The 180,399-nt window shown below is 68.7% G+C and carries 154 protein-coding genes and 13 pseudogenes; 99 read left to right on the top strand and 68 right to left on the bottom strand.

Annotated elements, in window-relative coordinates:
* Nucleotides 1–70 precede the first annotated feature (70 nt).
* A complete protein-coding gene (locus tag ACFVXA_RS24730) occupies nt 71–625 on the bottom strand; it encodes a hypothetical protein (protein WP_390026676.1) in 555 nt (184 codons plus the stop codon).
* Nucleotides 622–1,176: a hypothetical protein gene (locus ACFVXA_RS24725; RefSeq protein WP_383741946.1), complete on the bottom strand. Its 555-nt coding sequence runs from the start codon at nt 1,174–1,176 to the stop codon at nt 622–624. Before ACFVXA_RS24725 ends, ACFVXA_RS24730 begins: the two co-directional genes overlap by 4 nt.
* A gap of 379 nt (nt 1,177–1,555) precedes the next feature.
* Between ACFVXA_RS24725 and ACFVXA_RS24720 the strand changes: the two genes are divergently transcribed.
* From ACFVXA_RS24720 to ACFVXA_RS24710, 3 genes are all read left to right on the top strand, one after another.
* A complete protein-coding gene (locus ACFVXA_RS24720; protein ID WP_383901589.1) occupies nt 1,556–2,695 on the top strand; it encodes a DUF4331 family protein in 1,140 nt (379 codons plus the stop codon).
* On the top strand, nt 2,679–3,383 hold the full coding sequence (locus ACFVXA_RS24715; protein ID WP_390026673.1) for a hypothetical protein: 705 nt from the start codon (nt 2,679–2,681) through the stop codon (nt 3,381–3,383). Before ACFVXA_RS24720 ends, ACFVXA_RS24715 begins: the two co-directional genes overlap by 17 nt.
* 299 nt (nt 3,384–3,682) lie before the next feature.
* Nucleotides 3,683–4,534 (top strand): MBL fold metallo-hydrolase, encoded by an 852-nt coding sequence (locus tag ACFVXA_RS24710; protein WP_362030379.1) that lies wholly within the window; start codon nt 3,683–3,685, stop codon nt 4,532–4,534.
* Nucleotides 4,535–4,680: 146 nt separating this feature from the next.
* Here ACFVXA_RS24710 and ACFVXA_RS24705 read toward each other — a convergent pair whose 3' ends face one another.
* Genes ACFVXA_RS24705 through ACFVXA_RS24695 form a run of 3 tightly spaced genes read right to left on the bottom strand, consistent with a single transcriptional unit; the run spans nt 4,681 to nt 8,131 of the window.
* A complete protein-coding gene (locus ACFVXA_RS24705; protein WP_384018092.1) occupies nt 4,681–5,580 on the bottom strand; it encodes a geranyl diphosphate 2-C-methyltransferase in 900 nt (299 codons plus the stop codon).
* Between the two features lie 53 nt (nt 5,581–5,633).
* Nucleotides 5,634–6,692 (bottom strand): family 2 encapsulin nanocompartment cargo protein terpene cyclase, encoded by a 1,059-nt coding sequence (locus ACFVXA_RS24700; RefSeq protein ID WP_389755006.1) that lies wholly within the window; start codon nt 6,690–6,692, stop codon nt 5,634–5,636.
* The gene (locus ACFVXA_RS24695; RefSeq protein WP_390026671.1) at nt 6,689–8,131 is read right to left on the bottom strand and encodes a family 2B encapsulin nanocompartment shell protein; all 1,443 of its coding nucleotides are present in this window, start codon (nt 8,129–8,131) and stop codon (nt 6,689–6,691) included. The genes ACFVXA_RS24700 and ACFVXA_RS24695 overlap by 4 nt, the downstream gene beginning before the upstream one ends.
* An 876-nt stretch (nt 8,132–9,007) precedes the next feature.
* Here ACFVXA_RS24695 and ACFVXA_RS24690 point away from each other — a divergent pair.
* Nucleotides 9,008–10,951, top strand: a complete 1,944-nt coding sequence (locus tag ACFVXA_RS24690; protein ID WP_390026669.1) for a glycoside hydrolase family 47 protein — start codon at nt 9,008–9,010, stop codon at nt 10,949–10,951.
* Between the two features lie 177 nt (nt 10,952–11,128).
* Here ACFVXA_RS24690 and ACFVXA_RS24685 read toward each other — a convergent pair whose 3' ends face one another.
* Nucleotides 11,129–13,567: a SpoIIE family protein phosphatase gene (locus ACFVXA_RS24685; protein ID WP_390026666.1), complete on the bottom strand. Its 2,439-nt coding sequence runs from the start codon at nt 13,565–13,567 to the stop codon at nt 11,129–11,131.
* Between the two features lie 93 nt (nt 13,568–13,660).
* Complete coding sequence (locus ACFVXA_RS24680; RefSeq protein ID WP_384398114.1) at nt 13,661–16,123, bottom strand: SpoIIE family protein phosphatase; 2,463 nt, start codon at nt 16,121–16,123, stop codon at nt 13,661–13,663.
* A gap of 536 nt (nt 16,124–16,659) precedes the next feature.
* Between ACFVXA_RS24680 and ACFVXA_RS24675 the strand changes: the two genes are divergently transcribed.
* The 5 genes from ACFVXA_RS24675 to ACFVXA_RS24655 all read left to right on the top strand — a co-directional run bounded on the left by ACFVXA_RS24675 (nt 16,660) and on the right by ACFVXA_RS24655 (nt 19,563).
* Nucleotides 16,660–16,920 (top strand): hypothetical protein, encoded by a 261-nt coding sequence (locus tag ACFVXA_RS24675; RefSeq protein WP_390026664.1) that lies wholly within the window; start codon nt 16,660–16,662, stop codon nt 16,918–16,920.
* A gap of 26 nt (nt 16,921–16,946) precedes the next feature.
* Entirely contained in the window at nt 16,947–17,366 is a 420-nt protein-coding gene (locus tag ACFVXA_RS24670; RefSeq protein WP_362030423.1) for an SsgA family sporulation/cell division regulator, read from the top strand.
* A 72-nt stretch (nt 17,367–17,438) separates the two neighbouring features.
* Complete coding sequence (locus tag ACFVXA_RS24665) at nt 17,439–17,771, top strand: NIPSNAP family protein (protein WP_384018106.1); 333 nt, start codon at nt 17,439–17,441, stop codon at nt 17,769–17,771.
* A 455-nt stretch (nt 17,772–18,226) separates the two neighbouring features.
* Entirely contained in the window at nt 18,227–18,634 is a 408-nt protein-coding gene (locus ACFVXA_RS24660; RefSeq protein ID WP_384398110.1) for an ATP-binding protein, read from the top strand.
* 176 nt (nt 18,635–18,810) lie between these two features.
* Complete coding sequence (locus ACFVXA_RS24655; RefSeq protein ID WP_390026691.1) at nt 18,811–19,563, top strand: TetR/AcrR family transcriptional regulator; 753 nt, start codon at nt 18,811–18,813, stop codon at nt 19,561–19,563.
* Nucleotides 19,564–19,647: 84 nt separating this feature from the next.
* Here ACFVXA_RS24655 and ACFVXA_RS24650 read toward each other — a convergent pair whose 3' ends face one another.
* Entirely contained in the window at nt 19,648–20,304 is a 657-nt protein-coding gene (locus ACFVXA_RS24650) for a TetR/AcrR family transcriptional regulator (RefSeq protein WP_384398108.1), read from the bottom strand.
* An 896-nt stretch (nt 20,305–21,200) separates the two neighbouring features.
* On the opposite strand from ACFVXA_RS24650, the gene ACFVXA_RS24645 reads away from it, so the two are divergent.
* Together ACFVXA_RS24645 and ACFVXA_RS24640 are read left to right on the top strand one after the other, a co-directional pair.
* On the top strand, nt 21,201–24,422 hold the full coding sequence (locus tag ACFVXA_RS24645) for a cytochrome P450 (RefSeq protein WP_390026661.1): 3,222 nt from the start codon (nt 21,201–21,203) through the stop codon (nt 24,420–24,422).
* 132 nt (nt 24,423–24,554) lie between these two features.
* Nucleotides 24,555–25,601, top strand: coding sequence for a zinc-binding dehydrogenase (locus ACFVXA_RS24640; RefSeq protein WP_362030403.1), 1,047 nt, complete (start codon nt 24,555–24,557; stop codon nt 25,599–25,601).
* 496 nt (nt 25,602–26,097) lie between these two features.
* On the opposite strand, the gene ACFVXA_RS24635 is transcribed toward ACFVXA_RS24640, so the two are convergent.
* Entirely contained in the window at nt 26,098–26,733 is a 636-nt protein-coding gene (locus tag ACFVXA_RS24635) for a TetR/AcrR family transcriptional regulator (RefSeq protein WP_362030405.1), read from the bottom strand.
* A gap of 137 nt (nt 26,734–26,870) precedes the next feature.
* Between ACFVXA_RS24635 and ACFVXA_RS24630 the strand changes: the two genes are divergently transcribed.
* The 10 genes from ACFVXA_RS24630 to ACFVXA_RS24585 all read left to right on the top strand — a co-directional run bounded on the left by ACFVXA_RS24630 (nt 26,871) and on the right by ACFVXA_RS24585 (nt 38,674).
* On the top strand, nt 26,871–28,016 hold the full coding sequence (locus ACFVXA_RS24630) for a VOC family protein (RefSeq protein ID WP_390026659.1): 1,146 nt from the start codon (nt 26,871–26,873) through the stop codon (nt 28,014–28,016).
* Nucleotides 28,013–28,951, top strand: coding sequence for a fumarylacetoacetate hydrolase family protein (locus tag ACFVXA_RS24625; protein WP_390026657.1), 939 nt, complete (start codon nt 28,013–28,015; stop codon nt 28,949–28,951). Before ACFVXA_RS24630 ends, ACFVXA_RS24625 begins: the two co-directional genes overlap by 4 nt.
* Nucleotides 28,948–30,561 carry a bifunctional 3-(3-hydroxy-phenyl)propionate/3-hydroxycinnamic acid hydroxylase gene (locus tag ACFVXA_RS24620; RefSeq protein ID WP_390026655.1) on the top strand — a complete coding sequence of 538 codons (1,614 nt, stop codon included), beginning with the start codon at nt 28,948–28,950 and terminating at the stop codon, nt 30,559–30,561. The genes ACFVXA_RS24625 and ACFVXA_RS24620 overlap by 4 nt, the downstream gene beginning before the upstream one ends.
* A 16-nt stretch (nt 30,562–30,577) precedes the next feature.
* Nucleotides 30,578–32,596, top strand: a complete 2,019-nt coding sequence (locus ACFVXA_RS24615) for an acetoacetate--CoA ligase (protein ID WP_390026652.1) — start codon at nt 30,578–30,580, stop codon at nt 32,594–32,596.
* Between the two features lie 149 nt (nt 32,597–32,745).
* A complete protein-coding gene (locus tag ACFVXA_RS24610) occupies nt 32,746–33,369 on the top strand; it encodes a malonic semialdehyde reductase (RefSeq protein WP_390026650.1) in 624 nt (207 codons plus the stop codon).
* Between the two features lie 272 nt (nt 33,370–33,641).
* Entirely contained in the window at nt 33,642–33,779 is a 138-nt protein-coding gene (locus tag ACFVXA_RS24605) for a hypothetical protein (RefSeq protein WP_383741997.1), read from the top strand.
* Between the two features lie 155 nt (nt 33,780–33,934).
* Nucleotides 33,935–35,905 (top strand): SpoIIE family protein phosphatase, encoded by a 1,971-nt coding sequence (locus ACFVXA_RS24600; protein WP_390026648.1) that lies wholly within the window; start codon nt 33,935–33,937, stop codon nt 35,903–35,905.
* Nucleotides 35,906–36,072: 167 nt separating this feature from the next.
* Entirely contained in the window at nt 36,073–36,471 is a 399-nt protein-coding gene (locus ACFVXA_RS24595) for a 3-hydroxyacyl-CoA dehydrogenase NAD-binding domain-containing protein (RefSeq protein ID WP_390026689.1), read from the top strand.
* On the top strand, nt 36,468–36,794 hold the full coding sequence (locus ACFVXA_RS24590) for a hypothetical protein (protein ID WP_390026645.1): 327 nt from the start codon (nt 36,468–36,470) through the stop codon (nt 36,792–36,794). Before ACFVXA_RS24595 ends, ACFVXA_RS24590 begins: the two co-directional genes overlap by 4 nt.
* Before the next feature lie 374 nt (nt 36,795–37,168).
* Nucleotides 37,169–38,674 (top strand): long-chain fatty acid--CoA ligase, encoded by a 1,506-nt coding sequence (locus ACFVXA_RS24585; protein ID WP_390026643.1) that lies wholly within the window; start codon nt 37,169–37,171, stop codon nt 38,672–38,674.
* A gap of 74 nt (nt 38,675–38,748) precedes the next feature.
* Here ACFVXA_RS24585 and ACFVXA_RS24580 read toward each other — a convergent pair whose 3' ends face one another.
* Complete coding sequence (locus tag ACFVXA_RS24580) at nt 38,749–40,014, bottom strand: helix-turn-helix domain-containing protein (protein WP_362032405.1); 1,266 nt, start codon at nt 40,012–40,014, stop codon at nt 38,749–38,751.
* Between the two features lie 308 nt (nt 40,015–40,322).
* Between ACFVXA_RS24580 and ACFVXA_RS24575 the strand changes: the two genes are divergently transcribed.
* The 3 genes from ACFVXA_RS24575 (at nt 40,323) to ACFVXA_RS24565 (ending at nt 43,920) form a co-directional block, all read left to right on the top strand.
* Nucleotides 40,323–41,606, top strand: a complete 1,284-nt coding sequence (locus tag ACFVXA_RS24575) for an acyl-CoA dehydrogenase family protein (RefSeq protein WP_362032402.1) — start codon at nt 40,323–40,325, stop codon at nt 41,604–41,606.
* Nucleotides 41,607–41,756: 150 nt separating this feature from the next.
* A complete protein-coding gene (locus tag ACFVXA_RS24570) occupies nt 41,757–43,013 on the top strand; it encodes a CaiB/BaiF CoA transferase family protein (protein WP_390026641.1) in 1,257 nt (418 codons plus the stop codon).
* A gap of 121 nt (nt 43,014–43,134) precedes the next feature.
* The gene (locus ACFVXA_RS24565) at nt 43,135–43,920 is read left to right on the top strand and encodes a crotonase/enoyl-CoA hydratase family protein (RefSeq protein WP_362032397.1); all 786 of its coding nucleotides are present in this window, start codon (nt 43,135–43,137) and stop codon (nt 43,918–43,920) included.
* Nucleotides 43,921–44,227: 307 nt separating this feature from the next.
* Here the strand turns inward: ACFVXA_RS24565 and ACFVXA_RS24560 are convergent, their stop codons facing one another.
* Nucleotides 44,228–44,671 (bottom strand): hypothetical protein, encoded by a 444-nt coding sequence (locus ACFVXA_RS24560; RefSeq protein ID WP_390026638.1) that lies wholly within the window; start codon nt 44,669–44,671, stop codon nt 44,228–44,230.
* Between the two features lie 366 nt (nt 44,672–45,037).
* On the opposite strand from ACFVXA_RS24560, the gene ACFVXA_RS24555 reads away from it, so the two are divergent.
* Together ACFVXA_RS24555 and ACFVXA_RS24550 are read left to right on the top strand one after the other, a co-directional pair.
* Nucleotides 45,038–45,319, top strand: a complete 282-nt coding sequence (locus ACFVXA_RS24555) for a hypothetical protein (protein WP_383742012.1) — start codon at nt 45,038–45,040, stop codon at nt 45,317–45,319.
* A 74-nt stretch (nt 45,320–45,393) separates the two neighbouring features.
* On the top strand, nt 45,394–46,098 hold the full coding sequence (locus ACFVXA_RS24550) for a hypothetical protein (RefSeq protein ID WP_390026636.1): 705 nt from the start codon (nt 45,394–45,396) through the stop codon (nt 46,096–46,098).
* A 426-nt stretch (nt 46,099–46,524) separates the two neighbouring features.
* Here ACFVXA_RS24550 and ACFVXA_RS24545 read toward each other — a convergent pair whose 3' ends face one another.
* The 5 genes from ACFVXA_RS24545 to ACFVXA_RS24525 all read right to left on the bottom strand — a co-directional run bounded on the left by ACFVXA_RS24545 (nt 46,525) and on the right by ACFVXA_RS24525 (nt 53,754).
* Nucleotides 46,525–47,676 carry a fatty acid desaturase family protein gene (locus ACFVXA_RS24545; protein WP_390026633.1) on the bottom strand — a complete coding sequence of 384 codons (1,152 nt, stop codon included), beginning with the start codon at nt 47,674–47,676 and terminating at the stop codon, nt 46,525–46,527.
* A 19-nt stretch (nt 47,677–47,695) separates the two neighbouring features.
* The gene (locus ACFVXA_RS24540) at nt 47,696–48,778 is read right to left on the bottom strand and encodes a ferredoxin reductase (RefSeq protein WP_390026687.1); all 1,083 of its coding nucleotides are present in this window, start codon (nt 48,776–48,778) and stop codon (nt 47,696–47,698) included.
* 880 nt (nt 48,779–49,658) lie between these two features.
* Nucleotides 49,659–49,946, bottom strand: a complete 288-nt coding sequence (locus ACFVXA_RS24535; RefSeq protein WP_362032382.1) for a hypothetical protein — start codon at nt 49,944–49,946, stop codon at nt 49,659–49,661.
* A gap of 351 nt (nt 49,947–50,297) precedes the next feature.
* A complete protein-coding gene (locus ACFVXA_RS24530) occupies nt 50,298–50,666 on the bottom strand; it encodes a hypothetical protein (protein WP_389516937.1) in 369 nt (122 codons plus the stop codon).
* Between the two features lie 835 nt (nt 50,667–51,501).
* Nucleotides 51,502–53,754: a carbohydrate-binding protein gene (locus ACFVXA_RS24525; protein ID WP_390026630.1), complete on the bottom strand. Its 2,253-nt coding sequence runs from the start codon at nt 53,752–53,754 to the stop codon at nt 51,502–51,504.
* Nucleotides 53,755–54,631: 877 nt separating this feature from the next.
* Between ACFVXA_RS24525 and ACFVXA_RS24520 the strand changes: the two genes are divergently transcribed.
* The 7 genes from ACFVXA_RS24520 (at nt 54,632) to ACFVXA_RS24490 (ending at nt 64,591) form a co-directional block, all read left to right on the top strand.
* Entirely contained in the window at nt 54,632–55,645 is a 1,014-nt protein-coding gene (locus tag ACFVXA_RS24520; RefSeq protein WP_384398086.1) for a LacI family DNA-binding transcriptional regulator, read from the top strand.
* Nucleotides 55,646–55,788: 143 nt separating this feature from the next.
* The gene (locus ACFVXA_RS24515) at nt 55,789–57,027 is read left to right on the top strand and encodes an extracellular solute-binding protein (protein WP_390026627.1); all 1,239 of its coding nucleotides are present in this window, start codon (nt 55,789–55,791) and stop codon (nt 57,025–57,027) included.
* A gap of 34 nt (nt 57,028–57,061) precedes the next feature.
* The gene (locus ACFVXA_RS24510; RefSeq protein WP_389516162.1) at nt 57,062–58,039 is read left to right on the top strand and encodes a carbohydrate ABC transporter permease; all 978 of its coding nucleotides are present in this window, start codon (nt 57,062–57,064) and stop codon (nt 58,037–58,039) included.
* A 100-nt stretch (nt 58,040–58,139) separates the two neighbouring features.
* Nucleotides 58,140–58,910 (top strand): carbohydrate ABC transporter permease, encoded by a 771-nt coding sequence (locus tag ACFVXA_RS24505; RefSeq protein WP_362032422.1) that lies wholly within the window; start codon nt 58,140–58,142, stop codon nt 58,908–58,910.
* Between the two features lie 47 nt (nt 58,911–58,957).
* On the top strand, nt 58,958–61,015 hold the full coding sequence (locus ACFVXA_RS24500) for a TIM-barrel domain-containing protein (RefSeq protein ID WP_390026625.1): 2,058 nt from the start codon (nt 58,958–58,960) through the stop codon (nt 61,013–61,015).
* Between the two features lie 91 nt (nt 61,016–61,106).
* Entirely contained in the window at nt 61,107–62,909 is a 1,803-nt protein-coding gene (locus tag ACFVXA_RS24495) for a beta-xylosidase (RefSeq protein WP_390026623.1), read from the top strand.
* 233 nt (nt 62,910–63,142) lie between these two features.
* Complete coding sequence (locus tag ACFVXA_RS24490) at nt 63,143–64,591, top strand: amidase (protein ID WP_390026620.1); 1,449 nt, start codon at nt 63,143–63,145, stop codon at nt 64,589–64,591.
* Between the two features lie 163 nt (nt 64,592–64,754).
* Here ACFVXA_RS24490 and ACFVXA_RS24485 read toward each other — a convergent pair.
* The 3 genes and pseudogenes from ACFVXA_RS24485 to ACFVXA_RS24475 all read right to left on the bottom strand — a co-directional run.
* A pseudogene (locus ACFVXA_RS24485) lies at nt 64,755–64,978 on the bottom strand (transposase); the annotation flags it as partial.
* Nucleotides 64,963–65,655, bottom strand: coding sequence for a hypothetical protein (locus ACFVXA_RS24480; protein WP_390026617.1), 693 nt, complete (start codon nt 65,653–65,655; stop codon nt 64,963–64,965). The gene ACFVXA_RS24480 and the pseudogene ACFVXA_RS24485, both read right to left, overlap by 16 nt.
* 498 nt (nt 65,656–66,153) lie before the next feature.
* The gene (locus tag ACFVXA_RS24475) at nt 66,154–66,570 is read right to left on the bottom strand and encodes a hypothetical protein (RefSeq protein ID WP_384018173.1); all 417 of its coding nucleotides are present in this window, start codon (nt 66,568–66,570) and stop codon (nt 66,154–66,156) included.
* 248 nt (nt 66,571–66,818) lie between these two features.
* On the opposite strand from ACFVXA_RS24475, the gene ACFVXA_RS24470 reads away from it, so the two are divergent.
* From ACFVXA_RS24470 to ACFVXA_RS24430, 9 genes and pseudogenes are all read left to right on the top strand, one after another.
* On the top strand, nt 66,819–67,184 hold the full coding sequence (locus ACFVXA_RS24470) for a hypothetical protein (protein ID WP_383742041.1): 366 nt from the start codon (nt 66,819–66,821) through the stop codon (nt 67,182–67,184).
* 553 nt (nt 67,185–67,737) lie between these two features.
* A pseudogene (locus ACFVXA_RS24465) lies at nt 67,738–68,470 on the top strand (phosphotransferase family protein).
* 25 nt (nt 68,471–68,495) lie between these two features.
* Complete coding sequence (locus tag ACFVXA_RS24460) at nt 68,496–69,365, top strand: S41 family peptidase (protein ID WP_390026613.1); 870 nt, start codon at nt 68,496–68,498, stop codon at nt 69,363–69,365.
* A gap of 448 nt (nt 69,366–69,813) precedes the next feature.
* Nucleotides 69,814–71,046 carry a sensor histidine kinase gene (locus ACFVXA_RS24455; protein WP_362032342.1) on the top strand — a complete coding sequence of 411 codons (1,233 nt, stop codon included), beginning with the start codon at nt 69,814–69,816 and terminating at the stop codon, nt 71,044–71,046.
* A complete protein-coding gene (locus ACFVXA_RS24450; RefSeq protein WP_362032419.1) occupies nt 71,018–71,713 on the top strand; it encodes a response regulator transcription factor in 696 nt (231 codons plus the stop codon). The genes ACFVXA_RS24455 and ACFVXA_RS24450 overlap by 29 nt, the downstream gene beginning before the upstream one ends.
* A 170-nt stretch (nt 71,714–71,883) precedes the next feature.
* The gene (locus tag ACFVXA_RS24445; protein ID WP_362032339.1) at nt 71,884–72,261 is read left to right on the top strand and encodes a zf-HC2 domain-containing protein; all 378 of its coding nucleotides are present in this window, start codon (nt 71,884–71,886) and stop codon (nt 72,259–72,261) included.
* 250 nt (nt 72,262–72,511) lie between these two features.
* Nucleotides 72,512–73,549: an MFS transporter gene (locus ACFVXA_RS24440; protein WP_390026684.1), complete on the top strand. Its 1,038-nt coding sequence runs from the start codon at nt 72,512–72,514 to the stop codon at nt 73,547–73,549.
* 185 nt (nt 73,550–73,734) lie between these two features.
* Nucleotides 73,735–74,304, top strand: a complete 570-nt coding sequence (locus ACFVXA_RS24435; protein WP_362032333.1) for a DinB family protein — start codon at nt 73,735–73,737, stop codon at nt 74,302–74,304.
* Between the two features lie 132 nt (nt 74,305–74,436).
* Complete coding sequence (locus tag ACFVXA_RS24430) at nt 74,437–75,093, top strand: TOPRIM nucleotidyl transferase/hydrolase domain-containing protein (protein WP_390026611.1); 657 nt, start codon at nt 74,437–74,439, stop codon at nt 75,091–75,093.
* A gap of 203 nt (nt 75,094–75,296) precedes the next feature.
* Here the strand turns inward: ACFVXA_RS24430 and ACFVXA_RS24425 are convergent, their stop codons facing one another.
* From ACFVXA_RS24425 to ACFVXA_RS24405, 5 genes are all read right to left on the bottom strand, one after another.
* Nucleotides 75,297–76,325: a hypothetical protein gene (locus ACFVXA_RS24425; RefSeq protein ID WP_390026609.1), complete on the bottom strand. Its 1,029-nt coding sequence runs from the start codon at nt 76,323–76,325 to the stop codon at nt 75,297–75,299.
* On the bottom strand, nt 76,322–76,696 hold the full coding sequence (locus tag ACFVXA_RS24420; RefSeq protein ID WP_389754212.1) for a PadR family transcriptional regulator: 375 nt from the start codon (nt 76,694–76,696) through the stop codon (nt 76,322–76,324). The genes ACFVXA_RS24425 and ACFVXA_RS24420 overlap by 4 nt, the downstream gene beginning before the upstream one ends.
* Nucleotides 76,697–76,979: 283 nt before the next feature.
* Nucleotides 76,980–77,429 carry a spore-associated protein gene (locus ACFVXA_RS24415; protein ID WP_362031420.1) on the bottom strand — a complete coding sequence of 150 codons (450 nt, stop codon included), beginning with the start codon at nt 77,427–77,429 and terminating at the stop codon, nt 76,980–76,982.
* Nucleotides 77,430–77,597: 168 nt separating this feature from the next.
* On the bottom strand, nt 77,598–78,773 hold the full coding sequence (locus ACFVXA_RS24410; protein WP_390026606.1) for a cytochrome P450: 1,176 nt from the start codon (nt 78,771–78,773) through the stop codon (nt 77,598–77,600).
* A gap of 296 nt (nt 78,774–79,069) precedes the next feature.
* Nucleotides 79,070–79,735: a helix-turn-helix transcriptional regulator gene (locus ACFVXA_RS24405; protein ID WP_383742065.1), complete on the bottom strand. Its 666-nt coding sequence runs from the start codon at nt 79,733–79,735 to the stop codon at nt 79,070–79,072.
* A gap of 143 nt (nt 79,736–79,878) precedes the next feature.
* On the opposite strand from ACFVXA_RS24405, the gene ACFVXA_RS24400 reads away from it, so the two are divergent.
* The 3 genes from ACFVXA_RS24400 (at nt 79,879) to ACFVXA_RS24390 (ending at nt 81,671) form a co-directional block, all read left to right on the top strand.
* Nucleotides 79,879–80,034: a hypothetical protein gene (locus tag ACFVXA_RS24400; protein ID WP_383901707.1), complete on the top strand. Its 156-nt coding sequence runs from the start codon at nt 79,879–79,881 to the stop codon at nt 80,032–80,034.
* 57 nt (nt 80,035–80,091) lie between these two features.
* On the top strand, nt 80,092–80,670 hold the full coding sequence (locus tag ACFVXA_RS24395) for a hypothetical protein (RefSeq protein ID WP_390026604.1): 579 nt from the start codon (nt 80,092–80,094) through the stop codon (nt 80,668–80,670).
* Between the two features lie 452 nt (nt 80,671–81,122).
* The gene (locus tag ACFVXA_RS24390; RefSeq protein WP_384018203.1) at nt 81,123–81,671 is read left to right on the top strand and encodes a putative immunity protein; all 549 of its coding nucleotides are present in this window, start codon (nt 81,123–81,125) and stop codon (nt 81,669–81,671) included.
* Here the strand turns inward: ACFVXA_RS24390 and ACFVXA_RS24385 are convergent.
* From ACFVXA_RS24385 to ACFVXA_RS24375, 3 genes are all read right to left on the bottom strand, one after another.
* A complete protein-coding gene (locus tag ACFVXA_RS24385) occupies nt 81,655–81,804 on the bottom strand; it encodes a hypothetical protein (RefSeq protein ID WP_383742075.1) in 150 nt (49 codons plus the stop codon). The two genes, ACFVXA_RS24390 and ACFVXA_RS24385, sit on opposite strands and share 17 nt — an antisense overlap.
* Nucleotides 81,805–81,952: 148 nt before the next feature.
* The gene (locus tag ACFVXA_RS24380) at nt 81,953–82,309 is read right to left on the bottom strand and encodes a hypothetical protein (protein WP_390026602.1); all 357 of its coding nucleotides are present in this window, start codon (nt 82,307–82,309) and stop codon (nt 81,953–81,955) included.
* A gap of 191 nt (nt 82,310–82,500) precedes the next feature.
* Nucleotides 82,501–82,698, bottom strand: a complete 198-nt coding sequence (locus ACFVXA_RS24375) for a hypothetical protein (RefSeq protein ID WP_390026600.1) — start codon at nt 82,696–82,698, stop codon at nt 82,501–82,503.
* A gap of 329 nt (nt 82,699–83,027) precedes the next feature.
* On the opposite strand from ACFVXA_RS24375, the gene ACFVXA_RS24370 reads away from it, so the two are divergent.
* The 5 genes from ACFVXA_RS24370 to ACFVXA_RS24350 all read left to right on the top strand — a co-directional run bounded on the left by ACFVXA_RS24370 (nt 83,028) and on the right by ACFVXA_RS24350 (nt 88,053).
* Complete coding sequence (locus ACFVXA_RS24370) at nt 83,028–83,948, top strand: SDR family oxidoreductase (RefSeq protein ID WP_390026598.1); 921 nt, start codon at nt 83,028–83,030, stop codon at nt 83,946–83,948.
* A 237-nt stretch (nt 83,949–84,185) separates the two neighbouring features.
* Nucleotides 84,186–85,103 carry an alpha/beta fold hydrolase gene (locus ACFVXA_RS24365; protein ID WP_390026595.1) on the top strand — a complete coding sequence of 306 codons (918 nt, stop codon included), beginning with the start codon at nt 84,186–84,188 and terminating at the stop codon, nt 85,101–85,103.
* A gap of 214 nt (nt 85,104–85,317) precedes the next feature.
* Complete coding sequence (locus tag ACFVXA_RS24360; protein ID WP_390026593.1) at nt 85,318–86,301, top strand: SDR family oxidoreductase; 984 nt, start codon at nt 85,318–85,320, stop codon at nt 86,299–86,301.
* A 136-nt stretch (nt 86,302–86,437) separates the two neighbouring features.
* On the top strand, nt 86,438–87,220 hold the full coding sequence (locus ACFVXA_RS24355; protein WP_390026590.1) for a phosphotransferase: 783 nt from the start codon (nt 86,438–86,440) through the stop codon (nt 87,218–87,220).
* A gap of 164 nt (nt 87,221–87,384) precedes the next feature.
* On the top strand, nt 87,385–88,053 hold the full coding sequence (locus ACFVXA_RS24350; RefSeq protein ID WP_390026587.1) for a hypothetical protein: 669 nt from the start codon (nt 87,385–87,387) through the stop codon (nt 88,051–88,053).
* A 95-nt stretch (nt 88,054–88,148) separates the two neighbouring features.
* On the opposite strand, the gene ACFVXA_RS24345 is transcribed toward ACFVXA_RS24350, so the two are convergent.
* The 4 genes from ACFVXA_RS24345 to ACFVXA_RS24330 all read right to left on the bottom strand — a co-directional run bounded on the left by ACFVXA_RS24345 (nt 88,149) and on the right by ACFVXA_RS24330 (nt 91,396).
* Entirely contained in the window at nt 88,149–88,472 is a 324-nt protein-coding gene (locus ACFVXA_RS24345; protein ID WP_390026585.1) for a hypothetical protein, read from the bottom strand.
* 151 nt (nt 88,473–88,623) lie between these two features.
* Nucleotides 88,624–89,388, bottom strand: coding sequence for an SDR family NAD(P)-dependent oxidoreductase (locus ACFVXA_RS24340; RefSeq protein WP_390026581.1), 765 nt, complete (start codon nt 89,386–89,388; stop codon nt 88,624–88,626).
* A gap of 112 nt (nt 89,389–89,500) precedes the next feature.
* Nucleotides 89,501–90,238, bottom strand: a complete 738-nt coding sequence (locus tag ACFVXA_RS24335) for an SDR family NAD(P)-dependent oxidoreductase (RefSeq protein ID WP_390026578.1) — start codon at nt 90,236–90,238, stop codon at nt 89,501–89,503.
* A 273-nt stretch (nt 90,239–90,511) separates the two neighbouring features.
* Nucleotides 90,512–91,396 carry a LysR family transcriptional regulator gene (locus ACFVXA_RS24330; protein WP_390026576.1) on the bottom strand — a complete coding sequence of 295 codons (885 nt, stop codon included), beginning with the start codon at nt 91,394–91,396 and terminating at the stop codon, nt 90,512–90,514.
* Nucleotides 91,397–91,576: 180 nt separating this feature from the next.
* On the opposite strand from ACFVXA_RS24330, the gene ACFVXA_RS24325 reads away from it, so the two are divergent.
* From ACFVXA_RS24325 to ACFVXA_RS24315, 3 genes are all read left to right on the top strand, one after another.
* Nucleotides 91,577–92,353, top strand: a complete 777-nt coding sequence (locus ACFVXA_RS24325) for an enoyl-CoA hydratase/isomerase family protein (RefSeq protein ID WP_390026574.1) — start codon at nt 91,577–91,579, stop codon at nt 92,351–92,353.
* Nucleotides 92,350–93,132: a maleylpyruvate isomerase family mycothiol-dependent enzyme gene (locus ACFVXA_RS24320; protein WP_390026571.1), complete on the top strand. Its 783-nt coding sequence runs from the start codon at nt 92,350–92,352 to the stop codon at nt 93,130–93,132. The genes ACFVXA_RS24325 and ACFVXA_RS24320 overlap by 4 nt, the downstream gene beginning before the upstream one ends.
* A 120-nt stretch (nt 93,133–93,252) precedes the next feature.
* Nucleotides 93,253–94,749, top strand: coding sequence for a dihydrolipoyl dehydrogenase family protein (locus ACFVXA_RS24315; RefSeq protein ID WP_390026569.1), 1,497 nt, complete (start codon nt 93,253–93,255; stop codon nt 94,747–94,749).
* A gap of 112 nt (nt 94,750–94,861) precedes the next feature.
* Here the strand turns inward: ACFVXA_RS24315 and ACFVXA_RS24310 are convergent, their stop codons facing one another.
* Nucleotides 94,862–95,119, bottom strand: coding sequence for a hypothetical protein (locus tag ACFVXA_RS24310; protein WP_390026566.1), 258 nt, complete (start codon nt 95,117–95,119; stop codon nt 94,862–94,864).
* Between the two features lie 295 nt (nt 95,120–95,414).
* Complete coding sequence (locus ACFVXA_RS24305) at nt 95,415–96,659, bottom strand: MFS transporter (RefSeq protein WP_383742111.1); 1,245 nt, start codon at nt 96,657–96,659, stop codon at nt 95,415–95,417.
* Between the two features lie 134 nt (nt 96,660–96,793).
* On the opposite strand from ACFVXA_RS24305, the gene ACFVXA_RS24300 reads away from it, so the two are divergent.
* Together ACFVXA_RS24300 and ACFVXA_RS24295 are read left to right on the top strand one after the other, a co-directional pair.
* Nucleotides 96,794–97,720 carry a LysR family transcriptional regulator gene (locus tag ACFVXA_RS24300; RefSeq protein ID WP_390026563.1) on the top strand — a complete coding sequence of 309 codons (927 nt, stop codon included), beginning with the start codon at nt 96,794–96,796 and terminating at the stop codon, nt 97,718–97,720.
* Nucleotides 97,721–98,026: 306 nt separating this feature from the next.
* Nucleotides 98,027–99,733, top strand: coding sequence for an MFS transporter (locus tag ACFVXA_RS24295; RefSeq protein ID WP_383742116.1), 1,707 nt, complete (start codon nt 98,027–98,029; stop codon nt 99,731–99,733).
* Between the two features lie 384 nt (nt 99,734–100,117).
* Here the strand turns inward: ACFVXA_RS24295 and ACFVXA_RS24290 are convergent, their stop codons facing one another.
* From ACFVXA_RS24290 to ACFVXA_RS24280, 3 genes are all read right to left on the bottom strand, one after another.
* Complete coding sequence (locus tag ACFVXA_RS24290; RefSeq protein WP_389748730.1) at nt 100,118–100,606, bottom strand: hypothetical protein; 489 nt, start codon at nt 100,604–100,606, stop codon at nt 100,118–100,120.
* A 251-nt stretch (nt 100,607–100,857) separates the two neighbouring features.
* A complete protein-coding gene (locus ACFVXA_RS24285) occupies nt 100,858–101,577 on the bottom strand; it encodes a DinB family protein (RefSeq protein WP_383742122.1) in 720 nt (239 codons plus the stop codon).
* 349 nt (nt 101,578–101,926) lie between these two features.
* A complete protein-coding gene (locus tag ACFVXA_RS24280) occupies nt 101,927–102,523 on the bottom strand; it encodes a TetR/AcrR family transcriptional regulator (protein WP_383742123.1) in 597 nt (198 codons plus the stop codon).
* Between the two features lie 193 nt (nt 102,524–102,716).
* Between ACFVXA_RS24280 and ACFVXA_RS24275 the strand changes: the two genes are divergently transcribed.
* The 3 genes from ACFVXA_RS24275 to ACFVXA_RS24265 all read left to right on the top strand — a co-directional run bounded on the left by ACFVXA_RS24275 (nt 102,717) and on the right by ACFVXA_RS24265 (nt 107,850).
* Nucleotides 102,717–104,363: an MFS transporter gene (locus tag ACFVXA_RS24275; RefSeq protein WP_383742127.1), complete on the top strand. Its 1,647-nt coding sequence runs from the start codon at nt 102,717–102,719 to the stop codon at nt 104,361–104,363.
* A 199-nt stretch (nt 104,364–104,562) separates the two neighbouring features.
* Nucleotides 104,563–105,465 carry an NmrA family NAD(P)-binding protein gene (locus ACFVXA_RS24270; RefSeq protein ID WP_362031388.1) on the top strand — a complete coding sequence of 301 codons (903 nt, stop codon included), beginning with the start codon at nt 104,563–104,565 and terminating at the stop codon, nt 105,463–105,465.
* Nucleotides 105,466–105,750: 285 nt separating this feature from the next.
* A complete protein-coding gene (locus ACFVXA_RS24265) occupies nt 105,751–107,850 on the top strand; it encodes a SpoIIE family protein phosphatase (protein WP_383742132.1) in 2,100 nt (699 codons plus the stop codon).
* Between the two features lie 135 nt (nt 107,851–107,985).
* Here ACFVXA_RS24265 and ACFVXA_RS24260 read toward each other — a convergent pair whose 3' ends face one another.
* The 4 genes from ACFVXA_RS24260 to ACFVXA_RS24245 form a co-directional block, all read right to left on the bottom strand.
* Complete coding sequence (locus tag ACFVXA_RS24260) at nt 107,986–109,497, bottom strand: MFS transporter (protein WP_390026559.1); 1,512 nt, start codon at nt 109,495–109,497, stop codon at nt 107,986–107,988.
* Between the two features lie 31 nt (nt 109,498–109,528).
* Complete coding sequence (locus ACFVXA_RS24255; protein ID WP_390026556.1) at nt 109,529–110,449, bottom strand: NAD(P)-dependent oxidoreductase; 921 nt, start codon at nt 110,447–110,449, stop codon at nt 109,529–109,531.
* Complete coding sequence (locus ACFVXA_RS24250) at nt 110,446–110,619, bottom strand: hypothetical protein (RefSeq protein WP_390026553.1); 174 nt, start codon at nt 110,617–110,619, stop codon at nt 110,446–110,448. The genes ACFVXA_RS24255 and ACFVXA_RS24250 overlap by 4 nt, the downstream gene beginning before the upstream one ends.
* 535 nt (nt 110,620–111,154) lie before the next feature.
* Nucleotides 111,155–112,078: an SDR family NAD(P)-dependent oxidoreductase gene (locus tag ACFVXA_RS24245; RefSeq protein WP_390026550.1), complete on the bottom strand. Its 924-nt coding sequence runs from the start codon at nt 112,076–112,078 to the stop codon at nt 111,155–111,157.
* Nucleotides 112,079–112,297: 219 nt separating this feature from the next.
* On the opposite strand from ACFVXA_RS24245, the gene ACFVXA_RS24240 reads away from it, so the two are divergent.
* The gene (locus ACFVXA_RS24240) at nt 112,298–113,170 is read left to right on the top strand and encodes a helix-turn-helix domain-containing protein (protein WP_390026548.1); all 873 of its coding nucleotides are present in this window, start codon (nt 112,298–112,300) and stop codon (nt 113,168–113,170) included.
* 129 nt (nt 113,171–113,299) lie between these two features.
* On the opposite strand, the gene ACFVXA_RS24235 is transcribed toward ACFVXA_RS24240, so the two are convergent.
* Complete coding sequence (locus tag ACFVXA_RS24235; RefSeq protein ID WP_390026545.1) at nt 113,300–114,346, bottom strand: LysR family transcriptional regulator; 1,047 nt, start codon at nt 114,344–114,346, stop codon at nt 113,300–113,302.
* A gap of 237 nt (nt 114,347–114,583) precedes the next feature.
* On the opposite strand from ACFVXA_RS24235, the gene ACFVXA_RS24230 reads away from it, so the two are divergent.
* The 8 genes and pseudogenes from ACFVXA_RS24230 (at nt 114,584) to ACFVXA_RS24195 (ending at nt 120,757) form a co-directional block, all read left to right on the top strand.
* Complete coding sequence (locus tag ACFVXA_RS24230; RefSeq protein WP_383742147.1) at nt 114,584–115,093, top strand: hypothetical protein; 510 nt, start codon at nt 114,584–114,586, stop codon at nt 115,091–115,093.
* Nucleotides 115,094–115,186: 93 nt separating this feature from the next.
* The gene (locus ACFVXA_RS24225) at nt 115,187–115,753 is read left to right on the top strand and encodes a multicopper oxidase domain-containing protein (protein ID WP_390026542.1); all 567 of its coding nucleotides are present in this window, start codon (nt 115,187–115,189) and stop codon (nt 115,751–115,753) included.
* A pseudogene (locus tag ACFVXA_RS24220) lies at nt 115,665–115,862 on the top strand (multicopper oxidase family protein); the annotation flags it as partial. The gene ACFVXA_RS24225 and the pseudogene ACFVXA_RS24220, both read left to right, overlap by 89 nt.
* Before the next feature lie 2 nt (nt 115,863–115,864).
* Entirely contained in the window at nt 115,865–116,236 is a 372-nt protein-coding gene (locus ACFVXA_RS24215) for a multicopper oxidase domain-containing protein (RefSeq protein WP_390026682.1), read from the top strand.
* A 96-nt stretch (nt 116,237–116,332) separates the two neighbouring features.
* A complete protein-coding gene (locus tag ACFVXA_RS24210; RefSeq protein ID WP_383901759.1) occupies nt 116,333–117,289 on the top strand; it encodes a GlxA family transcriptional regulator in 957 nt (318 codons plus the stop codon).
* Nucleotides 117,290–117,396: 107 nt separating this feature from the next.
* Entirely contained in the window at nt 117,397–118,395 is a 999-nt protein-coding gene (gene gap, locus ACFVXA_RS24205; RefSeq protein ID WP_362031366.1) for a type I glyceraldehyde-3-phosphate dehydrogenase, read from the top strand.
* Nucleotides 118,396–118,728: 333 nt separating this feature from the next.
* Nucleotides 118,729–119,178: a hypothetical protein gene (locus ACFVXA_RS24200; RefSeq protein WP_383901762.1), complete on the top strand. Its 450-nt coding sequence runs from the start codon at nt 118,729–118,731 to the stop codon at nt 119,176–119,178.
* Nucleotides 119,179–119,782: 604 nt separating this feature from the next.
* A complete protein-coding gene (locus ACFVXA_RS24195; RefSeq protein WP_390026539.1) occupies nt 119,783–120,757 on the top strand; it encodes a hypothetical protein in 975 nt (324 codons plus the stop codon).
* Nucleotides 120,758–121,201: 444 nt separating this feature from the next.
* On the opposite strand, the gene ACFVXA_RS24190 is transcribed toward ACFVXA_RS24195, so the two are convergent.
* A complete protein-coding gene (locus ACFVXA_RS24190; RefSeq protein ID WP_390026536.1) occupies nt 121,202–121,510 on the bottom strand; it encodes a hypothetical protein in 309 nt (102 codons plus the stop codon).
* 282 nt (nt 121,511–121,792) lie between these two features.
* Here ACFVXA_RS24190 and ACFVXA_RS24185 point away from each other — a divergent pair, with 282 nt between their 5' ends.
* Entirely contained in the window at nt 121,793–122,752 is a 960-nt protein-coding gene (locus ACFVXA_RS24185) for a LysR family transcriptional regulator (RefSeq protein WP_390026533.1), read from the top strand.
* Between the two features lie 38 nt (nt 122,753–122,790).
* Here the strand turns inward: ACFVXA_RS24185 and ACFVXA_RS24180 are convergent.
* A pseudogene (locus tag ACFVXA_RS24180) lies at nt 122,791–124,217 on the bottom strand (aminopeptidase P family protein).
* Between the two features lie 431 nt (nt 124,218–124,648).
* Between ACFVXA_RS24180 and ACFVXA_RS24175 the strand changes: the two are divergent.
* Complete coding sequence (locus ACFVXA_RS24175; protein WP_390026531.1) at nt 124,649–126,490, top strand: collagenase; 1,842 nt, start codon at nt 124,649–124,651, stop codon at nt 126,488–126,490.
* Nucleotides 126,491–126,536: 46 nt separating this feature from the next.
* Here ACFVXA_RS24175 and ACFVXA_RS24170 read toward each other — a convergent pair whose 3' ends face one another.
* Complete coding sequence (locus ACFVXA_RS24170) at nt 126,537–126,731, bottom strand: hypothetical protein (protein WP_362031354.1); 195 nt, start codon at nt 126,729–126,731, stop codon at nt 126,537–126,539.
* Nucleotides 126,732–127,617: 886 nt separating this feature from the next.
* Here ACFVXA_RS24170 and ACFVXA_RS24165 point away from each other — a divergent pair.
* The 3 genes and pseudogenes from ACFVXA_RS24165 to ACFVXA_RS24155 all read left to right on the top strand — a co-directional run bounded on the left by ACFVXA_RS24165 (nt 127,618) and on the right by ACFVXA_RS24155 (nt 129,915).
* The gene (locus ACFVXA_RS24165; RefSeq protein ID WP_390026528.1) at nt 127,618–127,857 is read left to right on the top strand and encodes a hypothetical protein; all 240 of its coding nucleotides are present in this window, start codon (nt 127,618–127,620) and stop codon (nt 127,855–127,857) included.
* Complete coding sequence (locus ACFVXA_RS24160) at nt 127,857–128,234, top strand: fic family toxin-antitoxin system, toxin component (RefSeq protein WP_390026526.1); 378 nt, start codon at nt 127,857–127,859, stop codon at nt 128,232–128,234. The genes ACFVXA_RS24165 and ACFVXA_RS24160 overlap by 1 nt, the downstream gene beginning before the upstream one ends.
* Nucleotides 128,235–128,552: 318 nt before the next feature.
* Nucleotides 128,553–129,915: pseudogene (locus ACFVXA_RS24155) on the top strand (IS1380 family transposase).
* Nucleotides 129,916–130,074: 159 nt separating this feature from the next.
* On the opposite strand, the gene ACFVXA_RS24150 reads toward ACFVXA_RS24155, so the two are convergent.
* Nucleotides 130,075–130,545, bottom strand: coding sequence for a hypothetical protein (locus ACFVXA_RS24150; protein ID WP_390026524.1), 471 nt, complete (start codon nt 130,543–130,545; stop codon nt 130,075–130,077).
* Between the two features lie 832 nt (nt 130,546–131,377).
* Between ACFVXA_RS24150 and ACFVXA_RS24145 the strand changes: the two genes are divergently transcribed.
* The 3 genes from ACFVXA_RS24145 (at nt 131,378) to ACFVXA_RS24135 (ending at nt 135,701) form a co-directional block, all read left to right on the top strand.
* On the top strand, nt 131,378–131,821 hold the full coding sequence (locus ACFVXA_RS24145; protein WP_390026521.1) for a hypothetical protein: 444 nt from the start codon (nt 131,378–131,380) through the stop codon (nt 131,819–131,821).
* Nucleotides 131,822–131,836: 15 nt separating this feature from the next.
* Nucleotides 131,837–135,064: an ATP-binding protein gene (locus tag ACFVXA_RS24140; RefSeq protein ID WP_390026518.1), complete on the top strand. Its 3,228-nt coding sequence runs from the start codon at nt 131,837–131,839 to the stop codon at nt 135,062–135,064.
* A gap of 169 nt (nt 135,065–135,233) precedes the next feature.
* The gene (locus ACFVXA_RS24135) at nt 135,234–135,701 is read left to right on the top strand and encodes a hypothetical protein (RefSeq protein WP_390026516.1); all 468 of its coding nucleotides are present in this window, start codon (nt 135,234–135,236) and stop codon (nt 135,699–135,701) included.
* 338 nt (nt 135,702–136,039) lie between these two features.
* On the opposite strand, the gene ACFVXA_RS24130 is transcribed toward ACFVXA_RS24135, so the two are convergent.
* Nucleotides 136,040–137,281 carry an IS110 family transposase gene (locus tag ACFVXA_RS24130; RefSeq protein ID WP_390026680.1) on the bottom strand — a complete coding sequence of 414 codons (1,242 nt, stop codon included), beginning with the start codon at nt 137,279–137,281 and terminating at the stop codon, nt 136,040–136,042.
* A 343-nt stretch (nt 137,282–137,624) separates the two neighbouring features.
* Here ACFVXA_RS24130 and ACFVXA_RS24125 point away from each other — a divergent pair.
* A pseudogene (locus ACFVXA_RS24125) lies at nt 137,625–137,906 on the top strand (IS5/IS1182 family transposase); the annotation flags it as partial.
* Between the two features lie 36 nt (nt 137,907–137,942).
* Here ACFVXA_RS24125 and ACFVXA_RS24120 read toward each other — a convergent pair.
* On the bottom strand, nt 137,943–138,320 hold the full coding sequence (locus ACFVXA_RS24120) for a VOC family protein (RefSeq protein ID WP_390026513.1): 378 nt from the start codon (nt 138,318–138,320) through the stop codon (nt 137,943–137,945).
* A gap of 931 nt (nt 138,321–139,251) precedes the next feature.
* On the opposite strand from ACFVXA_RS24120, the gene ACFVXA_RS24115 reads away from it, so the two are divergent.
* The 6 genes from ACFVXA_RS24115 to ACFVXA_RS24090 all read left to right on the top strand — a co-directional run bounded on the left by ACFVXA_RS24115 (nt 139,252) and on the right by ACFVXA_RS24090 (nt 143,158).
* A complete protein-coding gene (locus tag ACFVXA_RS24115) occupies nt 139,252–139,548 on the top strand; it encodes a hypothetical protein (RefSeq protein WP_390026511.1) in 297 nt (98 codons plus the stop codon).
* Nucleotides 139,545–139,706, top strand: coding sequence for a hypothetical protein (locus ACFVXA_RS24110; protein ID WP_390026508.1), 162 nt, complete (start codon nt 139,545–139,547; stop codon nt 139,704–139,706). The genes ACFVXA_RS24115 and ACFVXA_RS24110 overlap by 4 nt, the downstream gene beginning before the upstream one ends.
* A 303-nt stretch (nt 139,707–140,009) precedes the next feature.
* The gene (locus ACFVXA_RS24105) at nt 140,010–141,269 is read left to right on the top strand and encodes a pentapeptide repeat-containing protein (RefSeq protein WP_390026505.1); all 1,260 of its coding nucleotides are present in this window, start codon (nt 140,010–140,012) and stop codon (nt 141,267–141,269) included.
* Nucleotides 141,270–141,822: 553 nt separating this feature from the next.
* A complete protein-coding gene (locus ACFVXA_RS24100; RefSeq protein ID WP_390026503.1) occupies nt 141,823–141,990 on the top strand; it encodes a hypothetical protein in 168 nt (55 codons plus the stop codon).
* A gap of 107 nt (nt 141,991–142,097) precedes the next feature.
* Entirely contained in the window at nt 142,098–142,931 is an 834-nt protein-coding gene (locus tag ACFVXA_RS24095) for a transposase family protein (RefSeq protein WP_390026501.1), read from the top strand.
* A gap of 89 nt (nt 142,932–143,020) precedes the next feature.
* On the top strand, nt 143,021–143,158 hold the full coding sequence (locus tag ACFVXA_RS24090) for a hypothetical protein (RefSeq protein ID WP_390026499.1): 138 nt from the start codon (nt 143,021–143,023) through the stop codon (nt 143,156–143,158).
* 176 nt (nt 143,159–143,334) lie between these two features.
* On the opposite strand, the pseudogene ACFVXA_RS24085 reads toward ACFVXA_RS24090, so the two are convergent.
* Nucleotides 143,335–143,452: pseudogene (locus ACFVXA_RS24085) on the bottom strand (IS5/IS1182 family transposase); the annotation flags it as partial.
* A gap of 582 nt (nt 143,453–144,034) precedes the next feature.
* Here ACFVXA_RS24085 and ACFVXA_RS24080 point away from each other — a divergent pair.
* The 3 genes and pseudogenes from ACFVXA_RS24080 to ACFVXA_RS24070 all read left to right on the top strand — a co-directional run bounded on the left by ACFVXA_RS24080 (nt 144,035) and on the right by ACFVXA_RS24070 (nt 147,305).
* Entirely contained in the window at nt 144,035–145,066 is a 1,032-nt protein-coding gene (locus tag ACFVXA_RS24080) for an SDR family oxidoreductase (RefSeq protein WP_390026496.1), read from the top strand.
* 824 nt (nt 145,067–145,890) lie between these two features.
* Nucleotides 145,891–146,534 (top strand): annotated as a pseudogene (locus ACFVXA_RS24075) (IS5 family transposase); the annotation flags it as partial.
* A 489-nt stretch (nt 146,535–147,023) separates the two neighbouring features.
* Entirely contained in the window at nt 147,024–147,305 is a 282-nt protein-coding gene (locus ACFVXA_RS24070) for a hypothetical protein (RefSeq protein WP_390026494.1), read from the top strand.
* Nucleotides 147,306–147,791: 486 nt separating this feature from the next.
* Here the strand turns inward: ACFVXA_RS24070 and ACFVXA_RS24065 are convergent, their stop codons facing one another.
* Nucleotides 147,792–148,601 (bottom strand): SDR family oxidoreductase, encoded by an 810-nt coding sequence (locus ACFVXA_RS24065; RefSeq protein WP_383748240.1) that lies wholly within the window; start codon nt 148,599–148,601, stop codon nt 147,792–147,794.
* A 535-nt stretch (nt 148,602–149,136) separates the two neighbouring features.
* On the opposite strand from ACFVXA_RS24065, the gene ACFVXA_RS24060 reads away from it, so the two are divergent.
* Nucleotides 149,137–149,370 (top strand): DUF6480 family protein, encoded by a 234-nt coding sequence (locus ACFVXA_RS24060; protein ID WP_362031331.1) that lies wholly within the window; start codon nt 149,137–149,139, stop codon nt 149,368–149,370.
* Nucleotides 149,371–149,798: 428 nt separating this feature from the next.
* Here ACFVXA_RS24060 and ACFVXA_RS24055 read toward each other — a convergent pair whose 3' ends face one another.
* On the bottom strand, nt 149,799–150,941 hold the full coding sequence (locus ACFVXA_RS24055; protein WP_390026491.1) for an HAD-IC family P-type ATPase: 1,143 nt from the start codon (nt 150,939–150,941) through the stop codon (nt 149,799–149,801).
* Nucleotides 150,942–151,028: 87 nt separating this feature from the next.
* Between ACFVXA_RS24055 and ACFVXA_RS24050 the strand changes: the two are divergent.
* Nucleotides 151,029–151,481: pseudogene (locus ACFVXA_RS24050) on the top strand (SRPBCC family protein); the annotation flags it as partial.
* Nucleotides 151,482–151,731: 250 nt separating this feature from the next.
* Nucleotides 151,732–152,319: pseudogene (locus ACFVXA_RS24045) on the top strand (TIGR03557 family F420-dependent LLM class oxidoreductase); the annotation flags it as partial.
* A 130-nt stretch (nt 152,320–152,449) separates the two neighbouring features.
* On the opposite strand, the gene ACFVXA_RS24040 reads toward ACFVXA_RS24045, so the two are convergent.
* The 8 genes from ACFVXA_RS24040 to ACFVXA_RS24005 form a co-directional block, all read right to left on the bottom strand.
* Nucleotides 152,450–154,477 carry an SUMF1/EgtB/PvdO family nonheme iron enzyme gene (locus ACFVXA_RS24040; RefSeq protein WP_390026489.1) on the bottom strand — a complete coding sequence of 676 codons (2,028 nt, stop codon included), beginning with the start codon at nt 154,475–154,477 and terminating at the stop codon, nt 152,450–152,452.
* 1,196 nt (nt 154,478–155,673) lie between these two features.
* Nucleotides 155,674–156,813 carry a protein-L-isoaspartate(D-aspartate) O-methyltransferase gene (locus ACFVXA_RS24035; RefSeq protein ID WP_390026487.1) on the bottom strand — a complete coding sequence of 380 codons (1,140 nt, stop codon included), beginning with the start codon at nt 156,811–156,813 and terminating at the stop codon, nt 155,674–155,676.
* 9 nt (nt 156,814–156,822) lie between these two features.
* Nucleotides 156,823–157,743 (bottom strand): radical SAM protein, encoded by a 921-nt coding sequence (locus tag ACFVXA_RS24030; protein WP_390026485.1) that lies wholly within the window; start codon nt 157,741–157,743, stop codon nt 156,823–156,825.
* A gap of 325 nt (nt 157,744–158,068) precedes the next feature.
* A complete protein-coding gene (locus ACFVXA_RS24025) occupies nt 158,069–158,278 on the bottom strand; it encodes a hypothetical protein (RefSeq protein WP_390026483.1) in 210 nt (69 codons plus the stop codon).
* The gene (locus tag ACFVXA_RS24020) at nt 158,275–158,463 is read right to left on the bottom strand and encodes a hypothetical protein (protein WP_390026481.1); all 189 of its coding nucleotides are present in this window, start codon (nt 158,461–158,463) and stop codon (nt 158,275–158,277) included. Before ACFVXA_RS24020 ends, ACFVXA_RS24025 begins: the two co-directional genes overlap by 4 nt.
* Before the next feature lie 8 nt (nt 158,464–158,471).
* Complete coding sequence (locus tag ACFVXA_RS24015; RefSeq protein ID WP_390026479.1) at nt 158,472–159,485, bottom strand: ATP-binding protein; 1,014 nt, start codon at nt 159,483–159,485, stop codon at nt 158,472–158,474.
* Nucleotides 159,479–159,949, bottom strand: a complete 471-nt coding sequence (locus ACFVXA_RS24010) for a hypothetical protein (RefSeq protein WP_390026476.1) — start codon at nt 159,947–159,949, stop codon at nt 159,479–159,481. The genes ACFVXA_RS24015 and ACFVXA_RS24010 overlap by 7 nt, the downstream gene beginning before the upstream one ends.
* Nucleotides 159,946–160,458 carry an ATP-binding protein gene (locus tag ACFVXA_RS24005; protein WP_390026474.1) on the bottom strand — a complete coding sequence of 171 codons (513 nt, stop codon included), beginning with the start codon at nt 160,456–160,458 and terminating at the stop codon, nt 159,946–159,948. The genes ACFVXA_RS24010 and ACFVXA_RS24005 overlap by 4 nt, the downstream gene beginning before the upstream one ends.
* 251 nt (nt 160,459–160,709) lie before the next feature.
* On the opposite strand from ACFVXA_RS24005, the gene ACFVXA_RS24000 reads away from it, so the two are divergent.
* Nucleotides 160,710–162,035, top strand: coding sequence for a DNA-binding protein (locus tag ACFVXA_RS24000; RefSeq protein WP_390026471.1), 1,326 nt, complete (start codon nt 160,710–160,712; stop codon nt 162,033–162,035).
* On the opposite strand, the gene ACFVXA_RS23995 is transcribed toward ACFVXA_RS24000, so the two are convergent.
* From ACFVXA_RS23995 to ACFVXA_RS23985, 3 genes are all read right to left on the bottom strand, one after another.
* On the bottom strand, nt 162,036–163,049 hold the full coding sequence (locus tag ACFVXA_RS23995; protein ID WP_390026469.1) for an NAD-dependent epimerase/dehydratase family protein: 1,014 nt from the start codon (nt 163,047–163,049) through the stop codon (nt 162,036–162,038).
* An 88-nt stretch (nt 163,050–163,137) separates the two neighbouring features.
* Nucleotides 163,138–165,606 carry a tetratricopeptide repeat protein gene (locus ACFVXA_RS23990; protein ID WP_390026467.1) on the bottom strand — a complete coding sequence of 823 codons (2,469 nt, stop codon included), beginning with the start codon at nt 165,604–165,606 and terminating at the stop codon, nt 163,138–163,140.
* Between the two features lie 464 nt (nt 165,607–166,070).
* Entirely contained in the window at nt 166,071–166,412 is a 342-nt protein-coding gene (locus ACFVXA_RS23985) for a hypothetical protein (protein ID WP_390026465.1), read from the bottom strand.
* 182 nt (nt 166,413–166,594) lie between these two features.
* Between ACFVXA_RS23985 and ACFVXA_RS23980 the strand changes: the two genes are divergently transcribed.
* The 4 genes and pseudogenes from ACFVXA_RS23980 to ACFVXA_RS23965 all read left to right on the top strand — a co-directional run bounded on the left by ACFVXA_RS23980 (nt 166,595) and on the right by ACFVXA_RS23965 (nt 170,039).
* On the top strand, nt 166,595–167,197 hold the full coding sequence (locus ACFVXA_RS23980; RefSeq protein WP_390026463.1) for a NucA/NucB deoxyribonuclease domain-containing protein: 603 nt from the start codon (nt 166,595–166,597) through the stop codon (nt 167,195–167,197).
* Between the two features lie 20 nt (nt 167,198–167,217).
* Nucleotides 167,218–167,760 (top strand): hypothetical protein, encoded by a 543-nt coding sequence (locus tag ACFVXA_RS23975; RefSeq protein WP_389517859.1) that lies wholly within the window; start codon nt 167,218–167,220, stop codon nt 167,758–167,760.
* A gap of 148 nt (nt 167,761–167,908) precedes the next feature.
* On the top strand, nt 167,909–168,436 hold the full coding sequence (locus tag ACFVXA_RS23970) for a hypothetical protein (protein WP_390026460.1): 528 nt from the start codon (nt 167,909–167,911) through the stop codon (nt 168,434–168,436).
* A 74-nt stretch (nt 168,437–168,510) separates the two neighbouring features.
* Nucleotides 168,511–170,039: pseudogene (locus ACFVXA_RS23965) on the top strand (ISKra4 family transposase).
* 9 nt (nt 170,040–170,048) lie between these two features.
* Here the strand turns inward: ACFVXA_RS23965 and ACFVXA_RS23960 are convergent.
* Nucleotides 170,049–171,179, bottom strand: a complete 1,131-nt coding sequence (locus ACFVXA_RS23960) for a hypothetical protein (RefSeq protein ID WP_390026693.1) — start codon at nt 171,177–171,179, stop codon at nt 170,049–170,051.
* Between ACFVXA_RS23960 and ACFVXA_RS23955 the strand changes: the two are divergent.
* Nucleotides 171,132–171,326: pseudogene (locus tag ACFVXA_RS23955) on the top strand (site-specific integrase); the annotation flags it as partial. The gene ACFVXA_RS23960 and the pseudogene ACFVXA_RS23955 sit on opposite strands and share 48 nt — an antisense overlap.
* A 49-nt stretch (nt 171,327–171,375) precedes the next feature.
* On the opposite strand, the gene ACFVXA_RS23950 reads toward ACFVXA_RS23955, so the two are convergent.
* Genes ACFVXA_RS23950 through ACFVXA_RS23940 form a run of 3 tightly spaced genes read right to left on the bottom strand, consistent with a single transcriptional unit; the run spans nt 171,376 to nt 173,684 of the window.
* Nucleotides 171,376–171,669 (bottom strand): DUF1330 domain-containing protein, encoded by a 294-nt coding sequence (locus ACFVXA_RS23950; RefSeq protein ID WP_362030162.1) that lies wholly within the window; start codon nt 171,667–171,669, stop codon nt 171,376–171,378.
* A gap of 33 nt (nt 171,670–171,702) precedes the next feature.
* Nucleotides 171,703–173,052 carry an MFS transporter gene (locus tag ACFVXA_RS23945; protein ID WP_389938520.1) on the bottom strand — a complete coding sequence of 450 codons (1,350 nt, stop codon included), beginning with the start codon at nt 173,050–173,052 and terminating at the stop codon, nt 171,703–171,705.
* 47 nt (nt 173,053–173,099) lie between these two features.
* Complete coding sequence (locus ACFVXA_RS23940; RefSeq protein WP_383901811.1) at nt 173,100–173,684, bottom strand: carboxymuconolactone decarboxylase family protein; 585 nt, start codon at nt 173,682–173,684, stop codon at nt 173,100–173,102.
* Between the two features lie 139 nt (nt 173,685–173,823).
* On the opposite strand from ACFVXA_RS23940, the gene ACFVXA_RS23935 reads away from it, so the two are divergent.
* Nucleotides 173,824–174,120: a helix-turn-helix domain-containing protein gene (locus ACFVXA_RS23935; RefSeq protein WP_362030275.1), complete on the top strand. Its 297-nt coding sequence runs from the start codon at nt 173,824–173,826 to the stop codon at nt 174,118–174,120.
* 263 nt (nt 174,121–174,383) lie between these two features.
* Nucleotides 174,384–174,870 (top strand): annotated as a pseudogene (locus tag ACFVXA_RS23930) (nitroreductase family deazaflavin-dependent oxidoreductase).
* Nucleotides 174,871–175,418: 548 nt separating this feature from the next.
* Here ACFVXA_RS23930 and ACFVXA_RS23925 read toward each other — a convergent pair.
* The gene (locus ACFVXA_RS23925; RefSeq protein ID WP_390026458.1) at nt 175,419–175,607 is read right to left on the bottom strand and encodes a hypothetical protein; all 189 of its coding nucleotides are present in this window, start codon (nt 175,605–175,607) and stop codon (nt 175,419–175,421) included.
* A gap of 251 nt (nt 175,608–175,858) precedes the next feature.
* On the opposite strand from ACFVXA_RS23925, the gene ACFVXA_RS23920 reads away from it, so the two are divergent.
* On the top strand, nt 175,859–176,272 hold the full coding sequence (locus ACFVXA_RS23920) for a CoA-binding protein (protein WP_390026678.1): 414 nt from the start codon (nt 175,859–175,861) through the stop codon (nt 176,270–176,272).
* Nucleotides 176,273–176,466: 194 nt separating this feature from the next.
* Complete coding sequence (locus ACFVXA_RS23915; protein WP_390026456.1) at nt 176,467–176,871, top strand: hypothetical protein; 405 nt, start codon at nt 176,467–176,469, stop codon at nt 176,869–176,871.
* A 207-nt stretch (nt 176,872–177,078) separates the two neighbouring features.
* On the opposite strand, the gene ACFVXA_RS23910 is transcribed toward ACFVXA_RS23915, so the two are convergent.
* Both ACFVXA_RS23910 and ACFVXA_RS23905 read right to left on the bottom strand, forming a co-directional pair.
* A complete protein-coding gene (locus ACFVXA_RS23910) occupies nt 177,079–177,477 on the bottom strand; it encodes a hypothetical protein (protein WP_390026452.1) in 399 nt (132 codons plus the stop codon).
* 393 nt (nt 177,478–177,870) lie between these two features.
* The gene (locus tag ACFVXA_RS23905) at nt 177,871–178,710 is read right to left on the bottom strand and encodes an SDR family oxidoreductase (RefSeq protein WP_390026450.1); all 840 of its coding nucleotides are present in this window, start codon (nt 178,708–178,710) and stop codon (nt 177,871–177,873) included.
* Nucleotides 178,711–178,802: 92 nt separating this feature from the next.
* Between ACFVXA_RS23905 and ACFVXA_RS23900 the strand changes: the two genes are divergently transcribed.
* Complete coding sequence (locus ACFVXA_RS23900; RefSeq protein WP_390026447.1) at nt 178,803–179,234, top strand: winged helix-turn-helix transcriptional regulator; 432 nt, start codon at nt 178,803–178,805, stop codon at nt 179,232–179,234.
* The last annotated feature ends 1,165 nt before the right edge of the window (nt 179,235–180,399 follow it).

Genomic DNA, 180,399 nt, shown 5'->3' with positions numbered 1-180,399 from the left:
GCGGAAACTCCGCTGCAGCACCAACCGCATTACCAACGTCGTGAAGGCAGTAGTCGTCCTTCACCACGCATCAGCGTGAGGTTGGAAAACGCTCAATGCTGTCGCGAAAACCGAAGTGCTCACGTCCGGAACTCGGGACGCTTACGTCGAGTTGATAGATCAGGCTCACTCCGCCAAGGCGCCTGGCTTCGTCACGCGGTTCATCCAGCGCCTGGGCCTTCTCTGAGATGATCAGCACCCCGATGTGAACGTCCCGGCTGCCCAGCGGTGGGACCCAGTTGCTCGGATCGTTCGCCCCGGTGTCGCCGAGCACGTCTCTACGGGCAGGCATGCCCTCGCGAAACTCTGCCGAGAACGAGGCGAGAGACTCCGCCGGAACTCCTAGCTGTTCGAGGCCGCTGTAGGTGAATGCGATGTTGAGAGTGAAGGGTCGCGGGCTCTCCCAGTCCGCGCAACTCGTCACCGTCGGCAGGATGCCACGCAGCGACTGCTTCGCCGCACCGGCGTCATCGATCCGGTACAGCAGGTACACGCCGTGGTAGTCGTCGGGTCGTCGGCGCAGCAACGTCCCCTGGATGTCGTCGAATTCCAGGGTGGGGACCGTGCGCCCGGCTGACTCGTTCATTCCTGCACCGTGTCGAGTAGTTGGTTGAAGGCGTCAGTGACCCGCAGGCTTTTGGTGATGTCGCGAGGTGTCGCCTCCGGGTCCGGGCTGCCGTACCATATGCCGGCCTCGACCTGGTATTTCGCGATGTACTCGAGCGTCTCGTCCGGCGATTTCACGCCCGGGTAACCCTCCGCGACATCGGTGAAGATGTAGTCGATCCACGGACCCGCGAAGCGAATGACATCCTGGACGTAAGGCATGAAGTCATCGCTGTACGTGGCAGCGAACAGCAGCTGCCGATCGTCGTTGATCAAGCAAACGCGCAGGTCGTGGACGGTGCCGAGCCGGCCCTCCCAATAGGGAGCCTCGATCTGCGCCTTCTTCGCCCGTTCACGGAAGACGGACGGACCGTTCGGCTGAATCACCGGAGCGACCAGCGTGAATTCTGCCCGGTTGCCTACCCGACTGCCCGCCCCTTCGGTCTGCCGCCGGGACTCGTGGGTGTACCGACCGATTTCCTCCGCGGTCACGTGCGGCGAGATCGGGGCATAGGTGCTTGCGTCGAACATGGCGATGACTTCCCTTCGGACGAGGGTCTGCATGGAGAGCCTGGACCGGGGCGTCGCTTGCCTCGGCCCTCCTTCAGGCTGGCACGTCGGGTGCATCGAGCGGATTATTCCCTTACAACCAATCTCCACCAGATTGTCGTGTTATGCGCACAGTGATCTTGCCGCTCTCTCCTCCTAGCGTCGTTTCATCCGGCCAGAGGGCCAGAGGGCCAGAGGGCCAGAGGGAGTGCGGCAAGCCGGAAGAGGCGGGTCATGAACACGCCACACGGCCCTCTGGGACACCCGTCGCGTACGTCGCCGCGGCACTGGAACCGTGTAAGGCGCAAGGCGCTGTACAAGCAGCTACCGAGCGAGGATTCCCATCGAGGGAGGTCATGCAGTGTCCGACCACCTGTCCAGCCTGCGTGCGGTGCAGGACCCGGTCATCGACCTGACCGACTTGTACTTCTTTCCCGTCCCCGATGTACCAGGTCGGCTGGCCGTCGTGCTCAACGTGTTTCCCGGGGCGCGGCCAGGAACGGCCTTCTCCGACGCCGTTCTCTACCGGATACGACTGGCACCCGCGGACATCGGTTCCGACGCGGTGCTCCGAGCCCGTGGCGAGGACGCCGTCGCATTCGACGTCACCTTCACCGACATCGAACCGGACACCGGTGACCAGGGCGGCGCGCTCAGCTATGGCGCTGACCGCGCGGTCGCTTTCCGTACGGGGGAGAAGGGCGCTGTACGCGGTTCCGAAGTGTCCATCTTCGCCGGGCTGCGTCGAGATCCCTTCTTCATGGACGTGAAAAGCGAGGTCCGCACACGCGCCACCCGCCGCCTCGCCTTCACCGCTCCCGGCGTGGACGCCGTCGCGGGACAGAACGTACTGAGCATCGTCCTGGAACTCGATTCGGACGCTGTCCTCGGCACCGACCGCTCGGCGCTATGGGCCGCCACCGGGGAGTCGCTCAGCCGGGGGACACCGGCGGCACGTTTCGAGCGCATCGGCCGACCCGAAGCGAAGAACGTGCTTCTGTCGGTCAACGGAAACGACACCGTGAACGCGACCGTGGATCTGCGCGACCTATACAACCTGGACGACCCATTCGACGTCCCACCAGAGTCCGCAGCCGCCTACCGCGCTCGACTCGACGCGAATCTCGCCATGTTCGATCAGCTCGATGACGCCACCGCGTGGCCGTTCGCCGAGGGGCAGCACCACCCGCTCACCGAGACGCTGCTCCACGACCACCTGGTCCTGGACGTCACAAAGCCGTTCGGTGAACACGGATACCTCGACGTCGAGCGCGGCGCCCTCACCGGTGGGCGCCACGAAACCTGCGGCGGACGTTGGCTGAACGACGACGTCATCGACATCCTGTATTCGGTGATCGTCGGCGGCTGGAACGGCGGACCGGTGCGCGACGGAGTGGACGCCGCCGTCATCCCCGCGTCGCGCGCCTTCCCCTACCTGGCCGCGGCCAACCCCGACCCGCCCGCGCTAGAGGCCGGAGCGATTCTTGACCCCTCGGACTGAACGCACAGACTTCGACGGATGGCGCGTACCGCTGTGCACGTCCTCGACGATCGCGCTCGCCAACCTGGACGCCCAGACGGCGGGTCTCGCCGAGCGCTACGCGCAGTCCGGACGCACCGATGTGGGAGCGCGGCTCACCAACGCGTTGCTCGTACGCCACAGCGTCACCGTAGACCCAAGTGATCTGACCGCCGCCGACCGCATCACAGCCGAACTGGTCGACCGAACCCCCGCGGACCCCACTGCCTGGATCACCCGCGCCCATGTGACCACGACCACCCACCGTTTCGCCGAGACGATGCGGGCCCTCGCACTGGCCACGCGGCATGGCGCGGCCACCGAGGCCGTCGCCGAAGAACACGCCGACGTACTCGAGGCGTGCGGGCGTCTTCCTGCCGCCCTCGGACTCCGCCTGGCACACGCCACCGCCGCCACCGAACCACAGCAGATGGCGCGCATCGCGTGCCTGCACGTGTCGATGGGAAACAACGAGCAGGCGCGGGACGCTTTCGGTGAAGCCCTCGGGAGATACACAAGGCCCTCTCCGCTGCCCCTGGCCGCCATGCTCTACAACTGGGGGCACGCACTCCAGCACGCCGGATACCATGATCAGGCGATGGCGGCATATCGAGCCGTCCTCGGATATGTGCCCAGCCATTCACGGGCCCTTCGCGCCCTCACCGAATGACCGCTGACGCGGATGAATCATGAGCCGGCTTCTACCATCGGGACACGGAGTGGCCGGAGGCCGCGAACAGCCCGTGGCAAGCCACTCACCCTCGCCCAGAAGGAAGCGAACCGGCTGGTCGCGAACGCGCGGCGCGCTGGCACGGCGGCCGCGGCCGCCGCAGGTGGCCAACCCCGAGGTTGACCTTCGAAGGCTCAGCGTCCCGGCCCCTGCGTGCGGATCTTCGACGGGCAGGCGGCTTCTCTCCATGTGAGAGTGGTGTGCGGTACCTGCGCCCATGCATGAGGGAAGTGCCTGAAATGCCCGAGCCTGTTGCCTTGTCCTACGAGGTGCTCGTCTCCGAGGGCGTCCCCAGGACGATTGATCTGCGGATGCCGAACGGCGACCAGATCGTCTCCTCGCCGATCTCGTCCACCCTGATCTACGGGGAACGAGACGCCGTCTTGGTGGATCCGCCGCTGACCCACGGCCAGATCGCGCAGGTCGCGGAGGGCGTGGAGCGTTCCGGTAAGCGGCTCGCGTTCGTGTACATCACCCACGGCCACCCCGACCACTGGTTCGGCACGGCGACGCTGCTGGAACAGTTCGGCGACGCCGACACCGTTGTGTACGCCACCGAGGGCACCATCGCGCAGATGCGCGAGCAGCTGAAGGGCAAGGAGGAGGGATTCGCGAAGTCCTTCCCCGAGGTTCCGGACCACACCCCTGTCCTCGCTGTTCCGGTACCGCCCGAAGGGTTCCTCCTGGAGGGCCAGGTCCTGCGCGCGGTCGAGACCGGTCACACCGACACCGACGACTCCAGTGTGCTGCACGTGCCGTCGATCGGCCTCGTCGTCGCCGGAGACGTCGTCTACAACGGCGTGCACCAGATGATGCTCGAAGGCGGCAACGGCGGCCTTCAGCACTGGCTCGACGGTATCGACAAGGTCGCCGCGCTCAACCCGCGCCATGTCGTCGCCGGCCACAAGAACAAGGCCCTGCCCGACGACCCGAAAATCCTGGACGAGACCCGCCAGTACCTGCGGGACACGCTCCGGCTGCTGGCCGACAAGCCGACCCCGCCGCAGTTCTTCGACGAGATGATGAAGCTCCACGGTGACCGGCTCAACCCCGGCCCACTCTGGTACAGCGGCCTGGGCCTGCTCAGCTGAGAACGCGGTCACCGCACGCCGTCCCGCGCACGGCACCCACGATGTGACCACCGTGCGCGGACACCGTGCGATCCGGACTGACGTGCGGGGCCCCCGACCCGCGCCGCTGATCGGGGACCCGGTCCGGTGCTCTCGGCGCAGAGATGTCAGACGCGGTCAGCCGCGATGAGCAGGTACTGGAAGCTGCCGTTCTCGTACGCGCTCAGGAACGCGTCCTCGATGCCGGTGACCAGATGGTCGGCCTGCTTGCGCAGTTCCCAGTAGGGAACGGTGTCGGCGGTCAGGTCCTGGACGTGGACGGGTACGAGGCGGTTGCGGGCCATGGCGCGGAAGTACTCCGACCGTGGGTGGATGTCGCAGATGTAGTGGGCGTTGATGAGAGACACCTCTCGGGAGGCCCGCCCGTACGCGTCGTTGAAGCAGCCGGTGATCGTCACATAGCGTCCACCGCGGCGCAGCAGCCGTGCGTGTTCGGCGAACAACAGGTCCAGCTCCACGTACATGGTGGACTCGTTGTTCCAGGAGGCCGCATACGCGCCGGAGGGAAAGCCGGTGTCGAGCATGTTCCGGTCGTGGTAGCGGACCTTGTCGTCGATGCTCCGTTTGCGGGCCTGGGCATGGGCGAAGTCGGCCTGTTTCCTGGAGATCGTGACGCCGTCGGCGTGGCATCCGTATCGCAGATGGGCCACCACACTGCCGCCGCCGCGCCCGCAGCCGGCGTCGAAGACGCGGTCGGCGGGGGAGAGGGGGCCGAGGTGGGAGGCGAGGAGGTCGGCCTGTGCCTGTTCCAGACGGTGCAGTTCGGCGGTGATCCGGTCGCGCCGCCTGGCGGTGTCGCCCCTGCCCCGGTCGTCGTCGAGTACGGACCAGTCGACGTCCCCGACGCCGTAGTGGTGGTGGTAGAGGTCGTCGATCTTTCCGAGTTCGAGGTTGACCGGGTTCTCCTCAGCGTTCCAGTAGTCCGCGACGCGGGCCTGGTACGTCGACTGGCAGGTGGCCTGGGTCGGCACCGGTGCTGCCGTGGTGTCGGCTTCGGTGACGGTCAAAGGTGACTCCTTGTGGAATGGTGGCGATGGGCCAGGGGGTGGGGCCGGGGGCCTTACCAGTAGTTCGGCAGGTGGTAGCGGTGGGTGTTGGTGGCGTGCCACTCGTGGTTGCCGGACACCCAGGCGGCCAGGCCTCTGGCGTAGCGCTCGACGAGAGGCGAGGTGACGGACAGGGCCGCCGACTCCTCCTCGAACGCCGCCATGACCGTGTTGTGGATCTCGACCGCCTTCAGATAGGCGGCCTTCAGCCCGCACCGCTCGTTGGCGGCGATGACCTGAGGCAGATTCAGATGGCTGGGATCGTTGGCCAGTTCCTTGGTGAAGGAGTACAGGTCGTTGACGATCGTGGTGGCGTTGCCGGCGAGGGCGGTGATCCGCTGGATCTCGGGCCGGACGTAGAGGGCCTCGGGCAGCTCGTAGCCGTCCACGGCGTCGACGATCGACAGACAGGGGCGGAAGTTGTTGAACTGCCGCATCATCAGGTACTCCCAGACCCGTGGCACGTAGCGGATCTCGGCCCAGGCGGCCTCGCCGAGATACCCCAGATGCAGTCGGGCGAGATCGTGCACCAGCCGGTCGGTCTGGCTGGGAGTGGCGAAGGCGGCGTAGTCCTTGAGGGCCCCGTGGTACGAGCGCAGCGGTCCGTCGGCCTGCACGCCGCGTCGCCACTGCGCCTCCAGTTCGGGAGTGCCGTGGAAGGGGTCGAGCGCCGACTGGGCCGTGATCAGCCTCCCGCCGAGTCCGCGCGATGAGCCGCCCCTGTCCTCGTCCTCCTCGCAGTAGCAGTTGTCCACGAGGTTCTCGGCCAGCAGCAACTTGCCGGCCACGGTGAGGCGTTCGAGGTCGGCCGCGCCCGGATGCTGGAGTACGACGGCCCGGCCGAACTGAAACCCCGCGAAGTCACCCGTCCACTCCTTGGGAAACGCATCCAGACGACGGACCCAGGCCTCCAGCCTGCGGTCGATCTCCGCGACCTTCGCCGGGTCCGCGGGGACGGCGGGCCGGTACAGCAGTCCGGGGATCGCCCCGCCCCGCCGGGCCCGCGTGGTGGGGGCGGGGCTGGGCGGACCGGGTAGTCGCAGCGGCGAACCGGAAGCCGATGGTGCGCTCATTCCGCGGTCCGCCCGACCTGGACGTTCTCCAGGATGCCCGCGGCGTCGGGTACGAGGATGGCCATCGCGTAGTAGGCGGTGACCAGGTAGCTCATGATCGCGGTGCTGTCGATGCCCATGAACCGTACGTTCAGACCGGGCTCGTACTCCTCCGGAATGCCGGTCTGGTGCAGGCCGACGACCCCTTGGTCCTTCTCTCCCGTGCGCAGCGCGATGATGCTGCTGGTGTGTTGCGGACTGATCGGCATTTTGCTGCAGGGAAAGAGCGGAACGCCACGCCACGCGGGTACGTCGTGGCCGTCGAGGTTCACGGTGCCGGGCACCAGCCCGCGCCGGTTGCACTGCCGGAAGAAGGCGGCTATGGCCTTCGGGTGGGCCAGGAACAGCCGGGTCTTGCGGCGCATCGACAGCAGCTCGTCCAGGTCGTCCGGTGTGGGAGGACCGGAGAAGGTGCTGACGCGCTGGCCGTAGTCGATGTTGTGCAGCAGGCCGAACTCGCGGTTGTTGACCAGCTCCCACTCCTGGCGCTCGCGGATCTCCTCGATGGTCAGGCGGAGTTGTTGCTCCGTCTGGTTCATCGGATTGTTGTAGAGGTCGGCGACCCTGGTGTGGACGCGCAGCACCGTCTGGGTGAGGGACAGTTCGTACTCGCGTGGGACGAGGTCGTAGTCGACGAAGCCGCCGGCGAGGACCGGCTCGCCCACGTGCCCGGCCTGCATGGGGACGTCGGCCTCGCCCTTGCGGTTCATGGGCTTGCTCTGCTGCTCGGCGAAGGCGTCCAGCTGAGCCGCGAGGGACGGGGTCCGCTCCACGAACTGCATGAGGGTGTCCCAGCTGAGTGCCAGCACCACGCCCGGAGTCTCGGCCCGCACCGAGCTGAGCCACAGCGGGTCGGCCTGGCCGATGGCCTCGTCCCCCATCCCGTCGCCGTCCGTGACGACCCCGATGACCTCCTCCTCGCCGTACTTGCCGGTGGTGTAGCGGGTGAACCGGCCATGGACGACGAGATACGCCTCCGTGACGGGCTGTCCGGCGTCGAAGAGGACCTGGCCCGCACGCACCTCCCGCACCCTGAACCGCGACGAGATCTGCTTCAGGGCCGCGGTGTCGGCGTAGCCGCGCAGGGCGGGCAGTTCGGTCAGAGTCTCGGGGATGACCTTGATGTCGTCCGCACCGTTCTGCTCGAACTGCACCCGGCCTCGGCCCACGCGGAGCTGTAGTCGCCGGTTCACCCGGTAGGTGCCGCCCTTGACGTCCACCCAGGGCAGCATCTTGAGCAGCCATCGCGAGGTGATGGCCTGCATCTGCGGTTCGGACTTGGTGGTGGTGGCGAGCTGACGCGCCGCGTTGGTGCTGAGACTGGTGAACCGTTGTCCGTCGGCGGCGGGCCCGGCGGCGCTTTCTGGGGAGCTTTCCGGGGAGCTTTCCGGGACAGTCACATGTCCTCCCGATACGTGAGCGGGCGTGGGTGGATGCGCACGAACATCAGCGAACAAGGCGGGCGTCGACGACGTTCGCCTCGAACAAGGGGCGCACTACCTGGCCGTGGACGACGTCCGACCCGTCCGATGCCGAGGGAGACGAGGCAACGACGGTTTCACGGGCTCCAGAGCCCATTCGGAGTCGCGGGGCAGGTGGAGCAGGGGGGGAAGCCGGAGATCACCGCTGCGCCGCGCCAAAGGTTGTGAGGCCTGGGTTCACGGAGGCGGTGGGTGTCGAGGGCGGCTTCCGGGGCTGTGGACGCCCTGACAGCGACTTCGTGGCGGTCCGGGCAGTTGGGCAGTGCGCGTTGCATGTCAAGCCAAACAGTCACGGATGGCGGTCGGAACCGCGTGAGAGGGGCGCATTCGCGCCCTCGATGTGCGCATCCGTCGTGCGAGGCACGTCGGTCATGAGCGCGTGCTCTCACGCCGGGCGTCCGGTCCTGTGCCACCGGCGCAAGGGTGTGCGCATGCCTCTGAGGCGCGGACGTCGCTCCTGGCCGGCCGACCCCGTAGCTCCAGCGCGATGGGGCACCATCTCGGGCTTCGCACTCGGGCGCGCGCTGCGATGACGCCGCCGGGCAGCCATCTGATGGAGGTGGATATGACGGTGACGCACGCTCAGCTACCGGCGTGCCGCCCAACCTCGCACTCCGGCACGCACCTCAGTGGACCCGCCCGCCCCTCGGCGCGCCACAGGCCATGAGTTCCCCCGACCGCCGCATCATGGGCCGCAAAAGGATAAGAAGACAGCGTCGTCACGCGTCAGGCACCACCCGCATCCGCTCGTCTGCACGCATCCGCACCCAGCCGCCCCGGATGGAGGCCCCCCACATGGCGACACCCCCGACCGCCCGTTTCCGGCGGAGACCGCCGACCCTCCCGCTCGAAGCCGTGTCCGGGGGCCAGTTCAAGGCCCCGCTCTACGCGCCTTCCAGCTCACCGGCCGCACAGTTCTCCCGGCGCGCCCTCCTCCGCGGCGCGCTGGGCGGCGCGGTCGGCGCCGCTGCGCTCGGCGGTCCGGGCGCAGCGCCCGCCTTCGCGGCGCCGGGCCCGGCCGACCGCGTACTCGCGGACGACGTACGGCAGGAGTTCCTCACGGCCTGGACCGCCTACCGGCGGTTGAGCTGGGGCCGGGACGAGCTGCGGCCGGTCCGCGGCACCGGTTCGGACTTCTTCATCGACGGGGTTCCGCTGGGCCTGACCCTCGTCGAGTCGCTCGACACCCTGTACCTGATGGAGCTGGACGGCGAGCTGGACGCGGCGATCTCCTGGATCGGCACCCACCTCGACTTCGACCGCGACGCGAGCGTCCATGTCTTCGAGGCGATCATCAGGATGGTGGGCGGACTGCTCTCCGGCTACCACGCCACCGGGAACGCCGTGCTGCTCGCCAAGGCCCGCGAGCTCGCCGACCGGCTGCTGCCCGCCTTCACATCGTCCTCGACGGGCGCCCCCTACCGGTACGTCAACCTGCGCACCGGCGCGGTCAGCGGCAACCAGGTGCCGCTCGCCGAGGTCGGCAGCAACATCACCGAGCTGGGTTGGCTGTCCCAACTCACCGGCAACCAGAAGTACTTCACCGCGGCCAAGCGGGCACTGAAGGCGGCGTACGACCGGCGGTCGGCACTTGATCTGGTCGGTACGACGCTCGACGTGAACACCGGAGCCTGGACCGACACCACCGCCCGGGTCGACCCACCCGTGGACTCGTTCTTCGAATACCTTTGGGACGCCTATCAGTTCTTCGGGGACACGGAGATCCGTGGCTGGTACGACACACTCACCTCGGCGGTGCTGCGGCGGCTCCGCGAGACGTACGACGGACGGCTCTGGTTCATGTCCGTCAACATGAACACGGGTGCAGTGGTCGGACGCCGGCAGTCCGAACTGACCTCCTTCTATGCCGGATTGCTCGCCCAGGGCGGCAATCCGAGCCAGGGGGAGTCGTACCACTCCTCGTGGGCGGCCGCGGTGACGCAGTTCAGGCTGCCGCCGGAGGGCATCGACTGCACGACCCTCACGGCCACCAGCACCGAGTACCAACTGCGCCCCGAATACGCCGACTCGGCGCTGTTCCTGTGGCTGCTGACCGGCAAGGAGGTCTACCGCGACCGCGCCAAGTGGCTCTGGAACGCGCAGAAGACGCACTGCAAGGTCGCGAACGGCTACACGGTGGTGTCGGACATGACGACCACGCCCACCACCAAGGGCGACCTCACGCCGGGCTACTGGTACTCGGAGAACATGAAGTACTTCTACCTGCTGTGGGCGGGTGCGCCGCGCTTCGACTACACCACCAACTACCTCACCACCGAGGGCAATGTGCTGCGCGGCCTCAACCGGGTCGCGGCACCGGACGTGAGCGGCACCTACCGACTGCTCAACCGGGCCACGAGGCACGCGATGGACGTCAGTAGCGCGTCGACCAGGGACGGCGCCGCGGTGATCGCCTGGACCCCGCACGGTGGCGCCAACCAGCGCTGGATCGCCGCCACGACCGGCGGCCACACCAAGCTGACCAGCCTCCACAGCGGCAAGGTTCTCGATGCCTCGCGCTCGGCGGCGACGGACGGCACCGCACTCATCCAGCGGGCGCACAACGGCAGCGCCGGTCAGCAGTGGACGCTCCGGCCCACCGGCGACGGCTACCACCGGCTCATCGACCGCACCAGCGGCAAGGCAGCCGACCTCGCCGGCACCGGCAACGGTGCCGCGGTGGTGCAGCGACCCGTGACCGATGCCACCACCCAGCAGTGGCAACTGGTAAGGGCGTAACCGCGATGCGCTCCCATACCCCGGCGCCGCGTTTCCTCGTGCCCCCGGCATCCACGGCCCTTACTGCCGTGGGGGCTGCTAGCGGACTCCGGCCCCGGGTAGCTGCTGTCTGGCACACCGGGTCGAGAGACATCGGAGCTGTGGGTGACTCTGCCGTGACCTCGGTGAGCCGTGGCTTCAGGGGGAATCCCGGATGGCTTGCTCGGACCAGATCGTCTTGCCGTTCTGGCCATGGCGGCAGCCCCATCGTCCGCCGATTTGAGCGACGAGGAACAGGCCGCGTCCTCCCTCGTCGGTTGTGCGGGCACGCCGCAGGCGGGGTTGGGTGCTGCTGGAGTCGGTGACCTCGCACACCAGGAGGTGGTGGCGAATCAGACGGAGGTCCATCGGCGGACGACCGTAGCGGATGGCGTTGGTCACCAGTTCGCTGACGATGAGTTCGGTGGTGAAGAGGAGGTCGGCCAGGCCCCACGTGGTGAGTTGGCGGGTCATCCACTCTCGAGCCTTGGAGACGGCGGCCGGATCGGCCGGGATCTCCCAGTGAGCGGTGTCCTCCGCAGGGACGGCGCGGGTGCGGGCCAGCAGCAGGGCCGCGTCGTCGCGCGGCGCCTCGTCTGCCAGGTCGGCGAGAAGAGCCCGGCCGGTTTCGTCCAGGGCACGATCCGGACGGCACGACGCGGCGAGGGCTTCCGTCAGGCGCCGCAGGCCTTGGCCGATGTCGCGGTCGCCCCGTTCGACCAGGCCGTCGGTGTAGAGAGCGAGGACGCTGCCCGGTTCGATGTCGATCACGGTGGTCTCGTACGGCATGCCGCTGAGGGTGAGTGGTGGCCCCGGGGACATCCCGACTGCTTCCGCGGCTCCGTCGGGCCGGACCAGGACGGGCGGCGGGTGCCCGGCACTGGCCATGGTGCAGCGCCTGGTGACCGGGTCGTAGACCGCGTACAGGCACGTGCCGCCGACGGTGTCGCCGTCGCCGAGTGAGGCTTCGGCCGCGAGGCGCTGGACCAGGTCCGCGATCCGGGTGAGCAGCTCGTCCGGTTCGAGTTCCAGGTCCGCGAGCGTCTGGATGGCGGCGCGCAGGCGGCCCATGGTGGCGCTTGCGGGCATGCCGTGGCCGACCACGTCTCCGGCGACAAGGGCCACCCGGAGAGAGGGCAGAGCAATGGCGTCGTACCAGTCGCCGCTGATGTCCGCTCCTCCACCTGCGGGCAGGTAGGCGCCGGCGGTCTCTGCTGCCGGAGTGTCGGTCGTGGCCGGGGGCAGGAGGCTCTGCTGCAGTGCTACGGCCGCCCGGTGCTCGCGGGTGTAACGGCGGGCGTTGTCGATGGCGAGCGCACCCCGTGAGGCGATCTGCTTCATGAGATCCGCCTCGTCCTCGGTGAAGGGGTCGGATCGGCCGCAGCGCCAGACGGTTATGGTGCCGAGCGTGAGCCCGCGGGCATGCAACGGTGCCACCATCACCGAATGGGTGTCCTTCGGGACGAGATACTCGACCAGCTGCGGGCCTTTGACCATGGCGATGAATTCGTCAAGGCCGAAGACGACTGGCTCGCCGTGTCGGAAGCTGCGCAGCAGGGGGTGGTCGGGAAGGGGCGGGATGGACTCGCCGCGCTTGATGCCGGCCGGCCACACCGCGTTGGCCGGCGCAAGGGCCGCGTTGCCCATGTTTCCAGCGTTCAGCTGCTTCGAGGGTTCGTCCCCGTCGAAAACGGAGTGCGCGAGGTCGACTCCGGCGAGATCCCCGAAGGCAGGTGCGAGAACGTCCGCAAGGTCCTGCGCAGTGCGCACGACATCCAGGGATCCTCCTACCCGCTCGGCCACTTCGCGGGCGAGATCCAGATGACGGCGTGCGCGCATCTGGTCGGCGTTGTCGAAATACAGGGCCGCGACCCCCGTGGGGCGTCCTCGCGCGTCCTCCAGACGGAAGGCGGACAGCGACAGCGCGTGCTGCCGCGCCGGATCGTGCCGCCAGCTCACTTGCTGGTTCCTGCGGACCACTGGGGCACCCGTCTCGAGTACCTGGCGCAGTACGGCCTCGAGGTCCTCGGCGTCCTCGGCGTACAGCACGTCGCTCAGCCGAGCGCCGGGCTGTACCGGACGGCCGTCGAGAGTGCCCGGCGTGGCGTTCGTCTGCACAGTGGTGAGATCCGTGTCGTGCACGGCGATCGTGATCCGGTTCTGTGCGGACAGTGCACGCAGGAGCGCTGCGCCCTGCTCGTGGTCGGCGACGTGGTGTGTAGGGGCCGCGAGGACGAGGACCTCCGCCGAGCCGGAGCCCCCTACCTTGCTGGTCCGGAAGGTGACATCGATGGTGTCGCCGCACTGGTGCCACAGCCGTACCCGGCCGGACGCCGGCATCTCCGCGTCGCGCAGGTCGCCGTCCGGGAGGCCGGCCACCAGTTCCCGCACGGGGCGGCCACAGACCTCCTCGGCGCGGAACCCGGTCAGCTCCTCTGCTGCCCCGGTCCACCGCACCACCGCGCCTCGACTGTCGAGCACGGCGGCTGCCGGACCGTCGAAGGCGTGCGACCTGCCGCTGGGACCGGAACCGGAGACGCCCGTCGGTCCTTGGGAGGCGGCTGCCGAGCAGGCGTTCTTGACGTTCTCTATGTCCATCCGTGGCTTCCTTCTGTGGCTTGCTTGGCGTGAGCCCGCGGCTCGAGAGATCGGCATGCTGCAGCGGCCGTCGGCCGCCCGGTCGGTCGCGCGTCACGCCGCAAGGGCTTTGGAGGGCAGGTCTTGTTCGGCCCAGACGACCTTGCCGTCCGTTGCGGAGCGGGAGCCCCACCTGCGGGACAACTGAGCGACGAGGAAAAGACCGCGGCCCTGCTCGTCGATGATGTGGGGCTGACGGGGGCGTGGGTGGCTGGTGTTGCTGTCGGAGACTTCGCACGTCAAGACCTGGTGCTGGATGAGGCGTAGGCGGATCGGCCCGCCGCCGTAGCGGATGGCGTTGGTGACGAGTTCACTGACGATCAGCTCCACGGTGGCCACCAGATACCCAAGCCCCCATTCGCTGAGCTGATGGGCGGCAGCCTGCCGGGCGATGCAGACAGTGGCCGGATCGTTCGGCAGTTCCCAGGAGGCCACTTGAGCCGGTTCGAGTCCGCGAGTCCGCGCAAGGAGCAAGGTGACATCGTCGGCCGGAGACTGAGTCGGCAAGGTCTCGAGCACCTGAGAGCACAGGTCTTCCAGGGAGGAACCGGGCACTGCCAGGGCGGCGCCCAGGCGATCCAGGCCCACGTCGATGTCGTCGGCGCGGGACTCGACCAGGCCGTCGGTGTAGAGCGCGAGCAGTGTTCCCACGGGCAGTTCCAGTTCCACGGACTCGAAGGGGAGCAGACCGAGGCCGAGGCCGAGCGGGGCCCCGGCGGGCATGTCGGGGAAAGTGATACGGCCCTGCGGGTCGATGATCGCGGGCGGGGGATGCCCGGCCCGCGCCATCGTGCACCGCCGGGTGACCGGGTCGTAGACGGCATACAGACAGGTGGCGCCCACCGCCGCGGGGTACGGGTCCGCAGCGTCGGCATCTTCCTCGCTCAGCCGCCTGACCGTGTCATCGAGGTGCGCCAGCAGTTCGTGGGGAGGCAGTTCCAGGTCCGCGAGCGTGCGGACTGCGGTGCGCAATCGGCCCATCGTCGCCGCGGCGTTGATGCCGTGTCCGACCACATCTCCGACGACGAGGGCCACCCGGGCGCCGGACAGCTTGATCACGTCGAACCAGTCGCCCCCCACGCCGTGGTCCATGTCAGCCGGCACATAGCGCGAGGCCACATCGAGGGCGGCGCCACCTCCCACATGGTGGGGGAGCAGATCGCGTTGGAGCGTCAGGGCCGCGGTGCGTTGGCGGGCGTACTGGAGAGCGTTGTCCAGGCTGAGCGCGGCCCGGGTGACGAGTTCCTCGGCGAGGAGGAGGTCGTCCTCCTGGAACGGCGTCGGCTCCTCGGAGCGGCCGAACACCGCCAGTCCCAGCACACAGCGCCGCGCACGGATGGGTACGACCATCAAAGAGTGGACGCCGCTCTCACGGAGCTTCTGCGTCGGTACAGGATCGTGACTGACCCAGGGGCCTGAACAGGTGTCCAGCACCGATTCCAGGTAAGACCTGCCCGTGCGCAGGGCGGTGGCGAACAGCGAGGTCGCGACGGGGCGGACCACCTCTTGGCGCACCCACGGCAGCTTGAGGACACCCGGGTCGATGGAGGCCACACCGGCACGGCGCAGCACAGGTGGGCGGCCGTTCGCCGCGCCGGTCCCCGCCGAGGGATCCACGCCGAACGGAACCGACTCCATCAGATCGACGACTACGTGGTCGGCCAGCAGCGGCACGGCAAGGTCGGCCAGTTCCTGCCCGGTCCGCATGACCTCGAGGGTGCTGCCGATGCGCGTGCCGGCTTCGCAGAGGATGGCAAGGCGCTCACGCGCCCGCCGGTTGCCGGTGACGTCCACGCTCATGGAGCACACCGCCAGTGCCGTGCCGTCCGCGTCCTGGAGGCAGAAGAACGAGGCCGAGAACGCGTGCTCCCGGCGCCGGTCCGTCGACGACCACGCCCGGTACTCGTGGACCATGGTGGAGCCACTCTCCAGCACTTGCCGCATCACCACCTCGAGCGCTTCGGCCTCGACGGCGGGCAGTGAGTCCCGCAGGCGGCGTCCGAAGCGTCGCTCCCGAGGAGTGCCGTCGTGGCGCTCCATGACGTCATTGACCCAGGTACAGCGCAGCTGCAGGTCATAGAGGGCGATGCCGATCGGTGCGTGGGCCAGGAGCGACTCCCGCACAGCTCCGTTGGACGCCCCCGATGACAGGGTGCCTATGTCGGTCACGGACACCAGCCACCAGGTGCCGGCGTCCTGCCCCCACAGCAGCGAGATCCGCAGCGTCATTTTGATGGCGTGGCCGTCGCGGTGGCGGACCGTCACGGTGCCGGACCAGCCCTCCTGGGCACGGCACTGCTCGGCGAACGCCGAAGCACTCGGGGCGTCCTCGGCGGGCGGCAGTACGTGTGCGGCGGACCGGCCCACCACTTCCCCGGCCGAGTACCCGACAAGCCGCTCGGCGGCGTGCGTCCACCCCACGACGATCCCCTCCGCATCGAGCATCGCTATTGCCGCGTCGGGTATCTCTCGGGGGCTCGCGGGCTCGGCGAGTGGCGTGTAGCTGGTGTTCGTCATCCGGTTCCCATCGGTGCGGAAGTGTGAGGCAGCGTCGGCGTGGGCGGCGTTGGCCCGATCTGTAGCCGGGCTGGAAGGGTGATGGCCGGGGCTGAGGATCGCCCCAGCGGGACCGGCCGCGCCGGGCGTGCGATGCGGCGCCCGACCTCGCCGACAGTTGAGCGGTCCACCGGAGCGAGATCGCCGGTCTGCCCGTCACCGAGCTGCCGACCTTGGACGACTTTGTCCACTTCTGATGAAATAGTCAGATACGACCGCTTTATCGTCAAGCCCCCCGGGGCGACCGCTCGGCCCAGGGTGGCGGCTCGGCTCAGGCTGTGGTCGAGTCCGAAGGTTGCGCCAATGTGCTGTTCATGCCGCCGCAGGCTGTGTGGGCCGTTTTCGCCACCTCGACAGTTCCATACGGCGTATGGTAATCCTGAGAGAGTGCTTCCGTACGCCGTATGGAAGAGTCTGCTCGGCGGACCACGCCAGGCGCCGCACTGCGCCTGCATCCAGCCGATAGCGCAGATCGCACCAATCGGGAAGGAAAGACCATGAAGAAGCTCACGAGGCGCGTTGCCGTCACCACTTTCTCCGTGGCGGTCACGGGTGTCGCTGTTCTCGGCGCAGACGGCACCGCTTCGGCTGCGACTTCCGCATCCGCGCACGTCCAGCGCCCGGCCGTCAACGTCAGCGTCAACGCCGGCGACTACCGCTGGGACCACGGTGTCGGCTACCTGCTTGAACTGGGCTACTCCTGGGACGAGATCCATGGCTGGCACCACGACGGTCGGGATGAGATCAGCTGTCGCTGACCGCTGTCCAGGCAGGAGTGAAGTCGATGGAGTCTTTGAGGACCGTTATGCAGGGGGTGGCCGTGCAGCTTGTCATCTCGCGCACCTACTCGCTGTCCATGCGCATGAGCCTGCGATACGAGCCCACTGATCCCTATGTCGTCCGTGCCACCTTCTTCACCGACACGGACGAGCCGGCCGAATGGGTCCTGGGGCGTGATGTGCTGGCCGATGGCCTGACGGGTTCCGCAGGTTGTGGGGACGTCCGGGTCTGGTCGGCCGTCGGCCGTGGTGACCAAGTGATGTACATCGTCCTCGGGTCTCCCGCGGGCACCGCCTTGCTCGAGGTTCCCGTGCAGGACGTCAAGGCCTTCCTGGAGAACGCGGAGGCGCTAGTGCCACGGGGTACCGAGTCCGGACACATCGACTGGGACCTCGAACTGGCGAACCTGTTTGCACAAGGCTGAGAGAAGCCTCTCAACCGCCGTGCGGATGGGGATCTTTGCCCCGGCCACAGAAGAGAGAAGGAAAGAGAGTTCATGTCCCAGTACCAGCTTCGTGTCTACACATTGCGCAGCCCTGAGGCGCTCGTCGCCTACGAGAACATCTGGTCCAAGCACATTCCCGGTATGGCCAAGCACAGGATCGCCACACACGGCGTGTGGACGGTGCCCGCAGCGCCTCCCGGGAGTGAGGCGCCCCAGCTGTACGCCCTCGTTTCCTACCGGGACGCCGACGACGTTCAGGAGCGGCTGGAGGCGTACCTGTCCAGCCCCGAATTCCGTGCGGACATGGAGGGATTCGACATCAGCCAGATCGTCGGCGTCGCCGAGTCCGTGCTGATGCCCACCGCCGACTCACCCTTGCGGTGACAGGTACCGAGCCGCTCGAAGCCTGCGGCGGCCTTCTTACGGCAGGGTCCAGAGTCCTGGCAGCTCCGGGCCCGCGCGCGAGCCTTCATCCGCCCTCACACCATGGCGCGGCCGACGGGGCCTCCGCCGGCAGCCCCGGCGGAGGGGTGCCCACGCCCGTCTCCGCCCAGCCCGAGCAGCGCGCACGGTTTCGGCCGGGGCTGCCGCGCTTGCCCGGCACCTCGATGGCGGTGGCATCGCGCCTCCGGACCGGGCCGGCAGCGGGGGGCGCCGTATCGCTGACGGCGGTGGGCTTACCACTGCCTCCTGCACACGCGACGTTCCCGCTGACCGGTAGAGAGGTTGGGCGCTGGCCGCGAAGACGTACACGGGTGTCGCAGACGAATCTGGGTGAAACCGGACAAATAAGACCTCGCAGCCGGAAGGCCCACGGGGCGATGGAGGAGGCGATCGCTGTGACGTATGCGATAGGGACGTTGACCCGGCCGTGGACCCTGGCGCACCGTCCGGAAGCCGCCGGCCAAGCCCGCACCATCGCCCTGGAGTTGCTGACGCGGTGGGGGGTCAGCGAGGAGATGGCGGGCTCGGTGCTGCTGACCGTCTCGGAACTGGTCACCAACTCCGTACAGCATGCCCAGCCACCGCTGAGCTTCGGACTGGACTGCGACCCGGCCGACGGCCATGTGCACGTGGAGGTGGCCGACGGGGGCCCTGCCGCTACCGAGGCCGACCGGACGGTCGGCCTCGCCGCCGACGAACACGGTCGCGGGCTGCTGATCATCGATTGTCTCGCGGACGCACACGGGGAATGCCAGGAGGCAGGCCACGCCGTCCACTGGGTCGACATCACCGCCTTCCCATGACCCGACCATGAAGGGTCCGGCCGCCCCATACGCCACCACGGGCGGCGAGCCCCCTCGCCCGGCCGCCGGAACGCACGGCCTCACTCGGGCAAGAATTTCCATACGCCGTGCGGCTTGGTACCATACATTGTATGGAAAGTGCGAAGCGTACCCCAAGGGGCACTCGAAAGAGGGTTGTGCCTTTGACCGAGGCGGGGATCTGCACCTCCGCCCTGCGGCTCATCGACGCGGACGGGGTCGAGGCGCTCACGATGCGCAAACTCGCCGCCGCGCTGGACGCGAACCCGATGTCGCTGTACCACCATGTGCCGAACAAGGAAGCATTGCTGCGTGGCGTGGCGAGAATGGTCGGCGCCCGGTTCCGCACCGTGACATTGGAAGACGCTCCCTGGCAGGAGCGCATGCGCCTGCTTGCCACGGATTTCCGGACGCTGGCACACCGCCATCCGAACCTCATGGCCTACTCGTTCAGCCAGCCGGACTTCATCCAGCCCGAAGATCCCTTCTGGGTCGCGCTAGCCGCTGTACTTGATGCCGCAGAGGTTCCGCAGTCGGAGATCCCGCAGCTCGCCGCGCTCGTGTGCGCCGTCGTCATCGGCGTGATGATCGCCGAACTCAACGGCGCGCTCCACCGGTGGTCGAACCTCCAGCCCACCACACCCGCCTCCGGCGAGGACGGGCCGACGAGCGAGAGCTTTGGCGAGGACCGGATGTTCCGCCTGGTGCTGGACACGATCATCAGCGGCCTGGAAAGTCGGCTCACGGCCGATCACGACGGTGGGTGCGACGGCCGGCCCCCGCAGAACTCCGGGCGCGCCTCCGGATGCATCCCCCGTCAACTCCGACCACCGGCGGCACGCTGCGAAGAAGAGCCCCCGGGGAATCCCGTCTCGGACATGGCGGCCGGTTTCGACCCGCAAGAGCAGTGACGACCAAGAGCCCAGTGCGCCATGTCGGCCCGGCGGGGACGCCGCCGGACCGCCCACCGCCCCACCGGAGCCGTTCCGCTTCCGTCACAGACTCTCGCGGGCTCGTGCGGCATGGTTCTCCACTCCGGCGACCGCGGCGTCCAGCGCGGAGTTGAACATGCTGTCGATCACGTCCTTGGAGGGCGGGGGCGCGTCTGCCCCGTCGGGGTCCGACAGTGCTGGTGGCAGCGTGACCCACCGCTGCAGTGCCCCGTTCAGTTCGCTGAGCAGCAGACCCGTGAACACACCGACCAGGGTCGCGGCGACGCGCGGAATCTCCTCTTCGCGCAGTTTCGCGGCGGCCAGGATGTCGATCAGTGCCTGCCAGAAGGGGTCCTCCGGCTGCACGTAGTCGGGGCGCGTGAAGGAATACCCCATCAGTTTCGGGTGACGGTGCGACAGTTCGCGGAAGTCCCGGGCCAGTTCGCGCAGTCGGTCCTGCCAGGGGATGTCTCCCCGCTCCTCCGCGCTGAACTGCGAACCGACCCGGTGGGCCACGCCGCGCAGCACGGCGTCCTTGTTGGGCACGTGGTGGTACAGCGACATCGGGTTCGCATCGAGCGCGGTCGCGAGTTTGCGCATGGTGAGCGACTCGACCCCGTCGGCGTCGATGAGCTGCAACGCCATGGCGTGGATGCCGTCCTTGGTGAGCGGCACGTCCCTCTTTCTCGTGCCCCGAGGGGGCTTCCGTTCAGTCGCCATACGTTGTACGGTACCAGCCTTCGCCAACGTGGAGGGCAGTGGCACCGTTTTCAGCCCCTCGTTCCTCCGGCTTCGCGGACAGTCCCGGACTGGCGGCCTTGGTGGTCGACGAGGGCGCCAAGCCGCGCCTTAGAGGAAAACGCTCGGCTGGAAGCTGCGCTCGAGGGGTGCGGCAAGACGCTTGAGCAGCGGCTTCGGCGCACTGCCGCCTGACGCGTGCAGGCGGCAGAACAGGCGAGGCGTGTCGACCGATCCCACCCCCCGTGTACTCGCCTGCGGCGGCAGATCGCAGGTATGGCCTGCCGAGGAGTCCCTGGCGAACCCGGCTTGCCCGCTCTTACGGACTGATGCCGGACCGATCGAGCGCGGCGTAGAGATTAATCGAGCGCGGCGTAAAGATCAGAGGCACCGCCGCGGCGCGGCACACGCGCCTGCCTCTCTGGCGCTGCCGTCAGCCGCCAACGCGCGTGGGTGCAGACCCAGCCTCCCGATGCGTACTGGCAGGCCGGGGATTGGCTGCTCAACCGCACGTCGGCGCGGCCACCGTCGCGGATCGCCGCGGCCGCCGTCGCGGATCGTAGGTGTCCCCGGCCGCACCCGTCAGGAGAAGTCCGGTCAAGCCGCCGGCTGACGACGACCTGCCGCGCCCCTCGCCTCCTCCAGCCGGGAGCGCGTTCGGAAGCGCCTGATCTTGATGCGACCCCGCTGTGCGAGCGACGCCGTCCCTGATGAGTCGAACATTCCTGCTTCTCGATCCCAGGTCTGCCGATTGAGTTTCCATACGTCGTATGGTACCACTGAAGGCATACGGCGTATGGAAACCGGGTGCTGCCGTGCCGGCGCCCCGCCACACCGAATGGCACCCTTGCCCGCCTTTCCCCTTGAAGGAGCCAGCCATGACCACACAGCCCGAGACCGACCTGCGGCCCATCCGGTCTCCCCGGGGGGTCCCGCTCTTCGGCCACACGCCGCAGATCCCCAGCACCAACCCGGTGGAGTACTTCGGCAGGCTGTCCAAGCAGTTCCCCGAGGGGCTCTACGGCATGGAGATCGCCGGCATCGAGCAGGTCTTCGTCTGGGACCCGGACCTGGTGGCCGAGGTCTGTGACGAGACGCGGTTCTTCAAGCAGATCGACAAGACGCCGCTGGCCCATGTCCGGGACTACGCGGGAGCCGCCCTGTTCACGGCCCACCAGCACGAAGAGGAATGGGGCATGGCGCACCGAGTCCTCCTACCGGCCTTCAGCCAGCGGGCGATGAAGAGCTACTTCGGGCAGATGCTGGAGATCGCCCAGAACCTGGTGGGCAAGTGGGAGCGCAAGGAGGGCCGGCCGGTCAACATCACCGACGACTACACCCGGCTGACCCTGGACACCATCGCCCTGACGGGGTTCGGATACCGGTTCGACTCCTTCGCCAAGGAGGATCTGCACCCCTTCCTCAACGCGCTGCTGCAGGCGCTGGTCGAGTCGCTGCGGCGCTCGCAGGAGCTGCCGATGATGACCAAGATGCGCAAGGCCGACGACAGGAAGTATCGCGAGAACATCCGGCTGATGCGGGACCTGGTCGAGAACGTGATCAAGGAGCGTCGTGATGGGAAGGGCACCGGTGAGGATGACCTACTGGGCCTGATGCTGGAGGCCACCGACCCGGAGACCGGCAAGGGGCTGGAGGACGACAACGTCCGTGATCAGGTGCTGACGTTCCTGATCGCCGGTCACGAGACCACCAGCGGTCTGCTGTCGTTCGCCACGTACTCGCTGATGCGCAACCCGCACATCCTGGCCCAGGCCTACGCCGAGGTGGACCGGCTGCTGCCGGGCGACACGGTCCCGGACTACGACACGATCATGCAGATGGACGTGATCCCGCGGATCCTGGAGGAGACCCTGCGCCTGTGGGCTCCCATCCCGATGATCGGCAAGTCCCCGCTGGAGGACACCGTCATCGGCGGCTGCTACGGGCTGAAGAAGGGAGCGCGGGTCAACATCCTTGAAGGTCCGCTGCACACCCACCCCAAGGCGTGGGAGCGGCCGGAGGAGTTCGACATCAACCGGTGGCTGCCGGAGAACCGGGTCAACCACCACCCGCACGCCTACAAGCCGTTCGGCAACGGCGTGCGTGCCTGCATCGGCCGACAGTTCGCGCTCACCGAGGCCCGTCTGGCCCTCGCGCTGGTGCTGCAGAAGTTCAAGTTCGCCGACCCCGACGACTACAAGATGGACGTCAAGGAGGCGCTGACGCGCAAGCCCGGCGGCTTCGAACTGACCGTGCGGGCCCGTCAGGAGCACGAGCGGACCGTGTTCGGCGCAGTGGACCTGCAGACCGACGACACGCGGGCGCAGGCCGCGGTCAGCGGTGTCGGGGTGAACCTGACCGTCGCCTACGGCTCCAGCCTGGGCTCGTGCGAGGACCTGGCGCGCACCATCGCCGACCGCGGTGAGCGCTCCGGATTCGGCACCACCCTGGTCGGCCTGGACGAGCTGGGTGACAACCTGCCCACCGAGGGCCTGCTCGTCGTCGTGGCCTCCAGCTACAACGGCAAGGCCCCGGACAACGCGCAGCGTTTCGACGACCTGCTCGCCACCGGACTCCCGGAGGGCTCGCTGTCCGACGTGCGGTTCGCGCTGCTGGGTGCCGGCAACACCCAGTGGGTGGCCACCTACCAGGGCTTCCCCAAGCGCATCGAGGCGGGCCTGCTGGCCGCCGGCGCCACCCGCGTCATCGAGCGCGGCATCGCGGACGCCGCCGGTGACTTCGACGGCATGGCCACCCGCTGGATGGACACCCTGTGGGCCACCCTGGCCGAGGAGTACGCCGCCGACACCTCCGAAACCACCGGGCCGCGCTTCGAGGTGCAGCTGCTGACCGAGGCGGAGGTGCGTCCCGCGATCGTCTCCGAGCAGGCCTACCCCCTCACCGTGGTCGGCAACGAGGAGCTGGTCAGCGACGCGACCGGGCTGTGGGACTTCAGCATCGAGCCGCCGCGCCCGGCCGCGAAGTCCATCACCATCGAACTCCCCGACGGTGTCACCTATGACACCGGCAACCACCTGGCCGTCTTCGCCAAGAACGAGCCCGCGCTGGTCAACCGCGCCGTCGCGCGGCTCGGCATCGACCGCGACCAGGTCCTGCGTCTGGACCAGCCCGCGGGCGGCCGTACGCACCTCCCGGTGGGCACTCCCGTCACAGCGGGCCTGCTGTTCACCGAGTTCGTGGAGCTGCAGGACGTGGCCACCCGCTCGCAGATACAGACGCTGGCCGGGCACACCGAGTGCCCGTGGACCCGGCCGCAGCTGGACGCCTACACGGCCGACACCGCCGAGGCCGAGGAGCGCTACCAGACCGAGGTCCTGGGCAAGCGAGTCTCCGTGCTCAACCTGCTGGAGCGCTTCCCGGCGGTCGAACTGCCGCTCGGGGTCTTCCTGGAGATGACGGGCCCGATCCGCCCGCGGTTCTACTCCATCTCCTCCGCCCCGCTGGCCAACCCCCGGCACGTGCGGCTGACCGTCGGTCTGCTGGAAGGGCCGGCCCTGTCCGGCGACGGCCGGTACCGCGGCACCTGCTCCTCCTACATCGCAGGCCTCAATCCCGGTGACGTCTTCTACGGCTACGTGCGCGTGCCCTCCCCGACGTTCGCCCCGCCGGCCGACCCCGCCACGCCGCTGCTCCTCATCGGCCCCGGCACCGGCATCGCGCCGCTGCGCGGCTTCCTGGAGGAGCGCGCCCACCAGCACGCGAACGGCACCCAGGTGGGACTGTCCCAGGTTTTCGTCGGCTGCCGTCACCCGGAGCACGACTACTTCTACCGGCAGGAGATGCAGGACTGGGAGCAGGCCGGGATCGCCCAGGTGCATACGGCCTTCTCCGCGGTGACCGGACACCCGGCCCGGTTCGTCCAGGACGCCATCGTAGGTGCCGCCGACACCGTGTGGCAGGCCATCCAGGACGGTGCGTACATCTACGTCTGCGGCGACGGGCGCCGCATGGCACCCGCCGTGCGCGAGGCGCTCGCCGCCATCTACCGCAAGCACACGGGCAGCGACGACGAGGCCGCCCAGCAGTGGCTCGCCCAACTGGAAGCGGACGAGCGCTACCAGCAGGACGTCTTCGCCTGACCCTCTGACGCCGGGAGGGTGCGGCGGTCCTGACACCCCGCACCCCTCCCGGCCACCACTCACCCACGAGGCACCACACGGCACCCATCGGCCCGAACCGCCGGGAGTGCCGCTCACAGAAAGCAGAGCACCATGGACACCATGCTCGCCGGACGTTTCCACCTGGACAGCAAGAAGTTCGCCGTGGAGGAGGTCCCCGTCCCCGTGCCCGGCCCGGGCGAGGTCCTCATCGAGGTCAAGGCCGCAGGCGTCTGCCTCTCGGACGTCCACCTGCTCGACGGCTCCCTCGTCCCGCTGTTCGCCACCTCCGACACGGTCACCGTCGGCCACGAGGTCGCGGGTGTCGTCCACACTCTCGGCCCCGACCTCAAGCGCGGCCTGACCGTCGGCACCCGCGTCACTCTGGAGGCCGGCAAGACCTGCGGCCAGTGCGCCGGCTGCGTGCGCGGCCGCCCCTGCGCCCAGATGCTCACCGCCGGCATCGACTACGACGGCGGTTGGGCCCAGTACACCGTCGCCCGGGAGGACACCCTCATCCCCATCCCCGACAACCTCCCCTTCGACCAGGCCGCGATCATCCCTGACGCGGTCTCCACCCCCTACGCCGCCGTCGTCACCACCGCGGGCGTACGCCCCGCCCAGTCCGTCGGCGTCTGGGGCGTGGGCGGAGTCGGCGCTCACAACGTACGCCTCGCCCGCCTGGCCGGCGCCGCACCGATCATCGCCGTCGACCCGCTGCCCAGCGCCCGGGAACGCGCCCTGGCCTTCGGCGCGGACTTCGCCCTCGACCCGGCCGGCGCCGACTTCGCCGACCAGGTCCGCGCGGCCACCGCCGGACGAGGCCTCGACTTCGCCTTCGACTGCGCCGGCGTGCCGGCGGTCCGCGAGCAGGCCGCCGCCGCACTCGGCCTGGGCGGAGTCCTCGTCCTGGTCGGCATCAGCCCCAGGCCCCTCACCATCACCGAGGGTCTGACCTTCAACTACCTGGGCAAGCAGGTGCGTGGCCACTACGGCGGCAGCCCCGAGTCCGTCACCGAGCTGGTCCGGCTGGCCGAGGTAGGCCGTCTCGACCTGGCCCCCTCCATCACCGACCACATCCCGCTCGCCGAGGCCGCCGACGCGGTCAACCGGCTGGAGAACAAGATCGGCGACCCGATCCGCCTCATCCTCGTTCCCTGATATCCGAACAGAAAGTTCATCAAGACCACCTCGGGCAGGGGTGAGTGGGCGCCGGTGCTTGAGGGAGCACCGGCGCCCACGGTTTCCCGGTATCCGGGTCTGGCGCATACCGACTCCGGGGCAGACGAAGTCGGGCAGGGCGAGCCGGGTGATGTCTCTGCGTGGGACGCGCTTGCGTGCCGCCGCGTTGATCGGCTCGGCATCGCTGGTGAGCCGGGAAATCTCTTCGAGCAGCCGGTCGAGGATACGGCTCTGCGCGAGCCGGCAGGCGCGCAGCATCGCTGTGACCGGCTTCCCGCGCTGAGCCAGCCGACGCGCGTGCTCCGCGTCGGCGGCCGGCGGATCGATCCGCAGCAGGCCGTATCTGGCTGCGCGGTGTCCGGGAGGAGCCCGGTCTCAGGGGCTTGTCGTGGTCAAGGGTCCGCGCGGCCACCGGCGGACGGGGTGGACGCCCACGGCTTTCCGGTGTCCATGGGGCTGGCGCAGCCGGTGCGGGTCAGCCGAGGTCGGGCAGTGGCCGCCGGGTCACCTGGTGGGCGTCGTCCGCCGGGACGCCCAGCATGCGCAGGGCCATCTCGGCCAGGTCCGAGGCGGCCTCGTCGCCGTCGAGGTCGGGGCGGGCCAGCCGCAGCGCCACGAGGGACAGCAGGGTCCCGCCGAGGGCGGACAGGGCGGTGGTCGGGTTGGTGCAGGTGAAGCGACCCGAGGCGATGCCGATCTCCAGGTCGCGGAGCGCTCGTGGGGACAGGCCGCTCTGGGCGTGAATATGGGCCAGACCGCGATCACGCAGGATCCGCATGAGTTCCGGACGGGAGTCGGCCATCCGGGCGGTGAGCCGGAAGCCCGCCGCGACGAGTTCGGCCGGGTCCTCGATCCCTTCGACACGCTCGTCGATGGCCTGACCGAACTCCTCCAGGGCGTCCGCCACCGCGGCGTCGAACAGCTCCGTCTTGGACTCGAAGTGGTTGTAGAAGGAGCCGAAACCGACGTCCGCGCGCTCGGCGATGGCCTGGATGCTGGCGCTGGTGTCCCCGGTCTCCGCGAGGATCTGCCGGGCCGCGCGGACGAGCGCCTGACGGGTCTCGGCGCGGCGCCGCTCGAAGCGGTTCTTGGGCGGGGCTGACGTCGGCATACGGCGAGTGTAACAACCGCTGCGATGAGTCTGCCATTACTGATGAGACTATCAATTATTTGGGTCCACCCTATTGACGATGGGTAACGCCAAAGTTGATGATTTCCTCATTACAGCAGTGTTGCTTGGAGGACACCATGTCCCACACCCCCGTTAACAGGGCCGCTCCCCAGACGCCCCACCAAGACCTCCACAGTGAGCAGGGCGCCCTGCGCGGCGAGCACCCCGGACGGTCCCGGAATCCCGTGATCAAGGCGGCGGATCTGGCCTGGCTCGAGTTCGAGAAGCCGGACCTTGACCGAGCCGAGGTCTTCGCGCGTGACTTCGGGTTCGCGATCGCCGCCCGCACCGAGGGGGAGCTGTGGCTGCGCGGCACCTTCGCGGGCTCACCCTGCATGGTCATCCGGCGGGGGAGCGCGTCCCGGTTCATCGGTCCGGCGTTCCGTGCGGCCGAGCGGGCCGACCTGGACCGGCTGGCCCGCGCCACCGGCAGCACCGTCCGCGACATCGGCGTACCGGGCGGCGGACGGTCGGTCGCCCTGCTCGATCCCTCGGGCCTGCCGGTCCGGGTCGTGCACTGCGCCGAGCAGCTGGCCGCCCTGCCCGAGCAGGAGCCGCTGATCCTCAACTTCGGTACCGATCACCGTCGTACGAACGCCACCCAGCGTCCGTCCCGTGAGCCGTCCCGTATCCAGCGGCTGGGCCATGTGGTGCTGGAAACACGGGTGTTCGCCCGCACCCTGGACTGGTACCTGGACACCCTCGGGATGATCGTGTCCGACTTCTTGTTCCTGGACGCGCAGCGCGGGCGCGGGCCGACGATGGCGTTCATCCGGTGCGACCAGGGGAGCGTGGCCGTCGATCACCACACGCTGGCCCTGCACCTGGGGCCCGGGACCGGCTACGTCCACTCCGCCTACCAGGTCACCGACCTCGACGCGATCGCCGCCGGTGGGGAGTACCTGGCCGAGCGCGGCTACAAGCGCAGCTGGGGCATCGGCCGGCACATCCAGGGCAGCCAGCTCTTCGACTACTGGCGCGACCCCGACCACTTCATGCTGGAGCACTTCGCCGACGGCGACCTGTTCACCTGCGACCTGGAGCCCGGCTGGGCGCCGATGTCGGCGAGCGGCCTGGCCCAGTGGGGCCCACCGGTCACCCGCGACTTCCTGGGCGCCAACCCGTCCCCCGCCAAGCTGCGCGAGGTCGTGACGGCCCTGCGTGGCGACAACGAACTCGACCCCGCACGCCTGCTGGGCCTGATGAAAGCGATGAGCTCATGAGCACCAACGTTTTGCGCACCGCCGACGGTTGGTGGGTCGTCCGGGACGAACGCGCCGTTCGCGTCGAGACCAAGGCCGTCACCACCGCCGAACTGCTCGCCGACCGGGACCCGGTCCGCGAGGCCGCCGCCTCCGCCGAGAGCGGCACGCCCGTCGCCGACCTGGTGGCGCTGCCTCCGGTCACCACCCCGTGCCGGGTGGTCGCCCAGATGGTCAACTACCGCAGCCACGCCAAGGATTCGGGCTTCACCGGCGACATCCTGCCCACCTTCTTCCGCAAGGCGTCCGGCTCGGTCAGCGGCCCCCATGACACGATCATCCGTCCCGCGCACGTGAAGTTCCTCGACTACGAGGTGGAACTCGGCCTCGTCATGGGCGCGACCCTCCCCGTGGGCACCGTCGTCGAGGAGCAGGACCTGCCCCGCTACGTCGCCGGCCTTGTCCTGACCAACGACGTCAGCGCCCGCGACGTCCAGCTGACCAAGACTCAGTTCTACGAGAGCAAGTCCTATCCGACCTTCACGCCGACGGGTCCGTACCTGACCCTGCTGGAGCCCGAGGACTTCGCCCATCTGCTGAACCTGCGGCTGCGGCTGTCGGTCAACGGCGTGTCGCGCCAGGACCGCACGCTGGCCGACATGATCGTGCGGCCCGCACAGGCGCTCACCCTGCTCGCCCGCTTCCAGACCCTCGACCCGGGCGACCTGCTGCTGACCGGCACTCCGGGCGGCACGGCCCTGAAGGCCCCGCCCAAACTGGCCGAGAAGATCGGTGCGCTGCTGCCGCCCGCACTGAAGTGGAAGGCGTTCTTCAAGGGCCAGGCCAAGAACCCCAAGTACCTGCACAGCGGTGACCTCATCACCGCCACGATCGCCACCCCGGACGGACGGATCGACCTCGGCGAGCAGCGGACCCCCGTTACGGACGCAGCATGAAGGCCGCATCGCGTAGACCGGTGGTGATCATCGGTGCGGGACCCGTCGGTGTCATGGCGGGCCTGCTCCTCGCCCGGCACGGAGTGCGCAGCGTGCTCCTCGAACGCCACCGGGACATCTACCCTCTGCCGCGCGCCGTCGTCGTGGACGACGAGATCCGCCGGATCCTGCAGAGCGTCGGTGTCCACGAGGAGTTCGCCGCCCTCGCCCGCCCGGCGCGCGGGCTGCGGCTGCTGGACGCCCGGCGCCGCGTGATCACCGAGTTCCCGCGGTCCCTGCACGGACACCACGGCTTCCCGCAGACCAGCATGTTCGACCAGCCCGAGCTGGAACGCCTGCTGCGTGACGCCCTGGCGCGCCGCCCGGAGTGCGAGCTGTGGGGCGGGGTGGAGGTCGTGTCCGTCACCCAGGACACCGACGGATCGGATGATCCCACGGGTCCTGTCCGGGTCACCTTCCGGCGCGACGGCAGCGACGAGGAGGAGCACGTGTGGGCCGATGCCGTCCTCGGCTGCGACGGCGCGGGCAGCCTCACCCGTGACTCCATCGGCGCCGTGTGGGAGGACCTGCACTTCGAGGAGAGCTGGCGGGTCATCGACGTGCGCACCAGCCGCCCGGTGCGCACCTGGGAAGGCGCCGAGCAGATCTGCTGCCCCACCCGGCCCGCCACCTTCATGCGCGTCGGTGAGGACCGCTACCGCTGGGAGTTCCGGCTCGCCGACGACGAACCCCTGGACGGCCCGGACGGACTGGAACGCCTGCGTGAGCTGGTCGCCCCCTGGGTGGACCTGCCGCCCTCCGGTGCCTCGGTGGGCGGCGACTTCGAGGTGATGCGGCAGGCGCAGTACACCTTCCGGGCCCGTCTCGCCGACCGGTGGCGCAGGGGGCGTGTCTTCCTGCTGGGCGACGCTGCCCACCTCACCCCGCCCTTCGTCGGCCAGGGTCTGTGCGCGGGCCTGCGTGACGCCCAGAACCTCACCTGGAAACTCGCCCGCGTCCTCCAACAGGGCGCACCCGAGGGGCTGTTGGACACCTACGAACGCGAGCGCAAACCGCACGCCCGTCATGTGATCCGGATCGCGGTCGCCGTCGGCTGGGCCATGACCGGCGGGCAGGAGGGCGGTGCGGCGTTCCGCCGGGCCGCCATGGGCACGGTCTGTCGCATCCCCGGCGTGACCGCGGCGGTGAGCCGTGACCTCAGCCCCGCCCTGACCGCCGGTCCACTCGTACGGCGCCGCCCCAGGCTGACCGGCCGCGTGCTGGCCGGCACCTTCTGCCCGCAGCCCTGGGTACGGCACGACGGCAGGCGAGTGCGCCTCGATGACGTCCTCGGGGACTCCTTCGCCGTCCTGACCGCCGTGCCGCCCACGGCGCAGATGACGGCCGTGTCCACCGCACTGGGCGCCCCGACGATCCACGCCGATGACCTGGGCGACGACGGCACCCTGGCCGGCTGGCTGGCACGCGGCCGTGCCGACGCCGTCCTGCTGCGCCCCGACCGCGTCGTGATGGACACCGTCCCGGCCGGCACCGGCGACTTCACGGACGCCGTCGCCTGGGCCCCCCTGCTGTACACGGGCCGCCGTACCGCCGACGCCCGGCCCGCCTGACGAGGAGCACCACACCATGACCATCCCGCACCCCGCGCCGTATCCGGAACCCTTCTTCACTCCCGACCCGAAGTCGGCCGCCCACAGCCGCATCGCGGACTTCGCCCGATGGGCGGCCCGGCACCGGGGCGCCGAAGGGATCCAGGACCCCACGGACTACCGAGCCCTGTACCAGTGGTCCGTCACCGACCTCGAAGGGTTCTGGGCCGCGGTGTGGGAGTACTTCGACATCGACGCGACGAGTCCGTACGAGGAGGTGCTGGCCGAGGAGACCATGCCCGGCGCCCGCTGGTTCCCCGGCGCCACCCTCAACTACGCCCATCACGCACTGCGCAACCTGCGGCCCGACGCTCCCGCGATCACCGCCCTGGACGAGACCGGAGCCGGCTATGAGATCACGGGCCGGGAGCTGCGCGCCCGGGTCGCCTCCGTCGCTGCCAGCCTGCGCGACCTTGGCGTCGGACAGGGCGACCGGGTGGTGGGCTATCTGCCCAACACCCCCCACGCCATCATCGCCTTCCTCGCCACCGCCAGCCTGGGCGCGGTGTGGTCGGTGTGCGGCCAGGACTACGCACCCAAGGCCGCCGCCGACCGCTTCGCCCAGCTCGAACCCACGGTGCTCATCACCGCTGACGGCTACCTTTTCAACGGCACCACGCACGACCGCCGCGCCGCCTCGCTCGAACTCGCCGCCGCCCTGCCGACGCTGAAGGCCACGGTGCTCGTGGACCACGTGGGCCTTGTCTGGCCCGAGGACAGGCACACCTGGCTGACGGTGCCCTGGGAGGACGCGGCTGCTCGCGTCGAGTACCTCACCACCGCCCCGGTGCCGTTCGACCACCCACTGTGGGTCGTCTTCTCGTCCGGCACCACCGGCCTGCCCAAGGGCATCGTCCACGGGCACGGCGGGGTCCTGCTCGAACACCTCAAGACCCTCGGTCTGCACACCGATCTCGGCGTCGGGGACCGCCTGCTGTGGTACACCACCACCCACTGGATGATGTGGAACCTGGTCGTCGCCACCCTGCTGACCGGTGCCACCACCTGCACCTACGACGGCAGCCCGGCACCGCAGGTGCGTCCGGACGTCCTGTGGGAGCTGGCGGCCCGCCACAAGGTCACCGTCTTCGGCACCAGCCCGCAGTACCTGCTGGCCATGGCCAAGCTGGGAATCGAACCCTCCGTGCACGACCTGTCCGCCGTCCGCGTCGTCGGCTGCACCGGCTCCGCTCTGCCCGCCTCCGCCTATCCCTGGGTTCGCGACCACGTGGGCGCGGGCATCCAGCTGGCCTCCACCAGCGGCGGCACGGACGTCGTCTCCGGCTTCGCCGGCAGCGCCTCCACGACCCCCGTCTGGGCGGGGGAGCTGTCCGCACCCAACCTGGGCGTGGCGCTGGCCTCGTACGGCCCCGACGGCACCCCTGTCCTCGACCAAGTCGGCGAACTGGTCGTCACCCGCCCCATGCCGTCCATGCCGCTGTACTTTTGGAACGACCCCGATGGCAGCCGCTACCGCGACGCCTACTTCGGCGCCTATCCCGGTGTGTGGCGGCACGGCGACTGGATCACGCTCACCTCGCACGGCTCGGTGATCGTCCACGGCCGCTCCGACGCCACCCTCAACCGCAACGGCGTGCGCCTGGGCAGTGCCGACATCCACGACGTCGTCGAACGCCTGCCCGAGATCACCGAGGCCCTCGTCGTCGGCGCGGAGGAACCCGACGGCGGCTACTGGATGCCGCTCTTCGTGGTCCTCGCCGACGGGGTCGGCCTGGACGATTCCCTGCGCGACCGGATCCGCGACGCGATCCGCGCCGGCGCCTCACCCCGCCACGTCCCCGACGAGATCCTCGCCGTACGGGCCCTGCCGCACACGAAGACCGGCAAGAAGCTCGAGGTTCCCGTCAAGCGCCTGCTCCAGGGTGCCCCCGCAGAGCAGGTCCTGAACCCCGCGGCGGTCGACAACCCCGACCTGATCGCCTACTTCGCCCGCTTGGGCGCGGAGCGGAACAAGCGGTCAGCGCACGACACATGACGTCGGCCAGGGGACCCCAGGCCCACGTGACAGCACTGGGTCCTTGTGCCCTGCCCGGCTCCGCAAACCCCGTCCCCACCGCGTGGTGCCGGAGCGGTCGACCCGCCCCGGCACCACGCCATCCGCACAACCGAAGTAAGAGAGAAACCATGAGCACGACCGACCGCGCACCTCAGGCCCTCGATGTCCTCGACGACGCCGGACGAAAGGTGCTGTTCACCGAGGCCCGCACCGCGAACACCTTTGCCGAGGTGGCCGTTGCCGACGACGAACTCGCCATGATCTGGGAACTCGCCCGCTGGTCGCCGAGCGCCGCCAACGGCCAGCCTCTGCGCGTGCTCTTCGTGCGCACCCGCGAGGGCAAGGAGCGACTCGTCCGGCATCTCGACGATGGGAACAGGGCCAAGACGCTCAGTGCGCCGGCCGTGGCGATCCTGGCGTACGACGTCGACTTCCACGAGCAGATGCCGACCGTCTTCCCGGCTCGCGGCGACATGCTCCGAGCGGCGTTCGCCGACCAGATCGACACGCGCGAGAGCCTTGCCGCCTACAACTCTGCACTGCAGACCGGGGTCTTCCTGCTCGCGGTCCGCGCGGCGGGACTCGCGGCCGGTCCCATGGCGGGCTTCGACAAGGCCGGAGTGGACGGGGAGTTCTTCGCCGCTACCAGCTGGCGTTCGCAACTGGTGGTCAACATCGGTCACCCCGGTACCGACCCGTGGTTCCCGCGGCTGCCCCGCGTGCCCGTCGAGGACGCCGTCGCCTATGCCTGAGGCACGGCGGCCGTCTGGTAGGTGAGAGGCGCCATGCCGTGGGCGCCGGTGCTCTTCCGAGTACCGGCGCCCATTGTTCTTCGAGGTAGCTGTGATGGATCTTCTGCAGAGGTGTCAGGGCACGAGCACGAGACGCGGGCCATCGGCACCGTGTCAATAAGTGCGCCGTACTGCCGAGCTCGCGCATCGCCCGCTGTCGGTCGGCCTGGCCGGGGTCGACCGCCGAATCGGGACTCGGCGCCCCTGTCGACCGTGAGGAACTGCGGCGCCAGGTGACGCGTCTGGAGCAGCGAAACACCGAGCCGGCGGCGCGACTGGAGGAGAAGGACGCAGAGTTGGAGGCCGCCCGCGGAGCCAACAACCGCGATCTGACCAGGGCGCTGAACCAGCAGCGGAGCGCGGAACGGTAGGTCCTCCTCACGGGCGGCCGTATCCCGTTTCCAGCGGGTTCCCTGCCGTCGTCACTCGACGCAGGCGGTCAGACACGCCCTCCACCGAGAAATCGCGGCAAAATGCGTGAAAATGACTGAAGAGGCCTTTTTTGGTATGTGCCAGGGAGTCACAGATGGACGCCTCGGACGAACTCCTTCAAGGGGCTGACCCGGCGGCTCTTCTGACGCTGGACGGTGCTATCCGCAGCCTCAACGCTGCGATGGCCACAGCGCTGGGCAGGTCTGCGGAGCAGTGCCTGGGACGTGACTTCGGTGATCTGTGGCCCGCAAGCCAGCGGATGTCGGCCGAGAGCCTCGTGGCCCACGCCGCCAAGACGAAGGCGGTCGCGATGCGGGTGCTCGACTTCCCCGGGCGAGGCGGAGCACCCGTTGCCTCCTTGATCGAGGCGCGGCAAGTGAAGGATCCCGCGAGTGACGAGCAACTGGTCTGGGTGCACGCACTGGACGCGCGAAACGACCTGGCCAGTCTGCTGATCCCGTTCCGGCTGGCCACCACGGCCGCCCACCTCGGCCTGTGGATGTATTCACCCTATGACCATCATCTGGAATGGCTCGGCGGCGCACCCGCCCTGGCCGCGCTCTTTCCCGACCCCACAGTGTCACTTTCCACAGTGATATCGGCAGTTCACCCTGACGACCGGGAGGCCCTGCGGCAGCTCCTGCGCTCGGCCTCCACCCAGCAGTCCCCCTGGGTGAGGTTGCGGTACCTCCCCCCGCACGAGGGCTGGCACCAACTGGCTGCCCAGACCCATCGGATCCAGTTGGGATATGGCGGCCCCGAGCGGGTCTTCGGAATGCTCCGCGACGACACCAAGCAGGAGGAGCGCAAGGCGAAGGCGCAGGCCGCACTGACTGCCGAGCGACAGCGCGCCAAGGACATCGCCGACTTCTCCTCCGCCTTGATCACCGCAGCCACGGAGCAGGAGCTGCGGCAGGTCGCCCTGACCCGGCTCGCCGCAACCTTTGGCGCCGGCGGCGCCCTGCTCGCACTCGTCGACGAAGGCCGCCTGCGCGTCTCCACCGATGCCGGGATAGCCATGTGGGAAGTCGACGTCCTGCACGGCCTGCCGCTGGACCATCCGAGCGCCCTGCCCGAGGCGATCCGCACCGGCAAGCCGCAGCTCATCCTCGACCGGAAGGATTACATCCGCCGCTGGCCACACGGGGCCGAATTTCCGCGGCTCGGCCGACTCGGCTCCGACTACGCCACCTCGATCACCCCCCTCAGCGAGGCCGGCAACCAGCCGCTCGGGGCGTGGCTGGTGACCTACGGCAGCGGATACCGGCCGTCCTTGGACGAGATGACCCTCATGGGTGCGCTGGCCGACCTGGCAGGCCAGGCACTGAGGCGCATCAGGTTGCAACAGTCACGAGTCGAGCTGGCCACGGCACTGCAGAAGACCATGCTCCCCACACTGCCCGAGCACCTCGCGGGCCTGGAGGTCGCCGCCCGCTACCGGCCAAGCCGCGACGGGCTGGACATCGGCGGAGACTGGTACGACGCCTTCGTGATGCCCGACGGCACGGTCGCAATGGAGATCGGCGACGCCCAAGGGCACGACGTGGACGCCGCCGCAGTCATGGGACAGGTACGTGCCTCCATGCGCGCGATCGCCGCCCACGAACCGGATCCCGGAACCGTGCTGACGCGCACCAACGAGTTGCTCGTCACGATGGGCGCGGCACGATTCGCGAGCTGCACCATGCTGCATATCGACCCGGGCGACGGACGGGTCACCGGCGCAAGCGCCGGCCATGTGCCGTTGCTGAGCGCGCGCAAGGACGGCAGCCACAGCATCCATGAGCTGGCGGGTGGGCCGGTCCTGGGAGTCGTGCCCGACATCGAGTACAGCGAGGAGATCTTCACCCTGGACGAGGACAGCGCGCTGGTCATGGTCACGGACGGCGTGGTCGAGGGACCGGGCCTCACGTTGGATGCCGGATTGGAGCGAGCCGGAACACTGGCCGGCGCGGCCCTCCACGACGGACTGAACGCCGACGAGACCGCCGACCGCATCCTCGACGCCGCGGTCGCGGTGGACCACCTCGACGACGTGGCCGTGCTGGTCATCCGACGCACATGACTGCGCCCGCGTCCTCACGACGTCGGCGCCCCGTCTGAAGGGGTACTCAACGCGCCGAGAGAATCGGACGGCCTCCGATTGCCTGGGGCGTCCGGCCGACTTGAGCGCGGCGCGTGCCTCGCCGGCCGTCCGGGCCGGCACGACCCGACGTCGGATCGTGATGTGTCATCCAGGCCGAGTGCCGGCGTCCGGAGCGCACCCTCATCGGGCACCCCTTCAATCCGCCGCACATCATCCCGCTGGTCGAAGTCGTAGGCGGAACGAAGACCGCCGCGGAGACGATCCGGGACGCAATGTCGTTCTACGCCGCGATCGGCAAGAAGCCGATTCACCTCAAGAAGAAGCCCCCCGCGCACGTCGCCAACCGTCTCCAGGCCGCGCTGTATCGCGAGATCGTCCACCTGATCGAGCAGGGTGTGCTCGACGTCGCGGACTCCGACGACGCGGTGTCCTGGGGTCCAGGGCTCAGGTGGGGCTGCCGGAGCCGATCGACCTGCCGCTCGACCTCGCTGAGCGCACGCTGCACTGGACCGACCGAGGGGACCCGTCGCGAGGCAACTCCGTGAACCGCACGCCGATGGATCCGCCGGAGGGACAGCGAGAGCCCGAGATCTTGTGGACCCATCTGATGGACGGCATCGGCATAGCTCTCGATCTGGACGACGGCCGCATGTTCGTGACCGACATGGCCGGGACCGTCTACGCGGCGGATCTCGACGGATCGAACCGGCGGGAAATCCTCATCGCGCGGGGCAACGTCACCGGGATCGCCCATGCCGTGATTCCCACGTGGTTCCAGCGACGGCAGTGGTGGCGTCGAGCTTCTGCTGCTGCTTGCGTCGTGGGGCTGCCCCATGCCGGGCGTCACGGCGAATTGCACCCGACGTGATGGTGAGACCAGCGGTCAAAGACCTGAGATGCGGCACCCACGTGGTGCGGCAGAATGGACAGCGGAGCCTTCGTGCAGGCAAGCGGTGCACGCTTCGGGATTCGGCCGGCTATCGCTCAAGAGTCCGACGGCCCGGGCGCACATTCCCGGGCGAGGCGTTGGCTCCGCGCCCAGGCGTCCGGGAGACCACACGCCGCTACGGACGCCGATGTCGCCACTGAGAAGGCCGCAGAGCGTAAGCCGTAACCAGTGAGGTGATCTCGACGGCGATCACTTCCAGGTTCCGTTGAGCATGAGAGCGGCGCGGGCCAGTCGCTGCTCCTGCTGAGGCTACGCAGCCGACGAAGGCGAACACGCCGAAGGGTGGCCCTGCCATGAACCTCGCGTCGAACGTCGTGCGAAGCGCCAGCGCCCGCCCGGACCACGCCGCGCTGCGTCTGGGGGACGACATCCTCTCGTATCACACGCTCGACCAGGTCAGCGCCCGCATGGCGGGATTGCTTCGGGACCGCGGCGTCAAACCAGGCGACCAAGTCGCGATCATGCTGCCCAACAGTCCAGATTTCGCCATCGCCTACTTCGGTGTGCTCCGGGCCGGCGGCATCGTCGTTCCGATGAACCCCCTGCTCAAGGCCCGGGAGGTCGCCTACTACCTCGGCGACTCGGGCGCCCGACTGCTGTTCGCCCGGCCCGCCTTCCCCGACGAGGTACGCACCGGCGCACGGCAGGCCGAGGCCGATGCGGTGGTCGTCGATCCCAGCGGATTCGACGCGCTGCTCGCCTCCGCCCCACTCGCCGAGGACGTGATCGAGCGGCGCGAGGACGACACCGCGGTGATCCTCTACACATCGGGGACGACCGGTGAACCGAAGGGCGCGGAACTGACCCACGCCAACCTCACCCGGAACTGCGACGTCGTGGCGGCCGAGTTGCTTCATCTCACCTCGGACGACGTGATCTTCGGTGGGCTCCCTCTGTTCCACGCGTTCGGGCAGAGCTGCACGCTCAACGCCGCCGTCACCGCCGGCGCGTGTCTGACATTGCTACCGCGCTTCGACGCCGGGCAGGCGCTGCAGATGCTGGCCGAGCACGGGGTGACGGTCTTCGCCGGGGTTCCGACGATCTTCAGCAGGCTGTTGCAGCCGCCGGACCGGGGTGCCTGTGACGTCTCCCGGCTCCGGCTGGCCGTCTCCGGTGGCGCGGCCATTCCGGTCGGGGTGCTGCGCGCCTTCGAGGCCACGTTCGACTGCGTCGTGCTCGAAGGGTACGGGCTGTCGGAGACCTCGCCGGTCGCCTCGTTCAGCCGCGTGGACGCCCCACGCAAGCCCGGATCGATCGGCACCCCGATCCCCGGCGTGCAGATGCGGGTCGTCGACGACAGTGGCATCGAGGTGCCGCAAGGCGAGACCGGCGAGATCGTGATCCGTGGTCACAACGTGATGAAGGGGTACTGGCAGCGTCCCGAGGCCACGTCCGCCGCGATCCGCAACGGCTGGTTCCACACCGGAGACCTCGCCCGGGTCGACCCGGACGGGTACTTCTGGATCGTCGGCCGGGAGAAGGATCTGATCATTCGTGGCGGGTACAACGTGTACCCGCGCGAGGTTGAAGACGTGCTGTACGAGCATCCGGCGGTGGCCGATGCCGCAGTTATCGGCCTGCCCAATCCTGATCTCGGCGAGGAGATCGGCGCAGCCGTCGTTCTCAAGCCAGGCGCCGCTGCCACTGCCCAGGAACTACGCGATTACGTCAAGCGCCAGGTCGCCGCGTACGAATATCCGCGGAAGGTATGGATCGTGGACGTGCTGCCGAAAGGGCCGACCGGCAAGATCCTCAAGCGGGAGATCGTCCCGCCGACCGACGGGCAAGCGCTGAGCTGACGCCGCGGGGAAAGGTCGTGGGCGTCTGCTCATGCAGCCGGCGGGGGTCGCCGGGGTGTGCGGTCGGTGTGCCGTCAGGAAGGGTTCGTTCGCAGGAAGGACGGGCCGAGGTACTGAACGGCGAGCAGCGCCATCTCCAGGTCGCGGCGCCGTTCCTGCAGCGGACGCCCTAGGGTTTCCTCGGCTTTTCGAATGCGGTACTGCACGGTGTTCCTGTGCAGAATCTGCTGGCTGGCGGTGGCGGTGTAGCTGCAGCCGGTGGCGAGGAAGGTCTGCAAGGTCTCCCGGAGTCGTGCGCAGTGCTCGTCGTCGACGGCCAGGGCACCCAGTACGCTCCACACCCAGGCGCGGGTGTCGTCCATGTTCGTGCACATCAATGCGATCGGGGCGACCTGGGCGTAAGCGGTGACCCTGACTCCGGGACCCGCGGCCATGGCCAGTTCCTGTGCGCGGACAGCCTGGCGATGAGTGCGGCGGAAGCCTTCGACGCCGGGTTCCACGTCCCCCACGGCCGCCCTCGCCATGGGGTCGCCGTCCTCGATCGCACTCGCCAGCACGTCCCAGGAAAGGTCCCGGGGCGAGCCGAAGGGCAGCCAGGCCCAGGCCAGGGTTTCTTCCCGGGCGGCGAACAGCGGGTTGGCACAGCAGTTGAGTTCCGCGGCGATCCGGCTTGTCAGCAGGTCGAGCCGGGCGAGACCTTCACCGCCAAGGGGCCGCCGGGGCAGCCAGAGGATCAAACCCACGTGATGATGTTGACGTATACGGTAGTCGAGGGCTGATTCCGCCGAGTCGGCGTCCACGTGCTTTTCGGCCAGGATCTCTCGCACACGTATGGCGCGCACGGCGGTCTGACCCTGCAGCCAACGGTCCCGTTCCAACTGGTAGACCTCGATGACTCGTTCGCTGACGCGGTCGATGTACCCGAAACTCAACTCCAGCATGAGGCGCGCGGTAGCCGTGCAGACTTCCTCATCGGGTCCTTGACGGCGGAGCTCGTCCAGGCACCACTGCAGGAAACGGCAGTGGCCGAGCCGGTAGGACCGGATGAGCGAGCTGATGGGGACATTGCGCTGAGCCAGCCGTCGCGCATAATCCAATGCAGCCGCAGGTCCCTCAACGTTGCCCAGCGGCATGTCGTTCTCAAAACCGTGCAGCAATGTGGCGATATTCTCCTCGACGTTCGCTCTAAGAGTGTTGACAATTATCCCGTCGCCTCTCAGTTCCGGGATTTCGGAAATCACGAGCTCCCACACGTCCTGGCTGACTTCCGGTATGCGCACAGCGACGTTGGACGCCACGACGGACAGGCATTTTACTGCTTCGATGCTGCCCACAGCCATGTCATCACGCTATCGCGACGGTCTCGACCACGCCATCCAGTGCACTCGGAGGATCTTCAGCAGCTGGCTCCTGCGACGGAGAGGTCGACAATGCGTCCCAAGGCGACGGGCAGATATCCACCATTTCACCCCACGCGCCTCTCTGTGCCTAGGCAGTCACCCCGAGTAAGTCGGATCGCGGGTACGAATTCTTTCGAAAAGTTCATACTCTGCGTCCGATGATTTCTCTCCGTCCGGCCCCTAGCGTCGTCTCGTGGGGGCGTATCGAACCGAGGTCGAAAAAGCCGAGAAAGAGGAGCGTCGGACGGATGAACGCGAAACGCCAGGACACGATGACGCCCGTCGACGTCACCACCGTCGGCCCCGGAAACGGGCATCCGGTCGTCCAGCCCCCCGTGCTGGGTGGCCCCGAGTACACGGACTACTACCTGCTGAACGAGCTGCTCACGAATGACCAGCAGGCACTGCGTCAACGCGTGCGTGAGTTCATGGACCAGGAAGTCATCCCCGTCATCAACCCCTACTGGGAGCGCGCGGAGTTCCCGCACGAACTGGTCCCCAAGCTGGCCCAGCTGGACATCGCGGGTTTCCAGGTGCCCGGCTACGGCTCGCCCGGAATGAGCAACGTGACGGCCGGCGTGGTGATCATGGAGCTGGCCCGCGGTGATCTGAGCATCTCCACGTTCATGGGAGTGCACTCGGCGCTGGCCATGATGTCGATCGCGCTGCTGGGTTCGGAGGAGCAGAAGCAGCGCTTCCTGCCGCCGATGGCGCGCCTCGAGAAGATCGGCGCCTTCGGTCTGACCGAGCCGGCCCACGGCACTGACGTGGTCAAGCTGGAGACGACCGCGCACAGGGACGGCGACTCGTACGTACTCAACGGCCACAAGCGCTGGATCGGCAACGCGACCTTCGCCGACTACGTGATCATCTGGGCCCGCGGCGACGACGGCCACGTGGGCGGTTACGTCGTCGAGAAGGGCACCCCGGGGTTCGACGCTCAGGTCATCACCGGCAAGACGGCGCTGCGCTGCGTGCAGAACGCGCAGATCTCCCTCACCGACGTCCGCGTGCCCGCCGAGAACTGCCTGGCGAACGTCCATACCTTCCGCGACACCGAGAAAGTCCTGCTGGCCTCGCGCTTCTGCGTCGCCTGGGAAGCGATCGGAGCCGCCGTCGCGGGCTACGAGACCGCACTGGCCTACGCCAAGCAACGCAAACAGTTCGGGATACCGCTGGCCGCCTACCAGCTCGTCCAGTACCGGCTGGCACGGATGCTGGCGGACATCACCGACATGGTGTGCATGCAGTACCGGCTCAGTCAGCTCATGGACGAAGGCAAGTACTCGATGCCGCGCGTCGCGCTGGCCAAGATGCACTACACGGAACGTGCAAGCGCCATCCTCTCCGACGCTCGCGACATGCTCGGCGGCAACGGCATCCTGCTCGACTACCACGTGGCCCGGCACCTGTGCGACATCGAGGCGATCGACACGTACGAGGGCACCGACACGGTGCAGGCGCTGATCGTCGGCCGTGACATCACCGGATACAGCGCCTTCGTGCCCATGGCCCCCAACGGCCACCACTAGCGCCGGTGCGCATCGCCCCCGCGCCACACAACGCCGAGCCCTGCGACCGCGGGACCGGCCGCGTCAGTACCCGCTTTGCCGCCGCGCCGCCTGCCGTACATCTCCCATGGCGGCCTGCGTGCAGGCAGCTCCGGTGAGGAGGACACCCACATGTCCGCCGAACATCCCGCGGAAGAGGACCCTGTCATGGAGAACACGCCCTTGCTGGAGGGACTGCACGTCGTCGATATCGCCAGCTTCATCGCCGGGCCGGCCGCGGCCACCGTGCTCGGTGACTTCGGCGCCGATGTCGTCAAGGTCGAACCACCGCGCACCGGCGACAGCTACCGTGGCCTCAGCCGGATACCCCCCAATCCCCAGCTCGAAGGGGTCAACTACCCCTGGCAACTGGACAACCGCAACAAGCGCAGCATCGAGCTCAACCTGAAATCCTCCGACGCCCGGTCTGTACTCGAGCGACTGGTGCGGTGGGCCGACGTCCTGGTCACCAACTTCCCGCCTCGCACCCGGGACAAGCTCGGCCTGGACTACGACGATCTTGCCTCCCTCAATCCCCGGCTGATATACGCCGACGTCACCGGCTTCGGCGAGCAGGGCCCGGATGCGCACCTGCCCGGCTTCGATGTCACGTCATTCTGGGCACGCAGCGGTCTGATGGACTTCACTCACCAGCGCGACGCGGCCCCGGCCATCAACGCGTTCGGCTCCGGCGACCACCCCACCGCGATCACCCTGTTCGCCGGGATCATGACCGCCCTGTACCGACGCGAGAAGACCGGCCAGGGCGCACGCGTCAGCGCGTCCCTGATCGCGGAAGGCGCCTGGGCTGCGGGGATGTGGCTGCAGGCCGCCCTGCTCGGCGCGAAACCACCCCGTCCTGTCGACCGCTCCGACCCGCCCAACGCCCTGGGCAACGTGTACCGCACCGCGGACGACCGCTGGATCCTGCTGGCCTTCGCCAATGAAGACAAGCAAGTCCCCCTCTTCCTCACGGCCATCGGCCACCCCGAGGCCGCCGAGGACCCCCGGTTCCACGACACCCCCAGCCGCCGCGCCCACGCCGCCGACATCGTCACTCTGCTGGACAAACGGTTCGCCACGCGTCCCCTGGCCGAATGGCGCGAGGTACTCGACGCAGCCGGCCTCACCTACGGGGTCGTCCAGACACTCGAGGAATGCGCCCACGACCCCCAACTCCTGGCCAACCAGATCGTGGTGCCGATCGAGGACGGCAGCAGCGAGCCACACATGACCCTCAACAGCCCCGTGCATCTGGACCAGGAACAGAAAGTCCCCGCACGCCCGGCTCCCGATCTCGGGGAACACACCGAAGAGGTCCTCACAGAACTCGGCTTCACTGCCGGCGACATCGAATCCCTGCGTACCGGCGGAGCGATCCCGCGCTAGCAGGGGTCGCAAACCGACAGCACCCGGCACAAGCGACGCGCAACCCCGAGAAGCCCTCCGCTGTCAGCGGTCGGAGATCCACACCGGCGGGAAAGACCGGGAAAGAAGAGGAATCCCCACCATGACCACCAAACCCACCACCGGCGCCCCCACCGTGCACACCGAAGAACAAGACGGCGTCCTCGTGATCACCATTGACCGGCCAAAGGCACGCAACGCCGTCGACGGCGCCACCGCGCGGGCGCTGGCCGATGCCTTCGACCAACTCGACAGCAACGACGACCTGATGGTCGGCGTCCTCACCGGTGCCGGCGGCACGTTCAGCGCGGGGATGGACCTCAAGGCGTTCGCGAAGGGAGACACCCCAGTCCTCCCGGGGCGAGGCTTCGCAGGCCTCACCCGAACCCAGCTCCACACCCCGCTCGTCGCTGCCGTCGAGGGCTGGGCGCTGGGCGGTGGCACCGAGATGGCGCTCGCCTGCGACCTGATCGTCGCAGCCGAGGACGCCACCTTCGGCCTCACCGAGGTGACGTTCGGCCTGGTTCCCCCCGAAGGAGGAATCGTGCGGCTGCCCGAACGCATCCCCCGCAACATCGCCCTGGAAATCCTCCTCACCGGCGACCCCCTCCCCGCCGAACGGGCTCATCAGCTCGGCCTCGTCAACCACCTCACCCCACCGGGCGAGACGCTCGCCAAGGCCGTGGAACTGGCCCACCGCATCGCGCGCAACGCCCCACTGTCCATCGCGGCCGTCAAGCGCGCGGTCAACGAGCGGACCGCATACGGCGACCAGGACGCCTTCCGCCAGCAGGATCAGCTCGTCGCACCGGTCCTCGCGTCCCACGACGCACAGGAAGGCGCCCACGCCTTCGCCGAAAAGCGCCCACCCCACTGGGAAGGTCGCTGACCGCACCCCCGCGGGGCCCTCGTGGCGCGCCACCGCAGCCCGTCCAACCGGCCGGGCGCCAGGGCACCACCCGCGCCCTCGGCACCTCACACTCGGCCAGCTCAGTTCACATGTGACAAGTGCCAAGGACGGTTCTGCAGCATGCATTTCCTCGCACTACCGCGCAGCAGAAATAACGCTGAGCTGTGTAAAGCCTGAAAAGCTCCCCCCAGCGCCACAGTCGCTCCCCGCCAGAGAAGGCCTGACCGTCAGCGGGTATCACGGCGACGTGCACGGTCTGAGCTCACCCGCGCCAACGGCGCCTGTCTCACCGGTTGTCGCGGCCTTGGTCGTAGTTGGACCGGTCGGAGTCGTGGTCGTACCGGTCCCAACCGCGGCCATGCCGGTTCGAGTCGCGGCGGTCAGACCGGTCCCAGTCGTAGCGATAATTCCTGTCCTGCTTCCAGCTGCGGTCCTCGTCATCCCAGTAGGAGAAGTGACCGCTGCGGTCGTACCGGTCCGAGTCGGTGAAGCGGTCGCTGTGCTGTCGGGCGCGGTCTCCGTCCCGGCGGTAGTCCTCCTCGGAGTTGTGCCGGTAGGCGAAACCGCGGTCCCCGCGGTAGTCGTCGGCCTTGACGCCGGCGGCCGGGCGCTGCACATGCGCAGAATCGGGAACCGCGGCCGAGGCGGTGCCCCCGGCGCCGATAACGGCTCCACCCGCAACCGCAGCGGAGACGGCAGCGAGATAAACGCGCTTCGTGAGCTTCCTCATGGTCTTCTCCTTCGTATTGGCGTCATCCGCAGTCACCAGCGATTGCTGATGCAGGTGATGCGGTGGTGCCCCATCTATGTCGAAGCCGCATCGGCGAATTCACCCCTTGTGAGGGCACAGCCGACGGCCATCCGTCCAACCGGAGGCCGCCGATGCGGCGGCGCTCCGCTATGTTCCATACGGCGTATGGAAGTACAGTGATATCAGAGAATGTCCGGAAAAGTCGAACGCAGCGGCGCTGCCATAGCCCACCGGATCTGGTCGCGGCCCGGGCGCGCCGGCCTCCCGAGCGGCCAAGTCGTGGCTTGCGGCGGACCGACGGCCGTGCGGCCGTCGGGACTCTGCGCGGATGCCACCCTCCGACCCGTGAGTAACCTCGCGAAGCGCATGTCTGTCGCCGTCGCCTCCCTGGCGGTGACCGGCGGAGCCGTTCTTGGTGTCGGGAGCACTGCGTCAGCTGCGAGGGCCACGCCCGAACGCGCCCGGCGCCCGGGCCTCGGCGTCGAGATCAACGACCACCGTTGGGGCGGCGACCACGACTACGGATGGGACCGTAGCGACCACTACCGCGCAGGCTGCGACGCCGACTGCCGCTGGGACCGCCGCAACGACTGTCTGGGACTGCGGCATCAGATCGCTACGCACTGAGGCTGGGCCGCTCAAGGGCCCCGCGCCACCGAGTTCTGTTAGCGCGCGCACCCTGGGGCTGGCACACTGAATTTGTGCTTCCGATGATCGCCGCCGCAGTTCAGGATGCGTTTCCATCGATTCCTGGCGCCGGCGTCGTGTCGGTTTGCGCGTTGATCTTTACCGTCGCGTCCTTCTGGTGGATCAACGCCAGGCAAGGGCACCTGAAGTCCTGGGAGCCTCATTCCTTTGCCGCGATTGTCCACTCCTCCGTGGCTCGCCTGCGGCTTCCGCTCGTCCTTCACAACACTGGTGCCAAGCCGATAGTCGTGCAGGACCTCAGGTTGACCTTCCCCGACGAACCCGCCTCCCATCTGCCACTCCTGTGGATGTCTTCACCGTCCCGTCTCCAACCCGGGCCGGCGGACGAGCCGAATTTGCCGGCCGGATTCGCCGTGGCCGGAAGAGAGGCGCAGCAACTCCTCATCGAGTTCGAAGCACCGTTTTCCGGATTCGTTGCGGAGCCCCGGAATTACACGGTCCAGCTTCAGGCGAGGGTCGGCCACCGCAAGGGGTGGCGCACCCTTCTGACGTTCACCTTGAGGGCCGCCAACATCATTGATCCCGACCGGTACACCGTCTACAGCAACGCACCTCTTGAACTGACGAAAGAGGACAGGCAGAAGGCGGACGCCGCACTCCTGGAGCTGCTGGACGACCAAGAGGACCTCTCTGGTCCGGGCGAGAGGAAGCAGCGGGACTCTTCGAAGGACGAGGGCGACACCGGCACGAATCTCTAGAGCGGGAAGACGGTCCCGGGCCACGCCGTGGCGAATGTGTCGACGCCCCGCCCGCTGCCGTCGAAGCCGGTCAGACCATGGCCGGGAAGGAAGCGCTGCTGCGGCCAGTGGCGGTAGACGGTGGCCCGGCCGTCACCGGAGCGTTCGGCGACCGCGGCGTGGGTAACCGTCCTAGGCCCGCGCCCAGGTGCTCTGCCGCGGCCGCCCTGCTCTGGGGGCCACCTTGGCCTGGCTCAGCCGACACCTGCTCGCGGATGTCGGCTGCATGGATCATCCGCTGTCCCTCCTGAGCGGGCCACCCGTCGATGCGAGCCGCGTCCCTTGGAAGGCCGCCGCCTGGCCAGAACCGCCAGTGCGGCGGTGACGACGACTCCGGCGCAAACACGCCGGAGTCGACCTGGTAGTCCGCCTCCAGGCGCGCGCCTGTCAGCCGGCCCAAGCCGGGTGGCGCTGGGGCCCGTCCGGCACCGCGTGCCGAAGGACGCGGCCCCACATGGACGCGTACTGGCGCCACAGCGGCCCGCTCACGTACGTGATCCCGTGCCGGGCGCAGATCTCACGCACCTTTGGCGCGAGTTCGGCGTAGCGGTTGCTGGGCAGGTCGGGGAAGACGTGGTGCTCGATCTGGTGGCTCAGGTTGCCGGTGAGTATGTGGAGGAGGGGACCGCCCTCGATGTTCGCCGAGCCCTGGATCTGGCGCAGGTACCGCTGACCGCGGGTCTCGCCGTCGAGCTGCTCCTCCTCGTACGAGAAGGTCTGGACGTCGCCGGGGAAGTGGCCGCAGAAGATCACGGTGTGCGCCCAGATGTTGCGAAGCCCGTTCGCGGTGACGTTGCCGACCAGGCAGGGCAGAGCGGAGGGGCCCGCGAGCAGAGGGAAGAGGACGTAGTCCTTGGCCGCCTGGCGCACGGCTTTGCGGGCCAGGCCGGCCAGGTCGCTGAGGAGGGCCCGCACGCTCTTGCGGCCGGACGGCACGGCGTCCGCCTCCAGGTCGTAGAGGGCGATGCCCCACTCGAAGATGAGGGCGAGCAGCGCCGTGTACAGCGGCTGGAGGAGGTGGACCGGATGCCAGCGCTGGTCCGGGCTCATGCGCAAGACCGTATAGCCGAGATCCCGGTCGAGGCCGACGACGTTGGTGTAGGTGTGGTGCAGGTGGTTGTGGGTGTGCTTCCAGGCGTCGGCGGGCGTGAGGAAGTCCCACTCCCAGGTGGCGGAGTGGATCGCCGGATCGCCCATCCAGTCCCACTGGCCGTGCAGGATGTTGTGGCCCAGCTCCATGTTCTCCAGGATTTTCGCGCTGGTCAGCATCGCGGTGCCCGCGAGCCAGGCGGGCGGGAACAGGGATACGGCGAGGGCGACGCGGCCGCCGGTCTCCAGGCCGCGCTGTGCGGCGATCACCGCACGGATGTAGCGGGCGTCCTCGGCGCCGCGCGCCTCGACGACCGCGGCGCGGATCCGGTCGAGCTCCTCGCCGAGCAGCTCCGTGTCATGTTCGACCAGCTCCGTGTGATCTCCGAGTAGCTCCGTGAGATCTCCGAGCGGCTCAAAGGGTATGACATGTACGGCAGTTGTGGACATCGCAGGCTCCTTGAGGGGCCTAGAGAGCGAGGGCGAGCGGACCTGCCGCACCATTGACGCAGGTCTGGATCAACTCGCCGGGTTCACCGTGCAGTTCACCGGTCCGCAGATCGCGGACACGGCCGTGGACCAGCGGGACGAGGCAGCCGAAGCAGATCCCCCGGCGGCAGCCGTACGGCATCGCCACACCCGCCGCCTCCCCGGTCTCCAGCAGGGGCACGGACGCGAACGCTTCGGCCTCGATGCCGCTGTGTTCGAACCGGACCCGGCCGCCGGTCGTGCCGGCGCCCGGCGACAGCAGGGGGGCCGGCTGCCGGAAACGCTCCACACGCAGCCGCTCACCGGCGCCGGCCGCCGCCCAGTGCCGCTCCAGTGCGTTGAGCAGTCCGTCCGGTCCGCAGGCCCAGGTCTCCCGGTCGTACCAGTCCGGGCAGAGCACGCCCATGTGCTCCGGGTCCAGTCGGCCCGCGGTACGGGTGTACCGCGCGTGGACGCTCAGCCAGGGCAACCGAGCTGCCAGCCCGGTCAGTTCGACACGGAAGAGGAACTCGTCCGGGCCGGGTGCGCTGTGCAGGAGTACGACGTCGGGGGATGGCCCGGCGAAGCGGCGGCGCACGAGGGTACGCAGCATCCCCGCGACCGGGGTGATGCCGCTGCCCGCCGTCACCATCAGCAACCGCGGCGGCAGCGGACCCTCCGGCAGCGTGAACTCGCCCTGCGCGGGGCCGAGTCGGAGCACCGCGCCGGGACGGGTCCGGTGCACGAGGTGCGGGGAGACCCGGCCGCCGGGTTGCTCCTTGACCGTGATCGTCAGCGTTCGGCCCGGCGCCTCGGGGGGTGCGGTGATCGAGTACGTACGCCAGTGCCGTACGCCGTCGATCTCCACTCCCACCGGCAGGTACTGCCCGGGCCGGTGCCCCGCCCAGCCGCGCCCGGGACGGATCTCCAGTGTGGCCGCCCCGGCGCACTCCGGCCGCACGGCGACCACTCGGCCCGCGGGATGGCGAGCGGACAGCAGCGGGTCGATCAGGCCGAGGTAGTCGTCCGGATCGAGGGGACTCGCAAGCGGGCTTACGAGAGCACTGGCGATCCGGCCCGCCATCGTCGGCACGGGGCCGCCGCCCCACTCGGCGAGCCTGGAGACAAGACCGACGAGAGCGGCGAACGGGCCGGCCGTCGCACCGGAGACGGCCGACGGCATCGACGGGGTTGACGCGCGCAGAACCGGCATGGAAGGGAACCCTTCTCTCACCACAGGGCACACGCGGGGGCCGGGCGCGTCGGACACGTCATCTCGTCGGGCGCATCCCCGCATCAGGTACTCGGGATCGCCTCGGTCACCTACGTCGGCCCTCGGGTGGCGGGCCGCAGCCGGCGTCCCGCCAGAGAACCACAACGACACGGCCCGTGGCGGACGCGGAACCAGATTCCGCCACCCCACCCGCCCCACCCCCCACTCACGCCGAGCGACACGGGCGATCCCGCCCGGCGCACACGGAAGGACCTCGGAAGCAAGGCGTACGAATTTCCGCAACCGTCCGTCGCACCATGGCCGAATCCTGTTCGGGCCCACGCCGGGTCAGTGCCCGTGCGGCGGTGGGTGAGGAGCGCGGACCTGCCACGCCACTCCGCGGGCCCGCACCCTCGGGCCCGTAACGCGAGCGGCCGCCGTCGGTCGCCGGTCGTCGCACTGGACGTAGTGGGGGCGACGGCGAACGTTGCCTGTCGGGGCACTAGTGCCGTATCAGCGCGGTCGTCACCCGCGCGAACGTGGCCTGAGCCAGCGCAGCACCCGGTGGCTCGAGCCCGCAGACAGGCTCCCGGCACTCCGGTTCCCGGACGACCAGGCGGTACTCCGCCGCGAGTGCCTTCCTGCTTGGCACCGGCTGACCTGACGTTGTTCGATCGCGTGAAAAGGCTCCCCGCCGGCGGCATCAGCGCCGACGGGGCGGGCACAGCACTGCCCCGAGGCGGCTGATCACCTAGGCGGACACGTACGTGAGTGCCGGATACACCTCCGGGTCGCCCTCGACACCGGCCTCACGGAGGATCGGAACGAGGATCTCAGCGAAGCGGTTGAGGGCCTCCTCGGACTCCCAGACGTCGACGACGCGGAAGGTGCTCTCGCCCTGTCCCGCGATGTGTGCGAGCAACCCCTCTACGGGCCAGTCGGCTGGAGATTCCATCCGGTGCTTGCCCCCCGTCAACTTGCGGTTCGTCTCCTCGTACTGCTCCTGTGTGAACTCGGGGGAGATGAGGACGATCGGCATTTGGGTCCTTCCAGATCGCGGAGACGCGGCAGGCTGCCACGTCCGGGCCGGAACCAGGCGACGGCGACGTCCGCCAGTTCACATAGCGATCCTGGGCCGCGTCGCATCATCGCGCATGACGTGCTGCTCCACACGGAGTCACGCCCTCGAAAGGGCGAACGTTGCCTGATGCGGCACTAGAGACAGGAGCACCGGAGCCTCTTTCGAGGTGCTACTAGAGATCTTCGCTGACCATGACATCAACGTTCTACTGCGGTGAAGCAGGGGGGTGCCGTCTTCTCCCAGCTGGACCGCGTGCGGGTCAGCCGCCTGGTCATGAGAGTAATGAGTGACCAGTCCGGGTGCGCTTCGCTACTCGTCGAGGTACTGGTACTCCCCGTTTGCGCTTCCGATCGCTACGCCCCCATCGCGGACCTGCCACTCACTCATTCCCTCCACTTCGTGGCTGACGAGGAAGAGGCCGGTGACCAGGTCGTTGTCATCATCGGAGGCAGGAATCCGCGCTACGAGACGTAGTTGTTCCAGAAACCAGTCAACGGACTGCTCGCGCATGTCAGCGCCGAAGAAGACCCAGTTGGTGCAGTTGTACTGCCGCGCCGGGAAGCCCCAGCCTCCGCTATACGTCCGATCGGGGTCCTCGGAGCTGACGATCTCCTTGACCCGGGCAAGCTGCCGATCGTCGCACTCCAACCACCCCCTGATACGGACAAAGACACCCACGACGGTCACTCCCTTGTGCCTTAGGCACTGCCCTGTTGATCGTCCACCGTGACGCCGAATCGAACGATAGGCAGAACGAGCCCGGCCTCGCAAAGGACTTGATCAGTATCGTGCCCCTGCTGCAGATCATCCCGTCGAAGGGAGAGGGGGAGCGGCTCCTGCTGGGCGGCCCCGAGCTTGCCAGAGCCCTCGCTACCGTGATCACCCGGCTCCGCGGGGACAACGCCGGCACGATCCCTCTCGTCTCCCCAGGCAGTGGCCTCGACTGCCACCTCGCCGCCACGGGCCTTCTGCCCCCCCCGGCGCCCGCACTGCCCACCTCGCGGACGCCTGCTGGGTCCTGACGGGGCCGCATCTGTTCACCCAGCTCACCGCCGACTGCGGCTGGAGCGCCGAAGCCTACGAGACCTGGCTGGCCGGCATGCTTGCGGCCGCCATGCTGGGCCCGCCTTGACCTGCCTTTCATGGCTGGTCCGCACCGCGCACCGCGGACGTTCCCGCCGGCGGGCGGGCTCGGGGCGGCTACAACGCGGACGTTCCCGCAGGCGGGCGAGCCCGGGGCAGCTACAACATCGGTCCGTGCCTGGTCTGCCCACACGCGCCCGCCTACAGCACCGATGATCGGTGCTACCTGCACGCCAACCATCTGGGAGCACATCGACGGCGCGCGCCCCCCGTCCAGGCGAGCAGGGGTGTATTTCAGCCACGCAATGAACAGGCTGAGATCCCGGCCTCGCAGCGCCGGGTGCCGCCACCGTCCCCACCCGCTGCAGTAGGCAGGTGCAGCGGTCGTTGGGCCATGGCAGGGGCACCCGGGCTGTCGGAGAATCGACGGCTACTTGGTGAGGCGTAGGTAGTCGAGGTTGAAGCCGCCGCTCTCGCAGTAGACGGTGATCGTCTGTTCCCCGGCTGCGAGAACGACGGGCACATGCACGGACTGGTACGTCCCCCAGCCGCCCGTGGCAGGCACCGAGACCGTTGCCAGCGTGGCTCCGCTGTCGTCGCGCAGGGACAGGGCGTCCGGTGCGGTGGTTCCGGTGCCGTTCGCGACGCGCAGCTCGAGATCGTAGGTGCCTGCCTGCGCCGCGTCGATGCGGTACTTGAGCCAGTTGCCCGCGGCCGTCCAGCCCACGTTCCTGCCTCCGCTCGCAGAGGCGTTGCTCTCGATGAAGTTGCTGCCGTCCGCGGGCCAGCCGTGCTGATCGGTGTAGCTTTCCGCCTCGATCTTCTCGCCCACCGGGACGGAGTGCGGCCGCACGGTCAGGTGGACGGTCACCTGGTCGCGGGCCCTGCCGTCGGTGACGTAGAACGTCATGTCCTGCTCGCCCGCGGTGGTCGGGTGGATCGTGACGAGGCCGGTCGCCGGGTCGAGGCTGACGCCGTCCGGCAGTTCGCTGGCGTAGTAGGCCAGCCGGTCACCATCGCGATCGGTGGCCTGCAACTGAGTGCGCACGGTGCCGTACTGGTCGGTGACCACATCAGTGGTCCGGCCGAGGACCGGGGCATCGTTGTGGTGGCCTGAGGGAGCGTGGCCCTCCCACCGGTAGGTGGCGTAGGAGCCCGCCGGAACAGTCACCACGAACGACTGGCCGGCGACGACGACCCGGACCTTGCTGTCGGTGCTGTTGCTGTTGCCGAGGACGGCGACGAACTTGCCGGTACCGGAGCGGAAGACCACGTTGCTGACGCCGTGTTCCGCGGCGCTGGACTCGACGCGCACGTCGCCGGGGGAGAGGTACTTGGCGAACTGTCCCATCCCGTACAACTCGTCACGGACCGTGAAATCCTTGGTCGTCGTGTTCACCGTGACCAGCCGGTCCGGCCACTTGGTGGTGGCGCCGACCTTCTCCCAGTCGATGTTGTTGTCCCGGGCGGGTGTCCAGTGCAGTGTCCCGCCGTCCTGATCCGTGGTCTGGGCCCACAGGATGTAGGAGCCGGCATCCAGGCGGAAGTCGCTGAGGACGGTCGAGGGCGAGAGGTCGCTCGTCTCCGTGAGGTGCACCGGCTTTCCGGTCTGTTCGTACGCGTCGCGCATCACGCGCGGGTCCCCCCAGTAGGGGTGGAAAGCGATGGCGTCTGCCGCGTGCTGGACCTGCTTGCCGGTCACCGAGCCGTCGGGGGCGTCGTCGAAGATGCGGTGGTAGTTCTTGGTCGCCGTGCTGTTGGGATCCTTCCAGTCCCAGAAGTTGAAGTCGTGCACGTAGAGTTGGGTGTTCAGCCGGGCAGTCCGGAATTCACGCTTGATCGCCAGGGCCAGCTTCTGCTGCTGGGCGACACTGATGTCCATGGCCGGATAGACCACGTCCATGCCCGGCTCGTTCAGCAGTGTCAGGGCGTCTACGGGTATTCCGTGCTTGGCGTAGGCCTGGACGAACTTGACGTAGTAGCGCGCGAACACATCGATGCAGTCGTCGCGCAGCTTGCCGACTTGGTAGTAGTCCGTGGTGCTCCCGGGCTTGAGCGCGACCTCGCCGGTGAACCGGTTGTTCGCCTTCATCCACGCCGGTGCGCTCCACGCGGAGGCGAAGAAGGTGGCCTTCGGGTTGTAGCGCTGAATCAGCTTGATGGTGTCGACGATATGGAGGTCGATGTCCCGCTGGATGGAGAAGTGCTTAAGGCCGAAGTCCTCTGTGACGCCGGCGGGGAGGTCGTCCTCCGACCAGAACGGGAGATGCTCGATGAGGTCGGGGCTGCCGATCGTCAACCGGAACCGGTCGAGGCCCGCGCCGTTCTTCGGGTCCACCAGCAGCCGGATGGCCTTCTCGCGCTCGGCGGGGGTGAGCTTCCACAGGTTGGAGACGCTCGTCTCGTCCAGGGAGAAGCCGATGCCGGTGTATTCCTGCCGGGGGGTGCTCGGATCGACGACCACGGTGGCGTCGGCGGGGGCACCCGTGTCGCCGCCCACGCGGACACCCGGCAGCGGCTGCCATGCCTGCGCGCCGCCGGTGGAGTAGGTGCCGGTCACGACCGGGCCCTGCCCGGTCGGTTCGCGCCCGGCCCGCTCCGCGTGTGCGGTGGGACCCGTGCCGGCCAGTGCGGTCAGTGTGGTGAGCGCGACGGCGGCAATCGCGGTGAGAGAACGTCTCACAGCTTCTCCTGGAGTCTGGGGAGTGTCGGGGATTGGTGCCGTGCCGGGGCGGTGGCGGGCGGCCTGTTCCCGCCGCAACGGCACACGAGCTGGAGTGGCTTGGGAGTGCTGGCAGTTACGGCGTGAAGCTCGCTCGGCGACGCCGCACGGCTCCGCCTCGGAACCGGAGTCGGCGAGGCTGTCGCAGCAGCGCGGGTGCCGCGAAAGGCGTTCATGGCCAGCTGTCCTGACGTGGCGACAGCCACCGCATCGCCCCCTCCCGCATCGCCGATGGGGTGGATCCAAGCAATTTCATTGATGTTAAGTCAAGGCGTGAAGAAAGCAAGCTTCAGTCGAGACTCATCGGCGGGAGCGCGGCGTTCGCCCGACGACGTGATCGAGCGGAGATCGGCGGGAGAGTACGACCGAGGCGGAGGCAGGACGGAGTCGGCAGTCAGGTCGCCGGCGCATTACCTGGCCGACCGGGCCGAACCTGGCCGAGACCATCGCGCGCCGCCACAGCGGCGGCAAACGGCCTCAACCTCCACACCAAGGACGGTAGGAGCCCGGTTACGGATTGTGCGGCCATTGGGCAGGCCATCGCACAAGTCTCCCTGGCGAGCGGCGAGTTCGCCGGATGGGCACACGATTGCCGTGCCTCATTCCGACCTGGCCGCTGCGGTCACTGCATACGGCCTCGGGTGATGAGAGCCGCTGCCGGTTGGGTACATCGGCGGACCAACGGCATCCCCCCACCGTGCTGTTGCCGTGCGCAGCCGCAGCGTCGTGCACACCTCTTGACCCTGCGGCTGTCGTGGGTTTGTAATCCGTGTCGAACCGGTTCGCGAACCGGTTCGACGGCAAGAGGTCGACCTCGTGTACGCAGAAGGGGAGAGCCGTGAACATCGGCGAGATCGCACGGAAGGCCAAGGTGTCCCGCAGCACGGTGTCCTACGTGCTGAGCGGCAAGCGTCCCGTCTCGGACGAGGTCAGGGCCCGCGTCGAACGCGTCATCGAGGAGTCCGGATACCGGCCCAGCGCCACGGCACGCGCGCTGGCCGAGGGAACGACCCGTACGTTCGGCCTGGTGATTCCGCCGATGGGCCCTCATCTCAGCGTCGACCAGCTGCAGTTCGTCGGATCAGTCGCCGAGGCGGCCGCCGACCACGAGCACGACATCCTGCTCTCGCCGAGCGGGCGCGACGAGGTCTTCGACCGGTTGCTCGGCGAGCGGCGCGTTGACGGGGTGATCGTGATGGAGACGCTGTTGCATGACGCTCGCGTCTCCCGTCTGCTCCAGGAGTCGCTGCCCTTCGTCACGATCGGCCGCACCGGCAGCGAGGCCGCACACGCCTGGGTCGACCTGGACTACGCCGGACTCGTCGCCACCGCCGTGCGGCGCCTCGCCGAGCTCGGCCACCGCCGAATCGCACTCGTCAACCGGCCCCAGGCACTGCTGGATCAGGAGTACGGTCCGGCCTTTCGCGCGCAGGACGCCTTCGGCAAGACGGTCGCCGAACTCGGGCTGACCGGGCATTCGGTGTGCTGCGCCGACGACGCCGCGGCGGGCGAGGTCTGCGTCCGTCGGCTCGTCGCCGAGGTTCCCGGCCTGACCGCGCTCGTGTCCATCAACGAACGCTCCCTGGCCGGTGTCGTGCACGGACTGCAGGACGGCGGGTACCGCCTGCCCCACGACTTCTCCGTCGTGGCCGTCACCTCGCAGACCAACGCCCAGGGAATTGTCCCCGCCGTCGCGGGCGCCGATGTTCCCACGGAGGAGATGGGCCGAAGCGCGGTCGAGGCGCTGCTCGCCACCGTGAACGATCCGGCGGGAGAGCCCGTGCAGGTGCTTCTCCGGCCGGAACTGATCGAGCGGGCGACGCTCGCCGCCGCTCCTCACATCCAGAACTGATGTTCCGTCAGAACTGTTGAGTCGCTTCTCGGTTCAGGGCCCATAGAGCGCCAACCCCTTCCGCACTAGAGAGGGCGGCCCGGCTCACCTCGGCAGGGCCCGCACCGTGCTGATCACCCGCGTACTTCCCCTTTGGAGCCGCCATGCCCGCCGCCGCACGACACCACCGTCTGCGCCCGTTCACCGCACTGACCGCCTCACTCACCGTGAGCGCCGCCCTGCTTGCCGGCTGCGGTGACGACGGCACGTCCGCCGGCTCCACGGACGGCGCGATCACGCTGACAGAGATGGACTACTACAACACCGAGCCGCTGCTGAGCGCGCTGCCCAAGCAACTCGAGGAGTGCGGCAAGGCGGCCGGAGTCACGATCAAGCGACAGGTCGTGCCGGACCTGCGGACCAAGCTCATGCAGCTCGCCGGCAGCCGCGCGATTCCGGACCTCGTCCTGCTCGACAACCCGGACCTGCAGCAGCTCGCGGCAACGGGCGCCCTGGCTGATCTCGGTGCCGCCGGACTGACGACGGACGGGCTTCAGTCGAACATCGTCGAGGCGGGCCAGTACCGCGGAAAGCTCTACGGAGTGGCTCCCGGGGTCAATCAGCTCGCCCTGTACTACAACACCGCGATGTTCAAGAAGGCCGGGATCGCACCGCCGGCCAATTGGGACGAACTCAAGTCCGCGGCCCGCGAGTTGACCCGGGGCGACAAGGTGCACGGCATCGGCTTCGCGGTGCCCGCCACCGAGGAGGGGAGCTTCCAGTTCGAGTCGTTCTTCTTCGGCGCGGGTGCCTCGCTGAAGAAGCTGGACTCTCCGCAGAGTGTCTCCGCACTGCGGCTCCTCAAAGATCTGGTGGACGACGGATCCGCACCCAAGGACGTCCTCAGCTGGACCCAGGCCAACGTGGAGGAGCAGTTCGCCAACGGATCGCTGGCCATGATGGTCAACGGACCTTGGCAACTGCCGCAGTTGGCCAAGGCCGACATGAAGGACTTCGGCATCGTCCCGGTGCCGCCCCCCTCGGGCGGCACGTCGGCGGGAGCGCTCGGCGGCGAGGTCTGGGCCGCGGGCAACAACGGCGCCAAAGCGCGCAAGGCGGCCGAAGTCATCAAGTGCATGGTGGCGCGCGACAAGAGCCTTGAGTGGTCGAAGCTGACCAACTACGTGCCGTCGGACAAGCAGGCGGCCACCCAACTGGCCAAGGACGTACCGGCGATGAAGCCGTTCGTCGACACCATCGGCAACGCCAAGGGCCGCACCGCGGAACTCGGTGCGTCGTACCCCAAGTACTCGCAGGCCCTGTGGACGGCCGTGCAGGCCGCTCTGTCCGGCACGTCGCCGCGCAAGGCCCTCGCGGACGCGCAGCGACAGGCCACGCGATGAGCACCGCGCGACACGAAGGGCCGGGGGAGCGGGCGTGACAGCGACCGTGGTCAAGAAGACCGCATCGTCAGCAAAGCGCCGTACCACCGCCGCCACCGGTGGCGCCCGGCGGCGACCGGGCCGCACCGGCACCTCGGGCGGATGGTTCGTCCTGCCGGTTGTCCTGTTCGTCGCCGTCCTCTATCTGTATCCGCTGGTCCGAAACCTTCTCCTGTCCTTCCAGGACTACGGCATCTCCTCTCTCTACAGTGGCAACGCGCCGTTCAACGGCCTGGCCAACTACCGCAGACTCCTTTCCGACCCGGTGTTCCACACCGCCGTGGCCAACACGGTCGTGTTCACCGTGGGATCGCTGTTCTTCCAGTTCGCGATCGGCCTCGGCCTGGCCGAGTTCTTCCGCCGGTCGTTCCCCCTGAGCCGACTGCTGCGCTCGCTGCTGCTCGTCCCGTGGTTGCTGCCCCTGGTGGTCTCCGGAACGGTCTTCCGGTGGATGCTCAACACCTCGAGCGGGGTGGTGAACCAGATCCTGACGGGTGCGCACCTCGCTCAGGATCCGGTGCCCTGGCTGAACGACCCGACCACCGCCATGATCTCGGTGCTGCTCTGCAACATCTGGATCGGCGTGCCCTTCAACATGGTCATCCTCTACGGGGGACTGCAGTCCGTGCCGGGCGAGCTGTACGAAGCCGCCGCGCTGGACGGCGCGGGCCGGCTGCGCCAGTTCTGGCACATCACGCTCCCGCAGCTGCGGCCGGTCATCGGCATCGTGCTGACCCTCGGACTCATCTACACGCTCAAGGTGTTCGACGTCATCTGGGTCATGACCAAGGGCGGCCCCGCCAACGCCACGCAGACCGTCACCACGTACGCCTACCAGCTGTCCTTCGGCGGTCTCTCCGAGTTCGGCCTGGGGGCGGCCGGAGGGAACGTGCTGATCGTGATCGCCGCCGTGTGCTCACTCGTCTACCTGCGTTCCCTGCGCGCCGAAAGGGGAGTCCACCATGGCCGCTGACCTCTCCTCCGCTCCTACTGCGAGTCCCGTCCGCACTGCGATACGCGCACGGCGCAGGTCACCCGTGAAGTCGGCCGTCGCGGTCGTACTGGTCGCGGTGATGCTCTTCCCTCTCTACTGGATGGTCAACGCGTCGTTCCAGACCAATGAACAGCTCGCCCGGCGCAGCCCGCACTGGCTGCCTCTGGGCGGCACGTTCAGCGGCTACCGCGACGCCCTGGCCCAGCAGGGCGGGCACTTGCTGGCCTCGGTCGTCGTCGCGGCCGGTGCCACGGTGCTCACGGTCGTCCTCGCCGCCCCCGCCGCCTACGCGCTCGCCCTGCTGCGGCCGCCCGGCCGGGCCGGTCTGTTGGGCGTCCTCCTCGTCGTCCAACTCGTGCCCGGCATCGTCATGGCGAACGCGCTGCACCAGATCTTCGCCTCGCTCGGCATCCTCGACTCGGCGCAGGCCCTCATCCTCGCCGACGCGACCCTGGCGGTGCCCTTCGCCGTCCTCGTCCTGCGGGCCTTCATGCTCTCCGTCCCGCGTTCCGTGCTCGAAGCCGCCTCGATCGACGGTGCGGGGCGGCTGCGCACGTTCGTGCACATCGTGCTTCCGATGTCGCGCAACTCCCTCATCACAGCGGGCCTGTTCGCGTTCCTCTTCTCCTGGGGCGACTTTCTGTTCGCCACCACGCTCAACCTCAACTCCGACACCTGGCGGCCCATCACCGTCGGGCTCTACGACTACATCGGCGCCGGCACCAACACGACGAGCTGGAACTCCGTGATGGCCACGGCCGTCCTGTCGTCCCTGCCGGCCGCCGTCCTGTTGATCGTCGCCCAACGGCACATCGCCGCGGGCCTCGCGGGCGGCGCCCTCAAGGACTGACGTCCCCCCGTTCCCGCCGCCCCCCCATCACCTCGAAAGGGACTCGTGTGACCCTGCCCGACACCTCGCCGACCCGGCCACCCGCCGACCAGTCCGTCGACGGCGCCCCCTTCGCATGGCCGACGCACACCCTGGAGTTCGGGGACGCCGAGCACGTCCTGCGGGTGGAACCCTGGGGTCACGACAGTGTGCGGGTGCGCGCGGCCCGGCACACGATCCGCGAGGACCTGCCCGGTGCGCTGCGCCCCCCGGCCGCTCCGCCGGACGCCGAGATGCACACCCTTCCCGACGGCGGGTCCACGCTCACCGTCGGCGCGCTGCGCGTGGAGATGTCCCCCTCAGGCAGGCTTCGTTTCGTGCGCAGCCATGACGGCCGGGAACTGCTGCGCGAGGCGGACGGCCACTTCGCCTGGCCGGGGCCACGGCAGTTCACCCCCGCGGCCGCCGGCGGCCACCGCCTCGAACAGCGCTTCGCCGCCTACGAGGGTGAGCGCTTCTACGGTCTCGGACAGCGCTCCCACGGCCGCCTCGACCACCGGCACATGGTGCTCGACCTGGTGCAGCGCAACGGGGAGGTCTCCATCCCCTTCGCTCTGTCGTCGCGGGGATACGGCCTGCTGTGGAACCTTCCGGCGGTCGGCCGCGTGGAGTTCGCCGCGAACCAGACCCGCTGGGTCGCCGATGCCGCGGAGCAGATCGACTACTGGATCACCACCGCTTCCGACCCCGCCGGCATCCTCGCCCACTACGCGGATGCCACAGGCCACGCCCCGGTGCTGCCCAAGTGGGCGCTCGGCCTGTGGCAGTCACGGCTGCGGTACCGGACCCAGGACGAGCTCCTGGCCACCGCCCGTGAGTACCACCGCAGGAACCTGCCGCTCTCGGTCATCGCCGTCGACTACTTCCACTGGCCTCACCTGGGCGACTGGCGCTTCGAGCCGACCGACTGGCCCGACCCCGCCGCCATGGTCGCCGAACTGGAGTCCATGGGCATGCGTCCCCTGCTCTCCGTATGGCCGTCCGTGAGCGTGCTCAGCGAGAACTACGCCACCATGCGCGATGAGCGACTGCTTGTCGGCACCGTACAGGGGCAGCCGTTCCAGCACGTCTTCCCCGACGCCGCCACCGGGGGCGAACCGCTGCCCGTGGCGTTCTACGACCCGACCGACGCACGGGCGCGTGACTTCCTGTGGAGCCGCCTCAAGCGCCACTACTACGACCTCGGTTTCCGTGTCTGGTGGCTGGATGCCTGCGAACCCGAAATGTTTCCCGAGCAGTTCGCGCATCTGCGCTACGCGGCCGGACCAGGCCCCGCTGTCGCGTGTCTGTACCCGCGTGAGCATGTGCGCGGCGTGTACGAGCACATGCGGGCCGAGGGCGATTCGCGCGACGAGGTCCCGGTCAGCCTGGTGCGCTCGGCGTGGGCGGGCAGCCAGGCGTACGGGGCAGCCCTGTGGTCGGGCGACATCCCCGCGACGTTCGACGCGCTCGCCGCCCAGATCCGGGCGGGGCTGAGCGCGGGGCTCAGCGGAATTCCCTGGTGGACCACCGACATCGGAGGATTCCACGGCGGCGACCCGGACGACCCCGGCTATCGCGAACTGCTCGTGCGCTGGTTCCAGTTCGCGGTGTTCTGCCCGCTCCTGCGGATGCACGGCCACCGTGAGCCCCGCGAAGGTTTCTCGGCCGGGCATAGCGGCGGCCCGAACGAACTGTGGTCGTACGGCAGTGAGGCGTACGACATCCTCGACCGCCAGTTGCGGCTGCGCGAGGACCTGCGCCCCTACGTGTACGAACTGGCCGTCGACGCCGCCCGCTTCGGGACACCGATGATCCGCCCCCTGTTCTTGGAGTTTCCCGCAGACCAGCAGGCCTGGGACATCGAGGACGAGTTCCTCTGCGGGCCGGATCTGCTCATCGCGCCGGTCACCCGGCTGGGCGACCGGCGCCGCACGGTGTACCTGCCCGCCGGCAGTGACTGGACCGATGCCGCCACCGGCACCACGCACCGCGGCGGAACGACGGTCCAGGCCGACGCTCCGCTGCACCGCATCCCTGTCTACATCCGTCACGGAGCCGATCTGCACGTGGCTTTCCCCGACTGAGCAGCGCAGCGCAGCCCGGGCCGGCCGGTCCGGCCCGCCGCACCTTCGAGCCGCGCGGCCCCGCGCCGCGAAGAGAAGGAAGGGACATCGCATGCACCGGGAACATCGATCGACACAGCGGTCCGCAGGGCCGCTTCGACACAGACGCCTGTTCGCCACCGGCCTCGCGCTGATACTGGCGACGGGCGGCGGCCTCACGGCGACCACCCCACCCGCGGCGGCGGCAGGCCAGAGCGTCGTCGTGGACCTGCGCAGCACCCACGGCAGTGCCGCCGGAGTGGGCAGCGGATTTCTCTACGGACTCAGCGAGGACGGCCAGAGCCCCGAGGACAGTCTGCTGGCCCCTCTGGCGCCCCGATCGGCCCGCGGCGGTGGTGCGCGCCTTGACGGCGGCGGCTGGGTCGGCGACGGATACACGGCGGGCAACGGCTACACCCGGCGCCTGAACTCCGCGCTGGGACAGGCACGCCGGATCACCACCCCGCCCTACAACGGGACCTTCGATCTCCTGGTCAGTGACGTGTGGGGAGCCGACAGCACCCAGCCCGCCGACACGGTCTACCCCTGCACGGCCGGCGACTGCGACAACTGGCGCACCTTCCTGCGGCGTCTGGCCGCCGACGTCAAGGCATCGGGCCTCAAGGTCCGTTACGACATCTGGAACGAACCCGCGGGCGCCTTCTTCCCGCCGGGCTTCAACTCGACCCAGTACTACGACATGTGGGACACGGCCGCCCGGGAACTGCGCGCGGCCGACGCCTCGGCGCAGATCGTAGGACCGTCGCTGTGGGACTTCAGCCCCGGAAACGTGGGCCCCTTCCTCGACCATGCCAACACGCACGGAACCGTCCCCGACATCGTCAACTGGCACTTCAGCGGGACGCCCGTAGAAGACGCCACGACCATGCGACAGCTGCTGGACTCCAAGGGACTCGGCGGCCGCGAGCTGTCCATGAACGAGTACCTGCACGCCGACGAACAGAACGCCGGGCACAGCGCCTGGTACCTCGCCCAACTCGCCGAGTCGGGAATCCAGTCGGCGTCCCACGCCATCTGGTCGGACTGCTGTGCCTCGGACACGCTCGACGGAATCCTGGTGCGCAGCGGCGACCGACTGCGGCCCACGGGCCAGTGGTGGGTCTACAAGGCATACGCCGACATGGCCGGTTCCCTGGCGCGGGTGGACACCCAGGGCGATCTCGACGCAGTCGCGTCGGTCGACACAACCGGCCGACGAGCAGCCGTACTCGTGGGCGGCCGGAACGACCAGACACCGGGCGCCGACCTCGACCTGCGCGGCCTGACCTCGGGCGCGCTGTCGGGCGGGAACGGGGTGACCGTGACGGTGCAGCGCATCCCCGACCACGCACCCCTGGAGGCGCCGACGGTAGTGAGCACCCAAACGGTGCCGGCCGGCACGGACAGCGTGCGACTGCCCCTCACGGGGACCGCCGCGCACGACGCGTTCCTGGTGACCGCCGTACCCGCACGCACCGCTTCCGTCACCGTCGACGCCACGGTGACCTCCGGCCCGGTCCACGTCACGTACGGCACAGGCTGGGGCCGGACCGACGGGGTGCCCGATCTGTACGACGGGACAGCCAACTGGAGTTACACACCGGGCTCCACCGCCGTCGTCCACGCCACCGGCCGGCAGATCGGTCTTCGGGCGGTACGGGACAGCGACCAGGGCCGGATGAGGGTCAGCGTCGACGGTGCGGCCCCGGTGACGATCGACAACTACGCCGCGACCCGCACACCGTCGGCCACGGTATGGAGCAGCCCCGACCTGCCCGACGGACCGCACACCGTGGTGATCACCGTGTCCGCCGACAAGAACGCCGCGAGCAGTGGCCGCAACATAGCCCTGGACGCCATTGCCGTGCAGCCCTGAGCCCACACGCCGGGCGGGCCGGCGGAAGCGGCGGCGCGGCTGACAAGTCAGTCGTTGGCCGTACCGGGGCCCGCCTGGCGGACGCAGCGTTCGAGACGTCGTAGATATCCGTCGAAGGACTCGCCCGCGGGCCAGACCTGACAGGCGGTGGCGGCTTGACTATTCAAACATCCAACCCCGTTGCGTGAAGCGGTATTTCATGGCCTCTTCGAGAGGCCGGTACGGTCGGATTCATGGAGTGGAATTTTCAGTCGGCCGAAGAACTCGCGGCTGCTTTGCGTTCAGGTGAAGTGACCTCGGCGGAACTGACCGACGACGCGATCACCCGTATCGAGCGGGACGACAAGGCGATCAACTCGATCTGTGTGCCGGACTTCGACCGTGCACGGGCCGCCGCGCGCGGTGCCGACCAGGCGCGCGCTCGCGGTGAGGACCGGCCGCTGCTCGGCATTCCGGTGACGGTCAAAGAGTCCTACGACATCGCCGGGCTGCCCACGACCTGGGGCATACCGCTACACCGCAACTACATGCCGTCCGAGGACGCGGTGCAGGTATCGCGGCTCAAGGCCGCAGGCGCGGTGGTGCTCGGTAAGACCAATGTGCCTTTGGGGCTGCAAGATGTGCAGAGCTTCAACGAGATCTACGGCACCACCAATAACCCGTGGGATCACGGTCGCACGTCGGGTGGATCTTCCGGTGGATCAGCGGCGGCCCTGGCGTCCGGATTCGGCGCGCTGTCCATCGGCTCCGACCTCGCCGGTTCGTTGCGCACCCCCGCGCATTTCTGCGGCATTTACGCGCACAAGCCGACACTCGGGCTGGCGGCGAGCCGCGGCATGGTCCCGCCGCCCGGGCCGGCCCTCCCGGTCGAGCACGACCTCGCCGTCGTCGGTCCGATGGCGCGCACCGCTCGCGACCTCACGCTCCTGCTCGACGTCATGGCGGGACCTGACCCGCTGACGCTCGGTGTGGCGTACGACTTGACGCTGCCGCCCGCGCGCCACGAACGGCTCCGCGACTTCCGCGTCCTGGTCCTCGACGAGCATCCGCTCATTCCGAACGGGGCCGCTGTGCGGGCGGGCGTGAACCGGGTGGCCGACGCGCTGGTCGACGGCGGCGCCCGCGTCGAACGGGACAGTCCGCTGCTGCCCGATCTGACCGAAGCCGCGCTGCTCTACACGCAGTTGCTGTTTTCGAGCTCCGTTGCACGCTTTCCCGTCGAAGCGTACGAGCAGCTGCGGACCCTCGCCGCAGGACTGGGCGCGGACGACCGGAGTCTCGATGCGGCGCGGCTGCGCGGCATGGCGTTCAGCCACCTCGACTGGATCGAGGCGAACAGCCGTCGCGAACTCCACCGCCACGGCTGGCGGCAGCTCTTCGCCGAGTTCGACGCCGTGGTGTGTCCCATCACGCCCACTCCCGCGTTCCCGCACGACCACAACCCCGATCCGAGGGAACGCCGGATCGACATCGACGGCGTCGAACACTCGTACTTCGACCAACTCGTCTGGGCCGGTCTGCCCACCATGCCCGGCCTGCCCGCCACCGCCGTACCAGCGGGCCGATCCCCCGAGGGTCTGCCCGTGGGAGTACAGCTCATCGGTCCGATGTTCGAGGACCGCACCCCGCTGCGGCTGGCCGAACTGCTCGAGCAGAAGATCGGCGGCTTCCAGCGGCCATGACATCGCAACGGACTTGGTCACAAGTCGCCCGACACGGTTCACGCTGAAGCCCCCGCCGCCGAGACAACACCCAACTCGCCGGTCAGGCACGGATACCAGGACCGTTGCACCTCATTTCGTCAGCCGTGGTCAGTGGCCGCCGCCGGCGAACCAGAACTGGCCGTCAACAGACGGTCTTGCCGACGTCGTATCGGGGTGTGGTGTGCCGGTTCCTGGTGCCGGGCGGCCGATCGGAGCCGGTGCCACGGGGTTTGGGAAGCCGGCCCGGACTGGCCAGGTGCGCCCGGATGTTGCTGAACGCCCGGCGGACACGAGCCGGAAGGTCAGCCGTTCGGGCGTGGGCTCTTTCCAAGGTCTGCGGAGGTCGGCGGTCAGGGTCCGAGTGAGGACGACCTCTGGCAAAGGAGTGCCGCGATCCTCCGCGCACCGTCCGACGAAGTCGTCGTCAGCCGGGTCCACGACCCATCCCGGAAGGAGATCTTGAAGTCGCACTCGGCCATGCTGAATCGCTTGACCTCCGCGCCGACGATTTCCGTCCGAGGCAACGACCAGAGGACGGCCTCGGATCCCGGAACCTTCTCGCCACCGCCCCACGCGACGAACCGACTGCCCCGCGCCGTGTCCTCGTACGACGTAATGCGCACGATCCCATCAGACTCGGCCAGTTCGATCTCGGTCACCATTCGCCAGGACCTCCGGGAGGGATCGAGTTGCCAGGGCAGCGTACGAGCTGTCTCGCCCACGCCCGCCCACATGACGGGGAAGTCGTCGACTTCGTTCTCCCGCTCCTCCAGCGTCCCCCGCTTGTCGGGCGACGCGGGACTGCCGAGGGCACTGGCGATGATGTACAGCGGCAACATCAGGAGCCCGGTGACGACAGTATGGACGTGTCGGCCGAGTCTGCCGAAGAACCCCCGCACCGCGAAGGCCTGTCCAGGGGGCCAGCCGGGCAGGTCGGGCTCTATGTCGTTGCGCTCGTGGTCGCGGAAGGAGCGCCGCTTCTCCACCGAGGCGGCGGTACCACTCGCGAACTCGACCCGGTAGCGCTCCGGTTCCTCGTCCATCACCCTTCCTTCCCTGCCACTTGGGTGGGGTCAACTATGCCAAGTGAGGCGACAACACCTGCACCTCGGGCCTGACTGGCACCACCAGAGCCGCCTTTCGCGGATGTGAGTCGTGCACGGAAAGCTCGATCTTCATCTTCGTGACGTGTGAAGTTCTGCGGGGGCCTCGGCGCGTGTGACGCTCCCGCCGACGTCGTAGCGGTGTGCCGGTGGTTCGCCTGCGAGCCGGAGTCAGCCGACGGCTCCGAGCCGACCGAGGATCAGCACCGCGAGGCCGCCGCCAAACGTAGCCCTCGGTCAGACGGTCTGATCAGCGGTTCCTCGCCGAACCGGCCTGGGCGAAGAAGCTCGCTGCCGAGGACCGGCGCGGCCTGCCCGCCCTGTTCTGGTCGAGCATCAACCCGTACGGCACGCTCCGTCATGACAGTGACAAGGCCGCCCGCGCTCGCTTCGAACTCCCCCTGCTCGCCTCCGAGCGCGGCCCCTGCTAGTGCCGCATCAAGCAACGTTCGCCCTGGTGAGGAACCAAGCCAACACAGCCACGCCGATGGGTAACGCAACAAGGTAGCCGACGAGGATACCGACGCCCGGATCATCCAGCGCAGGAAAGGCCCAGTTCACTGCTGCAGCCACGAGCAGTCTCACCGTTGCCAGCGCAAGGAGAGCGGCAACAACAGCAAGCCGACGCGGCGGGCCCGCCCCGCTGTACAACTCAGCCGCAGGCCCGATCGCGATCAGGCCCGTCACGAGGAGGACGAACCCAGTGTCGGGCAGCCACCCGAACGGCCACCCCACCAGAGCGACCAACCCGGAGACAGCAAGGCCGCCCAGTTCCAGCGCGACGGTGGACGCTACCGGGTGGTCCCACGAGGGGCGTCGGATCGAGCCGCTCCCACTGTCCTTCTCATCGGCCACGTCGTCAGAGTAGCCACCGACAGGGCGAACGTTGCCTGATGCGGCACTAGGTAGGGACGGACAAGCCGAGAACGTACGGATATGCCGAGTGTCGAGGGACATGCCGAGTACGGACACGGCGAGTGTCGACGGACATGCCGACTTGCTGATCGTTCATCCGGCGGCGACTCACCCGGGTGATCTTTGCCCCGATCGCATACCGCATGAGCTGTTTGCGGCTATGACGATCAAGGCCCCATTCAGTGGCCTTGTCCCTGACCGCACATGTCACCTGGGTCACGATCGCGCTGGTGGTGCTCCTGGGCGCCGCCAACTTCGGAGTCACGCCCGCGGTCAACGCCAGAGTTTTCTCCATTCTCGGAGAGACCAGGACGCTCGGCGGCGCCGTGAACATCGCCGCCTTCAACGTCGGCATCGCCGTCGCCCCCCTGGCATCCGGCCTCGTGATCAACACGGGACTGGGGCTGGCGGGTACGGCCTGGATCGGCGCGGCCTTCGGTGTCGCCCACATGGGCAGCGTTCTGCTGGACCGCCACCTCACCCGACGCCACGAAGCGGGAACCGAGGAGCCCACAACCGTCTCCGAGCTGGAGCACGCTCCCGCTGCCTCCTGACAACTGCAACGGAAACCAATGCACGAGTTCCTGGCATCACGCTGCGGGCCTCCGACCTGCGTCTGGCAACAGCCGCCCACCACAGCTGACCCTCGACCTGAGCGACGACAAAGCCCGCCGGAACGAGAAGGCCGTCGACGCGGCCCGGGCCAAGTTTGGACCCGACGCCGTCTTCCCGGCCGCCCTCGCGCCCATGCCCTGACCCCGCTCAGAACCACAACCCGCCTGCCGCGCTTGCAAAGATCAGGGCGAGCTCTGTGCGAACCAAGCTCCGCACGACGATCCGATCTCTGTGACTGGGGTGCGACAGGGGGCTAAATGAACAGGGAGCGGAAGCGAGATCCGGCGGCTTGGACGGAATTTTGACGACCATCCGCTCTACACCTCTCATGTCGTCCGTGACTTAAGGACTCCTGACAAAAGTGGTGGGCTTGACCTGGTCAGAGGTCGGTGTCGTGCGCGAGGGCGCCGGGTAGCGGGACGCGCCCAGCCGCGTAATCGCGCGCGATAATCCCGGCGACGTCGGCGATCATCCCCGGGATACTGGTCGCCCATGGATGAGGTCAAAGTGGTCGTCGCCCATTCCGAGCGCGCGACTCTGCGCGTCGGCGACGTGTTCTTGAAGGTGGACGCCGATCAGGCGCGCATCGACGCCGAGGTCGAGGCGATGGCCCTGGCGCCGGTCCCGACCCCGGAGGTCCTGTGGCGCAAGCCGCCCGTGCTCGCGATCGCCGCACTCCCGGGGACGACGCTCGGGCGCCTCGGCGGGCCGTCGACCGGGTCGTCGGCTGCGTGGGCCGCGGCGGGCGCCGCCATCCGGAAGCTGCACGACGCGCCGCTGCCGCCCCGGCCGGAGCACCGTCGCGCTGGCGGCGGAACTCGACGACGAGTGCGAGTTGCTCGTGACGAACGGCGTCCTGCCCGCCGACCTGGTTACCCGCAACCGCCAGGTCGCCGAGGCCGCGCTCCGGCCGTGGACTCCGGCGTTCACGCACGGCGACCTGCAGATCGCGCACGTCTTCGTCGACGGCGACGAGGTCACGGGCATCATCGACTGGTCCGAGGCGGGCCAGGGTGATGCCCTGTACGACCTCGCCACCTTCACGCTCGGACACGAGGAGCACCTCGACGACGTCGTCGCCGGCTATGGCATCGACATCGACCTCGACGTGATCCACGCGTGGTGGTCGTTGCGAAGCCTGCTGGTGGTTCGCTGGCTGATCGAGCACGGCTTCGACCCGTTCGCACCGGGCTGTGAGGTCGACGTGCTGAGATCCCGGATGTGAGGTTACGCGAGCCCGACTGCTACGCATGCCGGACACCGAGCTTTTCGCCGTACTGCGGCAGATGGTGCTGCCGCTGTACGACGCGCATGTGGGTATCGACGCCGGCGACACCGGGAACTTCGGGCAGAGCCGCCCCGGCACCATCGTCCCCGGCCCCGGGCTTGACCAGCAGGCGCAGCGCTTCGTCGAGCAGCATGACCTCGCCGGCACGCGACTGCAGGCCTTCGCGAACGGTCGTATCGGGTACGCCGGGTTGCCGGACGGAACCGGCTACCTACGGATCTCCGGCTTCGGCGGATACGACCACGACAGCCCCGCCTACGCGCGCAACAGCGCCATCCTCGATCAGACGCTGAGCCAGGTCATCAGGCCAGGGCTCCGGGTTCTGGTGCTGGATCTACGGATCAACGGGGGCGGTTCCGATGCGCTGGCGCTGCACGTCGCCGAACGCCTGACCGACCGCCCGTACGTGGCCTACGGCAAGCGGATACGCAACGACCCGGGTCGTCACACCCGCCCGCAGCCCGTACCCGTCCAGCCGGCACCCGACCGGTTCCGGTACACCGGCCCCGTCGCGGTGCTCACCGGCGGTGAGACCTACAGCGCCCGCGAGACCCTCACCCAGGCCCTCATGCAGCGCCCGGCCAGGACCGTACGCATGGGACAGAACACGCAGGGCGTCTTCTCGGACGTCCTGGAGCGTGTCCTCCCGAACGGCTGGACCTTCGGCCTGCCGAACGAGGAGTACCTCACCCCGACCGCAGGCAAGACCTTCGACGGCGACGGCATCCCTCCGGACATCCGCACAGGCAACTTCGTTCAGGAGATCACCGAGGGCACCCAAGACTCCGCGTTCGCACAGGCTCTGGCTGCACTACGACGCCACGCCGAGTAGTGCCCTTCTCGGACCAGGCGGCGAAGGCCGGCGGCCTTGTTCTGAAGGCCGTCGGCGAGCGGGGCGGGGAGGCAAGGCTCGCTTCTCCAGCTTCCCCGCCGATGCGACGAGTTGCCGAGCCTGGAGGTCGGTGCGGGCGACGTTCGCGCAGGCGAGGCCCGCCGGTCGGGGCGTGGTGTTGGGAAGAGGCACTGCGCGCCCGTGGTCCGGCCGGCGATCAACCCAGCGCTCAATAGCACCGCGCCCCGTCCATGCCCGTACTGGGCGCTTCTCGGCCCCGTACTGGGCGCTTGTAGCCATGACCGCATGGCTCAGCCTCGGTCAGGCCCTGAGACTGGCCACGTCCCGTCGGGACACGGCCCGCATCCGCGGATCAGGCGATGGCGTACGGGGCCCGGTTGCGTGGTGAGACGATGCCCGGCCAGGCCATCGACCCTACGGTGATGGCATGACGGTGCTCAACAGTTGGAGTCGGCACGGGCGAGTCCGGAATCGCGCGGTCGACGTCTTGGGCGTGGCTGTGCTGTGCGTGCTGTCGGTCGTGGCTGCCTCGGTGGACCCGCACCAGCACCAGTTCGTGTTGCGTTGGCCTGCCGTGGTGCTGGGTGTCGTCGGCTGCTCCGCGTTGGTCTGGAGGCGTCGCCACCCGTTCGGCGTACTGGCCGTCGCCGTTGGCTGCGGGGTGGTCTTTCAGGTGCTCGGGTTCCGGGAGAGTCCACTGGTGACAAGCCCGGTTCTGGTGTCCGTCTACAACGTCGCCGTGCGGACCGACCGGCGCACCGCGTGGACCGCGGCAGCTGTCTCGGCTTCCGTCATGGTGCTCGCTGTCGGGCTGTCACCCTCGAACTCGTGGCTGGACCCGGACAACGTTGCGACGCTGGCCTGGACGGCTCTGCCGGCCGCCGTCGGGGACGGGCTGCGCTCACGGCGCGCCTATGTGGCGGCCGTGGAAGAACGGGCGGAGCACGCCGAGCGCACACGCGAGCAGGAAGCGCAGCAGCGGGTGGCGGCCGAACGCGTCCGGATCGCACGCGAGCTGCACGACATCGTCGCGCACCACATCGCCTTGATCAACGCTCAGGCAGGCGTCGCCGTCCATCTGGTGGACCAGCGCCCGGAACAAATCCTGACGGCTCTGGAGAACATCCGGGACACCAGCCGCTCCGCGCTGGACGAACTACGGGTGACCGTAGGCCTGCTGCGGCAGCCCGACGAGCCGGTGGCGCCCCGCGACCCGATGCCGGGCCTTGCGCAAGTGCCGGCACTGCTGGCGTCGTTCGAACGCGCCGGGCTGGCCGTGAGCCACACGAGGCGGGGCACCACCGAACCGCTGGAACCGGCGGTCGAATTGGCCGCGTACCGCATCGTGCAGGAGTCCTTGACCAATGTGCGCAAGCACGCCGGGGCCGGCCATGCCCGGCTGTTCCTGCACTACGACCGTGAACGGCTGACGATCACCGTCGAGGACGACGGGTGCGCCGGACCGCACCACCACCCGCACCCGGGGGCCGGTCACGGGCTGATCGGGATGCGTGAGCGCGCCACCACGATCGGGGGCACGCTGTACGCGGGACCGCGCCCCGAGGGCGGATTCACCGTGACCGCCGAACTGCCGCTACGCCCCAGCCCAGCACGGGATCGGAGACTTGAGCATGACGATTCGCGTACTGCTTGCCGATGACCAGGCGCTGCTGCGGGGCACCTTCCGCATGCTGTTCGACGCCACGGATGACATGGAGACCGTGGCCGAGGCTTCCGACGGCCGCGAGGCGGTCGAGCTGGCCGGCGCCGAGCTCCCGGATGTGGTCCTGATGGACATCCGCATGCCGGAGATGGACGGCCTCGAGGCGACACGGCTCATCACCGAGTCCGAGGACCTCGCAGATGTGAAGGTGCTCATCCTGACCACCTTCGAGGATGACGAGCACGTCGCCGAGGCGCTGCGTGCGGGAGCGAGCGGCTTTCTCGGCAAGGGCGCGCGACCCGAGGAACTCCTCGACGCCGTCCGCACGGTCGCAGACGGCGAGGCGCTGCTGTCCCCGTCGGCAACGCGTGCGTTGATCAGTCGTTTTCTGGCCCAGCCGGATCCATGCCCGGTGGCCGTACATGAACGGCTGGAGAGCTTGACGCCGCGGGAACGCGACGTCACGAGCCTCGTCGCGCTGGGCCTGTCCAACGACGAGATCGCCGAACGCCTGTTCGTCAGCCCGCTGACCGCCAAGACCCACGTCAACCGGGCCATGACCAAGCTGGCAGCTCGTGACCGCGCCCAGCTCGTGGTCATCGCCTATCAGTGCGGGCTGGTCAGTCCTGCTGCCGAACCAGATCGCTCCCAGCAACCCGCGTGATCCCCAGCAGGGTGCGTCCACCTTCTGTAGCAGGGTGCGTCGAGCTTCTGTCCCAGCTGTAGGCAGACGTGCCGCATACCGCAGCCGTGGTAGCCGGAAGTCGCTGCGTGGGGACGACGCGCTGAGGGCAGTTCGTGGGCGAAGGTGAAACCCTGAATGGAGGTTTCGCCATGACCGAAGCCCGCTGCCTGGCCAAGAATGCCGACGAGAAGACGGCCGTCGTTCAATGCCGCACGATCCATGAACGACTGACCGGCCACGAACTCAAGACCCCCGCACCCGATGAGGCGAGCGCCGTGCGGGCTCACCTGGCAACCTGCGCCACATGCCGGGACGAGTACGACTGCCTCTCAGCCGTGCCGGCACACCTGTCCCTTTTGCGTGACGCCCTGGCCTGCGACAAACGCAGAAACACGCGGACGCACGCGGCCACCCGGGCCGACTTCAGCCACGCGTCAGCCCCTCGCCGCAGGCCACACCGAGCGACCTTGACCACGCAGCTCACGCTGTCTCAATGGGTCACCAAGACCACGTCGCACATGACGTGAGCAGACCTCGCGGCGGTTCGCCACTTCAGCAGCAGGGGAGGGGTGCGGTTTCCGCCGGACGGGTGAGTCCGCGGACGGCGAGGACCGTGCAGGGAGCGATCCGGACGAGCTTCCGCGGGCCCGTCCCGGAAGGCGCTCCCGGCCTGCCCTCCTGCCGAGGCTGCGCCGGTCGCCTGCGCCCCGCCTCCCGGTGCGAGGATTGTCACTCGGGGCCTTCACCGCCTTGGAGGAACCGTGACCCACCGGTGCGCTGCTGCAAATCTCCCATGAGTTCGACATCGGAAACGGCATGAAGCAGATCGTCGCGGCCGGAATCCTGCTGGGTGCCGTGATCGGGGCCCTCGCCTGCAGCGTGCTGTCCGAGCGCACCGGCAGGCACCGCACGATCCTGCTGATCTGCGCGGTATTCATCGTAGGCAGTCTGACCTGCTCGTTCGCCCCTACCGCGGTCAGTCTGGCGCTGGCCCGGGTGCTGCTCGGCTTCGCCGTCGGCGGCGCCACCCAGACGGTACCCATGTACGTCGCCGAGCTGGCCCCCAAGACGATCCGCGGAAGGCTCGTGCTGTGCTTCCAGCTCGCCATCGGTGTCGGCATCGTCGTCTCGACCCTCGTGGGCGCCAGCGAGGCGGTGTCATGGCGGGTGGCGATCGGCGCGGCCTCCGTGCCGGCACTGGTGATGCTGCTCCTGCAATTGCGCCTGCCCGAGAGCCCGCGGTGGTTGGTCGAGCACGGCCGCGTGGACGAGGCGGAGAAGGTGCTCGAGCGCACGAGGCCCGACGGTTACGACATCTCCTCCGAGCTCGAGGAGATCGTCGCCCTGGAGGAGCGCAAGCAGCAGACCAGCAGGCGCAACCGCGGGTGGCGCGGGCTGCGAGAGCCATGGGTGCGCCCAGCCTTGGTGGTCGGCTGCGGCATCGCTGTCTTCACCCAGCTGTCCGGCATCGAAATGATCATCTACTTCGCCCCGACCATCCTGACGGACAACGGTTTCACCCAGACGGCCGCGCTGTGGGTCAGCGTGGCGCTGGGAGTGACGTACCTGGTGATGATGGTGGTCGGCCTGGTGATCGTCGACAAGATCGGCCGCCGTCGGCTGACTCTGGTGATGGTGCCCGGCGCAGCGGTCAGCCTGTTCGTGCTCGGCGCCTTCTTCGTCACTGGCCACGCCGGCCGCGACTATGTGTTCGTGTGGCGGCGGATGCCGGAGCTGACCGGCCACAGCCTGGAAGACATCGAGAGGCACCCGAAAAAGGGGAAGTTCCGCCCCGGCGACTTCGCCACCACTTGAGGGACGACTTCGCCACCGCATGAGGCATGAGGCATGAGGCATGAGGCCAGAGGCCAGAGGCAAAAGGCGACAAGTCGGCAAGAACGCGGAACGAGTGCGGGGTCTCTTCGACTTTGACGAGCCCCCGGGACCGCACCCTGTCACGCTTGAATAATCACTTGCCTGTCGGACCGCTGCTCTGAATCATGCACACGGTGACCGACATACCCGAGCGGTGGAGTCAGGCCAGCGTCTACCCCGATATGTGGGCGGACCCCGACGAGGATCCCCGCAACAGTGACGGAGTCAGCCCGGACGGTGAGTTGGCGACGCTGCAGGAATTCCTGCGTGACTATCGACTGACCCTGCAGATGAAGTGCGAGGGGTTGGATCCGGAGCAGATGGCGCGCCGGTCGGTGCCGCCGTCGACGATGTCCTTGCTGGGCCTGGTCCGCCATCTTGCCGAGGCCGAGCGGGACTGGCGCAATTGGATCGTGCCAGGAGATCCGGCACCGAAGTTGTACGGAGCGCGTGATGCCGACTTCGACGGAGCCGTCGCGGAGCAGGCGCTGGTCGAAGGCGCATTCGCCGATCTGGCTCGTGAACAGGCGGCAACGGATGCGGCGTTGGCCGAGTATGCGGATCTGGGCACGCGGGTGGGCAGAGACGGCAACTCCGTCAGGGAGCTGTGGGTTCACCGTATCGAGGAGTACGCCCGCCACTGCGGCCATGCCGATCTGCTGCGCGAATGCGTCGACGGCCGGGTGGGGCAATAGCGCACTCGACCCGTCGGAGGCAGAGTCCACGCGTTCGCACCTTCTCCGATTCATTGAGTCATCGATCCCCGAAAAACATGCGTGCGTACGGGATTTCGGCCGTGCCAGGATGGCGTCGGGAAGTGAGGTCTCGTGGACGACTTGAGGCGATTCCGCCTGGCGCTGATCGCGTGGGCGGCCGGCGGAGAGGGAGCGGGCGCGGCCGCCGTGGTGGCGAGGGAGCTGGCCGACGGCGGTGTGCGGACGATCGTGCTCGTCGAGGGGACCAGTGATCAGGTCGCCCTCGAAGCGCTGGCCACGCGCTACGGCCGCGACCTCGGTGCAGAGGGCGTCGCCGTAGTACCGCTCGGAGGTGCGACGAGCATCGGGCGTTTCCTGGACGTGTGCGGTCCTGCGGGGCTCGGCCTCCCGCTGGCCGGTCTCTGCGACATCGGCGAGGAGCGGCATTTCCGGCATCATCTTGAGCGGGTCGGGCTCGGGTCCGGTCTTACACACGCCTCACTGGAGACATACGGGTTCCATGTGTGCGTCGCCGACCTGGAGGACGAGCTGATCCGCGCTGTCGGGGCCGAGGGCGTACAGCAGGTGATCGAGGCCCAGGGCGAGCTGCGCCCCTTCAACACCTTCCAGAGCCAGCCGGCCCAGCGGGAACGGCCCGTGGAACACCAGCTGCGGCGCTTCATGGGCACGCGCAGCGGTCGCAAGGCGCTCTACGCGCAGGCGTTGGTCGCGCACCTGCACCTCGAGCGCGTTCCCCAGCCGTTGGAGCGCCTCCTCACACACGTCTGACACGGCCGACACCGACGCCTACTCCGTCGCCGTGAGGGCGTGCGCCCCCGCCAGAGAGCCTTGCGGCCCAGATCGAGAGGCTGTTCATGTCCGGCTCGAACCGGCGGTACGAGATCCTCCAGCCGCGAGGGGGTCTTCTGGAGCTCCGTGCGTCGAGGCAGGTCCGGGGTTCGTCGCCCGCACGCGTGCCGTGCGGGATCCGGTCAGGAGGCGGGGTGTTGACGTGACGTGGTGTGCTTCATTCCTCGGATGCCCGTGGCGGTCAGTGTGAGGACTGTCAAGGTGACCGCGGTTGCCTGGGCCAGTGTGCTTCCCAGTACGGGCGTAGAGATGCTGAGGCCCTGCCAGAAGAGCAAGCCGCTGAGGCGGTTGGCCAGGATGACCAGACCGAGCGCGGCGAGGGCGATGGCCCTGCCCATGGTGTCGCTCGTCTGGACCTCTCGGTTGTGCGTGATGAGCCATCCGACACCGAGGACCAGGAAGCCTGTCGCGGGGCCCCAGGCGGCATCGGCTGCGGCCGGCACCAGTGTCATGGAGGCACCGATGAGAGTGCAGCAGGCCATGTACATGAGTCCCGGGGAGCTCACCGGGAAGCGGGCCGGAGGGGCGTCACGGTGGAAGCCCGCGTAGACCGCGACAACCGTCAGCCAGGCGAAGAGCATGGTGGTGATGGTGTAGGCCGGTTCGGGCGGGACGCTCCCGTCGGAGAGTCGGATGATGAGCGAGCTCACGGTCGGGAGCGCAGCGAGGACCACGGACGCGCGGGCCAGGCGACGGTGGCCGCCGACGAGGGCGAAGTAGCCGGCGGTCCAAAGGAAGGGCAGGGTCCACTCGGTGATGGTCCGGACGGCGATAAGTGCGCCGTGGCCGGACCAGCCCATCAGGGACATCGCCTGATGCGGAGAACTGGTCGTCCCCAGCCAGGTCGCGCCGAGCACTCGATCGGTGAGTGCGGATGCCGCCTGCAGCAGCAGCGCGCAGAGAGCGAAGAAGCGGGCTGAGGATCCCAGGAGCGCATACCGAGGTGGCGCCTTGTCTGTGGCGAGACGGCTGCGTACGGCAAGGGCGGCGATGCTCGCCACTTCCCCGACGGTGGGACGTGACTGGTCCTGCTGTTCTTCGTCGGTGTCCCACAGGTAGACCTCGAGCATCTCCTCCTCACGTGCCTGGCGGTAGTAGCGCGGGAGCAGGCGCATGACGGTGCGGTAGCGGGATTCCAGGAGGGTGGTCATGCGGTGCCTCCGGCCAGTCCGTGCCCGGGGAAGGGGGGAGGAGTGGTGTCGGCCGCCGGGTGGTGCCGGCCCGCGGCGATGCGTTCCATCGCGGCGTTGGCGCCGGCGGCCATCAGCTCCGCTTCGGTGTTGAGGGCGCGGACGCCCTCAGCTGTGAGCCGGTAGTAACGCCGGAGTCTGCCCTGCTGCACCTCCTCTCGATCCAGGATGATCAGCCCGTCCGTGGAGAGCCGGTCCAGTACGCCGTACAGCGTGCCGACGCGTAGCTGCAGGGAGCCGTTGGACAGCTGCTCGACCTCCTGGAGGATGCCGTAACCGTGTCGCGGCTGGTCGGCCAGCGCGGTCAGGACGAAGAACGCGGCTTGCGTCATGTTCCGTGGTGCCATGAAGACAGGATATCTCGTTTGCCGATATATGCACGCCGCCGGTACGGGCGTGTCGGCTACGACTACCTCCGAAGCTGCGGGCGGCGCGGCTCTCGCATGCGCTCGCCCTGGCGGAAACTGCGCGAGTTCCGCCAGGGCGAGCGGTATCACCATGGGCCCAGGCGACCTACGGCATGGGAGCCGTCCTGATGACCGTCAGCTGACGCTTCGGGACGGTCGGACTGCGGGGCGGCGGCACGCCGAGCGTGGTGACCGGGCTGAGGGCCGGTCAACGGGTGAAGGTGACCCGGTGCTCCTTCAGAGTGCCGCAGTTGGAGCCAGACACCTGCACGTACACGTTGCCGATGTTGCCGCCCCAGTCGACGCAGTGCCCCTTGCCGTAGACGTACGTCGGTCCCGCGTACGAGGTGTACTGCCCGTAGTCCTCGTCCCCCTGGTCGGTGTCGGAGACATAGATCCATGCGGACATGTCCACGGCGGTGCCCGGGCTGTTGCGGATGGTCGTGACGCAGTTCTTGCCGTTGGAGGAGTTGTACGTCAGGTAGATGGTGCCCCGCGAGCCGACGGGCGCCGAGTTCACGGTCTTGTAGCTGCTTCCACAGACCTTCTGCGGTGTGGTGTTGGGTGCGGCGGAGGCGGGCGCCGCCAAGGCCGTTGTGGTCCCCACCGACAGGGCTGCCACCGCGGTGGCACCCAGGATGGCATGAGTAAATCGCATATTTCCCCCTTGCGACTCTTGGACTTGATTGTCCCTGCCTGATGTGACCTACGAGACATCCGAATGGTTGTGCCTCGGCTGCAAGAGTTCAGCCCGAGGGGGCGTACGGGAGGAGTTCAGTCCAGCCCCAGGGGTGTACGGGCAGGGGCGTCCGCCGGGCAGGACGGGCTAGAACACCACGGGCAGCGATTCGAGTCCTCGCATCAGGCGTGTACGTCGCCACTGGGGGTCCTCGGCCGGAACGGCGAGCCGGAGCCGGCCGCAGCGGGTGAGAAGGGTGTCCAGAGCGATCTCGGCTTCCGCTCGGGCGAGGGGTGCGCCGAGGCATCGGTGGATGCCGTGCCCGAAGGCGAGGTGGTCCTTGGCTGTGCGGTCGAGGTCGAGCTGGTCGGGGTCGGGGAAGTGCGCCGGGTCGCGGTTGGCGGCACCGGGGGCGATGAGTACGGGGACGCCGGACGGGATGTCGGTTCCGCCGAGGGTGAGCGGTTCCGTGGTGTAGCGGAAGGTCGCGATGCCGACCGGGGAGTCGAAGCGCAGCAACTCGTCGAGGGCGGTGCCCAACAGCTCGGGATCTTCACGCAACTGGGCGAGGGACTCTGGGTGTTGGAGCAGGGCGAGGGCGGCGTTGCCGATGAAGTTGGTGGTGGTCTCGTGGCCGGCGACGAGCAGGAGGACGGCGAGCGAGACAAGTTCGGACTCGTCGAGTGCGTCCCGGCCGTCGCGGGCGGCGATCAGATCCGTGAGCAGGCTGCCGTCCGGGGACCGACGCTTGGTCTCGACGAGGTCGGTCATGAACTCGGCGAGGTCGTGCGAGGCGGCGTCGATCCGCGCCGGCTGCCCGGCCGCGAACAAGTCGTTCGACCATTGACGCACCGCAGGCCGGTCGGCTTCGGGTACGCCGAGCATGTGGCAGATCACGGTGACTGGCAGGGGAACGGCGAGGTCCTCGACGAGATCTGCTCGGCCGTCAGGCAGGAAGGTGTCCACCAGCCCGGTGGTGACCTGTTGGATGTAGGGGCGAAGCCGGTCGACGGTGCCTCGGGTGAAGGCCTGCGTGACCAAGCGGCGGAGCCGTGCGTGGTGGGGCGGGTCGGTGGCCAGCATGGTCTGGGAGACGGCCGGGTGCAGGTTGCGCTCGGAGGGTTTGTCGGCGAAGAAGCGTGCGGTGTTCTTCGACAAGCGTGAATCGGTAAAGGCCGCGCGGGCCTCGGCGTATCCGGTGATCAGATAGCTGTACCGGCCGTTGCCGGTGGGGACCTTCTGTACGGGGGCGGAGCTTCGAAGTTGGGCGTACGCCGGATAGGGGTTGAGATGGAACTCCGGTCCCTGGAGCGGATTGCTCATACTCGTCCTTGTGCCGTTGGATGCGCCGCCTGGGGACACACGCTACGTCCCTCCGGCGGACGATCCCGCCGACGCCGGCTTCCTGGGGCTGTGCGCCCAGACGGGCGGCCGGCCGTGTGCGGACGGGACCTCTCCAGTGCTCGCCTGCGAAGACGCTTCACGGGTCCTTTCCCCAGTAGTTCCGCAAGTGCCCCTCATCCAGGCATTCCTCGAGATCGGCACCCGCCTACACGACTGAGGAGCAGCCGAATGGGGATTGCGGGCTCCGGGGCGTGACAGGTGGTTGCGGCATTTGCCTAAGCGGCACGAACAGGCGCCAGGTGCGCGACGCAGACGTCGGGCTGGACGAACGGCTCGAGCCGGGTGGCGGTGACGGGAGCGTCCAGCTTCGCCAGCGCGCCTTGCATCATTCCCAGGTGTAGGGGGCACACGATATTGCCGTATTCCTCGGCGAGTTCCAGGAAAGGGCAGTGCCGCAAACGGATGGAGTCGGGTGCTTCGCCAGGGTCGCCGTCGGGCGCCGGGTCGAAGCCCCGATCGGCGAGGAGTTCGGTGAGCCGGTCAACCGCTTCGCGCGCGCTCACCTGATGGAACGGGGCGGCCGGTTCGATCAAGTGCTGCCCCCAGGCGCGACCGGTCTCGACGACCGCAGCTTCGGCGTCGGGTCCCTTTGACGCGAGTTGGCTCAGCAGGATCTGCGCCAGCAGCTGATAACCGCGCTTCCCGCCACGATCCATCCCGCGATGGGGTGCGTAGACGGTACGAGGGCGTCCGGGCCCGGACGATTCCTCGAGCGTCTGGTCTACAGCACCTTTTGTGATCAGTGCATCCAGGTGGAAGCGGACGGTGTTGGGATGGATTCCTACCCGCTCGGCGACCTCGTTGACGCCCAGCGGGCCGTCGGCGTCCCTCAGCACGTCGAGCACCGCGAGGCGGCGCGGCGATTCCTGATCGCGGGGCATGGCCGTCATCCTTTCGAGGCGTGCGGCGGCGGGGCGGCGATCACGTAGGTCACGCCGTCCCTTCCTTGTGCTGCCTGCGTATATTTTACGAATCCTACATGTAATAATGGTTCTCCTTGCGATAGTTACCAGAGGGGGACGCTGTGACTCCGTCGTCCGACATCTGCTGCAACCGCGAACCCAGGCTGCTGCGCCGGGAGTTCGTGGTCGCCCGTCCCGTCGCGCGCACCTGGGAATTCCTCGAACCGGGCGCAGAGTGGCGGCCGGTACGTATCGGACGCAGCGTGACCCATGTCTGACGCGCACCCCGTCGAATCCGGGACAGGAGCCGTCCCAGCAGGGAGAGGGGTCTGGTCATGAGGACGGGCGTGAAAATGTGGCGTTGGCGCCGCAACCCCCTCCGGCGCAGCACGGACCGGGTCGAGGCCTGGGCCGTTCTGATCTCAGGCCTGGTGCTGGTTGTTGGCGCGCCCGTGGTCGGCGTAGCGACGGGAATGACCGTGACGGCGTCCGGTCCCCGACCTCCCGCGGACTGGCACCGTGTTTCAGCCGTCCTCACGCAGAAGGCGCCGGCACCGTCAACGCCCTCCGAAGTGAACAACAGCAACTACGAGCAGGTGAAGGCTGCGGTTCAGTGGCACGCCGCCGACGGAAGCTCGCACCGTGGCTTCACATGGGTGAGGCCCAACTCCGCCGCCGGCAGTCGGACGACGATCTGGCTCGATGACGCGGGCATGCTCCGTGAGGATCCCGTGCAGGAGGTGCAGACTCAGTCTCGCGCCTTGGCCCTCGGCACCGCGGCAGCAACAGGAACGGCGGCCCTGGCCGTTGGGGCCTACGCACTCGTTCGTGTCCGCCTGAGCAAGCGCAACGCATCGCAAGTGGAGCGCGAATGGGGGGTCATCGGCCCTGAGTGGCGACGCCATAGCCTGTGATCGTGCTGGATTGCGCCGGCACCCAGGAATGCATGCGCAGTGCGTCGATGACCTGAGAAGCTGTCTGATGCAGCCATGGCAACGGCGGCGACCACTACTCACCTGGTTCGGGAGGTGTCTGTGCCGGCCTCAGTGGCATGGCCTGGGCGTCCAGCCGAGCGAGAGCGGGATCGACCACGCTGCCGGATGCAAGTGCTGCTGCAAGGAGCCTCCGCCAACTTGAGATCGCAGGTCAAAGGGCTGGTGTGACAGTCCTCCGGGGTGCTCACGCTGGTCAAGGGCGACAGCCTGCGGAGTAGGTCATCTGGCAGAGCGGTCGGCTCACCGATTCCAGCCTGCTGTGGCCGGGTGGCCTTCCACGATCCGGTCTGCTCGGGAGCCAGTCGGCATGGGGCTGGCCCAGAGCCGCCCCAGCCGCCTGGCTGTCCAGTGCAATGGTCGAGGATGGAGTCATGGCAGGGGAAGTGAGCGAGATCGCTCTGAGTAAGCAAGATCTTCGTGAGGTCACCGCGTTCGCTGCAGCGTGCGCGGAAGTGGTGCTCGAGGTATTCGAGGGCGACCAGCCGGACGACTTGCGGCCTCGAGATGCTATCGGCGCCGCGTGGGAGTTCGCTCGAGGTGGTGAGCGAGGGAAGGCTCTGCGCGACAGAGCGTGGGCGGCACTCAAGGCAGCCAAGAGCGCGGACACTGCGGCTGCGCGCGAGGCGGCTCGGGCAGCGATGTCTGCGGCAGGCGCCGCCTACCTGCATCCGCTGGCCAAGGCCACCCAGGTCAAGCACATCCTCGGAGCTGGCGCTTACGCGGCCAGAGCGGCCGAACTCGTCGCCGACGACGATCGGAGTGTTGGCGCCGAACACCTTGAGCAGACGCTGCACCGTGCGACACCGGTCGTCGTTGACGTGCTCAAACGCTTCCCGACGGCGCCGAGTGGCGGCGGACGGGTTGGTGAGTTGATCCGCATGCTGGACACTGACCTTCGTTCACTCACCCTCGCTGAGTGACTTGGACCCGTTCGGCGACGGCGAGCTCGTCCCGCTCCACCCGCACCTCCGCCAGCTGCTTGATCAGCTGTTCTTCGAGTTCGTCCAGTTCCGCACGCCGCGCGGTGATCCGTTCCAGCAGCCCGGGATCCATGCACCGGATCGTAGATGGCCGCCCGCCCCCGACGAGCAGAAACCAGCGAACCGTCCAGCTCCGTCAGACGATCTACTCCGCAGACTGCCGCCGACGACCAGCGCGAGGACCACGAGACCCGGTCACACCAGCCCTTTGACCTGCGATTTCAAGTTGGCGGAGGCTCAAGGCTTTGCTCTGCCTCGGTACGTGCTGCGGCACCCACGTAGATCAAGATGACCAGTAGGGGGAGGGCGAGCAGGAACCAGGGACCCCAGCGGATCGCAGTCACGATGCATACCGCGGACAGGGGACCGAACATCGCGATGCAGAAGTCCCCTTCGGCCTGGAGCCGGTCATGCTCCAACGCGATGGGATCGGACACACCGCGAAGTCGCCACATGATGCGGTATCGGTCTGCTTGCAGCTGCTCAACCACGTTTTCGACGTGCACCGTGCGGTAGACGGCCCAACGGCGGGTCCAGAGGTTCCCGAGCAGTTCGTCGTCCCACTCCGCACTCGTCACTGACACGGCGTCAGGAGGAGGGCCGGCTGTCAACCGCTCAACCACTCCGCCCGGAAGGCGTCGTCCTCAGAGAGCCTGTCCGCAAGTCTGGTCTCAACCACGTAGCCAAGTGCTTCCGCTGTCTTCTTCTCCCGGCGGTGGCCAGGGGTGATGGAGCCAACTGGTGTGCGCCGGATGAGTTTCCCGGTCGCCTAGGTAATGCTCAGGCCGATCGGGGTGGCGATCACCCCAAAGATGTAAGCGCCGACGCTTACCGCGATGCCCACGGCTACGAACCCCGCAGCGTGCGCCAGCCGGTAGACGTCGGCCACCACCCCGGAAGCCCGGTCCGGGTCGGGTATGCGGTGGCCGACAGCAAGCCACAACGCAAGCAGCCATGTGTATCCCACAGCGAGAGGGTGCGGATTTCCCGCACCCCCGGTAGCAAGGTTGCCAGCATGCAGTAAGTGTGAGCGGAATGTCTGTGCCTGTGAAGATTCCTAAGCGATACCTTCCGGAACCGGACTCCCTTCTCTGGGAGTGGAGGGCAGATCGTGCGCCGTCGTGGGGCGCCTGAAGACGTCGGGAGCCCGTTGAGCGGTCCTGGGCAGACGGTGCGTGCCCTGAGCGGGTGTGAGGTCGTTGTCGCCGAAGGAGCATCTCGGCCGAGGCCGGGACCGGAAACTGCCGGGGGCCGGCTCGCGGCGGGACGTCTACGGGCATACCAACGGAGCGATACGTGAATGAGCAGACGAGCAGTGCCGGTTGGCCGGCCAGCGTGTTGGTGACGGGCGCGACCAGTGGGATCGGGCTGGCCACTGCTCTGCTCCTTGCCCGTCGGGGCCGGCGGGTGATCGGGACGGCCCGCTCGCAGGACAAGGCCGACGCGCTGGTCCGTACCGCCCGCGACCAGGGACTGGTGTTGGACGCGGTGGTCATGGATCTCAGGGACCCGGTGTCCTGTCGGGAGGCTGTCGGAAGAGCGGCCGAGCTCACCGATGGCGGCCCCGATGCGTTGGTGGCCAACGCCGGGATCCCGCTGGCGGGTGCGGTCACTGATGTGTCGGAGGACCGGATCCGTGAGGTGATGGAGGTCAACGTCGTGGGCACCCTGCGTGTGTGCAGCCTGGTGTTGCCTGCGATGCGTGAGCGGGGCAGGGGGCGGATCGTGACCGTCTCCTCCGCCGCCGCTCGGATTTCGGCACCGATGAACGGCTGGTACTCCGCGAGCAAGCACGCGCTGAGCGCGGCGACGCACAGCCTGCGCATGGAGATCCGCCGCTACGGCGTGCAGGTGGTCCTCGTCGAGCCCGGCACGGTCGCGACCCCGTTCTGGGACCGGGCCCAGGAGGACCTGGCTGCCCTGACTACCGCCGACGCCGACGCCGGCGTCCACGACCGGGCCGCGAGCCTCTTCTCCCGCATCCAACGGGCGGCCGGCGGACCGCAGCCGGTGGCCCGCACCATCGCCAGGGCTCTGCGTGTCCAGCGGCCGCGCCGCAGGTACACCGTCGGCCTCGACGCGCATCTGGGCACCGCGCTGCAATGTGCCGCGCCTCTGTGGCTCAGCGATCATGTCAAGAGCCGCCTGTTCGCCCTCCACACCCCGGCTGACACCGCACCGGCACCCGCCCGGATCCGGCAGACGAGCGGCAGCTGAATGCTCCGCAGGCGCAACACAGAACCTGACGACCCCGCAGCGGGCCGTCCACGGCGAAGGGGCTCGAACCGACGAACGCACTGGACGCGAACCCACGTTCAGGCCGCGCTGCTCAACGCCCTCCGCGTGACGCCACGTCGCCAAGATCGTTGCACCTGATGGCGTGTACGCCGCCGTGACCGTCACGGCCGGCGCGGGGCCGGGGCCCTCAAGGGTCACAAGAATCAGGAGAGCGTCTTGGCCTTCGAAGAGTTCGTGGTGTCCAGTTACGGCGGATACAAGTCCGAGGGCCGCACGCTGTGGCACGGCGACCCCGCGGCGGAAACGGTCGTGCTCATCGGCGGGGCCCTCCAGCGCAAGTCGGCATGGGGCCGTTTCGAGGCGGCGCTGGCCCAAACGTTTCACATGTTCACGGTGGACCTGCCCGGGTGGGGCGACGCGGACACGCTGCCCGCCGCCTATGGGCTGGACTTCCTCGCAGGAGCCCTGCACAACCTGCTGGAGGCGGCCGGGCACCGGCAGGTGCATGTGCTCGGCGCTTCGTACGGTTCGGGCATCGCCCACCGCTATGCCCAGACCTGTCCCCAGGCGGTGCGCAGCCTGGTGCTGGCGGGACCGCTCTTGTGGGTCCCCGACGCGGTCCGGGAGGATCTGCGGCGCACCGTGGATCTGTTGGCAGACGAGCACATGGAGGCGTTCGCCGAATTGAGCGCCGACATCATCCTGCGCTCCCCGCCGGGCGAGCGAGTGACCCGCCAGTCGGCGGTGCGCCGCATCCTGCGATCCATGTTCCGTGACATCGGTGCGGCGGACCGGGACAAGTACCGGAACAACACTCTGCGGTTGCTGGAACAGGCCCCGTCGCCGCAGCCGCCGATCACCGCGCCCGTCCTGGTGGCCACCGGCGAGCACGACCTCTTCACTCCGCCCGACCTGTGCCGCGAAGTTGCTTCAGCCTGCGTCGACGCCCGCGTCGTGCTGGTGCGCGGCGTCGACCACGCGATGCATCTGGAACTCCCGGACCCGGCCGGCGACCTGCTCACCCGCTTCGCGACCGGGCAGTCCCTCGACGGCCTCGCCTACTGCCACCCGGTCGAATATGCGACCGCGCCGTCGCTCGACGCCCCGATGTGCGCGGCGGACGGCCGACGATGACCCCATTCACCGAAACCCGTTCCCGCCCCAGGTAAACCGGCCCCACCATCCCGGCTCTCCCACCGCTGCGCACCCAGCGCCGGACCGTACAGGAACTTTCCCGCCGACGGCGTGCGAACTGACCGTGGGCACCGCCACGGCCCCCGACATCCCAGTTGCGGAGCAACCCACGCAAAGGGCTGCCCCGTGCCCGTTCCCCAGTTCCGAGGCCACCATGACCGCAGCCCGTCCCACCGTCCTCCTCACCGGCTCGACCGGCGTGATCGGGGCGAACCTTCTCCCGGCACTCGCCGTCCGCCACGACGTCACCGCTCTCGTCCACCGCCGCCGGCCCGAAGGCGCCACCACGTGCGTGCAGGCCGACCTGACCGCCGACGGCCTGGGCCTGAGTAGCAGCCGGCGCCGCGAACTGGCCGCCGGCATCGACGTCATCGTGCACTGCGGCGGTCTCACCGACTTCGCCCCCCGCGACCGCACCGCGTTCGACAACGTCAACGCAGAGGGCACCCGCAGGATCCTGGAACTCGCTGAGGACGCCCGCGTGCCCGTGGTCCTGCTCTCCTCCGCCTCAGCCGCCTTCGACGTCCCCGGGGACGATCTCGCCGCCCGCTCCATGCGCGCGTACGGCCAGTCCAAGCGCCGAGGCGAGGAACTGGCAGCCCAATGCAGCCAGCCTGTCGCGATCGTGCGCACCGCGCTCCTGTTCGCCGCCCGAAACGCGCTCGCCGCCCCGCGACACCAGTTCCCGCACGCCCTGTTCACCGCCATGCTGCAAGCGCGACCCGGTTCGCTGCCCGTCCGGCCCGACCACTGGACCGACATCCTCCCGATGGAGACCCTCGTCGACTACGTCACGGCACTGGCCGAAGCCCAGATCTGCGGCAACGCAACGGCTTCCGGCCTCCACTGGGTCACCGCCGGCCCCGCCCGCCTGACCGCAGCCGACCTGGAGCAAGCGTGCATGGACTTCCTCAACGAGGTGGGCCGCCCGGCCACCGGACCCCTCCTGGCCGATCCCTCCACCCCGCAACCTCGCGCACGCGGCATGGCCCGCGTGGCCCAAATCGGCTTCCTGCCACCCAGCCAGCCGGACATGCCCACCCACCTGACCCGAATGCTCCCCACTCAGGTAACCCGCTCCGAGGTACTCGAAGCCCTCGCGCACAACGTCCGACGCTGCGCGCCGTGGACGTCATGACCCCACTCCTCGGCGGCCCCGTCATGCCGGCAGTTCCGATAAATGCAGACACCCAGGCCGCGTGACCGCGCCTGGAGCCTGCCGGAATTGGTACTGCGCCCCGGCCCGGGATTCCGCCGCTCACTAGGATTCCCCCATGATCCAGGACGGTGAATCGATGCGCGGGGGCCTGTCGACGGTGCGTCGTGAGGGCGAGACCATCCTCAGGCCCTGGCGCGTGTGGACCCCCGCGGTGCGGGAACTACTGCGCCACCTGGAGCAGGTGGGATTCGCCGGTGCGCCGCGCGCCCTGGGTGACGGTCCCGTGGACGGCCACGAGGTGGTGTCCCTGCTGCGCGGCGAAGTCGGGCTGTACCCGTGGCCACGGGCGCTCCTCGCGGACGAGGGCGTCACCGCGCTTGGGCGGTGGCTGCGCGACTACCACGAAGCCGTACGCGACTTCCGGCCCTCGTCGCAGGCCGTCTGGTGCGACCCGGACGTCCGCTGGCGTCCCGGGCTGATCATGCGCCACGGCGACCTCACGAGCTGGAACTCGGTCTGGGCGGACGACCGCCTGGTAGGCGTCATCGACTGGGACCTGGCCATCCCCGGCGAGGCGTTGGACGACCTCGCACAACTGGCCTGGTACAGCGTGCCTTTGCGGCTTCCCGATCGTCAGCGCAGGGTCGGCTACGGCGCGGCCGGCGCTCCGTTGGCGCGACGGCTGTGGCTGCTGTGCGACACCTACGGCGCGGACCCGGCCGACGTGCTGGACGCGCTGGCGCGGTTGCAATGCGACGAGACCGAGCGGATAGCGCGCCTGGGTCCGCTCGGCACGGACCCCTGGGCGGCATTCCTGCGGCAGAACTTCATCCCGGACATCGAGGAGGAGCGCGCGTGGGCGCTGGCCCGGCGCGAGGAACTCCTCGGCCACGCCTGACGCGACCTGGCCGGACGCGGCCGCGTTGGCGAGTGTCGGTAGGTTCGGATATTCAGGCGTGCGGAACAGGGCAGCCGCTTCAGCTCGACCTGGTCGCGGTGTCGCGGAACGCACAGAGGGGGCCCGAGCCCGCTGTCCCTGGGCCACTGGGTAGCGTCGCTCTGGTGAAGCTCAACCTCTTCAACGACGTGCCCGATGGCCTGACTCGACGAGCCCGATCCTTCGTCCGCGCGCACGGCGTCAAGGTCGGCGTCCGGCCCGTTGAGGGGTACAGGCAGTGGTGGCTTGAGCGAGGCATCCCCGCAGCAGTGATCGACCGAATGGCGTCCTACCAGGAGAGATGGGGCGGTTTGCTCCTGCCACCGGCATCGCAGTACGACGGAGGCCCCAAGTACCTCGATCCGGACCTACCCGAATCAGACTCCGCAGGGTGGTGGTTCGAAGCCGGGATGCAACGGACTGCCGTCCCCTACTCGTTCATGATCAGTCCGTCTGGTGAGTTCGGAATCCATGCAGATAGATGGGCGCCACTCCACGCGACCATCGGGGGCTGGGTGGAATCGCTCGCGCTGGCCTACCACGCATCCATGTGGGCGAAGCAGGTCACCAAGGTCGTCGGCGATGACGTCGATGGCATCGAGCTGGACGGCTACGAGCCAGTGCGCGAGGTGATGGGCCTTGCAGACACCTGGTGGAGAGGCCCTGACTCACTGGTGGCGCTCTATTGCGGGGAGGCCGAGTCGCTCGGCTTCCCCAAAGGCCGCATCGCGTTGATCTACACGGGGCTTGACGAGTGGGGGCTGCGAGGAGGTGTCGAGGCAGGTGATAGCTGAGATTGCTTCGGAACGACCAAGTCCCCGATGCTGTGTCGTGAGTCAGGTTCGCCGAGCGATCTCTGCTGCGTAGGCCGTTCTGGCGGCTCTGCCGCTCAGGGTTCGGCTGCGAAGGAGGTGACCCCGAGGAGCCGTTGGAGGACGGCCGGGGGCATCTGGACACAGAGATCGAGGAGGGCGGCGCATCGCGCGGCTTCGGAGGGGAGCCCGATGTTGCGGAGCCTTCCTGTGGGTTTGAGGCTGGTCAGTGGCTTGCCGGGGCGCTGGGTCGGGAGCGGGCCGAGCCGGACGTCCGGCAGCCCTGACCGGTTCAGGACCGGGTCGAGCTGCCGGAGCGGCTCGGTGCGGCCGGGCTCCGCGCTCGACACCCGCGGGGGGCGGCTGCCCGAGCTGCCGGTCGTGTTTCGTCCACAGATCACGGAAGTCCTCGACGAACACCACTCAAGATCGGTCGGCGGCCGCTACCAACGCACCGCCCGCACAGCAGAGTTGGAAAGAACAGCGACAAGCCGTGGGGACCGGCCCCTTGGAGTCCGGTCCCCACGCTGAGTCGACCCCGCCGTAGCTGGGTCAGTTGACGCTCTGCCCGCCGTCGACCATCAGTGTCTGACCGGTGACGTACGAGGAGAGGTCCGACAGCAGGAAGAGGGTCGCCTTGGCCACTTCCTCGGGCTCACCGATCCGGCCCAGCGGGATCTTCTCGCCATGCGGGTGGTACTCGGTGCCGTCCTCGTTCCTGGTGATTCCGCTCTCGGTGAGAGGGGTGCGGATCACCGTCGGGTTGACGCTGTTGACGCGGATGCCGTCGGGGCCGAGTTCGACGGCGGCGGCGCGGGCGAGCGCGGTGACGCCACCCTTGCTGGCGCTGTAGATCGAGATGCCCTCGATGCCCAGCTCGGCGAAGACGGAACCGTTCAGCACGATCGAGCCGCCCTCCTTTTGGCGCTTCATCTGCGCCGCTTCCGCCTGGAGGTAGAAGAACGTGCTCTTGAGGTTGCCGTCCACCAAGACGTCCCAGGTCTTCTCGTCCAGCTCGGTCAGCGGACCGACCCTGGCGGTGCCGGCGTTGTTGAAGGCGGCATCCAGTCGGCCGAAGTGCTCGACGGTCCGACGCACCACGTCAGCGGCGCCGGAGATGTCGGTTGCGTCGGCCCTGACGAAGAGCGCCTGGCCTCCCGCCTTGGAGATCTCGTCGACCACCTGTTCGCCGACCTCGGCGCGACGCCCGGTGATGGCGACCTTGGCGCCTTCCTCGGCGAACAGGACGGCGGCGGCGCGGCCGATGCCCGAAGTGCCGCCGGTGACCAGCACTACTTTGTCGTTCAGCAGTCCCATGATTGTTCCTCTGGGGTGTCGGTTCGTTGCCTGCCGTCGCGGGACGACAGGCGATGTGTAGTTGTGTGGGCGATGTCGGGGACGTTCGCGCGGCGAACATGTGCAAGGGCGGTCAGGTCAGGGCCACCGCTCCGCCGTCCACGGTGAGGACGGTTCCGGTGACGTAACTGGCCCGTGGCGAGGCCAGGAAAAGGATCGCCTCGGCGATCTCCTCGGGGTCGGCGAGCCGGCCGAGCGGCACTTCGGCGCCGATGTTCTCGAACGTCTCCTCGCCGATCATGCTGGCAACGTTCTCGGTGCGGGTGTGGCCGGGTGCGACGGCATTCACCCGGACCCCAAGACCGCCGAATTCGACTGCCCAGGTGCGGGTCAGGGAATCGACCGCGGCCTTGGCCGACCCGTAGGCGGCAGTGCCGGGAATGCCGCGCTGTGCGGCGATCGTCGTGACGTTGACGATGCTGCCGCCGCCCCGGGCCGCCATCTTCTCCGCGAGCGCTGCGGTGAGGAAGAACGGTCCCTGTACGTTCGTCTCGAAGAGCTGCTGGAACGCGTCCAAGCCCTGCTCCACTGTGGAGGCGAACGGGAAAGCGCCGGCATTGTTCACCAAGATGTCCACGCCACTCACCTGCTCGACGAGCCTGTGCACCGACTCCGGGTCACGCAGGTCGACCTGAAGGAAACGTGCCCGGCCGCCGTTCTCCTCGAGCGCGGCCGCAGCCTTGGCACCAGCTTCCTCGCTCCGGCCGGCGATCACGACCTCGGCTCCCTCCCGGGCGAGCAACCGTGCCGTCGCGAAGCCAATGCCGGTTGCGCCCCCGGTCACGAGCGCCTTCCGGTCGCGAAGCTCCATGATTGCCTTTCGGTGGTGATGTCGCGGCGTTTTGACCACCGCGATGTCGCACAACCAATGGAGCGGGCGACGTCATGCCCTCTGGCCATTCGTCCTCGCCGGTCCGGCCATCAGGAATGCTTATGGCCCGCGATGGCGCTGCGGGTCGCCACCCTCGAACCAACCCGATACGCGCCTGCCGGCCGGCCGTGCCGCTGTGTCTGCCCGGCAGGATCGACTGGGGCCCTGGAGGCGCGATGACCTAAGCGGCCGCGTCACCGGACGCGGCGCCGGTCATTCGTCGCCGGCGTTCCCCAGCGCCACCACGAAATGGCCGAGGTCCTGTCGGTGCGACCTGGCCTGCCATACCGCCCATGTCCGACGCACCAGAGGGCTGCCGGCCAGGGGCTGCCAGACGACGTTCTCCGGCAAGGGGTGGAACCAGTGCGGCGGCGCCAGGGAGAAGGCTGTCCCGTCGCTCACCGCCGCCAGCTTGACCTCGGCAAGCAGCACCTGCCCTCTGACGGCCGGGGCTTCGGTGTCGATGCCGTGTCCGCGCAGTACGGCGGTGACCTCGTCGTACCAGACGGGGGATCCGGTGCGGGGAAAGCCGACCCAGTGGAGCCCGGCGAGGGAGTCGAGCCGTACACCTTCCGGGCCGGACAGTTCGGCTGCTCGGTCGGCCGCGAGCAGTACGCCCAGCTTCTCCTCCAAGACCCTGATCGCGTCCAGGTCAGTCCCCGTAGGGCGCTCGCGCAGCAGGCCGATGTCGACTTCCCCGGTGCGCAGGGCCGCCACTTGGTCCGCGGTGGACATGTGCCGGGGTTCCACCCGGGTTTCGGGATATGCATCTGCGAGAGCGGCGAGCGGGCGGGTCAGGAACCCGGGCGGTAGTTCGAGAGGGATGCCGAGGCGCAGGACGGAGCCGCCCGGTGCGCTGTGCCGGGCGACGGCGGCGACGGCCTGGTCGTACCGGGTGAGCACGGCGCGGGACTCGGCGAGCAGGGTGGTTCCGGCCTCGGTCGGCTGGACCCCGGTCGAGCTGCGCACCAACAGGGCGACGCCGAACTCCCGTTCCAGCGCGAGCACCATCTGGGAGAGGCGGGGCTGGCTCATATGGAGCCGGCGGGCTGCCGCGGACAGGGCGCCCTCCTCGACCACCGCAACGAAGGCACGCATGTCCCGAAGCTCCATGACCCCCATCGCAGCACATCGGCGGGGCGCGGAACGACCGGACGCCATAAACTTCCCTGATGGGGGTGGTCCCGGAGCGACTGGGCGAACGCTGTGAGCCATCCGACCCAGGTGGTTGTGTGGCAGAGCGGCGCACGACGGCGCCGCGCCACCGTAGGAGTGACCATGACCGGCGCAACCCCTGAATACTTCACCGCCTTCAAGAACATTGCCCTGAGCCGCACGGAATCCGGAGTGCTGACCCTGCGCTTCCACACCGACGGCGGACCGGCCACCTTCACCGGACAGCTGCACACCGACCTTCCCCGCGCCCTGTTCGAGATCGGCGAGGACCGCGACAACCGGGTCGTGGTGCTGACCGGCACCGGGGACCGCTTCATGACCGAGATCGACGGCGCCAGCCTCGGAGACATCACCAAGCCCGCACAGTGGGATCGCACCGTCGCCGAGGGCCGCCGGGTGATGCAGCGGCTTGTCGACCTGGAGATGCCGATCGTCGCCGCCGTCAACGGCCCGGCGTCCGTGCACAGCGAATACGCGCTGCTGGCCGACATCGTCGTGGCCGCGGACACCACCGTCTTCTCCGACTTCCCCCACCTGACCTTCGGCATCGTGCCCGGCGACGGCATCCAGATCGCCTGGGAGGAGGCCATCGGCGTCAACCGCACCCGCTACCTCACTCTCACCCAGGGGTCCTTCACCGCCGCCCAGGCCGAACAGTGGGGCGCCGTCGCCGAGGTGCTGCCGCTGGAGCGGGTGCTGCCCCGGGCCCAGGACCTCGCCGAGCAGCTCGCCGCCAAGCCGCAGCTGCTCACCCGCTATCTGGCCGTCACCCTGCGGCAGCGGATCAGCCGCCGTATGGCCGAAGGCACCCAGCTGGGTATGGCTCTCGAGGGCCTCACCGCCGCCGACCTCGCTTACCGAAACGGGGACGGAGCGTGACCGCCGCCGACCGCTGGACCGGCGCACTGCACGACTCGTCCCGACGGCTGAGGCACGCTGTCGCCGATCTGCCCCCCGACCGGCTCGCCGGGCCGTCGTTCGCCGCGGGCTGGACGATCGGACAGGTGCTGTCCCATCTGGGCAGCGGCGCGGAAATCTGCACCACGCTCCTGGAGCGAGGCCTCAAGGGAGACGAGCGGGGCCCGGTCCGCGAGGAGCTGCTGCCGGTGTGGGAACGGTGGGACGTGATGTCCCCCATCGAGCAGCGCGCGGCGTGGCTGGAGGCCGACGAACGCCATCTGGCGCTCCTTGACTCGCTCGACGCCGGGCAGCGTACGTCCCTGAGCGTCCCGTACTTCGCCGGCCTGCTCGATCTGGCGTCATACGCCGGATACCGGCTGTCGGAGCAGGCCGTACACGCCTGGGACATCATGGTCGCGCTGGACGAGCGAGCGGTGCTCGCCGTACCCGACGTGGTGCTGCTCTGGGAGCGGATCGACCTGGTGGCCACCCGCTTCCGTAACGCCGACGCCCTCACCCGCCTCGCGCCGCAGCGCGTCGAAGTGCAGCTCACCGACCCTCAGCAGACCCTGTTCCTCGACGTCGACACCGAACTCCACCTCTACCCCACCCCTGCCACCGACCCCACCGCCCTCCTGACCGGCACCGCAGAGTCCGTATTGCGGCTCATCTACGGCCGCAATCGCCCCCCGGACCCCCTGACGGCCACCGGCTCGATCACCCTCGACGACCTGCGGACGCTCTTCCCCGGTATCTGACCGGACTCCGATGAGCCGTCACCGCCCGCAGAAGAGCTTTCGATCCGCCGCCGACCGCCGACCGCCGACCGCCGACCGCCGACCGGAGTGGGTCGCAACGTCCAGAGGAAGGAAGGAATCATGAACACTTCACCCGAAAACATTCCAGAAGCCATCGCGAAAGACACTGCGGAAGGCGCTGCGGAAGCCCCTGCCGAAGAGATCTACGACGTGATCGTGCTCGGGGCCGGTCCGGTCGGCCAGAACGCCGCCGACCACGCACGCGCGGCAGGTCTGACCGTCGCCGTGGTCGAGCGTGAACTGGTGGGCGGGGAGTGCTCGTACTGGGCCTGCGTGCCCAGCAAGGCACTGCTGCGGCCGGTGATCGCGGTCTCGGACGCGCGCCGGGTGGACGGTGCCCGCCAGGCGGTCACCGGACGGCTCGACACGGCCGAGGTCTTCGCGCGGCGCGATCGCTACGTCACCGACTGGGACGACTCCGGGCAGGCCAATTGGGTCAAGTCCATCGGCGCGGACTTGTTCCGTGGTCAGGGTCGGATCGACGGCCCACGCCGGGTGAGTGTCACCTCGCCCGACGGCGGGCGCCGCACCCTCACCGCACGGCACGCGGTCGCGGTAGCCACCGGCAGCCGGCCCGTGCTGCCCGACGTACCGGGTATCGAGGAAGCGCGCCCTTGGACCAACCGCGAGGGCACCGACTCCAGCCACGTGCCAGGTCGGCTTGCCATCGTCGGCGGCGGGGGAGTGGGCGTCGAGATGGCGACCTTGTGGCAGGGCCTCGGCGCCCAGGTCACCCTGCTGGCCCGCCGCCCGCTCCTGCCCCGGATGGAGCCCTTCGTCGGCGACATGGTCGCGCAAGGGCTCACCGAAGCGGGCGCGGACGTGCGCATCGGCGTCTCGGTGACCGGGCTGCGCCGACCCGAGCCGGGCGGCCCCGTCACCCTGACCCTCGACGACGGAACACACCTGGAGGCCGACGAGGTCATGTTCGCCACCGGGCGGGCGCCGCGCACCGACGACATCGGCCTGGAAACCGTGGGCCTTACCCCCGGATCATGGCTGGACGTCGACGAGACCTGCCTGGTGCGTGAAGTCGAGGGCACCTGGCTGTACGGCCTCGGCGACGTCAACCACCGCGCGCTGCTCACCCACCAGGGCAAGTACCAGGCGCGGACCGCGGGCGACGCGATCGGCGCCCGCGCCAAGGGACTGCCGCTCGACAACGGACCCTGGGGCGACCACGCCACCACGGCCGACCAGCACGCGGTTCCGCAGGTGTTCTTCTCCGACCCCGAAGCGGCCGCCGTAGGCCTGTCGGCCGAACAGGCCACCAGGGCCGGCCACCGCATCACCGTGGTCGACGTGGACTTCGCCCAGGCCCAAGGGGCGAACCTGTACGCCGACGGCTACCGGGGCCAAGCCCGCATGGTCGTCGACCTCGACCGCGAAATCCTCCTCGGGGTGACCTTCGTCGGTCCGGGCGTCAGCGAACTCCTGCACTCCGCCACCATCGCCGTCGCGGGGGAGATCCCCCTCAAACGACTGAGGCACGCCGTCGCCTGCTTCCCGACCGTCAGCGAAATCTGGCTGTTCATGCTGAAGGCGTACAAGGGGTAGCACGCACCCAACAGATTGATTACGGCGACTTCTGCACACTGGGGTGGCGCCAACTGGCTCGGCGCCGGCTGTCAGTGCGGCTGCGGCCAAGTCCTTCGGTGTTTCGTCACCGTCAGCGCCGCGACCAACTCGACTGGCCACCGCGGGTCAGCGCCTGAAATCGTGGGACGATTCCGTTGCCGCACTCACGCGCCTCGCGCGGCGATTCCCTGGACTGGAGTTCTTGCCACACGGTGAGCAGCCGGGCGACAGACGCATCGTCGGAAGCGGGCACCGCGTCGCGAATGGCCGCTCGGAGTCCGCCTGGCTCGTCGACCATCGTTCCCAGGATGTCGAAGACGACGGCCTCGATGTCGTGTGCCTCGGCCATCCGACCTCCTCTTCATGGTCGTCGGGCGCGACATGCCCCGGAGTTTCCCACCGCAACGACGGTTTTGGTGAACCAAGGCCGTCATCGTGTCATCCGCGGCTTGTCGCCCACTGTCAGAACCGGTAGCCCTCAGTCGGTGCTCGAGCCGGCGAAACCCACGAGCCTGGCGACCTCGTCCTGCCGCGCCTGGATGTGCGTCCCGACGTCGCCCGGGTCAAGGGCCGTCAAGGGCAACCGAAAGACGCTGTGTCGACAACTGCGTCGACTTCACGGAACACAGTCGAGCTGCGGTGTGTCATGTGAGGCTTGCGGCCTGGTTCTTCGTGTTCTGGGGCGCGTGCTCGCGGCGGGGGAGCAGCAGCGGGGTGGCCAGGAGGAGGACTCCGGCGGCTGCGATCGCGGTGCGGGGGCTGGTGATGGCGGCGAGCACCCCCCACAGGGCGGTCAGGGCCGCGATGGCAGCGCTGCTGCTGACCGACCACGCGGCCAGGGTGCGGGCGACCCGGTCGGGGTCGGTGTGGTCGAGCCGGCAGGTGGCCAGCAGTGGATTGAACAGGCCACAGCAGGTCACCAGGCCGAGTTGGACGGTGATGATGAGTACGATCCCGGGGACCCCGGGCCTGACGAACGCCAAGCCGACCGGCCAGCACGCGCGCAGCACCCCGGCGGTAAGGAGCACTTTGTGCTGCCCGTACCGCGCCGCGAGTGGGCGCGCGAGGCGTGAGCCGACGAGGCCACCGACGCAAGGGGCCGCGAACACGAGACCGTACTGCCAAGGTGCGAACCCGAGGCGGCCCAGCAGGAGTACGGCGAGCAGCGGCTCGGAGGCCATGATCAGGCCGTTGACCACGATCGAGTTGAAGAACAACGGGCGCAGCCCGGGGTGGGTGAGGATGTGGCGCCATCCTTCGAGCAGATCACCTGCTCGCATTCGCGGTGCACCGACCCGCTCGGCGCGCGGTTCCGTCCCGCCGATGGCGCGGATGCCCAGCGCCGAGAGCAGGTAGCTGACCGCATCGGCGACCACGGTGGTCACCGGGCCGAACAGCCCGATCGCGGCCCCTCCGAGCGGTGGTCCGACCGTGGTCGCGGTCCACGTCGTGGACTCGAACCGGCTGTTCGCGACGAGTAGGTCCTCCGGCGGCACGAGCGCCTTCAGATACGCACCGCCGGCCGCGTTGAAAGCGATGTTGGCCGCGGCGACGACGACGGAAACAACGAGGAGTTGGGCGAAGCTCAGTCCCCCGAGTGCGAACGCGACGGGCACGCTCATCAACGCCGCGAACCGGGTCAGGTCCATCGCCACCATGACCGGCCGTTTACGGCGGAACTCCACCCACGGGCCGAGCGGCACCGCCACCACGGCGCCCACGGCCCGCCCCGCGGCCGCCAGCGCCGCCACCTGGGTCGGCCCGGAGTGCAGCACGAGGACCGCGATCAGGGGAAACGCACCGAACCCGAACCCTGTCCCGTACGCGCTGACCGCATACGACGCCCACAGCCACCCGAACCGCCGCCCCAGCCCCCGCCTACCCGCCATACCCAACGCACCTCTCGCCGATCTGCACAACCACACGCTGACCATCGGCATCAAAGCGAGTAGCAGATGGCGAGATCAAACAACCGATGAGCCAGGAAAGCACAACCGATCGTTGTGCAGATAGCCTGGTCGGCGTGGATCTCGATGCTGTGCGCACCTTCGTGGCCGCCGCGGAGGCGGGGCGATTCCAAGATGCCGCCGCCGAATTGTCGATCACCCAGCAGGCCGTCTCCAAACGCATCGCCACGCTGGAGAAGATCCTCGGCGTGCGGCTGTTCACCCGCACCGCGCGCGGAGCGAAGCCCACCATCGACGGGCAGGCGTTCCTGCCCCACGCCCGCGATCTCCTGCGAGCCGAGGAGCGGGCAGTCGCTTCCGTGCGTCCCGGTCGCCGAGCGCTGCGCGTCGACGTGATCGGCCGACGACTCGCCCCGGCTGCCGTGCTGGGCGACTTCCATCGCGCGCATCCCGAGGTCGAACTCGATGTCGTGACCCTCTTCGACGCCGACGCCGCCATCGACGCCATCCAGTCCGGCACGATCGACGCGTCCTTCCGCGCCGTCACCATGCCCGGCCGGCAGCTCCCCGACGACATCGAGGCCGCCCGGGCCTTCGACGAGCCCGTACAGCTTCTCACCGGACCGGCCCACGAGCTCGCGTCCGCCCGTACGGTCACGCCCACCGAGCTTGCCGGACACCGGATCTGGATGCCCGGCCTCGTTCCCGGAACCGAGTGGGCCGCCTACTACGATGCCCTCGCCGCCGCATTCGGGCTCACCATCGAGATCACCGGCCCCGACTTCGGCACCGAGCCCCTGCTGGACACCATCGCCGACTCCCGCTCACTGGCGACCTTCGTCGGCGAGCAGACACGCCTCGTCTGGCCCGCCGACCACGGCCTGCGGCGCATCCCCGTGCGGGATCCGGCGCCGGTCTACCCGCACTCACTGGTATGGCACCGCGACAATCCGCACCCGGCGCTTGCCGCGCTCCGCGACCATCTCTGCTCCGGGCGGTTCGACCACACGGGCGCCGGGACCTGGACACCGACCTGGGCGTAGCGAGCGGGACCACGGCGTTGCCCAGCGCCGACAACATGGTGAGCCGAGAGAACGTCCGGCCTCCGGTGGCGTCGACCGGGCTGGGGCTGCGGAAGCCGTAGCGAGCCGGCACGACGACGGTGGGCGGGCAGGACTTCGCCAATTCCGCGCCCGCCTGCCCGCGGCCGCTCCTCGTTCCCGAGGGAAGCCGTGTCACACATCTAGCCGTACCGACCAGTCGGTACTAGCCTCCGCTCGAGCGGAGGCAGCCCCCAGCCCGGCCTCCCTCGGCCTGCCTCTGTCCCCAGCCCTTGCAGAAGGAGTCGTATGCCCTCCGCCTCCGCACCATTCGACGCGAGACGCCCCGGTGCCGATGCGCCCGGCGCCGGCACTCACGGCTCGCTCACCCGGCTGTACCGCCGCGACCTGGCGGAATATCCGGCCACCGGGCGACGCATGACGTACCTGGCGATCGTGGTGGTCACGACCGTCGTGCTCTACTACATGCTCTACATCCAGTACGCGGTGGCGACGTCGATCATCACGCACTTCGACATGACCTACCGCTACTTCGTGTGGGTCTCCGTCATCGGCAACGCGCTCGGGGCCTTCGCCTCACTCGTGGCCGGCCTCGCGGACCGCTGGGGGCGGGCGAACCTCGTGGTCTACGGACTGCTGGTCGCCGCACTCCTGGTCTTCTTCGGACTGCCCAACGCGGCCGACAAGACGACGTACTTGGTGCTGTTCGCCCTTGTGAGCATCATCGAGGGGATCGTGCTGGTCGCGACTCCGGCACTGATCAGGGACTTCTCGCCGCAACTCGGCCGCGCCACCGCGATGGGCTACTGGACGATGGGCCCGGTCATCGGCAGCCTGGTCGTCACATCGGTGACCAGCAGCACGCTCTCCTCCGCCACCTGGGAGGACGAGGTGCGCTACTCCGGGGCGGCCGGGCTGATCGTGTTCGTCGTCGCGCTGTTCGCCCTGCGGGAGCTGTCGCCGGGGCTGCGTGACCAGATCATGGTGAGCCTGCGGGACCGGGCCCTGGTCGAGGCGCGCGCCAAGGGACTGGACACGGAGGCGGTACGGCGGGGGGAGTGGCGTCAGATGATGCGCCTGGACATCCTCGGCTCGGCCTTCGCGATCGCGATCTTCCTCCTGCTCTACTACGCGGCGGTCGGCAACTTCGTCGTCTACTTCTCGACCACCTTCGGATACAGCGAGCAGCGCACCAACGGCCTGGCCAACTGGTATTGGGCCGCGAACGCCCTTGCGCTGATCGCGGCCGGCCTGCTTTCGGACCGGCTGCTGGTGCGCAAGCCCTTCATGATCATCGGCGGGGTCGGTGCCATTGTGGCTACCGCGGTCTTCGCTTCCCTGGCCACCCACGCGACGACCGGCTACTACACCTTTGCCTGGCTGTTCATCGCGATCGGCGTGTTCAGCGGAGTCGCCTACGCCCCGTGGATGGCGAGCTTCACCGAGACGGTGGAGAAGCGCAACCCGGCCGCGACCGCCGCCGGCCTCGCGGTCTGGGGGTGGACGGTACGGATCGTGGTCGCCGTGTCCGCGGCGTTCATCCCGGTGCTCGTCACCTCGGTCACCCCCCTCGTCGAACACGGCACCGAGGTGGTGACCGCGCAGAAGCAGGCCGCCCCCGCGTTGGCCATCGTCGGCGCCCACCCCCAACTCTTCGCCGAACTGGGCAAGTACACCCCGTCCACCACGCCCCCCGACCTCGCCGCCCGCGCGGTCAAGGAGGTCGGCCCCGCCGACCTGGCCGTTGTACAGAAGGCCCAGCCGCAACTCAAGGTGCTCCAGGAGTACGGGCCGAGGGTGCAGAAGGCCGCGAAGGACGGCCCGGGAGAATGGCGCACCTGGTGGTGGATCTGCGTGGGCGGGCAAGTCCTCTTCCTGCCCTTCGTGTTCGTGATGGCCGGCCGCTGGAGCCCGAAGAAGGCCCGCGAGGACGCCGAGGCCCACCAGGACGCCGTCGACCGTGAACTGGCCGCGCTCGCTTCGAGCGACGCTTGACCGAAGCAGCAACCATCGCTGCAGCGTGGGCTGTTCCCCCACGCTGCAGCGATGGTGACCACAGCGGCTGCGCCAGTACGTTTCTTCTGGCGACGTGATCAGTGGGACGCCCCTGCGGGCGTCCAGAGAACTCGGTGACGGAACGGCGACCCGGTCGTGGCACGATCGGCTTCCCGCCGGCTGAAAGGAAGCCGAGGGCCGTGAGCAAGGAAGAAGCCATGAGGCAGCATTCGCCCCGGCTCGTGCGCCGGGAACGACTCCTCGACCACACGACGCCTTAGTCTCCCTTGCCTGCGACCTCATCTGCTGGAGACGCCTCAAGAAGACCCGCCCGTGATCGTGATGCGGGCCCACATGCCCAGCCGCGAGCACGCCATCGAAACCTCAGACGGACCGATCCTCCAGCCTGACCGCCCACATCGTTTCGTCGTAGCCGCCGGAAGCGTCCAGGCCGAACTCCGCCTCTCCCAACGCCTCAGCACCCGATTCGCCATAGAGGACCACGGGCAAAGGCGGGTTGAGGAGAAGCTTCTGGCGGCGGATGTCAGCAAGGCTCCTGTCCAGGCGGAGGAGGATTCGACCGATCCCATCCCGCAGGGCGAAGTCGGCCCAGATGCGGGGCAGGGAGACATCGGCGACGTACGAGATGATCGATCCGCTCTCGCCATCCTGGTGAAGCCGCCCGCAGTTGCCACAGACGTACAGGGAAGAGAACGACGCTTCCACGGCACGCTGCCGCTCCTGGGTGTCGAGATCGGCAGGAGCAGGCCAGGCGATCTGGTCGAAGAGCTCGTCAGGGACGAGCCGGAACTGCTGACCCGGGTTGTGGGAACCGCTGAAGGTGTTGCCGCACCCACACTTGAAGCCGCCCATGTGCCTCCCCCTTCGAAGCGTTTCTACCAGGTCGACCCCGGATTCGGGACGGAAGCCTACCCGCGGCCAGTTCGGCAGCACCGGCTCGATCAGCGATGGTTCCCTTGGGCGAAGACCCATCTACCAAGGGCTCTACCAAGGGCTTCGTCTCCCTGTCGGATCAACAGCCCTCATCACACCGCAGGTTGCAACGGCTTACCGGCGTGCGGATCGAAGAGCGCCGTTGAACTCCGTCGCGGCGCGGCCCGGGCCTACCCGGGAGTGGTGAAGCGGGCCCGCCAGAGGTCGCGGAGCAGTGCGATCTCGGCCATGTGGTGGATGAATTCGAGGTTGGACCCCGACAGCACGGCAACGTATGGGTCGTCGGGGTCGGAGCCGTACGGGTACTGCGAGAAGCCGATCGTGTCGAGCTCCTCGTCGGTGATGGCGGCGACGCTGTCGCGCCAGCGGTCGATCAGCGCCAAGAACCGCTCGACCGCCACGGCGGCGGAGGGCGTGAAGTCGACCAGCAGCTTCGGCTCCTGCCGCCGTCCGCCGAAGGTCCACTCCCATTGGCCCGCGAAGCAGAAGTGCAGGTGCCCCAGCCGCCACGCGATGGTGGTGACCGGCGCCTCGTCGGGCTCCGGCGGGCCGGTGTGGGCGAGGATCTGCTCGACCCGCTCGACGCTCACGCTCCAGTCGTCGGCGATCTTGGCGACTGTCATGCCGCCGGCGGCCTGCCGGGCGACCTCGGCGTACTCGTTTGCCGGGATCTGCGGTTCGCCCTGGTCGAGCACCCACTCGCCCGGCCCGAACGCCCGGGGCGTCGTCGCCTCGCCCCGGCGCCGGATCGACCAGCAATCGGGCACCGGCTCCCACAGGTACTCCTCGTCGCCGAGCCCCGTCAGCCGCACCTGGGCCATCTCCCTGGCGAGGTCGAACTGGTCGATCAGCAAGCCCAAACGGTCGGTCCGCACGCCCTCAGCCTCCATGCCTGGCTCTCATCGCCGTCGCGGCTCTTACTCGCTGCGTTCCGAGGGAAGCTAACGGTCCACCTCCCGGGGCGCGACTGATTTTCTCACCACCGAACCTGTGCAACACGACCCGCATCACCGCACCCGTTCAGTCCGTCCGGACCCTCGACGCGACCCACTCAACCCGAGGTTGGAAAAGGCCCACTGGCGTTCGACGCCGTACCGTCGGCCCGTCGACTGATCGGGCTGCTGAAGAAGGCCGTGGGCCGGGACCTGACGGTCGGGCCCGGCCTGGAGCCGACCTGCGGGCCCGGGCGGCCGTGCAGCCGGGCCCGGGCGGCCGCCGGTGCCGTCGGCCGACCCCCGGTCAGTCCATGCACTGCCGCGGTTCGGACTGCCCGGTGCCGCTCTCGATGAGAGCCGTGCGCGCGGCCTGCAGCAGTTCTTCGGAGAGCGGGTTGCCCCGGGTGGCGCGGGCGAGGACGAGGGCACCGACCATGGTGCAGAGCTGGGCCATGCCGTCGTCGTCGCCGGTGGCCAGCCGAGCGGCGCGGTTCCGTACCCCGTTGATGTAGACGTGATGGGCGCGGGCGGCCTGGTCGGGCTCGCGCCCCAGGTCGGCGGCGAATCCGGAGACGGGGCAGCCCTCCCCGGCGTGATCGCGGTGCCAGACCGAGAGGTAGTCCTCGATCAGCGTCCGGCGGGCGGCCTCGTGTTCCCCGGCGTGCTCCTCGAGCGCCACCGCCGAGTGTGCAGCCTGCTCGGCGAAGGCGTGCGCGATGGCCTCGTCGACCAGGTCCTCCTTGGAGGCGAACTGCTTGTGGAACCCGCCATGGGTGAGCCCGGCGGCCTTCATCAGGTCGGCGATGCTGACCGCGGTGCCCTTCTCGCGGAACATCCGGGAGGCGGTGGCTACGACGCGCTGCCGGTTCTCCTGTGCTTGCGCCCGGGACACGCGGCCCATGGAATCACTCTCCCCAGATGGATGTCACTTGCCATCTATCCTAGCCACCATTTAGATTGCTAGCGACATCTATTTGAGGTCGACGAGATCACCCGGCAGGTCGAACAGGACCTCGCGCGCTGCCTCCCACCGTCCGAGGCCGCAGGGCTCCGCCACGCAAGCGCAGAACCACCGACAGCACTGGAGACCCCCTGTGGCATCACCACCCACCCCCACCGATTCCTCGACGCCCGCGGCGTCCACACCACCCGTGCCGCCCGCCCAGCGACGAAGCGTCTCCGAGGCGGTCCACCGCCGACGCTGGGCCATCCTGACCGTGCTCGCGTTCAGCCTCCTGGTGGTGATGCTGGACAACTCGATCCTCAACGTGGCGATGAAGACCATCGCCCAGCCCGCTCCCACCGGACTCGGCTCCACCCAGAGCCAGCTGGAGTGGGCGGTCAACTCCTACACGCTGGCCTTCGCCGGACTGCTCTTCACCGCTGGCCTGCTCGGTGACCGGCTCGGCCGCAAGAAGGTGCTGCTCTTCGGCATGCTGATGTTCGGCGTGGGATCCGCCCTGTCCGCGCTGTCGGACTCCTCCGGGCAGCTCATCGCCTTCCGGGCCGTGATGGGCTTCGGTGGCGCCTTCATCCTGCCCGCCACTCTCGCCATCATCATGAACGTTTTCGAGCGCGAGGAGCAGCCCAAGGCCATCGGCATCTGGACCGGTGTGGTGGGTTTCGCCATCGCCGCCGGCCCCATCGCCGGCGGCGTTCTGCTGGAGCATTTCTGGTGGGGCTCGGTCTTCCTGGTCAATGTGCCGATCGTGGTCGCCGCGATAGCCGCGATGGCCGTGATCGTTCCCGACTCCACGGACCCCAGGCCCGGCAGGCTCGACCTGTTCGGTGTGCTGCTGTCGATCGTCGGTCTGGCGCTGCTGGTCTACGGCATCATCAAGGGCGGTCAGTTGGGCGACTTCACCCGGCCCCAGTCCTGGGCGACGATCCTCGGCGGCCTGGCGGTCCTCGTCGGCTTCGTGCTGTACGAGGCCCGCAGCGACCATCCGGCCCTCGACGTCACCTACTTCCGCAACCGGCGGTTCTCCGCGTCGGTCGCCGCCATCGGCCTGGTCTTCTTCGCCCTCATGGGCGTCACGTTCTTCAGCGTCTTCTACAACCAGAGCGTTCGGGGCTACAGCGTCCTGCAGTCCGGTCTGCTCGTGCTGCCGCTGGCCGGCTCCCAGATGTTCTTCGCTCCGCGTGCCCGGCTGGTCGTCAACCGGTTCGGTGCCCGAGCCGTGTGCGCCACAGGCCTCGTCCTGACCGCCGTGGCCTTCGCCGGCTTCCTGCTGCTCGGCCAGGACACCCCCATCTGGATGCTGGAGGTGCTGTTCATCCTGATGGGCACGGGGATGGCCCACGTGATGCCGCCCGCCACCGTCATGATCATGTCGTCGATGCCCCGGGAGAAGGCCGGCTCCGGATCCGCGGTCAACAACACCTTCCGACAGGTCGGCGGGGCCATGGGAGTCGCCGTGCTGGGGTCGCTGCTGTCCACCACCTACCGCAACGGCATCGGCGGCCACCTGGGCGTACTGCCCACCTCCGACCGCCACGCCGCAGGTGAATCCGTCCAGGCGACCCTGGCCGTCGCCGAAAAGCTGGGACCGTCCGGCAGGGCCCTGGTGCGGGCCGCGAACGATGCCTTCATCCATGCCATGCACATCACCGCAATAGGGTCGGCGGCCGTCGCCCTGGTCGGCGCGGTCGTCGTGCTGGTCTTCCTGCCGGGCAAGGACGCGGTCGTAGCAGCCGACGGTGACAAGTCACCACGCCAGACCGTCCGAGCCCAACGGTGATCACAAACCATTCCCGCGAGACAACCGGAGACGACCGCCCGCCGGGGACGTCCCCGCAGTGCCGCCGCCACCGCCAACATTGAATTCGCCACCTGGATCAGTGGTGACATCACCGCGGCGAACGCATTGCCGACAGCACCGCTGACGCTCTGATCACACCTCAACGCAGATATTCCATTACTCCGAAGGAGATCGACTGATGATTGCCGACGACCTGGTTCTGATCCCCGGTGCCGGCGGCGTGGGCCGTACGGTCTTCGAGCAATTGCGTGCTCAGGATGTGCCGGTGCGTTTCATGGTCCGTCGCGAGGACGAGCGTGCGGCTGAGCTGCGGGCGCTCGGCGCGGAGGTCGTCCTTGGTGACCTGACCCGGCCCGAGACGGTAGCGGCCGCGCTGCAAGGCGTGGCGCGGATGTACTTCGCGATGCGCGTGTCGCCGGACCACCTGCTGGCGGCTACCGTGGTGGCCTCCGTTGCGAGGGAGTACGGCAGTCTGGAGGCGCTGGTAGACCTGTCGCAGATGACGGTGTCGCAGATGACCGCCACCAGCACCGCGGAGTCGCACCAGCAGCGGCTGCACTGGCTGGCAGAGCAGGTGTTCGACTGGTCGGGGCTGCCGGTGGTGCACATCCGGCCGACGGCCTTCCTGGACACTCCTCTGTTCACCACGATGGCGGCGCGGTCGATTCAGGAGAACGGCACGATCGCGCTGCCGTTCGGCACCGGACGCACCTCGCCGGTCGCCGTGGACGACGTCGCCCGGGTCATCGCCACCGTGCTCCGCGACCCGGCTCCGCACGTCGGGCAGGTCTACGAGCTGACCGGGCCGCGCTCGGTCGACATCACGGAGCTGGCCGCGGAATTCTCCAGGGCGCTGGGCCGGCCGGTGTCCTACGTGGACATGCCGCTGGACCGGTGGGAGGCGCAGCTCCCGAAGCTGGGGATGCCGCCGCACCTCGAACAGCACGTCGCCACCATGGCGCAGCTGCACCGGGACAACCGTTACGACCGCACGGCCGACGGCGTCGAGCGCGTGACGGGCATCCCCGCCCAGTCGATCGAGGCATTCGTGGCCGCCCGCAGGGACTTCTACCTGGGCTGAGCCGCCCCGGCCAAGGCCGGCGCGTGTTGGCCGTGTCGTGCCCAGTGCAGAGGGTGATCGTTGCTCTGTGGCGGGGCGAGACCACGACGTGGCCCATCAGTCGGCGGATCTCCGGGACGCTCAGGGGCATGAGGTCGTGTACTTCTCCGCACAGCTCTCGCGGGCCGAGGCCGAACTGCGCGCCCGGCGTGTGCGTCACGATCCCGGACCGGAAGTACGACTCTTGCGAGGCGAGGTGCGCTGCGTAGGAGCTAAGAGCAGGCTGGATGGTGGAGGTGGGTTGCCGTGGCGCAAAGCGAAGCCATCTCGCCCAGCCTGGGTAGTGCAGTACTGGAAGCGCTGTTCAACCAGTCCCCGGCACACCTGCTGATCCTCGACACGGAGCTGCGGCTTCTGCGCGTCAACGTTCCCACGACGTTCCTGCACGACGTGCCCCCTGAGCGGTTCCTGGGCCGCCGCCTCACTGATGTGTACGACTTCTCCGCGCCCGGTGATGTGGAGGCGGCGCTGCGCAGCGTGCTTGAGAGCGGCACACCCCTGGAACGACTGGTGCGGGTCCGTGCAAAGGCCACGGCGCCGGAGTACCTGTTCTCCGTCTCGTCGTATCGCCTGGAGGATCCGCAAGGGACGATCTTGGGAGTGTTGGCGGCGCTGCACGACATGACCGAACGCGAAAAGGTCCTGCGTGTCCTCGACTCGGTGCGCGACGTGGGACGGACGCTCGACGTAGTGGCCGCCTGCCAGGCACTGGTGCAGGCCCTGGTGCCGGACTTCGCTGACATCGCCGTGGTGGACGTGGTGGACGCCGTGGTGCGCGGCGATGACCCTCCGCTGAGCCCTTTGGGCCGAGAGGTGCCGCTGCGCCGTGTCGCCTTCGGACACAGCGGCGGTGAGGAGCAGGTTCAGGCACATCCGGTGGGCGACGTGCGGGCCTTGCCGTTTCCGACTCCCTACGCCCAAGCCCTGGTCGACCTCAAGCCCCGCCTCGTGACCTTGGGTCCCGACACGCCGTGGCTGGCAGCGGACCCGCAACGCGCCAAGGCGATCCGCGCATCCGCTGCCCGCACGCTCATCACCACACCCCTGACTCTCCGCGGCACCGTACTCGGCCTGCTGTGCCTGTACCGCACCGGCCAAGCCGACCTCTACAACAGGGACGACGTCGCCCTCGCCCTCGAACTGGCGGCCCACACGGCACTGTCCATCGACAACGCCCGCCGCTACACCCGCGAACACACCATCGCATCGACGGTACAGCGCCGCCTGCTGCCTCCCTCGGCCGCGGCGCAGACCGCCGTGGAAACAGCCCACCTGCACTTGCAGTCCGAGGCGGGCGGAGGCGGCTGGTTCGACACATTCGCCCTGTCCAGTGCTCGCACGGCACTGGTGGTCGGCACTACCACCGGCCAGGGCATCCACGCGGCCACCACCATGGGACAGCTACGGACCGTCATCCACTCCCTGGCCACACTCGACCTCGAACCCGACGAGCTCCTCGCGCGCCTCAATGACACCGCTATACGCCTGGCCCAGGAACGCGCAGCTCTCCCGACCGACGACCCCATGCCCCGGCAGCCGCTTACCGCAAGCTGCGTGTATGCGGTCTACAACCCGCTCACCCAGACGTACACCATCGCCAGGGCCGGCACCCCCTCGCCCGTCCTCGCCCATCCCGACGGAACCACCGATATCCCCGACCTGCCCGCCGGACCTCCCCTGGGAAGTGCCGAGGGACCACCCTTCGCCGCCGCGACCGTCACTGTCGCAGACGGCAGCATCCTGGCCTTCTACACCGAATCCATCCTGTCCACCTCCCCGTCCGCTGCCCCAGCCTCCCCGGATCTCCTCCAGCAGGTGCTGACCCACCCTGAACGGCCCCTGCAGGATCTGTGCGATGACGCCCTGTACCGGCTGCGGAGCGACACCCACCAGGGCGACGCCATCCTCCTCCTCGCCCGCACCCGCCCATTCCCCGCCGAGCAGGTCGCCACGTGGCATCTGGACCACGGCCCCGAGGCTGCCGCCGCGGCGCGTACCCATACACAACGCCAACTGAGCCTCTGGGAAGTGGATGAGGAAACCGCCTACACCGCTGAAATGATCGTCAGCGAACTGGTCACCAACGCCGTCCGCTACGGCGCTCCGCCCCTGCAGCTGCGGCTCATCAAGGACCGAGCGCTCACCTGCGAGGCCGACGACAGCAGTTACAGCGCACCGCGATTGCGCCATGCCAAGACGGTCGACGAAGGCGGACGTGGCCTGTTCATAGTCGCCCACGTCGCCCACAACTGGGGCGTCCGCTATACACCGGGCGGCAAAACCGTGTGGGCCGAGCAGACTCTACCGCCTGCACCCACAGCGGGCCGGTCCGAACAGCGGCCATAGCACGCGTAACACGCCCATGGTCGGGGACTTCTTGAGGCGTCTCCAAGGGACTGTACGACGTCCGGGGCAAGCCCTGGCCGCATATCCGCTCGTCCTCGCGACCGAACGCTGGACTTGACCTGAGTGGCCGGAGGCTCAGCAAGTCCTCCGTCCGCCCGCAGCGGCAGTACGGATCCTGTGGTCGGCCTTTATGGCCACGAGCGTGGCCAGTCCCGCCGCTGCCAGCCCGGCGAGCATGGCTGCTCGGTCGCCGGCTGCCATGGAGGTGTGCCGCGTTCGGTCGACAGCGACCGCGACCGCGGGAAGCAGCGCTGCCCCCATCGCGGCACCCAGCTGCCGACTCGTGTTGATCACTCCGCCCACCACGCCCTGATCGCGGTCGGCGATACCGGCGGTGGCGGTGACCATGCTGCCGAATGCCAGGCCGGCCGTGCCGAAGCCGATCAGCGTGACCGCCGCGAGCGGCAGGTGGGACGCGCCGCCCGCCGGGAGTTGGGTCAGGACCGCGAAGCCGATGGTGGCGGTGACTGCGGTCACGATCAGGACTCGCTGAATGCCGAGGCGTCGTGCCAGTCGCGCGCCGAGCAGGCCGGTGGCGAACCCCACGATTCCTTGCGGAGCGATGGTCAGTCCGGCGCCCAGCGGGGACATGTGCAGGACCTGCTGCAGATATTCGGAGAGCACGAGCATTTCACCGCCGTTCCACAGACCGAGCAGCAGCATGAGGGCGCTGGCGCTGCGCAACTCGTGCTTGTGCAGCAGGGCCGGCTGCACGAGAGGGTCGGCGTGCCGGTGTTCGTTCGCTGCGAATGCCGCGGCCGCCAGGACGGACACGCCGAGCGGTACCAGCACGGCAGTGGAGCCGATACCGGTGAGGCCGGCCTGGGAGACGGCGAAAACCAGGGCGCCCACAGCCAGCGTGATGAGCAGCGCACCCGCGGCGTCCAGGTGCCGCCCGGCACGCGGCGATTTCGACTCCCGCAGGATGTGAGGGGCCAGCAGCATTGCGGCGAGCCCCACCGGGACGTTGACCAGGAACACCGAGCGCCAGCTGAGGAATTCCACCAGTACGCCGCCGAACACCTGGCCGGCGACGAAGCCGATGGACGCCGTCGCGCCGTACAGGCCCAGTGCCCTGGTCCGGCGCGGGCCTTCGGGGAAGCCGGTGGTGATGAGTGACAGTGCGGCAGGTGCGACCATCGCGGCCCCGCCCCCTTGCACCACGCGGGAGGCGATCAGCAGCACCGGGTCGCGGGCGAGTCCGCCGGCCAGTGATGCGGCGGTGAACACGGCGAGCCCGGTGAGGAAGAGGCGCCGACGGCCGTACAGGTCACCCGCACGCCCGCCAAGGATCAGTAGGCCGCCGAAGGCGATGGCGTAAGCCGTGACCACCCACTGCACCGTCGCACCTGAAATGCCGAGCTCACGCTGGATCGACGGCAACGCGACGTTCACGATGCTGAAGTCCAGCACCACCATGAACGCGGCTACCAGGATGAGCGCCAGCCCCAAACGTCCGTGCGGGGCCGTCCGGGCAGTGGCGGCGCCGGCAGATTCCTGGTCCGCCGCTGCGATGACGGCCTCAGGTGGACGCGTCGCTGCTGCGTACGGCGTAGACGGGACGGTGGGGCCGGTGTGTGTCTTCATCGCCGTGCGTCCTTTCGCTGCGTCGCGCTGATCACGCCGTGATGTACACCGCGGACAGGTCGTCGTCGCCGTGCACCATGGCGGTGTGCCGCCAGCCGGGCAGCAGGGCTTCGGTGAGGGTGAGGTGGGTGCCGTTGGCCTGCGCGGCCTGTACGGCGAGCTCGGCGTCTTTGATCGCGTGTTTGAGTGCGAACGCGGGGGTGAAGTCGCCGCCCAGCATGGTGGTGGCCTTCTGCACCGCGTAGGGCGACCCGAGCGGCGTCGACCGCAGCAGCTCCACGATCGAGGCGGGGTCCAGGCCGAGTTGGCGGGCGAAGGACAGGGTTTCAGCAGTGGCTTCCACGAGGTCGACGAGCCAACTGTTCAGCACCAGTTTCGCCCTGGTGCCGGCGCCGGCCGGACCAAGCCAGACCGTGGCTCTGCCCAGCGCGCCGAAGACTGGAGCGAGGAGGTCACGTACCCGATCGGGGCCGCTGGCCAGAATGGTCAACTGCCCTGCCTCGGCCGGTGCTTGACTGCCGGAGACCGGGGCGTCCACGAACGTCACCCCGCGCCGGGCGGCGAGCACGGCGAGCCTGGCCGACCAGCGGGCTCCGATGGTGGCCATCTGCACCCAGACAAGCCCGGGGAAGCGGCCGAGGAACCCGTCCGGGCCGTTCGCGGCGGCCTCGGTGGCGGGTCCGTCGGCCAGCATGGTGATGAGGATCCCGGCGCCTTGGGCGGCTTCCGCCGGAGTGCGTGCGACGTACGCTCCGTGTTGAGCGAGGGCCGCGGTGCGGCTGGTGGTCCGGTTCCACACCCGCAGCTCGAAGCCGGCGCTGGCCAGGTTGGCGGCCATCGGGCTGCCCATCCGTCCGGTGCCCAGGAACGCGATCACCGGTGTCTTCGTGTGGTGGCCGTCGCCAGGGCGGACCAGTGTGCTGTGCTGTGTCATGGGCTGGTCGGTGGTCATGCCGTGCCTTCCAGGGTGGGACCGCCGAAAGGCGCTGCGGCGGTCATGAGGTCATCGGTCTTGGTCAGGTCCGAGCGGGAAGGGGCCAGGCCCAGGACACCGGGGCACTGGGTCAGATGGGCAGCCCGGGACACCGCCAGGCCGGGCGCATCCCCTGTCACTGTCTGCATGTCGTCCTCCTCGGTGGTTGGTCCCTCCTGCTTCGACACTCACATCCGCCGGAATCCGCCGGTAGAGGCCGGTTGCTTGCCGGCATACAACCGGTCCTTGTGCCTGGCAGGGGTCAGAATCCTCAGCGGGTTCCCGGGACGGGTCGCGCCCCGTGCCCCACCTGGGCTGGAGGCGTCGGGTTGCTGCCCGGCGACCGCCGACCAGCCCCGGGGATGGCAGCGCTCAACAGCGCGCCGGACCCCGATCGGACTGCAGACGGCCCGGCTCGACGCCGACCGGACGAGTGCGCAGTGTCCCGTGCCGGTGCAAGCTGCACCTATCGGTGGCTGTGAGCTGCGAGGAGAAGGACTGCCCTGCCCGACTGACGGCGCGGTCGCGCAGGGCAATCTTTCTTGCATCTTCGACGTCCGTGCTTTGTTGGGTAGTCGATGTTCGGACTTCGGGGGGAGAGAGGGCAAGCCTTCGTCCGGGCGACCAGGCGGGCGGTGATGACGTCTTCGGCGTTCATATCTCCGCCGTGTCTCATGACCGCGGTCAGCGCAGGATGGTGGTGCCGCGGTCCCAGAGGCGCTCGGCGTTCGCGGCGTCGAGTGCGTAGGCCGCCACTCCAGGGACGCCCAGTTGTGTGGGCCGTGAGGTGACCTGCGGGGCTTCGTTGACGTCTTCGAAGTAGCGCCCGCCGACGCCTTCGACCAGCGGGGAGGCGGCCAGGAGGACGGAGGTGGCCGCGCCCTGCTCGATGGTCTTGCGGTAGGGCTCGGGCGTCTTCAGGCCGCCGGTGTGTCGCTGGAGGTTGGTGGCGATCGCCCCGGGGTGCAGCGCGTTCGCCCGGATGCCCTCGCCCGACCAGCGCCGGTCCGCCTCGATCGCCAGGAGGACTTCGGCGGTTTTGGACTGGCCGTAGGCGGTGAGCGCGTCGTAGGGACGGAAGCGGTAGTCGAGGTCGTCGAAGACGACCGGGGAGAACAGGTGCCCGCTGGAGGAAACGGTCACCATGCGGGCGCCGCCGGCGTCGGCGAGCGCGCTGTGCAGGCCCAGGGCCAGGGCGAAGTGACCCAGGTAGTTGGTGGCGAACTGCTGCTCGTGGCCGCCGGTGCCCCGCTCCAGTTCGGGGAGCATCATGATCCCGGCGTTGTTGACCAGGATGTGCAGGGGACCGGCCCAGGCAGCGGTGAACGCGTTCACGGAGTCCAGGTCCGCCACGTCCACCCGGGCGACGTGGATCGCGTCGTTGCCGGTCTTGATACGCAGGTCGGCCGCGACCTGTTCTCCGGCGTCGGGACGCCGGACCGCGAGGGTGACCTCGGCACCGGCCGACGCCAGCGCACGGGCGGTCTCCACACCGATACCGGACGTGGCGCCAGTGACCACGGCACGCCTGCCGGAGAGGTCCACGCCGGCGATCACCTCCGAAGCGGCCGAGTGCCGGCCGAAGGGAGTACGGAAAAGTTCAGACATGGGCGTTCCTCGGGGGGAGGGCAAGTACGGAAGTACGGTCGAACCGGTAAGTGACCAGTACGAACGAGTGCCCCTAAGGGCACAGCGTCGGGCTGCCCTGTCGGTTGCGGGCCGTGCGTCTGCCACTGTGCGGCACCCGTCGCGGGCCGCCCAGGACCGCCTGAGACTGGGAGTGACAGGGCCACCCGGACGGGCCGGCGCATGCCTACCCTGAAACGTATGACAGCCAACGGTGATCCGAGCCCCCTGGCCAAGTACCTGCGCGCCCGCCGGGAACTCGTCCAGCCCGCCGCCGTGGGCATCTCCGACACCGGCAGCCGGCGCGTCCCGGGCCTGCGCAGGGAGGAGGTCGCCTTCCTCGCCGGTGTCAGCTCCGACTACTACGTTCGGCTGGAGCAAGGCCGTGACCGGCATCCTTCCGAACAGGTCCTGGTCAGCATCGCCAACGCACTGCAACTGGACGAGGAGGCCACCGCCTACCTCGTCCAGCTCGCCACCTCTCCCAGCACCCGTCGCCGGAGTTCCCGTCGGCCCGAAAAGGTCGGCGACGGTATCCGCACCCTGATCAGCACATGGCCGCTGACCCCGGCGTACATCCACGGCGCGTACATGGATGTCCTCGCCGCCAACCCCCTGGCCATCGCCCTCTCACCGTTCAACGCACCCGGCCGCAACAGCATCCTCGACGCCTTCCTGGAAACGGAACTGCGCGCGCTGCATGCCGACTGGGAGGAGACGACCGCCCGGGTCGTGCCCTACCTGCGGTCCGTCGCCGGCCCGGACGTTGACGATCCGCGCCTCGTCGAGATCGTGGGCGAGCTCTCCGTACGCAGCGAACGCTTCCGCAAGCTGTGGGCACGTCAGGACGTCAGGCACAAGGCCACCGGCATCAGCCTGCTGCAACATCCCCAGGTCGGTCCCTTGGAGCTGCACTACGAGAAACTGCAGATCCCCGGCACCCAAGGACAGACCCTCGTCACCTACCACGCACTCCCCGGCAGCGACTCCGAAGACCGCCTGCGCCTGCTTGCCTCCCTGAACGACTCCGCCCGCACGCCCACGAACGCCGTGCGCATGGCAACGGACAGATGATCCCGCGCGGACGTGCCTTCCCGGAGAACGATCAGCCGCGTTTCACGCGATGCCGCTCGGCCTGCGCAAGAGGCCCCGCGACATCCGCTCGCGCCTGCCTGGGTGATCGAGTGCACGAATGCGCTGTCGTCACGTGCGGCGGCCCGGCGCGCTCACCGGGGGTGACGACGGGAATACGCCAGTGCCGGTCGACGGCCCCGGGTGGGACGCGGACCGGCGCATCCGGCGGCTGCCGCGTCGTTGATCGCCCCGGGTGAGGATGTGAGCGATCAGGTCCCGTGCCACACCGCTGGGCGGACTTGAGGCGCCGTTCCAGATGACACGCAGGTTCCTGCGCAGGTCGAGTTGCGGTGTCTGAACCGCGATGAGCCGGCCCGTGGCGAGATCGTCCTGGATGGCCAGTTCACTGATGACCGCTGGTGCCGAGCCGGCAAGCGCGGCCGCGCGAACTGCCGAGGTGGTGGGCAGCCACAACGCGGGCGCGGCCTGGGAGGCGCCAGGGCCGAGCACGGCGGCCAGCGCAGTCGCCAGGGTCTCCCAGGTGCCGGAGCCGCCTTCGCGGCTCACCAACGGGGTCGCGGCCAGCTCAGTGGCGCTGACCGGCCGGCCGCGCTCGGCCCACGGGTGGCTTGGCGTGACCACCACGGCGAGCCGGTCGTGTCCGACGACCCTGCCGTGAAGCCTGGCCGGCTGCTGCGGGCCTTCAGTGAATCCGATGTCCGCCGTACCGTCGGTGACATGCGTGATGACCGTGGCGGTGTTGATCGCGGTCAGCAGGATCTCCGGTGCGCCGTCGCCCGGTGGTCCTTGCGTGCGGAAGGACGACAGCCAGCCCGGCAGGAGCTGCTCGGCGATGGTCAAGCTCGAGCTGACCCGCAGCCGGGCTCGCCGGTCGGCCCGCAGCGCAGCTATTCCGGCGTCCAGTTCGGCCGCGACCCCCAGCAGCCGGGCTGCCCACTCCGCGATCATGACGCCTTCCGCGGTCAGGGTGGACCCGCGGGGACTGCGGTGCACCAGCGTGACCCCGGTCTGTCCTTCCATCGCCCTGATCCGGGCCGACACGGCCTGCTGGCTCACCCCTGCCGCCCGGGCGGCGCTGTTGAGACTGCCCTCCTGGGCGACACCGAGCAGCAACTCCAACGCGACCAGATCGGGGACGTGTGTGCTGAGCACCATCGAACCGCCCTCCCAGCTGCAAGCCGGGGTTGTATCCCCTCAAGCCTAAGGCCGCTACCAGGGGTGGTCAGCATCTGCCAGCGTTGAAGCACGACCACACCACCCTCGGCAGCGGCCCGTACGGGCCCGGTGCACGAAGCCCGGCAGGCTTCACCGTCCGCGATCGAGCGGCACCGCACTGCCGCTTTCCCCGGCCCGTCCCCCTTACGGGAGCCGTGATCGGCAAGGAGACACACCATGACCACGACGACGCTACTGCGGCCGTCCCAGGACGAAGACAGGCGATCGTTTCTCCTGCAGCGGGCGCAACCCGCCATGACTGGTCTCATCGACGGTTCGCTGTCCACACTGGCGCCGATCTTCGCCGTCGCGTTCGCCACGCACCAGCCGCACTACGCTTTCCTGGCCGGGCTGGCCACCGCCCTCGGCGCCGGTGTCAGCATGGCCTTCTCCGAAGGACTGTCCGACACCGGCGACCTGACCGGTCGCGGCAACCCCTATCTGCGGGGAGCCATAACCGGGGCAGGCACCTTCCTCGGCGGCGTGCTGCACACCCTGCCCTTCCTCATACCGCAGTACCGCACCGCGCTTGTTGTGGCGCTGGCCGTGATCGCCCTCGAACTGGTCAGTCTGGCCTGGATTCGGTGGCGCTTCTTCAGCACAGGCTTCTTCCGCTCGTTCGTCTCCATCGCGATCGGCGGGGCGATCATCGCCGGCGTCAGCGCCATGCTTGGCGCATCTATCTGACCAGTCTCATTCCAAAGCCGTGAGTGTCACACCCCCCCGTGTCACCGGCTGGCTTCTTCTTCGCCGGGGCTGATCATTTCGCCGGAGCCGGCCATGTCGTGGCGTGCCTGGAGGACGCTTCAGGCGCATCGGCCATCGAGTGGCCCAGGTGGAGACCGAGCCTTGCGGGTGGAGCTCAGCGTGGAGAAGCGGCGGGTGGACGTGGGGGCCGCAAGCTGTGGGCCCTCACCTACAACGGCAGCTACATTGCCGCCTACGCTGCGGATCCGGCCGGGGCACAAGCTGGACCTGGCCATGAAGAACACGCTGGACGAGGTCACAACCTGCATGTTCACGGACTTCATGTGTCGCCGAGCGGTAACGCCGACGACCTACCAGTTCCCGACCACAGTGCGGGCGGGCACCTACTGGTACCACCCACACCCGCACCTCACCTCCGCACCACAGGTCGCTGGAGGCATGTCGGGCATCCTCATCGTCGACGGGCTGCAGCAGTACCTTCCGGCGAGCCTGGCGCCACATCACCGAACACGTCATCGCTCTCAAGGACTTCCAACTCCAGGGCGACGCGATCAAGACCCGGAATCTGCACATCGGCGCGTCCACGCATCGCACCGTCAACGGCCAACTGAATCCGACCATTCGCATTCGTCCGGGTGAGACGCAGTTGTGGCGGCTGGCCAACATCAGCGCCAACATCTACTACAACGTCCACCTTCAGGGACAGCAGTTCAACGTGATCGCCCACGACGGCACCCCTGTTGACCGCATCTGGACCGCCGACTCGCTCCTCCTCGCGGCCGGCGCACGCTTCGACGTGCTCGTACAAGGGGGCCCGGCCGGCCGCACCCAGTTGCAGATCGCGTCCGAGACGGGCCCGGGTGGCAACTCCTTCCCGAAAGCGACCTTGGCCACCCTGGACTCCGAAGGGCGTTCTGCGCACCCGGCGACCATGCCCACCTCCTCCTTCGGGCCGACACAAGACTCGGTCACGGCCTGCAGGACGACGCGAGCATTCCTGCCAGGGGCCAGTTCGTCATCCGGATCCGCTTCAGCGACTACACCGGCAAGACCGTTCTGCACTGTCACATCCTCAACCACGAGGACGAAGGCATGATGGCAGCTCTGGAGATCGTCAAGTGAGGCAAGGACAGGTGACGAGACCTGTCACCCAACTCGGCGTTGGGGTCGCTGGAGGGCTTGGCGTTGTAGGCAGCCCGCCCCACGTAACCTGTTCCTGTGCCCGCACCCCGTCTGCATCGCGTCGCCGTCCTTGTGCTCGAGGGTGCGAAGCCGCTCGATGTCGGAATTCCCGCGCAGGTTTTCACGACCCGCGCGAGCATGCCGTACGAGGTGCGGGTGTGCGGGGCGACACCCGGTCTCGTGACCGGCGGCGACGGCCTCGCGTACTCCGTCGCCTACGGCCTCGAAGCGCTCGCGTGGGCCGACATCGTCTTCGTCCCCGGCTACCGGTTCCCAGACCGCGACGACCCGCCGCAGGCCGTCGTCGAGGCTCTGATCGCCGCCCACGACCGGGGCGCGCGGCTCGCCGCCATCTCGACGGGCGCCTTCGCGCTCGCCGCCACAGGCCTGCTCGACGGCAGGCGCGCCACGACGCACTGGCACTACACGCGGGCACTCGTGGCCAGGCATCCGCTCGTCCAGGTCGACGAGAACGTGCTGTTCGTCGACGAGGGCAGCGTGCTCACCTCGGCCGGCGCCGCCTCCGGCATCGACCTGTGCCTGCACATCCTGCGCGGCGACCTCGGAGTGGCCGCGTCCAACCACGCCGCCCGGCGTCTGGTTGCGGCCCCCTACCGCAGCGGCGGCCAGGCCCAGTACGTGCCGCGCAGCGTCCCCGAGCCGCTCGGCGAGCGGTTCGCCGCCACCCGCGAGTGGGCGCTGCACAGGCTGGCCGAGCCCCTCACCCTCGACATACTGGCGCGGCAGGCGGGGGTCTCGCCGCGCACGTTCTCCCGGCGCTTCGTCGAGGAGACCGGCTACACGCCGATGCAGTGGGTGATGCGCGCCCGCATCGACCTGGCCCGCGAACTGCTCGAGCGCTCGCAGCGCAGCGTCGAACAGATCGCCGCCGACATCGGGCTCGGCACCGGCGCGAACCTTCGCCTGCACTTCCAGCGCATCCTCGGCACCACACCGAGTGAGTACCGGCGCACCTTCACCCGGGGCGAGTAACCCGCCCGGCATCGCGTGGCGGGATCCTTTTGAACCGTGGCGATCCCGCCACTGTCGGCGGCGCCGGCCGCGGGCGAGCCTGGTGTGGAAGGGAAGGGACATCACTCATGACTCGCATCGCCATCAACGGATTCGGCCGCATCGGACGCAATGTGCTGCGCGCACTGCTGGAGCGCGACAGCGCCCTCGAGATCGTCGCCGTCAACGACCTGACGGAGCCCGCCACTCTCGCCAGGCTGCTCGCCTACGACAGCACGGCCGGCCGGCTCGGGCGCCCAGTGACCGTTGACGGGGACGCCCTCGTCGTTGACGGCCGTCGGATCACGGTGCTGGCCGAGCGCGAACCGGCGCAGCTGCCGTGGGCCGAACTCGGCGTCGACATCGTCCTGGAAGCCACCGGCCGCTTCACCTCGGCCAAGGCCGCCCGGGCCCACCTCGACGCGGGCACGAAGAAGGTACTCGTCAGCGCGCCGTCGGACGGCGCCGACGTCACGCTCGCGTTCGGGGTCAACACCGACGCCTACGACCCGGGCGTGCACACGATCGTCTCGAACGCCTCCTGCACCACCAACGCGCTCGCGCCGCTCGCCGTGGTCCTCGATGAACTCGCCGGTATCGAACACGGGTTCATGACGACGGTGCACGCCTACACGCAGGAGCAGAACCTGCAGGACGGTCCGCACCGCGACGCCCGCCGCGCCCGCGCCGCCGGCGTCAACATCGTGCCGACCACGACCGGCGCCGCCAAGGCGATCGGCCTGGTGCTACCGAACCTCGACGGCAAGCTGTCGGGCGACTCGATCCGCGTACCGGTGCCGGTGGGCTCGATCGTCGAACTCAACACGACCGTCGCCCGCGACGTGACGCGCGACGACGTGCTGGCGGCGTACCGCGCCGCAGCGGAGGGGCCGCTCGCCGGCATCCTCGAGTACTCGGACGACCCGCTCGTGTCGTCCGACATCACGGGCAATCCCGCCTCGGCGATCTTTGACTCGGCCCTCACCCGTGTCGACGGCCGCCACGTCAAGGTGGTCGCGTGGTACGACAACGAGTGGGGCTTCTCGAACCGTGTGATCGACACGCTGGAGTTCCTCGCCACCAGCTGACCGGCCGCCGGGGTGGTGCCCGGCGTCCGGCGACCGCGCCGGCCAGCACTTCCTTTGAGCGCTCTGGTTGACCAGTCGGGCCAACCAGAGCGCTCAGTCACAGAAGTGGGTCCGCCCGGCCGCCCCCTGGGTAAGCCCACAACCAAGTGGGGACGAAGAGCGTGGCTGGGGATGTCCAAGCAGCCCCAACACGGCTTCGGCCCCGGCTACAGCGCCGATGTCTCCCGCCGAGAAGCGCCGGACGATCGCCACGGCACCCGCACAACGCCTACTTGACCAGGTGCAATCGGGCCGCTGAATCTTGGCGCACCGTCGTCCACGGGGAGGGCCTCAGTGACTGCTGCCGACGAAAACGGACTTGTACAAGCCGCCGACAATCTGCGGGCCACCTTGGAAGCGGCCGCACGGCCGCATGCACGCGGGGCACGCATCGACTCGGCCTGGCACAACGCGGGGACGGGACTGGCCCTGGCCGCGACCACCGCCGCGACCATTCTCCCGTCCAACCACTCGTCCTGGGCCCGCGTGGCGGCTGGCGCGGCCACGTTCCTCATCGCCCTGCTGCGCGCCCTCGATTTCGGATCCCGCTGGCGCTGGCACCTCAACATGCGAGCCCGCTACACCAGCCTCGTCGATCGGGTCGACCGCGTTGCTGTCCTGCCTGCCGACCGACGCCCCGAAGCCCTGGCTCAGCTCTACGACGAACTCGCGAAGATCCGTGGCCAGGAACGCGCGGTACCCGGCAGCGCAAGCAGCCTTGCGTCCCCAGGAAACACCCCCTGAAGCCGACAGATCACCGCCCCTTGACCGCTGCTCTTCAGAGGCATTCCCCACGTTTCAGCCAAGGGAGGTCGGGCGGCTCCGCAATGCCGATGAAGTGCCCAGCGACGGGCCGGATACGAGCCGACCACCCCAGAGCCGTCAGGTTGTCCCACCGATCTCGGGTATCGCAAGGAACGCTGAGTCCCGTTCTGAAGCACCTGGTTCAAACACCCTGGGAATCTGCCGATGACCCCAACTGACCTGCTAACTCTTACCAGTTGGTTCAGGCAATGCATCGGGTCTGTTCCCTGTCGAGCTCTGCGTGGTGAGCTGCTGTCGGCCTGTGCCACTGGCCCAGGTCTTGGTTTCTCCACGGTCACGCAGGGCTACACGAGATGCCGCGGACGAGCCGTCTACAACTGGCAAAGTAGAGTGAGGGGCCCCGGTGCCACGGTGGGTGGTGAGGCAATGCGGGGCGCTGACGGGTATGCACGTATGTGGCGCGACGGGCAAGGCGGCGCGACCGGCAACGAGCGCGGCCTCTGTCCCTCGATGTGCCACTACACTGCGCCGTGGGCACCACAGGACACACCCAGCAACTGGCCGAAAGCGAAGGGGGAGCGGCATGGCTACGGGGGGATGGGGGCCGGGAATCGGCCCTGGTCAGCCTGGCGGCAACGGACCGGGAGGCCAGGGCGGCTGGGGCGCTCCCTACGGACCACCGCAGGGCGGCCCGTACGGTCCGCCACCACCGAATCCGTACCCGTACCCGAACCCGAACCAGCCTCCGTACCCCTACAGTCCCCAGCCCACGAGGGCCGCCGTCCGGCGTTCCCGCGGCTGCCTGTCGTACGTCTCACCCTTCGGGCTCGTCTCCGCGATCCTGCGCTCCGCGCACCGCGTCGCCACCAGGCTCTTCGCGCAGGAGGGTGAGGGCCGGATCGTGGACCGCGCGGTGGACCGCGTCCAGCTGGCCCGCACGGTGCTCGGTGCCGCCGCCACCATCGCCCTGATCCTCGCCTACAACGTGGATCCGAACCGCTGGGAGGACGCGGCGTACGGCGGCGCCGCCCAACTCATCGTCGCCCCGTTCGTGCTGATCATCGCCGCGCCCCTGGTCATCAGCGGATTCATCTACTACGCGCCCCCGCACCTGCGGCCGCATCTGCGCTCCCGGCTGCGCGCTCCGCTCAAGGCGGTCGGCTGGTACGTGCTGACGTTGGTCGTGATGGGCGGAATCCTCGTCCCAACGGCCCTGACCGTCGACGCCGACAACGGGAAGAGCTGGTGGGAGTACGTACTGGCCATCGCCTCGTTGATCGTGATCGTGTGGGGTTTTCCCTTCTTCTTCATGGCGTCGCTGTACTCGGCCCGCAGTGCCTTCAACAGCGCCCAGGTCCACCCGATGTTGCCGCCCGTCCTCACCCTGACGCTGGTGTGGGTGTTCGCGGCCTTCAGCCTGATCGGCGACGGCATGCCGGGGGGCCCGCCCATCGTCCAATTCTGCTCCACGCTGGGCGGGCCGCTGTCGGTGACCGCTGTCTCGCTGTGGGAACTGCGGCGGATGAGGACCCGTTTCGGCGTCACCCTGCGCGCCTGATCAGGCTTCGGCGGCCTGGCGGACCTGGAGGTCGGCCAGGGCGTAGACGCGGTCGCGGGTGGCCTGGCTTTTCTGTCCCGGCTTGCGCCGATACAGCGTGTTCACCGTCCGCCGTCCCCGGCGGAACGGCGAGGAGGAGAAGCCCTGTTGGGTCGACCACCTCTGGGCCGTGCAGCCGGAGATACCGAACCCCAACACCCCGATGTGGCTTCTTGCTCGTATCGTCCTGCGGGTAGCCGTTCAGCGGGGCCCTGCCGGAGCGCCAGATCAGCAAGCGGTCTGCGCCGGGACTCACCGTGTGGACAGCGGCACGGGCGAACTTGGTGGCCTCCAGCGCCTGCGTGATGAGCCGCCCCGGCGAGGCGGCGCCGTCATCGGTGAGGTGGCGAATTCACGGTCGATCACGCAGGCAGCATCTCCCACCTGTGAGGGAACGACCAGGGATCATCGGATCGTTGGTCTAGCCGTGCCGTTGACTGATGCGCAGTGGGCGCGGATCGAGCCGTTGGTGCCTGATTGCGAGCCGTCGTGCACACCGGCGCGGGGCGAGTCGCGCATCACCGTCACCTGCACCGGCTCGTCCCAGCCGGGCGCCGATACCTCCAGCGCGGCGGGATCGGAGAGCTCCTCGGTCACCACGGCCGCCTCGGCCGCTTGCGCCGCATCCATCCAGCGGGCCAGGTCCGTGGGGAGCGAGACTGGAACGGCCTCGTCGCCGTGGACGATCAGCACGTCACTGACCTCGGCATGCACCTGCTGCAGATGGGAGCTGCCGGTGACGACGTGGACGTGGGCGTCTGGGGACAGAGCTGCCCGCCTGCCAGGGAGCTGCGGGCGCGGTCGGCGAGATCTTCGCCCACCGGCGGGCGTGGTCCGCGTCCAGCAAATCTCCAGCAGAGGCTTCAGTTGCTTGTGTGTCCGTCCGGCGTCGACGTGTCCAGCTCCACCCTCCGCTTACTGACCCCGCGATGAACCACCGCTAGAGTCGCCCGGTGACCGCGGACGGCAGGGGCGTCGAGACGAGGAGCCCGGACGATGGACCTGGAGCTTCGGCATCTGCGGACCTTGTGTGCGATCGCCGACGCCGGGAGTCTGGGGCGGGCCGCGGCACTCCTGAAGTACTCGCAGCCGGCGATGAGCACCCAACTGCGCCGGATCGAGCGGCTCTTCGGTGAGGACTTGTTCGTGCGTACCGCGTCGGGAGTCGAGCCGACCCAGTACGGCCTTGAGGTCCTGACTCAGGCGCGCGACATTCTGGCCCGCGCGGATGCCATCAGGCGCCGTCCGGTGGGGGACGGCGTCGGAGCACCCCGGGTCCTGCGTCTTGCGGCGACCAACTCGCCCGTCCTGTCCGGCATGGTCGTCCGCATACGCAGCCGGAGGCCTGATCTCACGCTGACGGTGAGCAGCGTCTACCCGTCGTCGGAGATAGTCGAGCACTTGGAGAACGGCGAACTGGACGCTGCGATCGCCGCGGACTACCCCGGAATGGAGCTGCGGCACTCCGCGGCCGTGGCGCATCGCGAGATCGTCAACGAACCCGCGTTCGTGGCCCTGCCTGCCGGTCACCGGCTCAAGCACCGAATGGAGGTCCCCCTCGCCGAACTCGCCGACGAGGCGTGGTTCCTGACCCCCGACGACGGTGCCGGCTGGCCGGGCGTGTTCTACGCGGCCTGCGCGGCAGCCGGGTTCACGCCCGCGGCCGTCCATGAGTACCTCGGTGACCGGCTCCAGCTCCAGGACATGATCGCCGAGGGACTCGGCGTCTCCATCGTGCAGGCCACGACCCGGCCGAACCCGGGCGTGATCGTCAAACCGCTGATCGGCACACCGCTGTGGACCCGCTACCTGCTCGCATGGCGCCGCGACCAGGTCACGGAGGACATCACGGAGACACTGTTCAGCTCCGCGCACGCGTCCTACCGCGACCTCATCACGCGGTCGGCACATTTCCAGGCGTGGGCGGCGCGGACGTTCCATCTTCCGCGTTCCTAGGGCCAGTTATGGCGGCGCCCGCTCTTTGGGACGCAGCGTCAGGCCGGGAGCTCGCCCATCCACGTCTCGATCGCCGACGCGGTGCGCGGCAGCGCCGACGACATGAGGCGGGCGCCGTCCTCCGTGACGACCAGATCGTCCTCGATGCGCACGCCGACGCCGCACAGCTCCGGCGGCAGCGTCAGGTCGTCCGGCGGGAGATACAGGCCCGGCTCGACGGTCAGGACGTGGCCCGCCTCCAGGACGCCGTCCAGGTACTGCTCGGCACGGGCCGCGGCGCAGGCGTGGACGTCCATGCCCAGCATGTGGCCGCTGCTGCGCCACGTGTGGCGGCGGAACAGACCGCTCTCGGGCTCAAGGCCTCGTCCGGCATCAGCGGGAGCAGGCCCCAGGAGTGCAGCCCCTCGGCAATGACTCGCATCGCAGCGAGGTGGAAGTCACGAAAGCGCGCGCCCGGCTTGACCGCCCCGATGCCGGCGTCCTGCGCGGCGAGCACGAGGTCGTAGAGGTCGCGCTGCGCGGCGGTGAAGGTCCGCTCACCGGAAGGGTGCGTGATGTCGGCGGTGTAGAGCGTGTCCGACTCGACGCCGGCGTCGAGCAGCGGCAGGTCGCCGGGGCGGACCGGGCCGTCGTTGGCGATCCAGTGCAGTACGCACGCGTGCGCTCGGGCGGCGGCGATTGTCTCGTAGCCGAGGCCGTTGCCCTCGAGGCGGGCGCGAGGCCGAAGACGCCCTCGACCCGGCGTTCGCGCGCGGATGGCGGACGGCCTCGGGCAGTGCGCGCACGATGTCGGTGAATCCGGCCGCCGTGGCGTCCACCGCGATCTGGAGCTGCCCCACCTCGCACTCGTCCTTGACCAGGCGCATCTCGGACAGGAACGAGGCGAATTCGAGGTCAGCCTCTTCGCGGCCGGTGCTGTCGACGAGCGCGTCGATCTCCGGGTCGACGCCGCGCAGCAAGCGGGTCGGACGCGCGCCGTTCAGCCGGGCGGCCACGTCGTCGAGGCCCTGGGTCGCCACGCGGAGCAGTGAGGAGGCCTTGTCGAGGGTGGCGCGGAGGCCGACCCAGATCTCGCCGTAGCGGCGGTCGCGGCAGAACCCCCCGGTGTCGCGCGGCGATCGCGGGCGGACGTGGAGCACCGCCTCGTGACCAGAGCCGGTCGGTTGGAGGATCAAGACCCTGCCCGGCTCGGTTCCACCCGTCAGGTACGAGAACGCGGTGTGCGGCCGGAACCGGTAGTCGAAGTCGTTGCTGCGCACCTTGAGGACGCTGAGGGAACGACGAGCCGTTCGCCGGGGAAGCGCGCGGACAGCCGGTCGCGCCGCTTGGCCGCCCACGGTGCGATCGACTGCGGGGGCGAATCGGCTCGCGGCGAAGACTCCCAGTTCGCCATGAGGAATTCGGCGAGGGCTGAGGAGACCGGAAGGTCGTGCGAACCGGTGTGGAGCGGCTTCTTCGTCGTCATACCGGGATCGTAGGGAGCAGGGGGGCCGCCGCCCACCTCCCCGTACCGTTCTTCCGCCGCACGCATAACACGAGGCGGAGACCTGCTCCGCACCCCGCCCTGACCGTCAACTGCCTCTGTGGGCACGGATGTTATGGCCCGTCCCTCCATTGTCGTATCCCTGAGTCCGTTGTCATTGGCCACGGTGAGTGGGACGTTCCCCCCACGCCTCGCCGCTCGTGCTCGAAGCGACCCCCACTCACGAAGGAGCATTGATGCGTCGTCGACCTGCCCTGCCCGGATTCCATCCCCGAAGTCCGTCCAGATTCGCGGCCAGATTCCTGGCCGTCAGCCTGTCGGTCAGCGCCCTGATAGCAGGCCTGCTGGCCGCACCGGCCCTCGCGGCAGCCCGACCGAAGACCGCCACAACGGCTGCTCCCACGACCACCGCCGTGACCAAGCCCAAGCCGCGCGCGCTGTCGCCGCTCGGCCCGAACACCGCTGCGTCCGATCAAGCAGACGTCCAGAGCGGGCGACTGGCCGCCGCCCATGTCCGGCCGCTCAGCCCGCAGTTGCCGCAGACCTCGTCGACCTCGAAGGCCGTACGGCCTCCCGAAGCCACGAAACACGCGGCAGCCGCGTCATGCACCCCGGCCGACTTCGGCACCCGTACCGGATCCGAACTGGTCGCGTACATCCAGGGCTCGACCACCGGCTGCATCAATACGCTGTTCGGCATCACCGGCACGGACGCCCGCGACGTGTTCCGTGAGGCGCAGATGGTGACCGTCGCAGGCGCCTTCCAGGACGCCTCGCAGACGTATCCCGGCGACAACTCCACTCACGTGTGGCAGCTCGTGCTGTTCCTGCGCGCCGGCTACTACGTGCAGTACAACGACTCGGCCGATGTCGGCGACTACGGCTCGACCCTGGCTGCGGCCACCGAAGGCGGACTGGACGCGTTCACCGACAACTGCCGCTTCATGGACGTCGGTTCGGAACACGGCAGCGTCCTGGGCGACGTCATCATCCTGACGGACAGCGCCAACGAGCAGGCTCGTTACCTGGACACGTACAAGCGAGTGCTGAACGCCTACGACAGCTTCTACGACGCCTACTGGAGCATGGACACGGCCGTCAACGACGTGTTCACCCCGCTCTTCCGCGGCCACTTCAACCCCGCGTTCATCAGCGCGGTCACCGACGACCCGAGCATCATCGACACGCTGAACTCGTTCGCCCTGAACCACATGTCGATGCTGAGCGGGACCTGGTACTTCATGGCGTCCAACGCCGGAACCGAGACGGCGCGCTTCCTCGACACGGCCGGGCTACAGGACAAGGTGCGGCCGATGGTGAAGGGCCTGCTCGGTGCCTCCTCGGTCACCGGCCCGACCGCTCCACTGTGGGTCGGCGCCGCCGAGATGACTTCCGCGCACGACGCGGCCCAGTGCTCGTACTACGACACCTGCGACCTGACATCCAAACTCACCGCGGCCGCACTCCCCATCACCTACAAGTGCGATGACGGGCACACTTTCCTGGCCCAGTCCCTGACCGACTCGGCGCTCGCCGAGGCATGCAAGAGCGTGCAGGGACAGGACGCCTACTTTCACGGCATCGTCAAGGACAGCGGCCCGGTCGCCGACGACCACAACACCAACATCCAGATCGTCGTCTTCGCGAGCCCCAGGGACTACCAGACGTACTCCGGCTGGATCTTCGGCAACAGCACCAACAACGGCGGCGAATACCTGGAGGGCAACCCCACCGACCCCAACAACCAGGCCCGCTTCCTCGCGTACGTGAAGAGCGTGGGCGACGGCTTCCCGGCGGACATCTGGAACCTGAACCACGAGTACACCCACTACCTCGACGGCCGCTACGACACCTACGGCGACTTCTCCGCGGGCCAGACGGTCCCGGACATCTGGTGGATCGAAGGCTTCGCCGAGTACGTCTCGTACAGCTACCGGGGCGTGCCCGACACCGAGGCGCTCTCCGACGCCGGGAAGCACACCTATGCCCTCAGCACCCTGTGGCAGAGCACGTACGCCAACTCCGACCTGACCCGCACCTACCCATGGGGCTACCTGGCCGTCCGCTACATGATCGAGAACCACCCGGACGACGTGCAGGCCATGCTCTCCAAGTTCCGCACCGGCGACTACGCCGGAGCCTATGCGGTTTACAACACCGGCATCGGCACCCGTTACGACGCGGACTTCGCCGCCTGGCTCGACACGTGCGCGGCCGGCGCCTGCCGGGGGGAGCAGCAGCTGACCGAGCGCTGACGGCTGAGCCAGCCGCCGCCTGCCCCTGCCTCGCCCAGACGGAGTCCTAGCCGCCGTCGAACACGAACAGCGGTGTCTGCAAGCCCAGTTCAGGACTCTGTTGCAGCAGGCCGCGGATCTGGCGGGCGGCGACCGTGCTCGGGTTCTCGCCCGGGACCAGGCGCCTGGCATCGGCCGGAGCGGTCCACGTGTTCGTAGTCAACTCCAGGCCGACGAGCCAGGAGTAAGCCCAGCCGGCCACGATCGTCGTTTGCGGCGAGGAGTCGGAACGCGGCTGCCGTGCAGGCCACGGTAGCGCAGGAGGTGTGGCGGGACGGCTTCGGTAAGGCGATGGGCCTGGTGGCAGGGTGCTTTACCGCGCCGGGAGACACGGCAGACCTTCGCTCAGATGGCCGAGGCGGTGCTGCCGGGCGTGGGGCGGGCTAGAGGGTGTCTGGGAGGCCCCGTCAAACAACAGTCGAGCCCGATCGTTTGACATCCAACCTAGTCGCCCCAGGCCAGGACGCCGCCTCGGACCAACTTGGCTGGCAAAGGACGTGAAGCCCTGGTGTCCCGTCTCGGCCGGTCTGGTCCACCGCACTGGCCTAATCGACGCCCGCGACCGCCTGACCAAGTGCTTCAGGTGTGCCGACCGCCGCGCTGCGGGCTGCTGTGATCATCGATTCGGGCTCGGCGTCGTTCGAGATGCTGCGCTATCTGACCGAGCGGCTGCCGGCCATGGTGGTGGTGTGCCACAGCTACCCCTAAGGTCGGCGCAGGGGAATCGAGCAACTGTGCGACGACCACGACACCTCTTACCGCGCCGCTGACGAGTGAGTAACAGAATTGTCCATGAATCACCCGTCAAGACCCCGTTCAGTGCGTTGCGAAGTCGCCCTGGTCGAAAGGGAGGAACGGGCTTCGCGCGGAGGCTGGAGAAGAAGTCGACGCATCCGGCGCGGCGTGGGCGGCATCCATCTCTGGGGGGACACCAGGGAAGGCTTGGTGGGTCGGCAGGCCGAAGACATGCACTTCACGGATGGTGCCGGGGGAGGCCTGACCGTCGGCCGTGGGCGACGGCGCCAGAAGAATGCAAGGGTCTTTCTGCTTTCCTGCCCTCGACTGGTAACAGTTGTTACCATGCGCGTATGGCGAAGACTCAGCTAGGCGTACGTGTTGACACCGAGGTCAAGAAGCTCGCCCAGGCCAGAGCCAAGGACCGCGGCTTGGACCTGGGCGACTACATTGCCCGTCTCGTCCGTGAGGACGCCGACGGCTTGCGCCAGCGGGGCCTGGACGCAGCTCGCCGCTTCCTTGACGAGCACCAGCAGCTCTTCGACGAGGCCGAGGACGCCGACCGCAACGCGCAAGGGGCACACGCCGCGTAATGGAACTGCACATCGACGTCCCCTGGATCCTGCAGGTCGCGGAGATCGCGGGCGCGGGAGACCCAGCCCCCGACGACTACGGCGTGCCGGTGGCCGCCGTCGCCTGCCACAAGGCCGAACTACTGGAGCAGCCCGTCTACGACGGCCCCTACGCCCGCGCGGCAGCCTTGGTGCACATCCTTGGCCGCTGCCGTTGGCTGGAGCGTTCCAACATGGCCGTCGCAGCGGCGACAGGCGTGATGTATTTGGAAGCCTCCGGGATGCCGGTCAAACCCACCCGCGAGGACGCACTCGGCCTGCGCGACCTGCTACGCGACCCCGCCTGCACGACCGCGAGGATCGCCTCCCTGCTGCGCGCATGGCCTGTCGTCAGCTGACCTGTGCTCGTGCGGCCTCATCGCGGTGGACTCTCCGGCGGCCCCGGCACATCTGACGGGCCGCTTGCAGCGCCTGTCTGGGCAGCCTGCGGACGGTCTACTCCAGCGGTTGTTCGCCGCCGTGGCGCCCGTTCGGGAGCTGGGTCGGGCGCAGCCGACACCCTCATCCATGGCGACCTTCCAGCCGATTCATTAGCCTCGGGCTTTCACGAGATGGCCTGTCCGAGGCTTGATCATAAACGCGAGAAGTGCTCCTTACCTGGAACGATAGGACTTGTCGAGGGTCCAGATCGTGCCGTGGAAAGAAGCACTTCTCAGGTGAAGAAGCGTATCGGGTCGTACCCGCGTGTCCGCGTTGAGGGCAGCCGTCGTGGAGTGGTCTCGCAGGCCGGGGTCGTGCTGCTGGTGGAGACGGTCCGCAAGACGGGCCTGGATACTGTGATATCTGCGGCTCTCACACCCTGGCGCAAGCCGCGTGCGGTGCACGATCCCGGCAAGATCCTGCTGGATGTGGCGCTCGCGGTCGCCCTCGGCGGCGACTGCCTGGCCGACGTCGGCATGGTGCGGGCCGAGCCGGCCGTGTTCGGGCCGGTGGCCTCGGACCCGACAGTCTCCCGGCTGATCGACACGCTCGCAGCGGGCGGCCAACGCACCTTGAACGCGATCCGCAGCGCCCGGTCCCAAGTGCGCCAACATGTATGGAAGTTGGCCGAGCAGGCGGCGCCGGATGCGACCGGCTCCGTGACCGTGGACCTGGACGGCGTCCTGGGGATCGCGCACTCCGACAAAGAAGACACGGCTGCGACCTGGAAGAAGACCTTCGGCCACCACCCGCTGATGGGCTTCGTCGACCACGGGACGGGCGGGTCCGGCGAGCCGGTGGCCGGTCTGCTCAGGCCCGGGAACGCGGGCAGCAACACCGCCGCCGATCACATCACCACCACCCAACTAGCCCTGGCCCAGCTGCCCAAGTCCTATCGGCGCGGGCGCCGGACGCTGATCCGCACCGATTCCGCGGGCGGTACCCACGAGTTCGTGGCCTGGCTCGCGAGACGCGGACGGTGGCTGTCGTATTCGGTCGGCTTGACCATCACCGACGCAATCCACCAGGCCGTACTCAAGGTGCCGCTCGCGGCATGGACGCCGGCCGTCGGGCCCGACGGAGAGATCCGGGACGGGGCCTGGGTCGCCGAACTCACCGGCGGCATGCTCGACGGCTGGCCGAAGGGCATGCGACTGATCGTCCGGAAGGAACGACCGTACCCCGGTGCCCAGTTGAGGATCACGGACGCCGACGGCATGCGGATCACGTGCTTCGCCACCAACACCACCGGCCGGCCCATCGCCGAGCTCGAACTCCGCCACCGCCTGCGGGCACGGGCCGAGGAGCGCATCTGGGCTGCCCGCGCGACCGGCCTGCGGACCTGCCCCTGCACGACACCGCGCAGAACAGGGTCTGGCTGGACTCGTCCAGATCGCACTCGACCTGCTGGCCTGGATGCCGATGCTTGCGCTGAACGGCAAGGCCTGGCTCTGGGAGCCCCGTCGCCTGTTCAGCTCGGCCGGCCGGCTCGTCACCACCGGCCGCCGCCAGATCCTCCGCCTCGCCCGCCACTGGCCCTGGACCCATGTCGTCACCAGCGCCCTCGAACGGCTCCACCAACTGCCCAACCCAGTCTGACCAGTAGCTTTCCCGTCCCTGCGAGCAGCACCATCTCCGGAGCAGTGGAACCCGGCGCCCACCCGACACGTCAGTCGGGCTTACTGGCCTGCCCGCCAGCAGCCACGGAATGCAAATGGTCTACCGACTCCGTCGGCAGACCGTCACGAAAGATCGAGGCTAGGGGGCGATCTGCGTCCATGCGGCTTGCACGAAGTCCGTAATAGCCTGGAGGGCGACGTCACTCCGAGCGTGGCGTTCCTGCCCGTCAGCTGCTCTGGGAATGGCTTTTATGCGTTCCAGCGCGTCTTCAGCCAGCCGTACGAGGTCCGGATCACGCGCGAGGAGGCGCACCCGAAACAGTTCTTGACGTGCGACGTAACGGAGGCGGTGATATTCCAGCCGCGCTGTAACGGCCGCAGGGCTGTCCGGAGACTCGGCCTGGCGGTGCCACCGATCGAGGGCTCCACGTTGGTGTGTGGCCAGCGCAGCGGCGAAGGCGCTGTAGGCGGCGACACGTTCTTGCAGGAACCAGTGTTCCCGGGCGAACGACTCTCCGCGCTGGCTAATCTTCCGCTGAATGACATAACTCAGCGCTACGCCCAGCAACGTACCGACCACTGCGACAACGCTCGTGAGGATGCTGGCCACGCCGATAGAAAAACACGACTTCTCGCCGTTTGAGAAGAGTGCGCGCGTCGGTCTTGGCGAGTACTGAGCGTTGATGGACGCGCGAGGGTGTCGGAGGGCTGATAGTGGGTGACTGTGTCTTGCCATGGTCTGGTTCCGACTCCGTGAGGCTGGGCCCCAGGACGGCGTCAGTAGTCGGCGAAGGCCTGTTGCATGGAGTCTCGATCTTCGTTACCGGTGGCAGAAAAGCTACCGAATGCCTATTTATGGCAAGCCGAGTGCCTCGTTAGTGACAACCAAGCTGCTTCGACCGGCCTCATTCGCTAGCTCATCCGATCTTCTGGTGACAACTATTGAGCTTCGGCTCAGCCCGCCAGCATCTGCCTACCGGTCGGGCACGAGCCTGCAGGTTGGGAAACTGTACGGCGAGCAGGGCGGCTCCGGCCCGTTCATCGGCGGTCTGTGCCCGGTTGTCGACGGTCGAGGTGACGTTGTCTCCTCCATTCCGACCTGCGGAAATATCGGTGCGGCGATAAGATCGCTACATGGCCAGTGCCCTGGCATGTGCTCGCTGTGGGGCCGCGCTGGCGCCGGGTAGCCCGGTGTGCGGAAGCTGCGGCCAGCAGGCCCTAGCGGCCGCGCCTCCGCCGCCGACGCCCCCTTCCATCCCGCCTCGGCTGCCGGATCCTCCCAAGCTGTCTCGGCCTGCGGACGCCTCCACAGACGACGCCGGGCCGCCCAGGCCACCCCCAGACCCGCACGCCAGCCCTGGCGGCGGTGCCTGGCGGCCGGACGCCTCCCGCGGCGGCCCGCCGAGCAGCACGCCGCAAGGGAACACAGAGAGCCACGCCCCGTGTACCACTCCCACGGACCGGCGGCCGTCGCAGACGGTACGACCATCGCCGAGGGGCAGGTCCGCTCGGTGCAGGTGCAGTCCACATACCGCGGCGAGAATACCCAGTCCAAGACGGTGTGGACCTTCCGCATTGAGCGCTACGACGACGCGGGCAACCGGATCCTGCTCATACCGGTGGAGATGTGGGGCCTCACCTTCGAGGGCTCCATCAACGACGGTGACTGGGTGCGAACCCGCGGCCGGATGCGATCTGGCACGCTGCGCGTCACCCGGCTGGAGAACCTGACCACCGGCGCGTCCGTGCACGCCAAGGGCGTGTCGAAGGCCGCCTGGATCGTCGGTGGTCTGTTCCTTGTCTTCATACTCGCGTGGTTCGCTTTCCTCGCCTACGACGGCGTCACCCACGCTGGTTCTCCTCTGCCCGGGTTCCCGGGCTCCTGAGAACGAGCCGTCGCCATGACTATGAAGGGTCTAACCGTCGACAGCCTGGACTATCTGCAGCGCACCGGGTTCGAACCGCCTCCGCTGACCACCTCTGCCACGTACACCGAGGCGCCGCAGGGTCTACGGACTCTCCTACGGGTGGAGGGCATCGGCCGGTTCGACAAAGGCCGCAGGCCCGGCGGCCTGGATGTGGTCGACCCGGTCACCCGTGATCTGCTCGTCGGGCTGCACCAGTACAAGGTGCCGGTGGCGTTCCTGGCCGGGGGAGAACCCGGGCGGGTGAGTCTGCGGATCGGCGCCTGGCTGCCCGCTGGCGGACAGGTGCCCACCGCCCATCGCAACGGCCGGCTGCTGGAGTCGGCGCTGCGGGCGTTGTACCCCGCCATCGACCTTGTTCCCGAAGAGTCGGACACCAGCACCCGGTCCTTGGGCAGTCTGGTGCTGGGGGTGCCGACGCTGAAGGCGGACGCGGAGTTGGACGGGGTCGGGCAGCTTGACCGGCTGTTGCAGGGCTTGGGGAACGCCCGATGGTCCGCGCTGGTCCTGGCGCAGCCGGTGGACGAGGAGACAGTGCGTGATCTGCGGTTGAGTCTGATCAACGAGATGCGCTCGGTGCAGACGGGCGTGAAGCTGGACGGCGCGCCGAGCCCGCTTGCCGACCACTACCTCGAGTTGCTCGCTGGGCAGTTGCGTTGCCTCACCGCAGCGCAGGGCAGCGGGGCCTGGCGCACGGCGGTCTACCTGTTGTCCGATGGCGAGGGCTTCGCGGAGACAGGCAGCCTGTGGCGGGGCGTGTTCTCCGGGCGAGACTCGCTGCCCGAGCCGGTACGCGTGTGGGAACGCGACGAGGTGCCGGCGCTGGCGGCGGCTTGGGCCTTGCCCGACCCGTCGTTCGACATCTCGGCACCGGGCCTGTACAGCCATCCCTTCCAGCACCAGACGCTGCTGACCTCCTCACAGTTGGCAGCGTACGTACGCTTTCCCGAGACGGAGACCCACGGGTTCTCCATCACCGAGATCCCCAACTTCGACACTGTGCCCCCGCGACTCGACGCGGACGCGCTCATGCTCGGCTCGGTCGTCGAGCGCTCACACACCACATCGACCGGTTACGGAATTCGCCCGGCAAATCTGACCCGGCACACGTTCGTCACCGGCGTCACCGGCTCCGGCAAGACCAACACGGTGTTCCATCTCCTGCGACAGACGGCCGAGCGGGGTACTCCGTTCCTCGTGCTGGAGCCCGCCAAGACCGAGTACCGTGCACTGCTGCGCGACCCGGGGCTCGGTTCGACCCTGCGTATCCTCACCCTCGGCAACGAGAACGTCTCGCCGTTCCGCCTCAACCCGTTCGAGGTACCCGAGGGCATCCCCGTCGCCGTCCATCTCGACCTGCTGCGCTCGGTGTTCAACGCCAGCTTCGGGATGTGGACGCCGCTGCCCCAGGTCCTGGAGACGAGCCTGCACGCTGTCTACGCCGACCGCGGTTGGGACATCACCACCGGCGCCAACCGGCGCCTTGACGCCCACACCGACCGCGCCGACGCCTTCCCCACCCTCGGCGAACTGGTCCGCAAGGCCGAAGAGATCGTGCCGCGGCTCGGATATGAGGAGAAGGTCACTGGTGACATACGCGCGGCGCTGTGCACCCGGCTGAACAGTCTGCGCACGGGCGGCAAGGGGCGCATGCTCGACACCCGCTGCTCGCAGCCGGTGTCCACGCTGCTCGGGCAGCCGACCGTGCTCGAACTCGAAGGCATGGGCGATGATGACGACAAGGCCTTCATGATGGGTCTGCTGATGATCCGGCTGGTGGAACAGCGCCGCATCGAAGGCGACACGGAAGGGCTGCGCCATCTCCTCGTCGTGGAGGAGGCCCACCGGCTACTCACCAACACCGGCTCCGGAAAGGCCCGCTCGGAAGGGGAAGCCGACGTCAAAGCCAAGGCCGTGGAGACGTTCACCGGCCTGCTGTCGGAGATCCGGGCCTACGGGCAGGGCGTCGTCGTAGTCGACCAGATCCCCACCAAGGTCGCGCAGGACGTGCTGAAAGGCACCAACCTGAAAGTCGCTCACCGCATCGTCGCCGGGGACGACCGCGAAGTGCTCGGCGACACCATGGTCATGACCTCCCGCCAGGACGTGGCGATGGCCAGCTTGAACACGGGCCGGGCTGCGGTATTCACAGACGGCGAAGACGCACCACTGCTGGTGCAGGTGCCGCAAATCAAAGGCGGTTCCGGCAGCTGGCCGAGCGACACCGAAGTACGCGAGCACATGCGCGGTCAGGGAATGAGGCCGATGCCGGCGTCGTGCGACTGCGACGCCGGATGCCTGACCGATCCGGCGGCGTGCCAGACAGCCCGCAGTCTCGTCGACGACCCGGGAGCGCTGAGGACGTTCGCGCGGACAGTGCTGTCTGCGGTGCAGACCCCGAACAGCCTGGTACGCACCTGGCCGGACATGCTCGCCATGGTCTCACCCCGGCTGCCGGCCGGTATGGACGTGACGGCCGCCCTGCGCAGGTTCGCCCGGCACGCCTCCCGGCGGCTCGCCGACATCCGCGGCGCGCGGGCGAGCTGGAGCTACAGCGAGACGGCAACCGTCGCCGACCTCATCGGCCGGGCCGTCGGCGCGCACGTCAACGGGGAACCGGCGGACGATGCCGTGGAGGAGCTACGCAGGACGCTGCTCGCCCTCCAGGGTGGCGGCCATGGGCCCTTCCAGGACTGCGGCCGCATCTGGGCCGAGCGGCCGGGGCCATGCCTGTGCGGTATGCCGGTAGCCGAACTTGTCGCGACGGGCGACTTCGCGGGCGTGTGGGCCGAAGCACGCGCCGCCGACCGCGCCACGAGTACCGGAGGCCGCCCCGCGCTGTGGGACGTCTGCAAGGACGCTGCCTACCAGTTGGTGGAATTCCCTGAAGCGAGCACGGACGAGGAAACGAGGGCACGGCTCTGCGATGTCGCCGACCGCACAGCCCTGTGCTTCGGGCAGCAGATGCTAACCGCCGAGAGGTGGTCGCATCCGGCGACCGTGCGGCGGGCGGTCTCGGACCTGCTGGCCGAGGCGGAGGGTGGCGTCTCGGCCGCGGCAGAGACGCCACCGTTCGGCACGTTGGCGGCGGACTTCCTGACCGAGCTGCTAGAGGACGACACCACGGCGACGGAAACCGCCGCCATCGAGGGCAACGGAGAAAGCGATGGTCGAAACGCGGGAGCGAGCCCAGGACAGGGATGACAGGCGGTCGGACTCGCCGCGCTCGGGTGCTTCCGACCGAGGTGAATCACCCCGGGACGACAGCCGCGGCGCCAAAGGAGGCGGCCGTGACACACCGGAGCGATGGACGGACGACCACGGCAACGAACACGAGCGGTCCCGTACACCGGACGGGCAGACGAAGGAATCAGTGTCGTCGAATAATCCCAAGGAAAACGACTACTCCAAGACGACCACGTGGAAGGACGGAAATGGCGATACGACGCGGATCGCCAACGAGCACCTCTACAAGGACAAAGACGGCAAATATCACGAGGACCGCACCGACAGCAAGGGCAGCTACGACGAGAAGACCACTAAGTGGCGATCAGAGGACAACCACACCCACTCGGACTCGACCGTGAAGAACGAGAACGGCACGACCCATACCACGACGGACAGCTACAAGGACTCCAAAGGCGACACCCATACACACCACACGTCCAGCCACACCGACCTTGCAGGCAACACGCGGACCAAGGACTGGGACACGACCGAGAAGGCTGACAAGAAGCCTTCACAAGGCGGCGGAAGCGGTTCACACCCGGGCCCCCACTCCGGTTCGGGCAAGCCCGGCTCCGACTCCTCCAAGGACCACAAGGGCGGCGACCACCACTGAATGTTTGGGAGCCTCAGGCCGGCGATGACGCTGCCCTGCCCGAGACGGTCCATGACGGCGAACCTGTAGCTCAAGTCACTGGGATCAAGGCCAGACCGGGCGAGTGACATGAACGCCTGGCGCATGCTCGCCCCCCGAGATCCACTCCGCGCCCACGAGCACCAAGCACCCCAGTCGCGCCCAGGTCGGGGGCTCTCTTGTCCCTGCTCATCACGCCCGGGCAGCGGGCGGACTGCACCCAGTTCCAGCCGATCCGCGTTCCCCGCGCCGGGCTCGGCCGCCCCCGCCGCACCCCGGACAGCGTGGGCGCCGACAAGACACCCCATGCAGCTGTCGGGTCAAGCAGCTGCCTCGAGCGGGACTGGTGCGGGGGTGCTGAAGGCGATCGCTTCGTCGATCTTCTGGCGGTTTGTCAGGCAGTGGTGGAGCTGGCCGAGCATGCGGTTGAACAGATTACGGAGGGCGGCGTGGTAGCGGTCGCCGGTGTCCCGGCGGCGGTTGTAGTGGGCGTGTGCGCCGGGTGAGGCGGTCAGTGCCGCGAAGGCCCAATGTCGGCCGGTCGCGGCCAGCCGGCTGTTCTTGATCCGGCGGTGGGTGACGTGGCGGCTCTTGCCTGACTCACGGGTCACTGGTGCGCTTCCCGCGTAGGCCTTCAGATTGCCGGCGTGGGTGAACCGGGCACGGTCGTCACCGATCTCAGCGAGTATCCGCGCGCCGGTGAGCACAGCCAGGCCGGGGAAGCTCGTGATGATCTCCGCGTCGGGATGTTGCAGGAACAGCTCTTCGGTGTCGGATGCGAGGGCATCGCATGCCAGGCAGGCTGCGTCGAGCTGGGCGAGGAGGGCAAGTGTCTGCCGTCCCATCGCTTTCTCGACCAGGGCGGGCTGGCGGAGCCAGGTCCGGTGGAACACTTCAAGCAACCGGTCGGTCTCGGCCTCAATGCGGCGTTGGCGTCCGGCTCTGGTGACGGCGGTCCGCAGCCGTCCTCGGGTCAGCCGGGCGGCCTCGGCCGGAGTGGGCGCGATCGCCAGGATCGTGCGGGCCTCCCGGGACAGCAGCCGCTCACGCTTTGCTGCGAACGCCTCAAGGATCGCGGGGTAGTACTCGCGCAGGTGCGATCGCAGCCGGTTGTGGGCGCGGGTGCGGTCCCAGACCGCGTCCTGCTGAGCTCGCGCGAGGACGGCAATTGCCCTGACCAGGTCGGAGTCGCTTGGCAGCGGGCGGTGGAACTCGGTGTCCGTGCGCAGGACGTTCGCCAGGACGACAGCGTCCTGGTGGTCGGACTTCTTCCGGGAGACAGCGTGCCGGTCGCGGTATCGGGCGACAGCCATCGGATTGATGGCATAGACCTGGCGTCCGGAGGCCCGCAAGCAGGCAACCAGGAGTCCCCGGGAGGTCTCGATCGCGACCGGGATGGGATCGTCCGGGCTGTCACCGTGCTCGGCGAGCAGATGCAGCAGGTCCTGGAAGCCCACCGCGTCATCGCTGATCCTGAGTTTGCCGAGCAGCCGGGCGCCGGAGTCGACCACCACGACATCGTGGTGGTCCTCGGCCCAGTCGATTCCGCAAGTTGCGTGCACCACGCGCTCCTTTCCAGGCTTCGCTGTCCGTCGGCATCAAGCCGCGGCAGGACCACCCGGCGACCTAATAGAAGCGCTCGCGGGCGCACCACCCCATCAGCCGTCCGTGGCCCCAGCCCTGCTCAGGGACCCTCACTCTCGTGAAGAACTCGACGGCTCCGGCTGATTGGGAGGTGGCCCTGGGAATGGCTCGAATCACGGCACGGTACGGCGACCGGGCTCGATTGCGGCAGAGGCCGGAACAGCGTCACTCTTGTCGAAGCACTCCCGGTGCTGCTTACAGCCAGACGTCTCGCCCGACCCCGCCTGGACTGGCCCAGCGGCCAACCCACGCGCCTATTAGGCATACAGCAACCGGAAGATCCGCACCTACCTCCGCAAGCGCGGTATCCGGCACGTGATCCCGGAGAAGAAGGACCACAAGGCCACCCGCCTGCGCCGGGGTTCCCGCGGCGGGCGGCCTCCGGGCTTCGACAAAGCAAGGTGCAAAGATCGCAACACGGTGGAACGAGCCATCGGAAAGCTCAAGCAGTTCAGAGCCGTGGCCACCCGGTATGACAAGCGCGGGTATATCTACCTCGGCACCGTGACCGCCGCCGCCCTCCTCATCTGGCTCCGCTCATGATCGTGCACTGGCGCGACCGCAGCTGGTTCCCTGTCCTCAGTGCCGCACCAGGCAGAACGGATGCCCTGCCGGATCGGCATAGACGCGCCAGCTCCGTTCCCCGGAACCCTCGTCCAGCACCCTCGCCCCCGAGGCCAGCACCTGTTCCTGGGCTCGGTCCAGGTCCGCGACACCGAAGTCAAGATGGAACTGCTGAGGCCGGGTCGAGTCGGGCCACTGCGGCGGCATGTAGTCAGCTACCTGCTGGAAGGCCAGGACGAGTCCGGACGGCGTGTGCAAGGTCGCCCAGCCGTCACCCAGGGCCCATCGCCGATCCTCGTGATTGACAGCCCCACCGAGCAACGCCTGGTAGAACTCGGCGAGTTCCGTCGGCTCGCAACAGTCCAGCACCACACACTGCACGTCAGCGATCACGGGCTGATCCTAACCGCGCCGGCCGACAGCCCCGACCCTCGATATCCAAGACCGCAACGACAGGCCCTAGTGGCCAGGCCGACTGTGCGCTGCCCGGTGCCATCGCTGAGTCCGCCAGGAACGCCGCCACGGTCAGCGAGAATTCAGGTGCAGCACCAGTTCTCGGTCGGCTGTGAAGCATCTACTCATGCGACCGACAGTGCGGACTCCCTACGGACTCTCTGCGCATACACGACTTATCAACATGCGAGTCCGCTGGTCCCCAGGCCGGAGACGGTGCCCCCTCAACTGGCACCTGCGGCGTCGCCGATTGGCGAAGTGAAGCCGCACCACGGTGAGACGCCAGATGGTTGAGACAACCCGACAGGTCACATAACGCCGTCGAGGACGGCCCCGGCCGGGAGGCGGGGGCCGACGAGGGCGACGTCGCCCCATACGAGGGGTCCCAGCTGATGCCAAGGGTCCTGTCCCCTCGTCGGCCTCGGCGAGAAGGCCGGAGCTGCCGTGGGAGGCGCCTCCGACGGCTCCTAGTGTCCTGCGTCAGAGATCCGTAGGCAGATGCGGGCGAGGGAGTCGAGGATCTGTTCGGCTGTCGTGGTCCAGATGAAGGGCTTGGGGTCTTCGTTCCAGTCCTTGACCCATGCGCGGAGAAGGAGCGTCCTTGGCCGGGTGGGCACCGCTGTCTTGATGCTGCTCGACCTGATCGGGGAGAAGGGACCAGACGTCCTCCCCGTTCCGGGCGCCGCCTGCGAGGTCTTCCCCCGTCCCGGGGGCTGATCCGTCTCCGGGCCCCTCCCCGGGCGGCACCGTTCAGTCGGCGTCCCCCCGCGGCGGGAGCCTAACTCCCTTCGCGCGCACGCGTTGCGCGCGAAGGGCAGCACGACCCCCTGCCTTCCGAGTAACGTCGAAGGGCATCGAGGAGGAGTTCACCGTGACCGCACAGCCCGACCACCACGACGGACCCGCGTTCCACCCGCCCATGGGCACCTTGGCCGAGCTGCGCGCCGCCCTCTCGACATGGGGCTTCCCGGGCGACCGGCAGCAGTTCGAGGAAGACCTGGACGCGGCCGACCTGGACGACCTCACCCGGGTCAGGGAGATCACCCAGGCGTACCGGCACCGCGTGCTGCTGCGCTTCGACCCCCAGGGGTCGGCCGCCCTCGCGCGCTCGACCGCCGACGTCACCGCCGAGCTGCGCCGCAAGCTCGACGAGGCGACCGCCCGGTGACCCACGCCTTCTACTCCGACGCCGCCGAGAAGATCCGCACCGAACTCACGCGCAGCGAGCGAGCCGCTGTCGAGACCGTCCGGACCTCTCTGGAGAGCGACCCGGAGCAGGGGCGTGGCCTGCCCGACGCCGATCCGGATGAGATCGTTTCATCCTGAATTCGCAGGTCGCGGTACTGGTGTGAGTCCGTGACGGGGTGCTCGTGCAGGCCGGAGGCGTGATCGTCTTGGGGTGATCGTTCGTCACCGTCGGACTTCGGAGTTCGCCAGGACGAGCAGGGCCCGCAGCAGGGTGGTGACGTGACGGGCGTTCATGCGGACGCCCAGCGGCGCTGATGCCGGGACACCGCCCGCAACCAGCGCGGGGCGTGAGTGGTCCTGATGTGTATGAGCCCTCAGCTCCCTCACCGTCGGCGCCAAGACGAACAGCGCGGCTTGCGCCTATGGCACGTATGGGTCGTCTTGCCCACGACATTCGCTGGTGCGATCGCCGTTGCCGGTGCCGTGTTCTTCATCGTCTGGGTCCTCCTCGGCGCCCAGGGCCTCAAACCCGAAGCGAAGCTCACCTCACAGACCCTGTTCGACATGGTGAAGCTGTCATTCGGGGTGGTGGCCGGAGCCGGCGCCCTGGTGGCCCTGATCGTGGCCTACCGTCGGCAGCGCGTCGACGAGGACGCCGCACTCAGGGAGGCCACCCGGCTGCACACCGAGCGGTTCACCACCGCCGTCTCCCAACTCGGCGACGACTCCCCAGCAGTCCGCCTGGGCGGCGTCCACGCCCTGGCCCACCTCGCTGACGACGCCCCCACCCGAGCACTCCGCCAGACGTGCATCGACGTCATGTGCGCCTACCTTCGCCTGCCCTACACCGCCGAGGCGAACCTCCCGCCCGAAGACGCGGCCGCCCGACACGCCTACCTGGCCTTGCGGGAGGTCCGGCACACGATCATCCGTCTCATCCGCGATCATCTCCGCCTCCCCACGGACCATGCACACTCCTGGCAGGGACACGACCTGGACTTCACCAACGCCGTCTTCGACGGCGGCAACTTCGACGCCGCGAAGTTCTCCGGCGGCACGGTCTCCTTCGACGGTGCGATCTTCTCCGGCGGCACGGTCTCCCTCGACGGCGGGAGGTTCTCCGGCGGCACGGTCTCCTTCGACGGTGCGGTCTTCTCCGGCGGCACGGTCTCCCTCGACAGCGCCGTGTTCTCCGGCAGTGAGGTCACCTTCAACGCCGCGACGTTCTCCGGCAGCGTGGTCACGTTCAACGCCGCGACGTTCTCCAGCAGCCCGGTCTCGTTCAGTCACGCGAAGTTCTCCGGCGGCAGGATCTCCTTCAGCCACGCGGAGCTCCTAGGTGGCTCCAGATACGTCCGCGGCACGATCGACAACGGCGGCTTGGGCTTCGGCGGCGCGACGTTTTCGGGCAGCGAGGTCACCTTCACCCGCGCGAGGTTCGGCGGCAGCACGGTCTCCTTCGCCGGCGCGAGGTTCTCCGACGGCACGGTCTCCTTCGACGCCGCGGCGTTCTCCGACGGATCCATCTCCTTCGACGACGCAACATTCTCCGGCAGCGAGGTCAACTTCAACGACGCGGCATTCTTCGGCAGCCTGGTGAGCTTTGAGCATGCGCACGGTGAGGCGCCTCACGGACTGGTGCCTTCGTCTGGAGAGTCACTGGCGCCAGGGCTGACCCTGCCACCGACATGGTTGCCATAAGCCAGGGCGTCACTGCCGGAGTACGGGCCAATTCCCCAGGTGCGTACGGGCGAACGTCAGGGCGCCCATCGAAGGCCATGAGGCGGTTCTTCAGCCTCGCAGGCTAGCCATACTCGTCGTTACGTAAGCGGGGGACGTTCATGTGTACGCCGACAGTGGCCGGCCCACTTGACCGCCGCCACGCCGTAGCGGCGGCCGGTGCCGGTGGTCAGCCCGGCCTCCGTCATTGGTCGCCCGCACTCTGGAGGCCCGCTGGGAGGCGCGGCTGGCCGCGCTCCAGGCGGCCCAGGCCGCCCTGATCGCGGCCCGCGAGGCCCGTCCGGCACTCCCCGACCGGAGATCGACGCCGAGCTGGTCCGGCTGGAGGCGGCCGAGGTGGTGTTCGGGCAGTGGGCCGAGGCGACGGACGGGGGACGGCGACCGTCGGGCATCGTGGAGCCGGAGCCGGAGCCGGAGCCGGAGCCGGAGCCGGAGCCGGAGCCGGAGCGAGTAGTGGTGACGCCCGGGGGCGGCCGGGATGCGGTTGGTCCCCGACCGTGAGGAGGGCACGGGGGTGGAGGTGCTGACGCCGGAGTACCGGCGGATCATGGAGATCGTCGTGAAGGCGTCGGGGCCGGTGATGGCCAAGGACGTCGCGCTCGCGCTGGGCCGGGAAACACCCCAGCAAAGGTCGAGCCGGTCCGCGGCCAGTTGCGCAAGCTGTCCGACCGGGGCTGGCTGACCCGGAACGGCTCCGGACGCTATCTGCCGCGCTGACCACAACAACGTCGGGCAGAGCAGCCGGTTCCAGCCGTAACATGAGGGCCCCCGGCAGGAGTTGGCGCCTGTGTGAAGAAGCAGCCGCCCGCCGGGGGCTCTCCCGGTGTTGTCTACCAGGTACGGCTTCCCGTGTCGAAGCGGACCGTCGATCTCGTCGCCGGACTGATACGACGGCGCCGCAAGCAGCTGGGCACGCGCTGGCGGAAGGCCGCCCTCGGCACCCAGGCGATCGTCGTGCTCGCCGTCCTGCGCCACGATCAGCGCCTGGCCGACATGGCCGGCGGCAACGACGTCTCGGCCGCCACCGTCCGCCGCTGGGTCCTGGAAGTACTCGACCTGCTGGCCGCGAAGGCCCCGCGTCTGGACCGCGCCCTGAAGAAGATCGCCAAGCGGGGTGGCACGGTGGTTCTCCTGGACGGCACCCTGGTCCGCACCCGCCGCCGCACCGGGGCGGCCAACCGCAAGAACTACAGCGGGAAACACAAGGCCCACGGCCTGCTCTTCCTTGTTCTCACCGATGAGAAGGGCAACCTGATCTGGATCTCCTCCGCCCGCCCCGGCCGGGCCAGCGAGATCACCGCCGCCCGCTACGACCACATCACCGTGCATCTGCGCGAGGCCGGCCTCGGTGCCCTTGCCGACCTCGGCTTCGTCGGCCTGGACGACGACCCCGACGACCACCCCGGGATCACCACCCGCCGCAAGGCGACGCGCTCCCGCCGCCTCACCAACGCCGAGAAGGAGGCGAACCGACTGGTCAGCCGCGAACGCGCCGCTGTTGAGCACGGCTTCGCGAACCTGAAGACCTGGCGCATCCTGACCAAGGTCCGCATGAACGCCCGTCACGTCACCACCCTGCTGCGGGCCCTGCTCGTCCTGGCGAACTCCGAAGTCCGACGGTGACGAACGATCACCCCAAGACGATCACGCCTCCGGCCTGCACGAGCACCCCGTCACGGCCTCACACCAGTACCGCGACCTGCGAATTCAGGATGAAACGATCTCAATCGGAGTCGTACGTTGTCGAGCTACGGCCCGAGGTCACCGACGGACGCGGGATCTCCGTGGTCTACCGCTACAGCCAAGACCTCGACTCCGTCCTCATCCTCTGGCTGATCGCCGGACCCTGACCGGAGCCGTCGCCCCCGACGAGCCCGCCACCACCAAGGTGGCGGCCTCGCGTCGTGTCCGGCCCCGACAACCAGGCTTCCGAGCTGCAAGAGGTGTCACGCATTTTGGGCCCCGGCGGGCCGCACGCGGGAGCAGCCGATCACCGCCCGCGACCATTCCAGCTGGTTCTTCGACCGCAGTTCCTTCAACAGCACCGCATGCAACTGGTCCCGGACACCGGCTTCGTTCCAAACGGCCAGGCGCCGCCAGCAGGTCATGCCCGAGCCGAAACCCAGGTCCCCCGGCAGGTACTCGGACTTTCGTCAGGCGTGCATGAGTATCTTCACGTTCCCACCCGCGATACCGCGTCCGTGTTTCTCGCTGCTGGTGAGGGGGACTCGATTCCGGTGGCCGAGACGGCAACAGACGCAGAGCCGGTCTCGAACGGGGCCGCACGAAGAATGAAATCGCAGAAGGAAGATGAAGGCAGTGACCGCGGACGTCAGCAGGCATATCACTACGCGTCGGCCGGAGACGGGCTGGGCGGAAGGGCGTCGGCGGCGCGGGAGCGGCGTACGCACCTGTGTTGCGGCGACGGCCGACCGAGCTGCCCGGCAGGACCGGTCTGGCCCCCAGTGGAACATCGTCAGGGGCGAGGACTGACCGGCGCCGTCCCCGCCGCGCGCCATGTGGTTCTGGCGGTGCGACAAGGCATACGTGGACCTGGGCGCCGAGGAGAAGGCACGCCCACGGCGCTGCCTGGAGGGCGTCTGGATCGGCAGCCTCCGCTCACCTCGCTCGCGCTGCTCGCCCTGCGCTGGCCGGGCTGCCAGGACTACAGCCCCCTGCCCTGACAGGGACGCCCAGGGGAAAGGGCGCACGAGAGGACTTTCGACATGACCGACTCATCCAGAAAGAGGATCGTCGTCACCGGAGCCACCGGCAACGTGGGTAGCAGCGTGGTGCGCCTGCTGAGCGAGGACCCCGCGGTCGTGGTCGTGCTGGGTCTGGCGCGGAGGATTCCGGACTGGTCACCGCCAGGAACCACATGGCAGGCCGTGGACTTGGCCGAAGACCCCGGCACCGAACTGGTCGAACTGTTCCGTGGCGCGGACGCCGTTGTGCACCTCGCCTGGAAGTTCCAGCCCACCCACGCCCCGGCGGTCACGTGGCGCACCAACGTACTCGGCAGCCTGCGGGTCTTCGACGCCGTGGTGAAAGCCGGGGTTCCGGCGCTGGTCCACGCCTCCTCCGTAGGCGCCTACTCCCCGGGTCCGGACGACCGGGTCGTCGACGAGTCGTGGCCCACCCACGGGTGGCCCGAGGCCGCGTATACCCGGGAGAAGGCGTACCTGGAACGCGTCCTGGACACCTTCGAGCGGGAACATCCCGAGGTTCGGCTGGTACGGATGCGGCCGGCGTTCAGCTTCAAGTGGGAGTCCGCCAGCGAACAGCGCCGCATCTTCGGAGGACGGCTGCTGCCGGGCTCGTTGCTGCGGCCGGAGCTGTTGCCGGTCCTGCCGGACATCCCGGGGCTGCGCTTCCAGGCGCTCCACACGGACGACGCCGCGCAGGCATACCGCCTGGCAGCACTCGGCGACGTGCGCGGTCCCTTCAACCTCGCCGCCGATCCGCCGCTGGACACCGAGGTGCTCGCCGACCTCTTCCACTCCCGTACCGTGCGCGTTCCGAGCCCGGTGGCGCGGTCGGGACTGGCCGCCGCCTGGGGGCTTCACCTCGTACCCGCGTCGCCGCAGTTGTTCGACGCCGTCCTGCGGCTCCCGTTGATGGACTGCGCACGAGCACACTCCGACCTGGACTGGGTGCCCAGGCACACAGCCGTCGAGGCCTTGGAGGAGATGCTGGCCGGGGTGCGCCGAGGCGCGGGAACAAACACCGCCCCGCTCAGAGGACGAGCCGTGGGCTGAGAACGCCCAACAGAATGATCCTGGAGGCGGGTGCTGTATTTCCTGGCAGGCTGCGTCGAGTAGCAGTTTCGCGGCGACCGTCGCCCCGCCGGTGCGGATCGTGCCGGCCACGGCCCCCGCTCGTGCGCGGGTCTCAGGCGTCAGGACCGTTGTGAGTGCGGCGGACAGGGAGTCGTCGAAGTCGGCGTCGGGCCGTCGTGAGCCGAGTCGATGCCCAGCTCGGCCACTCGGGCGGCCCCGTACGGGCTGGTCCGCGATGTGGGGTACCACCTGAGGCGCGCCGGTCCGGGTCGCCGTCGTCGTCGTGGTGGCCGCGCCGCCGGTGCACCACGGCGGCCACCCGGCGGAACAGTGCCTGCTGGTTGACCTCGCCGCCGACGAGGCAGCCGTCGGCGGCGTCGATGGGGGCCAGGCCCGCCCAGCCGCGGGCGAGGAGTACGCGGCGGCCATGCGGGCGGCTCGCTTCAATGGGCCACCTGGGCGATGTCCTTCGGGGCGTGCGGCCATGTTGCCGAAGCCCACGTACACCGGTGGTGCGCGTCCAGGAACGCCTCTCGTCCTCGCGACGCCGTCCCGGCGGGGGCCGTCGCACCGTACCGGACGGCCATGTCCGCCAACCTGTCGGCATCGCCCGATCGGCTGCGCGGCTGCTGAAGCCCCCGCGTAGCAGCGCTCGCACGACGGCGCGGCACCGGCAGCGCGCCGCGACACCGGAGGATTTACCTCGATCCTGGGGCACCCAGGCCGTCCGGGGTCGAGATCGTTTCGGGTGGATCCCGTGCCACCGCCGCCTCTTGGCGAGAAGCCGGGCGTGTCAGTGCGGCGTGAGCGGCTGCGCCTGGCGGGCCCTGCCGCCCTGCTTCGGGATATCGGAAGTCGCCGGCCCACCGCCGATTCCTGATCTGGTCGCGGGCCGGGGTCTGGGGCCGGCTGCACGAAGCGGTCCTGCACCAACTCGACGACGCCGGCCTCATCGACGTCTCCCGCGTCGTCCTCGACTCCGCCCACGTCAGGGCTAAAAAAGGGGGGCGAACACACAGGTCCGAGCCCCGTGGACCGAGGTAAGCCGGGTTCCAAGATGCACTTCCTGTCGGACGCGAACGGACTGCCCCTGGCCGTCGGCCTCTCCGCCGCCAACACCCACGACAGCGAAGGCCTGAAGCCGGTGGTGGCCGGTCACCAAACGAGACACGACCCCCACAACGGCCGCTGCTTCAAGCCGCAGCGCCTGCATGCCGACAAGGCCTACGACATTCCCCACCTGCGAAAATGGTTACGGGGCAAGCGCATCGGCGTGCGCATCGCCTGCAAGGGCATCGAGTCCAGCGAACGATTGGGACGCCGCAGATGGGTGATCGAGCGGACCACGTCCTGGCCGTCCGGCTACCACCGACTCAGCCCTCCATACGAGCGCCACCCCCGCAACTACCTGGCATTTCTCGGCCTCGCCGCAGCGATCTGCTGCTAATAACGACTCGTCCGCCTCACCACATAGGACATCGTCTTAGGCCGCTCGGGCAACCCACCTCGGCCGCCCCGTCCCGCCAGGAGCGGAAGGGATACAGCCTACCGGCCTCCGGCCCGGCGCGGGGGCGAGGTTCACACGGGGTCCACTGGCTCCGTTCAGCTCCCCAGCGCCACCGCTCTGATCAGCGTCCTGCGCAGCCCACACCGTCGTCTGGAAGCCCACGGTTGCGCCGCCCCCGGTGAGACGGGCCGCCCCGGTATCCGGTGCGAGTCCGGGGCACGCGGGAGGAGGCGGTCGCACCCGGACGTCCGCGTGTCGCGCACCACAGTTACTGGCATCACACTAGAAGCGTTGGCGAGTTTGGTTTCCCGGATCCCTGGACGAACGGCCGGTCGCGGAGGAGTCATGACAGCGACGAGGCGGAGCGACACTCCCGTTGCGATCGAAGGCAATGGCGTCGAACTGCGCACACAGGAGGTTGGGGGAAATATGACCACCGCGTTCGTGCGGCTTCCTCAGGGCGCGAACCTGGCACCCGCTCTTGTGGGGCTGCCCGATGATCTGTGCCAGTGCCCTCACTGGGGATACCTGCTCAAGGGCCGGCTGAGGATGCGAACCAAGACCGGCGACGAAATCTACGAGGCCGGACAGGCTTTCTACTGGGCGCCCGGCCACGCACCGGAAGCGGTCGAGGACTGTGAGTACGTGGATTTCTCGCCGTCCAGGGAGTTCAGCGAGGTCATTGACCACGTCAAGTCCCACATGGGGTGACGCACCGGACCTCTGGCACGTTCATCCGCCCGCGGTCATCGGGCTCCCCGGTCTTTCCAAGAGGTGTTCGACCGAGTTCGTCGCCGTCGATGAACGGCTCTCTTGAGCCGACACACCCGCGTTGCGGCCGGGCCAACCCACCCAAACGGTTGGTACCGGCTTGGTCGGCAGAAACGAGCCCAACACGGCGCAGGACACCGAACCGGAGTGGCAGCAGGGGCGGCTGCCGCGCGACGCGGTCCGGCAACTGGCGTACTGGGTCACGGCCCGCGTCACCGACACCGCCTTCAACGGAGAGGAAGGCCCTCCGGCGGACCGACGCGCGTCGCGGTTGCCGACAAGGAAGCGGCCCACCGGTGGCTCGAGGCGTGGGGACACGTCTCACGCCCGGCCGATCGGCCGCACCCCGCACCTCGTGCTCGCTGGCCGAACCCTCACTTCGTACGGAGCCGACGCGGGCGCGGATTCGATGTCGGGGCGAGTGTCTCAGGGACGCCGCCAGTCATCGCTGTGAAGGTGAGATCCGGCCTGGGGGCCCATTCGGATCATGCCACCGTCCGCCACCCACGAGGAGCCGGTCACGTACGAGGCATCGGGGCCGGCGAGGAACGCGATGACGGCGGCGATCTCGCGGGCGTCGCCGGGCCGGCCGAGCGGGATGCCCGGGCGGCGCTCACTGTGCACGTCCGTGTCCTCCTGACCGGTCATGGGCGTTGCGATCTCTCCGGGGGCCACGGAGTTGACGGTGATGCCATGCTCCGCGAGTTCGAGAGCCATCACCTGAGTGAGGAGACCCAGACCCCCCTTGGCGGCACAGTAGGGGGCGGCGCCCACGCGCGGCTGATGCTCGTGCACGGAGGTCACGTTGACGATGCGGCCGCCGTCGCCCTGTCGGATCATGCGGCGTGCGGCGTGCTGTCCGCAGAGGAAGGGCCCGATGAGGTCGACGTCGAGGACGTGTTGCACATTTTCGAGCTTCAGTTCGAGAAAGGGTGTCGCGGTGCCCGTGCCAGCGTTGTTGATCAGGACGTCGATCCGGCCGAGCCGGTCGGCGAGTTCGTCGATCACGCTCGCGGCATCGGGCAGTTGGCTCAGGTCCATCCGGGCGACGGCCGCACGGCGGCCGTGACTGCCCACTTCCTCAGCCGTCCTCTCGGCGCCCTCCTGATCGCTGTGCCAGGTGATGCCGATGTCCATGCCGACCTCGGCGAGGCGGACGGCGGTGGCCCGGCCGATGCCGGAGTCCGCACCGGTGATGACGGCCACTTGGGTACTGGACGCAACGGGGGCGGTCATGGGGAAACCTCCTTGACGGCGTAGGTCATTCGACGGGCGCGGGAGGCGGCGGCGGTCGCCCTCACGGGAAGCGAGTCCGGGCGATGAATACGGGCTCGGCCGGGGTGTCGGCGGAATCGGATCCGGCTCCGGCGGGGGAGGTGACCGGGTCGGTTTCCGGTGCAGGGGCCCGGTAGCACCACCCTCCAGGTCATGCATTCGACAGGGGGGAACAGCCGTGCCGGGCGCCGAGGCCAGCGGTCCTCTCGCAGGACCGCGAAGAAGATAGCGAGGGGCTTCGGCGCGGGAGTGGGCCGGGCGGGGTCGGGTCAGTGGGCGGGGTGCTCATCCCCCTCCCTCCGGTTCGGGAGCTGACGGTCTACGAGTCTCCCCACGGGCACACATCAATCCCGCCGTCGGCAGGATGCCTGCAGCCGACGCGAGAGCGACCGTGCCCCGGCGCCTGATCGCCGTCAGAGCCACTGCCCGATGCTTCGCTCGCGTATCCGTCGTCGTGTGAAGGTGAGTCTTGTGGTGACCTGGGGACCCGTCCAACATGACCTCTTCGAATCCGGATCCGGACCCTCAGCGCACTACAGGACTGGAACCCGGCGGGAGCGTGCCGCCGGGAGAGACCCCACCCGCGGAGAGCAGCATGCCGGGCGCGGGGCCCCGCGAGACCCACAACCCGACGAAGGGATGGGCGAAAGCGCCTCTGGCTCTGATCATCATCCTCGCCGTGCTGGTCGCGGCGTTCTTCCTCGCCTATGCCCTCGTTCTACTGCTGTGAGGCATGGCCCGAGATCAGCGCGGGGGCGGACTACGGCTCGGGCTCGTGGTGCCACGTCCCGGGCGGTCCGTTGCGTGGCCGGGTAGCAGAGATCCCGCCTTGCGGGACCGAATTCGCTCGCCGTCGAGCGGGGTGAACCGGCCCGTCACCGAACAGTGGCCCAAACCTGCTCCGGCGCTGCCTTGTGGCGGCGTAAACCGACGCGGGCCGGGGGGAAGCGCAGCCAAGACCCTCAGCGGCGCGGTGGCGATGACCGGTCCTCTCCTTCGCGCGTGCCTGAACGTCGGCAGTCCTCGTTCGTGCCTGCCCTACTTTCGGGCCCACCTGCAGGACAACTCGCTCAACGCGCAGCTACCCGAGGCCCCGGAAAGGGGGAACGGGGGAATCACCGTGATCTTCCATGGCGTCCGACTGTCGCTGGCCATCGGCTACGACGGGGAGGCGGCCGGTCGCCGTTCGGGCGCTGCGGCGTGGACACGAGCGATCAGCGGCGGAAGGAAAAGCGAGCTCGCCGTCGCGGCGGCCGCGGCAGACAGGGCGATGCCCCAGGTGATGGGGCCGAGGGGTGTGCAGCCGAAGAACTGGCTGACGAGCGGCGTCTGAACGACGGCTGCCAGCGCGGCCATGGAGCCGAGGGAGGAGATGGCGATCGACCTGCTGCGGCCGCCGGCCACGAGGGTCTGGCCGAGCTGTGCGCCCACGAGCGCGACCAGGGCGACGGTGCGGGCGCGGGCGGCGCGGCCGGTGAACCGGGCGGTGAGCCAGTCGAGCGTGGCGCCGACGGTGGTGGCCACGGCGCGGCACACCATCTCCTGGGTCAGGGCCGTGCCGAGCGAGACCTCGGGTCCCTCGTGGAGCATGCGTTCGGCAGCCTCGGGATGCGGCGGGCGCAGGGCGACGGCCATGGCCGGGGCGAGGTCGGTGAAGAGATTGACCAGCAGGAGCTGGCGAGCCGTCAAAGGAGAGGTCCCGGTGGCGGCCGCACCGAGAAGGGTGAAGGCGATCTCGCCGAGATTGCCACCGACGAGGATCGCCAGGGCCTGCCGCACGGAGGCCCACATCGCCCGGCCCTCCACGAGCGCGGCGAGCACTGTCTCCAGCCGGTCGTCCGTGACGACGAGGTCGGCCGCCGCGCGCGCGGCCGGCGTGGCCCGCGTACCGAACGCGATCCCTAGGTCCGCGAGCCGGATGGCGGGCGCGTCGTTGGCGCCGTCGCCGGTCATGGCGACCGTGCGGCCCAGGCGTTGGAACGCCTGCACCACGCGGACCTTGTGCACGGGGGTGCCGCGGGCGACGACACCGACCTCTGGGAGCAGCTCGTCGAGGGCGCGGTCGTCCAAGTCGTCGAGTTCTGCGCCGGTCACCACCCGTCTGCCGTCCAGGACGCCCAGTTCGCGCGCCATCGACTCGGCGGTGCCCGGGTGGTCTCCGGTAATCATCACGATGTGCACTCCGGCGTCCGCGAGTCGGCTCACCGCGTCGCGGGCGGAGCCGCGCACCCGGTCGGCGAACGCGAGGAAGCCGAGGAATTCGCGCTTCGACGGGGTACCCGGCAGGTGCCCAGGTAACAAGCCGGGATTAGGGACCACCAACCCGGGAACGAGCGTTTTGACCCGGAATATCCGGACTGCTCGGATGCAAGGAGCAAGGAGGATGCCGTGAGCACCGTGAAGGAATCCATCGACGTCGATGTCCCGCTGCACCGTGTGTACAACCAGTGGACGCAGTTCGAGGAGTTCCCGCGCTTCATGGACGGCGTAGAGGAAGTCCGTCAGATTGACGACAAGCACTGCCACTGGACAACGAAGGTTGCTGGCGCCCGTCGCGAGTTCGACACCGAGATCGTCGACCAGCTGCCCGACGAGCGGATCTCCTGGCGCACTGTGGGCGGCGAGGCCGAGCAGATGGGCCTAGTCACGTTCCAGAGGCTCGATGACGCACACACCCGCATCAGCTTGGCCATGGAGTTCGAACCGCATGGCCTTGCGGAGAAGGCGGGTGCCATGGTCGGTGTCCTCGACCGCCAGGTGAAGGGCGACCTGAGGCGGTTCAAAGGCTTCATCGAAGAGCGCGGGCAGGAGAGCGGCGGCTGGCGTGGCCGGATCACTCCCGTCGGCACCGACACCGGCCCGTCCGCCGGCGACGCCCCGATCGGGGAGACGCCGGAGTCCCGGATGACCGGTGAAGGGGGGCCGGTCGGTCCCGAGGACACCTCGCAGGGTTTCCCGGACTCGCTCCCGACTGACCCGGACGACATGAGGCACGGCTGACCAGCGCCCGGCCCCGGGGTACCCGCAATCGCGGGTGCCCCGGCACTGTCACTGTCCCTTGTCCCTGTCGCCCTGAATGGATCCGGGAGCCGTGACCACCTTCGGCTACTTCCTGTCCTGCGAGGAATCCACCCTCGCCCAGTTGCTCGAGCAGGCCAGGACACGCCGCGGATGCGGGCTTCACGCGCCTGGCGATTTCCAACCATTTCCGCCCCTGGAACGACGCCCAGGGTCTGGTCGGTGATCGGCGCGCTCCCCCAGACCGTGGACCTGCCGATCACCACGCTGGTGACCTGCCCGACCGTGCGCATGCACCCCGTGCTCACCGCTCAGGCCGCCCGCCACCTCCAGCGTGCTGCTGAACGGCCGCTTCACGCCGGGCGTCGACACCGGCGGAGCCCTCAACGAGCACGTGCTCGGGGACCGCTGGCCGCCGTTCGCCGAGCGGGTCGAAATGCTTGCGGAGGCCGTGGAGATTACGCGCGAGTTGTTCACCGGTCGACTGGTCTCACGCCGCGGCCCGCACTACACAGTCGAGAACGCCCGCCTCTACACCACCCCGCCCGAGGCGCCGCCGGTCTACCTCTTCGGTTTCGGGCCGAATGCCGCCGCCCTCGCCGGCCGGATCGGCGACGGGCTTGTCACCATGAGCCCCGACTCCGGCCTGGTCGAGGCGTTCGGCAGGCGCACTTCCAAACACCTCCCGGCCCCGCGCGTGGGCGCGGTGTCCGCGTCGAGCTTGGAACCGTCCGTCGAGTAGCACCCCGTCAAGATCACCAACAGAGTCACGGCATTGTGTTAGGAACGGTTTATGCCATCACAACTGCGATGCCGATCCCGGGGCTCCTGAAGTCGGGATTCCGTGAAGCCTTGCGCGGGGGCAGGTTCGGGGCGAGAGGCTTGAGTTCCATCTCGGCCAGGGATTCGTCGGCCCAGCTCTCGGTCCATGCGTAAGGAGGTACGGGCTGTTCAGGGACGCCGGGGACGGGCACGCTGCCGCCCTGGGGTAGACAGCCACCGACCCAGGCCGCGAATCGCTCAGCGTCGTACCAGGAGACATGCGTCACTGGATCGTCGTCGGTGGCATCCCGCGGCGGACCACCGTCCAAGCTCAGTGGCCCGGTCATATCTCCAGGTGGACGCCATCGATCGCGGATGCGCTCTTCCACCGGGTGGATGCCCCAACCGATCCCGCCGCGCCAATGCGTGTCCGCCAGGAATTCGTTGAACTCGCCCACCGTCACGACCCTGAGCTGCTGCCTATTCGTCTTAGCTCTGTAGCGCCGGCCGCGGATGAGAAGCGGCACGAGGAACCGGTTGATGTTGGAATCGAACAGAAGGTTTAGTCGTGACAATAGAGCGGCCCTGTTGGCCAGGATGTCGGAGGCCAGGTACCTGGCCAGGAAGAACTCCTGCCATGAGAAGTGGGTGAATTTCAAGCGGCCCAGCTGATCGGAGCTGAGGAATCCCGCCAGTTCGGCGAACCTCTCCAGCTCCGGAGAGGCTTGCATCGGACGCGCGAAAAATGCCGAGCGCTGTTCCAAATATGTCAGCAGTGCTGACCAGTCCCGGCGGTCCATTCGCTCCAGGAGCGGCACGCTCCGCTTCCAGGCGAGCGCCACCTGCTCATAGATCTGGTCCAGGGAGAGCTCGTGCACCTTGTCTCGGGGGTTTCGGCCCAGGGTGACAAGCAACTGAACCAACTGGGGGGTGAGTTCTATAGGAAGCGGCCAGTTGACACTGCGGAACCATTGATCCGAAACTCCCTGCCGACGTAGAAATGCCTCGGCTTCGTCCAGCTCCACTGCATCGAGCCCTAGCAGCGTGGATGCTGTGACGTCAGGACTGATCACCTGCCGAACTGCGCACTCGGTCTCCTCCATCAGAGTCCGCAGTGCGCTTGTAGGGTTGGAATCGGGGTAGTTGAGCGCCACCGCGCGGCAGCAGACGACGATGCGGACGTTCTGCTTGAGGGAGGTGAATGCCTGGCGGAGCACACGGCGTGGTGAGTCGAAGCCCGTAGCGGTCAGCGAACCGACTTCATCCAGGTCATCGAGGAAGACCACAGCGTCGACGGCCCCACTGCTGATACCTTCCCTGAGCTGTGTAGGGAGCGGCGGATGGGCAAACCGAAGCAGGGACGCATCCACGTCACTGACCGCAGCGTCGACGCTCCCGCTCTTGCCCGCATCGTCCAGCACTCGGCGCGCGGACACGCGCACAGGTATGGGGCCAGTCGGCTCCTGGGCCAGTTCATGTGCCAGCCACACGGCAAGCATCGACTTTCCATACCCGACGCCGCCCACGATTGTGCCCAGACGTTGCTTCGAAGCCAGCCATGCGCGCAGGGCCTTCCGAGCGTCAGTTGATCCGAGGGAAGGCCGCCAGGCCATGAGCGGCAGCGCAGGCTCCCGCAGAAATTCACCGCAGGCGTCGCGGACTTGCCGTCGGTAGTCGGCCAAATCGCGGTCATTGCCACTGGCTTCGGCGTTGTTCCGTGCAGTCCATAAGCGCCACAGGGCCTCCACCTGCTCTTGCGGCGGGCGCTGCTGTGCACCGCACAATGCCCATAACGTCGAGTAGACCTGGGTCCATTGGGTGAGCGGCTCGCCGTTGAAGAGGCGGCTGAGGTTGGCAAAAGGCACTCTCGTGGGCTGTTCGTGTGGATGAGGCAGGCGTACGGAGGCTTCCGCCTGGTGACGTTTCATCAATTTGTCCGTGCGAGCCTGGATTTCGCGGAGCGACGGTGTCCCCGCAGCCTTGCGTAAACGGTCCAACAGCTCGGCGGCGGAGCCCGCACCGTAACTGCTGCCCTCAGAACGTTCTGGTACCGCCACGGGGTCCTCACACACTGCGCTTTTCGGGTCACTGCGTGTTCCACGCTAGCGGACAGTGTGCCCGGCTGTGCCGATCCGTTCCAGCTTGATCCAAAAACGGACGGAACACCCTCCTGCATGGTCCATTTCTGATGCGAACGTGCCCGCGCGACCAAGCGCGTGCCGGCCCGAACCAGCAGCGAAAGGCGGCAGAGGTGATGAATGGGAAGAAGCGGGCGACGTGGGCTGCCGGCGTGGTGGGTATCACCGCAGTGGCATGCGGACTCGTACTCGGTGACGTGCTCGACCCCGACCGCGCAACCGCAGTAGTGACAGTGGCCGGAGCCGGGATCGCAGCGTGCGTCCGTCTCTATGAGGGGCGTCAACCGCGCTGCGAGCGAGCCCATTCCAACTCGTCGGCTGGCGGTGGCGAACCGGATGCACCTACTGGGGATCGTCCGTGACCGTCAGCGCCTCTGTGCCTCCTCTGCCTGGCATGTATACCGCCGATGAGGAATAACCAGCCTGCACCGGGAGAAAGCCGTTTCGAACATCTGGCGGTTGGAGGGCCCGAAGGCGCGCGAGGGGCGGTGCGCACGCCGCAGGCTGGGATGTGCCGCCTGCCGCACCCCAGGTGCGCGGGTGCGGGGAGCAGACCCGGTCGTCACCAACGCTGGCACGGCAGTGGGCCCATCTTCGCGGGTACAGGGAACGCTCGGGGGCTCTTCGATGGTGGTGATGCGGTCGGTGGTCCATTCGGGCTGGGGGCGGAGGTTTTGCAGCAGGCCGGGCAAACGCTTGGCTTCGACGATGGTGACGCCTCTGGTTTCGAGGTGGCCGCGGGTGCGGGAATCTTGGCGCCGTGTATGGCGATGACCGGGCGGACTTCGCAGCCGAGGGCTTGGGCGGCCTGCTGTGCTTCCCAGAGGACAATGTCCACAGCGCGGGTCTGCGCGTAGCCGCCATAGTGGAGGGTGCTGCCCTCGAGCGTGACCGTCGACCACTTCGAGCGCTACGCCTTGGTGGCGGTCACGGCCGCACGATACGAGGGCCGGGCGGCCGTGGACATGGCAGTGCCCCGTCCCGGCCTAGGGGTGGGGGATAGGCCAGGGACAGGGGCATACCGCTGATCCGCTACGGGGGCGCGGACCGGCGGGTCCAGGGGATGTGTGATCAGTTGGCGACTGGCCTGGTACGCCTCGTGTTCGCCTGGGCGGTCAGGCGGTGATGGTTGCCGACCAGCCGCCGCGGGTGAGGTGCATGGTGCCGTCCGGGTCGATGCGCACTTGCGCTCCGTACACCGGCAGGCCCCCTTCTCTGTTGAGCCGGTGGCGGATGCGTTCGAGCTCGTCCCACAGATGCCGTGGCCCGCCCTGGTGCACCGTGGGCGAGTCCAGGAATCCGGTCGCGCTCGCGCGGGCCCACGAACCGTCGGGGTGGAGCAACCACACGGTGCGCGTATCTCCATCGGTGCTGGTGCGGTGGCTGATGCCGGGGATGGTGAGTTCGAGCGCCGACATCACCTCCCACGAATCCGGTACGTACAGCAGCGGGTAGCGGCTGGTGGTGACGGTGTCGCCGTCGGCGTGCCGTGCCGTCTGCCACACCTGGTCTGTTGGCCGGTCGTCGTAGTCGTCGCCGTGCCGGGTGCGCATGAACCCCGCCGGGTCGGGCTCGATGCGGCCGATGGCTCCGCCGTCCTCGGTCTTGTCTGCGGTGACGATCAGGCCGGTTCCGGCGAGTGTGGTGACGAGTCGGCCGCCGGCCTGCAGAGCGGCCAGCCAGGAGAGGGGGATGGACCGTACGGACACGGTGGACACGATGCGGTCGTAGTGCCCCGGCAGGTCACCGGTGATGTCGCAGACGGCCGTGTGCGGGTGCAGCCCGATGGAGCCGAGCCGTTCACCCGCGACCTTGACCAGGTGCGCATCCACGTCCACGGTCGTGACCTGCTCGTCACCGAGCCGTCGGCACAGCAGCGCGGTGCCGTAGCCGGTGCCGGTCGTCACCAGCACGCGTGAGTCGTCGGTGATCATCGCGTGCCGGTACATGGTGACCACCAGGCCCGGCAGCGTCGATGACGACGTCGGGGTGCCCCTCGCGAGGATCGCGCCGGGCTCGGCGTGGTCGGCGTGGACCGGGCCGAGACGCGTCACGAGTGTCCGGTTCGCGTAGGCGGCCTGCATCCATGCCTCGGGGTCGGCGGCACCGTCGTGCAGTTCCCACGCCTGCGAACCGTGCGTCCACCAGCGGGGCACGAACGTGTGCCGGGGTGTGGTGGCGAGCGGTTCGTACCAACGCGACTCGGGCCGCACCACGTCGGCGGCCAGGCGTCGGGCGTGCGTCTGCCAGTCCATGGAGGCCTCCTACTCGTATGCCGGTTCGCAGGCCGGGGTCTCGGCCGGACTGCAGTCCGACCCGTCCTGATCAGGGTTGCAGGCCGACACCTTGCCGGGGGAGGGCATGCAGGAGTCTTCGTCGGGCGTGCATCCGTCCCGGTGCCGGCGCGGGATACTGGCAGCGACCTGCGCCCACTGCTGCCCGGCGAGCACTGCCGCGAGTCCGGCCGTCTTCACGTCGCCGGCGGAAAGGAAACGGCCCAGCACGCACGGGGCGACGGTGCCGTCCGGCAAAATCGCCGCCTTCCCCTGCGCGCAGCGCCCGCACAGCTCCGATGGAGAGGGCAGGGCCGCCGTCCTCGCCGCGTTGCCCACGGCACGCACCCGGTCGACGTGCACCCGCTTGACGCCGAGGGCTTCCATCTCGGTGCGGGCCTCTTCGGTGCGCTGGCTGTCGCGCATCTGGATGATGCCGACCTTGACGGGGATGCCGCGGCGCACCGCTTCGGCGATGTTCGCCCGGGTGGAGTCGTGGGATCCCTTCCGGCCGGTGATCTCGTCGTGCTCTGCCGGGTCGTCGGAGTAGTACGACGTCCCTAGGCTCACCTTCGGGTGCGCGAAGAGCTCCCAGTTCTCTCGCCGCACTCGGTACAGGTTGCTGAACACCTGCACGCCCAGCCCGGCTGCCAGGGCGTGCGCGACCAGTTCGGTGAAGTCGGGGTGCATCGTCGGCTCGCCGCCGATGAACTGCACAGTCTCTACACCGAGTCCGGCGGCCTCGTCGATGACACGTCGCCAGTCCTGGGCGGTCATCGTGCCGTGGCCCTTGGTCGGTCCGGCCTGGGCGTAGCAGTGCGACGAGCAGGTGAGCTGACAGCGGCTGGTGATCTCCAGCTCAAGGAATGTCAGACGCGTGGGTGTTGCGGGTGCCGCGGGAGTGATCGTCACGATCCTGCCCTTCTGTCGGGTGGTGCCACGGTGCCCGGCCGCCCTGCCCCGTGGGAGGAGAGCGGCCGAGCCGGACGTAGGGCCCGGGGCGATCGGCCGCCAGGGGCTTCACCGATAGCGGCGGCACGGGCCCAGCCCTCCCCGTGGAGGGCTGGGGCCTACCGGGCGGGTGTCAGCGGGTACTGGCGATGCGGCGTCTTTCAACAGCGGCGTCGCTGAGGCCAAGCAGGTCTGAGCATGCGCGGCCCCGGCCGGGATTCCGGTCCGGCCGGGGCCTGGTCCCGCCCGCCCCCAGAGATCACGGGGTACGGGGACAGGCGGGGGTCTACGACCGCGCAGCGCGGTACGCGTCCCACAGGTCGTCCGCCCTGGCGCACCGGACCTCTCCGTGCCGGCAGCCATCGCACGTGGTGGCGTGGTCGATGTAGGCGCGATACGCGGTCTGGATGCGGTGGTACGCGCCGCTGCCGGCGACCTGCTGCATGTGGCCGCAGGCGCTCCCCGAGTCGCGCCACTGCCACCGGGCGCCGCTCACGACCTGCCTCCGTGGCGCTTGGGGTGGGGGTGGTTGCGGATCTCGACGTTGCAGTCCGTCGCACGAGAGGGGTCCTGGGCCGCGATGGCGTCGGCCCGCTGTTGGGCCAGGGCCGTACAGACACCGCAGCCTGGCGCCGGCGGGGGCGCGTCGATGGGCATGGCGAGCGTGACGGGTGGGCTCATGGTTGTCTTCATCCGCGTGCCTCCGCTGGCGTGGGCCTGCCCAGGCAGTCCGCGGCGTGTGCGGCGCTTGCAGGGCGGAGCACTGGCTCAGGAATCCGGGGTTCGGGCAAGAGCTGGGCGCGGACCGTCTTGCCGGGGCCTGAGTGGTGCAGGAACCAGGTGAGCTGGGCCCTGTGCTGGGCGACCCGTTGCAGTCCGCGGCCGCGCTCTCCCTGCACTGCTGCCGAGAAGTCAGGGAAGGACGGGTTGAGGTCGCTCACGTCGATGACGAGTTCGCCTGCTTCGGTGATGGCCGCGCGCAGCAGGATCTGCGGGGCTGTGGGCGCGCCGTCGGCCTTGCCGTGGCGTACCGCGTTGTCCACGAGACGGGTGATCACTTCGGTGGCTTTGAGGATGTCGCCCTTCCAGCCCAGGGCGGTGACGCTGGTCCGGCTCCAGATGCGCGCCAGGTAGAGGGCGCTGTTGTCGCCGGGGAGCTCGGTCGACAGGCTTTGCAGGAGGGGCGCCGACGGCGCGGCGGCCTGCATACCGGTGCCCGGGTGTAGGGGCGGTTGGATGGCGCGAAGCAACTGGGGCAGAGCGCGGTAGACGACGTTCGGCTGCGTCAAGGCGCCGTTCAGGCACTTGCGGGCCAGGCGGGCGACCTCATCGAGCTGCCAGATCGGGACGCCCCAGTCCTGCGCGTGCTGCTTCTGCGTCTTGCCGAGGGCGTAGGCGCGAACGAGAGCGAAGACGTCCGGCGCAAGCGGGCCGGGGTCCTCAGGGTCAGGCTGGTCGAGCATGCCGTGCACGCGTGCACGGAAAACGAATCCGGCCTGCCGCAAAGGGCCGTGCTGCCGGTCCACACCCAGCTTTTCCGCTACGCCTTCCCAGAGCGGGCCCAGACGCTTGAGACCGAGCTCCGCGCGCAACTCCGCGGTGCGCCGGCCGATCGCGGACAGCGCGAGCGCACGCCGCTCCAGCGCCATCAGAGGGGCAGCATCTGCCGGGAGCTCGGGCCGTAACAGGAAGATGCTCACCATTCCTCCCGTGCGACACAGTCGTGGGCGGCATACAGGGCCGGGACCAGGCGGGCCAACCTCTGGGCGGCCTCAGGGGTCTTCACCTCGGCCAGAGCGGGCAGTTGGCGGTACGCCTCGCCCAGAGCGGCGTTCGCAATGCTGAAGATGTCGTCCGGGCACTTCGTGGTGGCGGCCATGACCTGCACGACGTGGTGGGTCAGGCGGCTGATCTGCTCATGCAGGACGCCGTGCGCGCTGATCACGACCCTCGGCTTCGGCATGCAGCCGGGCTGTTCGAGGTCCCAGGCGCACACGCTCTCGGCGAGCCGAACGAGGTCGTCGCGCAACGCGAGGGCGGCGTCGCCGTCGAACTCCCGCAGCTTGATGAGAACCACGGACATCAGCGTCGGATCGCCCCTGCGGGCTTGCTCGGCGGGTACGCCCCGGTCGGGAGTGCGTGTCGGAAGCTGCACCGGCACGGTCATCGAACACTCTCCGAAGCACAAGCGGCAGGATCGGTTAACAAGGCGGAGGCCGGCACCTCGCACCAGGCGACGGCGCCGTCCTCGGCGAAGCCCCACGCGCCGCCCAGTTCCGTGACCAGATCGTCGACCAAGAACAGTCCGCGCCCGCTCTCGGAACCGGGTGCCACGTGCTGGGGCTGGGGGATGGCTGACGGCGACTTGTCGTGGACCTCAAGGCGCAGTCCGCCCTGCGCCGACATCCGGGCGCGCAAGCAGACCGACTCGTGCCGACCGTGCAGGATCGCATTGGTGCACAACTCCGAGACCACGACAAGGAGCTCATCGACGTAACGCTCCTGCATGCGGCAGCGGTGCATCCATGCCTTCGCGATGTGTCGTGCCGCCTTCACACACGACGGCTCGGAGGCAAACGCTATGCAGAAGGCCGGGAAGGCGGCGTCCGGAGTTTCCCCGAGCTGGTGCGGGGACGCCTCCATCAGGCTGGTTGATCCGGCAACTCTGGGGGGCATGGGGGGACTCCCTGGTCCGCGGTTGTGCTCGGTCATGCACGCTCAGCGAGGTTGGCGATCAGCGTTCACCCACCCCACATGGCTCCGCCATGTCCTGGAACATGTCCTCTTTGCCACGTGAGGGCGACCGACATGGCGCCGGAGTAGCTTTGAAGTGGCTTCTGTGCAGGGCTTGTTGTCGTCGAGCGCAACGGCGGTATCCCCTTCCAGGGAAGGGATCACCGACCGGGGCACCGCAGACTGGGGGCGGAATGAAGAATGAGCCGAAGACCCTGCTCGCGTGGCTGTGCGATCGGGACAGACTTCCCTACCGCCGGTTCGAGGAGAGGTTCACCGAGATCGGTGTCCGCCTCTTCGGGCACGACCCCAACAACCCGACCTGCGGCGAGACGCAGTTCCGGCGCTGGACGGGCGGCAAGCTGGTCAAACTGCCCGGTCCCGAGAGCTGCCGGATTCTCGAAGCCATATGGCCCGAGCACACAGCAGAGCAGCTGTTCGGGCTGCCACCCGAGGACGATCCCCAGGCACCCGCGTTCGACCTGGAAGAGCGAGTTCGAATGACTGCACGTGAAGCCCACGACGGCGCCGATGCAACTGCCACGGCGTCTATCTCCGACAACACCATCGACGAACTGCGCGACCAAGTGGTGATCCTCGCCCGCCGTTATCACGGCCTGCCGGCCGGCAAGGCATACGAGGAGGCCGACCGCCTCCGCCAGGAAGTCGAGCGACAGCGCGACAGGACACAGGTCCCAGTCCAACAGCAAGCGTTGATGGTCCTGAACGGGCAGACAGCCGCCCTCCTGGCGGTCGCCGCCTTCGACCTGGGCTACTTCCCAAGCGCCCGAACCCTCGCCCGAGCGGCCGCCGTGTACGGCGAGAGTTCACGCTTCACGCCCCTGCAGGCCTTCGCCGACGGCACCCTCGCCTACATCGCCTACCACACAGGCAACACAACGGAGGCCGTGACGAAAGCGAACCGCGCCCTGTCCCACGGAGGCCTCGGCAACGTCGCCCAAAGCCGCCTGCACGCCATTCTGGCCCGCGCATACGCACACCTCGGCGACGTCACCTCAACACAGCAAGCGATCCGGCACTCCCAGGACAGCGACCACGACCTGCGCGACGAGCTGCACGACACCGTGGGCGGTGAGTTCGGATTCTCACCAGAGCGCCTGGCTATGTCCAACAGCACCACCGCCCTGCTCATCGGGGACAGCGCACAGGCCGAGGCTGCGGCACGTCGCGCCCTCGCGCTCCTCGGGGAGAAGCCGCAGGACGAGCAATCCGCACACGTCCGAGCGGGCGCAGCCGCCGACCTTGCACACGCCCGGCTCCTGGCCGACGACGTCGACGGCGCCGCCGAGGCCCTGGCACCAGTCTGGGACGTGCCCGCCGACCAGCGGAAAACCGGCATCGTCGTACGGGCCGCCCGCATCGGCCGACACCTGTCGCGGCCCCCCTACCACGGGGCCCCGCTCCCGACCGAACTGCGGGAGCGCATCGAGGACTTCACCCGCGTGTCCCCGCCGTACCGGCTCGGCCCGCCCGTCAGCCTGCTGGCGATCGAGACCTGATCACAGCGAGGCGAGAATACTCGCCTCCTTCCCTGGGGCGATCCCGTGCTCCGCCCACCTCGGGTGGTCCACGGGACGCCCGTCCCCAGCCCACCACTGCCACGTATCGCGGATGGTCTCCGCGATCGGCCGACACCTCAGACCCGCTTCCACAGCCCGGCGCGAATCGACTGCCCACACACCCGCGTGGGTACGCCACAGAGGCAGCTCAGTCCACTGCTTCACGCCATGCTCGGCAAGCACCGCAGCGTCCACCCAGACCGGAGTACCGTCGCTGCCTGTCGCGCTCAGGCACTCGCGCAGGAAGCCGCGGAACGAGATGCCGTCGGGATGTGTGATGTTGAAGCCCCCACTACTTGAGCCGGCGGCCTGGTGAAGAACGAACTGCGCGACGTCGCGGACGTCGACGGGCTGGATCTGCTGGTCGGCCGGAGCCGGAGCGAGGATGCGCCCGCCCCGCTTGGCCCGCTCCAGCCACCAGGGCAGACGGCCGACATACTCGCCGGGGCCCAGGATCACGCCCGGCCGCAGAAACACCGCGGCCTCGCCGAAGACCTCCGCGACGGCCCGCTCCCCGCCGGCCTTCTGAAAGCCATACTGAGTAGGGCTGCCGCACTCGCCCGTGTACCCGAACGACTCGTCGGCGTCGGCAGGGCACTCCAGTAGCGGCGACTCTTCCGTCAGCGGCTCGTGCGGCCATCCCTGGTAGACCGAGACGGTGGAGATGTGCACCCACCGACGGACGTGTTTGCGCAGGGATGTTGTGGCCAGGAGCACGTCCCGTGGGGGGAGCTCCGAGCTGGAGGTGTCGATCACCGCATCCCACGGGCCATGCTGAGCCAGCTTCAGGAGGTCTTCGCGCACTGTTCGGTCCCCCTGCACGGGCTCCACGCCCGGTACATCGGGCCCTGAGCGGCCACGGTTGAACGTGGTGACCGTCCACCCCTTCGACAGCGCACTCTCCGCGATGGCTCTGCCCAGGAACCACGTCCCGCCGATGACCAGAATCCTCATGCGCCGATCCTGCCCTTCGGCTGGAATGAAGGACAGAGCGGTCCCGCTGGCGAACGTTGCTGAGGGGCCCGCAGTCGTGATGACGGCGTCACTGTCCGAAGTAGGGTTGGGAGCCGTCGGTGTCCTGCTGCCAGCGGGCGAGGCTGTCGCGTGCGGTGAGGGTGCTGGGGTGATCGGGGCCGAGGAGGTGCAGGAGCGCTTCTAGGAGCGCGCCGGTGGTCGGGATGCCGTCGTCGCGGTTTCCCGGGTAGAGACGGAGGTGAAGCAGCGCGTCGCGGGCTCTGCCGGTGCGGGCATGCTGCGGGCCGTGAACGCGGGCCTCGTCGTGAATGAGTTCGGTGAGTTCGCGGGCGGCACGGCTTTCCTGGCGGGATGCGGCCAACCACAGGACGAGGCGGGCTCGCATGTCCAGAGTGGTGGGGTGGTCGGGGCCTAGGAGCTGTTCACGGGCCCCCACCAGCATGCCGGTCAGCTCGGCGGCGGTCTGGGTGTATCCGGCGGTGCCCTGCCAGTGGGCGAGTTGGGCGGCTGCGCTGAGGGTGTCGGGGTGGTGATGGCCGTAGAAATGGCCCAGATCCTCGTAGAGGCTCTCGAGTTCGTTCATCGCAGCCTCGGGGTCGCCGGCTGTGCCGCGCCAGTGGGCGCAGGCGGCACGGGCACGGAGAACGTCGGGATGCTGCCAGCCCAGCAGCCGGCCCAGATCGGTAACGAACGATGCGTATCCCTCGTATGCCTGCTGGAGGTGGCCGGCCAGTCCCTGCCAGTGGGCGAGCTGGCGGCGGGTGGTCAGCGTGTCGGGGTGCTCGGCGCCGAGGATGCGGGTGCGGTCATTGAGCAGGGCTGAGAAGTCCTGTACTGCTTCGATGGGGGTGCCGGCCACGCCGCGCCAGTGGGCCAGGTTGCCGCGGCTGGTGAGAGTGTCTCGGTGCTCGGCGCCCTGGACGCGGGTGCGGTCGGCCACCAGCTGTCTGAAGCCGCGTACCGCGGCCGCCTGCGCGCCCGAAAGGCCGTACCAGCGGGCAAGATTGCCGCGGGTGGTGAAGACGTCGGGATGGTCGGCGCCTTGTAGCCGTTCGCGGTCCTGCAGCAGGGCGGAAGTGAGTTCCATGGCGGCCAGGGGACCGCCGGCCACTCCGGTCCAGTGCGCGTGCTGGGCACGCACGGCCAGGGTGTCGTCGTGGTCGGAGCCTCGTGTGGCGGTGATGTCGGCGATCAGATCCGCGGCCAGGCGGGCCGCTTGGGCGGGTTCGCCGGATGCGCCCAGCCAGCGCACATGGTGGCCCCGGGCGGCCAGGGTGTCGCCATGTGCGGCGCCGAGATACTGGTCCGCCGCCTCTGAGGCCCGATGGAAGTGGGCCGCGGCCGCGGCGTGGTGGCCAGCTTCGCCTAGGCTGCGCCCGAGGCGGAAGATCACACTGTGCAGGCGGGGACGCCACAGGGCTGCCCCGCTGTGGCGGATGAGTGCCTCGGTGTTGGCACGCAGGGCGCGGGCGAGGCCAGTGTCCTGCTCGAGGGGAGGCCACACCTCGAGCAGGCAGTTTGCGGCTGTCTGCGCGGTGCTTTCGGGGTCGGTGAGGTCGTCGCGCAGGGCGCGGTGGACGAGCGGGTGTATGGCCACCGATGCATACGGGTCGTTTGAGGTGTGCTCGATGAGGTGGAGACGGTGCAGGACGCGCAGCGCGGCGCGCACCTCGTCCTCGGCCGGAACAGCAGCGGCAGGCCGGGGAGTGCCGGATACCGCGGAGGGCGCCGCCGCAGGCGCGGCGAAGGCCCGGGCCATCTGGCAGGTCAGGGCAGTCTCGGGGACGGCGTGGGAGTCGAGCACGCTGATGAGTGTGAGCACGGGTCCCGCCAGCCCGCGTGGGCGCAGCTGGTTGGCCCGCTCGACCGACAGCGCCCAGGCCGAGGCCGCGGTGGCGTGCTGCCCGTCGGGCAGGCTGTCATGCTCGGGCAGCAGATCGGCCAGGCGCCGCGTATGGTCGGCCAACCGGGCGAGGTAGGCAGGAATGTCTTCGTCGGCGTCGACCAGGTAGGCGACCGCCTGAGACAGAGCCAGCGGTAGGTGACCGAGGGCGCCGGCCAGCGCGGCACACTCGGTCTCGGATGCTGGGCGGTGATGCGCGGCGAGACCGGCTTGCAGGTACGCGGCCGCTTCCCCGGGAGAGAACAGGTCCACGTCGATCACTTCGGCCCGGCCGAGCAACGCGGCGTCGCGCCGACGAGTTGTGATCACTGTGCGGCCGTAGGGAGTTTCCGGCGGCCACAGATCGCGTAGGTCCTCCGGCGCGTTGAGGTCGTCCAGGATCACCATCCAGCGTTGCTCGGGCGTGACCGGCCCGTGCTCCAGCCAGGCCAGGAAGCGGCGGGCAGCCAGCTCCGGCAGGGCAGGGTCGACGCCCAGTACGTCGCTGCCGGCTTGTGCATAGGCCTCGAGAATGGCCTGGCGCGAGGCGGCGTTCACCCAGACCAGCAGGTCCAGTTGCCGGTCTTGCCAGGCCTGCCGGGCCGCATTGACGGCCGCCTGCGTCTTGCCCGTACCGCCCATGCCGGTGAGCACGTAACACGAGGGTTCCGCTGCTCTCGCGGGCAGGGGCCCATGCAGTCGGCCCACCCTGCGACGGCGACGGAACGGATGGGAGCGCGGGGGCAAAGATCCCACGATGTGCGGCAGCGAGACCGGCGGGCGGGGAGCCTGCACCACGGTGAGGGCTCCGATGTGGCCGGTGTTGGCGATCGCCCCGTCCCGTGCATGGGCATTGCCCGTCCACTCGACCCGGCCTGGTCCGCCGGCCGCGGTGACCACGGCCTCCGGCGGCAGCCCACGGTAGCCCGTCACCGCCTGGGCGCCTGCTAAAGCGGTGGCATCGCCCGATCCCACGACGACAACCGCGGGACTTGAAGGTGGCGTTGCTGGGGCGGCGGCTCCCGTCGCAGGCGGCTGCGCACTCGGGGGAGAGGGTTCCTGGGACTCTGGTGCGGTCATGGGACGGGGACCCTCGTTCCGTTTGGGCGCCAGGCCCGTCAGGTGTACTCGATGCCGGTGCTGGCGCTGCTTCCCGGCCCGTGCGCCGTCGCATCTCCGGTGTGCTCGGCAACAGCGCTTCCGCCTTCGCTTCCGGCGGCGCGCCGGATGCCCGTGGCGGCGCTTCCACCGTCACGGGCCTCGGCCCCGCCGGTATGCGCAGCACGGTCCGCGGCGGCTGAGTTGGCCGAGGGAGGACGAGAGGGACCTGCCGGTGGCTGCATCAGAGCCCACACAAATGCGGCGATTGCAACAAGGCCCTGCACCGACGCGGCGACCAGCTGGCCCGTGTCCGGGCTGTTCAGCAACCAGAACAGGGGAGTGGACACGATTCCCGCCACGGCCACGACGATGATGACGGCCCTCCACTTCGGTGGCACGTCAACCCCCCGCCGTCATCTGCCTGGTTCCTCCACAGATAGCATCAATGGCCCGCTCTATCCAGCCGTTTGGGGAAAGAAGCAGACACGTGTGCCGGCTGCGGCTAGGGCCCAGTGCCACCAGGGGCGTCGTTTGGTGCGGGTTGCTCGTCGCTCATGGCGGCATGATGTCCGGGCCGCGCGCGGGGCGCGCGGCGAACGGGCGTGTTTCAGAAGCGGAGTTGAGGTCGGCGGTCGTGGACTGCCGTGTTCTCGGAGCGGTGTTGATCCACGCTCGACCTGAGTTCCGCGAAAAGCTATCGACCTACAAGGGCACCGTCTTCACCGCCGCCCACGTAGAACTGGTCATGAGCCAGAAGGATCCCGAAGCCAAGGAAAGTGCCCTGCACATCTACGACGCCCTGAACCGGCCCGAGCGCACCTTCCCCTCGTGGCCCGGCAAGACGATCCCCGGAGCGAAGGAACCCCTGCACCGGGTCATTGATCCGGACAAGGTTGACGCCAACCGCAAGAAGTCTATCCAGGAATGCAAGAAGGTCTGGGGGGACTACACCGGCAGCGGCCTGGAATGCGACGAGTACCCCTTCGCCTCCACTGAGGAAGGCTCCACGAAGGGCGACAACCGCTTCTCTGTCCGGCTGATCGACGGCCCGGACAACCGCAAGGGCGGGGAGTACATCAACGCGGTGTACACACTCAACCGAGTACTGAACGGCGACCCCTTCTACGTGAAGATCACGAACTAGCTGAAAGGCTCCGACTGGCCATGGCGCTTATCGCCGAGCATCACGTCACCGCAACACCCGGCCGCCGCGTCCTGGAGGTCTACGACGCGGACGCCTTCCTCGGCGACAGCGCCGCCCTGAAGGCCGCCGAGGTGCAGGTGGTGGCGGGAAACGGCTACCACCTGTACCTCCTCAGCCTGCAACCCGACATGCCCGTCCAGATCACCATCCGCATCTGGGAGACTCCGCCCAAGCCGCCGGCCGATGCCGAAGGCCACGTCGACATCAGCCTCGAGTCCGAGACGGGCATCCTCGTGGTGGGACAGCTCGACCGCGGCCCGGCCCCCGACGACGTCATCCTGCCCCGTCCAGGCGTCTACGTGGGCCACGCCTGGTGGACCAACCGGCGAGCGGCAGGCGACTACTACGACACCACCATCGCCCAGCTCCCCGAAGACGCCCCCGACGACTGGCTCACCGAGGCATGGAACAACTGCCCCGTCACCGAACGGTACGTCCTGGACCTCGCTTACAGCCGGGAGCCCGAACCCATTGACGACGACGATGAGGAGGACTGGACCTAGATATCGGGGGGATCCAGCCGAGCCGCACCAGGGGTCAAAGTCGGTAGGGTGCGGATCCTTTCGAGGGACAGCTGAGCTGGGAAGACGCTGATTGACGTGTGGGCGGTGCCGTCGTACTTCTACCGTGGCGAGGTGGAGGTGGGGTGCCATGGTGTCGTTGCCGGAAGAACTCCAGGCGCGGGAGGCCGCGGCTCGACAACGGGTGGAAGAACTGCAGGCCGAGGCTGCGGAGTTGGCTGTCCGGCTGGAGAAGGCCCGGGCGGATCTGTCGCGGTTGGAGATCACGCGGGAGACCGTGATGCAGGTGCTGGCGGAGTTGTCGGCCGCGGAGGAAGCGCCGGAGGCAGAGGTGCACGACCCGCCGGAACCCAAGGAAGCGCCGGCGCCTCACGGCATCGGGGTGATGGCGGTGCCGCCGTGGCGGGAGGGCCTGGTCGCTCAGGTGTTGCCGGACGTATACCGGGACATCGTGGAGATCGTCGCCGATGCTCCGGGTCCGTTGCAGGCCAAGCAGATCGTGCCGCGGATCGGGCTGGAGGCAACGACGGCGAAGATCGAGGGGACACGGGGGAAGCTGAAGCGTCTGGTGGAACGGGGCTGGCTGGACGAGGACGCGCCGGGACGGTTCACCCTGGCCCGCCACGACGGGGACGCCGACCACGTCAACTCCCGGTGACCAAGGGGCTCTTCTCCGTAGATTCGAAGGTGCCAACCGAACGAATCGCAAGAAGAGCCGAAGAAGAGCCCCAGATGGAACCCTATGACGCCTTATTCGAGCCTGGTGCCTATGCCGCCTCCCGTGGTGCCTTCGAACGCCTCGTCTCGACGCTGGCCGGCGCCCCGGCGCGGGACATGGCCCATGACGAGCTGGAGGGCCTGCTCGAGCAGCAAGGGCGCGAGCTGCTGAGGCAGCTGATGCAGGATCACCTCGACCTGCGGGCGAGGGCTGAAGAAGCGGCGGCCCGCGTCAGCGCGGGACGGCCGGTGGTGCGCGGGCCGGAAGGACAGCCGCGGACCTGGCGGGAGAGCAACCACCCCCGCTCGCTGACCTGCGTGTTCGGGCCGGTCCGGGTGAACAGGATCGCCTATCGCGGCCGGGGCGTGTCCAACGTGCACCCGGCCGACGAAGCATTGTCGCTGCCCGCGGGCCGGCACTCGCGCGGGCTGGCCCGGCTTGCGGTCCTGGAAGCCGTGAGAGGCTCGTTCGACCAGGCCCAGGCCGCGATCGAGCGACGGTGCGGGAGAGTGCTGGGCAAGCGCCGCCTCGAAGAGCTGGTGATCGCTGCGGCCGTCGACATCGCCGCCTACTACACGGTGAAGATCCCCACCCCGTGCACCCGCGAGATGCCGCTGGTCCTCCAGGTCGACGGCAAGGGCGTGGTGATGCGCCCCGAAGCCCTGCGCGAGGCCACCCGCCGGGCCGCGGCCCGGAGCGTGGCGGCCGGGCGGCTGGCTCCGGGAGAAAAACCCAACCGCAAGCGCATGGCGACGGTGGCCTGTGTCTTCGACACCGCGCCTGCCTCGCGCCGGCCGCACGACATCGTGCATCCGCCGGGTGGCCGCAGCGAGAGCCGGAGGCCGAGGCCGGGCCCGAAAGCGGAGCGCAAATGGTGCACCGCCTCGGTGATCCGTCCTCCGGAGCAGGTCATCGCCGACGCCTTCGACCAGGCCGAGGCCCGCGACCTGCAGCATCTGCGGGACTGGATCGTGCTCGTCGACGGCGCCCGCCACCAACTCGACCTGATCCAGGACGAAGCCGCCCGCCGCGGCATCCGCCTGCATGTCCTGCTCGACTTCGTGCATGTTGCCGAGTACTGCTGGACGGCCGCGCACGCTTTCCACCCGGTCGGCAGCCGCGAGGCCGAGACCTGGGCCGCGGACAAACTCACCGCGATCCTCGCCGGACACGCCGGCCGAGCCGCCGCCGAGATGACCCTCCAGGCCGCAGCCGAACAGCTTCCCGCCGCCCGTCGCGAGGCCGTCCCGACCTGCCACCGCTACCTCACCGGTCACCTCGACCAGCTCCACTACGACACCGCCCTCGCAGTCGGTGGCCGATCGCCACCGGCGCCGTCGAAGGCGCCTGCCGCCACCTGATCGCCGACCGCCTCGACATCACCGGAGCCCGCTGGGGACTCGACGGCGCAGAAGCCGTCCTCCAACTCCGCGCACTGATCACGAATGGCGACTTCGAGGACTACTGGATCTTCCACACGGCCCGCGAACACCAACGCCTCTACCCCAGCCCTGACCAGCACAACTACAGCCTCACCGCTTGATCCCGACAGTTACTTCAAAGGGAGACCGACGGTGCCAGCGAACTCGCGCGTGAAGACGGTCATTACGTCGTCAGTTCCGAGGCAGAAACGTCCGTCTGGTGGCCACTGTGCTGGACGCCCCGCGACAAGCCACGCTGTGGCAGCAGGTGCACGAAGCTCGACAGCGACCGGCACTCGGAGTCCGTAGTCACCCTCGGACCAGAGTATGTCGGCGCCCACGAGCGTGACCCCGATGAGCCCTGACCAGGAAGGATGGTCAGTTACAACCACGGCTGGCGTCCCTCCGGGCTGTCCGATCATGGTCAATTGACTGGACATGGGCTCTTGGAAGATCTCCAGGCCGTAGCAGTCGAAACTGTTGCCCCACACTGCCGAGTATCGATTGCCGTTATCGGCGAGCAGGCCGACGCCCATCGTGGGCTGGTGCCACACGCCAAAGTCCCACTCCTCGGCCTCGGCGCCATCGTCACCGCAGCTCAGCGGGTAGTAGGTCACTCCTACAAGGCGCCTACCGCGCAGACTTTCGACAGTTCTCGCATATTCGTCCTCCGTGAAATCGGGCGACCGCATCGCACCATTCTCGTGGCCCTTCACCCGCCCAGGCATCCGAGATTGTTCCCTCCAAAGGATCCGCACCCAAATGGGATACCCCGTCCGAGCGCCTGGCTGCTTTACTGGACGCCTCGTAGCTTCGATCGTTGCGACGACTACTGGAATCCAAGCGGTGGCGTGTTCGGTGATGTCGGCGAGCCACAGCCGGTTGGGGCCATCCGCGGTGAAGTCACGGCGGACCAGGTCGTCGTGCACCGGCGGACCGGCCTTTTCGATCCTGCCGCGCCTCTTCCCGAACACACTCCACCAGCGGTTGTCCCGGCAGATCCGCCACGCCGTCCTGTCGGCCATGACCGATCCCGCGCCGCGGGCTTCATCGGCCAGGAATCGGTAGCCGAACTCCGGATCCTCACGATGGGCGTCGAACAACGCGTTCGTGCGGTAGGCCTCCTCCAGCACGGCATTGGTCACCGGCCGTTCGAGCCAGCGGTGGTAGGGCTGTCTGGCGAGCTGGAGGACCCGGCACTCGCTGGCGTGCAGGGCGCGGGCTGGGACCTGCACGAACGGCGCCACTCCGGGCTCACTCATCTCAGCGAGGCCGGAGCCAGCCTGCCGATGCTTATGGCCAAGTCACGGCACAAGAAACCGGAGAACGTACGGCGCTATTTCCACCCCTCGGCGGAGGCAATCGCCGAGGTCACCAGCTTGCTTGCCCCTGGAGACAGTCGGCGCTGACCTCGTCAGCGGCAGTCAAGTTGAGCGTGAAGATCCGACTGGACCTCGGTCAGTCGATGCCTTCGACGATGCGGAAGTCGCGCTCGACGCCGTCGGAGAGGGCGACCAGCGCCTCCTGGTAGGCCGCACTCTCGTACGCCGCGACGGCCTGCTCGAAGCTGTCGAACTCGACTAGGACGGTGCGCTCGGCGATTCCAGCGTCGTGTGCGACGACCCGACCGCCACGGGCGAAGGTTCGACCGCCCCCGGCCTTGACGGCCGGAGCGGCCAGCTTGTTGTAAGCAGCCAGCTTCTCAGGGTCTGAAATGGTGCGGTAGACGCTGACCCAGTAGCCCTTGGGCATGGAACCTCCAGTGTTGGGATGAGTGCATCTGACTTACGGGTTGGTCTCGGACGAGCGCCGGCGGGCGAGAGCGAGGCTTGTCAGCGTCGTGATCGCCATGGCGCCGATGCCGACCAGCGCCGCGGTGGTGTAGGCGCTGTCGTCGGGGAAGAGGTGGCCGGGGCCGGTGCCCGCGGCGAGGATCAGGCCGCCGATGGCGCTGCCCAGGGAGTACCCGACGCTGCGGACGACGTAGTTGAAGCTCATGGCGCTCGACGTCTCGCTCTTGGGGGTGACGGCCAGGATGACGCCGGGCATCGCGGCCGAGAAACCGCCGACGCCGAAGCCGAGCACGCCCATCGCCGCGAACAGTTCGGCCAGGTCCGACCGGGCCGCCGCGAACAGGGCGAACCCGCCGCCGACCACGACGGCGCTGCCGGCCAGGAGCAGGGGGTCGGCGATCCGCGTCCGGACCCGCGGCGTGAGCTTGCCGGCGACGAACCCCAGCACCGAGAACGGGATGAGGACCAGCCCGGCGACGAAGGTCGTCAGCCCGAAGCCGTAGCCGGCGCCGTGCGGCGTCTGCGCGTACCGGGTGATGAGCGTGAGCAGGAGGTACATGCCGATCCCGCCGACGAACATGGCGAGGTTCGCCCCGGCGACCGCGGGGTGCCGCACCGCCCGCACATCGACCAGGGGCGTCGTGCTGCGCAGCTCGATGACGGCCCAGACGCAGAGCAGCACGACCGCGACGACGGCGAGGCCCGCCGCCACGGCGAGGTGCCGGCTCCACAGATTTCGTTCGCCGGCGAGGAACAGCACCGGGAGCAGCGCAGCGGCCAGGACGACCGCGCCTGCCACGTCCACGTGGGCGGAGCGGCCTTCGGGGGCTTCGGGCATGGAGCGCCACGCGGTCAGGAGGGCGGCGGCGGTGACGACCAGGCCGAGGCCGTAGGCGGCCCCTACCCCGCCGAGCTCGGCGAGCAGTGCGGCCAGCGGGTAGCCGACGCCGGCCCCGATGATCGAGACCACCGAGATCAGGGCGATCACGGCCGCGCTGCGCTCCTCGGGGAGGTGGTCCCGGGCCACTCCCATCATCAGCGCTGTCAGCCCGAGCCCGACGCCCTGGGCCGCCCTGCCGGCCAGCATCCACGCGAACGGCAGCGGCAGCACGGTGAGCGCGCTGCCGGCGACGACGACCGCCAGCGTGGCGAGGATCGTGGCCCGCCGGTGCGGGCCGGCTCCGAGCCGGCCCAGGACCGGCGTGGCGACGGCGCCGCTGAGCAGCGCGACGGTCAGCGTCCACTGCGCGCTGCCGAGCGAGACGTGGAACGAGGTCGCCACGCTGGTGATGAGCGGCGTCCCGAGGCTTGCGACCGCCGCCGCGACCAGAGCGATGAACATCAGCGAGGGGACCAGCAGCCGCGCCTCGGAGCGCTCCCGGGTAGTGCTCACCGGTTGGTCGCGGTCGTGATGGGGAGGAAGTCGGCGAAGCGAGGCGCGCCGGGCTCGTGCGGCATGCGCGTGGCGCGCGCGGCGAAGCTGACGGCGTGGTACCACCCGCACAGCAGAAGCAGATCGAGCAGCTGGAGCTCGTCGAAGACCGACACGAGTCGTGTCCACAGCGCGTCATCGATGTCGGAACGCTCGTGCAGCGCGTCGACGGCGAGGATGAGCAGCCGTTCCCGCTCCGACGTCCAGCACGCGTCAGCGGGGCCGCCGTGCACCAGGGATGCCGCCTGCTCGCGGGTGAGCTCGACCCGCTCGGCGAACGTCATCATGTGCACGCCCCACTCGTACTCGCAGCCGCACAGCGCGCATGTCCGGTCGATGGCGATCTCGCGCTCCCTCATGGTCAGGGTCAGCTGTCGGCCCAGCTCATAGCGCCCCCATCCGTGCATGGCGTCGGCCATCGGGAGGTTTCTGGCGAACATCCGGAACAGCCCGATCGGCGGCACGTCCCCGGGCATCATGCGCGCGAGCAGCGCGCCGGCCTCGTCGGTGTACGGCGGTTCCAGCAGGGCTATTCGCGACATCGGCGCTCCCGTTGAGGTTGTTTCGAAATTCGAAACACGGCACGGATGCTAGTGTTTCGAATAACGAAACACAAGGAGGGTCATGCCGACACCGCGCCCAGGAACACCGGTTCGTGGATCGACGACCGGCCGTCCGATCATGGCCGCGATGGACCTCTTCGGCCGTCGGTGGGCGCTGCGCATTCTCTGGGAGCTGCGTGCGGGTCCTCTCGGCGCCCGCACGCTGCTGGCACGGTGCGAAGGACTGTCATCCAGCGTCCTCTACCAGCGGCTTCGCGAACTCACGACAAACGGGATCATCGCCCCCTCAGCCAACGGCTACGAGCTCACTCGCCTGGGGGCAGCACTCAGTCACGCCCTACAACCACTCAACGAATGGGCGATCACCTGGGCGCAGGCGCAAGAGCAGAACAATCAGAATCCTGCGGAGGCATGAAGGTGGAGCGGGCGGTGGGCGAGGGAAGCGGACGCCGGTCCGGCACAAGGTGGTCGGGTGAGATACCGGAACTTTGCCGTGTCACTTGGACTTGTCGGCTGGGCGCATTTTCCAGGGCTGCTGGCCGCCGGACCGCAGCGCCCTGACCTGGCTCCGGTCTTTATCCGTGTCCGGCGGCAGAGCGGGAACGGCGGTCTCGCCTGCGCGCCGGGCTTGTGTTGGGCTGCGCAGCATGGTCCGTAAGCGGCGACGGGGTGACCACGATGCCTCTTGAGGGCGAGTACGAGCCGAGTCCGGCGCAGTGGGTGCGCGAACAGGTCGAACTGTATGAGGGTTCGGGCGGCACGCAGGGGACGACGCTCTGGGACACGGGCCTGCCCGTCGTCATTGTCACGACGCGCGGCGCGAAGAGCGGCAAGATCCGTAAGATCCCGCTGATGCGTGTGGAGCACGCGGGGCGGTACGCGGCCGCGGCCTCGAAGGCTGGCTTCCCGCGTCACCCGGTCTGGTACTTCGACGTCAAGTCCGACCCGCACGTGGAGCTCCAGGACGGGGCCGAACGCCGGGACATGACGGCCCGTGAGATCACCGGGGACGAGAAGGCCGAGTGGTGGGAGCGGGAGGGTCGCCGCGTATCCGCCGTACGCCGAATACCAGGAGAAGACTGACCGTGTGATCCCTGTCTTCGTGCTGGAACCCGTGGATGTGGCAGGGCCGGCGGACGCCCCAGCGCCCTCGACGAGGAACTGAACCCCCGGGCCTCACTCGTTCGGCCCGACAAGGCGCCGCGCCGCTGGGGATAGGAGTCCGAGGCCGACATGGACAGTCTCACTTGGCCTTGTCCCCGGAATGCGAACTGAACAAGGCCAGGTGAGACAGAGGCAAGGTCTCGTGAGACGGGACACCAGGCGGCGAGTCATCAGCGTGACAGAGGAGGCCGGCCGTAGTGTCGCCCCGAATCGGCCCCAGCCCCTTTCCGCAGTTCACGGGGTATGAAGGGTGGTAGCGAGCCCGCTTGCCGTTCGGTTGGGCGTCGATGGCCGCCGTTGCGAACGGCACCGGCAGTGCGTTGGTCTTCGGGCGGCTGCGCGGGTGGCTGGCAGCGTGTCGGTCTGGCGGCGGGTGGATTGGATGCCCCCCGTCCACGGGCTACCGCTGCCAGTGCGTCACCGGCCTGAGTGCGGTGGTGAGGGAGTCCAACTCTGTCTTGAGGCAATGATGTTGGGTTTCTTCGTCGCATGCGCGCGGCCGATCCCTTGGAATCGGTCACCGGGCGGGGTCTACGACCTCACTGGAGGTCAGCCGACGCCGGTGACCTGGAGTGCGGTGGTGCAGTTGTTCTTGATGGCGCTGCGGGCGGCGGAGAGGGTGATGGTGCCGTTGCAGACGGCGTTCTTCAGCTTGGTCTCGGTGCCGTCCTTGGTGGAGGTGGTCTTCGTGCCGTAGTGCGGCGCGGGCCACAGGTTGCCGGGATCGCGGGGGCGCACCGCCGAGTTCCAGGCCGTTCCGTAGTCGGTGTTCCAGTCCTTGGTCTGCTGCGTGCGCGCGTGCGTGCGTGCGTGCGTGGCGTGGGGCCTGGGTCGTCTCTTTAGTGCAGAGCTATTGCATACAGTATTCAAGTTGGCTAATGTTTCCTCATGCGGCTGACGAAGTCCACAGACCTGGCACTCCCCATGATCGTGAGGTTGGCGGTATCTGGTGCGGAACTCACTGCCGCACGGTGGTGCCGGGCATGACGATGTATGGCGATGACGCGACAATAGGGCAGATTCTCACCGCTGTCGGGGACACCTGGGCCGTGGTGGGCCTGTCCGACAACCCCGAACGGGCCGCTTACCGCGTGGCCGAGAAGCTGCGGCGCATCGGCAAGAGGGTGGTGCCTGTGCATCCGAAGGCCGAGTCGGTGCACGGTGAGCAGGGCTACGCCTCCCTTGCGGAGATCCCTTTCCCGGTGGATGTGGTGGACGTGTTCGTCAACTCCGACCTCGCCGGAGGCGTCGCCGACCAGGCTGTGGCGGTCGGCGCCAGGGCGGTCTGGTTCCAGCTGGGCGTCATCGACGAGGCCGCCTACGACAGGACTCGCGGGGCCGGCCTGCTGATGGTGATGGACCGTTCCCCGGGACGGGAGATACCCCGGCTGGGGCTGGGCTGACGCTGCCCCGGGGGCCCCGTCTTCCGACGGGGCCCCTCGGGCGCCGAAGACGGCCGGACTTGGACCGTCGGCGGCTTGCGCCCGTGGGTGCGGTGGCGTAGAGCAGACGCCACTTGCGGGGCGTATGAGATCGGCTGGGGCCGCGGCTTGCAACCTTCGTTGCGGCGAACGCAGTTTTTGCGTTATCCGCAAACATGGATGTGATCGGTGGCCTCGCGGCCATCCGTGGACCGCTGCCCGAACCCGGAGGCGTCACGCCCGGGGACCTGTTCGAGGACGCCTGCGAGCAGGCGCAGCAAGCCCGCAGTGAGTACGCCGCCGGCCTTGAGGCTCCATGCGACGGCCTTGACGAGGACCTGCTGGTGGCGATCGGCACTGCCCGCGGGGGCAAGGAGGCCGCCGACCGCGAGATCCGTCTCCTGCTCGCCTGTGGACGCGAGTTCCGTGGCAACCGCGCCTGTAGGCTGGAGCAACTCGCTGAGATCGGCGGTATGACCCCTTCCGCCAATCAGTACCGCCTGTACCGGCTTCGACGTTGCTGCGATGGCACGGCAGATTGCCCGGGAGTGGGACAGTCGCCGCTTCCGGCCACGCGCTGAACGGTGTGACACCACATGACTCGGCCCCGCCCGGGGCGGGGGTGCGGATCACGCCGTCGGACGGAGGCACGGCGGGCGGGCTCAGGCGGGTGACCGCCTGAGTCACGCATAGGACGGAGTGGCCGGGCAGGCATCAACGCCCGCCGGGGGTCACCCGCACTGCCTGACGGCCGGGCGCCACCCAGGACAGGACCGGCGGCGCGTCAGTCACTCCGTATAGACCTGCCACCACCGGTCTGTTGCTGCTCGGGTCAGTTCGGCGTCGTACTGATCGGCGTCGAAATGGAGCGCTGGGGGCCGTGTCGTGTCTACGGGCACCTGCCACTCGGACCACTCCACGATCCCGCCGTGACGCCGCACGAACACGGACAGGTAGCCACAGCATCCGCCCGTGCACTCAGGCTCGCCCAGCACGACACGTCGCCCCTCGCCGGTCGCCCAGAGGGGACCGTGACCGTCGTCGGGCAGCGCCTCTTCCGCGAACGGGCCGCGGCCTGCCTCTCCGACCGCCTGTGCCACCAGTTCCTCGCCGTCGATTCGGAACTGCAGCTGGGCAGCCCATCGGGGACCCGGTGGCAACGCACTGACCTCAAGCCGATTGAACACCCGAGCACCCTACGTGGATGCTGGCGGCCACAGGACCCTTCCTGCGACCGGGTGCGGACGTCTGGCCAACTGCCAGTCAACGTCCCAAGAGACGAACGTTGCCTGATGCGCCACTGGTTCGGCGGCGGTGACAACGCGTTCGTGTTCTGTCAAACATAGTGGGACGGGCCGCTTGGGGGCGCGGTCCCGGAGCGCCATGTTCTTGTTGGCCCTCGTTCCTGTCTGCTGCTGGGGTGGGGCTGAGGTGACCGCGGCAGAAGGGGTGCAGCGTCCTGTGTGCCGTCGGGTCTTTTTTCGCGCGGTGGATCGCGCGGCGGCGGCGGCGTGGGTGCGTCCTGCCGCGGTGAAGCCGGCCGGGCCGGGGCCGGTGGTGCCCTTCTGCTGTGTTGTGTGTCAGCGGAAGGCGGTGATGTTACGGGCGACCCAGTCGTTGAAGGGGCTCGGGGCGCGGCCGAGGACTCGTTCCACGTCCGGGCTGATCCGCAGTTCGGCGGGGTTGGGGGCGGCGGTGATGTCCAGGGTGTCGTCGGCGAGGGCCGGTGGCACGGACTGGGTCATCGCGGCCTTGGCCTGCTCGCGGGTGAGTTCGTGGAAGCGGACCGGTGAGCCGAGTGCGGCGGCGATGGCCTGCGCCTGCTGACGTGGTGTGATCACTTTGGGTCCGGTCAGTTCCAGGACTGTGCCGGTGTGCCGGTCGTCGAGCAGGCAGGCCGCCGCGACCTGGGCGATGTCGGCCGGGTCGACGATGGGGACTCCGACGTCGCCGAAGGGTGCGGCGACCGTCTGTTGTGTGCGGACGGACTCCGCCCAGGCCAGGGCGTTGGAGGCGAAGCCGCCCGGTCGCAGGACGGTCCAGTCCAGGCCGGATTCTCTGAGCGCGTCCTCCACTGCGCGCATCGCGATCCGCGACACGCCGTGCGGCCTGGTCGCCACGCCCTGCGATGACAGCAGGACGACCCGGCGGACCCCGCTGGCCGCGGCCAGGTCGATGATGTCGGCCGGGCTGGCTTCGGGGGCGTGCAGGTCGCCGGAGAGCAGGAGGAACAGCGCCTTCGCCCCGTCCAGCGCGGCGGTGAGGCTCTGCGGGTGGGCCAGGTCGGCCGGCATGTGCCGGGCCCCGTCCGCTGCCGCTGCCGCGTGCCGTGACACCGTCGTCACCTGCGCGCCCGCCTGGGCCAGGGCCTGCGTCAGAGGCCGGCCCACATTCCCGGTAGCTCCGGTCACCACGATCATGTTCAGCTCCTAGTCCGTTGCGCGCTGGGGCAGTTGACGCTAGGAGGCGGGCTTACTTTTCGTAAGAACATACCCAGAGGTAAGCTCCGGACATGGCAGAAGGTGTGCAGCTGACGCAGGCCGAGGCGGACCATCGGTATGAGGTGTTTCACACCGACTGCCCTGCGCGCGACGTGGTCGACCATGTGACCAGCAGGTGGGGTGTCTGGGTGCTGATCTCCTTGCGGAGCAGCGACCTTCGTTTTCACGAGTTGCGCGACAGCATCCGGGGCATCAGCGAGAAGATGCTCGCTCAGACACTGCGCGCACTGGTCCAGGACGGCTTGGTCTGGCGGGAGGTGGAGCCGACGACGCCGCCCCAAGTCACCTACGGGCTGACTGAGTTCGGCCAGGACGTCGGTAAGCCGCTGACGGACTTGTTCGACCGGATCACGCAGCGGCTGCCGCCCGGCGGAACGTCCGCCGCGGAGCGGCTGAGCGCAACGGGTCAAGCGAGGCAGCCGGCCACTCCAGGCCCTCAATAGCTTCACCGTCTCGGCGACGGACACTGGCCGTCACGGCAGCAGGGCACATGCGTACCCCGGCACGGGCCGGTGGCGGAAGGCCGCGCCACCCAGACACCGTCCGTGGAGGACCTGTCCTGCGTGTGGCTCACACCAGGGAGTCGTGTGGCTCACTCCAGGGAGTGAGGAGGCCGGCCGGCCGGTCTCGGTTCCGTGGCCGATCGGCCACGCGGGTGACTGTCCCTGTCCGTGTGGTGTCCGCCGCTGAGGATCACGGCGTCCGCTTCCCTCAGGTGCGCCTGGAGGACATGAGCCGTGTGCGGGTGAGGGAGGTCTGCGAACTGGGCCGACCGTGGGGTCTCGAGCCTGGGGATCGGCAGGGGTGAGCGGCTGGTCCGGGCCGCGCGTGAGGCCCGCAACGCCGCGAAGCTGCGCGACCACCCCCGCATTGTCGCGGTCCACGATGTCGTGGCCGAGGACGACATCCGGACTGTGGTCTGCGGTCGTACCCGTATGCCGTTCGTCCGCTTCTCCCACGGCCGGCTTGTGATCGACGCGGGCAGTATCGGGGCGTCTTGTGGGCGAGCCGGAGCGCATTGGGCTCTGCTGGGTCCGGGCGGCGGTCTTCGCACCGCGGCTTCGGCATCCAGGCCGCGGCCACCCAGCTCATCGAGACTCGTCCTACCCCGAGATCACCGAGTAGGCCGACTGTTTCCTGCGTGCTCGCGTGAGTGACGCCGGTGCGCTTGCGGCTTTCGCTCCACGGGCGGGCGCGACCACGGCCCGTGACGCTGGCTCCCCTCCCACGGTGGCGGGCAATGGGACATCGAACGTGTTGTGGCCTGCTCTCTTCCTGTGGTGCCTTTCGTGGGCGGTGGTGCTGGGTGTGCGGGTTGGTTGCTTGGCGGCCTGGCGGTGATTCCGGGGGGCTTTGGTCGGTGAGGCCGTCGGTGGGGCTGCTGGTGGTTTGTGCCGGGGCTGTGGGGGGTGCGGGGTTGTGTGTGTGGGGGGGCGTGGGGGCTGTGGGCCCCCTTTTTTGTGGTCTGGGTTTGGGTGGGTGGCGGGTGGGTGGGGGGGGTGGGTGGGGGGGGGCTTTTAGTTGTTGTTTATGTGTGTGTCAAGTCCCGATTTGTCGGAGGGTGACGGGGGGTGGGGTGGCGGGGCTTACTTGTTGCACGGCCTGGTC

It is taken from the genome of Streptomyces sp. NPDC058246 (genome assembly GCF_042881985.1).
Classification (GTDB): Bacteria; Actinomycetota; Actinomycetes; order Streptomycetales; family Streptomycetaceae; genus Streptomyces.
The sequence above is the reverse complement of the archived record's forward strand: the minus strand, read 5'-3'. Positions and strand labels throughout refer to the sequence as shown.

Bases quoted from the DNA above. Each gene is read 5' to 3' on its own strand.
- ACFVXA_RS24730 (WP_390026676.1), bottom strand. From the start codon at position 625: ATGAACGAGTCAGCCGGGCGCACGGTCCCCACCCTGGAATTCGACGAC.
- ACFVXA_RS24725 (WP_383741946.1), bottom strand. From the start codon at position 1,176: ATGTTCGACGCAAGCACCTATGCCCCGATCTCGCCGCACGTGACCGCG.
- ACFVXA_RS24710 (WP_362030379.1), top strand. From the start codon at position 3,683: ATGCCCGAGCCTGTTGCCTTGTCCTACGAGGTGCTCGTCTCCGAGGGC.
- ACFVXA_RS24700 (WP_389755006.1), bottom strand. From the start codon at position 6,692: ATGAGCGCACCATCGGCTTCCGGTTCGCCGCTGCGACTACCCGGTCCG.
- ACFVXA_RS24690 (WP_390026669.1), top strand. From the start codon at position 9,008: ATGGCGACACCCCCGACCGCCCGTTTCCGGCGGAGACCGCCGACCCTC.
- ACFVXA_RS24685 (WP_390026666.1), bottom strand. From the start codon at position 13,567: ATGGACATAGAGAACGTCAAGAACGCCTGCTCGGCAGCCGCCTCCCAA.
- ACFVXA_RS24680 (WP_384398114.1), bottom strand. From the start codon at position 16,123: ATGACGAACACCAGCTACACGCCACTCGCCGAGCCCGCGAGCCCCCGA.
- ACFVXA_RS24675 (WP_390026664.1), top strand. From the start codon at position 16,660: ATGAAGAAGCTCACGAGGCGCGTTGCCGTCACCACTTTCTCCGTGGCG.
- ACFVXA_RS24670 (WP_362030423.1), top strand. From the start codon at position 16,947: ATGGAGTCTTTGAGGACCGTTATGCAGGGGGTGGCCGTGCAGCTTGTC.
- ACFVXA_RS24665 (WP_384018106.1), top strand. From the start codon at position 17,439: ATGTCCCAGTACCAGCTTCGTGTCTACACATTGCGCAGCCCTGAGGCG.
- ACFVXA_RS24650 (WP_384398108.1), bottom strand. From the start codon at position 20,304: ATGGCGACTGAACGGAAGCCCCCTCGGGGCACGAGAAAGAGGGACGTG.
- ACFVXA_RS24645 (WP_390026661.1), top strand. From the start codon at position 21,201: ATGACCACACAGCCCGAGACCGACCTGCGGCCCATCCGGTCTCCCCGG.
- ACFVXA_RS24640 (WP_362030403.1), top strand. From the start codon at position 24,555: ATGGACACCATGCTCGCCGGACGTTTCCACCTGGACAGCAAGAAGTTC.
- ACFVXA_RS24635 (WP_362030405.1), bottom strand. From the start codon at position 26,733: ATGCCGACGTCAGCCCCGCCCAAGAACCGCTTCGAGCGGCGCCGCGCC.
- ACFVXA_RS24630 (WP_390026659.1), top strand. From the start codon at position 26,871: ATGTCCCACACCCCCGTTAACAGGGCCGCTCCCCAGACGCCCCACCAA.
- ACFVXA_RS24625 (WP_390026657.1), top strand. From the start codon at position 28,013: ATGAGCACCAACGTTTTGCGCACCGCCGACGGTTGGTGGGTCGTCCGG.
- ACFVXA_RS24620 (WP_390026655.1), top strand. From the start codon at position 28,948: ATGAAGGCCGCATCGCGTAGACCGGTGGTGATCATCGGTGCGGGACCC.
- ACFVXA_RS24615 (WP_390026652.1), top strand. From the start codon at position 30,578: ATGACCATCCCGCACCCCGCGCCGTATCCGGAACCCTTCTTCACTCCC.
- ACFVXA_RS24610 (WP_390026650.1), top strand. From the start codon at position 32,746: ATGAGCACGACCGACCGCGCACCTCAGGCCCTCGATGTCCTCGACGAC.
- ACFVXA_RS24600 (WP_390026648.1), top strand. From the start codon at position 33,935: ATGGACGCCTCGGACGAACTCCTTCAAGGGGCTGACCCGGCGGCTCTT.
- ACFVXA_RS24585 (WP_390026643.1), top strand. From the start codon at position 37,169: ATGAACCTCGCGTCGAACGTCGTGCGAAGCGCCAGCGCCCGCCCGGAC.
- ACFVXA_RS24580 (WP_362032405.1), bottom strand. From the start codon at position 40,014: ATGGCTGTGGGCAGCATCGAAGCAGTAAAATGCCTGTCCGTCGTGGCG.
- ACFVXA_RS24575 (WP_362032402.1), top strand. From the start codon at position 40,323: ATGAACGCGAAACGCCAGGACACGATGACGCCCGTCGACGTCACCACC.
- ACFVXA_RS24570 (WP_390026641.1), top strand. From the start codon at position 41,757: ATGTCCGCCGAACATCCCGCGGAAGAGGACCCTGTCATGGAGAACACG.
- ACFVXA_RS24565 (WP_362032397.1), top strand. From the start codon at position 43,135: ATGACCACCAAACCCACCACCGGCGCCCCCACCGTGCACACCGAAGAA.
- ACFVXA_RS24560 (WP_390026638.1), bottom strand. From the start codon at position 44,671: ATGAGGAAGCTCACGAAGCGCGTTTATCTCGCTGCCGTCTCCGCTGCG.
- ACFVXA_RS24545 (WP_390026633.1), bottom strand. From the start codon at position 47,676: ATGTCCACAACTGCCGTACATGTCATACCCTTTGAGCCGCTCGGAGAT.
- ACFVXA_RS24540 (WP_390026687.1), bottom strand. From the start codon at position 48,778: ATGGCGGGCCGGATCGCCAGTGCTCTCGTAAGCCCGCTTGCGAGTCCC.
- ACFVXA_RS24535 (WP_362032382.1), bottom strand. From the start codon at position 49,946: ATGCCGATCGTCCTCATCTCCCCCGAGTTCACACAGGAGCAGTACGAG.
- ACFVXA_RS24515 (WP_390026627.1), top strand. From the start codon at position 55,789: ATGCCCGCCGCCGCACGACACCACCGTCTGCGCCCGTTCACCGCACTG.
- ACFVXA_RS24505 (WP_362032422.1), top strand. From the start codon at position 58,140: ATGCTCTTCCCTCTCTACTGGATGGTCAACGCGTCGTTCCAGACCAAT.
- ACFVXA_RS24495 (WP_390026623.1), top strand. From the start codon at position 61,107: ATGCACCGGGAACATCGATCGACACAGCGGTCCGCAGGGCCGCTTCGA.
- ACFVXA_RS24490 (WP_390026620.1), top strand. From the start codon at position 63,143: ATGGAGTGGAATTTTCAGTCGGCCGAAGAACTCGCGGCTGCTTTGCGT.
- ACFVXA_RS24480 (WP_390026617.1), bottom strand. From the start codon at position 65,655: ATGGACGAGGAACCGGAGCGCTACCGGGTCGAGTTCGCGAGTGGTACC.
- ACFVXA_RS24460 (WP_390026613.1), top strand. From the start codon at position 68,496: ATGCCGGACACCGAGCTTTTCGCCGTACTGCGGCAGATGGTGCTGCCG.
- ACFVXA_RS24455 (WP_362032342.1), top strand. From the start codon at position 69,814: ATGACGGTGCTCAACAGTTGGAGTCGGCACGGGCGAGTCCGGAATCGC.
- ACFVXA_RS24450 (WP_362032419.1), top strand. From the start codon at position 71,018: ATGACGATTCGCGTACTGCTTGCCGATGACCAGGCGCTGCTGCGGGGC.
- ACFVXA_RS24445 (WP_362032339.1), top strand. From the start codon at position 71,884: ATGACCGAAGCCCGCTGCCTGGCCAAGAATGCCGACGAGAAGACGGCC.
- ACFVXA_RS24435 (WP_362032333.1), top strand. From the start codon at position 73,735: ATGCACACGGTGACCGACATACCCGAGCGGTGGAGTCAGGCCAGCGTC.
- ACFVXA_RS24425 (WP_390026609.1), bottom strand. From the start codon at position 76,325: ATGACCACCCTCCTGGAATCCCGCTACCGCACCGTCATGCGCCTGCTC.
- ACFVXA_RS24420 (WP_389754212.1), bottom strand. From the start codon at position 76,696: ATGACGCAAGCCGCGTTCTTCGTCCTGACCGCGCTGGCCGACCAGCCG.
- ACFVXA_RS24415 (WP_362031420.1), bottom strand. From the start codon at position 77,429: ATGCGATTTACTCATGCCATCCTGGGTGCCACCGCGGTGGCAGCCCTG.
- ACFVXA_RS24410 (WP_390026606.1), bottom strand. From the start codon at position 78,773: ATGAGCAATCCGCTCCAGGGACCGGAGTTCCATCTCAACCCCTATCCG.
- ACFVXA_RS24405 (WP_383742065.1), bottom strand. From the start codon at position 79,735: ATGCCCCGCGATCAGGAATCGCCGCGCCGCCTCGCGGTGCTCGACGTG.
- ACFVXA_RS24395 (WP_390026604.1), top strand. From the start codon at position 80,092: ATGAGGACGGGCGTGAAAATGTGGCGTTGGCGCCGCAACCCCCTCCGG.
- ACFVXA_RS24390 (WP_384018203.1), top strand. From the start codon at position 81,123: ATGGCAGGGGAAGTGAGCGAGATCGCTCTGAGTAAGCAAGATCTTCGT.
- ACFVXA_RS24385 (WP_383742075.1), bottom strand. From the start codon at position 81,804: ATGGATCCCGGGCTGCTGGAACGGATCACCGCGCGGCGTGCGGAACTG.
- ACFVXA_RS24360 (WP_390026593.1), top strand. From the start codon at position 85,318: ATGACCGCAGCCCGTCCCACCGTCCTCCTCACCGGCTCGACCGGCGTG.
- ACFVXA_RS24355 (WP_390026590.1), top strand. From the start codon at position 86,438: ATGATCCAGGACGGTGAATCGATGCGCGGGGGCCTGTCGACGGTGCGT.
- ACFVXA_RS24340 (WP_390026581.1), bottom strand. From the start codon at position 89,388: ATGGGACTGCTGAACGACAAAGTAGTGCTGGTCACCGGCGGCACTTCG.
- ACFVXA_RS24335 (WP_390026578.1), bottom strand. From the start codon at position 90,238: ATGGAGCTTCGCGACCGGAAGGCGCTCGTGACCGGGGGCGCAACCGGC.
- ACFVXA_RS24330 (WP_390026576.1), bottom strand. From the start codon at position 91,396: ATGCGTGCCTTCGTTGCGGTGGTCGAGGAGGGCGCCCTGTCCGCGGCA.
- ACFVXA_RS24325 (WP_390026574.1), top strand. From the start codon at position 91,577: ATGACCGGCGCAACCCCTGAATACTTCACCGCCTTCAAGAACATTGCC.
- ACFVXA_RS24315 (WP_390026569.1), top strand. From the start codon at position 93,253: ATGAACACTTCACCCGAAAACATTCCAGAAGCCATCGCGAAAGACACT.
- ACFVXA_RS24310 (WP_390026566.1), bottom strand. From the start codon at position 95,119: ATGGCCGAGGCACACGACATCGAGGCCGTCGTCTTCGACATCCTGGGA.
- ACFVXA_RS24305 (WP_383742111.1), bottom strand. From the start codon at position 96,659: ATGGCGGGTAGGCGGGGGCTGGGGCGGCGGTTCGGGTGGCTGTGGGCG.
- ACFVXA_RS24295 (WP_383742116.1), top strand. From the start codon at position 98,027: ATGCCCTCCGCCTCCGCACCATTCGACGCGAGACGCCCCGGTGCCGAT.
- ACFVXA_RS24290 (WP_389748730.1), bottom strand. From the start codon at position 100,606: ATGGGCGGCTTCAAGTGTGGGTGCGGCAACACCTTCAGCGGTTCCCAC.
- ACFVXA_RS24285 (WP_383742122.1), bottom strand. From the start codon at position 101,577: ATGGAGGCTGAGGGCGTGCGGACCGACCGTTTGGGCTTGCTGATCGAC.
- ACFVXA_RS24280 (WP_383742123.1), bottom strand. From the start codon at position 102,523: ATGGGCCGCGTGTCCCGGGCGCAAGCACAGGAGAACCGGCAGCGCGTC.
- ACFVXA_RS24270 (WP_362031388.1), top strand. From the start codon at position 104,563: ATGATTGCCGACGACCTGGTTCTGATCCCCGGTGCCGGCGGCGTGGGC.
- ACFVXA_RS24260 (WP_390026559.1), bottom strand. From the start codon at position 109,497: ATGAAGACACACACCGGCCCCACCGTCCCGTCTACGCCGTACGCAGCA.
- ACFVXA_RS24255 (WP_390026556.1), bottom strand. From the start codon at position 110,449: ATGACCACCGACCAGCCCATGACACAGCACAGCACACTGGTCCGCCCT.
- ACFVXA_RS24250 (WP_390026553.1), bottom strand. From the start codon at position 110,619: ATGCAGACAGTGACAGGGGATGCGCCCGGCCTGGCGGTGTCCCGGGCT.
- ACFVXA_RS24245 (WP_390026550.1), bottom strand. From the start codon at position 112,078: ATGTCTGAACTTTTCCGTACTCCCTTCGGCCGGCACTCGGCCGCTTCG.
- ACFVXA_RS24240 (WP_390026548.1), top strand. From the start codon at position 112,298: ATGACAGCCAACGGTGATCCGAGCCCCCTGGCCAAGTACCTGCGCGCC.
- ACFVXA_RS24235 (WP_390026545.1), bottom strand. From the start codon at position 114,346: ATGGTGCTCAGCACACACGTCCCCGATCTGGTCGCGTTGGAGTTGCTG.
- ACFVXA_RS24230 (WP_383742147.1), top strand. From the start codon at position 114,584: ATGACCACGACGACGCTACTGCGGCCGTCCCAGGACGAAGACAGGCGA.
- ACFVXA_RS24225 (WP_390026542.1), top strand. From the start codon at position 115,187: ATGTCGTGGCGTGCCTGGAGGACGCTTCAGGCGCATCGGCCATCGAGT.
- gap (WP_362031366.1), top strand. From the start codon at position 117,397: ATGACTCGCATCGCCATCAACGGATTCGGCCGCATCGGACGCAATGTG.
- ACFVXA_RS24195 (WP_390026539.1), top strand. From the start codon at position 119,783: ATGGCTACGGGGGGATGGGGGCCGGGAATCGGCCCTGGTCAGCCTGGC.
- ACFVXA_RS24185 (WP_390026533.1), top strand. From the start codon at position 121,793: ATGGACCTGGAGCTTCGGCATCTGCGGACCTTGTGTGCGATCGCCGAC.
- ACFVXA_RS24165 (WP_390026528.1), top strand. From the start codon at position 127,618: ATGGCGAAGACTCAGCTAGGCGTACGTGTTGACACCGAGGTCAAGAAG.
- ACFVXA_RS24160 (WP_390026526.1), top strand. From the start codon at position 127,857: ATGGAACTGCACATCGACGTCCCCTGGATCCTGCAGGTCGCGGAGATC.
- ACFVXA_RS24140 (WP_390026518.1), top strand. From the start codon at position 131,837: ATGACTATGAAGGGTCTAACCGTCGACAGCCTGGACTATCTGCAGCGC.
- ACFVXA_RS24090 (WP_390026499.1), top strand. From the start codon at position 143,021: ATGAAACGATCTCAATCGGAGTCGTACGTTGTCGAGCTACGGCCCGAG.
- ACFVXA_RS24080 (WP_390026496.1), top strand. From the start codon at position 144,035: ATGACCGACTCATCCAGAAAGAGGATCGTCGTCACCGGAGCCACCGGC.
- ACFVXA_RS24070 (WP_390026494.1), top strand. From the start codon at position 147,024: ATGACCACCGCGTTCGTGCGGCTTCCTCAGGGCGCGAACCTGGCACCC.
- ACFVXA_RS24065 (WP_383748240.1), bottom strand. From the start codon at position 148,601: ATGACCGCCCCCGTTGCGTCCAGTACCCAAGTGGCCGTCATCACCGGT.
- ACFVXA_RS24060 (WP_362031331.1), top strand. From the start codon at position 149,137: ATGACCTCTTCGAATCCGGATCCGGACCCTCAGCGCACTACAGGACTG.
- ACFVXA_RS24035 (WP_390026487.1), bottom strand. From the start codon at position 156,813: ATGGACTGGCAGACGCACGCCCGACGCCTGGCCGCCGACGTGGTGCGG.
- ACFVXA_RS24020 (WP_390026481.1), bottom strand. From the start codon at position 158,463: ATGAGCCCACCCGTCACGCTCGCCATGCCCATCGACGCGCCCCCGCCG.
- ACFVXA_RS24015 (WP_390026479.1), bottom strand. From the start codon at position 159,485: ATGGTGAGCATCTTCCTGTTACGGCCCGAGCTCCCGGCAGATGCTGCC.
- ACFVXA_RS24010 (WP_390026476.1), bottom strand. From the start codon at position 159,949: ATGACCGTGCCGGTGCAGCTTCCGACACGCACTCCCGACCGGGGCGTA.
- ACFVXA_RS24005 (WP_390026474.1), bottom strand. From the start codon at position 160,458: ATGCCCCCCAGAGTTGCCGGATCAACCAGCCTGATGGAGGCGTCCCCG.
- ACFVXA_RS24000 (WP_390026471.1), top strand. From the start codon at position 160,710: ATGAAGAATGAGCCGAAGACCCTGCTCGCGTGGCTGTGCGATCGGGAC.
- ACFVXA_RS23995 (WP_390026469.1), bottom strand. From the start codon at position 163,049: ATGAGGATTCTGGTCATCGGCGGGACGTGGTTCCTGGGCAGAGCCATC.
- ACFVXA_RS23975 (WP_389517859.1), top strand. From the start codon at position 167,218: ATGGCGCTTATCGCCGAGCATCACGTCACCGCAACACCCGGCCGCCGC.
- ACFVXA_RS23970 (WP_390026460.1), top strand. From the start codon at position 167,909: ATGGTGTCGTTGCCGGAAGAACTCCAGGCGCGGGAGGCCGCGGCTCGA.
- ACFVXA_RS23960 (WP_390026693.1), bottom strand. From the start codon at position 171,179: ATGAGTGAGCCCGGAGTGGCGCCGTTCGTGCAGGTCCCAGCCCGCGCC.
- ACFVXA_RS23950 (WP_362030162.1), bottom strand. From the start codon at position 171,669: ATGCCCAAGGGCTACTGGGTCAGCGTCTACCGCACCATTTCAGACCCT.
- ACFVXA_RS23945 (WP_389938520.1), bottom strand. From the start codon at position 173,052: ATGTTCATCGCTCTGGTCGCGGCGGCGGTCGCAAGCCTCGGGACGCCG.
- ACFVXA_RS23940 (WP_383901811.1), bottom strand. From the start codon at position 173,684: ATGTCGCGAATAGCCCTGCTGGAACCGCCGTACACCGACGAGGCCGGC.
- ACFVXA_RS23935 (WP_362030275.1), top strand. From the start codon at position 173,824: ATGGCCGCGATGGACCTCTTCGGCCGTCGGTGGGCGCTGCGCATTCTC.
- ACFVXA_RS23920 (WP_390026678.1), top strand. From the start codon at position 175,859: ATGTATGGCGATGACGCGACAATAGGGCAGATTCTCACCGCTGTCGGG.
- ACFVXA_RS23915 (WP_390026456.1), top strand. From the start codon at position 176,467: ATGGATGTGATCGGTGGCCTCGCGGCCATCCGTGGACCGCTGCCCGAA.
- ACFVXA_RS23905 (WP_390026450.1), bottom strand. From the start codon at position 178,710: ATGATCGTGGTGACCGGAGCTACCGGGAATGTGGGCCGGCCTCTGACG.
- ACFVXA_RS23900 (WP_390026447.1), top strand. From the start codon at position 178,803: ATGGCAGAAGGTGTGCAGCTGACGCAGGCCGAGGCGGACCATCGGTAT.